The organism is Streptococcus sp. ALY_211 (assembly GCF_058314555.1).
The window spans coordinates 1-230,686 of sequence record NZ_JBZFUN010000002.1 but is presented as its reverse complement, the minus strand read 5'-3'; the positions used below and the strand labels follow the sequence as shown (position 1 = coordinate 230,686).

217 protein-coding genes, 2 tRNA genes, 2 other RNA genes and 2 pseudogenes (1 of these 223 cut by a window edge) are annotated in these 230,686 nt (G+C 41.8%); 175 read left to right on the top strand and 48 right to left on the bottom strand.

Going from position 1 to position 230,686, the window contains the following annotated elements:
* From AC4HAJ_RS03085 to AC4HAJ_RS03015, 15 genes are all read left to right on the top strand, one after another.
* A protein-coding gene (locus AC4HAJ_RS03085; protein WP_491078689.1) for an energy-coupling factor ABC transporter ATP-binding protein crosses the window boundary here: on the top strand, nucleotides 1-625 show its 3' portion. The gene continues 212 nt to the left of window position 1, outside the view; 625 of the gene's 837 nt are visible here — the last part of the coding sequence; its start codon lies beyond the left edge, outside the window; it ends in the stop codon at nucleotides 623-625.
* The gene (locus tag AC4HAJ_RS03080) at nucleotides 601-1,440 is read left to right on the top strand and encodes an energy-coupling factor transporter ATPase (protein ID WP_491078688.1); all 840 of its coding nucleotides are present in this window, start codon (nucleotides 601-603) and stop codon (nucleotides 1,438-1,440) included. The genes AC4HAJ_RS03085 and AC4HAJ_RS03080 overlap by 25 nt, the downstream gene beginning before the upstream one ends.
* Nucleotides 1,433-2,227, top strand: a complete 795-nt coding sequence (locus AC4HAJ_RS03075) for an energy-coupling factor transporter transmembrane component T family protein (protein WP_491078687.1) — start codon at nucleotides 1,433-1,435, stop codon at nucleotides 2,225-2,227. Before AC4HAJ_RS03080 ends, AC4HAJ_RS03075 begins: the two co-directional genes overlap by 8 nt.
* A 608-nt stretch (nucleotides 2,228-2,835) precedes the next feature.
* Entirely contained in the window at nucleotides 2,836-3,759 is a 924-nt protein-coding gene (gene apf, locus AC4HAJ_RS03070) for an aggregation-promoting factor (RefSeq protein WP_491078686.1), read from the top strand.
* A gap of 201 nt (nucleotides 3,760-3,960) precedes the next feature.
* On the top strand, nucleotides 3,961-4,584 hold the full coding sequence (locus AC4HAJ_RS03065; protein WP_491078685.1) for a transglycosylase SLT domain-containing protein: 624 nt from the start codon (nucleotides 3,961-3,963) through the stop codon (nucleotides 4,582-4,584).
* Between the two features lie 98 nt (nucleotides 4,585-4,682).
* Complete coding sequence (locus tag AC4HAJ_RS03060) at nucleotides 4,683-6,395, top strand: hypothetical protein (protein WP_491078684.1); 1,713 nt, start codon at nucleotides 4,683-4,685, stop codon at nucleotides 6,393-6,395.
* Nucleotides 6,396-6,611: 216 nt separating this feature from the next.
* On the top strand, nucleotides 6,612-7,733 hold the full coding sequence (gene mnmA, locus AC4HAJ_RS03055; RefSeq protein WP_491078683.1) for a tRNA 2-thiouridine(34) synthase MnmA: 1,122 nt from the start codon (nucleotides 6,612-6,614) through the stop codon (nucleotides 7,731-7,733).
* Nucleotides 7,734-7,885: 152 nt separating this feature from the next.
* Nucleotides 7,886-8,860 (top strand): hypothetical protein, encoded by a 975-nt coding sequence (locus AC4HAJ_RS03050; RefSeq protein ID WP_491078682.1) that lies wholly within the window; start codon nucleotides 7,886-7,888, stop codon nucleotides 8,858-8,860.
* The gene (gene mnmG, locus AC4HAJ_RS03045) at nucleotides 8,857-10,755 is read left to right on the top strand and encodes a tRNA uridine-5-carboxymethylaminomethyl(34) synthesis enzyme MnmG (RefSeq protein WP_491078681.1); all 1,899 of its coding nucleotides are present in this window, start codon (nucleotides 8,857-8,859) and stop codon (nucleotides 10,753-10,755) included. Before AC4HAJ_RS03050 ends, mnmG begins: the two co-directional genes overlap by 4 nt.
* A gap of 96 nt (nucleotides 10,756-10,851) precedes the next feature.
* Nucleotides 10,852-12,813 (top strand): GGDEF domain-containing protein, encoded by a 1,962-nt coding sequence (locus AC4HAJ_RS03040; protein WP_491078680.1) that lies wholly within the window; start codon nucleotides 10,852-10,854, stop codon nucleotides 12,811-12,813.
* Nucleotide 12,814: 1 nt separating this feature from the next.
* Complete coding sequence (rplI, locus tag AC4HAJ_RS03035) at nucleotides 12,815-13,273, top strand: 50S ribosomal protein L9 (RefSeq protein ID WP_491078679.1); 459 nt, start codon at nucleotides 12,815-12,817, stop codon at nucleotides 13,271-13,273.
* A gap of 31 nt (nucleotides 13,274-13,304) precedes the next feature.
* On the top strand, nucleotides 13,305-14,666 hold the full coding sequence (gene dnaB / locus AC4HAJ_RS03030; protein ID WP_491078678.1) for a replicative DNA helicase: 1,362 nt from the start codon (nucleotides 13,305-13,307) through the stop codon (nucleotides 14,664-14,666).
* A gap of 9 nt (nucleotides 14,667-14,675) precedes the next feature.
* Nucleotides 14,676-14,957: a Veg family protein gene (locus tag AC4HAJ_RS03025; RefSeq protein ID WP_491078677.1), complete on the top strand. Its 282-nt coding sequence runs from the start codon at nucleotides 14,676-14,678 to the stop codon at nucleotides 14,955-14,957.
* 262 nt (nucleotides 14,958-15,219) lie between these two features.
* Nucleotides 15,220-15,831, top strand: a complete 612-nt coding sequence (rpsD, locus tag AC4HAJ_RS03020) for a 30S ribosomal protein S4 (RefSeq protein WP_491078676.1) — start codon at nucleotides 15,220-15,222, stop codon at nucleotides 15,829-15,831.
* A 579-nt stretch (nucleotides 15,832-16,410) separates the two neighbouring features.
* On the top strand, nucleotides 16,411-16,614 hold the full coding sequence (locus AC4HAJ_RS03015; protein WP_491078675.1) for a cold-shock protein: 204 nt from the start codon (nucleotides 16,411-16,413) through the stop codon (nucleotides 16,612-16,614).
* Between the two features lie 48 nt (nucleotides 16,615-16,662).
* On the opposite strand, the gene AC4HAJ_RS03010 is transcribed toward AC4HAJ_RS03015, so the two are convergent.
* From AC4HAJ_RS03010 to AC4HAJ_RS03000, 3 genes are read right to left on the bottom strand one after another with little or no spacing between them, the layout of a single operon-like run.
* Nucleotides 16,663-17,535, bottom strand: coding sequence for a DUF4097 family beta strand repeat-containing protein (locus AC4HAJ_RS03010; protein WP_491078674.1), 873 nt, complete (start codon nucleotides 17,533-17,535; stop codon nucleotides 16,663-16,665).
* A complete protein-coding gene (locus tag AC4HAJ_RS03005; protein ID WP_491078673.1) occupies nucleotides 17,532-18,116 on the bottom strand; it encodes a DUF1700 domain-containing protein in 585 nt (194 codons plus the stop codon). Before AC4HAJ_RS03005 ends, AC4HAJ_RS03010 begins: the two co-directional genes overlap by 4 nt.
* The gene (locus tag AC4HAJ_RS03000) at nucleotides 18,103-18,429 is read right to left on the bottom strand and encodes a PadR family transcriptional regulator (protein ID WP_491078672.1); all 327 of its coding nucleotides are present in this window, start codon (nucleotides 18,427-18,429) and stop codon (nucleotides 18,103-18,105) included. Before AC4HAJ_RS03000 ends, AC4HAJ_RS03005 begins: the two co-directional genes overlap by 14 nt.
* Before the next feature lie 178 nt (nucleotides 18,430-18,607).
* On the opposite strand from AC4HAJ_RS03000, the gene AC4HAJ_RS02995 reads away from it, so the two are divergent.
* Entirely contained in the window at nucleotides 18,608-19,222 is a 615-nt protein-coding gene (locus AC4HAJ_RS02995; protein ID WP_491078671.1) for an NUDIX hydrolase, read from the top strand.
* A 40-nt stretch (nucleotides 19,223-19,262) separates the two neighbouring features.
* Here AC4HAJ_RS02995 and AC4HAJ_RS02990 read toward each other — a convergent pair whose 3' ends face one another.
* The 9 genes from AC4HAJ_RS02990 to AC4HAJ_RS02950 form a co-directional block, all read right to left on the bottom strand.
* Complete coding sequence (locus AC4HAJ_RS02990) at nucleotides 19,263-19,847, bottom strand: DUF5067 domain-containing protein (protein ID WP_491078670.1); 585 nt, start codon at nucleotides 19,845-19,847, stop codon at nucleotides 19,263-19,265.
* 127 nt (nucleotides 19,848-19,974) lie between these two features.
* Nucleotides 19,975-20,262: a hypothetical protein gene (locus AC4HAJ_RS02985; RefSeq protein ID WP_491078669.1), complete on the bottom strand. Its 288-nt coding sequence runs from the start codon at nucleotides 20,260-20,262 to the stop codon at nucleotides 19,975-19,977.
* Nucleotide 20,263: 1 nt separating this feature from the next.
* Nucleotides 20,264-20,530: a DUF2089 family protein gene (locus tag AC4HAJ_RS02980; RefSeq protein ID WP_491078726.1), complete on the bottom strand. Its 267-nt coding sequence runs from the start codon at nucleotides 20,528-20,530 to the stop codon at nucleotides 20,264-20,266.
* Between the two features lie 252 nt (nucleotides 20,531-20,782).
* Complete coding sequence (locus tag AC4HAJ_RS02975) at nucleotides 20,783-21,568, bottom strand: CPBP family intramembrane glutamic endopeptidase (RefSeq protein ID WP_491078668.1); 786 nt, start codon at nucleotides 21,566-21,568, stop codon at nucleotides 20,783-20,785.
* Nucleotides 21,565-22,335, bottom strand: a complete 771-nt coding sequence (locus tag AC4HAJ_RS02970; RefSeq protein WP_491078667.1) for a CPBP family intramembrane glutamic endopeptidase — start codon at nucleotides 22,333-22,335, stop codon at nucleotides 21,565-21,567. Before AC4HAJ_RS02970 ends, AC4HAJ_RS02975 begins: the two co-directional genes overlap by 4 nt.
* A 249-nt stretch (nucleotides 22,336-22,584) precedes the next feature.
* On the bottom strand, nucleotides 22,585-22,920 hold the full coding sequence (locus AC4HAJ_RS02965; protein WP_491078666.1) for a hypothetical protein: 336 nt from the start codon (nucleotides 22,918-22,920) through the stop codon (nucleotides 22,585-22,587).
* Nucleotides 22,921-23,033: 113 nt separating this feature from the next.
* The gene (locus AC4HAJ_RS02960) at nucleotides 23,034-23,906 is read right to left on the bottom strand and encodes a helix-turn-helix transcriptional regulator (RefSeq protein WP_491078665.1); all 873 of its coding nucleotides are present in this window, start codon (nucleotides 23,904-23,906) and stop codon (nucleotides 23,034-23,036) included.
* Between the two features lie 253 nt (nucleotides 23,907-24,159).
* The gene (locus AC4HAJ_RS02955; protein WP_491078664.1) at nucleotides 24,160-25,191 is read right to left on the bottom strand and encodes a S66 family peptidase; all 1,032 of its coding nucleotides are present in this window, start codon (nucleotides 25,189-25,191) and stop codon (nucleotides 24,160-24,162) included.
* A 371-nt stretch (nucleotides 25,192-25,562) separates the two neighbouring features.
* Nucleotides 25,563-26,570 carry a carboxylesterase family protein gene (locus AC4HAJ_RS02950; protein WP_491078663.1) on the bottom strand — a complete coding sequence of 336 codons (1,008 nt, stop codon included), beginning with the start codon at nucleotides 26,568-26,570 and terminating at the stop codon, nucleotides 25,563-25,565.
* Between the two features lie 88 nt (nucleotides 26,571-26,658).
* Here AC4HAJ_RS02950 and AC4HAJ_RS02945 point away from each other — a divergent pair, with 88 nt between their 5' ends.
* The 4 genes and pseudogenes from AC4HAJ_RS02945 (at nucleotide 26,659) to AC4HAJ_RS02930 (ending at nucleotide 28,902) form a co-directional block, all read left to right on the top strand.
* Nucleotides 26,659-27,321 carry a Crp/Fnr family transcriptional regulator gene (locus AC4HAJ_RS02945; RefSeq protein ID WP_491078662.1) on the top strand — a complete coding sequence of 221 codons (663 nt, stop codon included), beginning with the start codon at nucleotides 26,659-26,661 and terminating at the stop codon, nucleotides 27,319-27,321.
* Between the two features lie 57 nt (nucleotides 27,322-27,378).
* Nucleotides 27,379-27,995: pseudogene (locus AC4HAJ_RS02940) on the top strand (SAP domain-containing protein).
* A gap of 133 nt (nucleotides 27,996-28,128) precedes the next feature.
* Nucleotides 28,129-28,533 carry a MarR family winged helix-turn-helix transcriptional regulator gene (locus AC4HAJ_RS02935; RefSeq protein WP_491078661.1) on the top strand — a complete coding sequence of 135 codons (405 nt, stop codon included), beginning with the start codon at nucleotides 28,129-28,131 and terminating at the stop codon, nucleotides 28,531-28,533.
* Between the two features lie 9 nt (nucleotides 28,534-28,542).
* Nucleotides 28,543-28,902: a rhodanese-like domain-containing protein gene (locus AC4HAJ_RS02930; protein WP_491078660.1), complete on the top strand. Its 360-nt coding sequence runs from the start codon at nucleotides 28,543-28,545 to the stop codon at nucleotides 28,900-28,902.
* A gap of 93 nt (nucleotides 28,903-28,995) precedes the next feature.
* On the opposite strand, the gene AC4HAJ_RS02925 is transcribed toward AC4HAJ_RS02930, so the two are convergent.
* From AC4HAJ_RS02925 to AC4HAJ_RS02905, 5 genes and pseudogenes are all read right to left on the bottom strand, one after another.
* Nucleotides 28,996-29,271, bottom strand: a complete 276-nt coding sequence (locus AC4HAJ_RS02925; RefSeq protein ID WP_491078659.1) for a helix-turn-helix domain-containing protein — start codon at nucleotides 29,269-29,271, stop codon at nucleotides 28,996-28,998.
* Nucleotides 29,258-29,473, bottom strand: a complete 216-nt coding sequence (locus AC4HAJ_RS02920; RefSeq protein WP_491078725.1) for a type II toxin-antitoxin system RelE/ParE family toxin — start codon at nucleotides 29,471-29,473, stop codon at nucleotides 29,258-29,260. The genes AC4HAJ_RS02925 and AC4HAJ_RS02920 overlap by 14 nt, the downstream gene beginning before the upstream one ends.
* 375 nt (nucleotides 29,474-29,848) lie before the next feature.
* On the bottom strand, nucleotides 29,849-30,388 hold the full coding sequence (locus AC4HAJ_RS02915) for a Bax inhibitor-1 family protein (protein ID WP_491078724.1): 540 nt from the start codon (nucleotides 30,386-30,388) through the stop codon (nucleotides 29,849-29,851).
* 7 nt (nucleotides 30,389-30,395) lie between these two features.
* Nucleotides 30,396-30,671 carry a hypothetical protein gene (locus AC4HAJ_RS02910; RefSeq protein ID WP_491078658.1) on the bottom strand — a complete coding sequence of 92 codons (276 nt, stop codon included), beginning with the start codon at nucleotides 30,669-30,671 and terminating at the stop codon, nucleotides 30,396-30,398.
* Nucleotides 30,672-31,154: 483 nt separating this feature from the next.
* A pseudogene (locus tag AC4HAJ_RS02905) lies at nucleotides 31,155-32,420 on the bottom strand (tyrosine-type recombinase/integrase).
* Between the two features lie 238 nt (nucleotides 32,421-32,658).
* On the opposite strand from AC4HAJ_RS02905, the gene AC4HAJ_RS02900 reads away from it, so the two are divergent.
* Nucleotides 32,659-32,904 (top strand): AbrB/MazE/SpoVT family DNA-binding domain-containing protein, encoded by a 246-nt coding sequence (locus AC4HAJ_RS02900; RefSeq protein ID WP_491078657.1) that lies wholly within the window; start codon nucleotides 32,659-32,661, stop codon nucleotides 32,902-32,904.
* Nucleotides 32,898-33,230: a type II toxin-antitoxin system PemK/MazF family toxin gene (locus AC4HAJ_RS02895; protein WP_491078656.1), complete on the top strand. Its 333-nt coding sequence runs from the start codon at nucleotides 32,898-32,900 to the stop codon at nucleotides 33,228-33,230. Before AC4HAJ_RS02900 ends, AC4HAJ_RS02895 begins: the two co-directional genes overlap by 7 nt.
* Before the next feature lie 51 nt (nucleotides 33,231-33,281).
* Here AC4HAJ_RS02895 and AC4HAJ_RS02890 read toward each other — a convergent pair whose 3' ends face one another.
* The gene (locus AC4HAJ_RS02890; protein ID WP_491078655.1) at nucleotides 33,282-34,634 is read right to left on the bottom strand and encodes an MFS transporter; all 1,353 of its coding nucleotides are present in this window, start codon (nucleotides 34,632-34,634) and stop codon (nucleotides 33,282-33,284) included.
* Nucleotides 34,635-34,732: 98 nt separating this feature from the next.
* Between AC4HAJ_RS02890 and AC4HAJ_RS02885 the strand changes: the two genes are divergently transcribed.
* Nucleotides 34,733-35,830: an ArsR/SmtB family transcription factor gene (locus AC4HAJ_RS02885; RefSeq protein ID WP_491078654.1), complete on the top strand. Its 1,098-nt coding sequence runs from the start codon at nucleotides 34,733-34,735 to the stop codon at nucleotides 35,828-35,830.
* Between the two features lie 61 nt (nucleotides 35,831-35,891).
* On the opposite strand, the gene rpmG (AC4HAJ_RS02880) is transcribed toward AC4HAJ_RS02885, so the two are convergent.
* A complete protein-coding gene (rpmG, locus tag AC4HAJ_RS02880) occupies nucleotides 35,892-36,041 on the bottom strand; it encodes a 50S ribosomal protein L33 (protein WP_001265622.1) in 150 nt (49 codons plus the stop codon).
* A 15-nt stretch (nucleotides 36,042-36,056) separates the two neighbouring features.
* Entirely contained in the window at nucleotides 36,057-36,239 is a 183-nt protein-coding gene (rpmF, locus tag AC4HAJ_RS02875) for a 50S ribosomal protein L32 (RefSeq protein WP_027975257.1), read from the bottom strand.
* A gap of 208 nt (nucleotides 36,240-36,447) precedes the next feature.
* Between rpmF and AC4HAJ_RS02870 the strand changes: the two genes are divergently transcribed.
* From AC4HAJ_RS02870 to AC4HAJ_RS02845, 6 genes are all read left to right on the top strand, one after another.
* Nucleotides 36,448-36,882: a LytTR family DNA-binding domain-containing protein gene (locus AC4HAJ_RS02870; protein ID WP_491078653.1), complete on the top strand. Its 435-nt coding sequence runs from the start codon at nucleotides 36,448-36,450 to the stop codon at nucleotides 36,880-36,882.
* 23 nt (nucleotides 36,883-36,905) lie between these two features.
* Nucleotides 36,906-37,346, top strand: a complete 441-nt coding sequence (locus tag AC4HAJ_RS02865; protein WP_491078652.1) for a DUF3021 domain-containing protein — start codon at nucleotides 36,906-36,908, stop codon at nucleotides 37,344-37,346.
* A gap of 293 nt (nucleotides 37,347-37,639) precedes the next feature.
* Nucleotides 37,640-38,920, top strand: coding sequence for a histidine--tRNA ligase (gene hisS, locus AC4HAJ_RS02860; RefSeq protein WP_491078723.1), 1,281 nt, complete (start codon nucleotides 37,640-37,642; stop codon nucleotides 38,918-38,920).
* Nucleotides 38,921-38,950: 30 nt separating this feature from the next.
* Nucleotides 38,951-39,367, top strand: a complete 417-nt coding sequence (locus tag AC4HAJ_RS02855; RefSeq protein WP_491078651.1) for a hypothetical protein — start codon at nucleotides 38,951-38,953, stop codon at nucleotides 39,365-39,367.
* A 113-nt stretch (nucleotides 39,368-39,480) separates the two neighbouring features.
* Nucleotides 39,481-41,232, top strand: coding sequence for an aspartate--tRNA ligase (aspS, locus tag AC4HAJ_RS02850; protein WP_491078650.1), 1,752 nt, complete (start codon nucleotides 39,481-39,483; stop codon nucleotides 41,230-41,232).
* 5 nt (nucleotides 41,233-41,237) lie between these two features.
* A complete protein-coding gene (locus AC4HAJ_RS02845) occupies nucleotides 41,238-42,182 on the top strand; it encodes a YitT family protein (RefSeq protein ID WP_491078649.1) in 945 nt (314 codons plus the stop codon).
* 111 nt (nucleotides 42,183-42,293) lie between these two features.
* Here AC4HAJ_RS02845 and argS read toward each other — a convergent pair whose 3' ends face one another.
* Nucleotides 42,294-43,985: an arginine--tRNA ligase gene (argS, locus tag AC4HAJ_RS02840; RefSeq protein ID WP_491078648.1), complete on the bottom strand. Its 1,692-nt coding sequence runs from the start codon at nucleotides 43,983-43,985 to the stop codon at nucleotides 42,294-42,296.
* 154 nt (nucleotides 43,986-44,139) lie between these two features.
* Between argS and argR the strand changes: the two genes are divergently transcribed.
* The 6 genes from argR (at nucleotide 44,140) to AC4HAJ_RS02810 (ending at nucleotide 50,730) form a co-directional block, all read left to right on the top strand.
* Nucleotides 44,140-44,571, top strand: coding sequence for an arginine repressor (argR, locus tag AC4HAJ_RS02835; RefSeq protein WP_491078647.1), 432 nt, complete (start codon nucleotides 44,140-44,142; stop codon nucleotides 44,569-44,571).
* On the top strand, nucleotides 44,568-44,921 hold the full coding sequence (locus tag AC4HAJ_RS02830; RefSeq protein ID WP_491078646.1) for a YlbF family regulator: 354 nt from the start codon (nucleotides 44,568-44,570) through the stop codon (nucleotides 44,919-44,921). Before argR ends, AC4HAJ_RS02830 begins: the two co-directional genes overlap by 4 nt.
* Nucleotides 44,908-47,469, top strand: a complete 2,562-nt coding sequence (gene mutS / locus AC4HAJ_RS02825; RefSeq protein ID WP_491078645.1) for a DNA mismatch repair protein MutS — start codon at nucleotides 44,908-44,910, stop codon at nucleotides 47,467-47,469. The genes AC4HAJ_RS02830 and mutS overlap by 14 nt, the downstream gene beginning before the upstream one ends.
* 38 nt (nucleotides 47,470-47,507) lie before the next feature.
* Nucleotides 47,508-49,448: a DNA mismatch repair endonuclease MutL gene (mutL, locus tag AC4HAJ_RS02820; protein WP_491078644.1), complete on the top strand. Its 1,941-nt coding sequence runs from the start codon at nucleotides 47,508-47,510 to the stop codon at nucleotides 49,446-49,448.
* Nucleotides 49,449-49,559: 111 nt separating this feature from the next.
* Entirely contained in the window at nucleotides 49,560-50,150 is a 591-nt protein-coding gene (ruvA, locus tag AC4HAJ_RS02815) for a Holliday junction branch migration protein RuvA (RefSeq protein WP_491078643.1), read from the top strand.
* Nucleotides 50,151-50,175: 25 nt separating this feature from the next.
* Nucleotides 50,176-50,730: a DNA-3-methyladenine glycosylase I gene (locus tag AC4HAJ_RS02810; RefSeq protein WP_491078642.1), complete on the top strand. Its 555-nt coding sequence runs from the start codon at nucleotides 50,176-50,178 to the stop codon at nucleotides 50,728-50,730.
* A 295-nt stretch (nucleotides 50,731-51,025) separates the two neighbouring features.
* On the opposite strand, the gene AC4HAJ_RS02805 is transcribed toward AC4HAJ_RS02810, so the two are convergent.
* Together AC4HAJ_RS02805 and AC4HAJ_RS02800 are read right to left on the bottom strand one after the other, a co-directional pair.
* The gene (locus AC4HAJ_RS02805) at nucleotides 51,026-51,124 is read right to left on the bottom strand and encodes a type I toxin-antitoxin system Fst family toxin (protein WP_491078722.1); all 99 of its coding nucleotides are present in this window, start codon (nucleotides 51,122-51,124) and stop codon (nucleotides 51,026-51,028) included.
* A gap of 245 nt (nucleotides 51,125-51,369) precedes the next feature.
* On the bottom strand, nucleotides 51,370-53,283 hold the full coding sequence (locus tag AC4HAJ_RS02800; protein WP_491078641.1) for an ABC transporter ATP-binding protein/permease: 1,914 nt from the start codon (nucleotides 53,281-53,283) through the stop codon (nucleotides 51,370-51,372).
* A 345-nt stretch (nucleotides 53,284-53,628) separates the two neighbouring features.
* Here AC4HAJ_RS02800 and AC4HAJ_RS02795 point away from each other — a divergent pair, with 345 nt between their 5' ends.
* The 13 genes from AC4HAJ_RS02795 (at nucleotide 53,629) to nrdG (ending at nucleotide 64,736) form a co-directional block, all read left to right on the top strand.
* The gene (locus AC4HAJ_RS02795; RefSeq protein ID WP_491078640.1) at nucleotides 53,629-54,900 is read left to right on the top strand and encodes a competence/damage-inducible protein A; all 1,272 of its coding nucleotides are present in this window, start codon (nucleotides 53,629-53,631) and stop codon (nucleotides 54,898-54,900) included.
* A 39-nt stretch (nucleotides 54,901-54,939) separates the two neighbouring features.
* A complete protein-coding gene (recA, locus tag AC4HAJ_RS02790; protein ID WP_491078639.1) occupies nucleotides 54,940-56,088 on the top strand; it encodes a recombinase RecA in 1,149 nt (382 codons plus the stop codon).
* 202 nt (nucleotides 56,089-56,290) lie between these two features.
* Entirely contained in the window at nucleotides 56,291-56,689 is a 399-nt protein-coding gene (gene spx, locus AC4HAJ_RS02785; RefSeq protein ID WP_491078638.1) for a transcriptional regulator Spx, read from the top strand.
* Nucleotides 56,690-56,777: 88 nt separating this feature from the next.
* Nucleotides 56,778-57,350 (top strand): SP0191 family lipoprotein, encoded by a 573-nt coding sequence (locus AC4HAJ_RS02780; protein WP_491078637.1) that lies wholly within the window; start codon nucleotides 56,778-56,780, stop codon nucleotides 57,348-57,350.
* Nucleotides 57,351-57,435: 85 nt separating this feature from the next.
* Entirely contained in the window at nucleotides 57,436-57,702 is a 267-nt protein-coding gene (locus AC4HAJ_RS02775; protein WP_491078636.1) for an IreB family regulatory phosphoprotein, read from the top strand.
* Nucleotides 57,702-58,121: a Holliday junction resolvase RuvX gene (ruvX, locus tag AC4HAJ_RS02770; RefSeq protein ID WP_491078635.1), complete on the top strand. Its 420-nt coding sequence runs from the start codon at nucleotides 57,702-57,704 to the stop codon at nucleotides 58,119-58,121. Before AC4HAJ_RS02775 ends, ruvX begins: the two co-directional genes overlap by 1 nt.
* A 37-nt stretch (nucleotides 58,122-58,158) precedes the next feature.
* On the top strand, nucleotides 58,159-58,458 hold the full coding sequence (locus AC4HAJ_RS02765) for a DUF1292 domain-containing protein (protein ID WP_491078634.1): 300 nt from the start codon (nucleotides 58,159-58,161) through the stop codon (nucleotides 58,456-58,458).
* A gap of 152 nt (nucleotides 58,459-58,610) precedes the next feature.
* Complete coding sequence (locus tag AC4HAJ_RS02760; RefSeq protein WP_491078633.1) at nucleotides 58,611-60,197, top strand: DUF2079 domain-containing protein; 1,587 nt, start codon at nucleotides 58,611-58,613, stop codon at nucleotides 60,195-60,197.
* Between the two features lie 103 nt (nucleotides 60,198-60,300).
* Complete coding sequence (nrdD, locus tag AC4HAJ_RS02755) at nucleotides 60,301-62,487, top strand: anaerobic ribonucleoside-triphosphate reductase (RefSeq protein ID WP_491078632.1); 2,187 nt, start codon at nucleotides 60,301-60,303, stop codon at nucleotides 62,485-62,487.
* Nucleotides 62,488-62,550: 63 nt separating this feature from the next.
* A complete protein-coding gene (locus AC4HAJ_RS02750; protein ID WP_491078631.1) occupies nucleotides 62,551-62,685 on the top strand; it encodes a hypothetical protein in 135 nt (44 codons plus the stop codon).
* Nucleotides 62,686-62,704: 19 nt separating this feature from the next.
* Nucleotides 62,705-63,646 carry a Gfo/Idh/MocA family protein gene (locus AC4HAJ_RS02745; protein ID WP_491078630.1) on the top strand — a complete coding sequence of 314 codons (942 nt, stop codon included), beginning with the start codon at nucleotides 62,705-62,707 and terminating at the stop codon, nucleotides 63,644-63,646.
* Between the two features lies 1 nt (nucleotide 63,647).
* On the top strand, nucleotides 63,648-64,136 hold the full coding sequence (locus AC4HAJ_RS02740; protein WP_491078629.1) for a GNAT family N-acetyltransferase: 489 nt from the start codon (nucleotides 63,648-63,650) through the stop codon (nucleotides 64,134-64,136).
* Nucleotides 64,137-64,736 carry an anaerobic ribonucleoside-triphosphate reductase activating protein gene (gene nrdG / locus AC4HAJ_RS02735; protein WP_491078628.1) on the top strand — a complete coding sequence of 200 codons (600 nt, stop codon included), beginning with the start codon at nucleotides 64,137-64,139 and terminating at the stop codon, nucleotides 64,734-64,736.
* A 57-nt stretch (nucleotides 64,737-64,793) separates the two neighbouring features.
* On the opposite strand, the gene yaaA is transcribed toward nrdG, so the two are convergent.
* From yaaA to dapD, 5 genes are all read right to left on the bottom strand, one after another.
* Nucleotides 64,794-65,519: a peroxide stress protein YaaA gene (gene yaaA, locus AC4HAJ_RS02730; RefSeq protein ID WP_491078627.1), complete on the bottom strand. Its 726-nt coding sequence runs from the start codon at nucleotides 65,517-65,519 to the stop codon at nucleotides 64,794-64,796.
* Nucleotides 65,520-65,543: 24 nt separating this feature from the next.
* Nucleotides 65,544-66,227 (bottom strand): rhomboid family intramembrane serine protease, encoded by a 684-nt coding sequence (locus tag AC4HAJ_RS02725; RefSeq protein WP_491078626.1) that lies wholly within the window; start codon nucleotides 66,225-66,227, stop codon nucleotides 65,544-65,546.
* Nucleotides 66,217-66,750: a 5-formyltetrahydrofolate cyclo-ligase gene (locus AC4HAJ_RS02720; RefSeq protein ID WP_491078625.1), complete on the bottom strand. Its 534-nt coding sequence runs from the start codon at nucleotides 66,748-66,750 to the stop codon at nucleotides 66,217-66,219. The genes AC4HAJ_RS02725 and AC4HAJ_RS02720 overlap by 11 nt, the downstream gene beginning before the upstream one ends.
* 146 nt (nucleotides 66,751-66,896) lie before the next feature.
* The gene (locus tag AC4HAJ_RS02715; protein WP_491078624.1) at nucleotides 66,897-68,030 is read right to left on the bottom strand and encodes an N-acetyldiaminopimelate deacetylase; all 1,134 of its coding nucleotides are present in this window, start codon (nucleotides 68,028-68,030) and stop codon (nucleotides 66,897-66,899) included.
* A gap of 77 nt (nucleotides 68,031-68,107) precedes the next feature.
* Complete coding sequence (dapD, locus tag AC4HAJ_RS02710; RefSeq protein WP_491078623.1) at nucleotides 68,108-68,806, bottom strand: 2,3,4,5-tetrahydropyridine-2,6-dicarboxylate N-acetyltransferase; 699 nt, start codon at nucleotides 68,804-68,806, stop codon at nucleotides 68,108-68,110.
* 162 nt (nucleotides 68,807-68,968) lie between these two features.
* On the opposite strand from dapD, the gene AC4HAJ_RS02705 reads away from it, so the two are divergent.
* The 13 genes from AC4HAJ_RS02705 to AC4HAJ_RS02645 all read left to right on the top strand — a co-directional run bounded on the left by AC4HAJ_RS02705 (nucleotide 68,969) and on the right by AC4HAJ_RS02645 (nucleotide 87,501).
* Nucleotides 68,969-70,246 carry a replication-associated recombination protein A gene (locus AC4HAJ_RS02705; RefSeq protein ID WP_491078622.1) on the top strand — a complete coding sequence of 426 codons (1,278 nt, stop codon included), beginning with the start codon at nucleotides 68,969-68,971 and terminating at the stop codon, nucleotides 70,244-70,246.
* A 52-nt stretch (nucleotides 70,247-70,298) separates the two neighbouring features.
* A non-coding RNA gene (ssrS, locus tag AC4HAJ_RS02700) (6S RNA) lies at nucleotides 70,299-70,489 on the top strand.
* Nucleotides 70,490-70,562, top strand: a tRNA-Lys gene (locus AC4HAJ_RS02695).
* 55 nt (nucleotides 70,563-70,617) lie between these two features.
* Nucleotides 70,618-71,217, top strand: a complete 600-nt coding sequence (locus AC4HAJ_RS02690; protein WP_491078621.1) for a DUF4947 domain-containing protein — start codon at nucleotides 70,618-70,620, stop codon at nucleotides 71,215-71,217.
* Nucleotides 71,218-71,502: 285 nt separating this feature from the next.
* Complete coding sequence (locus AC4HAJ_RS02685) at nucleotides 71,503-71,973, top strand: DUF3013 family protein (RefSeq protein WP_491078620.1); 471 nt, start codon at nucleotides 71,503-71,505, stop codon at nucleotides 71,971-71,973.
* 20 nt (nucleotides 71,974-71,993) lie between these two features.
* Nucleotides 71,994-72,947 carry a 50S ribosomal protein L11 methyltransferase gene (gene prmA / locus AC4HAJ_RS02680; RefSeq protein WP_491078619.1) on the top strand — a complete coding sequence of 318 codons (954 nt, stop codon included), beginning with the start codon at nucleotides 71,994-71,996 and terminating at the stop codon, nucleotides 72,945-72,947.
* A complete protein-coding gene (locus AC4HAJ_RS02675; protein WP_491078618.1) occupies nucleotides 72,948-73,694 on the top strand; it encodes a 16S rRNA (uracil(1498)-N(3))-methyltransferase in 747 nt (248 codons plus the stop codon). It abuts the gene before it with no gap.
* A 341-nt stretch (nucleotides 73,695-74,035) separates the two neighbouring features.
* Nucleotides 74,036-76,258, top strand: a complete 2,223-nt coding sequence (locus AC4HAJ_RS02670; RefSeq protein ID WP_491078617.1) for a RelA/SpoT family protein — start codon at nucleotides 74,036-74,038, stop codon at nucleotides 76,256-76,258.
* Between the two features lie 67 nt (nucleotides 76,259-76,325).
* Complete coding sequence (gene dtd, locus AC4HAJ_RS02665) at nucleotides 76,326-76,772, top strand: D-aminoacyl-tRNA deacylase (protein WP_491078616.1); 447 nt, start codon at nucleotides 76,326-76,328, stop codon at nucleotides 76,770-76,772.
* A gap of 353 nt (nucleotides 76,773-77,125) precedes the next feature.
* Nucleotides 77,126-80,827 (top strand): glycoside hydrolase family 66 protein, encoded by a 3,702-nt coding sequence (locus tag AC4HAJ_RS02660; protein WP_491078615.1) that lies wholly within the window; start codon nucleotides 77,126-77,128, stop codon nucleotides 80,825-80,827.
* A 112-nt stretch (nucleotides 80,828-80,939) separates the two neighbouring features.
* Nucleotides 80,940-84,425 (top strand): glycosyl hydrolase family 28-related protein, encoded by a 3,486-nt coding sequence (locus AC4HAJ_RS02655; protein WP_491078614.1) that lies wholly within the window; start codon nucleotides 80,940-80,942, stop codon nucleotides 84,423-84,425.
* Nucleotides 84,426-84,732: 307 nt separating this feature from the next.
* Nucleotides 84,733-85,374, top strand: a complete 642-nt coding sequence (locus AC4HAJ_RS02650; protein ID WP_491078613.1) for a DUF6287 domain-containing protein — start codon at nucleotides 84,733-84,735, stop codon at nucleotides 85,372-85,374.
* A 216-nt stretch (nucleotides 85,375-85,590) separates the two neighbouring features.
* Complete coding sequence (locus tag AC4HAJ_RS02645; protein ID WP_491078612.1) at nucleotides 85,591-87,501, top strand: N-acetylmuramoyl-L-alanine amidase family protein; 1,911 nt, start codon at nucleotides 85,591-85,593, stop codon at nucleotides 87,499-87,501.
* Nucleotides 87,502-87,565: 64 nt separating this feature from the next.
* On the opposite strand, the gene treR is transcribed toward AC4HAJ_RS02645, so the two are convergent.
* Nucleotides 87,566-88,279: a trehalose operon repressor gene (treR, locus tag AC4HAJ_RS02640; RefSeq protein WP_491078611.1), complete on the bottom strand. Its 714-nt coding sequence runs from the start codon at nucleotides 88,277-88,279 to the stop codon at nucleotides 87,566-87,568.
* A 217-nt stretch (nucleotides 88,280-88,496) separates the two neighbouring features.
* On the opposite strand from treR, the gene treP reads away from it, so the two are divergent.
* The 10 genes from treP (at nucleotide 88,497) to AC4HAJ_RS02590 (ending at nucleotide 100,125) form a co-directional block, all read left to right on the top strand.
* A complete protein-coding gene (gene treP / locus AC4HAJ_RS02635; RefSeq protein WP_491078610.1) occupies nucleotides 88,497-90,464 on the top strand; it encodes a PTS system trehalose-specific EIIBC component in 1,968 nt (655 codons plus the stop codon).
* Nucleotides 90,465-90,993: 529 nt separating this feature from the next.
* On the top strand, nucleotides 90,994-92,622 hold the full coding sequence (gene treC, locus AC4HAJ_RS02630) for an alpha,alpha-phosphotrehalase (protein ID WP_491078609.1): 1,629 nt from the start codon (nucleotides 90,994-90,996) through the stop codon (nucleotides 92,620-92,622).
* A 206-nt stretch (nucleotides 92,623-92,828) separates the two neighbouring features.
* The gene (locus tag AC4HAJ_RS02625) at nucleotides 92,829-93,668 is read left to right on the top strand and encodes an aldo/keto reductase (RefSeq protein ID WP_491078608.1); all 840 of its coding nucleotides are present in this window, start codon (nucleotides 92,829-92,831) and stop codon (nucleotides 93,666-93,668) included.
* A gap of 146 nt (nucleotides 93,669-93,814) precedes the next feature.
* The gene (locus tag AC4HAJ_RS02620; protein WP_491078607.1) at nucleotides 93,815-94,126 is read left to right on the top strand and encodes a PadR family transcriptional regulator; all 312 of its coding nucleotides are present in this window, start codon (nucleotides 93,815-93,817) and stop codon (nucleotides 94,124-94,126) included.
* 10 nt (nucleotides 94,127-94,136) lie between these two features.
* On the top strand, nucleotides 94,137-94,670 hold the full coding sequence (locus AC4HAJ_RS02615; RefSeq protein ID WP_491078606.1) for a DUF2812 domain-containing protein: 534 nt from the start codon (nucleotides 94,137-94,139) through the stop codon (nucleotides 94,668-94,670).
* Nucleotides 94,671-94,945: 275 nt separating this feature from the next.
* On the top strand, nucleotides 94,946-95,257 hold the full coding sequence (locus AC4HAJ_RS02610) for a hypothetical protein (protein WP_491078605.1): 312 nt from the start codon (nucleotides 94,946-94,948) through the stop codon (nucleotides 95,255-95,257).
* Nucleotides 95,258-95,719, top strand: a complete 462-nt coding sequence (locus AC4HAJ_RS02605; protein WP_491078604.1) for a CPBP family intramembrane glutamic endopeptidase — start codon at nucleotides 95,258-95,260, stop codon at nucleotides 95,717-95,719.
* A gap of 257 nt (nucleotides 95,720-95,976) precedes the next feature.
* Nucleotides 95,977-96,714, top strand: coding sequence for an ABC transporter ATP-binding protein (locus AC4HAJ_RS02600; RefSeq protein WP_491078603.1), 738 nt, complete (start codon nucleotides 95,977-95,979; stop codon nucleotides 96,712-96,714).
* Between the two features lie 2 nt (nucleotides 96,715-96,716).
* Nucleotides 96,717-98,066 (top strand): hypothetical protein, encoded by a 1,350-nt coding sequence (locus AC4HAJ_RS02595; protein WP_491078602.1) that lies wholly within the window; start codon nucleotides 96,717-96,719, stop codon nucleotides 98,064-98,066.
* A 163-nt stretch (nucleotides 98,067-98,229) separates the two neighbouring features.
* On the top strand, nucleotides 98,230-100,125 hold the full coding sequence (locus AC4HAJ_RS02590) for a M13 family metallopeptidase (RefSeq protein ID WP_491078601.1): 1,896 nt from the start codon (nucleotides 98,230-98,232) through the stop codon (nucleotides 100,123-100,125).
* A gap of 591 nt (nucleotides 100,126-100,716) precedes the next feature.
* Here the strand turns inward: AC4HAJ_RS02590 and AC4HAJ_RS02585 are convergent.
* A complete protein-coding gene (locus AC4HAJ_RS02585; RefSeq protein ID WP_491078600.1) occupies nucleotides 100,717-101,628 on the bottom strand; it encodes a LysR family transcriptional regulator in 912 nt (303 codons plus the stop codon).
* Between the two features lie 218 nt (nucleotides 101,629-101,846).
* Between AC4HAJ_RS02585 and AC4HAJ_RS02580 the strand changes: the two genes are divergently transcribed.
* From AC4HAJ_RS02580 to AC4HAJ_RS02535, 10 genes are all read left to right on the top strand, one after another.
* Nucleotides 101,847-101,987, top strand: a complete 141-nt coding sequence (locus AC4HAJ_RS02580) for a hypothetical protein (protein WP_491078599.1) — start codon at nucleotides 101,847-101,849, stop codon at nucleotides 101,985-101,987.
* A 75-nt stretch (nucleotides 101,988-102,062) separates the two neighbouring features.
* A complete protein-coding gene (locus AC4HAJ_RS02575; RefSeq protein ID WP_491078598.1) occupies nucleotides 102,063-103,208 on the top strand; it encodes an amidohydrolase in 1,146 nt (381 codons plus the stop codon).
* Entirely contained in the window at nucleotides 103,205-104,251 is a 1,047-nt protein-coding gene (locus AC4HAJ_RS02570) for an iron-containing alcohol dehydrogenase family protein (protein WP_491078597.1), read from the top strand. The genes AC4HAJ_RS02575 and AC4HAJ_RS02570 overlap by 4 nt, the downstream gene beginning before the upstream one ends.
* A gap of 3 nt (nucleotides 104,252-104,254) precedes the next feature.
* On the top strand, nucleotides 104,255-105,421 hold the full coding sequence (locus tag AC4HAJ_RS02565; RefSeq protein ID WP_491078596.1) for an aminotransferase class I/II-fold pyridoxal phosphate-dependent enzyme: 1,167 nt from the start codon (nucleotides 104,255-104,257) through the stop codon (nucleotides 105,419-105,421).
* 7 nt (nucleotides 105,422-105,428) lie between these two features.
* Complete coding sequence (locus AC4HAJ_RS02560) at nucleotides 105,429-106,751, top strand: MmgE/PrpD family protein (RefSeq protein WP_491078595.1); 1,323 nt, start codon at nucleotides 105,429-105,431, stop codon at nucleotides 106,749-106,751.
* Nucleotides 106,745-107,296, top strand: coding sequence for a GNAT family N-acetyltransferase (locus tag AC4HAJ_RS02555; protein ID WP_491078594.1), 552 nt, complete (start codon nucleotides 106,745-106,747; stop codon nucleotides 107,294-107,296). Before AC4HAJ_RS02560 ends, AC4HAJ_RS02555 begins: the two co-directional genes overlap by 7 nt.
* On the top strand, nucleotides 107,286-107,966 hold the full coding sequence (locus tag AC4HAJ_RS02550) for an amino acid ABC transporter permease (protein ID WP_491078593.1): 681 nt from the start codon (nucleotides 107,286-107,288) through the stop codon (nucleotides 107,964-107,966). The genes AC4HAJ_RS02555 and AC4HAJ_RS02550 overlap by 11 nt, the downstream gene beginning before the upstream one ends.
* The gene (locus AC4HAJ_RS02545; RefSeq protein WP_491078592.1) at nucleotides 107,963-108,730 is read left to right on the top strand and encodes an amino acid ABC transporter ATP-binding protein; all 768 of its coding nucleotides are present in this window, start codon (nucleotides 107,963-107,965) and stop codon (nucleotides 108,728-108,730) included. Before AC4HAJ_RS02550 ends, AC4HAJ_RS02545 begins: the two co-directional genes overlap by 4 nt.
* 14 nt (nucleotides 108,731-108,744) lie before the next feature.
* Nucleotides 108,745-110,091 (top strand): adenylosuccinate lyase, encoded by a 1,347-nt coding sequence (purB, locus tag AC4HAJ_RS02540; RefSeq protein ID WP_491078591.1) that lies wholly within the window; start codon nucleotides 108,745-108,747, stop codon nucleotides 110,089-110,091.
* A gap of 18 nt (nucleotides 110,092-110,109) precedes the next feature.
* A complete protein-coding gene (locus AC4HAJ_RS02535; protein ID WP_491078590.1) occupies nucleotides 110,110-110,907 on the top strand; it encodes a transporter substrate-binding domain-containing protein in 798 nt (265 codons plus the stop codon).
* A gap of 222 nt (nucleotides 110,908-111,129) precedes the next feature.
* Here the strand turns inward: AC4HAJ_RS02535 and AC4HAJ_RS02530 are convergent.
* Nucleotides 111,130-111,200, bottom strand: a tRNA-Cys gene (locus AC4HAJ_RS02530).
* Between the two features lie 255 nt (nucleotides 111,201-111,455).
* Here AC4HAJ_RS02530 and rpsB point away from each other — a divergent pair.
* The 4 genes from rpsB to AC4HAJ_RS02510 all read left to right on the top strand — a co-directional run bounded on the left by rpsB (nucleotide 111,456) and on the right by AC4HAJ_RS02510 (nucleotide 116,400).
* Nucleotides 111,456-112,232 carry a 30S ribosomal protein S2 gene (gene rpsB, locus AC4HAJ_RS02525; RefSeq protein ID WP_491078589.1) on the top strand — a complete coding sequence of 259 codons (777 nt, stop codon included), beginning with the start codon at nucleotides 111,456-111,458 and terminating at the stop codon, nucleotides 112,230-112,232.
* A gap of 82 nt (nucleotides 112,233-112,314) precedes the next feature.
* Nucleotides 112,315-113,355 (top strand): translation elongation factor Ts, encoded by a 1,041-nt coding sequence (gene tsf, locus AC4HAJ_RS02520; protein WP_491078588.1) that lies wholly within the window; start codon nucleotides 112,315-112,317, stop codon nucleotides 113,353-113,355.
* A 140-nt stretch (nucleotides 113,356-113,495) separates the two neighbouring features.
* On the top strand, nucleotides 113,496-113,963 hold the full coding sequence (locus AC4HAJ_RS02515; RefSeq protein WP_491078587.1) for a CtsR family transcriptional regulator: 468 nt from the start codon (nucleotides 113,496-113,498) through the stop codon (nucleotides 113,961-113,963).
* Complete coding sequence (locus AC4HAJ_RS02510) at nucleotides 113,956-116,400, top strand: ATP-dependent Clp protease ATP-binding subunit (RefSeq protein ID WP_491078586.1); 2,445 nt, start codon at nucleotides 113,956-113,958, stop codon at nucleotides 116,398-116,400. The genes AC4HAJ_RS02515 and AC4HAJ_RS02510 overlap by 8 nt, the downstream gene beginning before the upstream one ends.
* A 112-nt stretch (nucleotides 116,401-116,512) precedes the next feature.
* On the opposite strand, the gene dusB is transcribed toward AC4HAJ_RS02510, so the two are convergent.
* The gene (gene dusB / locus AC4HAJ_RS02505; protein ID WP_491078585.1) at nucleotides 116,513-117,490 is read right to left on the bottom strand and encodes a tRNA dihydrouridine synthase DusB; all 978 of its coding nucleotides are present in this window, start codon (nucleotides 117,488-117,490) and stop codon (nucleotides 116,513-116,515) included.
* Complete coding sequence (gene hslO, locus AC4HAJ_RS02500; protein WP_491078584.1) at nucleotides 117,477-118,349, bottom strand: Hsp33 family molecular chaperone HslO; 873 nt, start codon at nucleotides 118,347-118,349, stop codon at nucleotides 117,477-117,479. Before hslO ends, dusB begins: the two co-directional genes overlap by 14 nt.
* A 123-nt stretch (nucleotides 118,350-118,472) precedes the next feature.
* Between hslO and AC4HAJ_RS02495 the strand changes: the two genes are divergently transcribed.
* The 9 genes from AC4HAJ_RS02495 (at nucleotide 118,473) to AC4HAJ_RS02455 (ending at nucleotide 127,083) form a co-directional block, all read left to right on the top strand.
* Nucleotides 118,473-118,832: a preprotein translocase subunit YajC gene (locus tag AC4HAJ_RS02495; protein ID WP_491078583.1), complete on the top strand. Its 360-nt coding sequence runs from the start codon at nucleotides 118,473-118,475 to the stop codon at nucleotides 118,830-118,832.
* Nucleotides 118,833-118,994: 162 nt separating this feature from the next.
* A complete protein-coding gene (gene uppS, locus AC4HAJ_RS02490; RefSeq protein WP_491078721.1) occupies nucleotides 118,995-119,744 on the top strand; it encodes an undecaprenyl pyrophosphate synthase in 750 nt (249 codons plus the stop codon).
* A 13-nt stretch (nucleotides 119,745-119,757) separates the two neighbouring features.
* Nucleotides 119,758-120,552 (top strand): phosphatidate cytidylyltransferase, encoded by a 795-nt coding sequence (locus AC4HAJ_RS02485; protein ID WP_491078582.1) that lies wholly within the window; start codon nucleotides 119,758-119,760, stop codon nucleotides 120,550-120,552.
* 203 nt (nucleotides 120,553-120,755) lie between these two features.
* Nucleotides 120,756-122,018, top strand: coding sequence for an RIP metalloprotease RseP (gene rseP, locus AC4HAJ_RS02480; protein WP_491078720.1), 1,263 nt, complete (start codon nucleotides 120,756-120,758; stop codon nucleotides 122,016-122,018).
* Between the two features lie 62 nt (nucleotides 122,019-122,080).
* Nucleotides 122,081-123,940 (top strand): proline--tRNA ligase, encoded by a 1,860-nt coding sequence (locus AC4HAJ_RS02475; RefSeq protein WP_491078581.1) that lies wholly within the window; start codon nucleotides 122,081-122,083, stop codon nucleotides 123,938-123,940.
* 135 nt (nucleotides 123,941-124,075) lie between these two features.
* Nucleotides 124,076-124,852: an MBL fold metallo-hydrolase gene (locus tag AC4HAJ_RS02470; protein WP_491078580.1), complete on the top strand. Its 777-nt coding sequence runs from the start codon at nucleotides 124,076-124,078 to the stop codon at nucleotides 124,850-124,852.
* A complete protein-coding gene (gene tadA, locus AC4HAJ_RS02465) occupies nucleotides 124,852-125,340 on the top strand; it encodes a tRNA adenosine(34) deaminase TadA (RefSeq protein WP_491078579.1) in 489 nt (162 codons plus the stop codon). Before AC4HAJ_RS02470 ends, tadA begins: the two co-directional genes overlap by 1 nt.
* A gap of 70 nt (nucleotides 125,341-125,410) precedes the next feature.
* An RNA gene (ffs, locus tag AC4HAJ_RS02460) (signal recognition particle sRNA small type) lies at nucleotides 125,411-125,508 on the top strand.
* 225 nt (nucleotides 125,509-125,733) lie between these two features.
* Entirely contained in the window at nucleotides 125,734-127,083 is a 1,350-nt protein-coding gene (locus AC4HAJ_RS02455; RefSeq protein ID WP_491078578.1) for a glucose-6-phosphate isomerase, read from the top strand.
* Nucleotides 127,084-127,489: 406 nt separating this feature from the next.
* On the opposite strand, the gene galU is transcribed toward AC4HAJ_RS02455, so the two are convergent.
* Nucleotides 127,490-128,386, bottom strand: coding sequence for a UTP--glucose-1-phosphate uridylyltransferase GalU (gene galU, locus AC4HAJ_RS02450; protein ID WP_491078577.1), 897 nt, complete (start codon nucleotides 128,384-128,386; stop codon nucleotides 127,490-127,492).
* A 22-nt stretch (nucleotides 128,387-128,408) separates the two neighbouring features.
* Nucleotides 128,409-129,437 (bottom strand): NAD(P)H-dependent glycerol-3-phosphate dehydrogenase, encoded by a 1,029-nt coding sequence (locus tag AC4HAJ_RS02445; protein WP_491078576.1) that lies wholly within the window; start codon nucleotides 129,435-129,437, stop codon nucleotides 128,409-128,411.
* 262 nt (nucleotides 129,438-129,699) lie between these two features.
* On the opposite strand from AC4HAJ_RS02445, the gene AC4HAJ_RS02440 reads away from it, so the two are divergent.
* The 9 genes from AC4HAJ_RS02440 (at nucleotide 129,700) to AC4HAJ_RS02400 (ending at nucleotide 136,400) form a co-directional block, all read left to right on the top strand.
* Nucleotides 129,700-130,146 carry a dUTP diphosphatase gene (locus tag AC4HAJ_RS02440; RefSeq protein WP_491078575.1) on the top strand — a complete coding sequence of 149 codons (447 nt, stop codon included), beginning with the start codon at nucleotides 129,700-129,702 and terminating at the stop codon, nucleotides 130,144-130,146.
* 22 nt (nucleotides 130,147-130,168) lie between these two features.
* On the top strand, nucleotides 130,169-131,533 hold the full coding sequence (radA, locus tag AC4HAJ_RS02435) for a DNA repair protein RadA (protein WP_491078719.1): 1,365 nt from the start codon (nucleotides 130,169-130,171) through the stop codon (nucleotides 131,531-131,533).
* Nucleotides 131,530-132,267 carry a 23S rRNA (guanosine(2251)-2'-O)-methyltransferase RlmB gene (gene rlmB / locus AC4HAJ_RS02430; protein WP_491078574.1) on the top strand — a complete coding sequence of 246 codons (738 nt, stop codon included), beginning with the start codon at nucleotides 131,530-131,532 and terminating at the stop codon, nucleotides 132,265-132,267. Before radA ends, rlmB begins: the two co-directional genes overlap by 4 nt.
* A gap of 15 nt (nucleotides 132,268-132,282) precedes the next feature.
* A complete protein-coding gene (locus tag AC4HAJ_RS02425; protein ID WP_491078573.1) occupies nucleotides 132,283-132,801 on the top strand; it encodes an NYN domain-containing protein in 519 nt (172 codons plus the stop codon).
* 66 nt (nucleotides 132,802-132,867) lie between these two features.
* Nucleotides 132,868-133,728: a DegV family protein gene (locus AC4HAJ_RS02420; protein ID WP_491078572.1), complete on the top strand. Its 861-nt coding sequence runs from the start codon at nucleotides 132,868-132,870 to the stop codon at nucleotides 133,726-133,728.
* 166 nt (nucleotides 133,729-133,894) lie between these two features.
* Nucleotides 133,895-134,590: a hypothetical protein gene (locus tag AC4HAJ_RS02415; protein WP_491078571.1), complete on the top strand. Its 696-nt coding sequence runs from the start codon at nucleotides 133,895-133,897 to the stop codon at nucleotides 134,588-134,590.
* A 9-nt stretch (nucleotides 134,591-134,599) separates the two neighbouring features.
* On the top strand, nucleotides 134,600-135,319 hold the full coding sequence (locus tag AC4HAJ_RS02410) for a hypothetical protein (RefSeq protein ID WP_491078570.1): 720 nt from the start codon (nucleotides 134,600-134,602) through the stop codon (nucleotides 135,317-135,319).
* Nucleotides 135,316-135,510, top strand: a complete 195-nt coding sequence (locus AC4HAJ_RS02405) for a helix-turn-helix transcriptional regulator (RefSeq protein ID WP_491078569.1) — start codon at nucleotides 135,316-135,318, stop codon at nucleotides 135,508-135,510. The genes AC4HAJ_RS02410 and AC4HAJ_RS02405 overlap by 4 nt, the downstream gene beginning before the upstream one ends.
* A 170-nt stretch (nucleotides 135,511-135,680) precedes the next feature.
* Entirely contained in the window at nucleotides 135,681-136,400 is a 720-nt protein-coding gene (locus AC4HAJ_RS02400) for a CPBP family intramembrane glutamic endopeptidase (RefSeq protein ID WP_491078568.1), read from the top strand.
* Nucleotides 136,401-136,465: 65 nt separating this feature from the next.
* On the opposite strand, the gene pepA is transcribed toward AC4HAJ_RS02400, so the two are convergent.
* Nucleotides 136,466-137,536, bottom strand: coding sequence for a glutamyl aminopeptidase (gene pepA, locus AC4HAJ_RS02395; protein ID WP_491078718.1), 1,071 nt, complete (start codon nucleotides 137,534-137,536; stop codon nucleotides 136,466-136,468).
* 135 nt (nucleotides 137,537-137,671) lie between these two features.
* On the opposite strand from pepA, the gene AC4HAJ_RS02390 reads away from it, so the two are divergent.
* The 7 genes from AC4HAJ_RS02390 to groL all read left to right on the top strand — a co-directional run bounded on the left by AC4HAJ_RS02390 (nucleotide 137,672) and on the right by groL (nucleotide 142,603).
* The gene (locus AC4HAJ_RS02390; RefSeq protein ID WP_491078567.1) at nucleotides 137,672-137,959 is read left to right on the top strand and encodes a DUF4651 domain-containing protein; all 288 of its coding nucleotides are present in this window, start codon (nucleotides 137,672-137,674) and stop codon (nucleotides 137,957-137,959) included.
* Complete coding sequence (locus AC4HAJ_RS02385; RefSeq protein ID WP_491078566.1) at nucleotides 137,952-138,269, top strand: thioredoxin family protein; 318 nt, start codon at nucleotides 137,952-137,954, stop codon at nucleotides 138,267-138,269. The genes AC4HAJ_RS02390 and AC4HAJ_RS02385 overlap by 8 nt, the downstream gene beginning before the upstream one ends.
* A gap of 13 nt (nucleotides 138,270-138,282) precedes the next feature.
* Nucleotides 138,283-138,909, top strand: a complete 627-nt coding sequence (ytpR, locus tag AC4HAJ_RS02380) for a YtpR family tRNA-binding protein (protein WP_491078565.1) — start codon at nucleotides 138,283-138,285, stop codon at nucleotides 138,907-138,909.
* Between the two features lie 239 nt (nucleotides 138,910-139,148).
* A complete protein-coding gene (locus tag AC4HAJ_RS02375; RefSeq protein ID WP_491078564.1) occupies nucleotides 139,149-139,544 on the top strand; it encodes a single-stranded DNA-binding protein in 396 nt (131 codons plus the stop codon).
* A 189-nt stretch (nucleotides 139,545-139,733) separates the two neighbouring features.
* Nucleotides 139,734-140,522: a Cof-type HAD-IIB family hydrolase gene (locus AC4HAJ_RS02370; protein ID WP_491078563.1), complete on the top strand. Its 789-nt coding sequence runs from the start codon at nucleotides 139,734-139,736 to the stop codon at nucleotides 140,520-140,522.
* Between the two features lie 141 nt (nucleotides 140,523-140,663).
* The gene (groES, locus tag AC4HAJ_RS02365) at nucleotides 140,664-140,948 is read left to right on the top strand and encodes a co-chaperone GroES (protein WP_491078562.1); all 285 of its coding nucleotides are present in this window, start codon (nucleotides 140,664-140,666) and stop codon (nucleotides 140,946-140,948) included.
* Between the two features lie 26 nt (nucleotides 140,949-140,974).
* Nucleotides 140,975-142,603, top strand: coding sequence for a chaperonin GroEL (groL, locus tag AC4HAJ_RS02360; RefSeq protein ID WP_491078561.1), 1,629 nt, complete (start codon nucleotides 140,975-140,977; stop codon nucleotides 142,601-142,603).
* A 122-nt stretch (nucleotides 142,604-142,725) separates the two neighbouring features.
* On the opposite strand, the gene AC4HAJ_RS02355 is transcribed toward groL, so the two are convergent.
* Both AC4HAJ_RS02355 and AC4HAJ_RS02350 read right to left on the bottom strand, forming a co-directional pair.
* Complete coding sequence (locus AC4HAJ_RS02355; protein ID WP_491078560.1) at nucleotides 142,726-143,340, bottom strand: DUF975 family protein; 615 nt, start codon at nucleotides 143,338-143,340, stop codon at nucleotides 142,726-142,728.
* Between the two features lie 76 nt (nucleotides 143,341-143,416).
* Nucleotides 143,417-144,292 carry an RluA family pseudouridine synthase gene (locus tag AC4HAJ_RS02350; protein WP_491078717.1) on the bottom strand — a complete coding sequence of 292 codons (876 nt, stop codon included), beginning with the start codon at nucleotides 144,290-144,292 and terminating at the stop codon, nucleotides 143,417-143,419.
* A 72-nt stretch (nucleotides 144,293-144,364) separates the two neighbouring features.
* Between AC4HAJ_RS02350 and pbp2a the strand changes: the two genes are divergently transcribed.
* The 3 genes from pbp2a (at nucleotide 144,365) to secE (ending at nucleotide 147,239) form a co-directional block, all read left to right on the top strand.
* On the top strand, nucleotides 144,365-146,683 hold the full coding sequence (gene pbp2a / locus AC4HAJ_RS02345; protein WP_491078559.1) for a penicillin-binding protein PBP2A: 2,319 nt from the start codon (nucleotides 144,365-144,367) through the stop codon (nucleotides 146,681-146,683).
* 184 nt (nucleotides 146,684-146,867) lie between these two features.
* Nucleotides 146,868-147,020, top strand: a complete 153-nt coding sequence (gene rpmG / locus AC4HAJ_RS02340; RefSeq protein WP_491078558.1) for a 50S ribosomal protein L33 — start codon at nucleotides 146,868-146,870, stop codon at nucleotides 147,018-147,020.
* Between the two features lie 30 nt (nucleotides 147,021-147,050).
* On the top strand, nucleotides 147,051-147,239 hold the full coding sequence (gene secE, locus AC4HAJ_RS02335; RefSeq protein WP_491078557.1) for a preprotein translocase subunit SecE: 189 nt from the start codon (nucleotides 147,051-147,053) through the stop codon (nucleotides 147,237-147,239).
* A gap of 114 nt (nucleotides 147,240-147,353) precedes the next feature.
* On the opposite strand, the gene AC4HAJ_RS02330 is transcribed toward secE, so the two are convergent.
* Nucleotides 147,354-148,532: a hypothetical protein gene (locus AC4HAJ_RS02330; RefSeq protein WP_491078556.1), complete on the bottom strand. Its 1,179-nt coding sequence runs from the start codon at nucleotides 148,530-148,532 to the stop codon at nucleotides 147,354-147,356.
* Nucleotides 148,533-148,769: 237 nt separating this feature from the next.
* Here AC4HAJ_RS02330 and nusG point away from each other — a divergent pair, with 237 nt between their 5' ends.
* The 9 genes from nusG (at nucleotide 148,770) to AC4HAJ_RS02285 (ending at nucleotide 156,606) form a co-directional block, all read left to right on the top strand.
* On the top strand, nucleotides 148,770-149,309 hold the full coding sequence (gene nusG, locus AC4HAJ_RS02325; RefSeq protein ID WP_491078555.1) for a transcription termination/antitermination protein NusG: 540 nt from the start codon (nucleotides 148,770-148,772) through the stop codon (nucleotides 149,307-149,309).
* Between the two features lie 239 nt (nucleotides 149,310-149,548).
* The gene (locus AC4HAJ_RS02320) at nucleotides 149,549-150,982 is read left to right on the top strand and encodes a 6-phospho-beta-glucosidase (protein ID WP_491078554.1); all 1,434 of its coding nucleotides are present in this window, start codon (nucleotides 149,549-149,551) and stop codon (nucleotides 150,980-150,982) included.
* Nucleotides 150,983-151,057: 75 nt separating this feature from the next.
* Complete coding sequence (locus tag AC4HAJ_RS02315) at nucleotides 151,058-151,399, top strand: hypothetical protein (protein ID WP_491078553.1); 342 nt, start codon at nucleotides 151,058-151,060, stop codon at nucleotides 151,397-151,399.
* 196 nt (nucleotides 151,400-151,595) lie between these two features.
* Nucleotides 151,596-151,913, top strand: a complete 318-nt coding sequence (locus tag AC4HAJ_RS02310) for a PTS cellobiose transporter subunit IIB (protein WP_004230081.1) — start codon at nucleotides 151,596-151,598, stop codon at nucleotides 151,911-151,913.
* 23 nt (nucleotides 151,914-151,936) lie between these two features.
* Nucleotides 151,937-153,922, top strand: a complete 1,986-nt coding sequence (locus AC4HAJ_RS02305) for a BglG family transcription antiterminator (protein WP_491078552.1) — start codon at nucleotides 151,937-151,939, stop codon at nucleotides 153,920-153,922.
* Between the two features lie 4 nt (nucleotides 153,923-153,926).
* Nucleotides 153,927-154,241, top strand: coding sequence for a PTS cellobiose transporter subunit IIA (locus AC4HAJ_RS02300; RefSeq protein ID WP_491078551.1), 315 nt, complete (start codon nucleotides 153,927-153,929; stop codon nucleotides 154,239-154,241).
* Between the two features lie 13 nt (nucleotides 154,242-154,254).
* Nucleotides 154,255-154,767: a hypothetical protein gene (locus tag AC4HAJ_RS02295; protein ID WP_491078550.1), complete on the top strand. Its 513-nt coding sequence runs from the start codon at nucleotides 154,255-154,257 to the stop codon at nucleotides 154,765-154,767.
* Nucleotides 154,768-154,798: 31 nt separating this feature from the next.
* A complete protein-coding gene (celB, locus tag AC4HAJ_RS02290) occupies nucleotides 154,799-156,142 on the top strand; it encodes a PTS cellobiose transporter subunit IIC (RefSeq protein WP_491078549.1) in 1,344 nt (447 codons plus the stop codon).
* A gap of 119 nt (nucleotides 156,143-156,261) precedes the next feature.
* On the top strand, nucleotides 156,262-156,606 hold the full coding sequence (locus tag AC4HAJ_RS02285; protein ID WP_491078548.1) for a DUF6568 family protein: 345 nt from the start codon (nucleotides 156,262-156,264) through the stop codon (nucleotides 156,604-156,606).
* A gap of 100 nt (nucleotides 156,607-156,706) precedes the next feature.
* Here AC4HAJ_RS02285 and gshAB read toward each other — a convergent pair whose 3' ends face one another.
* The gene (gene gshAB / locus AC4HAJ_RS02280; RefSeq protein WP_491078547.1) at nucleotides 156,707-158,959 is read right to left on the bottom strand and encodes a bifunctional glutamate--cysteine ligase GshA/glutathione synthetase GshB; all 2,253 of its coding nucleotides are present in this window, start codon (nucleotides 158,957-158,959) and stop codon (nucleotides 156,707-156,709) included.
* 215 nt (nucleotides 158,960-159,174) lie between these two features.
* Here gshAB and AC4HAJ_RS02275 point away from each other — a divergent pair, with 215 nt between their 5' ends.
* Together AC4HAJ_RS02275 and AC4HAJ_RS02270 are read left to right on the top strand one after the other, a co-directional pair.
* Nucleotides 159,175-159,945 (top strand): carbonic anhydrase, encoded by a 771-nt coding sequence (locus tag AC4HAJ_RS02275; RefSeq protein WP_491078546.1) that lies wholly within the window; start codon nucleotides 159,175-159,177, stop codon nucleotides 159,943-159,945.
* Nucleotides 159,946-160,265: 320 nt separating this feature from the next.
* Nucleotides 160,266-161,558 (top strand): adenylosuccinate synthase, encoded by a 1,293-nt coding sequence (locus tag AC4HAJ_RS02270; protein ID WP_491078545.1) that lies wholly within the window; start codon nucleotides 160,266-160,268, stop codon nucleotides 161,556-161,558.
* A 98-nt stretch (nucleotides 161,559-161,656) separates the two neighbouring features.
* On the opposite strand, the gene AC4HAJ_RS02265 is transcribed toward AC4HAJ_RS02270, so the two are convergent.
* Nucleotides 161,657-162,388: a UTRA domain-containing protein gene (locus AC4HAJ_RS02265; RefSeq protein ID WP_491078544.1), complete on the bottom strand. Its 732-nt coding sequence runs from the start codon at nucleotides 162,386-162,388 to the stop codon at nucleotides 161,657-161,659.
* A gap of 198 nt (nucleotides 162,389-162,586) precedes the next feature.
* Between AC4HAJ_RS02265 and malQ the strand changes: the two genes are divergently transcribed.
* The 14 genes from malQ to AC4HAJ_RS02195 all read left to right on the top strand — a co-directional run bounded on the left by malQ (nucleotide 162,587) and on the right by AC4HAJ_RS02195 (nucleotide 174,936).
* Entirely contained in the window at nucleotides 162,587-164,080 is a 1,494-nt protein-coding gene (gene malQ / locus AC4HAJ_RS02260) for a 4-alpha-glucanotransferase (protein WP_491078543.1), read from the top strand.
* A gap of 128 nt (nucleotides 164,081-164,208) precedes the next feature.
* On the top strand, nucleotides 164,209-165,000 hold the full coding sequence (locus tag AC4HAJ_RS02255) for an endonuclease/exonuclease/phosphatase family protein (RefSeq protein ID WP_491078542.1): 792 nt from the start codon (nucleotides 164,209-164,211) through the stop codon (nucleotides 164,998-165,000).
* A gap of 52 nt (nucleotides 165,001-165,052) precedes the next feature.
* Nucleotides 165,053-167,227 (top strand): PTS transporter subunit IIBC, encoded by a 2,175-nt coding sequence (locus AC4HAJ_RS02250; RefSeq protein ID WP_491078541.1) that lies wholly within the window; start codon nucleotides 165,053-165,055, stop codon nucleotides 167,225-167,227.
* A 254-nt stretch (nucleotides 167,228-167,481) separates the two neighbouring features.
* Nucleotides 167,482-168,327, top strand: coding sequence for an ABC transporter ATP-binding protein (locus tag AC4HAJ_RS02245; RefSeq protein WP_491078540.1), 846 nt, complete (start codon nucleotides 167,482-167,484; stop codon nucleotides 168,325-168,327).
* Entirely contained in the window at nucleotides 168,320-169,033 is a 714-nt protein-coding gene (locus tag AC4HAJ_RS02240; protein ID WP_491078539.1) for an ABC transporter permease, read from the top strand. Before AC4HAJ_RS02245 ends, AC4HAJ_RS02240 begins: the two co-directional genes overlap by 8 nt.
* Nucleotides 169,034-169,281: 248 nt before the next feature.
* On the top strand, nucleotides 169,282-170,442 hold the full coding sequence (locus tag AC4HAJ_RS02235) for a hypothetical protein (protein ID WP_491078538.1): 1,161 nt from the start codon (nucleotides 169,282-169,284) through the stop codon (nucleotides 170,440-170,442).
* The gene (locus tag AC4HAJ_RS02230; RefSeq protein WP_491078537.1) at nucleotides 170,435-171,172 is read left to right on the top strand and encodes a methyltransferase domain-containing protein; all 738 of its coding nucleotides are present in this window, start codon (nucleotides 170,435-170,437) and stop codon (nucleotides 171,170-171,172) included. The genes AC4HAJ_RS02235 and AC4HAJ_RS02230 overlap by 8 nt, the downstream gene beginning before the upstream one ends.
* Complete coding sequence (locus AC4HAJ_RS02225) at nucleotides 171,162-171,872, top strand: SDR family NAD(P)-dependent oxidoreductase (RefSeq protein WP_491078536.1); 711 nt, start codon at nucleotides 171,162-171,164, stop codon at nucleotides 171,870-171,872. Before AC4HAJ_RS02230 ends, AC4HAJ_RS02225 begins: the two co-directional genes overlap by 11 nt.
* Nucleotides 171,873-171,881: 9 nt before the next feature.
* Nucleotides 171,882-172,790, top strand: coding sequence for a hypothetical protein (locus AC4HAJ_RS02220; protein WP_491078535.1), 909 nt, complete (start codon nucleotides 171,882-171,884; stop codon nucleotides 172,788-172,790).
* A 13-nt stretch (nucleotides 172,791-172,803) separates the two neighbouring features.
* A complete protein-coding gene (locus tag AC4HAJ_RS02215; protein ID WP_491078534.1) occupies nucleotides 172,804-174,042 on the top strand; it encodes an aminotransferase class III-fold pyridoxal phosphate-dependent enzyme in 1,239 nt (412 codons plus the stop codon).
* A 204-nt stretch (nucleotides 174,043-174,246) separates the two neighbouring features.
* On the top strand, nucleotides 174,247-174,387 hold the full coding sequence (locus AC4HAJ_RS02210; RefSeq protein ID WP_491078533.1) for a hypothetical protein: 141 nt from the start codon (nucleotides 174,247-174,249) through the stop codon (nucleotides 174,385-174,387).
* 47 nt (nucleotides 174,388-174,434) lie between these two features.
* Nucleotides 174,435-174,578, top strand: coding sequence for a hypothetical protein (locus AC4HAJ_RS02205; protein WP_491078532.1), 144 nt, complete (start codon nucleotides 174,435-174,437; stop codon nucleotides 174,576-174,578).
* Nucleotides 174,579-174,589: 11 nt separating this feature from the next.
* A complete protein-coding gene (locus tag AC4HAJ_RS02200) occupies nucleotides 174,590-174,760 on the top strand; it encodes a hypothetical protein (RefSeq protein WP_491078531.1) in 171 nt (56 codons plus the stop codon).
* Nucleotides 174,761-174,789: 29 nt separating this feature from the next.
* Nucleotides 174,790-174,936: a hypothetical protein gene (locus tag AC4HAJ_RS02195; RefSeq protein ID WP_491078530.1), complete on the top strand. Its 147-nt coding sequence runs from the start codon at nucleotides 174,790-174,792 to the stop codon at nucleotides 174,934-174,936.
* Between the two features lie 583 nt (nucleotides 174,937-175,519).
* On the opposite strand, the gene AC4HAJ_RS02190 is transcribed toward AC4HAJ_RS02195, so the two are convergent.
* Nucleotides 175,520-176,422, bottom strand: coding sequence for a helix-turn-helix domain-containing protein (locus tag AC4HAJ_RS02190; RefSeq protein ID WP_491078529.1), 903 nt, complete (start codon nucleotides 176,420-176,422; stop codon nucleotides 175,520-175,522).
* 336 nt (nucleotides 176,423-176,758) lie between these two features.
* Between AC4HAJ_RS02190 and tgt the strand changes: the two genes are divergently transcribed.
* From tgt to AC4HAJ_RS02130, 12 genes are all read left to right on the top strand, one after another.
* A complete protein-coding gene (gene tgt, locus AC4HAJ_RS02185) occupies nucleotides 176,759-177,901 on the top strand; it encodes a tRNA guanosine(34) transglycosylase Tgt (RefSeq protein WP_491078528.1) in 1,143 nt (380 codons plus the stop codon).
* 15 nt (nucleotides 177,902-177,916) lie between these two features.
* On the top strand, nucleotides 177,917-178,147 hold the full coding sequence (locus tag AC4HAJ_RS02180) for a GlsB/YeaQ/YmgE family stress response membrane protein (RefSeq protein ID WP_491078527.1): 231 nt from the start codon (nucleotides 177,917-177,919) through the stop codon (nucleotides 178,145-178,147).
* Nucleotides 178,148-178,363: 216 nt separating this feature from the next.
* Nucleotides 178,364-178,666 carry a CHY zinc finger protein gene (locus tag AC4HAJ_RS02175; protein WP_491078526.1) on the top strand — a complete coding sequence of 101 codons (303 nt, stop codon included), beginning with the start codon at nucleotides 178,364-178,366 and terminating at the stop codon, nucleotides 178,664-178,666.
* A gap of 11 nt (nucleotides 178,667-178,677) precedes the next feature.
* Nucleotides 178,678-179,220, top strand: a complete 543-nt coding sequence (locus AC4HAJ_RS02170) for a biotin transporter BioY (protein WP_491078525.1) — start codon at nucleotides 178,678-178,680, stop codon at nucleotides 179,218-179,220.
* 76 nt (nucleotides 179,221-179,296) lie between these two features.
* A complete protein-coding gene (locus AC4HAJ_RS02165; protein ID WP_491078524.1) occupies nucleotides 179,297-180,580 on the top strand; it encodes a DUF975 family protein in 1,284 nt (427 codons plus the stop codon).
* Between the two features lie 135 nt (nucleotides 180,581-180,715).
* Complete coding sequence (locus AC4HAJ_RS02160) at nucleotides 180,716-185,116, top strand: PolC-type DNA polymerase III (protein ID WP_491078523.1); 4,401 nt, start codon at nucleotides 180,716-180,718, stop codon at nucleotides 185,114-185,116.
* A gap of 297 nt (nucleotides 185,117-185,413) precedes the next feature.
* Nucleotides 185,414-185,848 carry a MarR family winged helix-turn-helix transcriptional regulator gene (locus AC4HAJ_RS02155; protein ID WP_491078522.1) on the top strand — a complete coding sequence of 145 codons (435 nt, stop codon included), beginning with the start codon at nucleotides 185,414-185,416 and terminating at the stop codon, nucleotides 185,846-185,848.
* Nucleotides 185,849-185,973: 125 nt separating this feature from the next.
* Nucleotides 185,974-186,519 carry an NADPH-dependent FMN reductase gene (locus AC4HAJ_RS02150; RefSeq protein ID WP_491078521.1) on the top strand — a complete coding sequence of 182 codons (546 nt, stop codon included), beginning with the start codon at nucleotides 185,974-185,976 and terminating at the stop codon, nucleotides 186,517-186,519.
* 216 nt (nucleotides 186,520-186,735) lie between these two features.
* Entirely contained in the window at nucleotides 186,736-187,044 is a 309-nt protein-coding gene (locus AC4HAJ_RS02145; protein WP_491078520.1) for a hypothetical protein, read from the top strand.
* 35 nt (nucleotides 187,045-187,079) lie between these two features.
* On the top strand, nucleotides 187,080-188,726 hold the full coding sequence (locus tag AC4HAJ_RS02140; RefSeq protein WP_491078519.1) for a DUF1430 domain-containing protein: 1,647 nt from the start codon (nucleotides 187,080-187,082) through the stop codon (nucleotides 188,724-188,726).
* A gap of 1 nt (nucleotide 188,727) precedes the next feature.
* On the top strand, nucleotides 188,728-189,366 hold the full coding sequence (locus tag AC4HAJ_RS02135) for a putative bacteriocin export ABC transporter (RefSeq protein ID WP_491078518.1): 639 nt from the start codon (nucleotides 188,728-188,730) through the stop codon (nucleotides 189,364-189,366).
* A complete protein-coding gene (locus tag AC4HAJ_RS02130) occupies nucleotides 189,363-189,554 on the top strand; it encodes a hypothetical protein (protein ID WP_491078517.1) in 192 nt (63 codons plus the stop codon). The genes AC4HAJ_RS02135 and AC4HAJ_RS02130 overlap by 4 nt, the downstream gene beginning before the upstream one ends.
* Before the next feature lie 86 nt (nucleotides 189,555-189,640).
* On the opposite strand, the gene def is transcribed toward AC4HAJ_RS02130, so the two are convergent.
* Complete coding sequence (def, locus tag AC4HAJ_RS02125; protein ID WP_491078516.1) at nucleotides 189,641-190,255, bottom strand: peptide deformylase; 615 nt, start codon at nucleotides 190,253-190,255, stop codon at nucleotides 189,641-189,643.
* Nucleotides 190,256-190,382: 127 nt separating this feature from the next.
* Nucleotides 190,383-191,036 carry a Crp/Fnr family transcriptional regulator gene (locus tag AC4HAJ_RS02120; RefSeq protein ID WP_491078716.1) on the bottom strand — a complete coding sequence of 218 codons (654 nt, stop codon included), beginning with the start codon at nucleotides 191,034-191,036 and terminating at the stop codon, nucleotides 190,383-190,385.
* A 191-nt stretch (nucleotides 191,037-191,227) separates the two neighbouring features.
* On the opposite strand from AC4HAJ_RS02120, the gene AC4HAJ_RS02115 reads away from it, so the two are divergent.
* The gene (locus AC4HAJ_RS02115) at nucleotides 191,228-192,427 is read left to right on the top strand and encodes an MFS transporter (RefSeq protein WP_491078515.1); all 1,200 of its coding nucleotides are present in this window, start codon (nucleotides 191,228-191,230) and stop codon (nucleotides 192,425-192,427) included.
* Nucleotides 192,428-192,514: 87 nt separating this feature from the next.
* Here AC4HAJ_RS02115 and AC4HAJ_RS02110 read toward each other — a convergent pair whose 3' ends face one another.
* Together AC4HAJ_RS02110 and rpsO are read right to left on the bottom strand one after the other, a co-directional pair.
* Complete coding sequence (locus AC4HAJ_RS02110; RefSeq protein WP_491078514.1) at nucleotides 192,515-195,289, bottom strand: cation-translocating P-type ATPase; 2,775 nt, start codon at nucleotides 195,287-195,289, stop codon at nucleotides 192,515-192,517.
* Between the two features lie 195 nt (nucleotides 195,290-195,484).
* Nucleotides 195,485-195,754, bottom strand: a complete 270-nt coding sequence (gene rpsO, locus AC4HAJ_RS02105) for a 30S ribosomal protein S15 (protein ID WP_491078513.1) — start codon at nucleotides 195,752-195,754, stop codon at nucleotides 195,485-195,487.
* Nucleotides 195,755-196,278: 524 nt separating this feature from the next.
* On the opposite strand from rpsO, the gene AC4HAJ_RS02100 reads away from it, so the two are divergent.
* The 17 genes from AC4HAJ_RS02100 to AC4HAJ_RS02020 all read left to right on the top strand — a co-directional run bounded on the left by AC4HAJ_RS02100 (nucleotide 196,279) and on the right by AC4HAJ_RS02020 (nucleotide 221,615).
* Nucleotides 196,279-196,578: a WXG100 family type VII secretion target gene (locus tag AC4HAJ_RS02100; protein ID WP_491078512.1), complete on the top strand. Its 300-nt coding sequence runs from the start codon at nucleotides 196,279-196,281 to the stop codon at nucleotides 196,576-196,578.
* A gap of 441 nt (nucleotides 196,579-197,019) precedes the next feature.
* Nucleotides 197,020-200,124 (top strand): type VII secretion protein EsaA, encoded by a 3,105-nt coding sequence (gene esaA, locus AC4HAJ_RS02095; RefSeq protein ID WP_491078511.1) that lies wholly within the window; start codon nucleotides 197,020-197,022, stop codon nucleotides 200,122-200,124.
* A 32-nt stretch (nucleotides 200,125-200,156) separates the two neighbouring features.
* Nucleotides 200,157-200,699 (top strand): hypothetical protein, encoded by a 543-nt coding sequence (locus AC4HAJ_RS02090; RefSeq protein WP_491078510.1) that lies wholly within the window; start codon nucleotides 200,157-200,159, stop codon nucleotides 200,697-200,699.
* Complete coding sequence (locus AC4HAJ_RS02085) at nucleotides 200,668-200,898, top strand: EsaB/YukD family protein (RefSeq protein WP_491078509.1); 231 nt, start codon at nucleotides 200,668-200,670, stop codon at nucleotides 200,896-200,898. The genes AC4HAJ_RS02090 and AC4HAJ_RS02085 overlap by 32 nt, the downstream gene beginning before the upstream one ends.
* Nucleotides 200,899-202,164: a type VII secretion protein EssB gene (essB, locus tag AC4HAJ_RS02080; RefSeq protein WP_491078508.1), complete on the top strand. Its 1,266-nt coding sequence runs from the start codon at nucleotides 200,899-200,901 to the stop codon at nucleotides 202,162-202,164.
* 23 nt (nucleotides 202,165-202,187) lie between these two features.
* The gene (gene essC / locus AC4HAJ_RS02075; RefSeq protein ID WP_491078507.1) at nucleotides 202,188-206,561 is read left to right on the top strand and encodes a type VII secretion protein EssC; all 4,374 of its coding nucleotides are present in this window, start codon (nucleotides 202,188-202,190) and stop codon (nucleotides 206,559-206,561) included.
* Nucleotides 206,562-206,578: 17 nt separating this feature from the next.
* Nucleotides 206,579-207,022 carry a hypothetical protein gene (locus tag AC4HAJ_RS02070; protein ID WP_491078506.1) on the top strand — a complete coding sequence of 148 codons (444 nt, stop codon included), beginning with the start codon at nucleotides 206,579-206,581 and terminating at the stop codon, nucleotides 207,020-207,022.
* Nucleotides 207,023-207,080: 58 nt separating this feature from the next.
* Entirely contained in the window at nucleotides 207,081-209,213 is a 2,133-nt protein-coding gene (locus AC4HAJ_RS02065; RefSeq protein ID WP_491078505.1) for a hypothetical protein, read from the top strand.
* Nucleotides 209,214-209,224: 11 nt separating this feature from the next.
* Nucleotides 209,225-210,184: a hypothetical protein gene (locus tag AC4HAJ_RS02060; RefSeq protein WP_491078504.1), complete on the top strand. Its 960-nt coding sequence runs from the start codon at nucleotides 209,225-209,227 to the stop codon at nucleotides 210,182-210,184.
* Nucleotides 210,185-210,440: 256 nt separating this feature from the next.
* Nucleotides 210,441-210,833, top strand: coding sequence for a hypothetical protein (locus AC4HAJ_RS02055; protein WP_491078503.1), 393 nt, complete (start codon nucleotides 210,441-210,443; stop codon nucleotides 210,831-210,833).
* 401 nt (nucleotides 210,834-211,234) lie between these two features.
* Nucleotides 211,235-212,911 carry a CHAP domain-containing protein gene (locus AC4HAJ_RS02050; protein WP_491078502.1) on the top strand — a complete coding sequence of 559 codons (1,677 nt, stop codon included), beginning with the start codon at nucleotides 211,235-211,237 and terminating at the stop codon, nucleotides 212,909-212,911.
* A 1,539-nt stretch (nucleotides 212,912-214,450) separates the two neighbouring features.
* On the top strand, nucleotides 214,451-215,503 hold the full coding sequence (locus AC4HAJ_RS02045) for a hypothetical protein (protein WP_491078501.1): 1,053 nt from the start codon (nucleotides 214,451-214,453) through the stop codon (nucleotides 215,501-215,503).
* Nucleotides 215,504-215,627: 124 nt separating this feature from the next.
* Nucleotides 215,628-215,966: a hypothetical protein gene (locus tag AC4HAJ_RS02040; protein WP_491078500.1), complete on the top strand. Its 339-nt coding sequence runs from the start codon at nucleotides 215,628-215,630 to the stop codon at nucleotides 215,964-215,966.
* A gap of 13 nt (nucleotides 215,967-215,979) precedes the next feature.
* Nucleotides 215,980-218,136, top strand: a complete 2,157-nt coding sequence (locus AC4HAJ_RS02035) for an AAA family ATPase (RefSeq protein WP_491078499.1) — start codon at nucleotides 215,980-215,982, stop codon at nucleotides 218,134-218,136.
* A 121-nt stretch (nucleotides 218,137-218,257) separates the two neighbouring features.
* Entirely contained in the window at nucleotides 218,258-218,620 is a 363-nt protein-coding gene (locus AC4HAJ_RS02030; RefSeq protein ID WP_491078498.1) for a hypothetical protein, read from the top strand.
* Nucleotides 218,621-218,645: 25 nt separating this feature from the next.
* Nucleotides 218,646-219,788: a hypothetical protein gene (locus AC4HAJ_RS02025; protein ID WP_491078497.1), complete on the top strand. Its 1,143-nt coding sequence runs from the start codon at nucleotides 218,646-218,648 to the stop codon at nucleotides 219,786-219,788.
* A gap of 6 nt (nucleotides 219,789-219,794) precedes the next feature.
* Complete coding sequence (locus AC4HAJ_RS02020; protein ID WP_491078496.1) at nucleotides 219,795-221,615, top strand: pLS20_p028 family conjugation system transmembrane protein; 1,821 nt, start codon at nucleotides 219,795-219,797, stop codon at nucleotides 221,613-221,615.
* 245 nt (nucleotides 221,616-221,860) lie between these two features.
* Here the strand turns inward: AC4HAJ_RS02020 and AC4HAJ_RS02015 are convergent, their stop codons facing one another.
* Nucleotides 221,861-222,289 carry a hypothetical protein gene (locus tag AC4HAJ_RS02015; RefSeq protein ID WP_491078495.1) on the bottom strand — a complete coding sequence of 143 codons (429 nt, stop codon included), beginning with the start codon at nucleotides 222,287-222,289 and terminating at the stop codon, nucleotides 221,861-221,863.
* A gap of 175 nt (nucleotides 222,290-222,464) precedes the next feature.
* Between AC4HAJ_RS02015 and AC4HAJ_RS02010 the strand changes: the two genes are divergently transcribed.
* The 7 genes from AC4HAJ_RS02010 (at nucleotide 222,465) to AC4HAJ_RS01980 (ending at nucleotide 229,555) form a co-directional block, all read left to right on the top strand.
* Entirely contained in the window at nucleotides 222,465-222,839 is a 375-nt protein-coding gene (locus AC4HAJ_RS02010; protein WP_491078494.1) for a hypothetical protein, read from the top strand.
* A gap of 221 nt (nucleotides 222,840-223,060) precedes the next feature.
* Nucleotides 223,061-223,840 (top strand): TraC-like domain-containing protein, encoded by a 780-nt coding sequence (locus AC4HAJ_RS02005; protein ID WP_491078493.1) that lies wholly within the window; start codon nucleotides 223,061-223,063, stop codon nucleotides 223,838-223,840.
* A 2-nt stretch (nucleotides 223,841-223,842) separates the two neighbouring features.
* Nucleotides 223,843-225,840, top strand: coding sequence for a virulence factor (locus tag AC4HAJ_RS02000; RefSeq protein WP_491078492.1), 1,998 nt, complete (start codon nucleotides 223,843-223,845; stop codon nucleotides 225,838-225,840).
* A 15-nt stretch (nucleotides 225,841-225,855) separates the two neighbouring features.
* Entirely contained in the window at nucleotides 225,856-226,554 is a 699-nt protein-coding gene (locus AC4HAJ_RS01995) for a hypothetical protein (RefSeq protein ID WP_491078491.1), read from the top strand.
* A gap of 14 nt (nucleotides 226,555-226,568) precedes the next feature.
* Complete coding sequence (locus AC4HAJ_RS01990; protein ID WP_491078490.1) at nucleotides 226,569-226,958, top strand: hypothetical protein; 390 nt, start codon at nucleotides 226,569-226,571, stop codon at nucleotides 226,956-226,958.
* A gap of 12 nt (nucleotides 226,959-226,970) precedes the next feature.
* The gene (locus tag AC4HAJ_RS01985; RefSeq protein ID WP_491078489.1) at nucleotides 226,971-228,971 is read left to right on the top strand and encodes a D-alanyl-D-alanine carboxypeptidase family protein; all 2,001 of its coding nucleotides are present in this window, start codon (nucleotides 226,971-226,973) and stop codon (nucleotides 228,969-228,971) included.
* 14 nt (nucleotides 228,972-228,985) lie between these two features.
* On the top strand, nucleotides 228,986-229,555 hold the full coding sequence (locus AC4HAJ_RS01980) for a hypothetical protein (RefSeq protein WP_491078488.1): 570 nt from the start codon (nucleotides 228,986-228,988) through the stop codon (nucleotides 229,553-229,555).
* A gap of 656 nt (nucleotides 229,556-230,211) precedes the next feature.
* On the opposite strand, the gene AC4HAJ_RS01975 is transcribed toward AC4HAJ_RS01980, so the two are convergent.
* Entirely contained in the window at nucleotides 230,212-230,379 is a 168-nt protein-coding gene (locus AC4HAJ_RS01975) for a hypothetical protein (protein ID WP_491078487.1), read from the bottom strand.
* Between the last annotated feature and the right edge of the window lie 307 nt (nucleotides 230,380-230,686).

Below are 230,686 nucleotides of genomic sequence, written 5' to 3'. Positions count from 1 at the left end.
ACAAGATACTGTCTGGGACATCAGACGAAAAATAGGGATGGTCTTTCAAAATCCTGATAATCAATTTGTCGGTGCAACGGTTGAAGACGATATCGCTTTTGGTTTAGAAAACCAAGGGATACCTTATCAGGACATGAAAAAGCGTGTCACAGAGAGTCTCGATTTAGTTGGCATGAGTGAGTTTGCTCATAGGGAACCTGCCAGACTCTCCGGCGGACAAAAACAAAGAGTGGCAATCGCTGGTATTGTAGCCATGCAACCAGATATTATGATCCTAGATGAAGCAACCAGTATGCTTGATCCCCAAGGGCGTTTGGAACTGATGGAAACCATCAAAAAAGTTAGGGATAACTATGGAATGACGATTTTGTCTATTACACATGACTTAGATGAGGTAGCCCTGAGCGATCGTGTCCTCGTCATGAAAAAAGGACGAATCGAGTCCACCTCTACACCAAGAGAGCTCCTAGGACGAGGACATGAGTTAGATCTGCTTGGCTTAGATTGTCCCTTTACAACAGCTCTCCTAAGCGCCCTTAAAGAGACCCCATTTGCCATAGATAAAGCATATGCCACCGAATCAGAACTAGGAGATGACCTATGGGCATTACTCTCGAGCAAGTAAGTTTTACCTATCAAGAAGGAACCCCCTTTGAGGAGCGGGCGCTTTTTGATGCGACCGTGCAGATTGAGGACGCTTCCTACACAGCCTTTATCGGTCATACAGGCAGCGGAAAGTCTACGATTATGCAGCTGCTAAATGGGCTCAATAAGCCGACTAAGGGCTTGGTACAAGTCGATGATATCCAAATAACAGCGCAATCCAAAAACAAGACCATCCGTCCTCTCCGCCGTAAAGTTGGCCTGGTATTCCAATTTCCTGAAAGTCAGCTCTTTGAAGAGACAGTACTCAAGGACGTCGCCTTTGGTCCCCAAAATTTTGGGGTCACTAGAGAAGATGCTCTGTTGGTCGCCAAGGAAAAGTTATTGCAGGTGGGGATTGCTGAGGACTTATTCGATAAAAATCCTTTTGAGCTCTCAGGAGGACAGATGAGACGGGTCGCTATCGCAGGTATCCTAGCCATGGAGCCAGAAGTCCTAGTCCTAGATGAGCCGACAGCAGGTCTTGATCCTAAGGGACGTAAAGAGCTGATGGAACTGTTTTCAGAGCTCCATGATCAGGGACAAACCATTGTACTTGTCACCCACCTCATGGATGATGTGGCGAATTTTGCTGACTATGCCTATGTCTTAGAAAAGGGTCGCATCATCGATCAAGGACTACCTAAGTCTGTCTTTCAAAAAGTGGAGTTTTTAGAAAGCAAGCAACTAGGAGTTCCCAAAATTACCCGTTTTGCCTATGATTTGGTCAAGAAAGGTTGGAAGATCGACCAGCTTCCCATTACTATAGAGGAATTCGTGGAGGTACTTAATGGATAATCTCATTCTAGGACGCTACATCCCTGGTCATTCCTTAATTCACAGACTGGATCCCAGGAGCAAATTGTTAGCCATGTTTGCCTTTATCCTGATCATCTTCTGGGCCAATAACCTTCTAACTAACCTTATCATGGCTGGTTTTACCCTGATCTTGATCTTGTTATCCCAAGTCAAATTGAGCTTTTTTATCAATGGTCTCAGGTCTGTATTCGTACTCATATTATTCACAACTGCCTTCCAGCTTTTTTTCAACCATCAAGGACAAGTAATTTGGACCTTCAGCTTTCTAAGCATCACAGATACAGGCTTGCATATGGCGGGACTGATTTTGATGCGATTTATACTAATTATCTCTTTTTCTACTTTGGTCACTTTGACGACAACCCCCTTAAGCCTGTCTGACGCAGTGGAATCGCTACTCAAACCTCTCAAACCCTTAAAGGTTCCGGTCCACGAGATTGGTTTGATGTTATCTTTGAGCTTGCGCTTTGTTCCTACACTTATGGATGATACGACTAGGATTATGAAGGCACAACAAGCACGTGGCGTAGATTTTGGCGAGGGTCACCTACTCCAAAAAATTAAATCAGTCATCCCGATTTTGATTCCGCTCTTTGCGTCTAGCTTTAAGCGTGCGGATGCTCTAGCTATAGCTATGGAAGCTAGAGGTTATCAAGGTGGCGATGGGAGGACGAAATATCGTCAGCTTCGCTGGCGCCTAGCAGACAGCCTCTTTCTTTTAGCCATGTTGATCCTAGCCCTAACACTTTTTTGGCTAAAGAACTAGACTAATTTTCTCGAAAAGATAATGAAAATAATCATTTTAAGACGAGAGTGGGACTCAATCAGTAAACCGTGAAAAAATCACGGTTTTGATTTATCTCGCTTTCCCATTTTTAGACTCGAAGTTCTGCCACTTTCTTATTTTTAGGTGGCAGGCTTTGGCAGTCTGGGGATAGACTGCCAAAGTCCACTGGAGCTTGACACTTGCTTTGCAAGCTTTATTTCCCGATTAAAAAGCTCTACTAGAGCTTTTTAACCCACCTCCGCCCACCTCCAACAGTTCCCCAAACTGTTGGAGCTATCACTTGCATGGTAGTTAAACAGTCCAGTGGACTGTTTAAGGGAGCGCCTGAAAATAAGAATGCGCCCCAAGATAAGGACTCCCAACCACTGCGTTAATCTGATAAATTTAAGATAATATTAACGAGTCTGGATTTTTATCTCAGGCTCGTCTTTTAAACAGCTTTTTATAAATACTTCTATTTTATTAGGAAGCATTCAGGATTACTCATAGAGATTCAATGCGATTGTAATATTTTTAACCCAAGATCAAAGCCAAAGTAATAATAAATGTGTATAGTGGTCACTATATTTTTTAAAGGAGTGGTGATCATGACAATTAAAACACACAGAAAAAATAATCGCCAATCACAAAAATTGGCCTTACTTGGCCTGTCTGCTGCAACAGCTCTTGGAGCAGTCAGCGTATCTCATGTCGTTCAAGCAGATACTTACACTGTTAAAAGTGGAGATACCCTATCTGCCATTGCTAGAAAATACAATACCAGCGTTACCAATCTAACCCAGCTGAATCATATAAAAAATCCAGACTTCATCATGGCTGGTCAAGCGCTTAAGCTGGAGCCTACCGATGCGGATCAAAAAAATACTCAGCAGGATAAGCTTCAAACTACAGCACAGGCCCCAAGTGAGACAGTGCCTGAACAGCCTCGTCAGGAAAAATCCAGCCAGACACCAGCGAGTGACTCCCTATTGGCTACCTCACAAGCATCATCTAGTGAGACAGCACAAGCAGCGATGCCTAGCTCTGAGTCAGCGAGTCAGTCAGATAGTCCAGAAACAAAGGCCAAGACGGATCCAAAGCCAACTCAGCAATCAGCTAAAGCTCCTAGTCGCCCGTCGTCTAGTTCATCTGAGCCAGAATCACAAGCGTCAGCTGCTTCTGCTCCCCAAGCGCCAGCAGCAAGGCACAGTCAAACAGCAACATCAGAAGCCACAGCTACCCAAGTTGTAAGTCATAGTGAGAGTGAGACCGAGTCAGCTAAAAACAGTAAATCCAGTTCAAAGAAAGACTCAGAGGCTGCAGCCAAGGAAACCATCGCTCAAAAAGAATCTGGAGGCAGCTATACAGCACAAAATGGCCAATACTATGGCCGCTATCAGCTGACCAAGTCTTATTTGAATAATGACCTATCGCCTGAAAATCAGGAACGTGTAGCTGACGAATATGTCACCTCACGCTATGGATCATGGAGCAAAGCCCTAGAGTTTTGGAACGCTAATGGCTGGTATTAGTAGATTGATACAGGAAATAGAGCGGAATAAAAGCAGCAAAGAAAATCAAAACCGTGAGAAAATCACGGTTTATTGATTGTGTTCCACTCTCTTTTTTATCTAAAAAAAATGCACTTGTAATATTTTTAACCTTAAAACAATTCAACAGTAATAACTTTTAGATAGTATGGAATCACGCAAAAGCAAAAAAGGAGTAGCCCAATGCATAAGAAACAAAAAAATAAAAAATCTGATAAACTCGTTATCTTTACGATCTTAACGACTTTAGCAGCCATGGTATTCGGCTTTATTTCTGAACATAACCACAAAGATCCAGTATCTGACCTATCCTTTGCCGAAGAAGTCTCAACGACATCCGATAGTGCCAATGATAATAAACAAGAAAAAGTAAGCAAAACACAAGAAGCAAACGATTCTACGCAAACAGCCTCTACCGAGCTAGCAACAGTGGAAAATGACAGCGCTCAAGCTGGTCAAACAGCAGCGACAGACGCTTCTGAAACAGCCAATGCTGACGCTCAAACAGCAGCTCCATCACAAGGTGCACAATCTGCTAACTATACCTTGGCAAATGGTAATCAAGCCGGTGAAGTTGGTAGCCGAGCAGCTGCACAAATGGCTGCGGCTACAGGTGTCAGCCAGTCAACATGGGAATACATCATCGCGCGTGAGTCAAATGGAAACCCAAATGTTGCGAATGGTTCAGGCGCATCAGGTCTCTTCCAAACCATGCCAGGTTGGGGATCCACAGCAACTGTCGATGACCAAGTCAATGCAGCCATCAATGCTTATAACGCTCAAGGCCTATCAGCTTGGGGAATGTAAGCCATAAATAGTATCTAAGAAAGAATTTGGAAGGTTTGTTCCAAATTCTTTTTTTATGCTATACTAGAAACTGATTTTGACGACATTCGGAGATTGACATGATGAAAAAGACTTGGTTTCACTATATAAGAGCAGTTCTATTGATCTCTCTTTTCTCATTCTTGCTCGTCCTTCCACAATGGAGAAGCAATACCTTTGCTATGGGGGCGGATTCCCTCTTTCACTACAATAGGTTTTATGATGCTGCCATGCAGATTCGAGAGCACAACTTCTCTTACTTTGTCTCGATCTACGGCTTCCAGCAGTCAGGACGGATTGTCAACGCTCTCTATGGTCCCTTCTTTGCCTATTTTCAAGGGATATTAGTCCTACTGGGCAGGACCTGGTTTGGTTACCAATTAGTATCGCGCCTAGTATTAGGTATCGTTTCTGGGACAGCCATGTATAGCTTGCTGCGGACATTAAAAATCAAAGATAAGATTTCCCTTCCCTTAGCTTTCCTATATCTGACGACCTTTTCCATCCAATATTGGACCATGAGACAGGGATTCACGAGCTGGGGAGCAGCTGTCATGCCCTTCTCTCTGATCCCAGCCTTCCGCTTTGTCCTAAAAAAAGAGATCAATTCTTTGCAGTTGGCATTTTCAGTGAGTTTGATGTTTCATATCCACTTACTGAGTACCCTCTTCTTAATTTTGATCTATATTCCTTTCTTTGCTTACGGCTTTATGATCAGTCAAAATAAAAAGCGTATTCTGGCTCAAGTTGCGCTTGCTGTAGGGATAACCTTGCTTCTAACAGCCAATGTCTGGCTGGCCTTGCTATTTTTAAAAGCTGATAATAACTTGCTCAATCCCTTTATCAATGAAACGATGGCCTTTAATACCATTAATAATGGATCCAAATATTGGTTGGTAACCCCTGTAGCATTGGCCGTATTAATGGTGGTTCAGCTGGTCCACCTGCTTTACCGCTGGAAAAAGATAGAAAGTTGGGAGCGTATCCTAAATGGTGTCTACCTGTTCTTCCTCTTCCTAGCTTCTTCTTATTTCCCCTGGGGTTGGTTGATCGCTCGTGGCAATAGCTTTGCCAAGTTAGTTCAGTTTCCTTTTCGTTTCTTTGTACCAGCGACGATCTTAGTCATTGTTATTGCCGCCTTGATCATCAGTCGCCTGCCCAAGCAAAAATATCTCAGTATCCTCCTGTTAATCTGTGCCCTATTAGGGGCAGGGCAAGCGATCAATAGCTTGCAAGAGGCAGATCAAGCAGCTAAAGCCTCCCGATATGTCATGAAGCCAGGTAAGCATACTCATCCTAATGGCAGCTATGAAGAACAATATTATGCCATGTTTGAGCCAGAAAATAGCCTGCTCTTACGCCGTATTGAAAAGTCAACACCTGATTATGTCCCTCTCTATGGTTCGATTAAAGGCTACAATACCTATGATGAGTATGCCAAGAAGATTATTTTTAATAAAGATGTTAAAAAAACCATCAATAAAGAAGGGAACTTGACCCTGAGCTGGGACTCCAAAGGTGGGAGAACAGAGCTTCCCATCGAGGTTTATAAGCGGACAGTCTTGACCTTAAATGGTAAGACGCTCTCACCAAAAGATTATACCCTATCGACCTTCGGAGTCCCTACGGTATCGTCCAAGGCTGGTCACAATAGCTTGACGCTGACCTATAAGTCCCCTGGTTACTTTGGTTTTGTGATTGCCCTGACGCTTCTCACTTGGCTGGCCTTAGCGGTCATCAGTATCATCAAAGTCCGCACAGGAAAGAGTTATCCTATTTTGCTTTCTGATTAAATCATGTTATAATCTGTTACGGTGTTAGCCTTGCTAACGCCGTTTTTCACTGTCGACCTTCAAATCGATTGTTGAATAACTAGACCCTTCAAGTCTATGTTAACCAAGAAATAGTGGCTAAATTTAGGTCACTTTTTCCAATTGAGCAGGGGCTAAAATACAGCTGTTTTTAGCCTTTTTAGTCCTGAGCATCTTATATTTGATGGGAGATTATCTATGACGGATAATGCTAAAACACGTGTCGTCGTCGGGATGAGTGGCGGTGTCGATTCATCAGTGACAGCCCTCTTGCTTAAGCAGCAGGGCTATGATGTCATCGGCGTCTTCATGAAAAACTGGGACGACACAGATGAGTTCGGTGTCTGCACAGCGACCGAAGATTATAAGGACGTTGCCGCAGTTGCAGACCAGATTGGGATTCCCTACTACTCTGTCAACTTTGAAAAAGAGTACTGGGACCGTGTCTTTGAGTACTTCTTGGCCGAGTACCGTGCCGGACGGACGCCCAATCCAGACGTGATGTGCAACAAGGAAATTAAGTTCAAAGCCTTCCTTGATTACGCTATGAGTCTGGGTGCTGACTACGTGGCAACTGGTCACTATGCCCAAGTTAGCCGTGACCAAGATGGCACTGTCCACATGCTGCGTGGGGCTGACAACAATAAGGATCAAACCTATTTCCTCAGCCAGCTCTCACAAGAACAGCTGCAAAAAGTCATGTTCCCTCTGGGGCACCTTGAAAAGCCTGAAGTACGCCGTATTGCAGAAGAAGCTGGCCTAGCGACCGCTAAAAAGAAAGACTCGACTGGTATCTGTTTCATCGGTGAAAAGAACTTTAAAGAGTTCTTAGGAAACTACCTACCAGCACAACCCGGTCGCATGATGACCGTTGATGGTCGTGATATGGGTGAGCATGCTGGTCTCATGTACTACACCATTGGTCAGCGCGGCGGTCTGGGAATCGGCGGTCAGCACGGTGGGGACAATGCCCCTTGGTTCGTTGTCGGCAAGGACTTATCACAAAATATCCTCTATGTCGGCCAAGGTTTCTACCATGAGTCCCTTATGTCAACCTCTTTACAGGCTAGTCAAGTCCACTTTACCCGTGATATGCCTGAGGAATTCACCTTTGAATGCACAGCTAAGTTCCGCTACCGTCAACCGGATAGTAAAGTAACTGTCAAGGTATCAGGCGACAAGGCAGAGGTCATCTTTGATGAGCCTCAGCGTGCTATTACACCAGGACAGGCCGTTGTCTTCTACGATGGTGACGAATGCCTAGGCGGTGCCATTATTGACAATGCCTATAACAACCAAGAGGTTCGTCAATACGTTTAATAGATTCTACTCAGTCAGGTAGATTGACAAAAATAAAGATTTTGATACAATTACCCTAACAAGCATCATGATGGTCAAAGCTCATGAGAATTGTACGTTTTTTGACGTACAGTTTTCGAGAGTTTTGGCTATTTTTGTATGGAGGAAGGGAAATGAGCGAAAGAGATTACAAGATTTCAAACCAAGAGATGAGTAATTTTTATAATGATATTTTTTCAAAAATAAATTGTCATTTTGAAATTTATAATGCTATATCATATTCAAGACAATATTTCACAGGACTGATAATATACAGTTTTGTACTGGCAGGATCTATTTATGGTGTACCGATATTCTGTCGATTGAATAAACTATCAATTCATCTAGGATATTATGTAGGATTTTTAGTATTAATTACAGTTATAGCAGTTTGGATACTGCATTTTCCATATAAAAAATTTAGAAGTATTAGTGAAAAAAGTTTAGATAGAAAAACTTATTTGGAAACATTGGAGAAAATAAAAAAAGATATTTTAAAAAAATCCTCAGATTCTTTGGATGTAACTATCCAAAGGTTGATGAAAGAATTAGAAGAAGCTGCTTCTTTAAATCATCGGAGAACCAATTTTTTCGTAGGGGTGATATTTTTAGGTAATCTCACAATTATTATAACTTCCATTACTGCGTTAGGAGATAGCTATATAAAGGACACATTGGCGTGGAGTTCCATGCTACTTGGTGGTTTTGTGCTATTTATTCTTTTCCTAATTTATAAAGGTCTAAAGAAAATGCCTAGTATCGGTAGCGAATATGAATATTCCAAGATGAGGGATATATTAAATGACATTGTTTACTATTACGGTTACGATTCCAAAACTCTTAATCGGTATGGTAAGAGAAGTAAAACATTTAGTCTAAATGCTTCGACATCTGAAAAATCAGAACAGGGTCAAGTCAATCAGAATAAAGTTAATAATGGCATGAAATACCGACTATTTTATCGTAACAAAAAAACTGATGCTGATGTTGTATTAAATATCTTATGGGGACTGTATTCACATAAAAAAACTCAGACAAAAAATACTTTCAAAGTTTTGTGGGGATTGATTGAATATACTATTTCTATCAAACAGAAGGAGACGAAATGACACACACATTTACAGAAGAATTTGATGTTATCGTGGTCGGGGCTGGGCATGCTGGTGTTGAAGCTAGCTTGGCTGCCAGCCGTATGGGCTGCAAGACCTTGCTGGCTACCATCAACCTTGAGATGCTGGCCTTTATGCCCTGCAATCCGTCTATCGGCGGCTCTGCCAAGGGAATCGTGGTGCGTGAGATCGATGCGCTGGGCGGTGAGATGGGCAAGAACATCGACAAGACCTACATCCAGATGAAGATGCTCAATACCGGTAAGGGTCCAGCAGTTCGTGCCCTGAGAGCGCAGGCTGATAAGGCCCTCTATGCGCGTGAGATGAAGCACACCGTTGAGCAGCAGGAAAACTTAACCCTGCGCCAAAGCATGATCGATGATATCTTGGTCGAAGATGGCAAGGTTGTTGGTGTTGTCACAGCAACTGGGATCAAGTACGGCGCTAAGGCTGTCGTGGTCACGACTGGGACTGCCCTTCGTGGGGAAATCATCCTCGGTGACCTCAAGTATTCATCAGGTCCCAATAACAGTCTAGCCTCTGTAACTCTGGCGGATAACCTTAAAAAACTAGGGCTTGAAATTGGGCGTTTCAAAACAGGGACCCCGCCACGTGTCAAGGCTTCAACGATCAACTACGACGAAACAGAAATCCAGCCCGGAGATGAAAAGCCAAATCATTTTTCGTTTCTATCAAAAGATGAAGACTATCTTCAGGATCAAGTGCCTTGCTGGCTGACCTATACCAACCAGTCCAGCCATGACATTATCAATAAAAACCTCCACCGTGCGCCTATGTTTTCTGGTGTCGTCAAGGGGGTTGGACCACGTTACTGCCCATCGATCGAGGACAAGATTGTCCGCTTTGCAGACAAGGATCGCCACCAACTCTTCCTTGAACCTGAAGGGCGTGATACAGAGGAAGTTTATGTCCAAGGTCTGTCAACGAGTCTACCCGAGGACGTTCAAAGAGAGTTGCTGCGCTCCATCAAAGGCCTCGAAAAGGCAGAGATGATGCGCACAGGCTACGCTATCGAATACGATATTGTCCTGCCCCACCAGCTGCGGGCTACTCTTGAAACCAAGCTGATCTCTGGTCTTTTTACGGCAGGTCAAACCAATGGCACCTCTGGCTATGAGGAAGCAGCCGGCCAAGGCCTAGTGGCTGGGATCAATGCAGCCCTCAAGGTGCAAGGCAAGCCTGAGCTTATTCTTAAGCGCAGCGATGCCTATATTGGTGTTATGATTGATGACTTGGTGACAAAAGGAACCCTGGAGCCTTACCGCCTTCTCACTTCTCGTGCCGAGTACCGCCTCATTTTGCGCCATGACAATGCTGATATGCGCTTGACTCCAATTGGTCGTCAAGTCGGTTTGGTTGATGAAGAGCGCTGGCTCAGCTTCGAGATCAAGAAAGCCCAGTTTGACAATGAGATGACACGCCTGTCAACTATCAAGCTAAAACCTGTCAAGGAAACCAATGAAAGGGTTGCTGCTATGGGCTTTAAGCCCTTGACAGATGCCGTGACAGCCAAAGAATTTATGCGTCGTCCAGAGATCAGCTACTCAGATGTGGTCAAATTCATCGGACCAGCTGCGGAGGATCTCAGTCCCAAAGTGATCGAACTACTCGAAACCGAAATCAAGTATGAAGGCTACATCAACAAGGCTTTGGATCAAGTAGCCAAGATGAAGCGCATGGAAGAAAAGAAAATTCCCGCTAACATTGACTGGGATGACATTGACTCCATCGCTACCGAAGCCCGCCAGAAATTCAAAAAGATCAATCCTGAAACCATCGGCCAAGCCAGTCGGATCTCAGGCGTCAACCCAGCTGATATTTCCATTCTCATGGTCTATTTAGAAGGCAATCAAAAGGCCAGCCGCAAGGCCTAATCTAAGACCCGTCACAAGTTGGTCAATAACCAAGAAGAAGTCTAGGATTCTAGGCTTTTTTGTGGTATAATAAGGAGATTAATGAGGTTAAATTTAATGAGAAAAATTCGACTAGAGACCATCCACTTGGTCATGATTGGTTTGATCTTCTTTGGGATTCTTGCCATCTGTGTCAAGACCGTACACACTGAGACAGCTCTTTTACTGGCCATCTTTCTTGTTTTGGTGGCTATGGTGGGCTTGCTCTACTACCAAAAGCAGGCCTATGAACTCTCTGAGTTAGAGCAGATTGAGCGCCTTAATGACCAGACAGAGCTGAGTCTAAAGACGCTCTTAGATAGAATGCCAGTTGGTGTGGTTCAGTTTGACCCAGAAAGCGATGAGATCGGCTGGTTCAATCCCTATGCAGAATTGATTTTTACTAAGGAAGACGGCAAGATGGATGTCGACCTATTACGTAAGATCATTCAAGAAAAAAAATCCGGTTCAGCCAACTACCGTATCCAGATCAATGATTACACTTATATTGTCAATCTTGATCTTTCAGCAGGTCTATTTTATTTCTTTGACTCTGCTAGTGGTGACGCTGCTGGCGACGATTCGATGAAACAGCCAGTTATTGGGATTATCTCAGTGGATAACTATGATGATACCACGGCTAATCTTTCCGACAGTGATGTTGCCCAGATCAATAGTTTTGTGGCCAGCTTTATTTCGGAGTTTGCGCAAGGCCAGCATATTTACTATCGCCGCATGAGTGTCGATCGCTTTTACCTCTTTACAGATTACAAGGTCCTATCGACCCTGATTGAGGATAAATTTACGATCCTAGAAAAGTTCCGAGAAGCAGCCAAGGAGCTTGAATTGCCTCTGACATTGAGTATGGGAATCTCGTATGGAGAAGATAACCACCAAGAGATTGGACAAATGGCTCAGCAAAATCTTAATATTGCCCTGATGAGAGGTGGGGACCAAGTGGTCATCAATGCTACCGATGATCATAAGAACCCTCTCTACTTTGGTGGAGGAACAGTATCGACGGTCAAGCGCTCACGGACGCGGACCAGAGCTATGATGACAGCTATCTCCGATCGGATCAAGTCAGCCAACAGAGTCTTCATAGTAGGTCATAAAAATATGGACATGGATGCACTTGGTGCAGCCGTCGGGATGCAGCGCTTTGCTGCCAATATTATGGATGCCAGCTATGCTGTCTTTGATGAGAACGATTTAAATGCAGATGTTGCCCGTGCCATTGAAAAAATTCAAAAAGACGGACAGACCAGCCTGATCACAGTTGAGGAGGCTCTCAGTAAGGCCAGCTCAAATGATTTACTGATCATGGTTGACCACTCCAAAACGGTTTTGACGCTCTCTAGGGAGCTTTACGACAGGTTTACAGAAGTCATTGTTGTTGACCACCATAGACGGGACGAAGATTTCCCAGATAAGGCTGTCTTGACCTTTATCGAAAGCGGAGCCAGCAGTGCCAGCGAGCTAGTGACAGAGCTGCTCCAATTCCAAAATGCGCAAGAAAAGTTGACAAAAATACAAGCCAGTGTCTTGATGGCTGGGATCATGCTAGATACCAAGAAATTCTCAACTCGGGTGACCAATCGTACTTTTGACGTTGCCAGCTACTTAAGAAGTCTAGGTAGTGATAGTACGGAAATCCAGCAAATTTCAGCGACTGATTTCGAGGATTACCGCCGAGTCAATGAGCTCATCTTGACAGGCCAGGACTATGGGAATGGCATCATGATTGCTAGAGGTGATCAAAACCAGACCTACAGCAATGTCATTGCAAGTAAAGCAGCTGACACCTTGTTGACAATGGCTAATGTCCATGCCAGCTTTGTCATTGCCAAAAATGCCTCAGGGCAGATCGCCATATCAGCACGCTCTAGTGATGGCATCAACGTCCAACGCATTATGGAAGAAATGGGAGGTGGCGGTCACTTCAACCTTGCTGCTTGTCAGCTGGATGACACGACTGTCAACCAAGCCTATCAAAAATTAACCCAAATCATTGACCAAATACTCGAGGAGGAAGACTAATATGAAAGTTATTTTTCTAGCAGATGTTAAAGGCAAAGGTAAAAAAGGCGAAGTCAAAGAAGTTCCAACAGGTTATGCCCAAAACTTCCTGATTAAAAAGAACCTAGCCAAAGAAGCTACGAACCAAGCCATTAACGAGCTGAAAGGTAAACAGAAAGCTGAAGATAAGCATGCAGCAGAAATCTTGCAAGAAGCTAAAGATCTCAAGGCTAGGCTTGAAAAGGAAGAAACACGCCTGCAATTTACTGAAAAAGTAGGACCAGATGGCCGAACTTTCGGATCAATTACAGCTAAGAAAATCGCAGAAGAATTACAAAAGCAATTTGGCATCAAAGTTGACAAACGCTCGATTGACTTGGAGCAGCCCATCCGTGCTATCGGTCTGATTGAAGTCCCTGTCAAGCTTCACAAGGAAGTTGACGCACAGATCAAGCTCAAGGTTACAGAAAGCAGAGCATAAGTCGATAACAGTCTAAAAGGAGTGAGCTAGAGTGGCAGATACTCAGGAATTACGTGTTCAGCCCCAGGATTTGGTGGCTGAACAGTCAGTACTTGGATCTATTTTTATCAGTCCAGAGAAGCTAATCTCTGTACGTGAATATATCGAGCCTGAGGATTTCTACAAGTATTCTCACCGAGTGATCTTCAAGGCTATGATCACGCTCAATGACCGTAATGATGCCATTGATGCGACGACGGTCCGTGCTATCTTAGATAGTCAAGATGATCTTCAAAATATTGGTGGGATTGCTTACCTTGTTGAGTTAGTCAATAGTGTGCCAACCAGTGCCAATGCTGAATATTACGCCAAGATTGTAGCCGAGAAGGCTATGCTGCGCAATATCATCAGCAAGTTGACAGATACTGTCAACGAAGCCTATGATGGTTCATTGGAGTCAGATGATATCATCGCCCATGCGGAAAAAGCTTTGGTGGATATCAATGAGCGCACTAGCAACAGTGGCTTTAAGCGGATTGCAGAAGTCCTCAAAGAAAACTACGAAAGCCTAGAAGAACGCTCCAAACAGACATCAGATGTGACCGGCCTGCCAACGGGCTTCAGAGATTTAGACAAGATTACAACAGGTCTGCATCCAGATCAGCTGATTATCCTAGCAGCCCGTCCAGCCGTTGGTAAGACAGCCTTTGTCCTAAATATCGCCCAGAATATAGGAACCAAGCAAAATGCGCCAGTTGCCATCTTCTCCCTAGAAATGGGAGCAGACAGCCTAGTCAATCGGATGTTGGCAGCAGAAGGCATGGTGGATTCCCATGCCTTACGTACAGGTCAGCTGACCGATCAAGATTGGCAAAATCTCACTTTAGCTCAAGGAACCTTGGCTGATGCGCCTATCTATATCGATGATACCCCGGGGATTAAGGTAACCGAGATTCGTGCCAGATCTCGAAAATTAGCCCAAGAAGTCGGGGGTCTAGGTCTCATTGTCATTGACTATCTCCAGCTGATTACTGGGACCAGGACTGAGAATCGCCAGCAGGAAGTCTCTGATATTTCTCGCCAGCTTAAGATCCTGGCCAAGGAATTAAAGGTTCCAGTCATCGCTCTCAGTCAGCTATCACGTGGAGTTGAACAGAGACAAGATAAGCGCCCTATCTTATCAGACATCCGTGAATCCGGATCGATTGAGCAAGATGCCGATATTGTCGCCTTCCTCTACCGAGATGACTACTATGAGCGTGGTGATCAAAAAGAGAGCAACGATCAGTTTGAAGATAATACGATCGAGGTTATCCTAGAAAAAAACCGTGCCGGTGCACGTGGAACGGTTAAGCTGATTTTCCAAAAAGAATACAACAAATTCTCCTCTATCGCCCAGTTTGAAGAAAGGTAATAAGCAACCATGAGTGATGCATTTACAGATGTAGCAAAAATGAAAAAAATCAAAGAAGCGGTCAAAAAACATGAAGGAAAAGAAGTTGAGATGACTTTAGATCACGGCCGTAAGCGTGAAAAGACCAAGATTGGCCGCTTGATCGAGGTTTATCCCTCCCTATTTATCGTGGAATACAGCGACCGTGCCAATAATCCCGGAGAAATCAGTAACACCTATGTGGAATCCTATACCTATTCTGATATCCTGACTGAAAAGACTCTTATCCGTTATATAGATGATGAGGCTTAAGCTGTATAGAGGAAAAGCACAAGAACTGGGAATGTCTCTATTCTCGTTTTTTACTAGTAAACTCTAAAAGGCTTTACAGAGCCTTTTTTCTATGCTATACTAACCTTTGTGTGAAATAACAGCAGGGCAAAATAAAGCTCGTCAACAGATGTTCTGAAAAACCAGTAACCTTGGCTGTTTAGGCGAAGGGCATCTGCACGAATTAGGTTTGCCTAAGACGTTATTTCCTCAGTATTTTATTAACTTAGAGGAGGACAGTTAAATGTCACGTTATACAGGTCCATCATGGAAACAATCACGCCGCCTTGGCTTGTCACTTACAGGTACAGGTAAAGAGTTGGCACGTCGTAACTACGTACCAGGACAACATGGTCCAAACAACCGTTCAAAACTTTCTGAATACGGTTTGCAACTTGCTGAAAAGCAAAAATTGCGCTTCACTTACGGTTTGGGTGAAAAACAATTCCGTAACTTGTTCGTACAAGCTACTAAGATCAAAGAAGGAACACTTGGTTACAATTTCATGATCTTGCTTGAACGTCGCTTGGACAATGTTGTTTACCGTTTGGGTCTTGCAACTACTCGTCGCCAAGCTCGTCAATTCGTTAACCACGGCCACATTCTTGTGGATGGAAAACGTGTTGATATTCCGTCATACCGTGTTGCTCCAGGTCAAGTGATCTCAGTTCGCGAAAAATCAGCTCAAGTCCCAGCGATCTTGGAAGCTGTTGAAGCAACTTTGGGACGTCCATCATTTGTCCAATTTGATGCTGACAAACTTGAAGGTTCATTGACGCGTTTGCCAGAACGTGACGAAATCAATCCAGAAATCAACGAAGCCCTTATCGTTGAATTCTACAACAAAATGCTTTAATGCTGAGTCTAAATATTTGAAGAGGTTGAGACAAAAGTTCTCAGCCTTATTTATTTAGTCAATTTCACTGACTAGATGCAGTGGTTGGGAGTAAGACTTGTTGGCTATGCCAACTTTAGTCTTACCCCTGCAGAGTTCATTAGGTGCTTTAGCACCAATGAACCACTGCTGATTGGTAGTCCTTATCTTGGGGCGCATTCTTATTTTCAGGCACCCCCTTAAACAGTCCACTGGACTGTTTAACTACCATGCAAGTGACACCTCCAACAGTTTGGGGAACTGTTGGAGGTGGGCGGAGGTGGGACAACAAAATCAAAACCGTGATTGTCTCACGGTTTACTGATTTTGTCCCACTCTCTTTCTTTTGGAAAAATAAGACTGCAAATATGCTGCTCACCCCTCAGGTACTAAGTTGGAGGGAAGAGTCATCTTATAATCAAAAAGTAAGAGACATGACTTGACTTAATGCCATAATACTGTTAAAGTAAGAGAGTAATAATTTTTTGAGTTGAAGTATTAGTGATCTTTTGTTTTTCCTCTTAATATTTTTACAAATAAATTTTTAAAGAGGTAACTCAAATGGCACAAGGTACAGTAAAATGGTTTAACAGCGAAAAAGGATTTGGTTTCATCACTCAAGAAGATGGTCCAGATGTCTTTGCACACTTCTCAGCTATCCAGTCAACTGGTTTCAAGTCTCTTGACGAAGGACAAAAAGTTTCTTTTGATATTGAAGAAGGTCAACGTGGCCCTCAAGCTGTTAATATCGCTAAGATTGATTAGTAACATTATAAAAGAGCTAGGCTTGAGCCTAGCTCTTTTACTTATCAGTTAATCCACAGATATATCGCCTGTATCGGCCTGAATATCAAGGAAGTTATCATGAGAGGTGCTGAGCTCATCGGTAATATCCTCATCACCTACCTCACTGTCACTGCTGATATTCAATCGGTAGTCAGCCAGCTCTAAGTCAACATCACCAGTTTCTACAGAGATATGGTTGGTCTTATTAAAGGTGAGAGAGGAGCCATCAAAATCACCCGTGTCAGCATCCATGCTACTATTCGTCAGTGTAACCCTATCTAGTTCGACATCGCCAGCACTAAGGGTCATGTCAAAGTCGGTTAACTGACTATTGCTGATTTCTACATCACCAGTATCCAAGTCCAGCTGCGCTTTTTTGACCTGGCTTTGATCGATACTAAGATCGCCAAGGTTACCGCTGACTTCCAGATCATTGATTGATTGTTTGGAGATATCGAGATCACCTAAACTATTAAAGGCGTTAATCTTGCTAATCTTAGTGCCTTTGGGAACCTTGATGACAATAGTATCCATATCACGACCGAGTTGAATCAGTCCCAAATCCTTAAGACCAAACACATTGATCTCAACCTTATCCTTATTTTTAATAGTTAGTTGCCCCTTGTCATTGCTGACTGTAATGGGAGATTTTTTATTTTGGTAGTAAGTGATACTGGCATTTTTATCAGCTGTTTCTTCGATGACGATATTACGGCTAAAGGTATCAATGTTAATCGCCTTGATCTGGCCGAGGTCAGTCGAAACATAGTTGCGATCCTCTCGCAGGTGATTGGCAACGTCCCTCAGTCCCCCTTGCCGCAGTCCGATGAGTACCAGTAGACCACCGATCAGACTGAGGCTAATACCAGTGATCAGTAAGAATTTTTTCCAGGTTTTCATGAGCGTTTTCCTTTCTTAGCAATCCAACTTACCAGCTTGACCGTACCATGACCAGCAGCGCGTGAACATTCAATGCCTAACAGTATGAGAAGAAGAGTAATGCCTAAGAGAGCAAGCCCCGATCCCACATTGAGCATCCCAGCCGCAAAGCTGATATTAAAGTAGGTAACACTATCAAATAAGAATTGAAAGACAGATAACAAACTAGCAACAGCAGCTAGGAAAATACAAAGGATCAGCGACAAAATGATGACAACCAAAGAAAAAATTAAGGCAATCATCGTAAGGGCTAGGGGAAAAGCGATAGGTGAGGCTAGCACGGCTAAGATAGCAATCCAAATGATGGTAGCATGATTCTTAGGAGAAACCCCTGATTGCTGGGTCTTTTCATCTAAGATGGTGTTGAGAATCTCATTAGCAGCTTCCTTGGGACTGCCTAACTCTTGAATAACCTTGGCTTCATTTTCAGGACCTGCTTCATCAAAATATTCCGTAAAGTAGTCCATAGCCTCTTCATAGTCAGTGGGCGGTAATTTTTTTAAGTAGCGCTCCAGCTCTTTTAGGTAGTCATTTCTTGTCATGGCGTATGCTCCCTTCTATGATGCCGTCGATAGTGGTCGTGTGCTCCTGCCAAGATGCCTTGCGCTGTTTGAGATCATCTCGTCCAGCATCAGTGATAGCATAGTATTTTCGTCTGCGTCCTTGGTAGTCTTGACTGTAAGTTGTCATCAAGCCAGCTTTCTCTAATCGCTTAAGGATAGGATAAAGAGTTGATTCCTTAATATTAGCGATGAGTTTTATGGTTTGACTGATCTCATAACCATAAGAGTCCCCCTTCTCTACAATAGATAGAATTAGGGTCTCAATAAGGACGGAGGATACAGGATAATACATAGAGGTACCTCCTAAGGTTTTATGTATATTAATTTTATATATTAATCATAGCGCTAATAGGATGATATGTCAAGATTAAATATATAAAATATTTATATAGATAAAAAAGGGCGAATCGCTGCCGATTTGCCTTTAAACATGGTACTATAATAAAAATAAGCTGATAAGGAACCTGCTGATGATTGATTTTAAAAAGATCTTGGCCCATTACCATCCCAAGCCCCTAGGTGAGACAAAACGATATGCCGTCTTACTCCCCTTGGTGTGGGACAAGGAAGCTCAAGATTGGGAAATTTTGTACCAAGTAAGGAGTCAAACCATTTCTCAGCCTGGAGAGGTCGCCTTTCCAGGTGGACGAGTAGAAGCAGGGGAGTCCTATGAGCAAGCTGCTATTAGGGAAACGACGGAGGAGTTGAATATCTCAGCCAGCAGCATTGAGGTATTAGGTGAGATTGACTACCTCCTTTATCAAGGTAGCAGCATTCACTGCTTTGTCGCCGTCCTCTCTACTGATTGGCGAGCCTTAAAACCCAACCCCGATGAAGTTGATCGCCTCTTTACGATTAGATTGACAGACCTCCTAAGCACTGATCCTAAGTCCTATCACTTAATAGCAAAGGCTCAGCCATCACCAGATTTTCCTTTGGAGCGTCTGCCCCAAGGCGCTGATTATAATTTCGGTCAGGATAAACGGACCATTCTCTTCTACGATTTAGCCGGTGAAAATCTCTGGGGAATGACGGCTAACTTCACCGATAATTTTATCCAGCTTATAAAAGCCCAGTCTGATTAATAAAACATACGATCCCAAAAGTCTGGATCGTATGTTTTTTCTATGGTGTACTTGTATCGGCGTCGGTTGATGGGAATGTAGGAATATCAATAGCCGAAAGTGGAGCATTAGGAAGATTATCAGTTTTCATAGAATAGCTGGCAACAGCGTTATAGTCAGAATCTCTAAAATGAATGACGATCGGTGTCCCGAGTTGTCCAACATCGTAATCATGAACAACCTCCTTAGTCTCATCTGGTGCAATGTTGACAGAGCTAGCATCTTTATCTTCTTCCTTATCATGACCAATGACACTAACACTGTTTATTTCTTCTTTATTTTTGGTAATTTTATCGACCGTATCTAAAATAAGACTATACCCATCCTCAGCTTTTGAGGTGAGATTAGTAATCTTATAATGAATGCGAACAGCGTAATTATCGTTTTGGAGAGGGATTTTAGTAGCCTTGAGCACCTGTATCTTAGCTTCTTTATTGGTAAAGGTTGCATGGGATTTAGAAAAGCTCCACTCTTTTTTCGTCTGGTTTTGATAATAGTTTCTAAGCACGGCTGTTGTTGAAAACCAAAGGATAATGAGTCCTATTATTCCGATTAAGACTAGAATGATACTGGTTCGTTTCTTCATTTATAATGACTCCTTACTATAGTATATCAGTATGATTGGTTAGGATTTTTAGTAAAACTTCTATCGAGAAATGAGCCTCTTATCCAGAAGTAGATAAGGGGAGTTTAATACTTAATGCAGCTGAAATTTACTGGCTTGAGTAATCCTTTGCTTTCATTTTATCTAATTCTTTTTTGACTTCTTTCTCTTTTTTAGACTGTCCATCCCCTGCTGCAATTACTAATGAAAAAAGTCCAATAAACGGTGTAATGAGACTACGAAAATCAAAAGTAGGTTCTAGTACCATAAGGACAATATAGACAATAATAAATAAGATCGGAAGAATCCACACTAAAATAAAATGTTCATGGTACCCCAGCCAATGCTGAATATACATAACAATAGCAGTGAGAGCAATGGTTAACAATATTGACATATTAGTCCTCCTCGTGATAAGTGATAATTTCCTTGGCTACTTCTAAAGAAATTTTTTCCTCAATAACCATTTTCATAATTTTTGCTTCAAAGGGATGACCTTGCGTTTGATAAAGTCGTATTTGATCGATAATATTATTTAATCGCAACCTGACTGTAGGATAACTAACATCATACTCTGCAGCAATCTTTTTTAGAGAACCAGAACTTATAACGAATTTTCTAATAAACTCACGATCCTCATCGTCCAAAAATAAAAACCAGTCGATATTCATTGATGCCACCTCCATGTCATTATAGGTTATAACTTTAAAAAAATCAATATTTTTTAAAAAAAGTTAAACAAAAAATAAAAATAAATTATAAAAATGATAATCATGGAGGAAGGTTTATCACAAATAATACTACTTGTAGCCAAGGGTTAAAACAGCTTTAGAAAATAGCCTCAGTTAATCTCTAACTGGGGCTATTCTTGTGGAGCGTCTTAAAGATTTTCTATCAATGATTAAATAGTGGCTGGCTCAATCAGAATGATGATTGTTCTTCTTAAAGAGGTAAAAGATCGTGACACTAGCTAGCACATACGCTAAAATTGCTAGAGGAGAAATATCTGAACCGTATTGGGCACCGAATAAGAAGGAGTCTTGTTTAAATAGTATGACTCCCATGATGAGATTCCAAATCGCATGGATGGCAATGCTATTGACAACAGAGCCAGTTAGATAGGTCGTCAGGGAAAAGAGGACCCCCACAGCAGTTCCAGCCACTAACAGTTGAAGGGCGGTTATAAGAGGCAGTGCGCCATTTAGCAAATGTAGAGCTGCAAAGGCAAAGGACGGCAAAAGTATAGCAATGGCGATAGAATATCTGATTTCCAGCAGTCTCATGATAAACCCTCTAAAGAAGAGCTCTTCAGCAATGGGAGCTGCGACTCCTCCTAGGATAATAGTCTGATACAAATCATTATCCAGATAACTGCGTCCGCCCAGCAAGTGTAAGAGCACCTGAACAGCTAAGGGCATAAGAAAGGCGATAAGGAGACAAGACCAGTGAGGAAAAGTCAGATTAATACGAAAATCCTTAAAACCTAGATGGATGACCTTACTGATGATCAGATAGAGGGACAGTAGAGATAGAGTTATGTAACTAAGGGCAAACAGTCCATAGCTAAAAATAGGAGCAAGACCAAGCCATTGTGAGCCCTGATAGATCAAGACAGAGCAGTTACCACTGAGCCAAAATGCCAGGAAGGCTAACAGGCAGATACCAATAATTTTCCAAGTTGACATGGTTTTAATCGTAATCATGATTTTTCCTCCTTTGTGATATGAGTGTTTGCAGCTAACTGGTCTTTTAAGGTATAAAGCAAGGCAAGCGATACCAGTAGCAATAAGATACCTTGGATAAAGATGGCTTGATTAGACTCAGCAAAACCAAAAAACATGAGCAACATCCTTGTCAAGTGCACACCGCCGTGAACAGCGACAGCAGCCCAAGTCGTCTGGAATAAGAATTTTAGCAGATAAGCCAGACAAGCAAAGCTAAAGGCATAAAACATGGTCAAGCAGCCGTATAGAAAACCCTCCATGACAAGATGAGTAGCATGTATAGCTGTAAAGAGACCAACAGACAAAGTCATTGTGGTTAATTGGTTATACTTGCTGCTTAGGGTTTGCACTAAATAGCCGCGAAAGACCAATTCTTCTGGGAAGCCTTGCATAAGAAAAGCAACCACAAAAGCCATGACCAGACTCAAAGCGATCTTAGTTGGACCAACAGAGCTAGGAATATGGTAAATACTATCCTGGAGTAAATATCTGGAAATAGCAGAACCTAGAAAAACAATGACCGCAGTTAGGGCGAGAGCAATCCCAAAACTTCGTAGAGCTTTCTTGTTGACGCCTAATGCCAAAGAGCTCCAAGGAACCTGATCAATCTTCCGAGTGAAAAACCAGGTAACCCCAAACATAATAGGCAAAACATAAGCTGAAAAGCTCATTACCAAATAAATAAGAGTCATTAAAATGGACTTTGTAAGAGGTGTCAATCCTCTAAGTTTCGTAATAATAGCCATAATCTTTTTCCTTTCTACATATATCAAAAAAATATATATAAATTTTACACCCATAGTGTAATCCTTTTACATAAGTGTGTCAATATTTTATATATAATTTTTTTATCCATTAAAACACTGTGTATGGAAAAAGGTAAACTAAAAAGGACTGGACTCTGTATACTACAGAAAAAACCAGTCCTTTCAATATAAAATTTTTTTATACTAGTACCAATCTATGCTAGAGTCGTCTCTTTTGACAGTATCTTATTAGTGATTAGTTTTAAAGTATAAATAAATAAAGCCGATAATACCAACTGGTAAAGCACAAGCCCAAATAAATAAAATTCTTAGAGCTATCCACGGTAATGATAGATCTAATGGAATCCACAATCCATTATTTCCTACTATCAAATCCACAAGACTTTCATAAATAAACATCGCAAAGGGGTAAAAAATTGTTGATAGTAAAAAGAAGATAATATTATGGGCTAGATCAGCTCTAAAAATATGGAGCATGATTGCTAAAATGACAATAGAGAATAGATAATGTCTAATTAACCAACTTTTGTCTAAGGTTGCAAACATATTTTTAATCTTTTTCATATGCATATCTCCTAACTGCTAACAAGCTAACTATATAACTTTTGTCATCCATATATTATTCTAATTACTGGTATTTATCAATACTACAGCTAAGATTGATAAAAGTGTTATAGTTATGGCTTGATGATTAATAATTCATTTTTAAGACCGTTGAGTTCAATGGTATTGTCTGCGTCGTCACGTGAGAGGTCTTCGGTTTTGTTCTGATTTTTTTGGAAAAGAATTTTATTAGCAAAGCCTTTTTTCTTAAGATTGAAATCATAATGTATAGGCATATATAGTTGAGAGGTAGATGATATCTGGTTGATAGCTGTATAGCCAAGATAGTCAAGAAGATTGACCGTCATGTCAATATTGCTATTGACTTCAAGGCTTCCTTGACCACCATCGATCGTGACCTGAGCGATTTTTCCGTCTAATTCTAGCTTGTCAATAGTGATTTCTTTCATGTAAAGGTGCTGACAATGTACAGCAACTTCAACATCTTTTAGGTATTCTTTGGGAAGGGTGATAGATACGTTTAACCCATCTTTGGTCATAGCTTCTGTAAGATCTCTAAAACGATTTAATTCAAGGTCAATATTATTTTTGGTATCGTCAATTTTTAACTTGAGATCTCTTTCTAAATCTTTCAGAGAATGACTAGAAAGGGTAACATCAAGCTTTTGGCTATCAACTACCTGTAAATCTAACTTAGCAACGCCACCCAATTTGATATCAAAATGTTTTGCTTCATCAATATCATAACTGATGCTACTTTGATAAAGCAATCCCTTTTGCCAAGCAATACCGTCACTCCGGAGTAAATCATCGACTGAAATATCAAAGAGTTTAGCAATGGCGATCAGATTAGACAGATCTGGCGTCCCTCCTTCGGTTTCCCATTTAGTAACAGCCTGTCTGGAAACATGGAGCAGTTCAGCCATTTTTTCTTGTGAGAGATTAGCAGACTTTCGATAGGTTTTTAATGTTTTGGCAAATGTCATAGTGACCTCCATATAAATAATGATAAGGTAATTGTAGCCGGATTTATCTATGAGGACTAGCAAGTGAGGTTGTCATATTCCTATTTTTCTGCTACTTAACGTAGCATTTTAGCCAAAATATATAAAATATGAATAGTATTCCCTTTCATGACTCTATCTTATCAAAAATCTCTAGCACATCCTCAATATGATGAGTACCCTTTTACGTAGAGAGGATTGTAAATAAATGGACCTCATTTGAGAAGAGGGAGTTTTAATTTTTAAATCTAATAATCTGCTCGGACACATCCACCTGTGCAGGGATTCCCAAAGGGACGATACATCTTGGTGCGGCGTGACCGACATTTAGGTTGGCAACGATAGGGAGGTTATCATTGGCAATCTCTTCGAGGAGAATATGGTGATAAGCCTCCTGATGAGCTTGATCTTGGGGTTTCCCAAAGAGTAGGCCTGAGATGACTTCGAAAATCCCCTGATCACCCAAAGTACGGATCATCTGCCGAAACTTCTCTGGACTTGGCTTTTCCTCACTGGTCTCAAGGAGAAGAATTTTGCCCTGCCAATCAGATAAGTCAGGAAAGAGGCGATACTTTTGGCAAAGTTGAGGACTATCAGGATAGCGATCTCCGTTAAGAAGGTCATAGATAGAATCCAGACAACCTCCCAAGATCTCTCCGTCAAACGTTTTAGCACCCTGCAAGTGGATAAAGCCTTGGTCCGGATGGCTAGGCATTGCATGCCCTACAGCACTGGGACTAAAATCCTGTCGTTCCTCATACCAGATAGGACTGGGTCGGATCTCTTTAATGCCACCTGTTTCGATCAACTCTGAAAAATAGTGTTTGGTGTACGGTAGGAGATCATCAAATAGCTCACAAATATCTGTAAGGAAGGCTTGGCCGTAAAAAGTCTTAAGCCCCAGCTGATGAAGCATGAAGTGATTGACAGTTGTATCAGAAAAGCCCAGAAAAATCTTAGGTTTTACAACACGGGCTAATTCATTGTGATCAAACAGATAAGGCAGCAAACGGTAGTTATCGTCTCCACCAATCGCACAGAGGATCATATCGATGCTATCATCCCTAAAGGCCGTGAGCAAGTCTTGTGCACGATAGTCAGGATGTTGGCTTAACTGGTCTATTCCCAACTGCGCGTGGGGAAGAAAAGTGACTTCCAGTCCCATATCTTCTAATCGTTTACTCCCAATTGCGACCTCATGCTTGACAAAGCTTTCTCCTAGAATGCCACTAGACAGACTGACAATACCAATTTTCTTGACAAACATATTGACACCTCCTTGCGATTTTAAATTGACAATAGTATAGCATAAAAGTAAAAGCTCCATCACCCTAATACTCGGTAAACGACAAGCTTTTTTGTAGCCATTATTATTCTCACATAGGCTTAAAAAGCCTGCAAATAAAGGGATTAGGACTTATACCATAAAACTTTTTACCTCTACCTAAAACCTGATGATACAAAATAATTAGCTTCCAACAGTCCTTGCATGATCTTAACCAGATTGTCACCCTAGAGTAAACCTACTTGATAGACTGTGCTAATCTAAAACTCTAAGAACAAAGAAAAAGAGTGTGCACAGTAACCAAGCATAGATTTGGACTTGATTACTGTTTCACACACTCTTTTAAAGATTTACTATTTCTCCTGTTGGAAGAGCCATTCCATCATGGCAATGGAGCGATAAGCGTAGTCAAAGCTGGCCATATGGTAAGCAGAGCTACCGCCCATGCCCGAATCGTCAGCTTCGATAGTGCCAGACTTCCAGGAGATGAAGTAGGCTTTATTGCCATTGGCTGTCAGTTTTTTACTAGCCTGAGTCAGCTGATCGGGTGTCCAAGAGCCGTTCCATTGGGCATAGCTATAAGATTCACCATCTTCATCATACATGTCCATGACTTCCTGCATACCAGCCCAGGCATTTTCATCATCTTCTGCAGCGAAATAGACAATGTTTTGACCTTCCAGTCCAGAGAGCTTACTGATGTCCCACTGCCCATCGACAATCATGATACCCGCATACAGATCAGTGTATTGGCTAGCAAGGAGCAAGGTCGTCATGGCTCCCATAGACTGACCAGTACCATAGATACGGTCAGTATCAACAGCGTACTTCTCGCTTGCATAGTCGATAAAGCGCTTGGTCAACTCGACATATTCAGTCGTTGTATAGCTGCCGTGATCGTCCAAGATGGTCTCAGGGTAGGATGGAACTAGAACGATAGCTTCATTGACTGACTGCCAATCATCACTAGCCCATACGTTAGCCCCTAGCCCTTGCGTTAGAGACTTAGTAGCATCATCACCAGTTGTGCTGCTGTCGCCGATGAAGACAACGGTTGGATACTCTTTGTTTTCATCGTAATTTTCTGGTAGATAGACATTGTAGGTGATGGTTTTACCGGTTTTTTCATCAGTGTAGTCCACTTGCTTGAATTTAGAGCTGGTATCACTAATGAGAGTATCCTCGTCTTCTGCCAAAGCATTGTTGACTTGACCGATACTAGATTGCGTCGTTGATGAACGGGTTGTTTTTGCAGTAGAGCTTGACTGGCTAGAGCTGCTGGTCGACCTCAAGGCAAAAAATCCAATAGCTAAAACAGCAACGGCGATAAGAGTTATAAGGGGGATCAAAAATTTTTTCATCAGATGGTCCTCGCTTCCTTGTTGATGCTCCTAGTTTACGGTAAAATAAAAATAAAAAATATAGTCTAGACTAAGATTTTGAGGGTTTATGAAAACTTTAAGTGATTATTTTTCCTTAGGGACGCTGATGACCTTTGAAAAGGGGAGTTATATCAGTAGATCTGATGAGGACGGAAACACAGATGCTATCTATCTATTGGCAAGTGGAACCTGTGCCCTCTTGTCGGGATCAGCTAGTGGACGTGAAAAGGTATACGCCTACCATACAGGCCCCAAGGTGATCAGCTTTGCTCCCTTTCTTCACCATCAACTGGTTCAGACAGATGTCTTCTGGGGATCTTTTAGTATCCAAGCAAAGACAATCTGCCAAGTGTATCGCATCAGTCATCAAGTCTTCGATGACCTCCTAGCTGATAGTGACTTTTTGACGATAGTGACTCAGACATTGACTCAAAATAATATTAACCTTATCCAACACTTCAAAAGTCTCATGGACGAGTCGGTCTCCGTACGCTATTGCCGCTTTTTACTAGAGCATAGTCGCTGGGTCAATGATCGCTATGCTTTGCCAAAATTCTTCAAATATCAGGAAATTGCTGACTACCTTGCTATCCATCCAGTTACAGTAGCTAAGCTGACCAAGGCTTTAATGGATAAGGATGCCTTAAGGAAATCAGGACAAGAGATCCACATTGTTGATCGAAATTTCCTCACTCGACTTCTAGCTAATCAAGAGACTATTGCTTATTAATAAAAAATCTTTCCAGGCTTAAAAGATTGGATGTAATTAAGATTAAGGGGATCGGATATGACAACAAGCAGACCTAAGTTTGAACAATTAACATCTTTTGATGACTTTAATCAGTACTACTGGTATCGAGATGAACTCTCTCACTTATGCAAGTCTCTTGGATTGGAACATCGGGGCACTAAACAAGAGCCGAATCATGTGATAGAGGAATACTTTAAGGGCAATCTCATCAAGCCAAAGAAAAAGACCGCAAAGAGAAATCAATGGACGTCATAACTATCGACAGGCCCTTACTAGAATGCGGCTTCTCCTTTAATAGGACTTTTAGAGATTATTTTGCGACTCTAACCGGTGTTTCTCCCTTTACATTTACAGCTAATATGGCAACGGCTTGGCGCAAGGTCAAAAAAGAGGGAGACACTCACTTTACGATTCAGGATATGCTAAAGGTTTACTATGGGGAATCTGACTATGCTAAATATGATCATTCGGTTTGCCAATGGAACCAATTTTTAAAAGATTTTTGTAAAGACCCTGACAGCTCCTTATATTCAAATAAAATGAAAGTAGCCTCCCTCCTTTGGCAAGAAGTCAGAGACTCAGCAGGTGAAAAAGTATATTCACCATCACTTTTGAAGACATATTCTGATAAGCTATCTCATTTTCTTCGTTAGTATAATCAGTTAGAGGTACCTTAGATAGGAATTTATTTAGAGAGTAGGATTTTTATCCTTTCTCTTTTTTAATTGACAATTGACAGGATAAACTATATAATCAGTAAAACTGATAATCAGAGGAGGTGATTGTTTGAGGTTAGAGGAGTCATGGGGATATGCCCTTAGTAAAGTAGCCCAAGAGATGGATAAGCTGTTCTCACAGAGTCTGCTGTCTTGTGGCATAGATTCAAGAGGTTATGGTATTTTGGTCACCCTTACAACCCACAGCGCTATGACACAAATCAAAATCGGAGAGCTCATGTCGATCGATAGAACGACAGTCGGTCAATTAATTGATGAACTTGAGCAAAAAAGTCTTGTGAAACGCGAGCAAAATCCAAAGGACAGACGACAAAATTTAGTGGTTCTAACTAGTAAAGGCGAAGATCTGGTAAGAGAGAAGTGGCAAGAGATGAGACAGATAGAAAAAAGTGTTATTTCAAATCTCACCGATTGGCAAAAAGAGGTTTTTATCAGTATTTCAAAAAGAAAGTGAAGGAAAACAATGGACAAAGTTGAATTTTTAGAAATGTATTTAGGGCTTTATATCAACCATCATACCCTCTTAGAAGCTATGAAAAGCGGCAGTGAAGACTATATCATCTTAGATATCCGAAATGCCCCGGCTGCGATGAAGAAAGAGCAAATTAAAGGGGCAGAGGCAATACCAGCTAAAGAACTTCACAAACATTTGTCAAATCTGGATAAAACCAAAACCTATGTCGTTTATGATTGGAACGGCGGGACAATTTTAGGTAAACAAGCGCTACTTGCCCTTTATAAAGCTGGTTTCAAGGCTTATGAATTGGCAGGAGCTTTTGAAGGTTGGAAAGGAATGAACTTACCGACAGAACCAGTAGTATGATGTGAATTTACCATCAGACAAAACGTACGTTTACATAAGAAAATCCTATGAAAATTAATATTTCATAGGATTTTTTAAATTTAAACTATATTATCAACCAATATGAATAGTGAGCGGTTGGTTAAGAGCGAAAGCAATTTTACTCATAGTTTCAATACTGGTATTATTGCCACGTTCAATTCGTGCAATAGTTGATTGGGGAACATGCGACAAGCTAGCAAGTTCTCGCTGAGATAGTCCAGCCTTTTGTCTAGCATTAGTGACAGCGATCGCACTTTCTAAAATAGCCTTTTCACCCAGATAGCCAGCTTTGAAATCATTGTTTTTCAGCTCATCTTGTAAAGAATCATCAAATTTAACGGTTGTCATGATCGCTCTCCTCGAATTCTTTTTTTAATTTCTTAGCGTGTCGAATTTCACTAGCTGGTGTCTTTTGTGTTTTCTTCGTAAAGCCATGCGTGATAATATATCGGTTATCAACCACATGAAAATAAAGAGCACGTTGAATATTAGAAGATACTTTTGAGCGAATTTCAAAAATATCATTGTCAAGTTTCTTTATCCATTCCATGCGTTGGACTACCAACAATCCTTGCTCCTAAAATAGTATAGAGAACGTAGAGTTCAAGACTCATTCTAGTGCATTACAGTGACATTTGAAAAAAGCCCTGTAAAAGTTAAATTATAACGCTGCAACTGTTGACTTTACAGCATATTTACAACTCTGTAAATATAAATGTAGCGTTACTGCTTATTCCCTAAATCCTCTTGTTTACTTTGAAATGTGCCAATTACTTCAATTTTTTTATGTGGAGCTAACTCAGCATAGGTGTCCATAGTTGCAGTGATTGACTTATGCCCCATTCTGTCTTAGAGATCTTTCTGATTTGTCTCAGCATTAAAAGTAGAAGGGAAGAAAAAATGGAAAAGTATTAGGATGCAAGTACTAATCATCGTCATCACTAGACAACAAAGAAAGGATATCTAAGAAGAGGTTGATAAAATCGAGGTAGATATCAATAGAACTATCCAACGATAATGCCCACCAAGAAGCAAGGCTATCAGGTACGTTGTCTCTATATTTATCCAAAAAACGTACTTTAATCATCTGATTGTCATACATGATATATAGAGTAAAAACAACGATATCAACAAGCGTCACAATGAAATCAAGTGTTGAATTATGAAAGTAACCTTGGAAAAGTCCCGCTACAATCAGACCCAAAAGTGCCCCGAACAAAGGAGCCCCCCATCCAGTTAGATTTTTTTTAGTAAATAATCCAAATAGCGCGGTTCCGATATAAATAGCTATGGTCACAGCTAGAGCTTTAAAGATAATCGCTGGTTCATATATAAATCCAACTATAGTTGATATCATACTAAAACCAGTTAGGAAGATGAAGGCACTGATACTCTTTATTAAAAGATTTTCAAAAACCCCACATATCATAAGAGATAAGAAAAGGAGTCCCAATGATCCCCATATAGTCCAACTAGAATGGGGTTGTAAATTGTAAAATTTTTAAATAGAGGGAGGGGTGATAGTACAAAAACCAAATAATCCCACTTGTATAGACTAACATAAGGGCGAATATACTGTAGACTCGTGCTACATGTTTACGAAGAAAAGGTAGCTCTTCATTAGTAGGTTCTATTTGAGATGCCTCTTTTGCAAATTTAGCCTTTTCCAAGTATGTAGCATCAGCTGAATCAGCATTCTCCATGGCTTTTTTCATTTGTCCAAGATTGATACTGTCCTTTTTATCCATTCGTCTTCCACTTCTAATTCTTTTTCAAAAGCTTTACTACCTTCTTTGTAGTCAGTGCTCTTATTTACAGGCATTATACTAAAAATTCATTTCAAAATGAAGTCAACTTTCTCTTGATGTTGGATAGCTGCTTTCTTTTTGTAAAATAAACACAGCCAAATCGGTCTAGTTAAAATGCTTATAGGAGGTACTATTCAGTGGATGAGTTGTAACCGTCATTTTAATAGGCTATCAAATCAAAAAATGTAGAGTAAAATGTAGAGTTCAAAATTCATTTTACTGCATTACAGTGAATTTGGAAAAAGAAAAAAACCTGTAAAATCAGGGTTTTTGACGTTCACTGAATAGTAGTGAAAGCCTTATTTAACCTCAATAAGGCTGAGGTAATCTAAATTTAGCCTCTTATAAACATTATTAAATCAAGGTTTATAAATCATCTGATTTTTCTTTTTAGAAAAGGAAGAGAAAAAAGTAGAGATGAAATTAGCTTGTAAGTTTAGATATTTTATCAAGATAATGATCAACTGCTTCAAATTTCTTTTCAGGTGCTAATTCTGCATACAAGTCTATTGTAGTGGTAATAGATTTATGTCCCATTCTAACTTGTAACTCTTTCCAGTTAGTTCCTACATTAAGCATAAGTGAGGCGTGAGTATGTCTAAAAAGATGAAAGCCATAATCAGGTAAACCTAATTCTGAAAGTCTTCTTTTTAAAGTTGTTCTTTCATTTCTATCACACATGTAGTTTCCGTATATTGTGGGAAAGATTAAATCAGTTGTTGGTAACTGGTGTTTTTTAAAATAGGTATTCATTTCGTTATGAAAATCAATTAAATGTGTCAAAATGATAGGTTGGAACAGGAACTCTCCTATACCCAGAGTCAGTTTTAGGAGTATTTTTACAAACAACTTGACCTTTGATTCCCAATTTTCTATTTGCTTGTTTCCACATAAGCGTTTTTGACACAATAATTTCATGCGTTGCAAAATCCAAATCTTTAGTAGTCAAGGCTAATAGCTCATTGATACGAAGAGCAGAGGCTAACAGGGTGTCACAAATAATTTTGAATCGCCTATTTGCTCTTGTATCGGGTAGAGTATCTAAGTAAGCTAGCCATATTGCTAATTCTTTATCATGAAGTACCATAACGCGCTTTTTTTGCGCTTTTGGTTTTGGTGGGATTTTAACTGTTTTAGCAGGATTTAGGGTCAAGCCAAAATTCGTTACCCCAAAATCAAAAATATCACTAACTTTATGGATAATAGCTCCAAAATCTTTAGTACTGCCTTTAGGAGCTCGTCGATTTCCATTGTTAACAGATTTCTGCGCTTTTTGAGCTAATTCATTTACCCAGAGTTGAATTTCAGCAGATTCAATTTTATCTGGTTTATAATCGCCAAATTTAGGGAGAATGTAAGTGTCAATATACCCTCTTACTCGATTTAGAGTGTTTTGTGATATTACCCATGTTTGAAAACTACTATACCAGATTTCAACAAGGTCACTAAAACGGTCAATTTCCAATTTTTCTTTTTGGTAGCCCCCTTAGCCTCAAAATCTAACTTTGCTTGTATAAGTCTCTTGTCCAAAGCTTTCAAAGTTTTAGCAGTAATTGTTGTTGTGACTTGCTTACCCGTTTTTTCATCTATTCCCAGATAAGCCCCTTTAAGAGAGTAGCTAATATCACCATTTTTCTTGGTTTTCTTGATAATATTTTTATTGTTGCGTTTAATTGTTTCTGTTTTCATTTTGCCTCCTCCGTACCGGATAATCACGAATTAGGCTAAAAAATAGACTTTTCCTCCTTTTATAGGATAAGTCTATTTTAGTTTATTTCTTAGTGAGTTAGAAATTGAAGATTTGTACCAAAAAGCGCAATACATCGTAAATATTCAAGACCTATTAGACAAGAAGAGTTGATATAATTCAAAGTATATACAAAATGATACTTTTGTGATATAATATTCAAAAAGAGGAGGTGGCATTATGCAACTAACAGTTAATAAATGGGGGAACAGTTCAGCTATACGTCTCCCAAAACAATTAGTACAGCAACTACAATTACATACCAACGATATTCTTGATTATGAAGTGTCAGGGAACAAGATTATTCTTAAAAAGGCAACGACAGTCCCAGAATTAACAGTTGATGACCTTTTTAAAGATTATCAGGGTGAGCCAGTTTCTGTAACGCCAGTCATTTTTGAAAGTGTTGGTAATGAACAATGGTAAGTATTAAGCAAGGGTCTATCATTAAAATTAACCTTGATCCTAAACAAGGTCATGAACAAAAAGGCTATCGACCTTATATTTGTTTAAGTCATAGCGTTGTTACGAAGTACTCTAACATTGCTATTTTTGCCCCTATCAGCAATACCAAAAGAGATTACCCCTTTTATGTTCTTCTGAAAGATACCGAAACAACAGGTAAAGTTTTACTCGACCAGTTGGTGACGATAGATTTCAATGCTAGAGACTATCGGTATATCGAAAATGTTTCAGATGGGTTATTGAGTAGCTTGTTAGCCCGTGTGAAAGTATTGTTTGAAAAGGGGTAATTATATATAAAAAAAGATTTCAGTGACTACTTACTGAAATCTTTTTTATAGTCAATTATTGTGTTTTAAAAAAATCATGTCCTTTAGGCTTATAATAACTAGTATTAATGCTATTCCCCATCCAATTCGAGTAGCTAATAATAGATTATTCGACCAAAGATTTAAGCAAGTTGAGCCGATGGCTGAACCAGCCGAAATAGCAACATTTTGTACCATTCGCTGTAAAGCTCCTGTGCTTCCTTGCATTTTCATGGGACTGGCTTGCATAATACTTGCGATATTGGCAGGTTGAAAATAGCCTCCGCCAATGCCATAAATAAATAATCCTAAAGTTAAAAATAGGTAAGGCCAGCTAGGAGTGAGAAGCAAAAAGAAAAGCAAAGAAGCAATAATAATCCCGAGACCTAAATGACTAAAAGCTTTATTTTTACTACCGTCATTGATTTTACCAGATATTCTTGAAAAAAGGACCAGGCCTGCAGGTGCTCCTAGTACAAGAAAGCCTGTCTGTCCCACTCCTAAATGATATAATTGTTCAAAAATAAAGGGCGGAAGTAAAAATATCATGGCAGAAGCAAAACCAAAGGAGACCGTCTGAAAAAGATAGGAGATTACTTGTGGGTTGTTTTTTAATCCCTCAACATCAACAAGTGCCTGTCTATTTCTAAATTCAACATGGTAAAAGACGATCCCGAGAAACAAGCTGGATATGATTAAGATAAGACTAACCATTAATAGATGAGGTTTGCTTAGTAAAGATAACCCTAATAAAAGAAAAACTAACATCAGAGCATTTATAACAATTCCAAGATTATCCAATGTTCGTTCGCTAGTCTCCTCAAAGAGCTTACTAAGAAGATAATGGTTACATACTATTGCGAGGATTGAAAAAGGAACATTTAGCCAGAAGATAAAGCGCCAGAGATTTAAAGACAGTAATATACCTCCTAAAGACGGGCCAAGGACAGGCCCTAAGCCAATCATAACACCTAAAATGCTGATAGAGCTGTTTTGGCTTTCTTCAGAAACTAAAGTAGTAATCAAAGCTGCTGAAGTAGCTTGTAAAGCAGCAGCTCCTATACCTTGAATAATCCGACCAGCAATGAGCCAGCCAATACTATTGGCAAATCCACAGAATAACGAGCTCAGTCCGAAAAGTACAAATCCTAAGTAGGAAATCTTTAACTTTCCAAATTTATCGCTTAATACTCCTAAAGGTAGGATAGAGATAGCTAATGCTAACGTATAGCCAGTTATTGTAAACGATGCTATGTTAGTTGTCGTTTGAAATTGTCCCTTCAAAAAGGATAAGGCGACATTGATAATACCTGTATCAAGGGTGGACAACAACATTCCCATACCTGCGATAACTGTTATCAATGAATCTTGATTTCTCCTGTTCATCCATCTTCTCCTTATATCAGAATTGTGAATATGATACAATGAAGAGAGTCTATAATCAATCAATTCTAAAAATATCGAATCGTTTGGAGGAATAACATTTGGCAATTACCATTCAATTCAGTAACTATGCTCTGAAAACAGAGGAAACTTTGACGCAAAGGATACAATTTGTCTACTCCCCGCTCAATGAACTGTTTAGAAGTTTACATGTTTTATTGAATCCTCGTCACCATGGAACAAATGTCGATTGGGTCATTGGGATACAAAATAAACTTACTAAGGAATTCTATGAAAACCTTCATTATTTTCAACTATTTTATGAACTTGGTGTTTCCCCTATCTTGCTTTGTAATTTTCGCTATCATGCAACAACGATTGAAGAAGAAATACAAAATCTAAAGAAATTTCTTAATGACTTGCCTGCTGCTCAGTTAATTGAGCATTTGGAGAAAGTGACAAATGACCGAGAAAACTCCTTCATTCCGACATTAGCAAAAGGACTAGAATGGAAAGATTTTTCTTTGCATAAGGACAATCAGTTACTTAGCGACTTGAGAAAGGATGCTTCCAGTGTTTATCAACATCTTTTTTCTTTTATAAATTGGTATCGACGAGAAATATTTGATAACACTTGGGAAGAGAAAGCCATTCAGCAGAAACTGCTAGATGAAATTCAGAAGCAATCTTCTTTTTTAAGAAAAAACGGTTTAATCGAAATGTTTAATCATTTACAGGTTGACCGCATCCATTGGAAAGAGGATGAGTTGGTCATTATTAAACCGTTTGACCAAGAAATCCAACTGCAAGACAGTGATTCTATTATGCTATTACCAAGTTATTTTATTTGGCCTCACCTCTTTGTTGAAACTTTCGACCAAGGACTTGCCATTACTTATGATATTACTGAGCAGCCAAGTTACTATAATTCTACTCCGGAAAGCCTCATCACTATTTTTAAAGCTTTGAGTGACCCTGTCCGTTTGCAAATTATGAATTATGTCATTGATAAGCCAAGTACAACACAATCTTTGGCTCAAGTTTTATTAATGAGTAATTCCAGCGTGTCCAGACATTTGCAGATTCTAAAAGAGGCTAAATTATTAACAACAACAAAAGCTAAAAAATTCGTCCTTTATGAGCCAACACAGCTCGTTACACAACTGATGCCAAACTTTTATCAATTCTTTAAGAATTGAAACTAATAGTCAACAAAAAAGCCCCTGAAACATTGATTTCATAGGCTTTATTTGTGTTATTTTATTTCACCTCAGTGAACACCACATGCTTACGCAATTTTGGTGAGTATTTTTTCAACTGCAGACGGTCTGGAGTGTTACGTTTGTTTTTTGAAGTAAGGTACAAGCGTTCACCAGATTCTTTGTGTTCAAGTGTGATATTGACGCGCATGGTATCTCCCTTCTATTATTCAGCTGCGTTAGCTTTGGCGATCTTACGTCCCTTGTAGTATCCTTTAAGGGATACACGGTGAGAACGTGAGTAATCTCCAGTAGTTTCATCAAATTTAACAGTTGGAGCTGTCAAATTGTAGTGTGTACGACGTTTATTTTTTTTCGCTTTTGACGTGCGACGTGCAGGTACTGCCATTTGTATGTTTCCTCCAATAGATTAATCTTGATTTTAAATCAACTCTAACAGTCTATCATATTATTTTTGTAAAGTAAAGTTACTTGACAGAAAAAATCAGTTTTTCTGCCTAATATAACCGCTTATCCATAAAAATTAACCGTTTATCTGAAAGTCATAGGCCTCCTAAAGAATATAAGTTATACTAAATAAAAAAGGAGGAGCTATCATGAAACTGGAAGTCATTAAAGACTCTCGATTAGCAGAGACATTGATCAAGATTTATGCAGCCCACATTGATCGTAAGACTCAACAGATTATCAATCTTGCCGAAGGGAAGTCAGACTACCTGCCCGGTGTATGGATGGAAAAGGTATATCTCTTAGCTCTCCCCGATATTATCCGTATTTATAGTGAGAATAAGAAAGTTTTCCTAGAGACAGCAGATAAGCTCTATACGACTAAATACCGGATTTATCAATTAGAGGAGCAGCTGACCAAAGACTTCATCAAGATTTCTCAAGGTGAGATTGTTAATATCAGGGCTATCCAAAAATTGGATCTCAGTATCAAAGGGACGATCAAGCTCACCTTGAAAACTGGTGGTGAGAGCTTTGTCTCCCGCCGTTCTCTCAAGACCTTTAAAGAGACATTAGGGTTGTAATGACTAGAGAAGGAGGAAATATCATGAAAATACTCAGAAAATTGCTAGCCTATGCTTTAATGGGGTTAGGGATGGGTAATTTAGCCACCTATTTTGCTAGCGTCGTTGTCGGTAGAGGTTTTTCACCCGCCGTCCCTGCCTTTATGGAACAGTTTCAGTCTGATATCAGCGCAGTTGGTATCCAGCTTGTTATTTTTGCTGGCTTAGGCATGGCTCAGGGGGTAGCTGGCTCTGTCTTTCGCCAGGCAGAAAAGCATTCCTTACTTTGGCTGACTTGTCTACATTATAGCTGCATTGTACTCCCGCTTCTAGCAGCGGGCTGGTATCTGAGATGGTTCCAGTTGAGTGTGACAAGCCTGCTTGGCATGCTGGGTCTCATCAGCCTTATCTATGTGGCGATCTATACCTTTAACTACGTGATGATTAAAAGGGATATCGGTGCTATCAATACGAAGTTGCAATAGAATCATCGGTTTATCAAAAGCTCCTTTAGGGGCTTTTTACATGACTTTAGCTGTTAGAGGAGCTGTTTTTATGGTAGAATAAAAGGAACTATGGGTATAAAAGAAGGGCACTGAAATCAATCCTGGTAGTGATACAGGCGGTGATTCATGCCACACCTTAAGACATTGATAGAAATCTATGAAAGGAATAGAATATGGTCGGAAAGCATGGGAAATGGACCAGTCTAGGTATCAAGATGACGGATCATTTCTCAGATTTTTAACCGCTGCTTTTTCGACCCTTGTATTTAATGATGAAACTTCAAAAACCAAAAGGAACTCAGGATATCTTGCCTACCGAGAGTGCTAAGTGGCAGTATGTAGAAAATGTTGCACGTGAAACGTTTAAAAAGTACAACTATGGTGAGATTCGCACCCCTATGTTTGAGCACTATGAGGTGATCAGCCGTTCGGTCGGGGATACGACCGATATTGTGACCAAGGAGATGTACGATTTTCACGACAAGGGCGACCGACACATCACCTTGCGTCCAGAAGGGACAGCTCCAGTTGTGCGTTCATTTGTAGAAAACAAGCTCTTTGCCCCTGAAGTGCAGAAGCCTGCCAAGATGTACTACATCGGCTCAATGTTTCGTTATGAGCGTCCGCAGGCTGGCCGTCTGCGTGAGTTCCATCAGATAGGCGTAGAGAATTTTGGTTCTAGCAATCCTGCAACTGATGTTGAAACGATTGCCATGGCCTATCAGCTTTTTGATGAGCTGGGTATTAAGAATGTCACCCTGCACCTCAATAGCCTTGGTAATTCTGAGAGTCGCCTGGCTTATCGTCAAGCCCTAATTGATTATCTGGAACCCATGCGTGAGCAGCTCTCAAAAGACAGTCAGCGACGCTTGGATGAAAATCCTTTACGTGTGCTGGACTCTAAGGAAAAAGAGGATAAATCAGCTGTTGAGCATGCGCCATCGATCTTGGACTACTTGGATGAAGAGAGTCAAGTGCATTTCGACGCTGTCCGTCAGATGCTGGAGACCTTAAAAATTCCTTATGTGATTGACACCAACATGGTGCGTGGGCTGGATTACTACAACCATACGATATTTGAGTTCATCACGACTATTGATAAAACAGAGCTAACGATCTGTGCGGGAGGCCGTTATGATAGCTTAGTTGAGTATTTTGATGGTCCGCAAACTCCAGGATTTGGCTTTGGTTTAGGGATTGAACGCCTCTTGCTGGTTCTGGATAAGCAAGGCATCTCACTTCCAATCGATGAAGATCTGGATGTCTACCTAGCCGTTCTTGGTGATGGTGCTAATCTTAAGGCGCTCGAGATCGTTCAAGCCCTTCGTCAGCAAGGGTTTAAGGCTGAGCGTGATTATCTAGGCCGTAAGATCAAGGCCCAGTTCAAGTCAGCAGATACATTCAAGGCTAAGACGATCATAACTTTGGGTGAGAGTGAAGTTGAAACCGGTGAAGTTGCCATCAAAGACAATCAAACACGCCAAGAAGTACTTGCTAGCTTTGAGGAAATTACGACAGACTTTGTTGCGGTTTTGGCAAAAATTCAAAAATAAGAACAAGGTTTAAGCCTATAGGAGAGTATCGTGACCAGTATTGAACAGTTATTGAAAGAACAACAAACCTTTAGTCTGGGCTTTGACCGTCATCAGCCGATTCACTTTCAGCAGCAATTTTGGCAGTTGATTGCTTATTTAGACAAGCATGAAATCCCATGGTTTAACGGTGAAAAAGCGAGTGATCATGCCATGTGCCAACAGTTCTTAGGACAGCAATGGGAGCACGATTACCAGACAGTTGTCCTTGTCTTTAAGCCAGCTGAGCGCTATTTAGGCTGGCAATATGACGAGGAGACTGACGAATGGGGCGTGACTATAGAGGATGTCTATGGTTTTCGCTGGAACCACTTGGCTGAGGAAGCTGAGTATGAGTTTGATGACATTGAGGAATTTCAGGAAGAATTTGTAGACACTAGCGATTTGCTAGCAGCTTTTGGAAAGTAAGAAAAACCTCACACGATGGGTGGGGTTTTAGTGTGCATTTTGCTATAATAGATAGGAATGCAAAAACTCAGATAGAGAAAGGAAAAAGCCCAACTGGGCTTGGTATTTCAAGTATGAAACGTAGTATGTATGCGGGGCGTGTCCGTAGTGAGCATATTGGCAGTCAGTTGGTTTTAAAGGGATGGGTGTCCCGCCGTCGTGACCTTGGTGGTTTGATCTTCATTGATCTGCGAGACCGCGAAGGCATTATGCAGTTAGTCATTAATCCTGAGCAAGTTTCTAGCGAGGTGATGGCTACGGCTGAGAGTCTGCGTAGCGAGTATGTTATCGAAGTGGCAGGTACTGTTCAGGCGCGTGAGCAAGCTAATGATAAGTTGCCTACTGGTCATGTTGAATTACATGTCAGCGATCTAGCAGTGCTAAATTCAGCTAAGACAACGCCATTTGAAATCAAGGATGATGCGGAAATGACGGATGATAACCGTTTGCGTTATCGTTACCTTGACCTGCGTAGACCTAAGATGCTGGACAATCTAAAGCTCCGTGCCAAGGTTACTCACAGTGTTCGCAACTACTTGGACGAGCTTGAGTTCATCGATGTGGAAACTCCCATGTTGACCAAGTCAACCCCAGAAGGAGCACGGGATTATCTAGTGCCTTCACGTATTAGCCAAGGACATTTCTATGCCTTGCCACAAAGTCCACAGATAACCAAGCAGCTACTGATGAATGCTGGTTTTGACCGCTACTATCAAATCGTTAAGTGTTTCCGTGATGAAGACCTACGTGGAGACCGTCAACCTGAGTTTACACAGATTGACTTGGAAACCTCCTTCCTTGATGATCAAGAGATCCAAGATATTACAGAGGGCTTGATTGCGCGTGTTATGAAGGAAACTAAAGGGATTGACGTTTCCCTGCCATTCCCACGGATGAGCTATGATGATGCCATGAACAACTATGGCTCAGATAAGCCAGACACACGTTTTGATATGCTCTTACAAGATTTGACAGATCTTGTAAAAGATAGTGAATTTAAGGTTTTCGCAGAAGCTCCAGCCGTTAAAGCTATCGTGGTTAAGGATGCTGCCGATAAATATTCTCGTAAAGATATTGATAAATTGACAGAAGTGGCCAAACAATACGGTGCTAAAGGCTTGGCTTGGGTCAAGGTCACCGATGGTGAGCTTACTGGACCGGTGGCCAAATTTTTAACAGCTATTGCCAGTGATTTGACAGATCGTTTACAGGCTGTTGACAATGACTTGATTCTCTTTGTCGCTGACACACTTGAGGTAGCTAATACTACTCTGGGTGGTTTGCGAACTCGCTTAGCTAAGGACCTTGACATGGTTGACGCCTCTCTTTACAACTTCCTGTGGGTAGTTGACTGGCCAATGTTTGAATGGTCTGAAGAAGAAGGGCGCTATATGTCAGCCCACCACCCATTTACCCTGCCGACAGCAGAGTCTGCTCATGAACTTGAAGGCGATTTAGCCAAAGTTCGTGCTGTGGCTTATGATATTGTCCTGAATGGCTATGAGCTTGGCGGAGGTAGCTTGCGTATCAATCAGAAAGACTTGCAAGAGCGCATGCTGAAAGCACTTGGCTTTAGCGCTGAGTCTGCTAATGAGCAATTTGGCTTCTTACTTGAAGCTATGGACTATGGTTTCCCTCCTCATGGCGGACTTGCTATTGGTTTGGATCGCTTCGTCATGATTTTAGCTAGTGAGGATAATATCCGTGAAGTGATCGCCTTCCCTAAGAATAATAAGGCATCAGATCCTATGACCCAAGCCCCAAGTCTAGTGTCAGGTAAACAATTAGACGAATTAGCCCTTGAGGTAGCTGCTAAACAAGATTAATCATCATGAATGCAAACGATTCTAAAAGACATATTAAATATCTTGTCGGTAAGGCGGCTAAAAAAGTTGGACTTTGGCATGCGGTGAGAAGTATTTCTAAGGAGAAGTATGCTGAGAAGATTTCAGCCTCTCTGGTATATGGTCTGCTTTCTAGTATTGCGGTTAATTTCTTCTTTCAGCCCGGTCATGTCTATTCCAGTGGTGCAACGGGCTTTGCCCAGGTCCTATCTGCTATTAGTGAGCGTTTTATTGGCTTTACAATACCGGTAGCCCTTGCTTTTTACGCTATCAATATCCCCTTGATGCTTTTAGCCTGGTATCGAATTGGGCATCGTTTTACCATCTTTACCTTTATAACCGTAACAGTTAGTTCCCTCTTTATCCAGTTTATGCCCCAGATTTCTCTAACATCAGATCCTATGATTAACGCCATTTTTGGTGGTTTAATCATGGGAATCGGCATAGGTTACGGTCTACGTGCCCGAATTTCAAGTGGTGGAACGGATATTATCAGTCTGTATGTACGTAAGAAAACAGGACGGGATGTTGGAACGATTTCCTTAGCTGTCAACGGTGTTATCATGATTTTGGCAGCCATTTTGTTTGGATGGAAGTACGCCCTATATTCTATGGTGACTATCTTTGTTTCCAGCCGGATGACAGACGCCCTATTTACGAAACAAAAGAAAATGCAGGCACTGATTGTCACCAGCTGTCCTGACCATGTCATCAAGAAGATCCACAAGCAGCTCCATCGGGGGGTGACACGGATCAATGATGCCGAAGGAACGTATAAACATGAGCAAAAATCAGTTTTGATCACAATCATAACTCGAGAAGAATACCCAGATTTCAAAGATGTCATGAAAAAAGCAGATCCCAAGGCCTTTGTGTCTATCTCTGAGGATGTTCATATCCTTGGCCGCTTTGCAGATGACAATCAGAGTTGATAAAAAGACCTCTCCTTCAAGGAGAGGTCTTTTTGTGCCTTTTGCTAACATAGCGAGCAGCAAGTGCCTTCTAGCAAAAATTGTAAACATTTCCCAACTAAAGGCGATTTATTACATTTCTTCTGGTGCCTGGACGCCTAAGAGACGCAGGGCTTCTTTCAGAACAGTAGCTGTAGCGTAGCTGAGAGCTAGGCGACTGTCCTGCTCTGGACCATTATCTAGGATGCGTGTATGGGCGTAATATTTATTGAAGGCTTGAGCCAAGCTAATAGCGAATTTTGCTAGGATTGAGGGCTCAAAATTGTTGGCTGCTCGCTGAATCAGACGTGGAAAGTCTTGCAGGAGTTTGATGATTTCCCAGCTTTCATCATCATTGAGATAGTAATCAGCTTGGGAATTAGGCGAGAACTGAGCCTTGCGAAGGATGGACTGGATACGCGCATAGGCATACTGAACATAGGGACCGGTCTCCCCTTCAAAGGAGACCATGGCTTCTAGATCAAAGTCGTAGCCGTTGAGACGATCGGTTTTGAGGTCGTAGAATTTGATGGCACCGACCCCGACGGCATGTGCGACCTTATCTTTGTTAGCAAGATCAGGATTTTTAGAATTGATCTGATCCTGGGCACGTTTGATAGCCTCTGCGATAGTAGGTTCCAGAAGGATAACATTACCTTTACGGGTTGAGAGTTTCTTACCATCCTTTGTGACTAGGCCAAATGGCACATGTACCAAGGTATTTGACCAGTCATATCCCATCTTATTCAAAACAGCCTTGAGTTGTTTGAAGTGACCGGCTTGTTCGTTCCCGACGACGTAGATGGACTTGGCAAAGTCATAGGTGCGTTTACGATAGAGGGCAGCAGCGATATCACGGGTAATATAGAGGGTGGCCCCATCAGATTTTTTGATCAAAGCAGGCTGCTCGATCCCATCATCTGTTAGATCAACGATCTGTGCTCCCTGTGATTCTTTGAGGAGGCCCTTATCTTCAAGGATAGCAACGACTTCATCCATCTTATCATTGTAGAAGGCTTCACCATTAAAGCTATCAAAGTCCACTCCTAACTCATCATACAAACGGTTGAATTCTACTAAACTTTCATCTCGGAACCATTGCCATAACGAGAGTGCCTCCTGATCGCCAGCTTCTAGCTTGCGGAACCAATCACGTGCTTCCTCATCCAATGCTGGATTTTCCTTGGCAGCCTCATTGATACGAACATAGAGTTTGAGCAATTCACTGATTGGATTGGCTCGGACTGCTGCCTCGTCTCCCCATTTTTTGTAAGCGACGATCAGCATACCAAACTGTTTGCCCCAATCGCCTAGGTGATTGATTTTTACAGGCTGATAGCCCATCTTTTCAAAAATATGAGCCAGGCTGTCGCCGATAACAGTGGAGCGCAGATGACCGATGGAAAAAGGCTTAGCAATATTGGGACTGGACATATCTAAAGTGACATGGCGCCCTTGCCCTTCATCTTGGTCAGCGTAATGACTGCCTTGTGAGATGACTTGATGGAGGACAGTTTGCGAAATGACAGATTTATCGAGAAAAAAGTTGACATAAGGCCCGACTGCTTGAACCTTTTCGAATTTTTCTGGGTTGATGGCATCGGCTATATCACTGGCGATGATTTGCGGTGCCTTGCGTAAGGATTTTGCCAAAGAGAAGGCAGGGAAGGCAAGGTCCCCCATACTAGCATTTTTAGGTGTTTCTAATAGATTGATGATATCTTCAAGGGCTAGATCAGGTTGAGCCGCATTGATTTCTTGAGCAATAAGAAGTTTGTGATCCATGATATTCTCCTGTGATAGTATTTCAATTCATTGTAACATAAACGGCCCGATTTTTCCCCTAAAATCACTGGTTTCTTAAGGGTTTACGCCATGAAAAAATCCTCTATTTCTGGTATAATACAAGCACATTCAAGAGAAAATTACGAGGGTTATTATGAACAAGCGAGAGCGTCAAGATAAAATTAAAACTATTATCCAAAATGAGCGTGTAGGAACCCAAGAAGAAATCAAAAATTATCTATCTGAACAAGGTATTGCTGTTACCCAAGCGACCCTATCTAGGGATTTGAGGGAGATTGGATTGCTCAAGCGTCGTGATGATAATGGCAAGCTCTATTACAGCTTGGCAGACGAACCCCAGTCTTATCTGGCAGATGCTGCTAAGAGTCATATCAAAAAAGTTTCAAGGGCTAGTTTTATCGTAGTTTGCTCAACAGAGCTAGGGGAAGCAGATGTCCTAGCTAATATTATCGATCAAGAGGAGCGAGAAGAGATCCTAGGCACACTGGCAGGTGCAGATACCCTGATCATTATCTGTAAGGATGAGAGCAAGGCGCAAGCTATTGAGAGTGAGTTGCAGCCATGAGCGATTTACAGGAAGAAATAGCAGTCTTGCAAAATCTGCTGGCTTCCCATGAGAGCGTTCGTGCTTATCAGGCTGCTGAGGCTAAGATTCAAGCCCTACCAGATTTACAAGAGTTATCAGGACAGATGAAAGCATTTCAGCAGGAGGCAGTCTTGTTTGACAAGATCGATAAACCCAATGCTGCAGGATATGCTGCCCGACAAGCGGATGATTTGGAGCATAACTTATCAGAATTGCCTATTGTCCAAGATTATCGGGAAAAAATGCAGGATGCCAGTGATCTTTTGCAATATGTAACCAAGACCATCGAAGAGAAAGTAAACAAGGAGTTGACCCATGGCCCAGGCTAAAATTTCACCAGGCATGCAGCAATATATAGACATCAAGGAAGATTATCCTGATGCTTTTTTGCTTTTTCGCATGGGAGATTTTTATGAGCTCTTTTATGAGGATGCGACTAAGGCGGCCCAGATACTAGAGATCAGTCTGACCAGCCGCAATAAAAATGCTGAAAATCCCATTCCCATGGCAGGAGTCCCCTACCACTCTGCTCAGCAATATATTGATACCCTAGTTGATCTGGGTTATAAGGTCGCCATTGCAGAACAGATGGAGGATCCTAAGAAGGCTGTAGGTGTTGTTAAGCGAGAGGTGGTCCAAGTCATTACACCAGGGACAGCTGTTGACTCGACTAAGCCTGATAGTGCCAATAACTTTTTGGTTGCGATTGACTATCTGGACGGGGATTTTGGTCTATCTTATATGGATCTATCAACTGGTGAGTTTTATGCCACGAGTCTGAGTGACTTTAGTGCTGTTTGCAGTGAGATTCAAAATCTTAAGGCACGTGAAGTCGTTCTTGGCTTTACACTAGATGACAAACAAGAAGCAGTACTGACTAAGCAAATGAATCTCTTGCTATCACCAGAAGACAGTGTGTTTGACCATGCCCAGTTGCTTGATGAGAGCTTGACAGAGGTGGAAAGACAAGTAGCTGGTAAATTATTGCAGTATGTCCACAAGACCCAGATGCGTGAGCTGACCCACCTGCAAAAGCTTGTCCATTATGAAATCAAGGACTATTTACAAATGACCTATGCGACCAAGTCTAGCTTGGATCTTCTTGAGAATGCACGGACGCATAAAAAACATGGTTCCCTCTTTTGGCTGCTAGATGACACCAAGACGGCTATGGGGATGCGTCTCTTGCGCACTTGGATCGATCGTCCCTTGGTGAGTTTAGAGAAGATTACAAAGCGTCAGGAAGTCGTTGAGGTCTTCCTATCGCATTTTTTTGAGCGTAGTGATTTAGCAGACAGTCTTAAAGGTGTTTACGATATCGAGCGCTTAGCGAGTCGTGTATCTTTTGGCAAGGCCAACCCCAAGGATCTGCTGCAGTTAGGGCAAACTTTGTCCCAAGTACCGACGATCAAGGCTATCTTGGACAGTTTTGATGATCCTGCCATCGATGAGCTAAATCAGGCCATTGATCCCCTAGTAGAGCTGGAACATCTGATTCATTCAGCAATAGATAGCGATGCCCCAGCGACGATTACAGATGGCGGTATGATCAAGACCGGCTTTGATGAGCGCTTGGATCATTACCGTCAAGTCATGCGTGAAGGGACGAGCTGGATAGCAGATATAGAGGCCAAGGAGCGCAAGGCTAGTGGCATAGCTACGCTCAAGATTGACTACAACCGTAAGGATGGCTATTACTTTCATGTCACGAACTCCCACTTGGATCTAGTCCCTGACCACTTTTTCAGAAAGGCAACACTGAAAAATTCAGAACGATTTGGTACTCAAGAATTAGCCAAGATTGAAGGCGATATTCTGGAAGCGCGTGAGCAATCAGCTAACTTAGAATACGACATCTTTATGACGATACGCAATCAGGTTGAAAAATACATCCAGCGTCTTCAAGACCTGGCCAAGGGAATTGCATCGGTGGATGTCCTCCAAAGTCTAGCTAGTGTAGCGGAAACTAATCATTATGTCCGCCCCGACTTTAACAGCCAAGACCAAGTTGCTTTTATAAAAGGCCGCCATGCTGTTGTTGAGAAAGTCATGGGGACTCAAGAATACATCCCTAATACAATTAAATTGGACAGCCAAACAGCTATTCAGCTCATCACAGGGCCAAATATGAGTGGGAAGTCCACTTATATGAGACAGTTGGCCCTTAGTGTTATCATGGCACAATTAGGATCTTTTGTTGCAGCTGAGTCCGCCAGTCTTCCAGTATTTGACGCTATATACACCCGTATAGGAGCGGCGGATGATCTGATTTCTGGGCAATCGACCTTTATGGTAGAGATGATGGAGGCCAATATGGCGCTCCAACGTGCCACAAAACAATCATTGATTCTTTTTGATGAGCTCGGTCGAGGAACAGCTACCTACGATGGGATGGCTCTGGCTCAGTCGATTATCGAGTATATTCATGATCACATTGGGGCTAAAACGCTGTTTGCAACCCATTATCATGAGTTGACAGCTCTGTCAAACAGCTTGACAAAGTTAGTCAATGTTCATGTTGCAACACTTGAGAAAGACGGCCATGTCACCTTTTTACACAAAATAACAGATGGTTCTGCGGACAAGTCCTATGGTATCCATGTAGCTAAAATTGCTGGTCTACCGACTGAGTTATTGGGACGTGCTGATAATATTTTGACAGACTTAGAAGCACATGCGGCTGATTTAAGGCCAAAAGAGAGCCTAGGTAGTTCAGCTAGTCAGATCAAAGAGCGTCAACCTGATGGTCAGTTGTCTCTCTTTGAAGAAGAGCCAGATACAGCTCAGTTGCTAGCAACTTTAAAAAATCTAGACGTGGTTAATATGACTCCCCTAGATGCCATGAATGCCCTCTTTGAACTAAAAAAATTGACCTAAAGAAGCTAAAGCACTAGCTTAGCAAAGCGAGGAAAAACATGTCACATATTATTGAGCTACCTGAGGTGTTGGCTAATCAGATCGCTGCAGGTGAGGTTATCGAAAGACCCAGCAGTGTCGTCAAAGAACTAGTAGAGAATGCTATTGATGCTGGCAGCAATCAAATCACAGTGGAAATTGAGGAATCGGGGCTTAAAAAAATTCAGGTCATAGACAATGGCCAAGGCATTGAAGAAGACGATGTTGCTTTGAGTTTACGCAGGCATGCAACAAGTAAAATTAAAAATCAAGCCGATCTCTTTCGTATCCGAACGCTTGGTTTTAGGGGCGAGGCCCTTCCTTCGATCGCCTCCATTAGTCATCTGACGATTAAGACGGCTACTCAAGGGGCGAAGCATGGAACCCTGCTTGTATCAAAGGGTGGTGAGATCGAAAAGCAAGAGCCTATCAGTACGCCTGTAGGGACTAAGATTACTGTGGAGGATCTCTTTTATAATACACCAGCTCGTCTCAAATATATGAAGTCCTTGCAAGCAGAACTGGCCCACATAGTTGATGTGATCAATCGCCAAAGTATGGCTCACCCGGAAATAGCTTTCACTCTGAGGCATGATGGCCGAGAATTGACCAAGACCGCAGGCAGTGGGGATCTCCGTCAGGCAATTGCAGGTATCTATGGGATTAATACAGCCAAGAGAATGATTGAGATATCAGCGTCGGATCTCGATTTTGAGGTGTCAGGTTATATCAGTTTACCTGAGCTGACGAGGGCTAATCGGAATTACATCACGATTTTGATTAATGGCCGCTATATCAAAAATTTTCTGCTTAACCGAGCCATTCTTGATGGCTACGGCTCCAAACTCATGGTCGGGCGATTCCCGCTGGCAGTTCTTGATATTCAGATTGATCCCTACTTAGCCGATGTCAATGTCCACCCGACCAAGCAAGAGGTTCGGATTTCTAAAGAACGTGAGCTGATGGCCCTGATCAGCCAAGCTATAGCAGCTAGTCTTCGTGAGCAAGATCTGATTCCAGATGCACTTGACAACCTGGCTAAATCAAGTGTACGTCAAAAAAATACCACGATTCAGACAAGCCTACCTCTTAGACAAGCTGATGTCTCTTATGCTAGTCAAGATCAAGATTTAGTGACAACTATTGCAGAAAGTCATTCTGATTCTTCTGTCAACCAAATTGACAATGATGACAAGCCATTATCAGACCCTGTCAAGCCAAAAGTTAAGCGGGCTCAACGATCAAGCCATCATACAGATGGCCACGAACATCCTGAAATAGATTTTAGTAAAAAAACTCAGGCTGAGCGCTTATTAGAGCGTTTAGATAATGAAGAAGCGTCACAATTTCCAGAATTAGATTATTTTGGACAAATGCAAGGAACCTACCTCTTTGCCCAAGGTAAGGGCGGTCTCTATATTATCGACCAGCATGCTGCCCAAGAACGGGTAAAATATGAATATTACCGAGAAAAGATCGGTGAAGTTGACAGCAGTTTACAACAGTTGCTGGTTCCTTATCTGTTCGAGTTTATGCCTGATGATGCCATCAATCTTCAGGAAAAAATGTCCGTCTTAAATGAAGTGGGCATTTATCTTGAACCTTATGGAGATAATACTTTTATTCTGCGTGAACATCCCATTTGGATGAAAGAAGAAGAAATCGAATCTGGTATTTATGAGATGTGCGACATGTTGTTACTAACCGATGAGGTTTCTATCAAGAAGTACCGAGCAGAATTGGCCATCATGATGAGCTGTAAACGTTCTATCAAGGCTAATCATGCTCTTGATGATTACTCTGCTCGTCACCTTCTCCTTCAATTAGCTCAGTGTCAAAATCCTTATAACTGTCCGCACGGTCGACCAGTACTTGTCAACTTTACTCAAGCAGACATGGAAAAGATGTTTCGCCGCATTCAAGAGAATCATACTAGTCTGAGAGAATTAGGGAAGTATTAGCCTAATTCTTTGGCCTGGGATAATGACACTGAGCCTTTAAGTTCAAGTTGACACATGCCTTTATAGACTTGTGATACAATAGTAAAATCAATAGTTATGAGAGGATCAGTCATGTATGATTATATTAAGGGCCAGTTAACTAAAATTACGGCCACTTATATCGTAGTGGAAGCCGGAGGTATCGGCTATGTCATCAATGTAGCTAACCCTTATTCATTTTCTGACCAGATGAATCAGGCTGTTCAGATCTACCTCCATCATGTAGTCCGTGAGGATGCCCAGCTTCTCTATGGCTTTCACAGTGAGACAGAAAAAAACGTCTTTCTTAAGCTAATTTCCGTATCCGGTATCGGTCCTACGACAGCTTTGGCCATTGTAGCTGTCAATGACAATGACGGCTTGGTGACAGCTATCGAAAATAGTGATATCAAGTATTTAAGCAAGTTTCCCAAGATCGGAAAAAAGACAGCCCAGCAAATGGTACTGGATCTTGCTGGCAAATTTGTGGCCTTATCACAGTCTGATACAGCTTCTTCAGCAGCTTCAAGTTCGGTTAACCAGGAACTAGACGAAGCAATGGAAGCCTTACAAGCTCTGGGCTACAAAGCATCAGAGCTTAAGAAGGTAAAAGCCTTTTTTGAAGGCACACAAGAAAGTACAGAGAACTATATCAAGCAAGCTCTCAAGATGCTAATGAAATAAGACCTAAGAAGAGAAAGGAGCCCTTATGAGTAAGCGCTGTGGTTGGGCCAAGCTAACCAATCCTTTATATGTCAGCTACCATGATCAAGAGTGGGGGAAGCCCCTTCATGATGAGCGGGCATTATTTGAGCTTCTTTGCTTAGAAACCTATCAAGCTGGTTTATCTTGGGAGACCATTCTCAACAAGCGAGCGGCTTTCAAAGAGGCTTTCCACGACTACCATCTTGCTACCGTCGCTGCTATGAGTGATGATGATCTAGAAGCTATCTTGGAAAATCCAGCCGTTGTTCGCAATCGCCTGAAAATCTATGCGACCAGAACCAATGCGCAAGCCTTCCTCAACATTCAAAAAGATTATGGATCGTTTGATCGCTATATTTGGTCGTTTGTTGATAATAAGACCATTAACAATTCGGTTCAGGATTATCGCAAAGTCCCAGCTAAGACAGCGCTGTCCGAACAGGTATCTAAAGAGTTGAAAAAGCGAGGATTCAAATTTGTAGGTCCCGTCTGTGTCTATTCCTTCCTGCAAGCCGCAGGCTTGATCAATGATCATGAAGATACGTGTGATTATAAATAATACTTTCTAAACTATCCTTTTGAGAACATGTTACCAAAATCTCTGTCATATGAACTCCTCCAATCTTCATTTATAGCCAAAAGTTTATTATTCCTTACCAGAATTTCTACAGTTTTAAAAAATTTTTTTATCCTAGAAAAATTAATAAAATTGACAAAAACAAAATAAAGACATACAATAATACTGCGAATGAAGATGTCGTGCCTTAACATTAGGCAACGGAAAAAGCCCTAGCTCTGCCAAGCTAAGGCTTTTTTTGCGCAGCTGCGAATACTGCGTCCGGGCCAGAGGCACACTAATCATCGTCTCTCTTATCTAGCCAATTAGAGAATAGTGCTAACACTACCCCGACTACAATCGGTGCGATGACATATATGAAGATATCGTGCCACATTGGCAACTCACCTCCAATCTAAGGCGGTGTTACTTGTGCCAACGACATTATAACATATCTAAGGACAAACAACTTCCAACAATTACTACGACAATCCAAAAGAACCACATAGCTTTTCTTTGGTTGGTTAATTAATGACTGAAATCCCTCAAAGCAAAATAGATCAATACACTATATGGGTATCAAAAATCACAAAAACCCTAGAAGGATTAATCTCCTCTAGGGTTTTAATAGTATTCAGAAAATTATTCGCTGGCCAAAGCATCTATAGGATTAAGGCGAGCTGCTTTACTAGATGGCGCCAGACTAGCGATAAGAGCAATTAAGAGCCCGATCAGCACGGTAGCAATAAGCGTACCAGCTGTAATTTGGATAATGTCAAACTTGATAGTGCTGTAAACCAATTTATTGACTAGGATTTGTACGCCAAAGGCAACTAAAATAGCCAAGAGACTAGCACTAATGCCAAGCAGTAAACTTTCATTGACAAAGAGACGACGGATATCTTTGCGACGAGCCCCCATAGCCCGAAGCACACCAATTTCCTTCGTCCGCTCAGAGACACTCATATAAGTTGTCGCCACGATCATAAGAATGCTGACCAGCAGTGAGATACCGGCAACTAGAGCAAGGACGACACCGACAATATAGGTGATTTCCTTGATAGAATCTAAACTTTCACCGATACCAGTGATGCTGTAAATGGCTTTACCATCTTTTTTCATACCCTTGATCGCATCTTCAGCAGTCTGAGTATGATTGAGATCATCAACGCTGACCGTTATAAAATTAGGATTGAGTTGAGCCTTTTGCTCAGTAGCAGCTTCTTTTAAGCTGTCGTAGGAGACAATGGTCATTTGATCAGTGGTTCCCACGACTTTATAGTCCTTGGTGATAGTGACAGGCTGCTTGTTAGTTCCTAGGGCTGTGATACTCAAAGTAACGGTTTTACCAATAGCCTTTTTAGTATCTTTATCGATATTTTTCTTGGCATAAGCTCTATCAATAACGATTTCGTTTCCCTTAGGCATCTTTTTATTAGACAGGGTGTCTTTAGGAATCGTATCATTGGCGCTCTGCAAAAGGCTAGACTGTACGGTCTTACCTTTATAAGACAAATTAAAGGTATTGGCAACATAGCCGTACTCAGTCTTTGTAACATGATCTACCTTATCAATTTTTTTCTTATCAGCCGTGCTCATTCCTGTGCTAGTGGCAGCGTCTATGTCCCTTAGCGTTACCTGGAAGGCCTTGGGGTTTGCGATGTCCCCAATAAAACTATCCATATAATTTCTAGCCCCAGTCCCTAATCCTAGGAAGAACATGACTGAAAAAAGTCCAATGGCCATCCCGATAGTAATGATCAAATTTTGCTTCCAGGCATTTTTGAAGTGTGACCAAGCCATCTTCCAACTAGCTGAGCGATTCAGCGGCTTAGATGGAAGCTCTGAGATTTCATCGGGCTGGGCAAAAGGTTCGCGTAAACGCTCATCATCCGTAATGATACCGTCATCTAAGTGAACGATGCGTGTACCGGCCTTGGCTACATCTTGAGAGTGGGTAACGACGATAACTGTTTTACCAGATTTAGCAATATCTTGTAACAGATTCAGAACTTCTTGGGTATTGTTTTGGTCCAGAGCCCCTGTTGGTTCATCTGCAATGATAATCTCAGGGTCACTCGCTAGGGCACGAGCAATAGCCACCCTTTGCTTCTGACCGCCAGAGAGCTGACTCGGCTTTTTCTTACGATGATCATAAAGCCCAACCTGCTTCAATAATTTTTCAGCCTGTTTAATCTGATCCTTGTGAGAAAGCTTGGTCATTTTTAGACTGGTCAAGACATTGTCTAAAACACTGAGATAGTTGACCAAGTTAAACGACTGGAAGATAAAGCCGACTGTTTTTCGGCGGTAGTCATCCATGGCTTTCTCACGCTTACCTTTCTGGCGTTGGCCGTTGACAATGACTTCCCCTGAATAGTTGCGATCCAAGCCGCCGATAATGTTCATCAAGGTTGACTTACCACCACCTGATTCTCCAAGAATACTGATAAAATCCCCTTGGTCAAAAGTTAGGTTAATCCCTTTAAGAACAGGAAATTCTTCCTTACCTAAATAATAAGATTTACGAATCCGTTTTAGTTCTAAAATACTCATAGTATCTCCTTGTTAGTTTTGATAAAAATAGATCTGTAAGGCATTCAACATCTCTATCTTCATATTTTCGGCTATCTACCGACTCATTTATTATACCTAAAATTTAGATTGATATAGCACTTTTGCCTAAACGGTTCATTTTTCACCCTAAACGGTCAAAATAAATCGATTTTTTCAAAAATTAATCATTCAAAATGCCCCAAGACCTCTCTTATGATGGGACAATAAGCAGAGAGATTTCTGAATTCTGCAGAATTTTTCTGAAAATAGTCTATCAAGAAGGGAATATAAGCAACTTTTTTTGTTACAATGAAAATAAAATACGTATAAATAAGAGGAGGCATCATGAAAGCAGAAATTATTGCTGTCGGTACAGAAATTCTAACAGGTCAGATCGTCAACACCAATGCCCAGTATTTATCAGAGAGGTTTGCTGAGCTGGGAATCGATGTCTACTTCCAGACAGCTGTCGGAGACAATGAAGAGCGCCTGCTATCAGTTATTGATTTAGCCAGTCATCGCAGTGACCTTATTGTCCTATGCGGGGGGCTGGGACCAACTGAGGACGATTTAACCAAGCAAACCTTGGCTAATTATTTAGAAAAGTCCTTGGTCTTTGATCCACAAGCGCAAGAGCGTTTAGATCAGTTTTTTGCTAGTCGGCCATCCAGCTCTCGTACGCCAAACAATGAGCGACAAGCCCAGATTATTGACGGTGCTAAGCCGCTTCCCAATCGGACAGGTCTCGCAGTTGGAGGCTATTTGGAGGAAAAGGGAGTGACTTACATCATCTTACCTGGCCCTCCAAGTGAGCTAAAGCCCATGGTCCAAGAGCAGCTTATTCCTATGCTAGACAAGCATCATCAGCAGCTTTACTCCCGAGTATTGCGTTTTTTTGGTATCGGAGAGAGCCAGTTGGTTACTGTTTTAGATGATCTGATTCAGTCTCAAACAGACCCTACTTTAGCCCCCTACGCTAAGACAGGTGAGGTGACACTCCGCCTATCAACAAAGGCAGAGAGCCAGTCAGCAGCTGATGATAAGTTAGAACGGCTAGAGCGTCAGATCATGACGATCAAATCCCTCGAAGACCGCCCCTTGTCCGATTATTTTTACGGCTATGGAGATGATAATTCTCTAGCTGAAGTAGTGGTAACCCTCCTTAAAGAACGAGGGCTGACATTGAGTGCTGCAGAGAGCTTGACAGCCGGTCGTCTTCAAGCTAGACTGGCAGATTTTCCAGGAGCTTCTCAGATTTTTAACGGTGGTTTTATCACCTATAGTATAGAAGAAAAAGCTAAAATGCTAGGTCTTGATCTAGAAGCCTTGACCAAGCATGGGGTTGTGAGCAAGTATACAGCGGAGCAAATGGCACAGGGTGCCCGTGTTCAAACAGGAGCTGATATTGCTGTCTCCTTGACAGGTGCAGCAGGACCAGATGCTTTAGAGGGGCATCCAGCAGGGACAGTATTCATTGGACTGTCTACCCCTACTCAAACGATCAGCAAAGAAATTAACATCGCAGGACGCTCCCGCTCAGATGTTCGAGATATCGCTGTTTTACATGCCTTTGATTTCATACGAAAAACTTTATTAAATGATAAAAATTTAGTATAATAACTAATACTAAACAGAAAAAAAACTAGGAGAGTGACATTGGCGAAAAAAGCAAAAAAAACTGAAGAAGTATCCAAAAAGTTTGGGGATGAGCGCAAAAAAGCCTTAGATGATGCCTTAAAAAATATCGAAAAAGACTTTGGTAAAGGTGCTATTATGAAGCTTGGTGAGCGTGCTGAGCAAAAGGTTCAAGTCATGAGTTCAGGTAGCCTGGCTCTAGATATTGCTTTAGGAGCAGGCGGCTACCCTAAAGGACGTATCATTGAAATCTACGGACCGGAGTCCTCAGGTAAGACGACTGTCGCCCTTCATGCTGTAGCTCAAGCCCAAAAAGAAGGTGGGATCGCTGCTTTTATCGATGCTGAGCATGCCCTTGATCCCGCTTATGCCGCAGCTTTAGGAGTTAATATTGACGAACTTCTCTTGTCTCAACCGGATTCTGGTGAACAAGGATTGGAAATTGCAGGTAAGCTGATTGATTCTGGTGCTGTTGACTTGGTTGTTGTGGACTCGGTTGCAGCCCTTGTTCCACGTGCTGAAATCGATGGTGATATCGGTGATAGCCATGTGGGATTGCAGGCTCGTATGATGAGTCAGGCTATGCGCAAGCTCTCTGCCTCTATCAATAAGACCAAAACCATTGCTATTTTTATCAACCAGTTGCGTGAAAAAGTGGGTGTCATGTTCGGAAATCCTGAGACGACTCCCGGTGGACGTGCCCTTAAGTTTTATTCTTCCGTTCGCTTAGACGTTCGTGGAAGCACACAAATCAAGGGAACAGGTGAGCAAAAAGACCAGAGCATCGGTAAAGAAACAAAAATCAAGGTTGTTAAAAACAAGGTGGCGCCACCATTTAAGGTAGCCGAAGTGGAAATCATGTATGGCGAAGGCATCTCACGCACAGGTGAATTGGTCAAGATTGCAACGGACATGGATATCATCCAAAAAGCGGGAGCTTGGTATTCTTACAATGGAGAAAAGATTGGTCAAGGATCTGAAAATGCTAAGAAATTCCTAGCAGACAATCCAGAAATTTTCGAAGAGATCGATCGCCAAGTTCGTATAAAATATGGCTTAATTGAGGATCTTGAAAAATCAGAAGCGCCCCTACAAGAAGAGTCAGCACAAGAAGCTGATGATAATCAAGAACTGGCTTTAGATTTAGATACAATCGAAATTGAAGATTAAAAAGCTTATCTTGTACTGACTTTAAAAAGTTGGACAAGCATGTTGAAGGGATTCAGTCCTGTTATTGTACTGGACTGAGTCCTTTTCGTTTTGTTTTTAAGTTTTTTAGTTGACAATTTTAAAATAGGTCCTCCGACCTATGTTTTCTTCCAGGAAAGCGTGCTATAATATGTCTATCATGCGATAGAAAGAGAGAAGAGACATGATTAAGATTTATACAATTTCTAGTTGTACAAGTTGTAAAAAAGCTAAAACATGGTTGAACAACCACCAATTACCCTATAAAGAACAAAATCTAGGCAAGGAAGGATTGACTAAGGAAGAGATCCTCAATATCCTATCTAAGACCGAGGATGGTGTGGAGAGCATCGTATCCTCAAAAAACCGCTATGCCAGAGCGCTTGATTTTGATATTGAAGACCTGAGTTTGAGTCAGGTTGTGGATCTTATCCAGAACAATCCACGTATTCTCAAGAGCCCCATCTTGATTGATGATAAGCGATTGCAAGTGGGCTATAAGGAAGATGATATCCGAGCCTTCTTACCAAGAGCGATTCGAGAGGTTGAAAACAACCAAGCACGCATGCGTGCAGTTCTTTAAAAGATAAGAAAAGAGAGCCTCGGGCTCTTCTTTTTTTATCTAAAATAGGCTATAATGGTTGTAAGTATTTTTTAAGGAGACAATCATTATGAAAAGAAAACTTTACGTGCTACCCATTCTTGCCATTCTCACGTTCAGTTTAGCAGCCTGCTCGAACTCAAACTCATCTAGTGACGCTCAAGATAGTCCAAAAGTTGAAAAGAAAAAATCAACGGCTACAGATGTGAAGTCAGTTTCAGGAACAAAGTCAATAAAGATAGTAGGAGAAAAGGCTGAACAAGGGCACATCATTGAGGCAATTACTTACAAGGATGATGAGTATGAGACCATAAAAGACACCTACTATCAGCCAATGCCAAATGATGTTAAGCAAAAGGCTAAAAGCCTTGATTTTAACGAGGTAAGAGGTGCTATTGTCCCAGAGCTAGAGAAGGAAAAATTTATAAAAGATATGAAAAAGGTCAAGGGATTAACAGTAAAAGTTGACGTAACTAAAAATTATGAAACTAAGATAGAGATGACCTTTGACATGAAAAATCTTGATCGTGATGCAGCAGAAAAAGCTGATACACCAGTCAATTGGGAGGCTATTGATCGCTACACTCCTCTAGAATATATTTTAGTAATGGAAAGAGGAGGAGCAAGACCAGTTGATCAATAGTCAATAAGGCTCTTTTCGTTGAATTACCTAATGAAATAAGGTATAATGATAGCGATTAACTGCCATTTAGAAAGAAGGTGCACCTATGGGATTTACAGATGAGACCGTTCGCTTCAATCTTGAGGATGGGAGCAAGCAGGAAATCAGTGATACGTTGACAGCTGTCTATAGCTCTCTCGAGGAGAAAGGCTACAATCCAATCAACCAAATTGTTGGTTATGTATTGAGTGGAGATCCAGCGTATGTGCCCCGTTACAACGATGCCCGTAATAAGATCAGAAAATATGAGCGTGATGAAATCGTCGAAGAGCTTGTTCGTTTCTATCTTAAAGGAAATGGGATCGACTTATAATGAGAATCATGGGTTTAGATGTTGGCTCTAAGACAGTTGGTGTTGCTGTTAGCGATCCCTTAGGATTTACAGCGCAGGGCTTAGAGATCATCAAGATTGATGAAGAGCAGGATGATCTTGGTTTTGAGCGATTAGGAGAACTGGTTAAGACTTACAAAGTTGACAAATTCGTAGTGGGTCTTCCTAAGAATATGAATAATACAAGTGGTCCACGTGTCGAAGCCAGCCGATCCTATGGCGAAAAGATCAAAGAGCTTTTTGATCTGCCAGTAGAGTACCAGGATGAACGTTTGACAACTGTGCAAGCCGAAAGGATGCTGGTTGAGCAGGCAGATGTGAGCCGTGGTAAGCGAAAGAAAGTAATCGACAAGCTGGCTGCGCAGTTGATTTTACAAAATTATTTAGATCGAATGTTCTAAAACCTACAGATCCATATATTTAGAGGAGAGATATTGCATGGCACACGAACACAATCATGAGCATGAAGTGATTACCTTGGTTGATGAGCAAGGGAATGAGACACTTTTTGAAATTTTATTGACCATCGATGGTCGTGAGGAATTTGGTAAAAATTATGTCTTGCTAGTACCATCTGGTGCAACAGAAGATGAAAACGGTGAGATTGAAATTCAAGCCTACTCATTTACAGAAAATGAAGATGGGACAGAAGGAGATTTGCAACCTATCCCAGAAGACTCAGATGCTGAGTGGGATATGATTGAAGAAGTTTTCAATAGCTTTATGGATGAAGAGTAAGTGACCTAGAACAGGCTTCGGCCTGTTTTTTTAATGGCGTGCCCTCGGCTAGTGAAATTGACTAACCATTAATTTCTGATATACTAGAAGGGATTTAACCCCTTAAACGACAATAGGAAATTTCTGATAGATTATTAAATGTAAGGAGTAATATGGCTGAATTTAAGAAGGATGATCAGCAGGTGACAGCCAGTCATCGAACTTCTAGGACGACATCATCTGATACGGAGACTCAAAATTCATACGGAACTGCTAAGAGATTTGCTCTAAGTACTAAGCACAAGACAATCATTGCCCTGTTTAGTCTGCTGCTGACTGTGTTATCAGTAGCCAATCCCTTGATGGCGAACTTTGCCTCCCCTTACCAATCGCATGCTCTATATACAGGTCATGCTCTCTTAGAAGGGGCCTTGCCTTATACGCATACCTTTGCGACAGGGGGCATTTTGTATTACCTGATGATTGCAGCCAGCTATACGCTTGGCAGCAGTGCCTGGTTGATGCTTCTACAAGGGCTAGCCTATTATATCTCAGGAATTTATTTTGACAAGCTAATCACCTTTACAACAGGGCGCGAACGTCTGGGTCTCAATTTTACAGTTATTTTTTACCTACTCAATTTAGGATTAGGGTTTGGCGGTCTTTATCCGATTCAGTTCGCTATGGCCTTAGTTTTACTCTGCTTATGGCTATTAGCAACTTACTTTACACAGACTGTACGAGATGAGCGTTTTATCTATTTTGGTTTTTTAGCTACCTTAGCGGCACTGATTGAGCCTAAGACGCTATTGCTCTGGGTGATTGTCTTGTTTGTTGTTGCTTGCTATAACAGCTACCATAAACATTTTGCTAGAGGCTTCTACCAAATTTTATGTATGATTTTTGGATCACTTCTAGTCTACTATAGTGTGGGTTATTTTGTTTTCTTGATGGGAAACCTATGGGATTATATTGCGCAAGCGCTTCTGTATAATTTCACCCATCTGGCTATTGACCGCTATTCTATGACGCTCAGTCTGCCCTTCCAGCTTTTGGTGATGGCAGCTGCAGGCTTATTGCTCGGTGTTTTCGGATTGATTGCCCAGCGTCATATTCATCATGAGCATAGGGCCTTAAAATGGATCGCAGCCCTAGCTATTATGATTAACCTACCTTATATTTTGCTGTCACATAGCTTTACGCTTTACAATTTACTTCAGGTTATGCCTTTTGGACTTATATTGTCCGCTTTAGAAATTCATGAACAAGCTGAGAGAGAAGAAGAGCCTAAAAAGACTCTCAAGCGCCGTCGCCAGCGTCAGTTCCAAGAAAATTATTCACGTCTCTTCTTTAGAAAGCATCTTTATTTACCAGTCTTAGTCATTTTCGCAGGTATTCTCTATCCTATTTTTCAAGGAATCTCATCTACTGGAATTAATCAGGAACGTCAAGTTATCTCAAATTACCTAGTGGATCATACCGAGAGTAAAGATAAAATCTATGTTTGGGATACCAGTGCTAAAATTTATCTAGATGCCTCTATCCCTTCGACGTCGCAATTCCCTCTTCCGGCCTTTAATACAGCTAGTCGGGATAACAATAAGAAAATGCAGGATGAGTTATTGGATGATAGCGCTGAGTACATTGTCGTCAATACTTCAGACAAGCTACCAGTCAGCATCAAAAAAGTGATCGAAGAGACCTACCAACAAACACCGATCAAGGGTGCCGATCACTTTATTGTCTATCATAAAAAATAGAGAAAAATCAATATCTTGTGTGTGTCTTAAAATCATACCACAAGATATTGATTTTTATGTGGGCTTGTACTATAATGAAGAGCGAATAAAGGAGGCCTGTAGCATGGTGGTAGCGACGATATTAAATAGAGATAGTATTAAAAAGCGTGATGGTCGCTTGGTACGATTTGATAGAGAAAAGCTCTTACGATCTCTCCAGCGAGCAAATCAGCAGGCATCAGATTCATTGGAGATCGATCAAGAACTAGAGCATCTGGTCGATCAACTCATAGTTGATCTAGCGAGACAAGATCAGCCGATCGATAGCCAGACGATTTCTCAACTGATTCGGACCAGTCTGGAAAAAGAGGGATTCTCCAGCCTAGCAAGAGCTTACGCAAGCTACGATCGAGAAAAGAGTCGCCAACGTGAAGAGGCCACTGATATCAATGTTCGTATTAATCAGCTCTTGCACAAGGACCAGGCTGTGGTCAATGAAAACGCCAATAAGGATAGTGATGTTTTTAATACTCAGAGAGATCTAACGGCTGGTATCGTTGGTAAAGCCATTGGACTCAGGATGCTACCTCCTCATGTAGCTAATGCCCATCAAAAGGGAGATATCCACTTCCATGACTTGGACTACAGTCCTTATACTCCTATGACAAACTGCTGTTTGATTGATTTTAAAGGTATGTTAGCCCAAGGATTTAAGATTGGAAATGCTGAGGTAGAAAGTCCTAAATCCATACAAACAGCTACAGCTCAGATTTCTCAGATTATTGCTAATGTCGCCTCTAGCCAGTACGGTGGCTGTACAGCCGATCGAATCGATGAAGTCCTAGCTCCCTATGCTGAGTGCAACTATGCTAAACACCTAGCTGATGCTAAAGAGTGGGTGGCAGAAGAAAAGCAAGAAGCCTATGCTCGTCAAAAGACCATCAAAGATATCTATGATGCTATGCAGAGCTTAGAGTACGAAATTAACACCCTTTTTACGTCCAATGGACAGACCCCCTTTACCTCACTAGGTTTTGGATTAGGTAGGTCTTGGCTGGAACGTGAAATTCAAAAAGCTATCTTACGTATCCGTATTGAAGGTTTGGGCAGTGAGAAGCGGACTGCTATTTTCCCAAAATTGATCTTTACACTTAAGCGTGGACTCAACCTAGAGCCAGGCAGTCCTAATTATGATATTAAGCAACTGGCCCTAGAGTGTGCGACCAAGCGGATGTATCCAGATGTTTTATCTTATGATAAGATTATAGAGTTGACAGGTTCCTTCAAGGCTCCTATGGGCTGCCGTTCTTTTCTGCAAGGTTGGAAGGATGAGCAGGGACGAGAAATCAATTCTGGTCGGATGAATCTAGGAGTAGTGACGGTTAACCTTCCTAGAATTGCCATGGAGTCACAAGGTGATAAGGATCACTTTTGGTCACTTTTTTATGAGCGGATGCAGATCGCAAAGGATGCCCTTGTTTATCGTATCCAGCGTGTTAAAGAGGCAAGTCCAGCTAATGCCCCCATACTCTATCAGTATGGCGCTTTTGGGAAAAGGCTAGAAAAGACGGATGACGTTGATGAGCTCTTCAATAAACGCCGGGCAACTGTTTCCTTGGGCTATATAGGTCTCTATGAAGTGGCTACAGTCTTTTACGGTGGCGAATGGGAAACCAATCCTCAAGCTAAGGAGTTCACCAAGACCATTATCAAAGAGATGAAAAGCTTGGTTGAGACTTGGTCAGATGAATATGATTATCATTTTTCTATCTATTCAACACCATCTGAGAGCCTAACCGATCGTTTTTGTCGCCTAGATACAGAGAAGTTTGGCCTGGTCAAGGACATTACAGATAAGGAATATTACACCAATTCTTTTCATTACGATGTTCGTAAGAAGCCGACCCCTTTTGAGAAGTTGGAGTTTGAAAAGGATTATCCTGAATTAGGAGCCAGCGGTGGCTTTATTCATTATTGTGAATATCCTGTCCTCCAGCAAAATCCTAAAGCCCTAGAGGCAGTCTGGGACTTCGCCTATGACCGAGTGGGATATTTGGGTACCAATACCCCGATTGATAAATGCTATGCTTGCGGCTTTGAAGGAGATTTTGAACCGACCGAGCGTGGCTTTAAGTGTCCAAACTGTGGCAACAGTGACCCAAAGACAGTCGATGTGGTCAAGCGAACCTGTGGTTATCTTGGTAATCCACAGGCTCGTCCAATGGTCAACGGTCGTCATAAAGAGATTGCAGCACGTGTCAAGCATATGAATGGTTCAACCATAGTGACAGATGGACAAAATCTTAGATAAATGCATACCAGCTGCAAATACTAGACTGCTGTCATAAGAAGATGAGAAAAGGAAAAGATTATTATGGGAAAATATCAATTAGATTATAAAGGAATCAAGCAGGTAGAAAAATACCACGAGGACCAGTCAAGAGGGATTAGACCCAGTCAAAAGGACCGTGTCAAAGCTTTATTACGCCAATATCAAAATAAAAAATAGTACTTTGGGAGGTCAGGTTATGTTAGATATCGGAATCGTTGGAATCGGAGGTATCGCACAAAAAGCCTACCTCCCTTTTATGCGCCAGTTGCCAGATATTCGTTGGCATCTCTTTACAAGAAATTCGGAAACCTTAGCGCAGACAGAGAGTCTTTTTGGTCAATCTGTTGCCTACGACAGTCTAGATGAGCTAGTAGAAGCTCACCTAGATGGTGTTTTTATTCACTCAGCGACAGTAGCTCATTTCGAGACGGCAAAGTCCTTCCTAGAAAAAGGGATTCCAGTCTATATGGACAAGCCCTTGACAGAAAGTTACGACCAGACTGAGCAGTTGTATAGACTGGCCAAGGAGAGAGATACTTTTCTTGTAGCAGGTTTTAACCGTCGCTTTGCCCCCAAGGTAGAGCTGATGAAGGAGCAGAAAGAAAAAACCTATATCAGAGTGGAAAAAAATGATGGAAATAGACCAGGCCCTCTGACTTTCAAACTGTTTGATTTTTTTATCCACCCCTTGGATACAGCCCTTTACCTAGCTGATGAAGAACCCTACCGTGGAGAATTTCATTATCATACAGATAAGGAAGGCCTATTAACACGGGTTCAGGTGACCATGGAAACTCCATCAACCTCTCTTGTAGTGAGCATGAATCTGCAGTCAGGTAGTCGTAAAGAGACAATGGAAGTACAAACGCCAGCAGCCTCTTACCAGCTTGACAATTTAGAAGAATTGTCTATTTATCAAGGAAACCGTATAACTAATGACCGTTTTGGCTCCTGGGATACAACTCTCTATAAGCGAGGCTTTGAGTCTATAATCACAGCCTTTTTACAGGCCATTAACACCTCTGTCAATCCTGTCAAGGTTGAGTCTAGCCTGTTGAGTCACTGGATTTGTCACCAAATTAATACAAGTCCTTCGGCATGGGGAAAACTTGATTTACAGTTGCCACAAGGAGAATGACATGCTCGTCTTACGCAGACCAGAATTATCAGATCAAGCAAGTGTTATGGACTTACTCAGAGATTATATGCTGGAGACCAAGGGACACATAGATGAGCTCACTTATCTGGATTGGTTGACAGCAAATGCTAGGCGAGAGCTAGGATTGTACTTAGAAGATGATGAGGTTCCCTCCATACAGCTAGTGGCTTTTGAAGGAACTGAGGCTCTGGGTTTCAGTCAACTAAGGCTAAGATTAAATGATCCCTTACGCCAGCAAGGCGGACATATTGGTTACTATGTGAAGCCAGACCATCGTGGTAGGGGCTTGGCCCATCAGATCTTGAGCCAGACCCTCATCCTAGCCAGTCAAAAAAATCTCAAACAGATTTTGCTGACGTGCGATCAGAACAATCAAGCCAGTCGCAAGGTGATACAGGACTGTGGCGGAGAGCTAGAGACTTGTGCTGATGGTATTGAGCATTATTGGATAAATTTAGAGGGAAAATAGATGAATAACCCAAAACCTCAAGAATGGAAATCAGAAGAATTAAGCCAAGGCCGCATCATGGACTACAAAGCCTTTAACTTTGTCGATGGAGAGGGGGTCCGTAATTCCTTATATGTTAGTGGGTGTATGTTCCACTGTGAAGGTTGTTACAATCAGGCGACCTGGTCTTTCAATGCAGGTATTCCTTATACCAAAGAGCTTGAGGATAGAATTATGGATGATTTAGCACAACCTTATGTCCAAGGATTAACCTTACTGGGCGGGGAACCATTTTTAAATACAGGGATCCTTCTTCCCTTGGTTAGGCGCGTGCGCCAAGAATTGCCTGGGAAAGATATCTGGTCATGGACAGGTTATACTTGGAAGGAATTGATGCTAGAAACCAGCGATAAGTTTGAGCTTTTACAGGAAGTTGACATTCTTGTTGACGGCCGTTTCGATCTAAGCAAGAAGAACCTCCTCCTTCAATTCAGGGGATCTTCTAATCAACGTATTATTGATGTCAAAAAATCCTTGGCTAAAGGAGAGGTCGTCCTTTGGGATAAATTAAATGATGGTCAGCAGACTTACCAGCAATTGGACAGAAAAGATCTCTTATAAAAAAGCATAAAACTTCGTGTAAAAGTTTTATGCTTTTTTTATAGTATCGCTAAATACCTAGACCTGTTTTACAAAAACGAGTGTCTTGCCAAGAGACAAGTCATCACGATAGCTAAATCCATCAAATCTCAAGGTTTTTAAGGACGCTTCGTCTTGAATGCCTTGCTTGATGACCTGTGTTAAAAAAGCTCCTCTTGCTTTTTTGGAGATTGTTGAGTGAGTTTTTAGCCTATCCCCCTTGGCCTCATGAAAAGTAATTCGGATAAACTGTTTAGAAATCTGGGGCGAAAAGACGGATTCAAATTCACTTGACAGAAGAGAGACAACAGGGGTCTTAGCCTCTTGTATAAATTGATCATAATCCTTGCGCCAATAGTTTTTCAAAGATTGACCATCAATTTTTAGTTTACAGTTAAAGTCTAGACGATGTTGACTGATAGGGGTAAAAGCAGGAATAATACCATAAAATGATGAGGTGATATAGACCTTATCTTGTGTAAATAGTTGCTGTTCCTCGGTCATCTGGCGATCGATATGGCGATACATGAGTCCGTTGAAAAGCTGGAGTGCAGGGTAACTTTCAGCCTGATCGTGATAGAGAGCGCTCAACCTATCCTGTTCAGTCTGTGCAGCAGTTTCAGATATCTTATAAATAGTTGAGAGTTCCTTAACATCGGCCTTGGCTAGATGATTGAGAATGACCTGTGTTTTTACTGACAAGGGCTTAGGAGCCACCGAGGGAACGAGTTTCATTTCTTTAGCAGTTGGAATTAAAAATATCATAGTGACAACCTCGATAAATGATGATTAGAGCTGAAAGATAAAGAAGATCATGATAGAAGCAATATAAGCTAGGGCTGCAGCAACTCGCAGACCTGGCTTGATAGATGAAGACAGGTTACGAAGCGGAAAAGCAAGGCCTAAAAGAGCACCTCCTAGGGCTCCGCCAATGTGCCCGCTGAGGCTAATACTAGGATTCTGAGAGAAAGCATCCATAAGATTAAAAACGAGATTAACAGCAATCAAGATGAAAAATTGACGGCTAATCTCTTTAAGAGCCAAATGGTTTTCAAAGAGACCAGCTAGAGCAATAGCTGCAAAAATTCCAAAGATTGATGTCGATGCACCGGCGCAGAGGGTGAGGGGAGTGAAATAAAAGCACAAAATATTTCCTAGGATCCCAGACAATATATAGATGAATAAGAAACGAGTACTACCCCAGAGTTGCTCGGCAATTCTACCAGCAAAATAAAGAGAAATGGCATTGAAGGCGAAGTGCTCTAAGCCAAAATGGATAAAAATCGGTGTCACTAAACGCCATAGTTGGCTAGGATCAAGCCGTAAAGCTTGACCGATCATCCCAAAGGTAGAATAGATGATACGGTCAAATCCAGGGAGCACGATATTCCCCAGATTGGTCACTAGAAATACTATAGTTGTTAATAAAAGAAGAGATAAGGTCATAGGGTAATGTCTAATATCATTTTTCATAGGTAAGCATCTTTCTAACAGCAATATCATGTAAATCTGGTGTAAAGTCTGTTAATTGGCAGGGATAAATCGTACTTATAGTAGCTCCCTGATAGGTTGACAGGTAGCGATCGTAGAAGCCACCGCCAAATCCGATCCGATACCCCTGTGGATTAAAAGCAATGCCGGGCACATGGATAAGATCGATCTGATCCTTGTCAACCGCTTGCCAAATCCTTGGCTCAAGTAAGCCAAAAGCATTTTTTTCTAGGTGGGTAGGATCATATACTGTAAAGACCATTTGCCCTGCTGTAAAAGTTTTAGGGATCAGGATAGTTTTATGGCTTTTAATAGCCTCTTGAATAAATAATTGGGTATTATACTCGAAATAAAAGGGCAGATAAGTCGCAATAACCTGAGCCTTTTGATACTCAGGAGTAGCGATAAGCTCTGCCAATAACTTTTCGTCCATCTGATTTTTATAAGCACTATCCTGGCTCTTGAGCTGTGCTAAAATCTTTTGGCGTAATTCTTTTTTTGACATAGAAACATCTATTACCTTTCTGCTCGCTTAGCATCATATTTAGTATTAAAAAAGTTAGCTGGGCTTGTCATAAACTTGTCAAGTTTATCAAAGGCTTGACACTAGCTGTCAAAGAAAGCGAACATATCCTAAGCGGTAAGAAATCTTTAGTGATTGGCACGATAGTTTAAAAATTTTGCAATGTTAGGCACCGCAAATGGTATAACAGATTCCTTAGGACTCATGTTAGAGCTATGAAGTGGTGCTTCAGAATCAACACCCAGCCAAAACATAACACCTGGTATCTTATGCAGGAGATAACCAAAATCTTCACCAGTCATAGCAGGTAGGATATCGATTAAATTGGCGTCAGTTTCTTGGTCAAAGAATTGCATGAGGTCTTTGGCTAGTTCCGGATGATTCTCAACTGGAAGATAACCTCCCTGTATGAGCTCAACCTCAACAGTCATGTCAAAAGCAGCAGCTACGCCTTGGGCTATCTCCTTTAAGCGCTTTTGCGTGAGCAGATTCATTTCTTGTGTTAAGGTACGAATAGTGCCGTGCAGCTGAGCTTCTTCAGCGATCACATTATTGGTAGTACCAGCATGCATGGAGCCAAAAGTAACAACAGCTCCTTCGATAGGATCTACATTTCGACTGACAATCGTTTGGACTTGGGTGACGAAATGAGCAGCAGCTACCAAGGCATCGTTTGCCTTGTGAGGAAAGGCAGCATGGCCACCAATACCCTTGAAGGTGATTCGTGTTTCGCAGGTACCCGCAAAGAGTGTATGAGTATTGGTAGCAATATCGCCAACCTTGAGATCTGGGCGGACATGAAGGCCATAGAACTCATCGGGTCTCCAATCGCCAAAGGCATTTTCTTCATACATAAGTTTACCACCAGCTAGATTTTCCTCAGCTGGTTGGAAAAGGAAGAGTAAGTTGTGTTTAGGTTGGTGATCTGCTGCTTGCTCAAGCAGGCCAAGAGCCACAGTCATATGAATATCATGACCGCAAGCATGCATGCGGCCTTTATGCTTGCTAGCAAATTCAAGACCAGTATCCTCGGTGACAGGCAGACCATCGATATCTGTTCGCCAGCCGACCGTTTTTTTGGGATCATATCCCTTTAGGAAGACCAAGATACCTGTTCGCCAAGTTTTTTGAGCAATAAAATCCTTGCCAGAAGTGATGTCGGCAATACGCTTCAACAGATAATCTTGTGTTTCGTATTCTTCAAGACCAATTTCAGGAATTTGATGGAGGTCACGGCGAATGTTAATTAAATCAAGTGTCATTTTTTTATCCTTCTAATATTAAAAAATAGAGTGGGACAAGTCCCAAGCTCGTCTCACTCTTTTTAGCTAACTTAAACTCACAGGTTGCGCAGGGCGTCTTCCAAAGCCGTTTTTTGCTGAGTTTGGGCATCGATCTTTTTGATGACACGAGCAGGTACACCAGCAACAACAACATTTTCTGGGACATCTTGAGTCACGATAGCTCCAGCAGCAATGACGGAGCCGTGACCGACTTGCACCCCTTCGATAACAACCGCATTAGCTCCGACCAAGACATTGTCACCGATACGTACAGGCTCAGCACTAGCCGGCTCAATAACACCAGCAAGGACAGCACCAGCTCCGATATGACTGTTTTTCCCAACAGTTGCACGGCCACCTAGTATAGCACCCATATCGATCATGGTTCCTTCACCAATTTCTGCTCCAATATTGATGACAGCCCCCATCATGACAACGGCATTATCTTCAATAGTCACCTGGTCTCGGATGATGGCACCGGGCTCGATACGAGCATTGATATGACGCTTATCAAGTAAGGGAACAGCAGAGTTACGACCATCTTGCTCTACGACATAGTCCTTATTCTCAGTCAAGTTAGCCAGCAAGGGTTCGATAACTTTCCAATCACCAAAGAGAACATTGCCTAGCTTTGTTACTGTATCAGGGACATCTCCAGCCAAATCCCCCTCAAAGGTGACTTTAACATTGGTTTTTTTCTCAGCATTTCCGATGAAAGCGATAATTTCTTGTGCGCTCATTTTCTGTGCAGTCATAAAGAGTCTCCATTCCTTTTTATTAGCCCTTATTATATCAAAAAATCTTAAGCAGTTGATCCTAGTTTATTGGAAAAACAGAAGAATTTCTCAAAGTGCTACTCTTTCTATATTTATGCTAAAATAGCTGTAATAAAACACAGAATCAAAAAAGGAGGAAACATGCCTGAGAATCTTGCCCTTCGCATGCGGCCGTCGACCATTGATCAAATTATTGGTCAAGAACATCTGGTAGGTCAAGGAAAAATTATCCGCCGAATGGTCGAAGCCAACAAGCTGTCCTCAATGATTTTATACGGTCCACCCGGTATCGGAAAGACGTCTATCGCCAGTGCCATTGCTGGTACCAGCCAGTACGCCTTTCGGACCTTTAACGCTACCACAGATACTAAAAAACGCCTTCAGGAAATCGCTGAAGAAGCCAAATTTTCAGGTGGCTTAGTTCTGATGTTGGATGAGATCCATCGCCTAGACAAGACCAAGCAGGATTTCCTCTTGCCCCTGTTAGAAAATGGTAATATCATCATGATTGGAGCAACGACCGAGAATCCTTTTTTCTCAGTCACTCCCGCTATTCGCAGCCGTGTGCAGATCTTTGAGCTAGAGCCCTTGACGACAGACCATATTCAGCTGGCAATCGATAGAGCCTTATCCGATAAGGAGAGAGGTTTTGATTTTGATGTACGTATCGATGAGGAGGCTAGAGATTTTATCGCCACAGCGACCAATGGTGATCTGCGTTCGGCCTATAATTCCCTTGATTTAGCTATTATGTCTACCAAGCCTGATGATCAGGGAAGCCGTCACATTACGCTGGACACCGTAGAAAACAGTTTGCAGCGCAGCTATATCACAATGGACAAAAATGGTGATGGGCATTACGATGTCCTATCAGCCTTGCAAAAATCTATCCGTGGTTCAGATGTTAATGCCAGTCTCCACTATGCCGCTCGTTTGATTGAAGCGGGTGATCTTCCTAGTCTCGCAAGACGTTTGACAGTTATCGCCTACGAAGACATTGGTCTAGCTAATCCAGAAGCGCAGATACATACAGTGACAGCCCTAGAGGCTGCCAAACAGGTCGGCTTTCCAGAGGCAAGGATTCTTATTGCTAATATCATTATTGATCTGGCTCTATCTCCCAAATCAAACTCGGCCTACATGGCCATGGATGCGGCTATAGCCGATCTCAAAAAGTCGGGCAATCTTCCTATTCCCCGGCATCTGCGAGATGGTCACTATGCTGGCAGTAAGGAGTTGGGCAATAGTGTAGATTATCGTTATCCTCATGCTTATCCTGAAAAATGGGTTAAGCAACAATATCTTCCAGACAAGTTAGTCGGAGCAGATTATTTCCAAGCCAATGAAACGGGTAAATACGAGAGAGCTCTAGGGGCTAATAAAGACCGCATTGACAAACTGTCTCAACAGAGCAGATAAATTTTTTAAGTTTTCTCTTGAAATATTTTTTAAAAGTGTTATTATAAAAATACAATTGCTGTGGTATACGAATCCACATTCAAGTGTTGACCGACTAAATCTTTGTATTTTGGGAAACATAAGTCTCCTTACAGTATGCAGGCCGTCTCACGCGGAAGCAGCTAAGTAAGAGCGAGTTGCCCACCTGCTTATTTTGCGGGTTCAATACAAAACGTGGATCATCGGTACCAATACAGCTATTAACCTTCCTTAGCTCAGTTGGTAGAGCAGCGGACTCTTAATCCGTGGGTCGTAGGTTCGAGCCCTACAGGGAGGATAGTTGATGAGCAAAGCCTAGTCGATAGGTTTTTTTCTTTACTAAGGGGTTATGAATGAAAAGAAAGAGTTTTTACCTGCTCTGGATATTAGGTCTCAGTATACTATTAGTTGCTTGTAGTCCTAAACAGTCGAGCATAGAAAAAAACCAACCGTCTCCAAGTGCACAACAGGCAGATGGAAATGAGTTGGGGGATACGAAAAAGTTTGATAAGAAGCGTAAGCCGCAAGATTTACCGAAAAATGCTAGTGAAGCACCTAAGGATAAAATCTACGCTACAGATGGTAGTGAAATCTACTATGAATCTTCTAGTTCTGGATTTACGGCTTCTATTCCTAATTTTGAGGGCTATACCAATCAAACAGTTGAGGATATTTTAGGCAAACCATCCAAAAAAGTCACAGATACAGAGACAATGGCATCTCTCTTAAAGCAAGGTGAGCAAAAACGCATTGTTGCCCTGTTCAAGAAGCAAAAGCTGACGCAAGAGGAAGCAAGAGCTTTCTATGCTGGGGCAGCAGATTACTCGATGGGGAGTTTGGACAAATATTATGTTTACCAATACTCAGATCAAAAGCTCCTATTGCTTTTTCAAAAGTCAACACACAAGCTGGTATATGTCACGCCGGATACCGACTATGTTTACTGGCGATAGTTACCAAAAGAGAGTGGTTCATTGGTGCTAAAGCACTTAACGAACTGTGCAGGAGTAAGACTTCTTGGCTTGCCAACAAGTCTTACTCCCAACCACTGCGCCTAGTCAGTGAAATTGACTAAATAGATACGGCTGATGACTTTTGTCTCAGCCTCTTTTTTGATGGTCGGATAGAAGTGTTGTTATGTTATAGCCTGATGATCCAGATGGTAGAAGCAATCAATAATCGCCTCTAACTTCCCTGCTCATGTTATAATAAATAGAAATAAGGAATTGGAGTAGACAATGGCAGACTATGGTTTTTTATCAGTCCTTGAAGAGGAACTAGACAAGTACCTAGATTTTGATTTTGCTATGGATTGGCAAAAGAAGAATCACGCCTTAGAAGTGACTTTTATCCTAGAAGCACAAAATAGATCTGGAGTACAAACAGTGGATGATAAGGGAGAGGTATCTGCTGAGGATATTCTCTTTGAAGATTATGTTCTCTTTTACAATCCAAATAAATCTAAATTCGATGCTGACGATTATCTCGTGACCCTACCTTTTGATCCTAAAAAGGGGTTCTCGCGTGAGTTTTTAGCGTATTTTGCTAAAAGTCTCAACCAAGTTGCGACAGATGGATTGAGCCATCTTATGGATTTTTTGGAGGATGAAGACCTTCAAGAGTTTGCGATTGTTTGGGATGAAGCTGCCTTTCAAGCAGGTCTTACCAACTTGGAGGAGACACAGTTTTACCCTTACCCGAGATACTAAGCAAAGCAGGAGGCAGTATAATGGACAAGTGGCAAGAGTTAACGATCACAGTTGATCGAGAGGCTGAGGAAGCGGCTACCAATATTTTGATCGAATCGGGCAGTCAAGGTGTAGCCATTGAAGATACAGCGGATTATCTGGGCCCTGTTGGTAAGTATGGAGAGCTTTTTCCTGAAGTTGCTCAGTCCGACACCGTAAAGATCACCGCCTACTACCCAGAAAATGTTGATATGGCAGCGCTCACTAAGACAGTATCCCAGAGTCTAGAGGACTTAACAGATTTTGGATTAAAGACTGGTCAGGTTTCACTTGAAACACAGGAATTAGCTGAGGAAGATTGGGCTGAAAATTGGAAGAAATACTATGAGCCGACCCGTATCACCCACGATTTGACCATTGTTCCTAGTTGGACAGACTATAAACCAAGCAAGGATGAAAAAATTATTCGCCTAGATCCGGGTATGGCTTTTGGGACAGGGACCCATCCAACAACCAAAATGAGCCTTTATGCCTTGGAGCAAGTCCTGCGTGGCGGTGAGACAGTTCTTGATGTCGGAACAGGATCAGGAGTTCTCTCCATTGCTAGTGCCTTGCTAGGTGCTAAAGACATTTACGCTTATGATTTAGATGAAGTAGCTGTGCGCGTGGCGCAAGAAAATATTGACCTCAATCCCAATACTGATAGTATTCAGGTGGCCCCTGGTGATCTCCTCAAGGGAGTTGAGCAAGAGGCTGATGTTATTGTCGCCAATATTTTAGCGGATATCCTCATTAATCTGACAGATGATGCTTATCGCTTGGTTAAGGATGAAGGGTACTTGATCATGTCTGGAATTATATCAGAGAAATGGGAAATGGTTGAGCAATCTGCTGAGAAAGCAGGATTCTTTTTAGAGACCCACATGATTCAAGGAGAGTGGCATGCTTGTATCTTTAAGAAAACAGCTGATATTTCAGGTGTGATTGGAGGCTAAATGCAACAATATTTTGTCAAAGGATCCCCCCAAAATCCGGTCACTATTACGGATAAGGATACCCTAAAACATATGTTTCAAGTCATGCGCTTAAACCAAGATGATGAGCTTATACTAGTTTTTGAAGACGGTATCAAGCATTTGGCTAAAGTTTTAGACCGAGATAGTCATAGCTTTGAGCTTCTCAAAGTCTTGCCTGATTGGGTAGAATTACCTGTTCAAGTGACAATCGCCTCTGGCTTTCCTAAGGGAGATAAGCTGGATATGATCACTCAAAAAGCGACCGAGTTAGGTGCCAGCGCCATCTGGGCTTATCCGGCTGAATGGTCTGTAACCAAATGGGATAAAAAGAAATTAGCAAAAAAAGAAGAAAAGTTAACCAAAATTGCCTTAGGTGCAGCCCAACAGTCCAAGCGCAATTATGTTCCTAAAGTTCAACTATTTGAAAAACAGGCGGATTTCTTAGCCCATCTCTCAGATTTTGACAAGATTTTTATTGCCTATGAAGAGGTAGCTAAGTCAGGGGAGTTGGCTATTCTAGCACAGGAATTAGCAAAGGTTAGGTCATCTGATAAGCTCCTATTAATATTTGGACCGGAAGGTGGAATCTCACCCAAAGAAATTGAAATTTTTGAACAAGCAGGAGGTTTAAGTGTAGGATTGGGGCCTCGTATTATGCGAACTGAAACAGCTCCCCTATATGCCTTGAGTGCTATCAGTTATGAATTAGAAATGAACCGTAAATAGAGTAGGACAAAGATCAGTAAACCGTGATCCCTTCACAGTTTACTGATCTTTGTCCATTATTTTATACCGAAATGAAAGGTATTAGGATTTTTAGCGATGAGGAAGTTATGGTGAATACCAATGTTTCTTCATATATCTGATTCTGATCCCCAAAACTCATAAAAGTTTTTGGTAGTGGTTTATGGTGTGTTTACAGTCAAAAAGAAAAGATTCGTATTGTGAAAGGTTCGATTCCAGAACTTTTGAGACCTTTTACTAAGGACTTTCATAAGGGTGTTCATCTTTTATTCCCTTATGAAAAGTGTTAAAATGAAGTCAATAATCAAGTGAGGGGTAAGCTTATGGCAGAGAAACCTAATGTCACAGGTCCCGAAGTCGTTGAAAAAGTTCGTACTTATTTGACGTCAGAGGATGCTGACCTAGTACAAAAAGCATTGGAGTACGCAACCGAGGCTCATAAGGAGCAAAAGCGTCGCTCAGGTGAGCCTTATATCATACATCCTATTCAGGTAGCTGGGATTTTGGCTGATCTCCAGTTGGATTCTGTAACCGTCGCATGTGGCTTTTTGCATGATGTTGTGGAAGATACTGAAGCGACCTTAGATGACTTGGAGGCAGAGTTTGGCCTTAATATTCGCCAGATCGTCGATGGGGTTACAAAACTTGGTAAGGTCGAGTACAAATCACATGAAGAGCAATTAGCCGAAAATCATCGCAAGATGCTTATGGCCATGTCTAAGGATATTCGTGTTATTTTAGTCAAGTTAGCTGACCGCCTCCACAATATGCGTACCCTAAAACATTTACGTCCTGATAAACAAAGACGGATTTCACGTGAAACCATGGAGATTTATGCCCCCCTTGCTCACCGCCTAGGGATCAGTGCCATCAAGTGGGAACTAGAAGATCTAGCTTTTCGTTATCTGAATGAGGTGGAATTCTACCGTATATCTCATATGATGAGTGAAAAACGCCGTGAGCGTGAGTCTTTGGTAGAAGAAATTGTTGCTAAAATAGAAAAGTATACCCAAAAACAAGGACTTATAGGTAAGGTTTATGGCCGTCCAAAGCATATTTACTCGATTTATCGGAAGATGCACGACAAGAAAAAACGCTTTGATCAGATTTATGACCTAATTGCTATACGCTGTATTATGGATACTCCGAGTGATGTCTATGCTATGTTAGGCTATATCCACGAACTTTGGCGGCCAATGCCTGGTCGCTTCAAGGATTACATTGCCAACCCTAAATCGAATGGTTACCAATCAATCCATACAACGGTTTATGGCCCTACAGGTCCTATCGAAATTCAAATTCGTACCCAAGAAATGCATGATGTTGCTGAATATGGGGTTGCAGCTCATTGGGCTTATAAAAAAGGAATTACCAATAAGGTAGATCCTAGCGAATCGGCTATTGGGATGAATTGGATCCAAGACCTAGTCGAATTACAAGCTGGCTCCAACGGCAATGCTCAAGAATTTGTCGATTCCGTAAAAGAAGATATCTTTTCAGAGCGGATTTATGTCTTTACCCCATCTGGAGATGTCCAAGAATTACCTAAGGATTCTGGTCCTATTGATTTTGCTTATGCTATTCACACGCAAGTGGGTGAAAAAGCCGTCGGTGCCAAGGTTAATGGACGTATGGTTCCCTTAACCGCAAAACTTAAGACAGGTGATGTTGTCGAAATTGTAACCAATAGCAATTCCTTTGGACCTAGCCGAGATTGGATCAAACTGGTTAAGACAACCAAGGCCAGGAATAAAATTCGCCAATTCTTTAAAAATCAAGACAGGGAAATGTCCATCAGTAAGGGACGTGACCTCTTAGTGGCTTACTTCCAAGAACAAGGCAGCGTTGCTAATAGATACTTGGATAAGAAGCATATAGAAGAAATTCTTCCTCGCCTCAGTGTACGTAATGAAGAGGCTCTTTATGCAGCTATCGGATTTGGTGAAATCAATCCTGCTTCAGTCTACAATCGTCTGACAGAAAAAGAGCGCCGAGAGGAAGAACGTGCCAAAGCTAAGGCTGAAGCGGAAGAATTGATGAAGGGCGGCGAAGTCAAGCATGAGAATAAAAATGTCCTCAAGGTAAAGAGTGAAAATGGTGTCATCATCCAGGGGTCATCTGGCTTGCTCATGCGCATCGCCAAATGTTGCAATCCTGTTCCAGGAGATCCTATTGAGGGATACATTACTAAGGGACGAGGCGTAGCTATCCATCGATCAGATTGCCACAATATTAAGAGTCAAGAAGGCTATGAGCAACGTTTGATCGAAGTAGCCTGGGACGATACCAGTAATCTAGGCACAGACTACTTGGCTGAAATTGATATTTATGGGCTCAATCGCTCAGGTCTTTTGAATGATGTTTTGCAGATTATATCGAATCAAACCAAGAGTATTTCGACAGTCAATGCCCAGCCTACCAAGGATATGAAGTTTGCAACTATCCATATTAGTTTCAAAATTCCTAATCTAACAGCTTTAACAACAGTTGTGGATAAAATAAAAGTAATTCCTGATGTCTATTCGGTAAAACGGACAAATGGTTAAAACGATCCTAAAAGGACCCTAAAACCCTAATAATTTAAAGAAAACTCCCAAGTAAGGTACCAGTTTTATGAAAATTGTTTTGCAAAAAGTAAAAAATGCAAAAGTGGAGATTAATGCTAAAACCGTCGGTCAAATTGATCGCGGTTTACTTTTGTTTGTGGGCATTGCTCCTAATGATGATAAAGCACATATTGAATATGCTGTTAGAAAGATTGTGAATATGCGGATATTTCCCGATCAAGCTGGGAAAATGAACTTATCTGTAAAAGATATCGGCGGTCAAATTTTATCGATTTCTCAATTTACTCTCTTTGCTAATGTCAAAAAAGGCAATCGCCCGGCTTTCACGGATGCGGCTTCACCTCAAAAGGCAAGCCATCTTTATGATGCTTTCAATAGTCGGTTGGCTGAATGGCTTCCAGTCCAAACAGGAATATTTGGCGCTGATATGCAAGTAACATTAACCAATGATGGTCCTGTGACCATTCTACTAGATACTCAAGAAATGCTTTAAAAGCAGTACTTTCACGGGATTTAAAGCCTTTGTTTGAATGGTTGAAATATTTCAATTAACAAACTGTCTAATAATTGTAATATAAAAGAAATATGCAGCGAGTTTTAAGTTTTATGCAAATACTAAAAAGCTAGTTTTTCAATAGACTAGCTTTTTTTATGCTCAGAAATAGGGTCTCTTTTTAAGGGAGGATTAGGTTAGGTTTTGGGTAATTTTTAGAAAGTGTTTGTTAGAATACGGGTTGTGTTTTGAGCTGATTCCAGTACAATACACACTGACTTCTTTTTGTTCTAGCTCTTGATCGCTAGTTCTAATCAATTTACAAAAAAATAATAGAAAAGGAATTTAGGAACGTGAAACACAAAAAGTTTACTCTCCCAAGCGCTGCTTTACTTCTTGCTTTTGCCATGATGGCAGATGCCAATGGACAAGTTGTAAAAGCAGATGAGGTAGCAGCTACAAACGCTTCTCAGACAGAAGCGGCAACTCAGCAAGTTTCTACAACTGCAAATGTAACACCAAGTTCGTCTAATGCGGTTCAGGTAGAAACAGCTCCAACAGACTTAACAACAACTGCTAACACTGATGCAGCAGCATCCACAGTTGCTACAGAGTCACAAGTAGCTGAAAACTACCGTCCTAAGGATATTGCTACTATTCAAGAAGCACCAAATCCTGAAGATGCGCGTTACAATGATTTTTATGACATTGAGAACAACACTTCTAAATCCATTGTTGATTCTCAAACAGGTACAGCTATTGCTGACGTTAATACTGATAAAGCTAGCTACCAAGAAGGTGAAGATGTTAAGCTTTATGTAGATTTCACAAATACGACAGACGCAGCGCAAGACATCACGCTTAGCACAGAGGTATACCACCTCAATGATAAGATTGCTACTTATAATTTCACAAAAAACCTGCAAGCAGGAGAAACTTATAAGATGCAAGAAGGTGATGTCACTCTGCCTGCAGACAAATTCCAAATCGATAAAGGTTACCTCCTCAACTTTAAAGTTTCTGATAGCCAAGGAGCTGTTTTGAGTGAGCTAAACCGTGCAGTTGCTTATGAAAAAGACTGGACTAAATTCCCACGCTATGGTGTCGTTGGGGGTTCTCAAATGAACAGCAACAGTCTTTTAAGCAAGGATGCTGCTAAATACAAAAATGCACTTGAAAAAATGAAGAATATGAATATCAATTCATACTTCTTCTACGATGTTTACAACACACCAACCGATCCATTCCCAGATACAGAACACTTCCAACAATTATGGAATACATGGAGCCATTCTGAAATTGATACACAAGCCGTTAAGGATATTGTCGATCAAGTTCACCAAGGTGGCGCTAAAGCCATGCTCTATAATATGATTTTGGCAGAAGCAACTCGTGATGCTCAAAATGGCGGTCTTCTAGCAAATGCTGATCAGCATTATGTCTACAATACTCAAAATGGTGAGGAGCACGGTTACGGCAAGATTGGTGAAGTGATGCAGTACATCATTGATGGCACACCACTTCAAAACTACTACAACCCCAAATCTCCTGAGTGGCAAGCTTTCATTGCTAATGCTATGGCTGAGGCGATGATCAATGGTAACTTTGATGGCTGGCAAGGAGATACAATCGGTGATAACCTTGTAACAGATGCTTCTCATAGAGGCAGCACCAATGAAGCCGATCAATTCTGGCTGACAGAAGGTTATGCAGAATTCTTAAATGCCGTACGTGGCATCATTAATGACAAATATAAAGCATCTGGTCATGAAGGAAAAGACTTCTACCTGACCCTTAACGATGTTAACGGTGAACAAATTGACCGCTTAAAAGACGGTAATCAAGATGTTATCTACAATGAGTTATGGCCTTTTGGAGGCTCTGCTCTAAGTACAAACGAAAACAAACGCAGTCAAACAGAATATGGCGATCTCAAAGCCCGTGTGGATCAAATCCGTAAAGCAACTGGTAAATCTGCTATTATCGGAGCTTACATGGAAGAGCCAAAATACGAAAAGAGCAAAGATGATAACGGTAATGATATCAATGTGCCTATCAACGGTTCCGCTCGTGATGTGGAAGCTGGTAAAACTGATCCAACAAAAGGGTTCTTCCAAGATGATGCTGTCCTTTTAACAACTGCTTCAATCGCTGCTGCAGGAGGTTATCACATGTCACTGGCAGCGGTTGCTAACAACCGCAATGCTGATGGTGTAGGAGTCCTCGAAACAGCCTATTACCCTACTCAAAGCCTCAAGGTTTCAGACCGCTTGAGTCGCAAAAATAATGACTATCAGCAGTTTATCACTGCTTATGAAAATATCCTGCGTGATGGTGTTGAAAACGACGAAGCTACTGTTGACACTTATGATGCTAGTGGTAACGTTCTTTCCACTGATGACATCGGTATTAACGGTCATCAAGTTTGGACTTACGGTAAAAAAGGAAATAATTTCCGTACCGTTCAAATGCTTAACCTGATGGGTATCAATTCTGATTGGAAAAATGAGGATGGTACAGAAGCTAATAAAACACCGGATGCTCAAAAAGATCTTACGGTTAAATATACCTTGACTGATGTTAGCAGCATGGCTGAAGCTCAACGTATGGCTAATCAAACTTACGTGGTTTCTCCAGATGACTGGTCAAAATCAAGGATGCAAAAAGTTGCAGCAACAGTAGAGACAGATGAAAATGGCAATCTTGTTCTTTCTATCACTGTCCCAGAATTGACATTATGGAATGTTATCTACATTTCAAATGCTGAAAGTACACAAACTGAAGCTCCAGTTGTGGAAGTGACTAAAGACGAGCCCCAGGCACCTGTTACTGAAACAGCACCATCCGCTGATCAAACAGCACCAGCTGAGCAAGATTCAGAAGCTGTTTCTCCTGTAACGCCAGAGGCAACAACCCCAGCGGTAGATCAAGCTCCAGCAGCTCCAGATCAATCAGCTCAAACTGAGACAGGTTCAGAAGCAACAACGCCTGAAGTACCAGCAGAAGCTGCTTCAGACGAAGCGACGACTCCTGATACTACCCCATCTGCTGAAGGGGCACAAACTCCAGCTGCAGATGAAGTCTCACCAGAAGCAACAACCCCAGCGGTAGATCAAGCTCCAGCAGCTCCAGATCAAGCAACCCAAACTGAGACAGGTTCAGAAGCAACAAGACCTGAAGTACCAGCAGAAGCTGCTTCAGACGAAGCGACGACTCCTGATACTACCCCATCTGCTGAAGGAGCACAAACTCCAGCCACAGATGAAGTCTCACCAGAAGCAACAACCCCAGCGGTAGATCAAGCTCCAGCAGCTCCAGATCAAGCAACCCAAACTGAGACAGGTTCAGAAGCAACAAGACCTGAAGTGCCAGAAATAGTAACTGATCAACCTGTAACAACTGAAGACTCTTCATCTGCTGTTCCAGCTGTTGAAGAACCAGCTCAAGATCAGACACCTGCTAAACCAGAGGTATCTGAAATTGAAAAAGCAACAGATAACCAGGAGCAAGCATCAACTCCAGAGCTAGAGGCAACGGACACAGTTGAAAATGCAACAGTTCCTGAGACTAAGCCAAATAAAGCATCAAACGATGATAAGGCTCAAAAACAAGCAAGCCCCTTAACTGCTCTTGTAGAGCAAACACAAGCAATGGCAGCAACACTATCATCTATTGCCCAAGCCTACCAAGCTACTAATGCGGGGGATCAAGTAGTAGAGATAAAATCCATTGTTGTTGAACTGCCAGCAATGTCAGCTAAGTCAGAAGCTAAATCTGCTTCTACTACTAATAACGTGAACGCTAAAAAAGCAACTAAGCGTAAAGCTGTCAAAAGATCAGTCCACGAAGAAGATCAAGTGTCTATTCCAGAACAAGCGCAGTCTAAAACTGAGCCTAAAGCAAGTGCTCACAAAGAGAAAGACGTTAAAACTGTAGAGTCAGCTGGTGCGACAGCTCTTAAGTCCCCACTGTTGATCCTTGCAGGCGCTGCTTCTGCTATTGGACTTGTTACAGCTGGTATTATTGGAGCCTTCGCTAAACGTAAAAATGGATAAGCAGTAATACCAAAGAGCTGATCTTAATTGAAGAATTGCTTAGTTATTAGGGATGAATTTAGTCTTTATTAAGCCGATTTCTAAAAAATTGGCAAACAAGGAAAGAGGATTTATGATTTCGAAGAAAGGCAAGAGAATGCTAGCAGTCCTTTTGGGACTTTCAGCTGTAACCACTTTGAATATCAAGGTTAATGCAGATGAAGTGACGGATACGTCTACAATTGCTAGCAATGTGTCAGAAAGTCAGCCCCAAGAGTCAATGCCGGCTGACGAAACACAAGTGGCACCAGCTCAGACAGAAAATCAGGTAGAAACATCGACACCAGTAGATCCCGATGCGGATCCATCGCAGTATGGTGCGACAAATATGCCTTATACACGTTATGAAGCAGATGCTGCCCAGCTTGAAAACGGTGCAGAAGTTAAAGACAGTTTAGATCCTAACGAAACAGCTGCCTTCTCATCAGAGCATAAGTATGTGGAGTTGCCAACTGATGGTTCAGCGGTTTCCTTCACCGTTCAAGCACCTGCTAACGGAGTAACTATGCGCTATAGCGTACCAGATGGTCAAACTGGTAATGTGGATGTGCTTGTTAATGGACAAACCGTCAAAAATACACAGTTGTCATCCGAATCATCATGGCAATACATCGCTGGAAATCAAGCTTACAACAGTGCAGAAGCTGCTCAAGCAGGCGTTCAAACTGAACCGGACTATCAATTTATGTCCCCAGGAACTCAGGCTATCAAGACACGTTTTCGTTTTGATGAAACTCACTTTCTCTTAGATGGGGTAACCCTTCAGAAGGGTGATGTTGTCACAATCGTCAACCGCCGTAACAACGTGATTGGCCTGGACTTCCTTGAGTTAGAGCAGGTTGATGGACCTAAAGCGCAACCTGAGAATGCCCTCAATATTCAAGACTTCCATAGACCTGAACATGGGGATGACTACTCTACTGCCTTTGAGGCTGCCCTCGCAGAAGCGAATAATCGCAATGAAAACCGTGTGGTTTACATCCCTCAGGGGACTTTCAACTTGGACCGCAAAGTGATGTTAAGATATCCTAACGTCAAGATTTCAGGTGCGGGTATGTGGTACACTAACCTTCACTTCACCAAAAATGAAATCGGTGGCGGAGGATTTGAGTTCGATCCTAATGTCAATAATGTCGAATTTAGTGACGTTTACATGGATTCAAATCTGACAGATCGCTTCGAAGAAAAAGCTAACTATAAAGCCTTTGCAGGTGCAGCAGGCTTTGGCTCAAAAATCCATGATGTTTGGGCAGAGCACTTTGAAGTTGGGATCTGGATGGGAGATTATACATCTGAACATCGAAAATCTACTGACAACCTCGAAGTTTACAATGTACGCCTACGTAACAACTTTGCCGACGGTGTCAACTTTGCCCAAGGAACTAAAAACTCCATCGTTAGAAATTCTAGTATCCGTGGTAACGGAGACGATGGTTTGGCTTCATGGGCAAGTCAAAACGGTGATGCTAGCATAGCGGAAAATAACACCTTTACTGACAACACTGTCGAGCTTGGATGGCGCGCAGCTGGTATAGGCTTCTTTGGTGGTAAAGACCACGAAGTCAAAAACAACCTTATTAAAGACTTTTACCTCGGATCAGGAATCCGTGTTAATACAACTTTCCCAGGCTATGATTTTTCTGCCAACAAGGATGGCAAGGGAATCAATATCCATGATAATTATCTTTTAAATACAGGGACAACATTTGATATCTACGGAAATCAAAAACCGTCCATGGACTTCTTTGCTGATAAGGCACCTTTGTACAACATCAATGTCTACAATAACCGTATGATTAACACCAACACGACAGACTATCCTGACATGTCAGCCGTTTCAGGGGTTAATTTAACAAACAATACGGAAAAAACAGGCCTTGTCATCGCTAAGCCTGCCCTAACGACAGTTCCAGCGACTGAGGAGACATCTACAACAGAATCCCCAGCACCAGCTGAACAAAACCCAACATCAGAAGTAAGTCAAACTGAGCCGGTAGCAGAAAATCCAGTTGCTGAGGAAACAGCCCCATCAACTGAGCAACCAGCACAAACTGAGACAGGCACAGAAGTTACCAGTCCAGCAGGACAAGAAACAGATGCAACAGGTGATCAAACGTCTGAAACTCCTGCAGCAGACCAATCAGGACAAGCTGAACCAAATTCAGAAGTTGTATCCCCAACGATCCCAGAAGAAGGAACAACAGGGGAACAAGTCCCAGCCGTTGAGGAAGCATCACCTGAATCAAATACTTCGTCAGAAACACCATCTATTGAAACACCGGTAGACAACACCGAAGCGCCAGCTTCCCAAGCTACCCCATCAACAGAACAACCAGTACAAACTGAATCAGGTTCGCAAGCGACAACTCCTGAAGAAGGATCAACAAGCGAATCCACTGTAACAACACCAGAAGTTGAGGAAACTCTTGGTACCCCAAATCCATCCTCAGAAGAATCCCAAGCAGAACCTACATCAGAAATGCCAGCCGTTGAAGCACCGGTAGACAACACCGAAGCACCAGCTTCCCAAGCTACCCCTTCAGCAGAGCAAGAACCAGCGCAAACGGAAGCAGGTTCAGAAGTTACCACTCCAGCAACACAAGAAACAGATGCAGCGGGGGATCCTGCATCAGAAACTCCGGCAGCAGGCGAAGGAACTCCATCTGTAGATACCCCTACCGATAATAACGAACCGTCTGTGCCAGCATCAGACCTTCCTGCAGTAGGATCAACTCCAGCTGGTGAGGAAGCAGGAAATGCAGTTCCTCTTCCATCAGAAACACCAACGCAAGAACCTACTACTCCCACAACTGATACTCCTGCACCATCTACGGATCAACCGAGTGGTGAAGTGCCAGCAGAGCAAACACCAAAAGACGAAACTCCAAAGGCCAATGAAGGAGGACAATCAGATCCAACAGTTGAGGGATCAACTCCTGCCAATCCTTCTGATAACGCAGCGGGAACAGAACAAACCACTCCAGAAACTCCTTCAGAAGATCAACCAACTGAAGATAAACCAGCGCAAGATTCTACGACTCCAGAAGGACAAACAACGGATCAAGCGCCAGTACCAAATTCGGATCAACAAGGACAAAATCCAGACCTACCGAATCCAAATGTTATTCCTGGTACAGGGAGTGAGACATTGCCCCTACCAAATTCTGCCGAAGACACTGAAAATAGTGCCTTAACAGATCCTATTAAAGACTTATCATCAGGTATTCAAGATGGCCCAGGAGAAACACCAAAGGCAGGTCGTGAGAATAGCGATGGTGATAGTCCAACAACTGAAGACTCCGATACGCAAGAAGCAGAAAAAAAACCGCTAACAGCTAGTCAACCAACTCTTCCAGCAGAAGCTGATGAAGATCAACCCGTTGGTTCTTCAATGGTTGAAAGCAGTCATGGCACTGCTTCAGAAGTCCAAAATATTGAGCGAGTAGAACAAAAAGATAGTCACACCAAACAATTTACAAATCTCATCTTTTGGACTAGCTTGACTGTAGCAGTAACATTGCTCCTTGCAGGAACAGGCTTCTATTTCCTACATCGTTAAGTTGATTAGGACACGATCATTAGTGATGAACATTTACAGTAAAAAATGCTTGAATTCTTTGCAGAGTTCAGCATTTTTTTATTTCTTACCAACTGCCCACTAGAGGCTGGAAAGGCATATAGATTAGAGAGAACCCAACCAGTTCTCTCTTTTTTCATGTCCAGAAAGGACATGGAAGGGAAACCTAGTCTTGTATAATTCTAGGTGTAAAAATTTATAGAATTATTTAAAAAACATTACAAATAATACTTGTTTATTACAATCACATAATGTATAATCAAGTTAAGAAATAAAGGAGGAAAGAATCATGAGAAAGAAAAATTATACAATTATAGGACTTGTCCTTGCTGTGTTATTGGTCTTGTTGTTGGTATATGTGAAAAATACCAAGCAGGCAGAGTCCAGCAAGGCTCCCGATAAAATTGAGCAAACGACCAAAAAATCTACCTCTCAATCAAGTAAAAACGAAACCAGTACAAGTCAATCTAAGCAAGAAGAGGTGGCTCAAGATACGCAAAATAGTCAATCTAGCTCACAATCTTCTGCTAATCAAGGATCCTCACAATCCTCTGCTTCACAAAATGACAAAAAAGGCAGTACACAAGGCTCAAAGGCCTCATCGAGTATTGATCCTAATGCCCTAGGGACTGATTACAGCAGTATTGCTGGAACCTGGACTAATAATCAAGGGGAAAGCATTACTATTACAGCAGATGGTCAGGTGACCTATGCGTCATCATCAGATACAGTCTATGGTCTGCAGTCTCAAGGTGTGTATGATGGTGTTTATTATGCAGGGATCTACAATCCCAATCAAATTGGTGGTGCAACCTTTATTGTGATTCCAGCTGGTGCTACCAACCCAAATACAGGGGGAGTTTCAGATACAGATATGATTGCTATTGGGCAAGATGCTAGTGCTTATGATCATCCCTTCACTCGAAGCTAACTAAAAGGTTCTATAATTTCCAGTGAGACTATTACTCACCTAAGAAGTTATAGGGCCTTTATTTTTGCTTTAATATTTCAAAACAATAACATTGTTGCAACAAAATCAGTCGAATTTAATTAAAGATGGCAATAGATAGTGGTATCAGCTATAAGGTTATGATAAACTAATTGAGTATAGTTTTATACAATTCTTAAAATTTAGGAAGGTTTTTCTATGGAAAAGAAAACACGCACAACCTTGCACAAAGTCAAAAAACATTGGGTAGCTCTCGGTGTAACGACTCTTGGCTTGAGCCTATCTAGTGCTCTAGTACAGGCTGATGAAGTGGCAGAGACGCTTCCAGCAGACTCTGTTGAAACGGCACAAGCAGCTAAAAGCACAGTGTCAGAGCAGACTGCTGCCAACCAATCGGTTGAAGCTCCAGCGACGACTGAAACGGCTACTAGTGAACTTGCTGCTCCAAAAGAGGAGCAAGAGGTGACAGAGACAGCGCAATCAGAAGCTCCAGCTGATCAGCTTGCTGAAAATTCGGCTGCGCTCCAAACCCCTACCCCTGTACAAGAAAATAAAGCAACCCCAGCAAGTACCAGCACAGATGCTGACTTGGTAAATAATGCCCCTATCAATAAATCGGGTAATTTTGCAACCTTCCAAACAGCAAACCTTGATCAAACACAAGGATGGAAGACTGCAGATAACAAGACTTATTTCATCAACGACCGTAATGAACGCATTACAAACTGGGCCTCAGTGGATAACAAGTGGTACTTCTTTGATAAAACAGGTGCCCAAGTCAAGGGACAATTTGTTAAAGAAAGAGACTACTCCACTAATACGAAATATGTCAACGAACAAACTGGAGAAGTTAGCTACGGCTTATTTGAGGTAGATGGCAAACTATACTATGGTGATGCCTACGGGACAATCCTAAAGCAAACCAATGCTCCACTTGTTAGAAATGGTAAAGCCTACACGATCAACAGTGAAACAGGAGAGTTGACTTTAGCCAGCGACTCAGTAACCTACCGAGATATTAATGGTAAAGAGGCTACTCAAGGTTTTGTAACACCAAATGGAGAAGACTGGTACTATCTCAATCCAGAAACCGGTCAACCTCTTACAGGACGCCAAGTCATTGATGGTAACACCTACTTCTTCTACGATGATGGCCGTCAGGCTAAGGGAGTCAGAGTTCAAGAAACGATTGATGGCAAGTCAAAAACCTCTTATTACGCTTATCACAATGGAGAGCTAATGACTAGTACCAAGGCTATCGGTATCTTTACCGAAGTGAATAGCGACGGTTCAGCAGTTAGCTTGCAATACAATCCTTACTCATCAAGTGTCGATCTAGATGCAGATGGAAATGTGATGAAAGAGGGCCAAATCAGCATCGATGAGACCAAGTACATGGGCTATGCCATCGGTAAGAGTTTACCTTCCCTTCGGACCAATCTCCTCTATAGCACTAAAGATCACAAGTACTACTTCCGTAAGAATGATGGGAAAAAGGTAGTTAACGATTTTGCCTATCTAGGAGATACAGACCAGTATGGCTACGGTATTTCTTACTGGGGAGCTGTCCAAAAAGCGCCAAGAGGCTGGTATTACTTTGGTGAAAACGGCCGTATGGTGACAGGTCTTCAAACCATCAACGGCAAGACCTACTATTTCCGAGATAATGGTGTTCAGCTCAAGGGTGAAACCTTTACGCTAGATGGTAAGACCTACATAGCTGATAGCAACTCCGGTGAAGTTCGTGAGATTTCAGCGCAGACACCAGGCTACTGGTATGCCAAAGGGGACCAATGGTTCCATACAGATGCCCAAGGTAAAGATCTGACTGGCTGGCAATTTATTGATGGTCAAAAAGTCTACTTTAATGCCGATGGCTCTCAAGTCAAAGGAGCCTTTATCTCTCCTGATGGCGGCAGCACATGGAATTATCTAGATAAGGATAATGGCTCACCAGTGACTGGCTTTTTAGAGCTTGATGGCAAGACTTACTATTTTGATAAGGACGGTGTCCAAGTCAAGGATCAGTATCTGACAATTGATGGTAAAGTTTACCAATTTGCTCCATATACTGGGGAAGTCATTTATGTCAACCCAGCTGTCAATTAAAATATAAAACCTGCCTAGGTAATAGACCTAGGCAGGTTTTTGTAGTATTGGCAGAAGCGATGGCTTAATCTTTTTTTCTTTGGGCATAGTCGACAAAGTGGAATTTTTCAAGTAGATGTCGGCTTTCGGTAAATTGAAACTGTTGCCCATCTGCCAGGTAGACCCTAGACTGGACAGACACAACATGGTGCTCATTACGAATATCCAGCCAAATTTTATCGCGATCAGTCAAAGGGACAATAGTAATTTCTTTTTCCGCATAAGCAATATCCAGATGAAGATCTTCTTCTAGGTAATGATAAATAGACTTTTGAGCAATATCAGCAGTCATCTGGTGGACATAATCGGTTAGAAGATAGTCGATATCTAAGACAGAAGCAATACCATCAACTCGTCTCTGGCGCATCACACGCCAGACCTGCCTACCAGTAGGAAGGCCTGTAACCTCGTGAAGACCTTTATCGATGATTAGGCGATCCAATCCAATGACCCTAGTTTGAGAGAGGATTCCGAGTGAGTGGACCAACTCCTGATAGCTGGTCAGATGAGAGACAGGGAAATTGAAGTGTTCTTGCCCCAAGACTTGGCTGGGACGTCCTTGCTTCTTTATAATCAGACCTGCCTGCTCCAAAAGATTCAAGGCTTTTCTAACAGTATCACGACTGACCTGATAAGATTGTGCTAGATGGCTTTCGCTAGGCAGATAGCCATTGACTGGATAGACTCCTCGGTTGATCTGAGCCTCGATTTCCTTGTAAATAGCTTGATATTTTTTCATAAGGGTCCACCTTCTCTACAACTTGTAGGTATTTTACCATACAAGTGATAAAAATACTGTAAAAACTGACTTTTTTTTAGCGAATCTTATTGTCAATAGGGATAGCCTTAGGATAAAATGAAAGCGCAAACATAAGAAGGCGCCCAATCTTGTGTTTCTCTATTTCCTCTCGGAGAATGATGGACAACCATCTTCTTGATAGATTAAAGGAGTTATCATGGGAAAATTTGAACAAGATGCCCGCGAGATGCTAGAAGCAGTCGGGGGCAAGGACAACATTGCTGCAGTTACACACTGCGCAACCCGTATGCGTTTTGTTTTAAACGATGAAAGCAAGGCAGATGTCAAGCGTTTAGAGGCTATCCCTGCTGTCAAGGGGACCTTTACCAATGCTGGTCAGTTCCAAGCTATTATCGGAAATGATGTCCCTATTTTTTACAACGATTTCACAGCAGTCTCAGGTATTGAAGGTGTCTCTAAGGAAGCTGCCAAATCAGCTGCCCAAAAGAATCAAAATCCCCTTCAACGTGCCTTTGCCATGCTGGCAGAGATCTTCACACCAATTTTGCCTGCCATTATCGTTGGTGGTTTGATCCTAGGATTCCGCAATATCTTAGAAGGGGTTCATTGGTCAGCCCTTGATGGTAAAAGTATTATAGAAGTTTCTACCTTCTGGAATGGAATCAATGATTTCCTCTGGCTGCCGGGTGAAGCGATCTTTCAATACCTACCAGTAGGAATTACTTGGTCGGTCAGCCGCAAGATGGGGACCAGCCAAATTTTGGGAATTGTCTTGGGGATCTGTTTGATTTCACCTAACCAATTGCTCAACGCTTACAACTTTGCGTCAACACCAGCTGCTGAGATTGCTTCTAAATGGACTTGGGACTTCGGTTTCTTTACTGTTGAGAAAGTTGGCTATCAAGCTCAGGTTTTACCTGCCCTCTTAGCAGGTCTATCCCTAGCCTATCTAGAACGCTTCTGGCGTAAACATATCCCAGAAGTTGTTTCTATGATTTTTGTCCCTTTCTTATCCCTAATGCCAGCCTTGATTTTAGCTCATACAATTTTGGGTCCAATCGGTTGGACCATCGGTAGAGGGATTTCCTTTGTCGTTCTGGCTGGTTTGACAGGACCAGTTAAATGGCTTTTTGGAGCTATCTTTGGAGCTCTTTATGCACCTTTAGTGATCACTGGTCTCCATCACATGACCAACGCTATTGATACCCAGCTGGTTGCGGATAATGGAGGGACAGCCCTTTGGCCAATGATTGCCCTGTCCAATATCGCCCAAGGTTCAGCTGTTCTTTCCTACTACTGGATGAATCGCCACGATGAGCGTGAAGCACAGATCTCTCTACCTGCTGCTATCTCAGCCTATCTAGGGGTTACCGAACCCGCTCTCTTTGGGGTCAATTTGAAATATATCTATCCTTTCATCGCTGGTATGATTGGTTCAGCACTAGCTGGCCTTCTCAGTACGACCTTTAATGTGACAGCCAACGCCATTGGTATCGGTGGTCTTCCAGGAATCTTATCCATCCAAGCTAAATACATTCCTATTTTTGCCCTTCTGATGGCGATTGCGGTTATCGTACCTTTTATCTTGACAGTAGTCTTTCGTCAAGTAGGTCTCTTTACCAAGACCGAAGATGCCACTGTCAAAGCTCCTCAAGTAGATGCCGTTGTAGAAGCCAAGGCAGCAACAGAAGTTGAGCCAGGGACGCTGATCCATATCCAAAGTCCTCTTCAAGGAGAGGTCAAAGAACTCAGTCAATCTCCAGATCCAGTCTTTGCTCAAGGTGTCATGGGTCAAGGAGTTATGATCGAACCTAGTGAGGGAGAGCTTATTGCGCCTGTAGATGCGACAGTTTCAGTTCTGTTTCCAACCAAGCATGCGGTCGGCCTCGTGACGGATCAAGGCCTTGAAATGCTCATGCACATCGGTATGGATACGGTTAATCTCGATGGTCAAGGTTTCACTGCTCATGTTAACCAAGGAGATCAAGTCAAAGCAGGCGATAAACTCATCAGCTTTGATATTGAAACCATCAAAGCCGCTGGCTATCCAGTCTCTACGCCGGTTATTGTGACCAACCAAAATGATTTCCAAACAGATGCCTTAGGTAGTCTACCGCATGCTGTCCAACGTGGTGACGCCCTCCTAACAGCAAGTAAACTATAAGATACAGCAGAGGCTTGTTATCTAAGTGCTTTACACTTGATAACAAACGCCAATCACTAGGGTGAATTGGCTACCTCTTCCACTAACTCCGTTTGGTTAGTAAAATCGACTAACCAAACGGAGTGTCGCAAGGACGCAAAAAGCGATTAGGAATTTAGGAAATGGAGTGACTATTCACTGAGAATCTAGCGACATTTATCTAATTCCACAGGAACGTAGGCGAGTTCAATTGACAAAGTATCGCTAAGACCTTAGGTCTTGTTCTACTACACAAACTACTATGGTAGTTTGCTATGCCAATTACTAACTTAGAACCTTCGGTATGATCGACCGTAGGTTCGAAGTGTCGCAATTATTAAGATACAGCAGAGGCTCGTTATCTAAGTGCTTTGCTTGGTGACTATATCTGACCAATCATTACATGGTTTGACAGTTTACAGTCATAAATGAATAGTAGTTAAAAATTATTTTGTACACAGAAGAGATGAGACACCTGTCTTAATCTTTTTCTGTGATAAAAGGGGAAGACATGACATTTGATAAAAGAAAAGTGGTCTATCAAATCTATCCCAAGTCTTTTAAAGATACGACAGGTGATGGTTTTGGTGATTTGCGTGGGGTGATCGAAAAACTCCCTTATCTAGCTGATCTAGGTATAGATATGATTTGGCTCAATCCTTTCTACCCTAGTCCCCAGCATGATAATGGCTATGATGTGTCCGATTACACAGCTATCAATCCAGATTTTGGGACTATGGCAGACTTTGAAGAGATGGTTGCAAAAGCTAAGAGTTACCATATTGATTTCATGTTGGATATGGTGTTTAACCATTGCTCTACAGAGCACGAATGGTTTCAAAAAGCCTTAGCTGGGGATCCCTATTATCAGGACTTTTTCATCATTCGTGATCAGCCGACAGACTGGCAGTCCAAGTTTGGTGGTTCTGCCTGGGCTCCCTTTGGCGATACTGGGAAGTATTACCTCCATCTCTTTGATGAAAGTCAGGCTGATCTCAACTGGCGCAATCCCAATGTTCGCAAGGAGATTTTCAAGATTGTTAATTTCTGGCGGGACAAAGGGGTTAAGGGCTTTCGTTTTGATGTCATCAACCTTATTGGTAAGGATGAGATCTTAGTGGATTGTCCAGTAGATGATGGCAAGCCAGCCTATACGGATAAGCCTATTGTCCACGATTACCTCCGCATGATGAATGAAGCCAGCTTTGGTCAGGATGATACGATTATGACAGTGGGAGAGATGAGTTCGACCACGATTGACAGCTGTATCCTCTACTCAGCTGAGGAGCGTCATGAACTCTCTATGGCCTTTAACTTTCACCATCTCAAGGTAGATTACCAAGACGGGCAGAAATGGACGATCACCCCATTTGATTTTGAAGAACTAAAAAGGCTCTTTCATACCTGGGGAGAAGCCATGAGTAAAGGTAATGGCTGGAGTGCTCTCTTCTGGAATAATCACGATCAACCCCGTGCTCTCAATCGTTTTATTGACACCAAAAACTTTCGCAATGAGGGAGCAACCATGCTGGCAGCCAGTATCCACCTATCACGTGGAACCCCTTATATCTACATGGGCGAAGAAATCGGTATGCTCGATCCTGACTATGATAGCATGGCAGATTATGTGGATGTGGAGAGTCTGAATGCCTATCAAATCATGCTGGATGATGGTAAAACACCAGATGAAGCCTTGGCGATCATCAAGGCCAAGTCCAGAGATAATGCCCGCATTCCCATGCAATGGGATAGTTCAGCTAACGCTGGCTTTAGCACTGGGACCCCCTGGTTAAGGGCCGGTAGATCCTATCCGGATATTAATGTGGAGAAAGAAAAGTCTGGCAAGATCTACCCCTTCTACAAAAAGCTGATCCATCTGCGCAAGGCCATGCCACTGATTGCTGAAGGAGCTTACTCCCCTGCTTATCAGGACAGTCAGCAAGTTTATGCCTTTGAACGTCAGTATAATGGCGAGCACCTCTTGGTTCTCAATAACTTCTATGGCAAAGACATTGACCTAGAACTTACTAGCCGATATCAGCAAGGACAAGTACTAATCAGCAATTACGATGGTGATGTTTTAGGAGAGACTATCACCCTTAAACCTTATCAAACGCTAGCGATCCTAGCGAAAGAATAAACCTTAGGAAAAGAATGAAAGTCGCTTAAAAAGTTGGGCCTACCCAGCTTTTTTTACATGAATAGCATAGAGTCCCTATTGTAAGTGAAAGAGTATATTTAGCGAATATCTTTTCCTTGCCTTGGAGTTCACTCTAAGTGATATACTATTAGGGTCATCAGGCCTCTAATGGGCTTGATATCTTATCAACAAAGGAGAAGAGATAAATGTTTAATTATACCTTATCAAATGGTCAAGAAATTCCTGCTCTTGGATTTGGGACTTGGCAAACTCCAGATGGTGATGTAGCTGAAGCTTCTGTAAAAGCAGCTATTGAAACTGGTTACCGTCACATCGATACAGCTGCCATCTATGGTAATGAAGAATCTGTCGGCCGTGGTATTAAAGCTGCTGGAGTGCCTCGTGAAGAGCTTTTCATTACAACTAAATTGTGGAATAGCAACCACTCATACGAAGCTGCCAAGGCTGCAATCGATGAGTCTATCGCTAAGCTGGACTGCGATTATTTGGATCTCTACCTAATCCACTGGCCAAATCCAAAAGCCTTCCGTGATAACTGGAAAGAAGCTAATGCTGGTGCATGGCGTGCCATGGAAGAAGCTGTAGAAGCTGGTAAAATCAAAGCTATTGGTGTTTCTAACTTCTTACAGCACCACTTGGATGCTCTGCTTGAAACAGCTAAAATCAAGCCTGTTATCAACCAAATCTACCTCAGCCCAAGTGTTCAACAAAAGGAGTTAGTCGCTTACAATAATGCCCATGACATTCTCAGTGAAGCTTACAGCCCACTTGGAACTGGGAAAATCTTTAGCATTGACTCCCTCAAAGAACTAGCAGCCAAATATAATAAAACCGTTGCCCAAGTCGTTCTTCGCTGGAGCCTGCAAAAAGGCTTCTTACCGCTGCCAAAATCAGTCCATGAAGATCGTATCGTTGAAAACTTCCAAGTCTTCGACTTTGAATTAACAGCTGACGATATGGCAGTGATCGACGCCCTCGAAGGTCAAGCAGGAGAAGCACCAAAACCAGATGAAGTAAACTTCTAATGAAGCTAGAAAATCATATACGAAAAGTGTTCTGACTAATCAGAGCACTTTTTATTATTTTTCAAATATATCCTTGACAGATATATCGTAGCGTGATATATTTATTTCACAAATCGATATATCGCACGGCGATATAAGGAGGAAATATGAGAATACAAGCATTAACAGAAGCCGTTTACTATATCTTGTTAGTCCTACTTGAGCCAAAGCATGGCTATGGGATCATGCAGGACGTAGAGGAACTGTCCAAAGGTCGCATCAAGCTGGCAGCTGGCACGCTCTATGGGGCACTAACCAATCTGCAAAAAAAGGGCTGGATCGTCCTCGTGTCAGAAGAAATCAAAGAACGCAAGAAAAAAGAGTATTTGATTACTGAACGAGGTAAAAAAGCCCTAGAAGCAGAAATCAGACGTTTGGAAGAACTGGTCGATAATGGCCATAAGCATTTGAACAAATAGGAGATGAAAGATGAAGAGAAAAATAACGAAGTGGAAATTTTTTGGATTTGGTGATTTTCAAAAAGAAGAAGACTGGCTCAATGACATGAGTGCGCAAGGTTGGGCTTTTGTAAAGCACAAGGGTGTATATAGCTATATCTTTGAGCCTTGTCAGCCCTCTCAGTATACTTATCGTCTGGATTACTTTGGCCGCAAGAGTAAAAAAGAAGTGGCGGACTACATTGAGCTTGTTCAGGAGACGGGGGCAGACTGTATCTTGAAATTTAATAATTGGGGCTATTTCCGACATACGGACCCTGATTTCAAACTTTACTCAGATAGCGCTTCAAAACGAAGATTTTTAAATGAAATTTTGTCAGTATTAATGATGTTTATTCTGGGTCTAATATACTCTTTATGGAATCTACCACCACGATCACCCATTTGGATCCTGTGTGGTTTAACCTCACTTCTCGTTTTGAGTCAAATCATCAAGATTCAGCGCCTCAAGCATGACCTCAAAAAATCCAGTCAACCAGATATCTTTGAAGATGGTGAGGTGTAGAGCACTTGCTTTATGAAAGGTCTTCTACCTTTAGAGATAAGTTTTTCTTAAAGGTAAAAAGAATAGTTTCAAGACAGGAACGATTCTTTTTTATTTGTTGGCTGGAGTAAACCATCCAAATAGATAAATAGTTTATATATTTGGGTTGACATCTCCAAATAATAGCAGTATATTTTATATATAAAAAAGTTATATATAAATAATCAGTAACAAATCTGAGAGCGACGTGACTGAATTGCATTAATGCCCTTTTGCCTACTGCTAGGAGGTGTCTTATGAAACATCGAGTTACAACCTACTTAATTTGGACATTTGCCTGGACTTGGGGATTTTTGGGGCTAGCTATTGTCCTTAAGAAATTAGGTTATGATAGCGGCTATATACTTATGCCTTTGATGACCTTAGCTAGTTTCGGCCCCTTTTTAGGAGCCAAAGCGGCTCTTAATCTGACATGGAGGGATCTTCCGCATTTTCTATTTTCAGGAACGAAAACCTCTTGGAAACTTTTGTTCCCCTTTATTGGCCTACTGATCTTAAGCTCAGTTTTGATAACAGGCGGTGACCCTGTCGGTCATGCCCCTTTATAGTTGTTACCGATTGATTGGGTGATCAATATCGTTATTATCACCTTGATTGGCGGAGGCAATGAAGAGCCGGGGTGGCGTGGCTTCTTGCAGCCGGAGCTGGAAAAGGTCACAAATGTTCCCTTAGCAACATTCTTGGTAGCTGTGGTTTGGACGATTTGGCATCTGCCCTTGTGGTGGTTGGATAGAGGTCAAAATTCCTTCTTAGTATTTTTTATCAGTGTGCTCTTTCTGGCATTATGGCTGGCATCCTTACGTCGAGCGGGAGGGTCTGTCCTCATCTGCGCCCTATTTCATGCTGCTGTTAACCGTATTCCTATTACCTTTAATGGTGTTTATGGGCTTTTATCAGTCGGTGATATGCACCAAATTTCAGTACCTTACTTGATGTTAGGGCTTTTAGCCCTAACAGCTTACAGTATATTCTTAATAGCAAGGAAGGCTCAGAAAGTCGAAAAATACTAAGAGTGAGACAAGAGCTTAGTAAAGGTTGAGGAATGATAGAAAAAGTTAAAGCAGTTTAAAGATATATCTTCTGGCTAATAAAGTTAACGATTGCTGAATGTTTAACCGTTCAGGGTAAAATAACGACCGTTCACGACATAGACAAATAGAAGCAAGACAGATTTGTTATAATTTATTCATCTTATTGAGATGGTACAGTGATAGGAAAAATCATGAAGCTACTAAATAACGTTATAAATAAATTAGGAGGTGGCACAATGACAGACATTGCTATAGAAACCAAACAACTAGGTAAGACTTTTCAGATTGATCAACATAAAAAGATTGATGTCCTCAAAGATATTTCTTTCACCGCTTACTATGGTGAGTTTATCTCTATATTGGGGATCAGTGGATCAGGGAAGTCTACCTTACTCAACTGCATTTCCAGCCTATCAGAGCCCAGTCAAGGAGAGGTTAAGGTCAATCATCGCAATCCTTACACCTTGAGCAATGGTCAACTCTCCAAATTGCGCAGAGAAGAGATTGGATTTATTTTTCAGTCCTACAATCTAGTTCCTGCTTTACCAGTGCTCGAAAATATTGCCCTGCCCCTTAGATTATCCCACAAGAAAGTGGATAAAGATCAGATCAAGGCTCTATTAGACCAAATGCATTTTCAAGCCGACCTAATGGCGCCTGTATCGACACTATCAGGCGGTGAGAAGCAACGGGTAGCGATTGCTAGAACCTTGCTGTCTGATAGTCATATTGTTTTTGCGGATGAACCTACCGGTGCCTTGGACAGTTCCTCACGTACTATTATTTTTGATCTGTTACGGGAATTAGCTAATCAAGGCAGATGTGTCATCATGGTCACCCACGATATAGAGTTAGCTAGCCAGACAGACCGAGCGCTGATTTTAAAAGATGGTAGGTTGGATCAAGAATTGCTAAAACCTTCTGCGGAGCTACTTTATCAGGCTCTTGAAGTAAACGATAGCGAGGCTATGTGATTATGCTCAAACTTATCTATTATCAATTTAATTATTCTAAGAAACAATGGCTAAGTATCTTCCCCTTATTCTTTGCTTCTAGTCTATTGGTTGGTATCTGTTTATTAGTTGCTTTTAATGTAGAAGAGCACTCTCAAGTATTCAGCAAAGTTGGTACGCCGGTACCCTTGTTTATTGGACCAATAATCTTTGGCGGATTGACCCTATTATTTTTAATCTCTGGTTTGATTAAATTGTTACTTCAATTTTTTAAAGAGGATTACCACTTATGGGTGGTTAATGGAGCTAGCCGTATCCAATTATCTTTTCTGATTAGTGGTCAGTTGGCTATCCTAGCTGGTTTAACCAGTGTCCTAGGTGGGATCTGTTCTCTGTTTTGTGCACGCTGGTACTATAGTTATGTGCAAACCTTAACCGGTAAAGAACAGTTACCGACTATCCCCATTGCCTTTAATGGTCTAGCCTTCCTACTGACTGTTATCATCTTAGCGACGCTTGCCTTTCTTGGTGGCTTTATTCATTCCTATAGGATATTAAATAAAAATGCCTTGCTTGGTGATAGTTTTGATTCACACAAACGCTTACTGCCAAAACTAGTGAGACTTAGCTGTCTTCTTGTTAGTCTGCTTCTTTGGCTAAGATTAGTTTGGCCATTTTTCCCGGTGACTAGTCAAACCAAATTTGATGAAGCATTATTTTTAAAACTGGATGACTCGATTCTCCTGATTTTAATCTTACATATTATTTTGTTAAACTTGTTGTCACCCTATATTCAAGTCAAGTTGACCAAGTGGCTATTAAGCTGGCCGTCCTCTTACAATGTTGTCCTATCTAAGTGGACCATCTTGCAGGATAGGGATTATTTAAAGTCTTTAACAACCTCCATAGCGATCACAGCCAGTCTCATTTCACAGTTTATGATCTTTTCAGATGTCGCTTACTCTGACTTCTCAAGTGAGGCAGGTAGGGCTGAAACAATGGCCGTTCTATTATTCTTTGTAGCAGGTCCCCTCATTGTCGCCTTGGCCAACATCCTATCTATAACCATTCTCTCGTCTCTCAATGAATATCAGACAGTCAAACAATGGGCGACCCTAGGTATATCCCATAAGCAGGCTATGCTTATTCGTTTCACCCAATCTCTGGCTTATGCAGGTGTGACACTGGTGACAACCTTGATCTTTAACCTCGTCTTCTTTTACCTCATGCGAAAAGAAGCCCTGTTATTAAACTATAAGGGAATTAAGTATAGCAATATTTACCTATACGCTGTTGTTATTACAGTGATGATGTTTGTCTTTGTATTTGTCACAAAAACTATCGCAGACTTTAAAAATCAAAAAAGAGCATAGATTAATCAGTAAGATACAAATTACTAGGATCTATTAATATCCTGAATCTATTTTTAGATAAACAATCTATGTCATAAACCCAACCACTCTAATTAGCTAAACTGATAAAATTTCTGACTTTTGTTACAATAGAGCCACCGAGAAAATGTTAAAGGAGATCGTAATGGTACGTTTACAAGATGATTTTTTTGAAGCGGTCAATGGAGAATGGGAAAAGACCGCTGTTATTCCCGACGATAAGCCTCGTACGGGTGGTTTTTCAGATCTTTCTGATGCTATTGAGTCGCTCATGTTGGACACGACAGATCGCTGGCTGGCAGGTCAAGAGCTGCCGCAGGATAGTATTCTGGAGAACTTTATCAAGTTCCACCGTATGGTGGCTGATTATGACCAGCGTGAAAAGCTAGGTGTAGCACCTGTGCTACCCTTGATTGAAGAGTACCAGGCTTATGACTCCTTTGCCGACTTTGCCAAGGATATGGGGAGACTAGAGAAAGAAGCCAAAGCCAATCTCTTACCCTTTGGGGTATCACCTGACTTCATGGATGCTAGGACAAATGTCCTCTGGGCAGAGGCACCATCAACTATTTTGCCAGATACCAGCTACTACACTCCTGATAATGCCAAAGGTCAAGAGCTTTTAGCCCTCTGGCGTCAGACCCAAGAGGCGCTCCTTCCGAAGTTTGGCTTTTCTGAAGATGCTATCAAAGATATGCTGGATAAGATCATTGAGCTGGATGCCAAGCTAGCTCAGTATGTTCTTTCCAGTGAAGAATCTTCGGAGTATGTCAAGCTTTATCACCCCTATGATTGGGAGGATTTTGTAGCCTTGGCACCTGAGCTGCCGCTCAAGGCTATCTTTACAGAAATCTTAGGTCAACAGCCAGACAAGGTGATCGTCCCTGAGGAGCGCTTTTGGACGGATTTCGCCAAAGATTACTATAGTGAAGCTAACTGGCCCTATCTCAAAGCCCTTCTCCTTCATGGAGCAGCCACTGCCTATACCTCTTATCTAACAGATGAGATTCGTATCATGGCTGGTGCCTACAACCGTGCCCTATCAGGGACCCCTCAGCCCATGGATAAGAAAAAAGCAGCCTACTATCTAGCCCAAGGCCCTTATAATCAGGCTATCGGGCTTTGGTATGCCAGTCAAAAGTTTTCTCCAGAAGCCAAGGCTGATGTCGAAGCTAAGGTGGCGACGATGATTGATGTCTATAAGGAACGATTGGCTCAAAATGATTGGCTCCAGCAGGCTACGATCGATAAAGCTATCACCAAGCTCAATGCCATCACTCCCCATATTGGCTATCCAGAAAAATTACCAGAAACCTATGCCAAAAAGGTTATTGATGAAAAGCTCTCTTTGGTTGAGAATGCTCAAAATCTAGCCAGGATTTCTGTAGCCCACAGTTGGAGTCAGTGGAATAAGCCTGTCGATCGTAGCGAGTGGCATATGCCAGCGCATATGGTCAATGCCTACTATGATCCTCAGCAAAATCAAATTGTCTTCCCTGCTGCTATCTTGCAGGCACCTTTCTACTCCTTAGAGCAGAGTTCGTCTGCCAACTACGGTGGTATTGGAGCAGTTATTGCCCATGAAATTTCCCATGCTTTTGATACTAATGGCGCCTCTTTTGATGAAAATGGCAGCCTCAAAAATTGGTGGACAAAGGAAGATTACGCTGCCTTTCAAGAGCGAACGGATAAGGTTGTTGAGCAATTTGACGGCATTGACTTTGCCGGCGGTAAGGTCAATGGTAAATTGACTGTCTCTGAAAATGTGGCTGACCTAGGCGGTCTAGCGGCAGCGCTGGAAGCGGCTAAGCGAGACAGCGATTTTTCTGCTAAAGATTACTTCATCAACTTTGCCACTATCTGGCGTATGAAAGCACGTGAAGAGTATTTGCAACTCTTGATTTCTATTGATGTCCATGCTCCTGGAAAACTCCGTACCAATGTCCAAGTCCCTAACTTTGATGAATTTTTTGAAACCTTTCATGTTAAAGAAGGAGATGGTATGTGGCGAGCACCAAAAGATCGAGTCGTCATTTGGTAAAAAAGTTGGAAAAACTTAAAAATATTAAGGACATTTTAAGTGAGATTGAGTATACTATAGTCAATCCTAAATAAACTTTTCTTTTTCATAATCTCCGGAAAGAGCTCAACATTAGTTGGGTTCTTTCTTTTTTGATTAATGTTCTAAACTTTCCCTAGATCGGCTCCGCTGCTCTAGGGCCCGTCCTTCTAACTCACTGGCGTATCGTAGAATGACGTGTCTTTTTCATAATCTCCGGAAAGAGCTCAACACTAGTTGGGTTCTTTCTTTTTTATATCATTTTTAAACTTTCCCTAGATCGACTACGCTGCTCTAGGGCCCATCCTTCTAGCTCACTAACGTATCGCAGAATGACGTGTCTTTTTCATAATCTCCGGAAAGAGCTCAACACTAGTTGGGTTCTTTCTTTTTTATATCATTTTTAAACTTTCCCTAGATCGGCTCCGCTGCTCTAGGGCCCGTCCTTCTAACTCACTAACGTATCGTAGAATGACGTGTCTTTTTTCACCATAACAAAAACACTCCTAGTTCTAGTTTATTAGATTTCAACAGGAGTGTTTTTCTTACATCTAGTGACAAAAGGTTTTGACCCTAGTGAGCCTCATGGTTTCTAAATTCGCTGAGACTTTTTTGGACTTGTTTGATGAAAGTAGTGATTATTGCGGTGTTTTTAGCTTTTTTAGGTCTGACATATCCCAAGGTATGCAAGGGACTGTCTCTAAGCGGGACTAGGATGATTTGCTCACGTATAAAACTATTGACAATGCCCAGTCCTGAGGCATAGGCTTCCGAAGCTCGAAGCAGATTCATGACAGTTCCACGATCATTGGAATAGATAATCTTTTGATAGTGGTTGATCTCAAGAGGATCCTCATCAAAATGAAGTCCCGTCTTTTCCTGCTGAAAGCGGATTTGGGGATAGGTAGCTAGGTCTTCTTCGCTAATAGCTTCTTGCTTGGCTAGAGGGTGGTCCTTGCCGAGAAAGATACGAGTCGGAAAATCCCCAAGCGAGGTAAATTCCAGTCCTAAGTCAGCCATATGGCGGTTTAGGATACGACGATTTTCATCATTGAGATAGATAATGCCAAGATCACTCTCATAAGAAGCTACACTCTCTAAGATTTGACGGGTAGTAGTCTCTATGAGCTGAAAATCCTGATAATCATCTTCGTATTTTTCAGAGACATAAGCCAAGGGATCGGAAAGAAAGTCATAGTGGTGGCTAGAGACTGTGAAGCTTTTGAGGTAATCCTTTTGGTAGCGCTGTTCAAGGAGTTTAACCTCTCCTAAAATGCGCTTAGCATACTTGAGAAAGTCTTGACCTTCCTCGGTTAAGACCATCCCACTGTTAGTGCGTTCAAAGAGCTGAATGTCCAGCTCTTTTTCTAATGTACTGATAGCATTTGAGAGATTGGGCTGGGTCATATACAGAGCCACAGCAGCCTTGTTGAGTGATCCATATTCGGCCACAGCCACTGTATAGCGTAGATGCATGAGATTCATGGCAAGTCCTCCTCTAATGTGATTGGTTCTAGCTCATCAAAGTTCTCTCATTTTAGCATAAAAAAATTGGCTATAAATAAAAGTAATACCCAGCAGTAATAAATATAGATTAGCCAGGAACTAACGAAGGTGATATGATGTGAACAATTCTAAAAGTACTGGACTTAAGCGTTACAGCTAAAGCCCTCTAGTCTTGACCTAAGAAAGGACCTTCGCCTATGTTAGCATGGATAAAATCGCTTATAAACAATGAAGAATTAGAAAACGAAGAGTACTTGTACCGCCTCACTGCCCTAGATTATCAAGGTTACCTATCATCTGAAGCCACATCATTACTGACTTCAATCTATCAAGTGTAGCATATAAAGTGGTGATAAAAATAATTGATAGACTAATAAAAAATATAAAAGAGATCTATTAAGGTAGGTAACGTGATGTCAAAAGAATTTTATGAGAAATTAGTCAGTGTGCGTCATCATATCCATGCACATCCTGAAATTTCTGAGAATGAATATGAAACCAGCCAATTTATCAAAAATTATTTAAAGGAATTAGGCATTGAGCCGCTTAGTTATCCTTTAAAGACAGGTGTGATCGCTGAAATTGGTCACGGTGAGCCAGTGATTGCCTTGCGAGCGGATATTGATGCCTTGCCTATTGTTGAAAAAACAGGTTTAGACTATGCGAGCAGTACCAATGCTATGCATGCCTGCGGGCATGATTTTCATCAAACAAGTTTACTTGGTGCAGCCGAATTGCTCAAAGAACGAGAAGACGACCTCCAGGGAACGATTCGATTGATTTTTCAGCCTGCGGAAGAAAATTTCCAAGGGGCCTATCAAGTAATTGAAGCTGGTGGCTTGCAAGGAGTATCAGCTATCCTTGGCTACCATAATAATCCTCATCTAAAGCCAGGGCAGATAGGGCTACGACCTGGCGCTATCATGGCAGGTGTTGAACAATTTTATGTAGAGGTCAAAGGCATCAGTTCGCATGCTGCTAGACCGGATCTAGGCGTGGATACAGTGCTGGCTATAACTAACATGGTCAATAATCTTCAAACCATTGTAGCGAGAACAGTCTCACCCTTTCAGTCAGCGGTGCTATCAGTGACTCATATTGATGTAGGCACAACGTGGAATGTATTGCCGGCAAAAGGCTTTTTTGAAGGGACAATCCGTACCTTTGATCCCGAGCTCCGCTTATCTGTTATCGATAAATTCACCAAGATTGTGGAAAGTACAGCTGCTCAGTTTGGAGCGGATGTTTCAATAAATTGGGGCAATTCACCTAAAGTAACATACAATGATGCAACGCTTACCTCAATTATCTTTGAGCAAGCCAAAACGTTTGCACAGGTAGTTGATACTTTACCCTCAACAGGAGGCGAAGATTTTGCGGCCTATCAGGAACAAATTCCAGGAGTTTTTGCCTTCGTGGGATCAAACGGAGCCAAAGGAGCTCCAGATTGGCATCATGATGATTTTATAGTCCTAGATGAGGCTTTGCCAACGGCTGTTAATTATTACGTTGAAGGTGCCTTTAAGCTACTAAGTTATTATGGAGGTAGTGATAGATGACTGAGCGTACCATAAGAATGAGTCCAGCCGAATACATCAATGAGCGTGGTATTTTAAAAAAATTGCCGCATATCCTCAGTGAGAAGGGAATTGTAAAGCCGGTTATTTTAACCGATCAGACAGTATATCCTATCATTAATGAGTTTCTGCCAGAAAGCTTTTTAGATGATAATCATGTAGAGTTTTTTGGAGGTTTCTGTACCTTTGAAGAAATTGCTCGTCTGACTGATTTATTCGAGGATTATGATGCTTTACTAGCCTTTGGTGGAGGCCAGTTGATTGATACTGCAAAAGTAGTAGCTGATCGATTACGTATCCCAATTATTAATAGTCAAACAGTTCCTTCTAACTGCGCTGCGATCACGACTAAAAGTATTATCTACTCTCAGTCTCACGAAAAAATTGACAATATTCGCCATAAAAAAGCAGTCGATATGGTCTTGCTAGAGCCTGATATACTCATTCATGCTCCTAAAGAATATATTTTGTCCGGCATTGGTGATACTTTAGCTAAATATTATGAAATCCGAAAGCGTATAACACTTGATAAGACGAACCAAGTATCTTTGAAAATAGGACGTTTTTTCATTGAGCTATGCCGTGAGGAAATGCTAGTGGTCAAAGATTTGGAGGCATTATCAGAACAACAACTAATCAATCTGTTCGATACGATTTTTCTGGTAGCAGCTAGTGTTGATGGCATTGCCGATCAAGATGGTCGTAGCGTGGTAGCCCACGCTTTTTACAATGCTTATGTTAAGATACAGCCTGATTATAGCAAAACTCATGGTGAAGCGGTTGCTCTAGGGAGTTTAGTCCAAGTGCTAATAGAAGGTGACGACAAGCTAGCTGATGAAATCACCACCTATCATAAAATAATTGGTCTTCCCTTGACCCTCAGAGAGCTTGGGCTGGTAAAAGATGAGGAAATTGATGAGTTGGCACAGTACATCACGAGAAGATCTGATAGTCGTGTCCAATCCATTTTTCCAAACTTAGACCGCTCACATGTACGGCAAGTACTAGAAAGTATACGAGGGTAACGGATGAAGGTTGAAGAATCGCACAGAGTGCAAAAAAGAGCAGACCATTTTGCAGCCCGTCAGCAAATTAAGATAAAAGAATTAAATAATCTGGGTAAATCAGTTATTAATTTGGGGCGAGGTAATCCAGACCAACCGACCTTCCCGGGGATTGTTGATGCCTTAAATCAGGCAATGAAGGATCCTTCTAATCATGGTTACCCTCCTTATGGAGGCAAGCAAAGTTTAAAGGAAGCTATCATCCAATTTTACAAATCAGAGTATCAGGTGGCTCTTGAACCAGATGAAGTAACTATTTTTAGTGGGTCTCTAGCAGCATTAACAGCTTTACCTATGGTTTTAGCCAATCCAGATGATACGGTTTTAACACCAGATCCAGGCTTTTTTGGCTATGATGCCGGAGTCAAGATGGCGGGGGCTGAAAATTATCCCTTGCCACTGTTAGAAAAAAATCATTATTTGCCAGATTACGACAGTATACCTGTTCAAGAATTGACAAGGGCAAAATTATTGTTTTTGAATTATCCTCATAATCCGACAGGAGCAGGAGTGACGAGTGATTTTTTTGAGAAAACAGTAGCTTTTGCTAAAAAGAACCAAATTGTTGTAGCTCATGATTTTGCTTACTCGGATATTTCATTTAAAGCAAAATCACCAAGCTTCTTACAGACCCCAGGTGCCAAGGAAATTGGAATCGAAATTTATACATTATCAAAAACGTTTAATATGGCTGGTTGGCGGATTGCCTTTGCAGTGGGTAACAAGCAAGTGATTGGTCTTTTGCGTGATTACATTCGATCTTCTGTTGGTGGGACCTTCGGAGCTGTACAAGATGCGGCTATTCACGCCTTGACACAAGAGCTTGAACAACGTCAAAAACTCAGAGATCTTTATGCCCATCGCAAAGATTTAGCATTTAGATTACTCAATCAAGCAGGCATCGATGTAGGAGATAGCGATGGCACTTTCTTTCTTTGGATTAAACTACCGAAAGAGTCCAGTGATGACTATCAGTTTGTTGAGAATCTCTTAGAGACTGAACAGGTGGCTTTGATCCCCGGATCGGTATTTGGAGAAAATGGAAAAGGCTACCTGCGCCTGAGTCTTGTATCAGATAGTCACGAATTAAAGAATGGCGTTGAAAGACTGATACGATTTATACAGAAATGAGGCTATGATGACAGAGGAAGAGATAATCATTCAGTATTTACTAAGGGGTATTTTTAAGAAAGAAGCAAGAAATTTATTGCCAAGGGCACGTTTGGCTCTGTTGGATTATCTCGGCTGTCTTTATGTCGGTTTGAGCCACCCACGAGTACAATCTCAATTAAATAGCTTGTATCCTCAACTCTATCAAGAACTCTTACTAAGCACAGAGACACCTATGGAACAACTGGCTCTGGCTTATGGCTATGCGTCACACTATGATGATTTAGATGATGTTCACGCTCATTTCAGAGGGCATCCAAGCAGTGTTATTTATTCAGCCTTGTTAGCCACCTTAGAAGACGAAACAAGAGATGATGTTTTACAAGCTTATATTTTATCGTTAGAATTTGTCGGACGTTTAGGCTTGCAATTACAACCCAATCATATTGAACGAGGATGGCATGCTACAGCAACGCTAGGGAGCTTAGCAGGAGCAGCGGCTATTGGTATTCTAAAACAGTTGGATGAGCAGTCATTTGCGCAGTTATTATCTCTAGCTAGCAGTCAATCATCTGGATTTCTCTACCAAGAAGGGACGGATGCTAAACCTTTGCAAGCGGGTTTGGCGACAAGGAATGCTGTGGTGGCTTATAAATTAGTCCAAGCGGGTTTTACAGCCAAGAAAAATATTTTTGGTGAAAAAGTAGGCTGGAGCCAGACCATGTCGGGAGTTGCCGTTTCTGTCCCTCAGTTAGTGGAGCAGTGGCTACAACCGGCTCAGATTGAACAGCCAGGTCTCTGGTTCAAGATCTATCCTTTCTGCTCGGCAGCTAATGCAGGGTTCGATTTGGGTCAATCGGCTTATCAAGAAGGGATCAAGATCGAGGATATCAAAGAAATACATGTACATTTTTCAAAAGATGGTGATAGAGCGTTGACATATAAAGCTCCGGAGACAAAGTTTCAAGGAAAATTCTCTATTGAATATTTATTGTGGTTAGCTTTGTCTAAAGGTACGGTATATGATAATGATTTTAGAGACGAAGCAGTTTCAAATGAGTTTATTGAATTCTCTAAAAAAATTTATCGTCATCATGATTTAAAAGCAACTGTATCTGAGCGTCCGACACGTTTGCACTTGTTGGGATACAATGCTGAGACTTTGTTTGACCAATTGCAGACAAAAGCAAAAGGATCTCCTGATAATCCTTACACTACTAAGGATCTGCAAGAAAAATATCACCGACTGACATTTGGCAAGGAAAAAAGAGTTTACCAAGCCATTTTAGAAGGAGAAAATCATCCCCTAAGTCAGACTCTAGAGCAATTTAGAAAGGATGCTTTATGGTAATAGAGAGATTAGATCCAGCTGATATTGTTGCGCTAACCGAACTTTTCCATCAGGCTTATGCAGCTGACGAAGCCCTGGGGATTCATTTTAAAGCGGCTACTATTTCTGCTGATGAGGTTTATCAGGCCAATGCCTCCTTGCCGACCTTTGTGCTTAAAAGGCAGGAAAAACTGATTTCTAGCGTCTCTGTTCGTTTGCCCTGGTCAAGCAATCCTGGACCTTTTGCTCTCCCCCATATCGGCTGGCTAGCCACTGACCCAAACTATTCGGGTAAAGGTTACGCAAAAGCACTTATGAATAGCTTGATTGAAGAGTATATCAAAGGAGAACTAAAAGCTCCAGCTGTCACATTAGGAACTGCCGCTGAGCATCCCTGGCTAATTGGAGCTTATAAAAAGATGGGGTTTAACTACTTGGGAGAACGACAGTTGTTTAGTGACCATAAGACGGTTTATATGATAAAAATCCTGGATCGTCAAGCGCTATTTAGAGTAATGGATGATGAACTATTAAGCCATTTAAGGAGGACAGGCTATGAATTTTAGTTGGGCATATTTTTTTGATTTATTTTTAAAATTACCGAGTTATATCCCTGTTACAATTTTGATAGCGGTACTTTCAATGATAGTAGCAGTACTCATTGGAGCCCTTATGACACTGTTCCAGCTTTCTAATTTTAGATTACTGAGATACTTTGCCGTGGCCTACATTTCCTTGTTCCGAGGGATGCCAACCTTAGTGCAACTATTTCTTATTTTTTATGGTTTGCCCCAACTATTTCCAATGTTTCAGGGAATGACTGCCTTAAGTGCAGCGATAGGTGGACTTGGATTAAAGCAGTCTGCTTATCTCTCTGAAATTTTTAGAGCCGCTGTTAATTCTGTAGATAAGGGTCAGATAGAAGCGGGAGAATCCCTCAATATTCCTAATTGGAAAATTTTCTTGCACGTTATTTTGCCTCAAGCTACCCTGAATGCATTACCAGCAACAGGAAACACCTTTGTTAGTTTGTTAAAGGAAACCTCTTTAGTATTTACCTTGGGAATTACTGAGCTCTTTTCACATTCAAAAATGATAGCTGGTGAGTCGTTGAGATATTTTGAAACCTACTTGGCAGTAGGCCTACTGTATTGGGGGATGATTATTATTTACACTTGGATACAGCATTACATTGAAATTGATTTGCAACGACCATATAGGAGGGAAAGCGAATGAGTCTAATCGAAATAAAGAATCTAGGTGTTACAATTGGGAACAAGGAAATTTTAGAGGACATTAATTTAACTTTAGAAAGGGGAAGTGTAACAGCTTTTGTAGGACCATCGGGATCAGGAAAAACTACCCTGTTGCGGACAATTAACTTGCTGCAAAAACCGACGAGTGGCAGTCTTAAAATAGCAGACACGCAAGTAGCAGCTCCCCATATATCTGGAAAAGATGTCAAAAAAATTAGAAGTCATTCGACCATGGTCTTCCAACATTTTAATCTTTTCAAAAATTACACTGTACTAGAAAATGTCTCTCAACCCTTAGTTCTCAGCAGGAAAGTTAATAAGAAAGATGCTGAAACGATTGCTCGTGAGTCCCTTGTAAAAGTTGGTCTGAGTGAATATGAGTCTCAGTACCCAATAACCTTATCCGGAGGGCAGCAACAACGTGTCGCTATTGCAAGGGCTATTGCTTTTAAGCCTGATATTATCTTATTTGACGAACCTACTTCTTCTTTGGATCCTGAGATGGTAGAAGGTGTTTTACAAGTTATTGCTGCGCTTGCTAATGAAGAAATCTCAATGATTTTAGTGACACATGAAATGGAATTTGCTAGAAAAATAGCAGATCATGCCGTTTTTATTGAAAATGGAAAAATTTTAACACAGGGTCCTGCAAACTTACTTTTATCAAGTGATAGTAGCCATGAGCGGGTGAAAGCATTTCTTAGCTCCCTTTATCGTGGATCACTCGAAAGTGCAGGACTATAAAAGGAGGGTATGAAGTGACCAGTGTTTTAGACTCAACATTGCTGCAGAATAATTTTTCAACCCCAGAGATTAGGGATATTTGGAGTGATACTAATAAGATTGCCAAACAATTGTTAGTAGAAGCCACTCTGGCTAATGTTCAAGGCCGTCTGGGAATTATTCCCAAAGAAGCAGCACAAAAAATTTCCCAGTTGGCTAAGGTAGAAAATTTTGATAGTCAAACATTACAAAAAGAAAGTGCTGAGAAGCGCCACTCCCTTATAGCTCTCATTCACCAGCTTCAGGCGATCGTTGGAGGACAAGATGGAGAATATGTCCATTTTGGCGTCACCACCCAAGATATTGTAGATACAGGTACGATGTTACAAGTCAAGGAAGCCTATGAGGTGATTAAGGGACACACCCAGACTCTTATCTATACCTTGGCTGAATTGACCAATGAGCATCGAGAGACTCTGATGATGGGGCGCACACACGGGATACATGCAATACCCATAACTTTTGGATTTAAGTTAGCGATCTGGTTGGATGAGCTGCTAAGAAGTCAAAGAAGACTTGAACAATTATTAGACAATGAAGTCTTTGTAGGCAGCATTAGTGGAGCCGTTGGGACCTATGCAGCTTTTGATGGTAGAGGAAGTGAGATAGAGGAAGCGACGCTTACAGAGTTAGGGTTGGCTGTCCCAACGATTTCTTGGCAGCCTTCCAGAGATCGTTTGTCAGAATTTGCTGCTGTTTTGGGTATTTACTCTGGAACACTAGGAAAAATTGGGCGTGAACTTTTTACGCTGATGAAAACTGAAATTAATGAAATTCAAGAACCCTTTAAAAAGGGAGAAGTTGGCTCTTCTACGATGCCACAAAAACGAAATCCAGCTCTTATTGAAGGCTTAGCTAGTCTTACTCAACCTGTCTTTTCATCAGTTTCCCTTACCTTTCAATCCATGCTGATAGATGGGGAACGTGACGCAATACATTGGCGCAATGAATGGGTTGCTTTGCCGGAGATGACAAGTTATTTGGATGCACAGATTGTCAATTTAACAAGCCTCCTGAGCGATCTAACAGTCAATAAAGAGCAGATGAAGCATAATCTTGAATTACAAGGAAAACTCCCTTATTCAGAACGCATAATGTTTGAAATCGGCAAGCGTGTTGGCAAGCAGACAGCTCATGAGATTGTTTATCGTGCGGCCATGAATACTATTGAAGAAAAGGTCGATTTTGTTGAAAGTTTAATGACTGATCCTAGAGTAAGCGATCAGACTACCCCTTCGGAAATCAACAGCTGGACAGTTCCTGAAAATAACATCGGGGAGGCTCTCTCCAAGATTGCTGCTGTCTTGCAAAAAATAACGTAAAAGAAATGGAGATATAAAATGAAGAGGAAATCATTTATCAGCGTTGTTGCCATTATCCTTATTGTGATTGGCTATTTTGGTTATCAAACAGTATCTGGGAACCGTTCCGATCAGAGTAGTTCGGATAAAAAGGTTCTTAGGGTTGCTACCACCGGTGTTAGTTTTCCCAGCTCCTATAAGGACGATTCAGGCGAATTAACTGGCTTTGATGTAGAAGTCATAAAAGCCGTTGCTGACAAGATTGGCTATAAGACGGAATTTACCACAACTAGCTTTGATGGGCTGTTTGGATTATTAAAAAGCCATAAAGTAGATGTTGTCGCTAGCTCAATTGCGATTACAGATGAACGCCAAAAAACTTATGATTTTTCTGATCCCTATGCCACCTTTCAATATGGAGTTGTCGTGAAAAAAGACTCTCAACTACAATCGGTTAAGGATCTGGATAATGCTTCGATTGCTGCGACCGTAGGTTCTAATCAAATCAAAGTTTTAAAAAGTTTCAATGACAGCATTACTATTAAGACCTATGATGACCGTGAAGCCGCCATATCAGCTGTTTCAAACGGTCGAGTAGATGGCTATTCAAACGCAAAAACAATTATAGCGGCCATCATTAAGCAAAAAGGATTAGATTTAAAAATTCTTGATGGTGATATTGAAGAAGAAAATATAGCTGTCACTTTTAACAAAGGAAAAGATAAAGATTTACAAAAAAAGGTGAATAAAGCATTAGCAGAACTACAAAAAGACGGAACTATCTCAAAATTGTCTAAGAAGTTTTTCTCAGGCATTGATGCTAGTTACCAAAAATAAAGTCAAAACCGTCTGTTTTCATAAGGTTTTACGAAATTCACTATTTAAGCTGTCCAGTTGAAGAAAATTCCATTTCACTGGGTTCTTCCATCCTTTTAATTCGCCCACATTTCGCCCAAAATGATTACCGTTTCGTACCATTTGAGACCATTAGATAAAACTAAAAAAGCCTATATTATAGGCTTTTTGAATGGGTATGAGATGTTAGGAGAAGCATCTTTAAGGCGGTAGACGGATTTGAACCGACGATCAAGCTTTTGCAGAGCCGTGCCTTACCACTTGGCTATACCGCCGTAACAATGACATTCTACCGAAAATCTATACTTTCGTCAAGTAGATCACTTAAAGACTGGTAGAAACAGATTCCTTAAATCAAAAGCATTTAGGATGAAACAGCTTGTCTTTTTTGTCTTTTTTTGGTAAGATTAGGAGGTTGCCAACAGGCAATAAATACTCATTTTAGACTGATTGTGGAAGCTGTTGCCACTACGGTTGCTCCTGCAAGCTAAGGTCTGAAAGAGGAAAAAACAAAAAAGGAGAAACTACTCATGGCAGTAATTTCAATGAAACAACTTCTTGAGGCTGGTGTTCACTTCGGTCACCAAACTCGTCGCTGGAATCCGAAGATGGCTAAATACATCTTCACAGAGCGTAACGGTATCCACGTTATCGACCTCCAGCAAACTGTAAAATTAGCGGATCAAGCCTACAACTTTGTCCGTGATGCTGCAGCAAATGATGCGGTTATCTTATTTGTTGGTACCAAGAAACAAGCGGCTGAAGCGATCGCTGAAGAAGCAGCGCGTGCAGGTCAATACTTCATCAACCACCGTTGGTTGGGTGGAACGTTGACAAACTGGAACACAATCCAAAAACGTATTGCTCGCCTCAAAGAAATCAAGCGCATGGAAGAAGAAGGAACTTTTGAAGTCCTTCCTAAGAAAGAAGTAGCCCTTCTTAATAAACAACGTGCTCGTCTTGAAAAATTCTTGGGTGGTATCGAAGACATGCCTCGCATCCCAGATGTAATGTTTGTTGTTGATCCACACAAGGAACAAATCGCTGTTAAAGAAGCTAAAAAACTTGGTATCCCAGTCGTAGCTATGGTTGATACTAACACTGATCCAGATGATATTGATGTGATCATCCCAGCTAACGATGACGCTATTCGTGCTGTCAAATTGATTACATCTAAGATGGCAGATGCGATCATCGAAGGAAACCAAGGTGAAGACAGTTCCGTTGAGGAAGAAATGACTGCTGCTTCAGCAAATGCTGACTCAATGGAAGAAATTGTTGAAGTTGTTGAAGGCGACAACGACTAATTCTTAACCCAAGAAACAGCTAAAGGGCAGGGCTCAGCCCTAGCCCTTTATTATTTAAACTATTATAATTGGAGGACTAATCATGGCAGAAATTACTGCAAAGCTTGTTAAAGAATTGCGTGAAAAATCTGGTGCCGGCGTTATGGACGCTAAGAAGGCATTGGTAGAAACTGATGGTGATATTGACAAAGCGGTTGAATTACTTCGCGAAAAAGGAATGGCTAAGGCTGCTAAAAAAGCTGACCGTGTAGCTGCTGAAGGTTTGACAGGTGTTTACGTGTCAGGCAATGTTGCAGCAGTCGTTGAAGTTAATGCAGAAACTGACTTTGTTGCTAAAAATGCTCAATTTGTTGAGCTGGTAAACGAGACAGCTAAAGTGATTGCTGAAGGTAAGCCAGCTAACAATGAAGAAGCGCTTGCATTGACTACTGCTTCAGGTGAAACTCTTGAGGAAGCGTATGTTAATGCGACAGCAACGATCGGTGAAAAAATTTCATTCCGTCGCTTTGCCCTTCTTGAAAAGACTGATGACCAAGCCTTCGGTGCTTACCAACACAACGGTGGCCGTATCGGTGTTATCAGTGTTGTCGAAGGTGGTGATGAGGCCTTGGCTAAGCAAATCTCTATGCATGCTGCTGCAATGAGTCCAAAAGTCTTGTCATATACACAATTGGATGAGCAATTCATCAAGGATGAGTTGGCTCAATTAAACCATAAGATCGATCAAGACAACGAAAGTCGTGCTATGGTGAATAAACCAGCCCTTCCACACTTGAAATACGGTTCTAAGAGCCAGTTGACTCCAGAAGTTTTGGAACAAGCGCAAGAAGATATCAAGGCAGAGTTGCAAGCTGAAGGCAAGCCAGAAAAAATTTGGGATAAAATCATTCCAGGTAAGATGGATCGCTTTATGTTAGACAATACTAAGGTTGACCAAGAGTATACTCTTCTTGCACAAGTCTACATCATGGATGATAGCAAGACTGTTGAAGCTTATCTTGACTCAGTCAATGCTAAAGTTGTTGCCTTCGAACGCTTCGAAGTTGGTGAAGGGATCGAAAAAGCAGCTAACGACTTTGAAAACGAAGTTGCCGCAACTATGGCAGCTGCGCTCAATAATTAATTTAATTGAGCATATCTAGATAGTTTAAGAGATTGGACATTTGTCCAATCTCTTTTTGCATATAGTGCCCTTTACTTCCCAAACGCTGACAATTAAGGTATAATAGTCAAAGATAGTCAAAGACAGGATGGGAAACTCATATGCCTACAAAAAATACATCGGATAATATTGAAGAGTATATTAAAAAGATATTAGCTCAGACAGGTATTGCGGAGTTAAAACGTTCACACCTAGCTAGTTCCTTTGATGTGGTTCCTAGCCAGATTAATTATGTCATCAAGACTCGCTTCACTGAAAGTAGGGGCTATATTGTTGAGAGTAAGCGTGGTGGCGGGGGCTATATCCGCATTGCTAAGGTGGCGTTTTCTGATCAGCATCATTTACTCTGCTCTTTGGCTACCTCTATTGGCCAGTCAATCAGCAGCCAAGTTTTTAATGATATTATTCAACAGCTTTATGACGAAAAAATTATTAGCGAACGGGAGGGCAATATTATTTTGGCCTCTGCGCTAGATGACGTTCTCGGTGATGATGCACTTGAAATTCGTGCACGTATGTTAAAGAAAATTATTCAGCGATTAGATAGAAAAGGAAATCCTTATGACTAATTACTCTTTAAAAATGCAAAAGGTTTTCAATAGAGCCCAGTATCAGGCGGCTCGTTTTCAGAGCAAGCTCTTAGAGACTTGGCATGTTCTCTTAGCTTTGGTGGATGTTGACGACACGGTGGCCCGCCTGACTCTGGGAGATTTTGATAACCAGATCGACTTGGATGACTACGAAGAAGCTGCCAGTTTGGTCATGCGCCGCCAGCCTTCTCCTGTTGGTGGAGTGAGAGACATCTTGCCTGCTTCACCTGCTCTCAAGCGTGTGCTTGACTATGGTGAGAAAATTAGCGTAGCAGTATCCTCGAAGGAAGTAGGAACTGAGCACATTCTTATGGCCATACTTTTGACACGGGATAATCTTGCCTTACGTATTTTAGAGCAAGTAGGCTTTCTTGCTCAGGAAGATGGCAAGAATCGACCAAGATTGCTTGATCTACGCAAGGTACTAGAACGCTATGCAGGTTTTGATAAAGACCAAGTCAAAGCAATTTTTGACATTAGTAAGCCTAAAAAATCAGGTAATAGCAACTTTAATAATATGATGGGGGGACAGAGCAACCCCGGTGAATTAGCTGATTTTACTCGTGATTTAACCGCTTTATCAGCTCAAGGAAAGCTCGAAAAAGTGATTGGACGCGATGAAGAAATCAGCCGTATGCTGCAAATTCTTAGCCGTAAAACAAAAAATAATCCTATCTTAGTAGGTGATGCTGGTGTAGGGAAAACAGCGCTAGCTTACGGTCTAGCCCAGCGTATTGTCCAAGGAGAGGTGCCTTATGAATTGGCAGATTTTCGAGTTTTGGAACTCGACATGATGTCAGTCATTGCTGGGACACGCTTCCGTGGTGACTTCGAAGAACGAATGAATCAGATCATTTCGGAAGTCGAAGAAGATGGTCATATCATTTTGTTTGTGGATGAGATTCACACCATCATGGGTTCCGGTAGCGGAATCGACAGTACGCTTGATGCCGCCAATATCCTCAAGCCTGCTCTATCACGTGGCAGTTTACACATGGTAGGTGCAACGACTCAAGAAGAGTATTCTAAGCATCTCGAGAAAGATGCTGCCCTATCTCGTCGTTTTGCAAAAATTTTAATCGAAGAGCCTAAGATAGAGGACGCTTATGCTATCTTACGTGGCTTAAAAAAGAGTTATGAAGATTACCACAATGTCACTATCTCAGATGATGTGATGATGACGGCAGTAAAAGCAGCCCATCGCTATCTTACTAGTAAAAATCTCCCTGATTCTGCGATTGATCTCTTGGATGAAGCTAGTGCTGGTGTTCAGAATACTATTAAAAAATCTGCACCAGAATTTTTGACTCCCGTAGATAAGGCACTCTTGGAGAGGAACTTTGACGCCGTTGCCAATCTTTTGATTAAAAGTGAGACTAAAAGTGTCAAGCAAAAACCAACACCGATTACAGAGGATGATATTTTGAAGACTCTGAGCAAGCTCTCAGGCATCCCAGTAGCAAAGATGACCCAGGCGGACAGCAAGCGCTACCTCAACCTGGAAAACGAATTACACAAGCGCGTGATCGGTCAGGAAAAAGCAATTTCAGCAGTAGCCAACGCTATTCGTCGAAATCAATCTGGTCTTCATACTGGTAAACGCCCAATTGGCTCCTTCATGTTTTTAGGGCCTACGGGTGTTGGTAAGACAGAGTTGGCTAAGGCCTTAGCCGAGCTGCTGTTTGATGATGAGTCGGCGCTGATACGTTTTGATATGTCTGAGTATATGGAAAAATTTGCAGCCAGCCGTCTCAACGGTGCCCCTCCAGGGTATGTGGGTTACGAAGAAGGCGGTGAGTTAACGGAAAAAGTCCGTCAGAAACCCTACTCAGTTCTACTCTTTGATGAGATTGAAAAAGCTCATCCAGATACCTTTAATCTACTCTTACAGGTTTTAGATGATGGAGTCCTGACAGATAGCCGAGGCCGTAAAATTGACTTTACCAACACCTTAATCATTATGACAAGTAATTTAGGAGCAACAGCTCTTCGTGATGATAAGACCGTTGGATTTGGAGCGCAGGATCTCATGCATGATGATAAGGCCATGGCTTCTCGTATCATGGAAGAGCTCAAGAAATACTACCGTCCGGAGTTTATCAATCGGATTGATGAGAAGATCGTCTTCCATAGTCTTAGTCAAGATGATATGAAACAGATTGTCAAACTGATGATCAAACCACTAGAAACTGTTTTAGTGGACAAAGATATTGCTCTTAAAGTGCAGCCATCAGCCTTGAAATATTTAGCCGAACAAGGTTATGATCGAGAAATGGGGGCTCGTCCTTTACGCAGAACCCTTCAAACTGAGATCGAAGATAAACTATCTGAGATGCTTCTTTCAGGTCAACTATCAGCTGGCATGACCTTAAAGATCGGCTTATCTAAGCAAAAATTAACCTTTACAACAGCCTAAATAAAAAGTTTCTCTACTTTTACAAGGTCTAAAGAGGCGATAAAAGCGAGTGGGATAGATCCCTCTCGCTTTTATCATATAAGAAATAGCAAGAAAAGGTAGCCAACCTTGACTAACGTAATGTCTCAAAGTGATTGACTACTTCTTGGAAACTTTCTGCCTTAGAAACAGCACTGCGAACTTTTGCAGCCCCTGCAGTTCCACGAAGATAATGCGGAGCAAGACCACGAAATTCTCTAACAGCAATCGCTTCACCCTTTAGAGAGATAAGACGCTTAAGGTGTTCCTGGGCAATGTCTAATTTTTTAGCAAAAGGCAGGTCTGGGAGTTCTTCACCAGTCTCAAAGAAATGATTAATTTGAGTAAAGAGGTAAGGATTGTTCATGGCTGCTCGTCCAATCATGACAGCATCAACGCCAACTTCTTCAATCATATATTTAGCGTCTTGGACAGTGCGGACATCCCCGTTGCCAATAAAAGGAATTTTAGTGATAGCCTTAGAGACATTAGCCAAAGTTTCATGATCACAAGACCCTGTATACATTTGCTCCCTGGTTCTACCGTGCATAGCCAAAGCAGCTACTCCAGCAGACTCAGCAGCAAGTGCATTTTCAACAGCTAAGGAGCTGTCGGACCAGCCAGTACGCATTTTAACGGTCAGTGGAATATCAAGGACAGATGTTACCTCTTTGACAATGTGATAAATCTTTTCAGGATCCTTGAGCCATTTAGCTCCTGCCTCATTTTTAACGACTTTATTGACGGGACAGCCCATATTGATATCGACGATATCTGCCTTGGTATGACTTTGAATAAAATCGGCAGCCTGTTTAAGCCCTTCAGCGTCTCCGCCAAATAGCTGAATAGACATAGGATGTTCATTCTCATCAATGTGGAGCATATGAAGCGTCTTTTCATTATTGTAGAGCAAGCCCTTTTCTGAGACCATTTCCATGACGACAAGTCCAGCTCCGAATTCCTTAGCAATGGTGCGAAAGGCAGAGTTAGTCACCCCAGCCATAGGAGCTAAAACGGTACGATGAGGGATTTCGACATCACCGATCATAAAGGAAGAATTAAGGTTTGTCATTAATGATATCCTCCAAATCTTTTTCACTAAATTGATAGACAGTACCACAAAATTGGCAGGTGATTTCTGCCCCGTGATCCTCCTCTTTCATATCTTGTAAATCCTGAGTCGCTAAAGTTTTAAGCACACTCTCAAAGCGTTCTTTATGACAATCACACTGGAAGCTGAGAGGTTCTTCGTCTAAAATTTTGTAAGGATCATCGCCGTAGATAGCATCGATAAGTGACTGGATGTGGTTTTCTGACTCCAATAAAGTTGAGATAGCAGGCATCTCTTGGATACGTTTTTCAAAGCGAGAAATGTCATCATCGCTGGCACCCGGCAAGACTTGGAGCATAAAACCACCAGCTACTTTGACAGTATCGTTTTTATCCAATAAAACGTTAAGACCGACAGCAGAAGGGGTTTGCTCACTCTCAGTCAAATAATAAGTCAGATCTTCACCGATTTCTCCAGAGACCAGAGGAGTAGTAGAAGTATAGGGATGACCAGTCCCATAATCAATGATAGTGACAAAGTATCCTTGTCCCATAAATGGGCCGACCAGGACCTCACCTGTCTGGGTCTTTTTGATGTCAACTCCTGGATTTTGTATGTACCCCTTAACCTGCCCCTTGGTATCAGCGACAGAAATGATATGCCCAAACGAACTATTTCCGATGATTTTGAGAGTAACCCTCGATTCGCCTTTTTGATTGGCAGCTAAGATTTGGTTGGCGATCAGACCACGCCCTAAGGCGACAGTTGAGGATGATAGAGTGTGATGTTTTTCTTGAGCAGTCCGCACAGTTTCAGTGCTATCGAGTACATAAGCACGAAAAGAGCCCGAACTTGCTATTGTTTTGATCAATTTATCCATGCTAATATTATAGCATAAACCCTGCCCTGGCTCAGGCTTAGGTGCCCATTGGTGAGGTCTAATCTTGCTGCCTATGCTAAAATTTGGTATAGTTACTAAGGCTATTAAATAGGAGGAATAGATATGTCACCCATTACGTTATTACTTTTAGCTGTCTTACTAGTCTGGACCATTTTCAGCTTTAGAAGAACGCAAAACCGTCAGAAAGAAGAAAGCGCCAATATGAGACGTAATCTGGTCAAAGGTGCTGTTGTTGAGACAATCGGTGGACTCATTGCGACCATCGATGAAGTCGACCAAGAAAATAAGCGTTACGTTCTTGATGCAGATGGGATTTACCTGACCTTTACTGAGCGTGCGATCTACAAGATCGTCTCTCGCCCAGATGAGGAGACTACCGTTGAAGATGCTGACCAACCATCCCAAACATCGGACATCGATCAACCATCAGAAGATGACACACAAGTCATCGAAGAGAACTAAATTCTCATCAATCAATCCCTGTTAATCTAGTAAATCTAGAACAGGCTAACGAGTCTGGACTTTTGTCCCAGGCTCGTTTTAAGTTGAAAAAACTAGGCCTGTCTTCTTTTCATTACAGGTGCAATCAGAGCACTTTTGTGGTATCATTAAACTTGTATGGCTATGTTTACATTTAGAAAAAAAGATAAGGCGGTAAGCCTTGAGAAGATCCCAGCGCATATCGGCATTATCATGGATGGTAACGGTCGTTGGGCTAAGAAGCGTATGCAGCCACGTATCATGGGACACAAGGCTGGTATGGATGCCTTGCAAAAAGTCACTATTAAAGCTTCTGAGTTGGGAGTCAAGGTCCTAACTGTTTACGCCTTTTCGACTGAAAATTGGTCTCGTCCCAAAGACGAGGTAACCTTTATTATGAACCTACCAGTCGAATTTTTTGACCGCTATGTTCCGGAGTTGGATGCCAACAATGTGCGTGTCCAAGTGATAGGTGATAGCCAAGCATTGCCAGAGTCTACCCGAGATGCCATGCAAAGAGCGATTGATCGGACCAGGCATAATGATGGACTTATTCTCAATTTTGCTTTGAACTATGGGGGCAGGGATGAGTTGACCAGGGCTGTAAAACTTATTGCCAAAGCAGTAAGTGATGGTGCAGTAGCACTAGAGGCTATTGATGAGGCTATGATAGCTGATCATTTGATGACAGGTCAGCTTCCGGCAGAATTGAGGGATCCTGATCTCATCATTCGAACTAGCGGAGAGCTACGCTTGAGTAACTTTTTACCCTGGCAGGCAGCTTACAGTGAGTTTTATTTTACAGAAGTTTACTGGCCAGACTTTGATCAAGAACAACTATTGCTTGCCTTAGAAGAATTTAACCGACGAAAACGTCGATTCGGTGGCGTTTAAAAGAGGAGTGTTTATGAGAGAACGTGTGATTTACGGTGGTATTGCAGGAGCGGTATTTTTAGCCTTTCTTGCATTGGGTAGCCTGCCCTTTCAACTATTTATTGGTCTTTTGGCCATGATTGCTATATCTGAGTTATTCAAGATGAAGCACTTGGAGTATTACTCCTTTGAAGGCGTACTAGCTATGTTGGGAGCTTTTGTCTTAACGGTGCCGCTTGGTCAGTATCTGCCTTTTCTGCCATTAGACGCTAGCTGGACTTGCTTTGGACTGGTTAGCTTCTTGATCTTAGCCGGGACAGTCTTTAATAGTGATCATTATTCCTTTGATGATGCAACTTTTCCTATAGCCAGTGCCTTGTATGTTGGTTTTGGTTTCCAAAATCTAATAGCTGCTCGTATGGACAGTGTGGTCAAAGTTTTATTCGCTATTTTTATTGTATGGGCTACAGATATTGGAGCTTATCTTATTGGTCGTCAATTTGGCAAAAACAAACTCATGCCTAAGGTCTCTCCCAATAAGACTATCGAAGGCAGTCTCGGTGGTATCCTATCTGCCCTAGTAGTCTCTTTGATATTTATGCTAGTCAAACCAGTAGTTTACGCACCGCAATCATTTCTATTAACCTTGATTCTAGTTGCCGTCTTTAGTATTTTTGCGCAATTTGGTGATCTGGTTGAGAGCTCCATCAAACGCCATTTTGGTGTGAAAGATTCTGGGAAATTAATTCCAGGGCATGGAGGGATTTTGGATCGTTTCGATAGTATGATCTTTGTTTTTCCTATCATGCATTTCTTTGGTCTATTTTGATCACATAACTAAAAGAAAAGGTCAATGTGAGCGATAACTTCTTATTGACTGCTTTAGAGTATGATAGCTGAAAGCTAGCTGTGGGTCTGGTTGATGACAATCCAGACCCTTACCTATATCGAGGGCCTTGCCTTTTTACCCTATTCTAGGCAGCACTAAGCTGGTATTATACTTGACACTTATAAATATAGATGAGGTATATGATGCTTAATATTATTGTTTTCATAATTGTATTTGGCATAATTGTGGTTATCCATGAATTTGGTCACTTTTACTTTGCCAAAAGATCTGGCATCCTTGTGCGTGAATTCGCTGTGGGCATGGGCCCTAAAATTTTTTCTCACACTGGCAAGGATGGCACCCTCTATACTGTTCGCATACTGCCCTTAGGGGGGTATGTCCGGATGGCCGGTTGGGGAGATGATAAGACCGATATCAAAACAGGAACACCTGTCAGCCTGTCTATTGGTCCAGATGACAAGGTGACCCGCATCAATCTTTCTGATCGTCAGATTGACAAAGATAGCCTGCCCATGGCTGTAACTGACTACGATCTGGAAGAGCAGTTGACCATCACTGGGATTGTCATCGATGAGACTAAAACTTATCAAGTTGATCACGATGCCACTATAGTGGAAGAAGATGGTACAGAAATTCGTATAGCTCCCCTAGATGTCCAGTATCAAAATGCCAGCGTCTGGGGAAGGATGATAACCAATTTTGCAGGCCCAATGAATAACTTTATTTTGGGAACGATCGTTTTCGTTATTCTAGCCTTTATGCAAGGTGGGGTGCAAGATCTTTCAACCAACCAAATCACAGTCAGTCCAGATATGCCAGCTCAAACCGCTGGAATCAAGACAGGTGATAAGATTATTGCCATAGAAGGACACAAAGTTACGGATTGGGATAGTATCAGTCAGGAGATTGGTGCTGCAACCAAATCTATAAAAAAGAACACTGAGCTCCAGATTGAGGTGCAATCAGCTGATAAAGCAGTTCGCACAATCTCTGTCAAACCTAAGAAGGTTGAGCAAGGCTATCAAATTGGCATAAGTCCAAGGCTGAAAACCGGCTTATGGGATAAGGTCACTGGAGGATTTATCCAGGCTGGAGCTGCTATGACCGCTTTGGTAAGAGCACTGGGAGATATCGTCCTTCACTTTAGCCTCAATAAACTCGGAGGACCCGTTGCTATGTACCAAGCTGTCGGTCAAGCAACTAACTCTGGCTTGATAGACGTTCTCTTTCTCATGGGAATGCTATCTATGAATCTAGGAGTCGTTAATCTCTTTCCCATCCCAGCCCTAGATGGTGGGAAGATTGTAATGAACATCCTAGAAGCTATTCGTAGAAAACCGCTAAAACAAGAGACAGAAACCTATATTACTCTAGTGGGAGTACTGATTATGCTGGTTCTCATGGTTGCTGTGACTTGGAATGATATCATGCGTGCCTTCTTCTAGCAGCCCACAATCCATCAAACACCGATAGAAAGGATGACCTACTTTTAAGGTCGAGTCAAAAGATGAAACAATCACAAATGTTGATCCCAACCCTTCGAGAAATGCCTAGTGATGCTCAGGTCATCAGTCATGCGCTGATGGTGCGTGCTGGTTATGTCCGCCAAGTGACCTCAGGTGTTTATTCGTATCTCCCCCTAGCCAACCGTGTTATTGAAAAATTCAAAGCGATTATGCGCGAAGAATTTGAAAAAATAGGAGCGGTCGAAATGCTGGCGCCAGCCCTTTTAACAGCAGATCTTTGGCGTGAATCAGGCCGCTATGAGACCTATGGTGATGACCTTTATAAGCTCAAAAATCGTGACAAGTCCGACTTTATTTTAGGTCCGACCCATGAAGAGACTTTTACTGCTATCGTGCGAGATAGTATCAAGTCCTATAAGCAATTACCAATGAGCCTCTACCAAATCCAGCCCAAGTATCGTGATGAAAAGCGTCCACGTAATGGCCTTCTGCGGACTCGTGAGTTTATTATGAAAGATGCTTACAGTTTTCATGCCAACTATGAGAGCCTGGATGCCACCTATGAAGATTATCGTAAAGCCTATGAAGCTATCTTTGAGCGTGCTGGGCTGGACTTCAAGGGAATTATTGGTGACGGTGGTGCCATGGGGGGTAAAGACAGTCAGGAATTTATGGCAGTGACCCCTGATCGTACTGATTTGGATCATTGGCTTGTTCTTGATAAGTCTATTGAGTCGATCGATGACATTCCAGAGGATGTTTTAGGTCAAATCCAAAAGGAACTCGATGCTTGGTTGATTTCAGGTGAGGATACGATTGTCTATTCGACAGAGTCTGATTATGCAGCCAACCTGGAGATGGCAACAGACCACTACAAGCCAAGTCAGTCTGTCACTAGCCAAGATAGCTTGGTTAAAGTTGAAACACCAAACTGCAAATCTATTGATGAGGTGTCTGCTTTTCTTAAACTTCCAACAGAGCAGACGATCAAGACCTTGCTCTTCATGGCTGATGATAAACCTGTTGTGGTCCTCCTAGTGGGAAATGATCAAGTTAATTCAGTTAAGCTAAAAAATTATCTAGAAGCTGACCGCCTAGATCCAGCAACTGAGGAGCAAGCCAAGGCTCTCTTTGGTGCTGGTTTTGGCTCACTTGGTCCTGTCGGCCTGCCTCAAGAAACCACTATCATCGCCGATCGCAAAGTTCAAGACTTAGCCAATGCTGTTGTTGGTGCTAATGAGGATGGTTACCATTTGACCGGAGCTAATCCTGGGCGAGATTTCACTCCTCAAGCTTATGTGGATATCCGCGAAGTCCAAGAAGGTGAGATTTCCCCAGATGGCAAGGGGACTCTTAAATTTGCTCGAGGTATCGAGATCGGTCATATCTTTAAGCTAGGGACTCGTTACTCAGAGAGCATGGGGGCGAATATCTTGGATGAAAATGGACGATCAGTCCCAATCATTATGGGAAGTTACGGTATCGGTGTGAGTCGCATTCTCTCAGCTGTTATTGAGCAACACGCACGTCTCTTTGTCAATAAGACACCAAAAGGAGACTACCGTTTTTCATGGGGCATTAACTTCCCTAAAGCCCTAGCACCTTTTGATGTTCATTTGATTACTGTTAATACTAAGGATGACGCATCTAATCAACTGACAGCTAGCATCGAACAATCTTTGTCCTCAGCCGGTTATCAAGTCTTGACGGATGACCGCAATGAGCGTGTTGGATCAAAATTTTCAGACAGTGATTTGATCGGCCTTCCAATTCGTGTGACAGTTGGTAAGAAGGCTGCCGAAGGAACGGTAGAGGTTAAGATCAAAGCTACTGGTGACAGTATCGAAGTGGCAGCAGAAAACTTGCTGGAAACCTTGCAAATTTTAACAAAAGAAGTTTAGTGAAATAAATGTGCGGGAGTGCCCCCACCGCTTTATATTGACTAATCGAACACGACAAATAAGGTTGAGAACTTTTGTCTCAGCCTTTTTGTTTTTGCTATAATGATGGTAATCATAAAAAAAGAAGGTGAGCAAATGAAAGTAACAACACTAGGACGCTGGGGAGCCTACCCCTACCAAGACGGTGGAACAACCTCTTATCTTATTACCGGTCACGATGGTTTTCAGCTGCTGATGGACTGCGGCAGTCGAGCTGTGACGGAGCTGGAAAAAGAGATCAGTCCCTTGGACTTAGATGCAGTCATTATTAGCCACTACCACCCCGATCATGTAGCGGACTTGGGTGTCTTACGCCATTATTTCCAGCTCTATCCTAAGCATCTGTGGGATCCAAAAATCTTACCAATCTATGGGCACAATGAAGATACTGATGAATTTCATAAGCTAACCTTAGATGATGTCTCTAAAGGTATTGTCTACAATACCAACGGTGTAGAGAAAATTGGACCTTTTGATATTACCTTTATCAAGACGGTCCATCCAGTTCCCTGCTATGCTTTTAGGATCAAGGAGCGTGAGACAGGGCAAATCTTAGTTTTCACAGGTGATACAGGCTATTTTGATGGTTTAGCAGATTTTACAAGAGAGGCAGATCTTTTCCTAGCAGATGTTTACCTTTATCAAGGTAATGAAAACCATCTAGCCCACTTGACCACCAAGGAAGCAGGACAGATCGCAACCCAAGCTCGTGTTAAAAAATTAGTACTAACACACGTTCCACCATTACCACCCCAGGGCATTGATCCTGAGCGTCATTTAGAGATTCTCCGAGATCAAGCACAAGAATATGCTGGAAATATCCCAGTTGAGCTAGCAGAGCCTCATCTGGCTTGGGACCTCGGAGATTGCTGATGATTGAGGAGTATACCCAGGCGCAAAAAGATTATTATATGCGCCAAGCCTTGGAGGAAGCCCAGAAATCTTTAGCTAAAGATGAGATTCCTATCGGATGCGTCATTGTAAAAGATCATAAGATTATAGGACGAGGGCACAATGCACGTGAAGAGCTCAATCAAGCCATCATGCATGCTGAGATCATGGCTATCAATCAAGCAAATGTTGATCAAGGGAATTGGCGTTTGCTGGATACTACCTTATTTGTCACCATTGAACCTTGTGTCATGTGCAGCGGTGCCATCGGTCTAGCCCGTATTCCTCGAGTTATTTATGGTGCTACCAATCAGAAGTTTGGTGGTGCAGAAAGTCTCTATCAAATTTTAACAGATGAGCGCCTGAATCATCGTGTCCAAATAGAGTCAGGTGTTTTAGAAGAGGACTGTGCCCAGATGATGAAAACATTCTTTCGTCAACGCCGTCAAAAGTCCAAAAAGGAGTCGTAAACGCAAATCTAGGTTGACTCTCAAGTTTTCTGGCCATTTGATTATTGGCACTGCTTCAAATTTATGCTATAATACCTATCGGAGCAACATTTGTGCGTGAAGTGGGTCAGGGGAGGAATCCAGCAGCCCTAAGCGATGTCAGGTGTGTGCTCTTTTTTATATAGTTGTACCTAAGATCAAGCGCCGCCGGATCCTATCCTATAGATAGCCTATATGAATATAAGAGCGGGGCAAAATTGGTAAATTTATACTAAGAATAGGGAGTCTGAGCGTTTGTCTCAGATTCTTTTGTTACCGTTTTCAAAAATATCCAGAATGCTCCCAAAAAGATTGAAAAATCCTTTAGAAAAGAGTAAACTAGATGGGACTATAGATTTTAAAGGGGTGTACGTAATGGTACAAGTTACATTTGATTATTCAAAAATTCTAGATACATTTATCAGCCAACAAGAGATTGATTTCATGCAACCTCAAGTATCTGTTGCTGATCAGATGCTTCGTAAGGGAACTGGTCAAGGGGCTGACTTTTTGGGTTGGTTGGACCTTCCTGAGAATTATGATAAGGACGAATTTGCCCGTATCCAAAAAGCTGCTGCTAAGATTCAATCTGATAGCCAAGTACTTGTTGTGATCGGTATCGGAGGATCTTATCTTGGTGCCAAAGCTGCTATTGACTTCTTGAACAATCACTTTGCCAACCTTCAAACAGCACAGGAGCGCAAGGCACCGCAAATTCTTTATGCTGGAAACTCTATTTCTTCAAGCTATTTAGCTGATCTTGTGGATTATGTACAAGATAAAGAATTCTCTGTTAATGTCATCTCCAAATCGGGGACTACTACTGAGCCAGCCATTGCTTTTCGTGTTTTCAAAGAACTCTTGGTTAAAAAATACGGTCAAGAAGAGGCTAATAAGCGTATCTACGCTACAACAGACCGTGTTAAGGGTGCTGTTAAAGTAGAGGCTGATGCTAATAACTGGGAAACTTTTGTGGTTCCAGATAATGTTGGTGGACGTTTTTCAGTTCTTACAGCTGTGGGACTTTTGCCAATTGCTGCATCAGGAGCTGACATTACTAAACTGATGGAAGGGGCTAATGCGGCTCGCAAGACCTATACGTCAGACCAAATTGCTAATAATGAAGCTTACCAATACGCTGCTATCCGTAATATTCTTTACCGTAAGGGCTATGTAACGGAGATCTTGGCCAACTACGAACCCTCACTCCAATACTTTGGTGAATGGTGGAAACAACTAGCTGGAGAGTCCGAAGGAAAAGATCAAAAAGGGATCTATCCAACCTCAGCTAATTTCTCAACAGACTTACACTCTCTTGGTCAATTTATCCAAGAAGGCTACCGCAACATCTTTGAGACTGTGATTCGTGTTGACAAGCCACGTAAAAACATTACCATTCCTGAACTGGCTGAGGACCTCGATGGTCTTGGTTACCTCCAAGGTAAGGATGTTGATTTTGTCAATAAGAAAGCTACTGATGGCGTTTTATTGGCACATACAGACGGGGGAGTTCCCAATACATTCTTGACCATAAAGGGACAAGATGAATTCACCCTTGGATTTTTAATCTATTTCTTTGAGCTAGCCATCGGACTATCAGGCTATCTCAATGCTGTCAATCCATTTGACCAACCTGGTGTTGAAGCCTATAAGAAAAATATGTTTGCCCTCCTTGGTAAACCTGGCTTTGAAGACTTATCAGCTGAGTTGAATGCACGCTTGTAAGAAAGACACAATCCCATTCAAGATACGAGAGAGTGCTTGGCTGTAATAGGTTAGAATAGAATGTATAATAGAACGACTTTACTTAAGACTTTAATAGGACTTATAATAGTTATACTATTATGGATATTCAACCATTTTGTACTCGGACCAATGGAAGAAGGAAGAACTAAGCTCATTCTAGCTGGGATTTCTTTTATTATATTAATTCTTTTGTTCATCTATACAATATTTTTCATTAAATTCAAGTAGAAGTAATGTCCGGAGTAGAATATTAATACGGAGTATTTGACTGTCGAAGTATTTCAAAATTCTTTGTCAAATGGTTTATTCATACTATGATTACCTCATCAATAGAAAAAGCAACGGAATTTATCCGTTGCTTTTTTGTCTATTTGAAACATCTATCTTACTTCTCAGAAGAGAGCTCTTTTCCCAACTCAATAATATAGCGCTTCAAATCATCCTTAACTTGCGGATGCTGCAAGGCATAGTCAATCGATGTTTTCATGAAGCCGAATTTATCACCGACATCATAGCGCTTACCAGTAAACTCATGAGCAAAGACACGCTGTGTTTTATTGAGCCTATCAATGGCATCGGTGAGCTGAACTTCGTTACCAGCACCTGGTTTTTGATTTTCCAGAATATCGAAAATCTCAGGTGTCAAAAGATAACGTCCGATGATAGCTAAGTCACTAGGTGCCTCCTCTGGTTCTGGTTTCTCTACGAAGGTTTCGACAGAGTAGCGTCCCTTATCTCCTTGCCCTTGTGGTGCGATAACTCCATAAGCAGAGACTTCCTCGTGAGGGACTGGCATGACAGCGATAGTAGAGGCATGAGTCTCCTCAAAATCATTGATTAATTGTTTCGTCAATGGAACAGCTGACTCATCAGTGATATCCATCAGATCATCCCCTAACATGACCACAAACGGTTCATTGCCAACAAAAGCTTTAGCCTGAAGAACTGCATCTCCCAGACCACGGGGATGACTTTGGCGGATGAAATGAAGATTGATAGCGGTGGTATCATTGACCAGCTTGAGGAGGTCGGTTTTTCCTTTTTGCTCTAAATTGTATTCTAATTCAAAGTTGGAATCGAAATGGTCTTCGATTGAGCGCTTAGACTTACCGGTAACCACCAAAATTTCCTCAATACCGGATTTAAGTGCTTCTTCAACAATGAATTGGATCGTCGGTTTGTCAACGATCGGCAGCATTTCCTTAGCAAGCGCCTTGGTAGCTGGTAAAAATCGTGTCCCCAAACCTGCAGCAGGAATAACAGCTTTTCTAACTTTTTGCATAGTTTTGATATCCTTTTAAAATTTACAGTTGATCTTCTTGCCATTCATTTTCAGAGCGCAGTTCATTAGACATCATATTGAGAATAGATTCCTTGACATCTGCCCCTTCATAAATGGCCTTATAAATGGCTGTGGTGATTGGCATGTAGACACCGAGTTGCTGGGCGAGTTCGTAAGCCACCTTGGTAGTTGAGATACCCTCGATGATCATGCCCATATTGCGTTCAATATCTTCTAACTTTTCGCCACGTCCAAGGGCATCCCCAGCCCGCCAGTTTCTCGAGTGGATGGACGTTCCTGTAACGATTAAATCACCGACACCAGATAAACCGCTATAAGTCAGAGGGTCAGCCCCCATCTTGACACCCAGACGGGTGATCTCTGCTAAGCCACGGGTAATAACTGCAGCTTTGGCGTTATCTCCATAACCCATACCATGCAATGCTCCTGCCCCGACAGCAATAATATTTTTAAGGGCACCGGCAGTCTCAACGCCGATAACATCGGTATTGGTATAGAGGCGGAAATAGCGATTGCTAAAGATAGATTGGACATATTTAGCAGTTTCGAGTTCCTTAGAAGCCGCTGTGATCAAAGTGATATCGCGAACAATAGTCTCTTCAGCATGACTTGGGCCGGACACTACAACGATTTCACTGCGCTTATCGCTAGGGATCTCTTCTTCAAGGATAGTGGATAAGCGTTCATGTGTGCCAGGTTCCAGTCCCTTGGAGGCGTGCATGATGACAACCTTGTGATCTAGCAGTTCAGCGACCTGCTTAGCGACTAAACGTGTTACCTTTGTCGGAACCACAAAGAGAACAGCATCAATCCCATCCAAGGTCTCTTCCAAACTCTTGTAGGCTTTGATAGATTCATCCAGTACAATATCCTTAAAGTAGAGGGTGTTAGTATGTCTGTCATTGATCTCATCGATCTGCTCGGGAATATTTCCCCAGATACGGACCTCATGCCCATTGTCATTTAGGACTTGAGCAAGAGCAGTTCCCCATGAACCTGGTCCTAGGACAGCAATTTTTTGTTTTTTCATAACGATTCTCCATAATACTAATATCTTACCTATTATATCATAAAAGCAGTGAAAACAAAGACTGCAGCTGACTCTTAAGAGAGGAAGTCAGGTAGGATCAAGCATTTGAAGAGAAGCTAATAAATGGCTATGGCTTAGGCGTTTAGAAAGATTGTTCTGGCTTAAAAGAGGTAGAAATACGAAAAGAGGTGGAAGGAGTCACTTTTATCATTTATTTTACGAATATAGTATAATGAGAGTATTAATTTAATTGAGGTGACACATGTCAAAAATTCGTGGTTTTCAGCTAGTCAGCCAATATCAGGAGCTGGATCTCCTCCCTAAGCGTGAGACGGCTCATGCAGCAGGTTATGACTTGAAGGTTGCTGCTCCTATGACCATTGCGCCTGGAGAAATCGCTCTAGTCCCAACTGGTGTCAAAGCCTATATGCAGCCAGGAGAAGTCCTCTATCTTTTTGATCGCTCATCAAATCCACGTAAGAAAGGGCTGGTTCTGATCAATTCAGTCGGTGTGATTGATAAGGATTACTATGATAATCCTAATAATGAAGGGCACATCTTTGCCCAGATGAAAAATATCAGCCAAGAACCTGTAAGCCTTGACATCGGTGAGCGCATCGTGCAAGCTGTCTTTGCTCCCTTTCTTATCGCTGATGGGGACGAGGCTGACGGAGTGCGTACGGGCGGCTTTGGCTCGACAGGAAACTAACTAAGAGTGGAGGATACCAACGATCGCTAAGAAAAAATCAACCTTCGTCTGCCAAGAATGTGGCTACAATTCCCCTAAGTATCTGGGACGTTGTCCTAACTGTGGGAGTTGGTCTTCTTTTATTGAGGAAGTAGAAGTTGCTGAAGTCAAGAATGCCAGAGTCAGTCTGACAGGAGAAAAAAGCAAACCAACCAAGCTCAAGGATATAAGCTCGATCAATTATGCAAGAAGCAAAACAGACATGGAAGAGTTTAACCGTGTTTTAGGCGGTGGTGTCGTTCCAGGGAGTCTAGTCTTAATCGGTGGAGATCCTGGAATTGGAAAATCGACCCTGCTACTTCAAGTATCTATCCAATTAGCGTCACAAGGAACGGTCCTTTATGTCTCCGGAGAGGAGTCATCAGAGCAAATTAAATTGCGCAGTGAGCGCTTGGGAGATAGTGATAATGAGTTTTACCTCTATGCAGAGACCAATATGCAGCATATTAGAGAGCAGATTGAGCGTCTTCAGCCCGACTTTTTGATCATCGATTCGATCCAGACAGTGATGAGTCCTGAGGTAACAAGTGTTCAGGGATCGGTCTCACAGGTGCGTGAAGTGACGGCGGAGCTGATGCAGCTAGCTAAGACGAATAATATTGCCACCTTTATCGTTGGTCACGTGACCAAGGAAGGTCAGTTAGCTGGTCCTCGTATGCTGGAACACATGGTAGATACTGTTCTCTATTTTGAAGGGGAACGCCATCATACTTTTCGTATCCTGCGTGCCGTCAAGAATCGTTTTGGCTCAACCAATGAAATCGGTATTTTTGAAATGCGCTCTGGCGGTTTAATAGAGGTGTTAAATCCTAGTCAGGTCTTTCTGGAGGAGCGCTTGGATGGCGCAACCGGTTCAGCTATCGTTGTGACAATGGAAGGCACCCGGCCTATCTTAGCAGAGGTCCAGGCCTTAGTGACGCCCACAGTCTTCGGCAATGCTAAACGAACAACGACCGGACTAGATTTCAACAGAGTCAGCTTGATCATGGCAGTCTTGGAGAAGCGTTGTGGTCTTTTACTGCAAAATCAAGATGCCTATCTCAAATCAGCTGGTGGGGTAAAGTTAGATGAGCCAGCCATCGATTTAGCTGTAGCTGTAGCTATTGCTTCCAGCTACAAGGAACTGCCCACTAATCCACAAGATGCCTTTATTGGTGAGATTGGGTTGACGGGAGAGATACGCCGGGTCAATCGATTAGAGCAGCGGATTGCTGAGGCAGCCAAGTTAGGCTTTACAAAAATTTATGTCCCTAAAACAGGCCTGTCTGATATAGTCACCCCTCAAGGTATTGAAGTGATCGGTGTCTCAACAGTAGGCCAAGTCCTAAAAAAGGTATTTACTACATGAAAACACATCAAGAAACGGACATTGTCTACGGTGTCCATGCTGTGACAGAAAGCCTTCAGGCTAATACTGGAAATAAGCTCTATATCCAAGATGATCTGCAAGGAAAAAATGTCGACAAGCTCAAAGAGTTAGCAACTGAAAAAAAGGTAGCTATCTCTTGGACACCCAAGAGAAAATTAGCAGAGATGACCCAAGGTGCTGTCCATCAGGGCTTTGTTCTACGAGTATCCGAGTTTACCTACAGTGAGCTCTCGAACATTCTAGAAAAAGCAGATCAAGAGGAGAACCCCCTGATCCTTATCCTAGATGGACTGACGGACCCCCATAACTTTGGCTCTATTTTGAGGACAGCAGATGCGACAGGAGTGACGGGCGTCATTATTCCTAAGCATCGAGCTGTCAGTGTCACTCCTGTTGTCGCTAAAACGGCAACAGGGGCGGCTGAGCATGTCCCCATTGCTCGTGTGACCAACCTTAGCCAGACCCTGAATATCTTAAAAGAAGCTGGCTTCTGGGTCTTTGGGACAGATATGGATGGCACTCCCTCGACTCAATGGAACACTTCAGGAAAGTTAGCTCTTATTATCGGAAATGAAGGCAAGGGAATTTCTGCCAATATTAAAAAACACGTTGATGAAATGATCACGATTCCTATGGATGGTCATGTTCAAAGCCTCAATGCCAGTGTAGCAGCAGCTATTCTCATGTATGAGGTTTTTCGCAATAAATTATAAACGAGAGGAAGTCTTATGCCCAAGCGCAAGATACTGTTAGTGGACGGCTACAATATGATTGCATTCTGGCAGGAAACACACCAGTACTTTAAGACCAATCAGCTAGAAGCAGCTAGAGATATTTTACTCAATAAGCTCAGTCACTATGCCAGCTTTGAGCATATCGAGATTATCTGTGTTTTTGATGCCCAGTACGTTCCGGGCAGTCGTCAACGCTATGATGATTACCAGCTCAGCATTATCTTTACTGAAGAAGACGAAACGGCAGATGATTATATCGAGCGAGCAGCAGCAGAGCTAAATACAGCCCTTAATCTTGTCGAAGTCGCCACAAGTGATCTTAATGAGCAGTGGACGATCTTTTCTCAAGGTGCCCTGAGAGTATCTGCGCGTGAACTGGAAGAACGTGTTAATGTCGTTAAATCTGACTTGGACAAGATGACTGATCACATCGACCTCTACACACCCAAACTGGGCTCTTTCAACGAGGACCAACTGAGCCAACTCAAAAAGTTGATGGATGATTTGAAATAAATCATAGGTAGGCAAGGTCTACCTTTTTTGGTATAATAAGCCATTGAAAAACAGATGGAGATGACTATGACATTTAAGATTATAACGGATTCGACGGCTGACCTTGATGAAGAATGGGCCGCTCAAAATGACATTGATATTCTAGGTTTGACCATTACCTTGGATGGGACGACGTATCCGACAGTCGGGGAAGGACGTTTGACCAGCGATAAGCTTCTAGATGCTATGAATAACGGCGCTAAGCCAGTGACTAGTCAGGTCAATGTCGGTCAATTTGAAGCAGCCTTTCGCACCTATGCACAAAAAGGACAGCCAGTGCTCTACTTGGCCTTTTCTTCTGTACTTTCTGGAACTTATCAAAGCAGTACCATTGCCCGTGATTTGGTTTTAGAAGATTTTCCAGAAGCCCAAATTGAGATTATTGATACCAGAGCTGCTTCAGGGGGTGAAGGCTACCTATCCATGGTAGCTGCTGACATGTTAAAGGAAGGTGCCAGCTTAGAGGCGACCATGGAGCGTATACAGGACATCCTGCCTCGTTTGCGTACTTATTTCTTAGTAGATGATCTTTACCATTTGATGCGTGGGGGTCGTTTATCCAAGAGTTCAGCTGTCATAGGTAGCTTGGTCAATATCAAGCCCCTGCTGTGGCTGGATAGCCAAGGTTATCTGGTGCCTCTAGCTAAGATCCGTGGCCGCAAAAAAGCTATGAAAGAAATGCTTGCCCATGCTCTCACAGACGTTAAAGAGACAACAGCCATCGTTAGTTATGCTAATGACCAAGCCGCAGCCCAGTCTCTCAAGGAGCAGTTGCTAGAGAGCCCTGCTATCTCCCAAGTACTTGTCATGCCTTTAGGTCCAATCATTTCAGCCCACGTTGGACCAAATACCCTGGCCATCTTTACCATGGGTCAGAATCCTAGATAATAAGTATCCTTTGGGCAGATTGCCCAGAGGATTTTTTTAGCCAAGTTTAGCAAAATGACATTTATAAAATATTTTTTGTAAGATATAGTTGACAAAAAGTCTACCTATGAATATACTGATAGTATAAATTTAAAATCTAACGAGACAATGAGAGGAAAAGATTGTGATGATAAAAAAGATTCGGAAAGTCCAATGGCTAGTGAATTTGGTATTTGCTCTCTTTGAGGTGTTGCTTTTAGTTAATATTTTGACAGTATCGGATTTTGCTCTAAAAATAATCTTGCTGGTAGCAATAGTTTTGTTTTTGGTCTCATTTGTTGTCATAACTTGGGGGTTTCAAAAGGTAAAACGTATTCAGGCTAAAATCGATGCGGGGAAGGACAACGATAGCGATGTTCAAGCGTTTTTAAGTAAGAAGAAAGTTCAATCTGCTTTAGATGAACGCCAGCTGCAGCTCAGTATTGCCAGCTATATTCCAGCTTTTTGGTTTGTGATTGGTATTCTCTTTTCGGATACTTTTCTCTATCCTTTATTGCCTCATAGTTTCTTTATTAATTTAGGAATGTGGGGAGGAGTAGCAATTCTAGTTTCTCTAGATATAGTGAAGTTGGTCCATCCTATGCTCAATAACCGTAATAAGCGCTTGTACAAATACACAAGAATCTTTGCTTGGATAGAGCTGATTACTGCGTCGCTCTCAATCATCAATGAGATATTGATTTCTCTATTCAAAGGATCACCATGGTTGGGGGAGAATGGTACAATCAACTCTCTCCCTTTAAATTTAACAGCCCTCATCATGGGAATTTCTATTCTCTATGCCCTAAAGAAAAATGAGCGTGAGGTTACAGAAGACGAATAAGGAGTAAAAATGTTGGCAAAAAATCATTTGAATAACCAAAATTTAGTTAAAAATCAGTGGAAGATGATAACTTTCTACGCTCTTGGTTTACTAGGGTTTATTATTGTTTATTTTTTCAATGATAGGTCCTCGACTAAGACTATTGCTGGTATAGCAACTCTCTTCTTTGGCATTATGATTGTCCTACTATTGTTTGGGCTTAGGAGGGCAAAGCAAACTCAAGATAAGTTGGAAGCAGGGATAGAAGATGATAAAGATGTTCAAAAAGTAAAGGCGACTCCGATTTTTGATGAGCGTCAAATGCTCATCGCTAAAACCAGTGCCCAACCTGCCTTTTACTTTATGCTTGTTGTCTTGTGGTTGAGCATTTTTGTTACTCCCAAAATCCCTTATGAGTTTTTGACGCAATTAGCGATGTGGGGAGGCTTAACCATTTACAATTGTACAGCTATCCTAAGCGGAGCCAGTATGTTTACAGATTCGCGTTTTAGGCGCTGGTCCAAGTACGGCAAACGGATTGCTTACTTGATGTTAAGTATCGGACTGTTTTTAGCCATCTTAGTCATGATATCGCTTGTGTTGATCCTTTTATCCCACGATAGACAATTGTTTGGAACATACTTTTTTAATGATGTAGGAATATTGGTGATAATAACATTTATGGCTTTATCCATGGGCATTTCCATTCTTATCCGTATTCGTAGAGATCAAAAAGAGGATCAGGAATGAAAAATTTGCGACTAAAATCAGCCCGAGCAGGCAAGGACCTCACCCAGCAAGCCCTAGCAGATGCGGTTGGGGTATCGCGCCAGACCATCTCCGCCATTGAAAAAGGAGACTACAATCCCACGATCAACCTCTGCATAGCCATTTGCAAGGCATTGGATAAGTCTTTAGATGAGCTTTTTTGGCAGGACTAGTGGGCCAATAAAAAAGAGCTACCCTCTCTACTAACAATATGCTAGAATAGAGGACATAAAACGTTCGTCAGTCAGTCTGGGTCTGGGCTATACGACTCTGTTCTATCGCCCTGAAGGGAGTCTAATCTGACCCTGGCTTGAAAATTTAAGATAGAAAAGGAAAGTAATTTATGGTAGAAATAAAAAAGAAACATTGGTATGATCGCTTGTTATACTTTGGACTAGCCCTTGCTGTTCTAGCAGGTGAGCAAGCGTCTGGAGTGATAATGCAAATCTTCCAAGGGATTATTGCAGCCGCCAAGGGTATGGATGTGTCTAATGTTGAAGACATCCTCAAGATCCACTTACCTGCTTGGCAGATAGGGATATTAATTGTGATCGACCTGATCATTATAGGGTTATCGGTCTGGTTGCTCAAGCATTACAAGTTGATCCATAAAGAGGGCTTGAATTGGAAGTTGCTCATCGGGGGACTCCTCCTAGGCTATCTAGCCATGCTAGGGATCAACACATTGGGAAGCTGGCTCATGGGGTTGCAAGGAAAGAGCGATACGGCCAATCAAACGACCCTTGAGGAGATAGCTAAAGCCAGTCCTTTCATCTATATGCTGATATTTACAGGTTTCGTGGCTCCTATAACTGAGGAACTAACCTTCCGAGGATTTTTCCAAAAGGGAATCTTTGACAATACCTGGTGGGGATACTTGCTAGTTAGCTTACTATTTGGCCTCTTTCATTTTCCAGATAGTTGGGGAGCCTTGGTGACTTATGTAGGCATGGGCCTCGTGATCGGCTGGTTTACCTATCGTTATAATCGTTTGGAGTACAGCATTGCTCTTCATATGCTAAACAATATTATAAGCACTATCATTATATATGCTATGTTCTAATAGAATTTTCTTTTATAAAAACGCACTTTTTGCAATTCGCAAAAAGTGCGTTTTAAGTTGGTGATTTAACGATAAGCTTTGATAGTATCTACTGTCGAGCGATCCAATTTCTTGATGATAGCTTGTAGGAAGTTCTGTGCCTGGTAGAAGTCATCCATATTGTAAAGTGTCTGATGGGAGTGGATATAGCGAGCGCAGACACCGATGGTTGTGGATGGGATACCACGATTTTGTAGATGAGCTGCCCCAGCATCAGTTCCTCCCTTAGCAGCATAGTACTGATAGTTGACACCAGCTTCCTCAGCAGTTGTCAGTAGAAAGTCCCGCATGTCCTTGAGCATAATATGCCCTGGGTCATAAAAACGGATCAAAGTACCATCACCGATATGTCCTTGATCTCCATAAACATCCCCTGCCGGTGAACAGTCAACAGCAAAGAAGAGATCAGGATCAAATTGAGTCGTAGACACGTGTGCCCCACGCAGACCAACCTCCTCTTGAACATTGGCACCAGCGATTAAAGTATTTGGTAATTCGTGTCCTTTTAGATTCTCCAACAATTCACTGACCATGAGGACACCATAGCGATTATCCCAGGCCTTGCTGATAATGTTTTTGCCATTAGCCGTCAGTATAGCCTGACTATCAGGAACGATTATATCTCCTGGTGCGATACCGTAGGCTAGAACTTCATCCTTATCTGTGAAGCCACCATCGAAAATAATATTTGAAACATCAGGGAGCTTGCTTTGCCCATCTTTACCACGTAGGAAATGTGGCGGAACAGAGCCTGAAATAAGAGGAATTTCACGTCCCTGTCTCGTAAAGAGACTAAAGCGCTGTGAGCTGATGACCAGAGGATTCCAGCCACCGACAGCCACAGCCCGCAAGGTACCGTCTGGCTTGATCTCACTGACCATAAAGCCGACCTCATCCATATGAGCAGCTACCATGATTCGTGGAGCATCATTTTGAGAACTCTCTTTAACGCCAAAGATCCCCCCTAGCCCATCCGTTTCGATGCGATCGACAGTCGGGATCATTTTTTGACGTAAAAAATCACGAACCTGATGTTCATAGCCAGCGATCCCTTTGAGAGCAGTAACTTCTTGAATTTTTGAAAATAAATCTGTCATCATGTACCTCGATTCTATAAACCTATTGTAGCACAAAGTGATTACAAACCTGACTTGATTTTTCCGACTAAAGTCCAATTCAACTTATCTTCTTGCAGGTCGCTTTAGTCCTGCATTTGTGTTAAAATGGATGGCATGAAATCAAAAAAATTAGTGCTAACATCTGCTCTAGTGGGTCTAGCTGGTCTGGCTGCTCTAGGCTATCATCTTCACAAGCAGGTGGAGACTCAAAAAGTTAAGCGTCAACTCCAAGAGATTCGTACCTATTTTGAAACTATGGGAACAATTCAAGTCCTCTTTATCAAGAGCTATGCTTCCCAAGGCAATCTCCTAAAGGGCGGTCTAGTCTTTGAAGATGGTCGCGTTTTGGACTTCATTTATGATGCAGGTGCTATTAGCTATCAGGAGGAAGATCATGATTAAGCCAGAGAGTTTAGAAGACTTAGCGGCCTATGTCGAAAAAGAGGGAAAATACGTTTTTCTTTTTACGGCAGATTGGTGCCCTGATTGTCAGTTTATCTATCCTGCTCTTCCTGAGATCGAGGCAGCTAATCCTGATTATACCTTTATTCAGGTAGATCGTGATGCCTTTATGCCAGTAGCTCAGCAGTGGGATATTTTTGGTATTCCTAGCCTAGTAGTCCTTGAAAATGGCAAGGAAATTGGCCGTCTGGTCAATAAACTGAGAAAAACCAAAGAAGAAATCAATCAGTTCCTCAGCGGACTAAAGTAAAGGAAGAAAAGATATGATTTTTGCATACAATAAAAAACAAGTTGGTGATGTCTTGATGGTGATCCTTCAGGATACAAAGGCACTCAAGCGTGAGGTTGAGCGCAGAGGTAAGGTGGCACGGATCTTTGAGTCTGAGACAGAGAAAACCCTAGCTTGGAATATTTTTGAAGCATCTAGCCTCATCACAATCGATGGCAATGGTCAAGTTTTCCCAAAGGATGAGGACGTGGCTATCCTCAATCAAGAGCTCGAAAAAGAAGGCTTTGAGGAAAGACTTGAAGGGACTCCATCTCCTGTCTTTGTGGTGGGACAGATCACCGAAATGGCAGCGCATCCTGATAGCGACCATCTCAATATTTGCCAAGTCAAAATTGGACCAGATAAAATGGTGCAAATCGTAGCAGGTGCCCCTAATGCAGGGGTTGGTCTCAAAACGATTGTAGCCTTGCCAGGTGCTATGATGCCAAGTGGGAATTTGATTTTTCCAGGCAAGCTTCGTGGTGAAGACAGCTACGGGATGATGTGCTCTCCACGTGAGCTGGCCTTACCCAATGCGCCTCAAAAGCGTGGCATCATCGAATTAGAAGATACAGCCTTAGTTGGAGAAGCCTTTGATCCAGAAAAGCACTGGAAAAATTAAGTCCCTGTTAATTAAATTAAATGTGTTAATCCCCTCTTTTTGAATGCTAATTTATGTATCCAGACAGACTTTATTGCAGTCTCATCTCATATTAGAAAATCGGAGATTACGAAAAGAGTAATTAACCCAATAGCCTAATCTTATAGAAATCAATCAGTTTTTACTGATTTTTTTATTTTTTTCAAAAAATATCCTTATTTTCAAAATAAATTACGGATAGATAAGTAGGAGGTGAAAATATGTACAACAAAGTCGTACTCATCGGTCGTTTGGTAGCCAAGCCAGAGCTAGTTAAGACCTCGAGTGATCGTTCCGTCACTCATATGACGATAGCTGTAAATCGGCGCTTCAAGTCTCAGGATGGAGAGCGCCAAGCTGACTTTATCAGCGTCGTCTTTTGGGGAAAGCTAGCAGAGACTTTGGTTGCCTATGCGAGTAAGGGAAGTCTTCTATCCCTTGACGGTGAAATAAGAACGCGACACTATGAAAAAGACGGTCAAACGCATTATGTGACCGAGGTTCTAGGACAAACCTTCCAGCTCCTAGAGAGCAGAGCTCAAAGAGCCATGAGGGAGAACAATGGAAACAATGATTTGACCGACCTTGTATTAGAATCGGAAGAACTCCCCTTCTAACCTTATCTTAAATAATGTCTTTATTTTCCTATCCCAAAACTATCTTTCAAAAAAATTACATGAATAAGCAAGTGCCCTTTTTATTGGGTGCTTGTTTTGTTTTGAAATAGAGAAAAGAAATAAAAACAAATTGAAAGCCTTTTCACAATGTGCTATACTAGCCCTGATAAGGCACAAGGAGGAGTTGCAATGCCAATTATTTTCAGTGATATTGATGGAACACTTTTAAATCAAGACCATATCGTAACACCAAAGACTCAGGCAAGTATCAAGGCTAGTGTCGACAAGGGATTCTTATTTGTCCCAGTGTCTGCCCGTATGCCAGAAGCTATTCGACCGATTACCGAGGACTTTGGTTTGATCACACCTATCATCGCCTACAATGGTGCTCTTTTGCAGACAGACGATAAACAAACGATCGCCTCTCATTCACTAGCGATGACGACAGCTATTTCAGTGGCTCAAAAAATCGAGGAGATAGGGAGTGATTTAGCTTGGAATATCTACTCCTATCAAGATTGGTATTCCTCCAAGCAAGCTCACAGCCTGGTTGCCAAGGAAGAAGATGTCGTTGGTCTAAAATCAACGCCAGTAGAGCTATCTGAACTGACAAATTTAACAGAAGCTCATAAGGTTCTGGTCATGTGTCCAGTAGATAAGACAGATAAGGTCATGCAGATCTTAAAGGATGAATTCACCAATCTTTCTATCGCCAAGTCTCTACCCCATCTAATTGAAATTATGGCTGCTGGTATTGACAAGGGACAAGCAGTAGCTGAGTTTGCTGACTATTATCAGGTAGCTATGGAAGATACCATTGCCTTTGGAGATAACTATAATGACTTAGAGATGCTGGAGACAGTAGGACAGGCCTTTGTCATGGGTAATGCACCTGAAGCCTTAAAGGAACGTATAGGCAATATTACTCTGGATCATAATCATGATGGCATTGCGGCAGCTCTGGACAAAATCGTGTGATAGCGCCCAGATCAAAGAATAATCAAAAAAGCCAAGAATAAAGTAAGGCTTTTTTCTTGACTATTTTTGACCAAATGATAGAATAATAACTGTAATTAGCACTCGAAAGATAAGAGTGCTAAAAAATATTGGAGGTCTATTATGTTAAAACCATTAGGTGATCGTATTGTTGTAAAATTTGAAGAAGTAGAAGAAACAACGGCAAGTGGTTTTGTCTTGGCCGGTGGTTCACATGAAGCCGCAAAAGCAGCCAAGGTCTTGACAGTTGGCCAGGGTGCTCGTACATTGACTGGTGAGCTTATTGCTCCAAGTGTATCCCAAGGGGATAACGTATTGGTTGAGAACGGCTCAGGTCTGGAAGTTAAAGATGGTGACGATAAGGTCACTATCATTCGTGAAGCAGACATTTTGGCGATTATAGACTAATTCAAACATAAGAGAGGTAAATCATTATGGCAAAAGATATTAAATTTTCATCAGATGCACGTTCTGCTATGGTGCGTGGTGTAGATGCTTTAGCTGACACTGTCAAGGTAACGCTTGGCCCTAAGGGACGCAATGTCGTACTAGAAAAATCATTTGGGTCACCCTTAATTACCAACGACGGTGTGACTATTGCTAAAGAGATCGAATTAGAAGATCATTTTGAAAATATGGGAGCCAAATTGGTTTCAGAAGTTGCTTCAAAAACCAATGATATTGCCGGAGACGGAACAACAACAGCGACTGTCTTGACACAAGCCATTGTCCGTGAAGGGCTTAAAAATGTCACAGCTGGTGCTAATCCAATCGGTATTCGTCGTGGGATTGAAAAGGCTGTATCAGCAGCTGTGGAAGGCTTGAAAACTAATGCTCAGCCTGTATCTGGCAAAGAGGCTATCGCTCAGGTAGCAGCTGTCTCTTCCCGTTCCGAAAAGGTTGGGGAATACATCTCAGAAGCCATGGAAAAAGTTGGCAACGACGGTGTCATCACCATCGAGGAATCTCGTGGTATGGAAACTGAGTTAGATGTTGTTGAAGGGATGCAATTTGACCGTGGTTACCTTTCTCAATACATGGTAACTGATAACGAAAAAATGGTCGCTGATCTTGAAAATCCTTACATCTTGATTACCGATAAGAAAATTTCAAATATTCAAGAAGTCCTACCCTTGTTAGAAGAAGTCCTTAAGACCAATCGTCCATTCTTGATCATTGCCGATGATGTCGATGGAGAAGCGCTTCCGACTCTTGTTCTTAACAAGATTCGTGGAACCTTCAACGTTGTAGCAGTGAAGGCACCAGGATTTGGTGATCGCCGTAAGGCCATGCTGGAGGACATTGCTATCTTGACAGGTGGTACAGTGATCACTGAAGACCTTGGACTTGAACTCAAAGATGCTAGCATGGCTACTCTAGGTCAAGCAGCCAGAGTGACTATTGATAAAGATTCAACAGTTATCGTTGAAGGAGCTGGTCAAGCCTCAGCTATTGCTGATCGTGTTAATGTGATTAAATCACAATTAGCAACCACAACGTCAGAGTTTGATCGTGAAAAATTACAAGAACGTCTGGCTAAACTTTCTGGTGGTGTTGCTGTCATCAAGGTCGGGGCAGCAACTGAAACCGAATTGAAAGAAATGAAACTCCGCATCGAAGATGCCCTCAATGCCACTCGTGCCGCTGTTGAAGAAGGGATTGTAGCCGGTGGTGGTACAGCCCTTGTCAATGTCATTAAAAATGTTGCGGCTATTGAGGTTGATGGTGATGAAGCCACTGGACGCAATATCGTTCTGCGTGCCTTGGAAGAACCAGTCCGCCAAATTGCCCGCAATGCTGGCTACGAAGGATCTGTCATTATTGAAAAATTGAAAAGCAGTGAGCTTGGAACAGGCTTCAACGCTGCTGATGGAAGCTGGGTAGACATGGTTGAAGCAGGTATTATTGACCCTGTCAAAGTTAGTCGCTCTGCCCTCCAAAACGCAGCCTCAGTAGCTAGTCTAATCTTGACAACAGAAGCTGTTGTGGCTGATCATCCAGAAGAATCAGCAGGTTCTAGCGCTCCTGCCATGGACCCAGGTATGATGGGTGGCATGATGTAATAGAATATCATCAGTCAGAAAAGACAAAAAAGAGCAGCGATGAAACGCTGCTCTTTTTTATGAGCGAATAATGCTAACGGATTTAGACTTTTATCCAGAACACTTTTTAATAGACTAGAACATTAAAAATTAGCGGTAACGATACCAGGCTTTTCTTGAACTAGCTTACGGTAGAATTCCGCACGTGTCGCATAAATGTAAGGAGACAACCAAAGATTTCCAATTCCTAATGTTAATAAGGCTAATAGTGCCCAGCCCAAGAAGCTAAGATCCAGGACAAATAATTCGAACTTATGACCGTCCATCAACTGACGTGATTTAGTAATAGCCTCCGTAGGAGCAACTTGACGTCCTTGACTGACCAAATCATCGACAATATAGTTAGACATAGCGTAAGAATAAGTTTTGATCATAGCAGGGACGGCCAGCAATAAACCCCAAAGAAAGAGAAAGACTGCTTTAAGAAGACATGTTAACAAAATAGCACTTGCACGTCCTTCGGTAAAGCCAGTAAATGCTGCACTAAAGACATTATCTTCTTTACGCTGGTCTACTAAATGCAACAGAGCCAACATCAAGCTAGCAGTTAGCCAAATATTAATGATACCACCAAATCCACTGGTAATGATACTCAACACCAAGGCAATAGCGGAATTGACCAAGGTTACCAGGGCAGCCCAGCCCCAATTTCCAGCTAATTTTTGCTTAGCCAGTGTTTTTAATTGTACACGAGACAATGAGAGTTCCTCCTAAAAATAAGTTTAATTTGAACATAATCATTGTAGCATAAGAAATTGCGCAAAGCAACGGACTTTAAAGCAGGCTAGGCGACTGTAATTGATGATCAAAGCTTTGAGAGGTCACAGAGCACTCGATAGTTTTTCCTGTAAATGGATGGATAAAGGTGAGCTCATGAGCATGTAGCATCAGACGTCCGGAAGGATTAGGATGGTAGAGAGGATCTCCAATTAAGGGATAACCGTGATAAGAAAGGTGGACACGAATCTGGTGGGTACGACCAGTCTCCAGCTGACAGTTGACCAGTGTACAGTGCTTAAAAGACTTTAACTTGGTGACATGAGTTATAGCTGTCTGTCCTCCCTTAGAGGTGACTATACGTTTGCGCCGATCATGTCTATCGCGCCCAATTGAGTCTTTATAGCTAAGAGAATCCGACCTAAAGTTTCCGTCTACCAATGCCCAGTATTGACGACGAATTTTCTTATCTTCCAGCAGACGATTAAGAATCGGTAGGACAAAAGGATTTTTAGCGAAGAGAACCAGACCGCTAGTCTCCTTGTCCAGACGATGGACGACATAGCAGGTCTTGCCGACATAAGCAGAAACATGATTGAGCAGAGCAATCTCTCTTGGCTCATTGCCATGTGTTTTCATTCCTTCAGGCTTATTGACGACAATGAGATGCTCGTCTTCATAAACGGCATCAATGAGTTTTGGATCTCCCATCGGAATAGATTTTTGGGGATAGTCTTCATCATCGAACAGCAGAGTAATAACATCCCCTGCTTGGACGGGACTCTGCCAGTTGATGGGAGAGTGATTGACTAGCAGGTTCTTTTTGGTTCGTAGAAAATGTCTGATCTTACGAGGGACCAGCCAATGCGATTCAAGCAAATCCTTGACAGTACTGGTTCTAAAATGCTCGGGCAGCTTAATGGTAATTGTCATAGTCATGGTCTGATTTTATCATAAAAGAGGTTTTCCTCCTAGATTTCAGGAGTTTCTTGCTATAATAAAGCTATGAAGTTTTTAGACCGTATCAAAAAAATAAGCCAAACTCTTGGCCAAAAAATTTTTAACAAAGAACAAAAAACGCTTGAGCAGGAGCCCAGTGATGAACTGAGTATGACACAAAGATTAGAGTCACTCCAAGTCGAAGAAAGTCCTTATCATCGCAGTCAAAGCCATAAACACCAATCACGCCTTGATAAATTTATTGATAAGCACCCCAAGCTGTCCTTTCTTAAGGTGATCATCCCAGACAGGCAGTCTTGGATCCGACGCTTCTGGAGACGCTATCAGATCACTAAAATTTTAGTGATCGCTCTGACCTCCCTGGTGCTCTTTATTGCAGCCTATCTTTTTTATCTGGCAAAGACAACCAATGTCTCTGATCTGCAAGAATCTCTCAAATCCTCAACCGTTATCTATGATAAAAATGGTCAAAAAGCTGGGGATCTGATGGGAAATAAGGGAACTTATGTTGAGTTAGATCAGATTTCTGATGATTTGGAAAAGGCGGTCATAGCCACTGAGGATCGCTCTTTCTACAAAAATAGTGGTATTAACTACAAACGTTTCTTTTTGGCCGTTTTGACAGGTGGTAAGTTCGGTGGGGGATCCACTATCACCCAGCAGCTAGCCAAAAATGCCTACCTCAGCCAAGAACAAACGGTAACACGTAAGGCCAAGGAATTTTTCCTAGCAGTAGAAATCAATAAAAAATACAATAAGAATCAGATCTTGACCATGTATCTGAACAATGCCTACTTCGGAAATGGAATATGGGGGGTCGAAGACGCCAGTCACAAGTACTTTGGTACCAGTGCGGCTAATCTGACGACTGATGAAGCTGCCACTCTAGCTGGGATGCTTAAAGGGCCAGAAATGTATAACCCTCTGAACTCCTTGGAAAATGCTTCCAATCGGCGAGATACCGTCCTCCAAAATATGGTAGCTGCTGGGTATTTGAAAGAAGGCGATGCCAAGAGTTTCCAAGCCGTTGACATGAATTCTCGGCTATCAGACGATTATGCTGGTAAAATTGAAGAGTACAACTATCCATCTTACTTTGATGCGGTGGTCAATGAAGCCATTAATAAATATGGCATCTCAGAAAAAGATATCCTAAACAATGGATATAAGATCTATACCGAATTAGATACCAATTATCAACAGGGAATGCAGACTGTCTATGCCCAGACCTCCCTATTTCCAACATCTGTCTACGATGGCAGTACAGCCCAGTCAGCTAGTGTTGCTGTAGATCCATCAAGCGGAGGAGTCCGTGGATTAGTCGGACGTATCGGCGATGTCAGTGACCCGACCTTTCGTTCTTACAACTATGCTACACAATCGCAACGTAGCCCCGGCTCAACCATCAAACCGCTAGTGGTCTACTCACCAGCCGTAGCTGAAGGCTATGATATTGATGAAGACTTGCCAAATACAGTACGGGACTATAAGGGCTATACGCCTGAAAATTATAATGGCTATGAGTCTGAAACAACGCCTATGTACCAAGCTTTGGCCAATTCCTACAATATCCCTGCTGTCTATCTGCTCAATGAGATGGGGGTCAGCACAGCCTTTGACTATGGGAAGAAATTTGGCCTAAATATGGATAAGGTTCCCAAGAATCTAGGAGTAGCATTGGGAGGAAGTGTGACGACCAATCCTCTAGAAATGGCTCAAGCCTACTCAACCTTTGCCAACAATGGTGTGATGAATGAAAGTCACTTTATTACCCGTATCGAGACGGCGTCTGGTAAGCCCTTGGTCGAGTACAAGTCAGCTTCGTCACGTGTCATCAGCAAGTCAGTCAGTGATAAGCTAAACAGCATGATGCTAGGAACCTTTTCTAATGGGACAGCGGTCAATGCTAATGCCTATGGCTACACTATGGCTGGTAAAACAGGGACAACAGAGACTGATTTCAATAAGGACTTGGTCAGTGACGAATGGGTGATCGGCTATACACCAGATGTGGTGATTGCTCAATGGGTCGGCTTTGAACATACTGATAAAAATCACTATATCGTTGGCGATTACAGCTCATCAGATGCCGTGTTTAGCCAGGTAGCCAGCTATATTCTCCCTTATACCAAGGGAACTCAGTTTAAACAGCAGAACGCTTATATGACAGACGGCCAAGAGCTGACCTATGATCCTAATAGCCAAAATAGCAATGAAAACAATCAAGAGTCAAAAGGAATCGTCGACCGTATCGGTGATGCAGCTAATGACGCCAAAGATAAGGTTGGTAAAGCTGTGGAAGACTCAGGAATAATCGATAAAGCCAAGGATGCTTGGGACAGTTTTACCGGCTTGTTTAGCTAGCACCTAGCCTAACTCAGCTCTACTAGTGAGAGCAGCAGTGCACTGTCCCCCTTGCACCCTTTGGTCATTCATGCTACAATAAACAAGATAAAGCTTGAGATATCTTTTACTGGAAAAGCTTAAAGGGAACTATTGGTTCTGACTAAGGGTTTTCTAGAGAGATAGAGAAACATTGGAGGTTGTCATGGCGCAGAAAAAAGCAAGCTTGGCCTGCTCAGAGTGTGGGTCCCGTAATTACTCGATCAGCGTGAGCAGCACTCCAAAACCAAGACGCTTAGAAGTCAATAAATATTGTAAGCATTGTCAGCGCTATACCCTGCACAAGGAAACGCGCTGATAACTGAGGGACACATAAAGGGGAGATACCGTGAAATTTATTGCTGGAATTTTTCAGATTTTAGAAGAGACGAACTGGCCATCGCCAAAGCAACGTTGGATTGATTTTATAGCTGTTATTGAGTATACGGCTTTCTTTACGGCAATCATATATGCCTTTGATTTCGGTTTACGATTTGCCATGGACTATCTATTAACCAATATTAACTTACCGTTTTAAAAATGACTAAAAGCCCTAGTTTGTTCAATCTTTCTAGGGCTTTTCTTTATCGATAAGAGAACTAAAACAACCACCCGATTTTATCGAGTGGTTGTTTTTTAGTAATGGGTAAGCTTATCCGGCTTGGAAAGCACTGCGTTCTTTGTCTGATATAGAGTCGTCGCTATCGCTATCACCGGTAGTAGGTCCTTTTTCCCAGTCTGAAAATGATCTACTGTGATCTTTTGCATCTTTTTTAATTTTATTAGCATTAGACTTAGATAAAGCCTCATAACGTTCCATATAGACCGGATCATCATCTTCGTAGTAGACGATAGTCAAATCACCGTCTATCATAAAATATTTTGCCTCTAGTTCTTCGATATCGCCATCGTAAGCATCCGCATCTGATTCTTCCTTAGCGTAAACATAGAGAGGGAGATACTCCTTGTAATCATTGTCATCAGCACGAACACCGAGACTATGATCCTCAGAGTGGATGGTCATCTCCAAGCTAGGGTGGCTAGGAACAGAGAAATAAGGGGTTACGAATGTTGGATCTAGCTTTTTAAGTTCTGAAACAGTATCAGACTCATCATAGTAATCACCTAGTTCATCAAGAAATTCTGATACATCATAACCGCCATAAAACTTCAAGGTGTCATTATCTTCCGTCACATAGAAGTTAGCTTCGAGATAGTCATAGTCATCTTCATCTTCAGTATTAATACTACCATTTTTATAGAAGCTGTCCCAATCATCATCCTTGTAGATAGAAGCCTCTTTTAATTGCCAATCACCACTGATGTTCTGAACATCTGCTTTTCTTTGACTTCTGGAGGCAAAGATACCCAGAAAGATCATAAGGATAACCACAACAGCAGTCAGGGTAAGATTGAGCCATAAAGGCCAGCCTTTTTTACCAGGTTTCTTTTTGAAGAAACTCATAAACTTATTAGGAGCTTTAGGCGCAGGTGCTGACTGAAAGGTCATATTAGGGTTTGCCTGCTGGTTAGTAGCAAATACCTGTGGGGCAGCTCCTGGATTAGAAACTGCAGGATTGGGATTGACCTGTGGAGATACGGGTGTGTTGGCAGGACTGACAGGCTCTGCTGGTGCTTGGGCAGCAGGCTGTGTCATTTCAGGGCTTGCAGGTGCTGGGGTCTCAGCTTCCTGGATAGGTGCTGTTTGCGAGTTTGACTGAGCATCCGGTGTAAACTCCCCAGCAAGTCTTCCCTGTTCAAAATCAGCAGGACTAGGTTTACGACCGTTGATCAGTTCGAAAAACTCAACCCATTCTTTTTCATTCATCATCTCTATAGTCTCCTTGTAAAACAAACAAAATCTACTCAAAAAGTTATATAGCTTATAGCTTTGAGCTGGATCTTAGAGCGGCAGCTGAGTCTACAGCTGGTTCTCTTTGATACATACTGTAGCATTATACCATTTTTTAAGAAAATTAAAAATGTAAAAAAGACCAATCTATGTTATAATGGTGGCAAAGAAAAAAGAAAGCCCTAAAAGGCTTTTTTATTATGAAAGGAAATGCCAATGTTAGACTCATTTGATAAGGGCTGGTTTGTCCTTCAAACCTACTCAGGTTACGAAAATAAAGTAAAAGAAAATCTTTTGCAACGTGCGCAGACTTACAATATGACAGAAAATATCCTACGTGTCGAGATACCGACTCAGACAGTCAATGTTGAAAAAAATGGACAAACCAAGGAAATCGAAGAAAATCGTTTCCCTGGCTACGTTCTTGTTGAGATGGTCATGACGGATGAAGCCTGGTTTGTTGTCCGTAATACACCAAATGTCACTGGTTTTGTAGGCTCTCATGGTAACCGCTCAAAACCAACACCTCTTTTGGAGGAGGAAATCCGTGCCATCCTTCTATCGATGGGACAAACAGTCGATGTCATTGATACCAATATTAAGGTTGGTGATGTTGTTCAAATCATTGACGGAGCCTTTATGGGACAAGAAGGACGTGTTACTGAGATTGAAAACAACAAGGTCAAAATTATGATCAATATGTTTGGCTCAGAAACAGCAGCTGAAGTAGAGCTTTATCAAATCGCAGAACTATAAGAGTGAGTGGGCAAAAAGTTCTCTGTGCTAGTCCAGTAACTGTAAAACACTATCAAAGAGTTTGGAGCTTTTGCTTCAGACTCTTTTTATAGAGCAGAAAAAAACATAAATTTCCTTATAAGTGAGGAAAAAATATATATGGTCATTCTTACTTTTTCCTCCTATAATTGAGATGAAATGGCAGAGGTAACCGTTATGGGACCTCCGCCTAACAAAGTTTTTAGTATCAGGAGGGAAAAATGTCTAGATTACCAAAAGATTTTTTATGGGGTGGTGCAGTAGCAGCCCATCAACTGGAAGGTGGCTGGCAAGAAGGCGGTAAAGGCGTCTCCGTTGCTGATGTCATGACAGCAGGTCGCCATGGTGTTCCACGTGAGATTACTGATGGTGTGATTGAAGGTAAATACTACCCTAATCATGAGGCCATTGATTTTTATCACCGCTACAAGGAAGATATCAAACTCTTCGCAGAAATGGGCTTTAAATGTTTTCGGACGTCTATTGCTTGGACCCGCATCTTTCCAAATGGGGATGAAACTGAGCCCAATGAAGCAGGCCTGCAGTTTTATGATGACCTCTTTGATGAATGTCTCAAATATGGCATAGAGCCTGTGGTGACTCTGTCGCATTTTGAGTTGCCTTATCATCTGGTTACTGAATATGGTGGCTTTACCAACCGCAAGGTTATTGATTTCTTTGTTCGCTTTGCAGAAGTTTGTTTCCGTCGTTATAAAGACAAGGTTAAATATTGGATGACCTTCAATGAAATCAACAACCAAGCCAATTATCAAGAAGATTTTGCACCTTTTACTAATTCAGGTATTGTCTATAAAGAAGGCGATGACCGTGAAGCTATTATGTACAGGGCAGCCCACTATGAATTGGTAGCGTCTGCGCGTGCGGTCAAGATTGGTCATGAGATTAATCCTGACTTGCAGATTGGCTGCATGATTGCTATGTGCCCTATCTATCCGGCAACCTGTAAGCCATCTGATGTTTTGATGGCGCAAAAAGCCATGCAAAAGCGTTATTACTTTGCTGATGTACATGTGCATGGCTATTATCCAGAACACATCCTAAAATACTGGGAACGTAAAGGCATTGATGTTGATGTGACTGAAGAAGATAAGAAAGACTTATTAGCTGGAACCGTTGATTATATCGGCTTTAGCTACTACATGTCCTTTGCCATTGACAGTCACCGTCCAAATAACCCACATTATGACTATTTGGAAACAGAAGACTTGGTCAAAAATAACTACGTTAAAGCATCTGAATGGGACTGGCAGATTGATCCTGAAGGCCTGCGTTATGCTCTCAACTGGTTTACTGATATGTATCACCTGCCGCTCTTTATTGTAGAAAATGGTTTTGGCGCTATTGATCAAGTGGCAGAGGATGGCATGGTGCATGATGATTATCGGATTGATTACCTAAAAGCCCATATTGAACAGATGATTAAGGCTGTTGATGAAGACGGTGTTGACCTCATGGGCTACACACCTTGGGGTTGTATCGACCTTGTATCTGCAGGAACAGGTGAAATGCGCAAGCGCTATGGTTTTATTTATGTGGACAAACATGATGATGGCACAGGAACCTATGCCCGTTCACCTAAGCAATCATTCAACTGGTATAAAGAGGTCATTGCTTCAAATGGAGAACACTTATAGTCTGCTAGATGCGTTATTAAATCTAATACTAATCCATCTGAATGGCTTCTAAAAATAGTCAGAGAAGGAAGGGTGATGTTTATGTGGCATACTATTTTGAATAGCTTACTTGCCATTGCTATACTAGTCCTAATGGTTTACCTTGTGTTGTGGGTAAGAAAAAGAATAACCACGCCGACCTATCAGGGGAAAAATGGCAAGCTGACGAGCACATACTTCATTAGTTTTAAGGAAACTGATAAGCCGGATATTCGCCAAAATGCCAATCTGATGAATGTTCTATCCATAAAATATGAAACGCCAGATGGTTTTGTCGTTGCATCAACCATCAATGATGTTAAATTGCGGCAGTTAATCATGCAAGAATATCAGCTTAAGCTCAAAAACGTTATCATCACTTACCGGCAGGTTGTTTAAGTGGACTTATTATAAAGGCAAAAGACCAACTGAAAAGGTTGGTCTTTTTTGCGGAAATTTTAAAGAAATAGATTTCCATAGTTTCCGTATCAATAGAGAGATTTTCCGCTAGGATACGGAAAAAGTAGCCATGCACATATTGAAAGCGCTATTATATAATAAAAATAGAAATAAACTAATAAAGGAGTCTTATCTTATGGCAAAACAAGCTTTGATTATCTGTGCAGGTGGTATGTCTTCTTCCATGATCGCTAAAAAGACAATGACCATGTTGCAAGAACAGGGAGAAGACATTGAAATGGATGCCGTTGGTGTGCCAGAGGGTCAAAAACGTATTGAAGCAGATAAATACGACCTCTATCTGGTCAGCCCTCAGACAAAAATGAATTTCAAGCAGTTGGCAGATGCTGCTGCTAAAAAGAACAAGCCTATTGTTCAAATTCCACCACAAGCCTATATCCCTATTCCAATGGGGATTGAGAAAATGGCAGCCTTGGTTAAGGAAAATATCTAAATTTAGTGAGAGGAGAGTGTCTCATGCTGAACAAACGTGAAAGACAAATTCTCCAGATTCTTATTAAAAACAAGGATCACTATACAACCAGTCAAGAATTGGCTGATCAACTTGAGTGTTCAGATAGAACGATTCGGACCTACTACAAATCCTTAGTGGATAAGCTATCTGCCTACCCTAGGTTAGAGTTGACCTCAAAGCAGGGACATGGCTATAAATTGGATATTTTAGATGATGAAGAATTATCTGATTTTTTGGAGGAGCAGCATCTCAATCTCTCCCAGCTTCCTTATAGGGAAGTCTCTGATATCAACGACCGTTACAACTATTTGCTCAATAAACTTCTTTTTGAGCAAAATGAAATTTACTTTGATGATTTAGCTGATGAGCTCTATGTCAGCCGTTCAACCTTGTCCAGTGATTTTAAAAAAATTCGGGAAAAATTTACTCCCTATCATCTAAAAATTGAGAGTAAGCCTAATAGAGGTGTTTATATCACTGGTAGTGAACGTGATAAGAGACGCTTTATCATGGATTATTTCATCAGTTCGGGATTCGTTAATACCCTGCATACCTACGTTGATAATGATCTATTGAGTCAAAAGATTAGCTTTGAAGAACTCACGATTATCGTTCTTGATGAATGCCGAGAAGGAGAATTAAAACTCTCCGATTATGTTATTCAAAACTTAGTCATTCACATTGCTCTAGCAATTCGTCGAATTACCGAAGGGTTCAAGATTAGTAAACTTACCGAGGCAGTCGATATTGCTGACCGCTATGAGCGAAAAATTGCCCAGCGTATCCTAGATAGAATCAGCTTGGTGACAGGGATCGATTTTCCCAGTGAGGAAGTCGATTACATCACCCTACATTTAGTAACGAAAAAGCAAGCGAATGCCAATCACATCGTCCAGGAGCAGGAAGATCGTATCCGAGAAGAGTTACTGGCAGCCATCGATACACTAAATCCAGCTGTCAAAAATGATTTTCAGTTGATCGAAGGCCTGCTATCCCACCTCTCAACCATGCTGATACGCTTGGAAAACGAGGTGGTCTTAGATAATCCGCTGACGGATGAGATTGAGAACAAATATCCAGATATGTATCAACTGGCTGAAAAGACCTTGTCGCTCATGCCGGCCTTCAGCCAGTTTTCTGTATCAAAAGATGAATTGGCTTACATCGCTCTTCATTTCATGGCGGCTAAAGAACGCTACAAAGAGCATACCAAATACAATATCCTCGTTATTTGTGCAACAGGTTATGGCAGCGCCCAAATGCTCAAAAGCCGTATTGAAAACGAATTGGGAAATATCGTCCGTATCCTTGATGTTATTGGCTACTACGAGATTAGTGATGAAAAGCTAGAAGGCATTGATTTTATTGTTTCATCGATTGATCTCTCCACCCTTATTTTCAACATTCCAGTATTTACAGTATCTGTGTTTTTAGATGATGAGGAGATTAGTCATATCAGGCAAGAAATTGCTGGTTTTCAACAAAAGAAACGCATCGGTCATATCACAAAGAAAGATCATAGCTCATTAGAGCAAGTTTTTGATGAATTTTTTGCAAAAGAATCCTTCTTCATTTTTGATAATGCTGAGAAAGAGAAGGTTATCCCCCAGCTTATCCATAGCATTGCTGACTATGAAGGTCATCACTTTGAAAGTCGGATGTTAGAGATGGTTAAGCAAAGGGAGCTGATGAGCTCGGTAGTTTTTAGCGATAGCATAGCGGTTCCTCACCCGCTAAAAGCGGTTGGGACCAAGCATCGTGTGGCTGTCGCCCTTGTCCGTCAAGGGTTACAGTGGAGCAGTGATTACCCAAGAATTCGATTGATATTTTTGATTTCTATGTCTGTCTATGAAAATGATGCCTTGCCGATCATTGCTAGCAGTATTGCCGACTTAGTTGATCAATCGGAACTACAGTCTAAAATCTTGGCCTGCCAAACTTTTGAAGAGTTTAAAGCACTATTTTTACAATTAGGAGAAAGGAATTAAAGGTATGAATACAGAAGAGTTACAGGTTGCCGCATTTGAAATCATCCTCAATTCTGGGAATGCGCGTGCTATTGTCCATGAAGCCTTTGACGCTATGCGACAAGGAGATTATGACCTAGCCGAAAAAAAATTAGATCAAGCCAATGAAGAGTTCTTAAAAGCTCACCAGTCACAGACTGATCTGCTACAAGAGTATGCCAGTGGTACAGACATCAAGGTAGAAATTATCATGGTACACGCTCAGGATCACTTGATGACAACCATGACTCTGCGGGAAGTAGCACTGGAAATGTTGGAGTTGTATAAAAAAATTGACTAAGAGGAGGGAAGCTATGGCCGCCTTGACGAATGGAGAAAAAGCAAAAATTGATAACCTGAGAAAAGAAAATGGAATCAAAAACATGTACTACACACGTTATTTTTTGATACGCTATACAGTTGTCTTTTTCTTCTTTGCCAATCTTTATTGGTTTCTATTATTGTCATCATCACATAAATTGGGTATGTCATTTTTGCCTATACTACTAGGCGGTATGGGAGCTATTTGTACGTGGGAACAGTACAAGATGTACACACGTGAGCAAAAACCTGCTCGTATAACACAAAATTATTTTTATATTAATATTGCTGTCAATAGTGTATTAATTTTACTAGCACTATTTAATCAGCACAGATATTTTTTCCCTTTTCTCTCAAGTAATGTAACCGCTCGTTTGTTTATTATTATTATTTTAATGTTAGGAATATTAATATCTGTATGGATGTTAAGAAAACTGTATCGAATCAATCAAAAAACGGATCGGCAGTATTATCGCATTCAAGAATATCTAGCAAGTATTAAATAGTATATTATTTCACACTTTAAGGAGGTTCGAGATGAATAAAGTGTTTGAATTCTTAGAAAAATACCTAATGGGACCGATGAGTATTGTATCCACTTGGCGGCCTGTTCGTGCTATCGTCGCTGCAGGGATGGCTTCTATCCCTTTCACCATTGTAGGATCAATGTTTCTCGTAATTAGTGTTATTCCACAAGCTTTCCCCATGTTGACTTTTTTGAAAGACATCTGGGCGGGATCTTTTGATAAAATTGCACCTTTGTATTTGCAAGGCTATAATTGTACGATGGGGATTTTATCGCTCTATTTTGCCATTGTTATTGGCCATGAGTACACTAAAATTTACGCTGAAGAAAATGGAGAAAATGTTGACCCTGTTTACGGAGCACTCCTTTCTGTCTTCGCCTTCTTCCTAACAATACCACAATTAATTGTTTCTAAGGGAGCATTTGACTATCTGAATGTTAAAGGTGCTACTATCAATGGATGGACAATTGGCAGTAATAGTCTAGATCGCTTATCTACTGCTGGTATGTTTACAGCTATCCTAATGTCCATATTAGCCGTACAATTATATAGACTTTGTATCAATCGTAATTGGGTTGTTAAAATGCCTGATGCGGTACCAGAAGGTGTGTCACGCTCATTCTCAGCATTGATTCCAGCTGGTGTCGTTGCTGTTGCTATTCTTGTCATCAATGGTGCTTTTATCGCCCTTGGAACAGATATTTATCAGGTGATCGCCATTCCCTTTGCTTTCGTTCGTAATATTACAAATAGTTGGTTGGGTATAGTAGTCATTTATCTTCTTGTACACGCATTGTGGATCGTAGGTATTCACGGCGCTAATATCGTCATGGGGCTTGTTAACCCAATACTTTTGACCAATATGGCTGAAAATGCCCATGGTTCTCATATTGCTTTTGCTGGTGAGTTTACCAATTCATATGTTACTATTGGTGGTTCAGGTGCAACATTACTTCTTTGCTTCTATATTGCTTTCTTAGCTAAAGCACCACAGCTAAAACTGCTTGGGCGTGCATCTTTAGGACCTGCCGTTTTCAATATTAATGAGCCATTAATTTTTGGTATGCCGATTGTGTACAATCCGCTTTTAGCACTTCCATTTATCATTGCTCCGATTGTTAGCGCTTCAATTGGCTACTGGTCAGTTAAACTAGGCTTTGCAGGCTTCTCCATTTCGCAATCTCCTTGGCCAACTCCTGTTGGACTTAATGCCTTTATTGGAGCACCAGGTTCAGGAGCTTTTGGAGCCTTCTTGACAGCAATTGTCTGTGCTATCGCTGCCTTTATAGTATGGTATCCATTCATCAAAATGTATGACAATAAACTTCTGAAAGAAGAACAAGAAGCACAGTAAGTTGACAATATTTGGAGATGGACAGAAAGTCCATCTCTTTTTATACCATCGTAGCAAAAAATTGCAATTCCTTCTGGCTTGGTTTATGATAAAACCAATAACTAAAGTGAGGTACTCTTATGTTAACGTTTGATCAAGCTGTTGCCCTGATGGAGCCTATTACAGCACTTGCTGCCCGTGAGAAAATTGATGCAAAAGAGAAATTTATTCTCTTTATCGGTCGCCCAACTTGTCCATTTTGCCAACGTTTTGCGCCTAAATTAGGTCAGGTCATTGAAGAAAGTGGTGCTAAAGTATACTATTTACACAGTGAAGATATGAGTCAATTTGAGGAAATCCAAGCTCTACGCCAGCGCTATGGTGTGGCTACAGTTCCAGGACTTTTGGTTGCACAAGATGGCTCTGTAAAGGTTGTCTGTGACTCTTCCTTGGCACCAGAAGATATTCAAGACTTCATCGCCTAGTCCCAAGCTATAAAGATAAGTTTATAAATCAATGTCTTGTAGCAAATAAAAATATCATAAAAAAGGCTGAGAACTTTGTCTCAGCCTTTTTATGATATTTTTACAATTCTGGAAAAAGCTTTTCAATGACTCGAGTTGAGACAACCTGTCCTGGTCCTTGAGCACAGTAGGTGTGCATATACATGAGAGGGTTGAAATTAAGTTCAATACAGGTTGCATTAGGCGATTGTGGTGAAAATGCTTGCTTGTAGTCAGGGATGATCAGATCAACCCCGCAGACCCAAGCCCCTACGGCATCCGCCATTTGAGCGGCCAGCTCTAGGTAACTAGGATGCATCTGCTCAGTCATATCAACCGAATCTCCCCCCGTTGAGATATTGGAGTTTTCCCGCAAATAAACACGCTTATCCTGATCTGGAATACTATGCTGTGTGTAACCTTGCTGCTCCAGCATGAGCCGTTCAATCTCTCCTAGCTGAATCTTTTCAAGAGGAGAGCGATGTCCCGTTCCCCTTAGTGGGTTACGGTTTTTGATAGCAACGAGCTCTTCTATAGTAGAATGACCATCTCCGATCACATGAGCAGGCTGCCTTTGGAGGACAGCTAAGGTTTCTCCCTCCAATACGAAGAAACGATACTCGGTTCCAGCAACATAGTCTTCAACTAAGATACTATCATCCTCAGCCAGGGCTAGCTGTACAGCCTTGATATAATCGTCTCGGCTGACGCCTTCCTTAAAAATTGAGATACCCAAACCAAAATTTGTGCTCTTAGGCTTGATGACAATAGCCTTCTGGCGAAAATGCGCAAAATACTGAAGAGCCTCATCTAAGTCATGAAATTCATAGCCACCTGGTACCGGAAAGCCAGCTTGTTGCAGAATTTTTTTGGTAACCGTTTTATTTTCCATAACCAAGGGTGTTACATAGTTATCCCTAGCAGTCATATTGCCATTTTTGACATATTCGATATGATCGCCAAAACTTAATTTGAGGAATTGATCGCTTTCGTCTAAAATTTCAAGTGACAGCCCCTTTTGGATAGCATCAAACATGATGAGCTGGGTTGAGAGTTCCATGCTTTCAAAGCCCTTGAGTGCGTAAGGCGCCTGCCAAGCTAAATCGCTGTAAGTCTGTCCTTGTTGACGCCCTAGAGTCTCCAAGGAGAGTCTAGTAATGTTTTGGCTCAGACGTCCGGCTACTGTCAGCTCAGGGTTAGCGAGTTGATGTTCGATGTCAGATAGAAGTTGCCCATAGCGATCTGGCAGTTGGAAATGAGAAATAAGTTCTCGCATAGCCGTAAGGATAATCTCTGGATCAGCTGCTTCAGGCAGAGGTTCCAAAGGTCCAGCCTTAGCGATAGTGTCATTCAGTTCTCTAGCTTGCTCAAGCTCTTTGTCGACCTGTTTAGGCTGGTCTAGCCAGAGTAAAGCTAGGATGAAGAGGTGCATAGTATCCAAGGTGGCTTGGCTGATACCTAAGGGATCAAAGGGATCGAGGTCAAAGCAACGAAATTCCAGATAGGTAATCCCTTGCGTCAGAAAGTCTCGACTGCGCTTGGCTCCGCGTAAACGCACGGGCGAATAAAACTCTTTCTCAGCGATTAAGCGGCCATCTGCGACGCAGGCCTCAATATCAGTGACATACTGCTCCAAACTACTGTATGAAACACTGATATCTGATTTATTGACATAGCCCAATGAACTGTTTCGAATAGAGCGAACAGCTGACTCTAGAGAGCTATCAAAAAATCCTTTTTCTGCAATAGGGCTGGCACCATATAAATAGGTCAGCAGCCAGTGGTACTTGATAAAATTTTGAGCCAGCTTAAGATAGAGAGCATTTTTGAAAGCCAGGAGATCGCTATAGCCGCTCTGCTCAAAGAGTTTCTGCATAAGATCTTCTCCCAGACCAAAATTATAGTGAATTCCAGAGATAGACTGCAGTTTTTTCCCATATGTGTCAGCTAAATGCTGGCGATAATGGTATTCAAATGTATCCTCTAGCTGAGCAATGACAATAGCAGACTCCTCAATCCTAGGTGGCATGGATAAGGGCCACAAATATTCGGAGCGATCAATAGAGCGTCCGGCAACATCAGTAATGCCCTTTAAAAAACGCCTAGCTTCCTTAGTTGAATGAGTCACTGGTGTGATGAGTTCAATCTGTGCCTCACTATAATCCGTTTGGATGTAAGGATGGAAATTCCGACTTCCTAAGACTTTAGGATGTTGGAGCTCAGAGAGCTGGTGATCTTGCCGATTGATTCTCAGTGCCTCTCTTTCCAGACCAAAGGATCCCTCAAGAATCGCTAAGTCAGCAGAGCTTTCTTGTAAGATTTGGTTAATTGTCATAGGCGTAGTCTCCTTAAAATAAAACAGTAGTCTAAACGACTTTACTATACACCAGATGGGCAGTTAAACTCAACTTTTCGCTATCCCTCTCTAAGACTAGCAGCAATATCCGAACATTTGTTCGGAGCAAATAGATTCATATGAAAATAAATTCTGGAAAAAGTTTTGCAAAGTGCTAGAATAGAAACATATCTCAGGTATAAAGGAGAATACTGATGTCAAGAAAGAAATATCTCATCTTTGCTCTAGTTTTGATTACCCTACTTGTCAGCCTAGCAGTTGTCAATTTCCCCCATAAACAGGTAACAGCTAAGGAAGCGCAGTGGGGCTATTCTGGAGCAACTGGTCCAGATCACTGGGGAGAGCTTAATCTCAAAGACTATCAAGGAAATGGCGACGGCCAATCGCCTATCGATATTACTGGAGCCAAGGACCTAGATCTTCCAAAGCTCGATTTAGATTATAAAGATTCCCAAGCTTCAGTAGAAGATAATGGGCACACGATTGAAGTGGAAGTTAAAGGTGGTAAGGACACTCTGACTATCGCAAACAAGGTCTATAAATTAGAGCAATTCCATTTTCATAATCCTAGCGAAAATCACATTGACGGAAAGACCTACCCTCTAGAAGGTCACTTTGTCTACAAGACGGATCAAGGAGAGATGACAGTGGTCTCTGTTCTCTATCAGTATGGCAAGGAAAATAAAGAGCTAAAAGCCGTCTGGGACAAGATGACTAATAAAGTTGATAAGAAAATCCCTCTTTCAGATCATTTAGACCTCAGTGCCTTTTACCCTGCTAGTCATGACTACTATAACTTCGAAGGGTCACTCACAACGCCACCCTGTACGGAAGGTGTCAACTGGATTGTCTTCAAAGAGCAAAAATCAATTAGTAAAGCACAGGTTAAGAAGTTTTCAAAAACTCTAGGCTTCAAAAATGCTCGCCCCATCCAACCCACAAACGGTCGAGAAATCAAAGAATGAGGGTAGGGTTCAACTAGCATCGGAGGCTAGAACGAAGCCCCAGGCTCCTTACCCTCCTCCAAGATTTATTAGACTCTCTTGCACCTTACAGCCTTCTTGCCAAGAAAAGTAAGGACAAGACGAATGTTCGGTTTTTGCTTGAAAATGAGGAGCATACGCAGATTTGGTTAATATTTATAGTCGATTTCGCTGTATTCTTGGAAAAGTGTTAGAATTTTTGCTATAATAAGGTGTTTGTAAAAATGAGTAGGTACGAAATCTACCACTTTATATCTAGAAAGGTGAGGGAGCTTCTATCAAGAGTTGCCCAATAGAATAGTATGACATCAGTAGTAGTTGTTGGAACCCAGTGGGGGGATGAAGGTAAAGGAAAAATTACGGACTTTTTGAGCCAGGATGCTGAGGTCATCGCCCGCTACCAAGGAGGGGATAATGCAGGGCACACCATCGTCATCGATGGTAAAACCTTTAAGCTCCACCTGATTCCTTCAGGGATCTTCTTTTCTGAAAAATTAGCTGTCATTGGTAATGGTGTGGTCATCAATCCAAAGTCCCTAGTTGAGGAACTGGACTATCTTCATAACCAAGGGGTCACAACCGATAATCTACGTATATCTGACCGTGCCCATATTATCTTGCCCTACCATATCAAGTTAGATCAGCTTCAAGAAGCTTCTAAAGGGGACAATAAAATCGGAACCACCAATAAGGGGATCGGCCCTGCTTATATGGATAAGGCGGCTCGTATTGGAATCCGTATGGCAGATCTATTGGATAAAGATATTTTTGCAGAGCGCTTGAAGATCAATCTAGCAGAAAAAAATCGCCTCTTTGAAAAAATGTATGAGAGCGATGCTCTGGCCTTTGAGTCTATCTTCCAAGAATATTACGACTACGGTCAACAGATCAAGAAATATGTGACAGATACGTCTGTTATCCTGAACGATGCCTTAGACAGTGGCAAGCGCGTGCTCTTTGAGGGAGCCCAAGGGGTCATGCTGGACATCGATCAAGGGACCTATCCCTTTGTTACCTCATCTAATCCAGTAGCTGGTGGCGTGACGATTGGCTCTGGTGTAGGACCAAGCAAAATCAATAAGGTGGTTGGTGTCTGCAAAGCCTACACAAGTCGTGTTGGTGATGGGCCTTTCCCAACTGAACTAAACGATGAGACTGGTGATCGTATCCGTGAAATCGGTCACGAATACGGGACAACTACAGGTCGTCCTCGCCGAGTTGGCTGGTTTGATTCAGTTGTTATGCGCCACAGTCGTCGAGTATCAGGAATTACCAATCTATCCCTCAATTCGATCGATGTCCTTTCGGGGCTTGCTACCGTTAAAATCTGCGTAGCTTATGATCTTGATGGTCAGCGCATCGATCACTATCCTGCTAGCTTGGAGCAACTCAAACGTTGTAAACCTATCTATGAGGAACTGCCAGGCTGGTCAGAGGATATCACAGGCTGTCGCAGTCTAGATGAACTTCCAGAGAATGCACGTAACTACGTTCGTCGTGTCGGTGAACTTGTTGGCGTTCGTATCTCTACCTTATCGGTTGGACCAGACCGAGACCAAACCAATATTTTAGAAAGCGTCTGGGCAAATATCTAAACTAAGATACAAAGCCCTTAAGCCATGCCCAGCAAAAGATACAAAATAAAAATACCGCCAGAAAGTGATTATCTGGCGGTATTTGTTCGTTTATAAGTTCATCGCTTGGCCATTGTGACGAAAGTAAATTTATCAGGGCGATAGCTGATAGAGCCGTACTGGAAAAGCTGTCCATTTGAAAGATGAGTCCAACTGGTTACAACCGCTACCATCTTAAAGTCACCTAGATCCATATTAGCCTGTTCCTCTTCAGTCGCAAAACGAAAGGAAATTTCACGACGAGCATGAGTGATGTGTAAGCCGAGTTCATTTTCTAAATGTCGATAGATAGATTTCTCCGCAATCTCTTTATTGAGATAAGGCACAAGCCGTCTATCAAAATAGGAGAGCTCAAATTCGATACGTTCGTCGTTGATCAAGCGCCGACGTCCTACACGATAGAAATCGATACTGTCATCAACCTTGAAAACCTCCATGATCTCTTGCTCACCTTGAACAATGTAGAGACTATCCAGCTGTGTTTTAATATCTAACTGAGAATCTTTGTTAAGCTCATCAGATGTCTTGATTTCAGAGAGGTAATTGTTTTTGGTACGTCCGTGTTCCATAACAATGGAATTACGCCCTCTCATTTTTTGAATGTAACCATCTAATTCTAATAGGGATAAGGCCTTTCGAATAGTGTCCTTAGAAAAGCCATAAATTTCCATCAGATCATTTTCTGTTTGAAGCTCTTGATTAGGCTGGAGACTGCCATTCTCAATTTGCTCCTTAATATCTTCATAGACTTGTCTGTATTTACTTTTGGGTACATTAACTTTATTATCCATGGTCTGATTCTAGCATAACAGACTTATAAAAATCTATAAAATTACGTATCAAATAGTAGAAACCCAAAAAATATACGTATTAAAGATAAAATAACAGAAAAGAATTACGGAAAACTCATTGACTAAAGAAAGCGCTTCCAGTATAATTGGTTGTATACAAATAAAAGAGAAGCAAGAGTGACTTGCTGGAGGTGACAAATGGGGAAACGTAGAAGCGGTATCTTGATGCACATCACATCACTGCCGGGTGCAAGAGGGATAGGCTCTTTTGGTCAAGCGGCCTACGACTTTGTAGATTTCTTAGTAGCAACCAAGCAGAGCTACTGGCAAATCTTACCATTGACAACAACAAGCTATGGGGATTCACCCTACCAATCCTTTTCGGCAGTGGCAGGCAATACGAATCTTATTGATTTAGATATATTGAGTCAGCAAGGATGGATCAGTCAGGCAGATCTGGAAGCTGCGGATTATGGTGACAATCCTGAATCTGTAGATTACGGTCGCTTATTTGTTAGTCGCCGTCCGCTTTTAGAAGAGGCAGCAGCTAACTTTCTGGCTGATCAAGAGAACCTATCCAGATTAGCAGATTTTGAAGAGAAAAACAATGCTTGGCTTGACGATTATGCTGAATTTATGGCTTTTAAAGAATATTTTGGTCAAAAGGCATTGCAGCAATGGGATGACAAGTCAGCCATTCTAAGAGAACCCTCAACAATGAACGACCTCCGTGAAAAGCTAGCAGATACTATTACTTACCATAAAGTGGCTCAGTATTTTTTCTTTACCCAATGGAGTGCTTTAAAAAAATATGCTAATGACTCAGGCATTGAGATCATTGGAGATATGCCAATCTATGTATCGGCTGACAGTGTGGAAGTTTGGACGAAACCAGAGTTATTTAAGGTAGATCAGGAACGTTGCCCAGTTTATGTAGCAGGTGTTCCAGCTGATGAATTCAGTGATGAAGGACAGTACTGGGGTAATCCCATCTATGATTGGTCGGCGCATCAAGCGAGTGGCTTTGCCTGGTGGATCTATCGTGTTCAAGAAAGTCTTAAACTATATGACGTTATTCGTATTGATCATTTTAAGGGGTTCTCAGATTTTTGGCAGGTTGATGCTAAGTATGATACGGCAAGGTATGGTACTTGGCAACCAGGGCCAGGTTATGACTTATTCCAGGCTATCGATTTAGCCTTGGGTCAAGTTCCTATTATTGCCGAAAATCTAGGCTATATTGATGATAAAGCCAATAGGTTATTGTCAGATACAGGATTTCCTGGTATGAAGATTGTTCAATTTGGACTACAGGGACCAGATCCAGAAAACAGAGATTTACCGCATTTTTATACGGCAAATACCATAGCCTACACGGGTACACATGATAATGATGTGATCCGTGGCTGGTATGAAAGTTTATCGGACCAGGCAAAAGTTTATACAGACGAATATACACATCGCGCGCCTGGTGAACCTATCAGCCAAGCCCTGCTACGCACACTTTATGCCACAGTCAGCGATGTGGTTATCGCAACCATGCAAGATGTGTTGGATTTGCCAAGCTCTAGTCGGATGAATACCCCCAACACCGTTGGTCATAATTGGAAATGGCGCATGACTAAGGACCACTTAACACAAGATCGAAAAGAGTTCCTAAAAGCTATTACAGAGCGTTATCACAGAGGCTAAGCCATATGTCACTCACAGGATCTAGGGGAAAAGAAACTGTCATATTTAGAAAGTTCAGCCTATCTTTAAGAATGATTCAGCTAAAATTTTGATTGGCAAACGGTGATACCTTACAAGGAGGACTGAGGATGAAACTTCTGACGCTGAATGTTCATGCCTGGTTAGAAGAGGAGCAAGATCGAAAATTATCTATTCTAGCAGATACTATTGTTGAAAATAAGTACGATGTTATTGCGCTTCAAGAAGTTAATCAAAAAATCTCTTCTTCAAAAGTCACAGAGATTCTTAAAGAAGATAATTACGGACTGATTTTACAATCCTTGATAGCAGAGCGAGGAGTCAGTGATTATACCTACCATTGGACCAATTCTCATATTGGTTATGGTCGCTACGATGAAGGCCTTGCGCTTCTAACTAAGTATAAAGTTTTAGATGTTGAAGATTTTTATACCTCTAAAAGCCAAAGTGTTGACACGATTGATTCTCGGAAAATTATCCGACTCAAGGTCGATGTGGAAGGAACTCCAGTTGAAATTTATAGCTGCCACATGAACCTTCCGACTAGCAAAACGGAAACTCAAAGTGATAATCTCAATCGGCTAGTCAATCATTCAGACTTTGGAGGTCTTAAAATTTTTATGGGCGACTTTAATACAGATGCCCTTGGCAATACAGCAGATTATCACCATATCTTAGAATATGGTCTGCTAGATACCTATTTGCTGGCGCAGGATAGAGATGACGGTGTGACAGTGTCTCAGGGAATTGATGGCTGGAAAGAGCAGCAAAATGATAAACGCTTAGACTATATTTTTGTCAGTCATAAGGTTCCTGTCCAATCCAGTCGAGTCATCTTCAACCATAAAAATTACCCCGTCGTATCTGACCACTTCGGCGTTGAAGTTATGCTGTCCATTTGATCTTGTTTGAATAAAATTTGCTTAGATAATATAACAATATAAGGAGAATAATATGAAGGTTATAAAAAATTTAGCCAGTTTCGAATTTTGGCAAAAATTCGGGAAGTGCTTAATGGTTGTTATTGCAGTTATGCCGGCTGCAGGACTGATGATCAGTATTGGGAACTCTCTTGCCCTAATAGCTCCCAACAATGCTATCTGGGTGCAAGTTACTAACTTGATTGCCCAGATAGGTTGGGGCTTCCTAAATAATTTGCATTTGCTTTTTGCACTAGCTATTGGAGGTAGTTGGGCAAAAGAGCGTGCGGGTGGTGCTTTCTCTGCTGGGATTGCCTTCATATTGATTAACCTGATTACGGGTAATTTCTATGGCGTAACCACTGATATGCTAGCTGATGATAAAGCGGTGGTTCATAATGTTTTTGGCGGTGCTATGCATGTACCAGACTACTTTATCAATGTGCTTAACCAACCTGCCCTTAACATGGGGGTCTTTGTTGGTATTATTGCAGGTTTTGTCGGTGCGACAGCTTTCAATAAATACTACAATTTCCGTAAATTACCGGATGTATTAACATTTTTCAATGGAAAGCGCTTTGTTCCCTTTATTGTTATTATTCGCTCTGCTATTGTGGGACTTTTATTAGCTATATTCTGGCCCCTTGTCCAGTCTGCTATCAATAGCTTTGGTCAATGGTTGGCTAACTCACAAGATACTGCTCCTTTTATTGCGCCATTCCTTTATGGGACTCTGGAGCGGCTCTTGTTGCCGTTTGGTTTGCACCACATGCTGACAATTCCAATGAACTATACACAATTAGGTGGAACCTACCATTCTATTACAACTGGTAAAGACGTACTGGGACAAGATCCCTTATGGTTGGCTTGGGTTACCGATTTGATCCACCTCAAAGGATCAGATCCTACTAAATATCATGAACTGCTGACTACTGTGACCCCAGCTCGCTTCAAAGTTGGTCAAATGATCGGTTCTTCAGGGATCTTGATGGGAATGACGATCGCTATGTATCGCAATGTTGATCCTGATAAGAAGAAAAAGTATAAGTCTATGTTTATCTCTGCTGCAGCAGCGACCTTCCTAACAGGTGTAACAGAACCACTGGAATATATGTTTATGTTTGCGGCTATACCACTTTATTTGGTTTATGCTGTCATCCAAGGATTAGCCTTTGCAGTGGCAGATTTAGTCCCTCTGCGTCTTCATTCATTTGGTAATATTGAGCTTTTGACTAGGACGCCGATGGCGATCAAAGCTGGCCTAGGCCTTGATGTGATCAACTTCATCTGGGTTACAACTCTCTTTGGATTTGCTTCTTACTTTATGGCTAACTTTATGATTAAAAAATTTAATCTTGCAACCTCAGGGCGCAATGGTAACTATGATAGTGAAGAAGTAGACGAAGCTATCCATGCTAATAATACTGAAGCCGGTATTTCTGCTGATTCACAAATTGTTCAAATCATTAACCTTCTAGGGGGACAAGATAACATTGAAGATGTTGATGCCTGTATGACACGTTTGCGTGTGACTGTTAAAGACATGGCACAGGTTGGATCTGAGACTGACTGGAAGAAGGCCGGAGCCCTTGGTTTAGTCACCCAAGGTCATGGCGTGCAAGCCGTTTATGGACCTAAAGCTGATGGTCTCAAGACAGATATTCAAGATCTTCTTGATTCAGGAGCTCGTATCCCAGTTGTTGACTTCTCTAAGAAAGAAGAAGTAAGTGCTCCTGAAAATGACTTCAAAGGCATTACAGAAACCGTACTTTCAGTAGCAAGTGGTGAGATTATTCCAATTGATCAAGTTAAAGATCCAGTCTTCTCTGGTAAAATGATGGGAGATGGATTTGCAGTAGAACCAACTGATGGCACTGTCTATTCACCCGTATCAGGTGTTGTGACTAGTATTTTCCCCACAAAACATGCTTACGGTCTCTTAACGGACAATGGTCTTGAAGTGCTTGTCCATATCGGAATTGATACTGTCAGTCTAAATGGATTGCCGTTCTCTCCTAAAGTAAGCCAAGGTCAGCGTGTTGAAGCTGGTGAACTACTTGCTGTTGCGGATCTATCAGCTCTTGAAGCCGCAGGAAAAGAAAAAACAATCATGGTTGTCTTCACTAACGCAGCAGAAGTTAAGTCAGTAACCCTTGAAAACCTCGGGAATCAACCAGCTCAAACAGTAGCTGCTCAGGTTGAAATTTAGAGAAAAAATAGCATAATTACTATTCTAATAAACAGATTTACTAACGAGGTCAAAATAGATGTGGCCTCGTTTTTAAGTCATTCGAAATAAGAAATAATCTGCATTCTAGGTTTGTTAAAAAATAAAGACACATCAGAGAGTTTGAATTGTAATAATAAATTTCAATGGGGCATCCATGTAGCCGACAAGAATGTCGTTTTCTTTTTGTTCCCCTTTCTTTATAATAACGCCATACCGTTAAGAAAGGAACATGTATGAATACTTCAGTTATTGTTGCTCAGGACATTAGAAAAACGTTTAGTAAGACTGTTGCCCTCGATGACATTCGTTTTTCGATTGAAAAGGGTCAAATTTTTGGATTTCTTGGACCTTCGGGTTCAGGAAAGACGACTACAATCAATATTTTGACAGGACAGTTAAGAGAAGATAGCGGTCAGTCCTCAATTTTAGGACGAAATTCCCATAAATTAACAAGTAAAGAATTAGGGAAAATTGGTTTAGTTGGTGATACTACTGGCTTTTATGAAAAAATGACCCTTTATAATAACCTGATTTTTTATGCTAAATATTATGGAATAGATAAAGCTGCTATCGATGATCTCCTCAAGCGGGTTGGTCTCTATGACAGCCGCAAGACAGTTGCTGAAAAACTCTCAACAGGTATGAAACAGCGGATGCTTCTAGCTCGTGCCTTGATGAACCAACCTCGAGTTCTATTTCTTGATGAACCAACTTCAGGTCTTGATCCGGCAACCTCTCAGGCCATCCATGAGCTGATTCTAGAGCTAAAAGAATCTGGGACAACAATCTTTTTAACAACTCATGACATGAATGAAGCGACCTTGCTTTGTGATAATTTAGCTTTGCTTAATGAAGGGAGATTAGTTGAACAAGGGAGTCCCAAAGACCTAATCCGGAAATATAATCAGGACAAGCGAGTTAAATTGAGTTATGAAGACGGCTCAGAAAGAACTTTAGATTTTACTGAACTAGGTCAAGTCATGGTTAATGATGGCGAAAAAATAGTGACCATCCATTCTTGTGAGCCAACATTAGAAGATATTTTTATTCAATTAACAGGAGGAAAACTCAATGATTAGACAATTTACGGCCCTTCTTTGGTTGCGCTGTCAGATTATTCTATCTAATAAAAGTGTTCTCTTACAGGTACTTATGCCTGTAGCCCTGATTTACCTTTACCGGTTTATAATAGACAGTCAGTCCGGTCCAAAGGATCAAATAGGCCTTGCTTATCTAACGCTTTGTATTCCTTTTGCCATTGTCTTAGCTGTAGGCAGCCCAATTCTAACTATTTTAGCAGATGAAAAGGAAAAGAAAACTCTAAAGACATTGTTACTCAGTGGAGTTAGGACTAATGAGTATCTTCTATCGACATTAGTTGTCCCCCTAGTCTTAACAATAGTCTACCTGACGCTTACTCCGGTTATTTTGGATGTACCTATTGATAATTTAGTGAATTATTGGGCTATTGGCGGCCTCACAGCTTTAGCAATTGTACTTCTTTACTTATTACTAGGATTAGTTGTGAAATCACAAGTTATGGCCCAAGTTGTCACGGTTCCGACCATGCTAATTTCAGCTTTCTTACCGATGTTCTCTAGTATGGATAAAACTGCCGCTAAGGTAACAGATTACAGTTTTATGGGATTATTTACCAAATTTTTTACTAAATGGGAAGATTTTTCTTGGCATCGTGCTACTTTACAAACGTCAAGTTTACTTGTGTGGCTCTTGATGCTTTTAGCATTAATTATTGTAGTAGCCAGACAACAAAAGAAAAATTGAGAAAGTGAAATATTGAAAGGAGGTGAAAAGTATGGTGGTTGGAGCAGGTGTAGCTTTTGCTGTATGGGCAGCTAAGCTGTTGGCTCATAAATAAATTAGCCTTTCTATATTAATAGTGATTATAACATTAAATTAAAAAGATTGATTTTGAATTAATAGTCAATGACAAACCCTATTTAATAGGGGAAAGTCACAATAAAATTAAACAAATTTTATTGTGACTCTTCCCTATTATGAGGAGGATAAAAGTGGAGGGAAATATGATTGGATTAAATTTTGTATTTGAAAAAGATGAGTTATTATATTCACTAAAATTATCAACCCAAATGGATAAAAAATATAGTTTGGATTATTTTGATTTTGATAATCAAAGTTTTGAAGACTTTAGTGACTACCTAGAATTCTTAGGGTTTGATAAATATATTTTTATCAGACTTGAAGAAAATAACCGTTTAGAGCGGCTTGCAAACTATTTGCAAGACCAGCTAGATGTAAAAATCGATGTCATTGACATGGATAAGCTTGATAGTCTGCTTGAGGAGTCTAAAATACGGGAAATTAAAGCGGAGTTAGAAAATCATGATTTGTATCATAAACTAGTTGCTCTTGAGACAGGGCAAGTCTTTCAAAATGGATTTAAAGCCTTTAAGACTGCTATTTATCCCAATCTACCCAGAGGTTTATTGAAGCATGTTTTTGCAGATGATCTAGAGAGGTTTGTTTTAGAAAATCGTAATTTATTAAGTCATTTTGCAATTAATAGTGCTGTTTATACAAGTAATAAAGTGGTTGAAGAAAAATGGCCTGTAATTATTAAATCTGTATCAAATTTTGAGAATCTAAGTTTTAAGCCTTTGAATCAAGAATCTTTGGAAAATCTCTTTAAGCAGTTTATAAATTCTGGGCGTGTCAGTTTGACTGATTACATTTCAGATTATGGTGTGTTAACAGGAATTACAAAATTAAATTCTTTATATTTCATGGAAGGACAGTTCTATTTAGATTCTCAAGCGAAAATTAGGCTTGGAAATTCGGGAGATAGTTACCAGCAACTACATAATCAAGCCAGCTTACAATTACCGGAAATCGACAAAGTACCCATAAAAAAGGATGTAAAATATTTACTAGCAGCCTTATTGGAGATCACCTATGTTTACGGGGAAATGGAGTTTATTACCCCATATAATAACTACCAGATGGCAGCAGTTGATTTGCCACTTAGTCAGATGGAGTGGATTGCTTTTAGAAATGATGAGTCACACTTTGTTTTTAATGTTAAAACTGGACGTTTATTCAAAGTTAATGCTTTGGTTACTCAATATCTAGAATATATTATCAAGAATAATGATAGCAATATTGATGATGAAACAATGAGTCAGGTAAAGGAGATGTTGCAAGTTTATGGATAAATCATTAATTTTTAATAAACTTCAAAAAAGAGCGGCAGAATTAGAGATCATTGAAAATCTTTATGAGGATAATATCTTTGCAAATTATTACCGGTCAATTATTAATCAGGATGAATTGCTAGAGGATGATATTGATAGTTATAAAAAATTTTTTGATAAGTCAATGCCTGTTTTAGAGATTGGTAGCGGAACTGGTAGAATTTTTAACCCGTTATTTGAAGAAGGCTACAACATTTTTGGCTTAGAGCCCGCCAAAGAGATGTCAGAGTATATTAGAACAAAGGGGCGCGATAGGATTTACTCTCTTACCATACAAGAAATTGAAAATCTTCCACAAAAAAATATTGAAGTGATTATTATTCCAGCGACTACAGTTTCACTTTTTAGTCACGGAGATTTCTACGATTTTTTGAAGAAAGTTAAAATGACCCAGCCGCATATTAAGAGAATTGTATTCGATTTCTTAAAAGAGAGTTTCTTCGAATCTACTTCCGGCCTTATAAATTCTAGCCAATTAAATGGCGAAAAATTTTACAATGTTAATTTTTTTGATCAAGAAAAGGAACGGATTATTTATAATTTGGTAAGTCCTAAAAAGTTAGGTATTTCTGTAAAATATTCTTATTCATACGAAGTATTAGAAAAGATGTTTAAAAAATTAGGGCTTAACCTGAAACTTGTAGAGGATTTAGACAGTTATGCCATGGTGGAAGGAGTCTTTGATGAGTAATAATTTACTTTTAATTGGGTCAGAAAGTCAAATTTGTCAGGGTTTCTTAAAAAGCTATTCTCAAAATTTTGATCAGATTGTTGGGATAGATTTTCCTAGGAGTTCAAGTAGCTTAGCAAACTACCTTTCTGTTGATTTCCGCCAAAACGATGCTTTCGGAAAGATGGAAACCTTTTTAAAAGAATTAAACCTAACTTTTTCCAGTGTTGTGTTTACTTCTGGTGTCAATTATATGAATGATACTTTTGGAGTTACACTTGAAGATTGGGATAGCACATTTGATGTTAATGTGAGAGCAGCTCTTTTTTCCATGAAGGCAATTTATAATTATCTGTCTGATGAGGTCTCGATTGTGCTTATGGCTTCTCAAAATGGAATTGTCGCTCATGAGCAAAGAATAGATTACGGCCCTGCTAAAAGTGCCTTAATTCAATTAGCCAAAAATTTATCAGTTGATTATGCCAAAATAAAGGATAAGGATATCAGAATAAATACAATATCGCCCTCATACATTATCGGTGATAGGAATAGAGAACTCCTGTCTTCGAGTTTTGGAAAACGCTTATTAGCACGAATTCCCTACAAGAGGTTTGTAACTATCGAAGATGTTAATCAAGCAATGCTTTTCCTTCTAAGCGAAAATAGCAGAGCTATGCGTGGACAAAATCTCGTTTTGGACTATGGTTATACTATTGTTTAGGAGATAGATATGTATCAAACCATTAAAGAATACAAAAATATTCAGTACCAAATTGATGATAGTAGAAGGTGGCTATATAATGTGCGAAATGATCGTATGATTACATCTAACCATCATTTGGAAAAATATTTGACAAATGTTGAAGAGCCTGATAACCCTCTACATGATTTTTATACTTCTCCTTACAAAAGGGGAAAATTGACTAATTTTCATTTGATTAGACTAATTTTAGATAGTTCTAAAATTAATGCCTTTTATAAAATTCCTTTATTTTTAAATAGGTGGTACTTAACATCTTTAATGCTAGTAGTTAGTCTAGTTTTACTACCTCATGTAGCAAGAATAACTTCTGTTGATTTAAGTCATTTTTCACTAGGACGCTTTTCAGCCTGGGATATGGCAGCTATTTATTTTGTGACGACTGTGATAATTCTCCCCTTACATGAGTATGCTCATTTCTCGGTTTATTACAAGTATTTGAAACCTTCTAAAGTTACTTTTGGATTTTCTTTGAGATATTTTTCCATGCCTGTCTTCTTTATCAAAGTGCCCTTTTATAAAACCTTGAAAGGCAGAAAAAAGAATGAATTGGTCTTGGCTGGTGTGAAATTTCAGGTTGCCATTTGGTTTTTCTTAACCTTAGTTGCTCTGTTATATCCATCTAGCTTCTTATTTGGATTAATCATTGTTAATATGGGGCTGATTGTCACCAACCTAGTTCCCTTCTTAAAGTTAGATGGTTATTGGTATCTTAGTAATTTACTTAGAGTAGAAGATTATATGACTTACTTCAAGGATATGTTTTTACGGAATAAAAAATTTAGATTAGATGTTTTTATATTAGGTATAGTAAATTTTCTTATGATAATTTTTTCTTTTATCAATTTTATCTATAGTTTGTTTGATTACTTTATTTAGGAGGGAGGAGAAAATGAAAAATTATGCTCTGTTAAATGGTGCATATAGCAATGAAACCATGTATGACTTTAAACCAGTCAGGGCGGACAGCACTTATTTGTATGATAATCAAAACAGGAAGTATCTTGATTTAAGAAGTGGGTTATGGAATACCTCTCTTGGTTATAGTGATTCTTTGTACCAACGGGTTTCTAGAAGATTTGAGCAGGTGTTAAGTGAAAAGATTCCCTATGTTGATATTCATTCTTTTCAGCATGATATTTACGATGAAGTGGCCCAGAAAATATTAGAATTAACAGGACAGGGTTTTAAGCGAGTCCTTTATACCAATTCTGGATCAGAAAATACGGAACTTTCCTTGAAAATTGCTGATTACATCAATAAAAAAGGCCAACATAACCGAATTTTAACTTTCAAGGATTCTTATCATGGTACATTTTTTGGAGGTATATCAGTTAGTGGTATTGACAAAGATATCAATAGCTCTTTCTATCCTAAATATGGAGAAGTGACCTTTATAGACTACCCTAAATCTGTAAAACAAGAAAAGGATATCTTAGATTATATTGCAAAAGTAGCTTCCTCTTATGATGTTATGATGATTGAGCCTATTTTAGCTTCAGCGGGTGTCTACTTTGCAAGTACAAAGTTTTTCAATTCCCTTTTAAAGTTACTAAGAGAAAATCAAGTCTTGATAGTCTTTGATGAAGTAGCTACTGGTTTTTTTAAAACAGGAACACCATTCTATTTCCAGCAGTTATCTGAAAAACCTGATATTTTATGCCTCAGTAAAGCCATTAATAACGGTATTACTCCTTTTGGTTGTATCTGCGTTAATGAAAGAGTCGACTTGAATTTACAGCAAAATCCAAAAATTATGGAGCATTTCTCAACTCAAAATGGGAATCTTTTGGGGCTAGAATCAGCCAACATTACTCTGGAATATTATATTAAGTCTAGAGAGGTTATAGAAGAAAAGGTAAAAGATATCTCTGATATAATTTCCGGTATCTTAGATTCACGAAACCTATCTTATCGTAATCAAGGACTTATGACTGCGGTTAGGACAGGAAGTAATCAATCTTTTGCAATAATGAAGTCTTTAGAAAAGCTTGGTATACTAACCTATCTTTACGTCAATGAAGAAGAGGAAGGGTTATCTATTATGCCACAGATTAATATTAATTTAAATATTTTAGAAAGAGCTCTCAAATTGATTTCTAAAAAAATTGAAACTCAAAATTCTTTTTAAATCTGGCTTTATTGAAAGGAGGTGAGGCTATGCAAAAAGAAAACTATAAATCTGAGTCACAGATCTTTGAAGAAGTCGCTGTAGAAGAACTACACACTAACTTTGGAAAATTAATTTGGCAAGGGTTGCTGCATCCAGTTATTCTGTAAACTAGTTAAAACTAATTAAATGATTAATCTGATTTTGAAAGGAGGTGATGATAATATGAAAATCGAAGAAAAAGCTTTTCAGTATTTAGAGTTTGAGGAAATTAAGTCTGAAGAATTACATGGTGCTAGTCATGTTATTGCCGGTGGTCTAGGTGTTGCTGCTGGTGTCGGTTTAGGTGTTATAATTGCCACCTAATTAAATTAATAGGATGAATACAACTTAAAAATGAAAGGAAAAATAAAATGAAAGAACAAAACGAACTCAAGATGACCGCTGTACAATTTGAGGAAATTAATTCAGAAGAACTAAATGGAGATGGTTGGTTCGTTGCTGGTGCTATCACAGGCGCTGCTGGTGTTGTCGTAGGTGCCGCTGTCCTCACTTAAAGGAGTCTTATATGATTAATAGCGAGCCCAAAGATTACTTTGAATCGATTTTATTATTAACTGCGGCAACAATCTTAATGCTAGAAACCAACCATTTACTGGTAGCTGTTGTCATGCTAGTATTAACCCTACTACTTTCAATTTTAGGTAGAAAAAAAGTAGTATCAGATCAGAAAGCTTAAGAACAAATGATCAATGGTAAGGAGAGACGATGAATAATTTAGATATCTCAACAACAGAATTTCAAACAGAGGCAATGTTTGAAGAACTTAACGCTGTAGAACTCAATGGTGCTGCTAAAGAGTTTATTTTAGGAGCAGCAGCAGGAGCAGGGATTGCTGTCGCAATTATAACCTAGTTATTGGTTGCATAGCTCCTTAATAGATGATAGATTTAGAAGTGATTTTAAATAAAATAATTTTAATCTCAAATTATCACCTTAATTATTAATATAAAATAAAAGATAGATGAAGGAACAATTAAAGATATAGCTAACTTCATTTATCTTTTTTCTTATGCCAATGCTTTCTTCAAAACTCTCTCTCGTGTGCTGTTTAGTGTGGTTACTTATGGTTTACACGATTGAGGACCTATGAGTTTTTTGTTGCACTTCATTTTACAATCTATCATTATGAAAAAACTCCATAATACTGTAGCAGGTGCCCCACCTACTGCAGTATTATAGAGCTAGTTGTTTATTATTGAGATTATAGAGCTTGATCAACCCCATATAAGCGTTTATGATCAGTATTAAGTATTAGTATATAACCATTCCTAAAAGAGCAAGAGTAGTTAAAACTTTCAACATTTTTTTCAAGTTCATTTTATAAAGACTTCCTTTCATTTGATGAATCTATTCTACCCTAGACTTTTAAAAGTAACAACGACATCGATGTCACCTTTTCATAATGACAACTAAAACACAAAAATATGTTTTTCTGCTAATTTATCCCATCATTGGCCATTTCCATCTTAACATCTGCAACGATGTTAGAATCGCCTAAGATCTCTCCCAGCATCAAGGCTTGTTGGTAGAGTTCTTTGGCCTTTACCTTATCTTTAACGACCTTGATATAGTACTTGGCTTCAAGTTCTAAAAGGGCTGGTTTATAGGTGGGAAGCTGAGCCTTGTCAATAATTTGCTGAGCCTTCTCCAGCAAAGGAAGAAGATTCCGGTAATCATCATGAAGGACATAAACCGAAGAAGCTTCTATAACAGCAATCAAAAATTTAATATTATAAAGTTCATCTGCCATCAGTTCCTGCTTAAGCAATTTTTGCTCAAGCAGCTTGAAGGTTGCCTGATCATAATCCGCTGATTTTCCGCATTTCTGTAAAAAATAACTCATATAAAGGTAGTCATTAAGGGCAAGTGTCTCTTTCTTGAGTACTTGCTCAAAGGCATCGTCGTAAATCTCCTCGATGTTAGGAATCTCCTTTTCTTGGAAACTCTCTAGGATATTTTCTGAAAGATCTAAAAAGAGCAACTCATCTTCGGGCAGAATATCAAAGTACTTGTCATAAATCTCTTCGATCAGTTCCTGCTTTTGCTGGACTCTTTCTGTATCAGCATAGATAGGGAACTTTACGATCTGTCCTTTTAATTTCCAGTAATCATCAGGTACTTGAATATCGTTACCATCCAATAGGTCAGCTATTTTACTTCCCAAGCGATTAGCAATGAACTCTAATTTTTCTAGAGTTGGCATGGATTGACCACCTTCAATTCTTTGAAGCTGTCGGATTGTTAGTTTCTCTTCGTCTCCACATACCTCCCCCTGTGTGAGCTGCTGGCGATTTCTTTCGGCTTTAATTCGTTGTCCTAACTCTTCTTTGATTGTCATAAGAGCACCCCCGATTTTGTCTCATATTATGATAATTATATCGTTCTCCCCAATATTTGTACAATATTAATAACCGGACATGTATAATCACTAATTCACGATAAGATACCTTTACCCGAAATAACTAGACTATCTTTACTAGCAATAATGTACGAGTATATTTCACTTCTTGCAGTACACTAGCTCTCTAATGATGGTGATGGTATAGCTCTTTTTCAAATTATTAATTTCAGCTTCTATGCCCATTACTGCTCTAAGTGACAAGTCTGTCTTATTTTGTTAAAATAGTGAAGCTAATTTACTCTTAAAAATAAAGGTAAGACAAGGGAGAAGTGAATGACAGATTATCCGATTAAATACCGCTTGATTAAGAAAGAGAAGCATACGGGTGCCCGTCTAGGTGAGATTATCACACCGCATGGCACTTTTCCCACCCCCATGTTTATGCCTGTGGGGACTCAAGCAACAGTTAAAACGCAATCACCGGAAGAACTAAAAGAGATGGGTTCAGGGATCATCCTATCCAATACCTACCACCTCTGGCTGCGTCCAGGCGATGAGCTGATTGCCGAAGCTGGCGGTTTGCACAAGTTTATGAACTGGGATCAAGCGATTTTGACAGATAGTGGCGGTTTCCAGGTCTATTCACTGGCTGATAGCAGAAATATTACAGAAGAAGGCGTGACCTTCAAGAATCACCTCAATGGGTCTAAGATGTTCCTGTCCCCTGAAAAGGCCATTGCCATCCAAAATAATCTGGGATCAGATATTATGATGAGCTTTGATGAATGCCCGCAGTTCTATCAACCTTATGACTATGTCAAAAAATCTATCGAGCGCACCAGTCGTTGGGCCGAGCGGGGCCTTAAAGCCCACCGTCGTCCGCATGACCAAGGGATCTTTGGGATTGTCCAAGGAGCAGGATTTGAAGATCTGCGTCGTCAATCAGCAGCTGATCTTGTCAGCATGGACTTTCCTGGCTACTCGATTGGAGGACTTGCCGTTGGTGAGAGCCATGAAGAAATGAATGCGGTCCTTGATTTCACAACGCCCTTACTACCTGAGAATAAACCGCGCTACCTCATGGGTGTCGGAGCCCCAGATAGCTTGATTGACGGAGTTATCCGAGGAGTAGATATGTTTGACTGTGTGCTACCGACTCGTATCGCCCGTAATGGGACCTGCATGACCAGTCAAGGGCGTCTGGTTGTCAAAAATGCAGCCTATGCCAAGGACTTTACCCCGCTTGATCCGGATTGTGATTGCTACACCTGCCGTAACTACAGCCGGGCTTATCTGCGCCACTTGATCAAGGCTGATGAGACTTTTGGGATTCGCTTGACCAGCTACCATAATCTCTACTTCCTAGTTAACTTGATGAAAAAGGTTCGTCAAGCTATCATGGACGATAATCTCCTTGATTTCCGTCAAGATTTTATGGAACGCTATGGTTATGGTAGGAATAACCGTAATTTCTAGAGTGAGGAGGAAGCTATGATACCATTAATTGTCGGTGCCTTTATCGGTATAGTTGCTGGCTGGCTGACCAATCGTGGTCAAGCCATGGGCTGCCTTTCCAATATCCTAGCCGGGCTTGTTGGTTCTTGGGTTGGCCAAAATCTATTTGGCTATTGGGGACCAATGATTGCAGGCTATGCCTTGCTGCCGTCTATTTTGGGAGCGGTTATTGTCGTGGCTGTTGTTTCTTTTTTCTTTGGAGAGTAATCTATACATACTAAGAGGACAAGACTCAAGTCAAGTATGATAAGAGTAACTTGTCCTTTTTTATGTTTTAAGACTAAAGCTAGTAAAAGACGAGTCCATCTGGAAAAGGATAAGTCAGAGAAAGTTCTGTCTCAGCTCACTGGTGTAAACCCGATATTAAATAGAGGTTGACACAATAGTTCCCCTATGCTAGGCTAAGAGAAAAAGGAGGCAGTCATGCAAGAGATACATGGATTAGATTTAGACGCAGCCGGACGCTGCCGCCACTATCATAGTGAGCGAGACGTCATAGCTCTGCGTTGTGGGGATTGCCACGCTTATTATGCCTGCTACCAGTGCCATGACACCTTAACGGACCATCGTTTTAAAGCTATTGATCGCCAGACTAGCCCACTGGTCCTTTGCGGGAACTGTAACAATTACCTTGACTGGCCTGCCTACCATTCAGGTATTTGCCCATTTTGTCAGATCTCCTTCAATCCAAACTGTCAGTTGCACGATAGTATTTATTTTTTCTGAGTGGAGGTACTATGAAACTCAAAGAATTTACCCTCATAGCCTTGATGAGCGCAGTTCTTGTTGTCTTGGGGATGCTACCGCCTATTCCCTTGGGATTTACTCCGATCCCCATCGTTCTTCAAAACATGGGAGTGATGTTGGTCAGTCAGCTACTGAAACCCAAAAAGGCAATAATCTGTTTGCTCTTGCTGTTAGTTTTAGGCTTGGTATTTCCTGTCTTTTCCGGTGGTCATATGACCATGGAAAGACTGGCGGGACCGACAGCAGGTTACATTGGCTCTTGGCTTTTAGTGCCGGGGACCCTGGCTCTATTGAGAACCATCCTACCTGGTTCTACGTTTAGCTTATCTTTTATCCGCCTATGGTTAGCAGGGGTTTTTCTGGTAGATATCCTAGGAGGTCTCTATCTAGCTGCTTATAACAACTCATCTCTCTACCAAGGATTAGTACTTAGCAATCTGGCCTTCCTGCCCTTAGATACGCTTAAAGCCTTGCTGGCTAATCTTTTAGCACAGAGGCTAGAGCCAAGGATTGATGCGTCAAAGATCGATTGATGTGACAAGGCCACTGGTTGACAAGCCCTAGCAATGATAATAGAATAATAGTACTAAACCTAAAAAGGAGTCTATCGTGAAAACAAGAAAAGAGCTTAAGCAAGAGGCTAAGATCGCTCTGCGTGGAAATTGGGCCTGGGGGATCGGTGTCAGCTTGGTGCCAGCGCTGGTTTTAGAGATTTTAGCCTTATTTCTAGCCAGTGTTGTCGGACTGGTCTATACTCAGGCGCAGAGTCAAGATCAAATGACAGGTTATACAACTGTCAACAATGTGGTTATGGTCTTCTTGATCATGGCATTTTTGAGTGTGGGACTCTTTGCTTTCTTTGGAGCTGTTGGGATTGGAGCAGGTGCTCAATTCGCCTACCTCGATTTAATCCGTGGACGCAAGCGCCCTATCAAACAAGTAGCGACTTATGCTTTCAAAGATGAACGTTTTGACAGCGTTTTTGGTGTCTACTTCATGTCCGCTGTCTTTACGATCTTATGGATGATTCTCCTCATTATTCCCGGCTACATCAAGGCTGTGTCTTACTCGCAAGCTCTTTTCACCCTCAAAGATGACCTAGACCAAGATAAGGGAATTACTTTGACCTCAAACATCACCAAGAGTCGCTTGCTGATGAAAGATCATAAAATGGACTATTTCAAGCTCATTTTAAGTTTCTTGGGCTGGTTTGCCTTGATTCTTTTGGTCACACTGCCCATATACTATGTTATTGTCCAGCAGATCGAAGCATCCAGTGGTTGGTTAGCTATCATTGCTTGGTCGATCTTACTGAGTGTTTTAATCTATCTGCCAGCCTCAATCCTCGCTCCTTATGTAGGGGTAACTATGGCAGCCTTTTATGAGGACTTGCGCCAGCAAGATGTGCCTGAGGTATTAACAAAATTTGAAGAGGAATTGGCCCTTAAGCAAAAAGATTATCGTGAATCCTTACAGGCTTACAATGATAAGCAAGCTGAACGTCGTGCACAAAGATCTGAACGCCTTGAGGAAAAATCATCAAGGAAATGGGAAGCCAAGGAAGCACGTGAAGAAAAACGCCGTGAAAAAGTGGCCAAAAAGCAAGAAGAGCGTGAAGCAAAGCTAGCCAAGGATCCAAAAGCTGCGAAAAGAGCTGAGAAAAAAGAAGCAAGACGCCAAAAAGCGATCGAAAAACTAGAGGCAAAGCAAGCCAAATACAAAAAATCAGCTCCATCTAAAGATACTGCAGGGGTTAAAGATAAAGAAACAGCCCAAACAGATGCTTCAAAAGAAAAATCACAGGATACTAAATCCCTAGGTTCGACGACTACGAAAAAACCTCAGACTGCTAAGAAAAAGAGCAAGAAAAAAGGGAAAAAACGTAAGAAATAACTAGCATCTAATCAGAAAAAGAAGCTAGCTACTTAAAAACTGAGATCAAGCAGGTCTCAGTTTTTTCTCTGACTTACACTCTCAGCAGCAGCCCCTTTTATGCTATAATGAAGGAACTAATGGAGGTCAATAATTATGTCAGATTTGTTCGTAAAACTGATGGAACAAATAGAGCTACCGCTTGATATGAGAAAGGATCAAGCGCTTTTGGCTGCCGATATCAAGGAAGTCAAAGTCCATACTGTTAGTCGACACTGGGAGTTCCACTTTATCTTCGAGAGGATCCTACCGATTGAGATCTACCGGGAGTTGGCTGATCGCCTGGTGTCGACGTTTGAACGAGCAGATATCAAGGTGACCTTTGACATTGAAGCTAGGACACCTGACTTTACAGATGACCTTTTACAGGCTTATTATGAGGAGAGTTTTAATTATCCGCTGTGCAACAGTGCTAGTTTTCGCTCGTCTTTTGCCAAGCTCAGAGTATCGCACGAAGAGAAGAATCTGATTATTCATGCGCCGAGCTTTGTCGATAATGATCACTTTAAAAAGACCCATCTTCCACGTCTAGAACAGCAACTAGCCCTATTTGGCTTTGGCAAATTAACAGCTCAGATTAGGTCAGATGAAGCCATGACAGCAGAGCTCCAGCAGGCCTTTGAAGCACGAAGCGAGCAATTAATTGAGAAGGCTCAGGAAGAAAATGCTCAGGCTTTAGCCTCCTTAGAAGCCTCCTTGCCAGAGCGCGAAGAAGCAGCGCCTGTTTCTCCACAGTTTGACTATAAAGAGCGAGCTGCCAAGCGCCAAGCAGGCTTTGAAAAAGCTGAGATTACGCCTATGATCGACATCGAAACAGAAGAAAATCGTATTGTCTTTGAAGGGATGGTCTTTGATGTCGAGCGCCGTACAACCCGTACAGGTCGCCACATCATCAGCTTTAAGATGACAGATTATACCTCTTCTTTTGCTATGCAGAAATGGGCCAAAGACGACGATGATCTCAAAAAATACGATATGATCACTAAGGGGGCTTGGCTGCGGGTTCGTGGTAATATTGAAAACAATCAATGGACGAAATCCCTGACCATGAATGTTCAAGACGTCAAGGAAATCACCCATACGCCACGTAAGGATCTTATGCCTGAGGGGCAGAAGCGAGTGGAATTTCATGCCCATACCAATATGTCAACCATGGATGCCCTGCCTACAGTTGAGGAGCTGATCGATAAAGCTGCAGCCTGGGGGCACCCAGCTGTGGCCATTACCGACCATGCCAATGTTCAGAGTTTTCCGCATGGCTATCATAGAGCCAAAAAGGCTGGAATCAAGGCGATTTTCGGTCTCGAAGCCAATATCGTTGAGGACAGTGTGCCAATCACCTATAACGAAGTCAGCATGGATCTTCATGAAGCAACCTATGTGGTCTTTGACGTGGAAACAACCGGACTCTCAGCAGTCAATAATTCCTTGATCCAGATTGCCGCTTCCAAGATGTATAAAGGAAATATCATTGAGCAGTTCGATGAATTTATCGACCCCGGTCATCCTCTAAGTCAATTTACGACTGATCTGACGGGGATTACCGACCAGCATGTCAAGGGAGCCAAGCCTCTTTTGCAGGTCTTGGAAGAATTCCAGGCCTTCTGTAAGGACACGGTGCTAGTAGCCCACAATGCAACCTTTGACGTCGGCTTTATGAATGCCAACTATGAACGTCATGACCTGCCCCTGATCACTCAACCGGTCATTGACACCTTGGAGTTCGCACGAAACCTTTACCCAGAGTATAAGCGTCATGGGCTAGGCCCATTAACCAAGCGTTTTCAAGTGGCACTAGAGCATCACCACATGGCTAATTACGATGCGGAAGCAACTGGACGTCTGCTCTTTATCTTTATCGAGGAGGCGCGTGAAAAACGTGGTGTGACAGACCTGGCTGACCTAAATACTAAACTGGTCTCAGAAGATTCTTACAAGAAAGCCAGAATCAAACATGCCACCATCTACGTGCAAAACCAAATAGGGCTCAAAAATATCTTCAAGCTGGTGTCCCTCTCCCATGTCAAATATTTTGAAGGAGTGGCCCGTATCCCTAGAACCGTTCTAAATCAATATCGTGAGGGGCTCTTACTAGGAACAGCCTGCTCAGAAGGGGAGGTCTTTGACGCTGTTGTTACCAGCGGTGTGGATAAGGCTGTGGAGCTGGCCCGGTATTATGACTTTATCGAAGTCATGCCACCAGCTATCTATCAACCGCTTTTAGCTAATGATTTGATTTCTGGACAAGAGGGGATCCAGCAGGTTATCCGAGATCTCATCGAAGTAGGAAGAAGGGCAAATAAACCAGTCCTTGCTACCGGTAACGTCCACTATTTAGAGCCAGAAGATGAGCTCTACCGTGAGATTATTGTCCGCAGTCTAGGTCAGGGAGCGATGATTAACCGTCCGATCGGACGAGGAGAGGATGCCCAGCCTGCTCCTCTGCCAAAAGCCCATTTTAGGACGACCAATGAGATGTTGGACGACTTTGCCTTTTTGGGAGAAGACTTGGCTTATGAGATTGTTGTCCGCAACACTCAAGCTTTAGCGGAACGCTTTGAAGAGGTCGAAGTGGTCAAAAAAGATCTCTACACGCCTTATATTGATAAAGCAGAAGAGACTGTTGCTGAAAAGACTTATGAAAAAGCCTTCGAAGTTTACGGTAATCCCCTGCCAGACATTATTGACCGTCGGATCGAAAAAGAGCTAACTTCTATTCTAGGGAATGGTTTTGCTGTGATTTATTTGGCCTCACAAATGCTGGTTGATCGTTCTAATAAGCGTGGTTACCTAGTGGGATCGCGCGGTTCGGTTGGATCGAGCTTTGTAGCGACCATGATTGGAATTACCGAAGTAAACCCAATGCCCCCTCACTACGTCTGTCCGGAGTGTCAGTACTCAGAATTTATAACAGACGGTTCAGTCGGTTCGGGATTTGACCTAGCTGATAAAGACTGTCCTCAGTGTGCTCGTCCGCTCAAAAAAGATGGACAGGATATTCCCTTTGAGACCTTCCTTGGATTTGATGGGGACAAGGTTCCTGATATCGACCTCAATTTCTCAGGAGATGATCAGCCAAACGCCCATTTGGATGTGCGTGATATCTTTGGTCAAGAGTACGCCTTTCGTGCCGGTACCGTGGGTACGGTAGCTGAAAAGACTGCCTACGGATTTGTTAAGGGCTATGAGCGTGATTACAATAAGTTTTACCCAGACGCTGAGGTTGACCGCCTAGCCAGTGGCTCTGCTGGTGTCAAGCGGACAACAGGTCAGCACCCTGGTGGTATCGTGGTAATCCCCAACTACATGGATGTGTACGATTTCACCCCAGTGCAGTATCCTGCTGATGATACATCAGCCGAATGGCAGACCACCCACTTTAACTTCCATGATATCGATGAAAATGTCCTTAAACTCGATATTCTGGGACATGATGACCCCACCATGATTCGTAAACTCCAGGATCTCTCAGGCATAGACCCCAATGATATTCCTGCAGATGACCCAGATGTCATGAAACTCTTTTCAGGAACAGAAGTCCTTGGTGTGACGGAGGAACAAATCGGTACTCCGACAGGAATGCTAGGCATTCCAGAGTTTGGAACCAACTTTGTTCGTGGAATGGTCGATGAGACCCACCCTACAACCTTTGCAGAGCTTTTACAGCTTTCTGGTCTGTCTCACGGGACGGATGTCTGGCTGGGCAATGCCCAAGACCTGATCAAGGATGGAGTGGCGACCTTGTCGACGGTTATTGGCTGTCGTGATGACATCATGGTTTACCTCATGCACGCAGGACTGGATCCTAAGATGGCCTTTAGCATCATGGAGCGCGTGCGTAAGGGGATGTGGTTGAAGATTTCTGAAGAAGAGCGAAACAGCTATATTCAAGCCATGCGAGACAACAATGTGCCTGACTGGTATATTGAATCCTGTGGTAAGATCAAGTATATGTTCCCTAAAGCCCATGCGGCTGCCTATGTCATGATGGCTTTGCGTGTAGCTTACTTCAAAGTACACTACCCAATCTATTACTACAGTGCTTATTTCTCAATCCGTGCCAAGGCTTTCGACCTCAAGACCATGAGTGGTGGCCTAGAAGCGGTCAAGGCAAGGATGGAGGATATCAGAATCAAACGTAAAAATAATGAAGCAACCAATGTCGAAAACGATCTTTACACCACTTTGGAATTGGTCAATGAGATGCTAGAGCGTGGCTTCAAGTTTGGTAAATTAGATCTCTATCATTCTGATGCTGTAGAGTTCAAGATCGAGGGAGACACCCTTATTCCACCTTTTGTGGCTATGGACGGCTTGGGAGAAAATGTAGCCAAGCAAATCGTTGCTAGTCGAGAAGAGGGCGAATTCTTATCCAAGACAGAGCTCAGAAAACGTGGTGGTCTTTCCAGTACCCTAGTTGAAAAAATGGATGAGATGGGTATTCTAGGCGATATGCCTGAAGACAACCAACTCTCTCTCTTCGAAGATTTTTTCTAATAACCAAAAATAAACACTTAAAAGTATCAATTACTGCGTTGATTGGGTAACTCTAGAATAGAGATAAGGAGTCTGGACTTTTGTTCCAGGCTCTTGCTTTTTTGCCCATTCTGGGCGTTAGGCTTGTAGCCTACTCATAATCATGCTAGAATAAAAAACAGCTATAATTAATAATTAGGGATAAATCGGTTTAAGAGACCTTAAAATGATCTGCAATCACCTACTACAGGGAAAAGAGAGCAAGTAGGCTGAGCAGTGTCCTTAGCTGATCTTAAACAGATAATTGAGGGAGAGTCAATGACACAATTTAAAAATTCAGCGGTCAAGAGCATGGTCGTCATGCGAAAGGCCTTTCGGACTATAGATAATCAAGTATCGACCAGTTTTCGCGACTACAACCTGACACCAGCCCAGTTCAGTGTTTTGGATGTCCTTTACAGCAAGGGTCCTATGCGTATCGGGGAGTTGATCAGTACCATCCTCTCTACATCTGGTAATATGACTATTGTGATCAAAAATATGGAAAAAAATGGATGGATCAAACGCCAAGTCAGTAAATCCGATGGCAGGGTCTATGTCATTTCCTTGACAGATTTGGGGAGAGATCTGATTGAGCAAGCCCTTCCGGCTCACATCAAAGAAGTTGAAGCAGCTTTTGACGTTCTTACTCCGGATGAGCAAGAACAGCTGATTGCCTTACTCAAGAAATTCAAGCCACAAGAGGAGCGATGAGCTAATCATTAGACAGTTTAGTTCTTCTATGCTATTATCACTACATAGTAATAATTGCCAAAGGAGACAGAATGTCTGTTATCACTAGCCTAAAATCATTTTTGACAAAGAAAGAGGAAATTCCTATGAAAAACATTTTATTTATTGTCGGTTCTTTACGCCAAGGTTCTTTTAATCACCAACTGGCTCAAAATGCTGAAGCAGTCTTGGCTGGGAAGGCAAAAGTAAGCTATCTGGACTGGAAAGATGTCCCAGTTTTCTCTCAAGACTTAGAGACACCGGTTCTACCAGCTGTACAGGCTGTTCGTGATGCTGTCAAAGCAGCAGATGCCATCTGGATCTTCTCACCGGTTTATAACTTTGCCATTCCAGGTTCTGTTAAGAACTTGCTCGACTGGCTCAGCCGTGCAGAAGACCTCTCAGATACGACAGGTGCCTCAGTCCTTCAAGACAAGGTTACGACTGTCTCAATCCTATCAAATGGAGGTCACGATCAAGTTGCTGAAAGCTACCGTGCTCTGATGCCCTTTATTCGGACCAAGTTTGTCGATCAAGTCACTTATTCAAAAGTCAATGATTCCGCTTGGGCAGATGGAAAGTATGTAGCCAGTGAAGATGTGACAGCAGACTTGAATAAGCAAGCTGATGCCCTCCTAGCTGCTCTAGACTAAGCGCCAAGGGTAATAAAAACGATAATGAGCATAAAAAGGACGGATCGCTTAAGCGGATCCGTCCTTTTTATATCAGCAATGAAAGCGCTTTAAAGCAATCGATATTATAATACCACAATATTGATCAAAAAAACAGTCTGTAAAATGATTAACAAAAGGGCTACAATGGAAGTGATAGAGAGCATAGTAGTATTTTAGGAGAAGGAGGAAGCGGCTATGTACCGTCACTTGAAACGCCTCTTAGCCCTGCTAGCTTTCTTGTTCGTAGCTGGCTTGGGATTTCTCTTTGTACAGACCAGTCAGAGTGAGATGCTGGCAGGCTTCCGTGAGGTTGTCACTATTGAACAGTCTACAGTCGGCATCGATCAAAAGCTAGAGACGCTCGCAAAGGAAAACCATCTCGTCCTAGCCCGCCGTATCGTAGGACTACAGATCAGGGTAAAGGCGGGGTCGAAAACACCTATACGCCCATCGGTTCTGATAGGCTACCCTCCTCTCTCAAGCGTCAGACTGATCCCCAGCTAATCAAAAATGCTGGCTATAATACCCTCTATATTATCGTGAGCGGTAAGCTGTCAGCTGAAGAAGTAGCAGAAAAGCTCAATAGCCAAGGAAATGAGGCTTTGGTCTTGGTCTTTCCGACCGAGTACAGTACCGTCCTGCTCAGACTCTTTCTGACCAATCGGCAGATTTGGATGATCATTATAGCTTGGGTGGTAGCCTACATGACCCTAGTATTGGCAGAGTATATCTCCGACATGCGTACTGTTGGCATTCGCCGACTCTCAGGTGAAGGAAAACACCCAATCGCCCTCATGAAGACTGTTCGAGACACGGTTTTTATGGTCCTATCTGCCCTTGTCATCATCGTAGGTGTATCATTGGTCATGATCGCAGCTGGCATCTGGTCTTTGACAGGCCTACTCTTAGTCGCCCTGCCAATAGCGGCTATATGCTTACTGTTTGTCATGGTCAATGCCGGCTTATCTAATTTATTTTATTATGTTCTACAAAAACAACCGATTTACTTATCCATCAAGGGTAAGGCACCTGTTGCCATCATGATGACAGTGGTGCTTGCCACTCAGGCTGTAGCCATAGCCTCTGTTATGTATTGTTTCTTTGGGATGACTAGGATTGATAAAGACTTATCTCTCCTAGAAACGGGTCAAAAAGTATGGCAGGAAAATAAAGCCTACTATAGCTTAGCGACTCTAGAAGGAAGTGAAACAGTCACACAAGAAGATTACAGATCCTTCTATGAGGAGTTAGAAAAATCAGTCACCATCCTTTACCGAGAAAGTAATAGTGATGATATTGCTATTTCGGACAGCTCAGAAGCAGGTAGTTATGAGCCGACTGAGGAGTCGATTTCCAATGTCCTCTATGTCAATCCTGACTTCATCAATCACTCTGACCTGTCGCTAAGTCCAGAATCCGAGGACAAGCTAAACAGCATGAAGGAAAGCGATGAGCTGATCTTGATTCCGCAATCGCAAAAAAATAACTACAGTTCACTCAAAAAGCAATGGACTCGCTTTGAAAAACATGGATTTGCCTCCAATGAGGTCAGCCAAATCGCTAAGAACGCCGAGGTTTTAGCCGGTCTATACGATGGAGGAGCAGTCTTTACTTACCCTATTTTTGATGATGGTGGAGGTACCCAATCTATCTCTGTTGACTCCTTTAGAAAAGATCCTATCATCATCGTCAGAAAAGTTGATATGACCGACAGTCTAGTCGATCCAGGAGATATGCTGGTTGATCGTCCAGAGACCGTGATCAACTTGATTCAAAAACACAAGATGACAACAGAATTTGGCAACCTGACTAACGGTTTTGAGTCGATCCAGGCCAAGGAGGCAGCCTATAAGCAAGATAAGAATCTCTTACTTATAGCAGTAGGTGTGAGCTTGGTGACTTCCTTTATGCTGATGATTCTAGTCAATATCATCTATTTCTATCAGGGACGCCGAGAATTCTTTATCAAGAGATTGGCAGGCATGTCGCTTCTGTCTATGCACAGGACCTACCTCTTGAGTCTCAGCCTAGGTGCCCTAGTCATGTATATAGGAGGCTTGCTCTTGAACCTACCGGGTTCAGTCACCTTGGTACCTCTGATCTATCTTCTTGTGGCAGTAGGATTATTTAGTGTCCAGCTCCATCATGAAAATCACTCTAATATTAGTTATTTGAAAGGAGAATAGCATGATTGACTTGCAAGGGATAAAAAAGGCCTTCGATGATCATGTCATCTTTGACGATATAGACATGTCCTTTGAGGCGGGACAGTCCTATGCCCTGATCGGACAGTCAGGCTCTGGGAAATCAACCCTCCTAAACATCATTGGAAAACTAGAAAAGCCAGATGCCGGCAAGGTACTTATCCAGGGACGTGAACTCTCAGCTATAAGGGAAAAAGAATACTTTAAAGACTATATCAGTTATTTATTCCAAAATTTTGGTTTGATCGAAAATCGCACTATTAAAGAAAATTTAGAGTTGGCCTTTGTCGGAAAGAAGCTCAAAAATAGTGAAAAACTCACTCGGATGAAAAATGCACTAAAGCGTGTCAATTTACAAGTAGAGCTCAACCGCAAAATCTTTTCCCTATCAGGGGGAGAAAGCCAGCGTGTTGCCATCGCTAAGACGATTTTAAAGGATAGTCCGATTTTGTTAGCGGATGAGCCAACAGCTGCTTTAGACCAAAAAAACAGTCAAGAAATCATTGATCTGATTCTAGGCATGCAAAATGATGATCGTCTGATTATCATAGCTACCCATGATCCCAATGTATATGAACGCATGGATTATATTATTCAAATTGGAAAGGAAGTCCTAGCATGAAACTAAAAGGTGGATTAACCAATATTTTCTTACAGCTCTTGATGACTATATTTTCAGGATTCATGATACTAACGCAGATGGGAGCCATGAGACAGCCTTCAAAATTATTGATCCAGCTGATCTGTATCATGAGTATCATCTCTTTGATCCTAGCGATTTGGAATTATGTCAAGGAGGATAAGGATTAAGTGTCCTTCAACCCACCAGAAATCTAAAAAAGCTCTTTGTACCTACTCAGGTACAAAGAGCTTTTTATCTATAGAGATCAGCCTGCTTATTCTAAAATAAGCAAGCCATCTTGAATGGCGAAGGGATCTTCTTTATTGATACGGTCGTAGAAGAGGATACCATTGGTATGGTCGATCTCATGTTGGACGACCATTGAGTTGTAGCCACGCAATTTGATCTTTTGTGGCTCACCCTTCTTATCGATATACTCGACTGTGATCCGTGAGTGGCGAACGACATACCCCGGAACATCACGGTCAACAGACAAGCATCCCTCTCCATCTCCCAGTGCAGCATTTTGGACAGAGTGGGCGACGATTTTAGGATTGTACATAATCTCCTCTAAGCTGTAGGGATTTTCTGGGGGATTCCCATTTTCATCTTCTGGATTTGGAACCAGAACAGCGATGATGCGCTTAGAAATATCTAATTGAGGCGCTGCTAATCCGACACCTCCTCGCAGGCCCATCTTTTCAGCTGTGACAGGATCTTGAGAGTTCTTGAGAAACTGCATCATCTTTTCCCCTAGGATGATATCTTCATCAGAAAGAGGGAGTGTGACATCTTCTCCTGGTTGGCGAAGGGTAGGGTTCCCCTCACGAATGATATCGCTCATGTCGATCAGGTGATGAGCTTTGATGATTTTATCTTGTGCAGACATTGATTTCCTCCTTTATCGTAAAAGTCAAACCACAGATATGGCAAGGCTTTAGCATGATTGCGATTAACTTTAGTATAGCACGAAAGCAAGCAATGATAAAGTCAGAAGTCGCAAAAGAAATCACCCCCTAGTCTTGAATGACCAGCTCTGTCAGTGCTGATCGATCTGTGATGACATAGGTCCGAAAGGCTGTTTTTTCGATCATTCTCTGATCCTGCAACGCCTTGATCACCCGGCTCAAGTGACGATAAGAGGTACCAAAAGTATCAGCTAGTACACTGGGAGCCAGCTGGATGGAACCATCTGTCTCATGGGATAGTAGGTAGGTAGCCAGCCGTTCTTTGACGGAGTAAGCGATATTGGTTGAGGAGATACGATTTTGCTGCTCAAGTTTCTGGGCCAACTGCCGTCCCATCTGATAGAGAAAAAGGGGATCCCTAAAGAGCTGATCACGGTGCTGCAAGGGCAGTTGAATGACGATACTAGGCTCCAAAGCGGTAACAGACGAGACACTATCTTGCTGATTCATAAACTCAATATCTCCGATCAAGGTAGGCTGCTGGATGGTTTCGAGAATATGCTCCTTACCGTTGAAGAGACGGCGAACAATCTTGATATGACCCTCGATAAAATAATAGAGGTAGTCTAGCGCCTCTCCTTGCTGACAGATAGATTCTCCCTTATCGTAGAAAACTAGCTGGAGATGAGAAAGATAGTGCTCCGGAAAAATACGATCAAGCTCATACTCTGTGATATAATCTTGGAGAGATTTTGACATGATAGGCTCCTTTTGAGAGCGGGGCAAAAGCCCAAACTCGTTAGTATTATGTATTATTATAGATTTATTAGATTTGCGCAGTGGTTGATTTTGTTGTCCCTACTTTTAGGACATATGTCCTATTTTCTCAATTTGATTTTCATTATACTTGATAAGCACAATAGATTCAAGAATTTAAACGAATGGAAGTTATCATGAAGTCTACAATGGAAAAAATCAGCCTGCTAGCTCTATCTCTCATGCTAGTATCAACCTATGCCATCTCGCCGGCCTTACCGGAGATGATTGCCTACTATAGCAAGCAAGGGATTGCGACAGCCCAGATCGAACTCTTAGTGTCACTGCCTTCCTTTGCCATTATCGCCGTCCTCCTAGTGACGCCCCTGCTCGGTCGTTTCTTATCGGAACGATTGATGATCGTCACTGGTCTCTTGCTCTTGGCCCTAGGAGGGAGCTTTCCTGTCTTTGTTCAGACCTATCATCCCGTTGTCATGGCCCGCCTGCTTATGGGAGTTGGGATTGGCTTGATCAATGCCCGTGCCATCAGCATGATTAGCCAACGCTTCAAGGGGCGTGAGCGGATCAAGATGCTGGGCTATCGTGGTTCAGCAGAAGTGCTGGGCTCAGCCCTCCTGACCTTCCTAGCTGGGCAGTTGCTGGGCTTATCTTGGTCAGCAACCTTTATCCTCTATGCCTTTGCTCTGCTTATCCTGGCTCTTTACCTGCTCTTTGTTAGTCAACCCCAGTCAGCTAAACAATCTTCTCTCAAGGATGCAGCCCTATCCCAAGAGGCTTCCCGCCTCAGTGTCAAAGAGCGCATCTATATCATGGCCATGGCCTGCTATGCAGGCTTTGTAATCCTGATCAATTCCATCAATACCTTGCGCATCCCAGTTATCGTTGACCATTTTGGCTATGCTAGTGCCCAAGCTGCTAGTATAATTTTGAGCCTGATGATGCTGATGGGGATCCTATCTGGTGCAGTTTTCAGCAGCCTGGTTGCTTGGTGCAAATCTTATTTGATGAGCCTGGTTGCCATCGTTTTAGGCCATGGTTTGCTCCTCATGTGGGTGGCTGATAGTGTTTTACTACTCGGTCTCGGTGCTCTGGTGACAGGATTTGTATATAGTCTAGGGGTAACCTTTGTATTCAATCATGTCTCAGAGCATATGGCAAAAGAAAAGCTTCATACGGCAACCACCTTAGTCTTGCTGGGCTGTAATTTAGGAGGTGCCCTAGCACCAGTAGTCATGGGAATTTTCGCTAGATTAAGCCCATCCTTGATAGCTCCCTTCCTTATTTTGGGGATAGCTAGCCTGCTCTTAGGGCTCAGCCTCCTAGCTCAGGCCCTAAGAGGCAAAGGACAAAGCACTCCAAGATCAGAAAGATCTTAACTAAAACATACTAAAGAGACTGGATCCTGCTTCCAGTCTCAATTTAGTTGTAGCGAAAATGCAAACACGGGCTGTGTCAAAAGCCTCCTAAGTCCGAGATTTTTGACGTAGCCAAGCCTTTCTAGCTTCTTCGATAAAGAAAATTGGCAGAGGACAGAGCAGTAAAATACCCCACTCTAGACTAGTGATCGGTGCTGTATTAAACAGCCCATTGAGGGCAGGAACGTAGGCCAGTAGACAAAAGAGCATAATCTCAAGGGCTAGTCCAAGATTGATCGTACGATTGGTGAAGAAGCCCCTCTTAAAAATAGATTGCGTCTGTGTCCGACAGTTCATGACCTGAGCCATCTGGCTAAAAATAATAGCACCCAAAGTCATCGTTGTAGCCTCACGATAAAGACTGCCACTGCTAGCTAGACTACTGCCCAATTCTCCATGAAGAGCATATACAGAGAAGAAAGCGATCATAGCAACGACAGCCTCCATGCCACCGTACCAGAGGAACGATTTGACCAGCATTTTGCGATTGACCAGTCGGTCAGATTTAGCCCTCGGTGGCTGACTCATGATACCTTCCTCAGGTTGCTCCACACCTAAGCCTAGCGCAGGCATCATATCACTCCCCAGATCGATAGCTAAAATCTGCATAACCGTCAAAGGCAGAGGAACCAGCCCCTTAGAAAAGAGGAAGACTGCTGATGGGACAGCTTCTGAAGTATTGCTATTAAAAATGTAGCTGAGGAATTTACGCAAATTATTATAGATGCTGCGCCCTTCTTCAATAGCTTTAACGATAGAAGTGAAATGATCATCGGTCAAGATCATGTCAGCCGATTCCTTGGCGACATCAGTTCCTGTGATCCCCATAGCGACACCAATATCAGCTTTTTTCAAAGCAGGGGCATCATTGACGCCATCACCAGTCACGGCGACGACATGTCCCAGTGCTTGTAGATTGGTGACGATTCGGAATTTTTGCTCAGGTGCAATGCGAGCAAAGATCACTTCATCACAGAGGGCCTCCTGCAAATCAGTATCAGACATCTCTGCCAAGATACGACCACTGATCACACGAGGATGCTCAGTCTTGACAATCCCGATGCTCTTAGCAATACTGACTGCTGTCAAATCATAGTCACCTGTCATCATAATGATCCTAATGTTGGCATCGTGACATTTAGCAACAGCTTCCTTGACTCCTTCGCGCGGTGGATCCTGCATGACCAGTAGCCCCATAAAGATCATATCAGCTTCTGTTGTTTCGACGCTAGCTTCTGCAAGGCCAGTTTCATCATCATAGAGCCTGCAGGCTAGGGCTAAAACCCGGAGTCCTTGTTGGGCATAGGCATCATTGGCTCTCAGGATTGCGGATTTTTCCCCGTCATTGAGTTGCCTGATCTGACCATCTTCTCGGATATAGGGACTAAGCTCCAAGATTTCCTTAGGTGCTCCCTTGGTAAAGGATGCGGTCGACTTTCCTTCAATAGCCTGTGATAGATGATTGAAAGTTGTCATACGCTTGCGATCAGAATCAAACGGCAGCTCTCTCAAGCGATAATTATCCCGATCATGAGCAGATAGATCGATACCAGCCTTCTGAGCAGCCACCTCCAAACAGGCCTCGGTCGGATCGCCCAAGACGGTATAATTAGGATTGTCAGCATTTGGATGGCTGATCTTGGCATTGCTACACAGAGTTGCCCCTCGTAAAATCCAGTTGAGATCAGTATCCATATCTGCTCGGACTTCTTGTCCTTCTAGGAGCACCTGTCCTACGGGTGCATAGCCTAGACCTGTTAGCTTGTATTCTTTTTTGGGCGTCCATATATTATGAACGGTCATCTCATTCTTAGTCAAGGTCCCCGTTTTATCAGAGCAAATAACAGTAGTCTCTCCGAGAGTCTCTACGGATGCTAATTTTTTCACTAGAGCATTTTCCTTGGCCATACGCTGAACAGCCATAGCTAAAGATAGAGTAATGGTAGGCAGCAAGCCCTCAGGAATAAAGGCCACAACCATCCCTAGTGAAAAGATAAAGGCTCTAGCAATCGGCTCCTTGACAAAGAAAACAGAGGCGATGAAGAAGAAAAGCCCGACACTCATAGCAATGAGAGAGATCTGCTTGGTCAGACGATCCACATCCTTTTGCAGCGGACTCTTATCATCGGCAACATCCTGAGTGAGGTGAGCGATCTTACCAAACTCTGTCTCCATCCCAATCTTGGTCACTAAAACTCGAGCAGAACCATTGGAAACAGTCGTCCCTGCAAAGATGAGATTATCAGCTTCCAAGGTAGTAAGATCTTCGTCTCTAATCACCTGATCATGCTTTCTGACCGGATTGGACTCCCCCGTTAAAGCAGATTGGTTGACTTGTAGATCCGTTGCGGTAAGAATCCTAGCATCTGCCGAAATTTTATCCCCCTCTTCGATCAGGAGAATATCCCCAGGGACCAAGTCTTCTGCTAAAATCTTTTGTTCAATACCATCACGAACGACACGAGCATAAGCAGGAAGCATATTTTTCAAGGCTTGGGTAGCCTTCTGAGCACGATTTTCCTGAATAAAGCTAAAAATACCATTGATGACATTGACCAGCCAGATCGCAAGACCTAGCTCGATAGTCCCAGTTAAGATAGCCACCAGCCCGCCTATCCAAAGTAGCAGGGCCATCAGGCTGGTAAAATTCTTCAAAAAGCGCAGTAGTTGAGATTCCTGCTTAGTTTCTGCCAGGAGGTTTTTACCATACTCACCCTGTCGCTTGTGAACGTCTTCGCTGTGCAGACCAGTTTGCCTTGTCTGAAATTGTTGGTATAGTTCTTCTGATGAAAGGGCTTGATAGCCAACTGTTTCATCTGCCATGTAACCGCCTTCTTTCTATTTTCATCTACATTTTAACACCATTAGAAAAAAAGAAAAGGAAAAATATGGAGAAGACGCTAATATTTCTCCCCCTTCCTATGTTAATCTTCTTCACTCAGGAGAGTTCTTGCCAGTAAAACAACAAAAAAGAGCTTAGGATATATCCTAAGCTCTTAGTCTCAACTAAGGCTTCGATTAACGACGAAGTCCTAGTGATTGAATCAAGTCACGGTAACGGTTGACATCCTTACGACGTAGGTAAGCCAAGAGGTTACGACGGTGACCGATTTTTTTCATCAAACCACGGTAAGTAGCGTGGTCTTTTTTATGCTCTTGAATGTGCTCATTGAGGTGGTTGATTTCCCAAGTCAATACAGCGACCTGTACTTCTACAGAACCAGTATCACCTTCGTGACGAGCGTATTGAGCGATAATTTCATTTTTTTTCTCTTTTGAGATTGCCATAGTAAAATTCTCCTTTTATTCCTTCAACCGAGTCCTAGGTTTGGCTGTCCTAAAACCAAGAAGAAGTTAGTTTGTCCCAAGGACTCACTTATTTTAGCAAAAAGCTCAAGTTCAGTCAATGAAAAGACCGCAAAGAAAGCTCAATCAAGCACTTCGCTCCTTTGTGTGATAGCAAACTTGACAATCCAATGAAGGCTAACGCCCCAGTTACTAAAGACAGTAATTTCAAACTTTTTAAAAATTTTGAGTGATTTTGAAAAGTTTTTACGGATAGATAGGTGAGAGGAAATAGCGACTAAGAGCTGGGCAAAAGAATACCTAAATTTTAAAAATTAAGAGTTTGTTAAGTAATTGCAAGATAATTTCTTCTCTTTTAACCCCATTTTAAAATAGCTCAGATCCGCATAATTATTGTGTTTACTAGCAAATGAAATCAAAATGTAACATTATGTCATAATTTTGTTATTGATTTATTTTTTTTTTTTTTAAGATATTAGGTATTACCAAAGAAAGGAAGTTTATTAATGAACGGACAAATTAGATTAACACCCGCAGAGCTGCGCGAATCAGCTAAGAAGTACAGTCAAGGTTCCATGCAGATTGAAGACCTATTGGGAATGTTGCGCAATGAGCAAGAAGTCATCTCAACAAATTGGGATGGTGATGCTTTCGGAGCCTTTGAAGAGCAGTTCAATGACTTGGCACCAAAAGTTCAAAACTTTGCCGACTTACTGGAAGCTATCAACGGGCAATTAAACCAAGTCTCTGAAAATATGGAAGGTGTCGATACAACAATGGCATCTCAAATCCGCAAGGGTTGGTAGTAAGACTCAAGGGGCAGAGAGTGGGACAAAAATCACGATTTTGATTTTGTTATCTCACCTCCGCACACCTCAAAAGATCCGGTAGATCTTTGGAGGTTGGCCGCTATCCATTGCTGCCTAGCAAGGGATAAGGACAGCCACTCAGCAGTGGTTCATTGGTGCTAAAGCACCTAATGAACTGTGCAGGGGTAAGACTAAGCTGGCAAGCCAACAAGTCTTACTCCCAACCACTGCGTCAGTCTAGTTAAATCTAGAACACTATTAATGAGTCTGGACTTGTCCCAGACTCTGTTTTTATGGTGCGAGCAGAGAAAGTTTACCTTTTCTTTCCCCGCTGGCAGGATAAAAACCTAAGAAGTTATCAGGGGACCAGCAGTTGCCATTGCCAGTGGTCCTGAAGCGTTAAGACGATGACAGAGAAGCATAAAAGAGAGGAAGGATATGAAGAAAAAGTTATCAAGTACTGTTAAACTCATCAGAAATATTTTAGTAGTTTTGGTGCTTTTGTTTGGTATAGTCAGCCTCAATCTTTTATTGGAGCGGTCAAATCGAACCAAAGAGGAAGATCAAGATACTAGCACTCAACGTCTGAATGTCGCTGTGATCAATGAAGACCAAGCTGTTTTATCTCAAGATGGAAAAGACACTTATGACTTGGGTGATGATTACATTAAAACACTGGAGCGTGATGAGAGCCAAAACTGGACAGTGACCTCCCGCTCGAGTGCAGAAGCTGGGCTGGACTCAGGAAGATTTCAGCTGGCTGTCTTTATTCCCAGTGATTTCTCCTCCAAGGTTTTAGATATTAATAAAGTTCTAGCGGACAAAGCCACCATTACCTACAAGATCAATGCCAAAGGCAATAGCGCTGTCGAAGCCGATGCTCAGGAGGTTGGGACCCAAGTTGTCTCAGACCTCAAGAGCCGTCTAGTCAATATGTACATGGCCTCTGTTCTCGGAAACCTCTACACAGCTCAGGAAAATGCTAAGTCTGTTTCAGAAATCCAGAGTGGCAACATCGGTGATTATCAGACCAACCTATTGGATAACGCCGTCAGCTTTGAAACGCTTTTCCCAAGCCTAGTATCTCTCTCGAGCAATGCCTTTGATATGAATACCAATCTAATGGAATCTTTGGAGGAAGCTGTTTTAGATGTGAAAGCAGATCGGCTGGATACAGATAAGATGCAGGCCGACCTAGCCACTTTAACGCATGCTTATAGTACAGGTGAAATCGACACAGATGAGTATACATCGGGTCTGATGAGTATGGACTCAGAAGCGCTAGATAGTCAGTTGCCAGAGATGATTGCCCGCTTGGAAAGTGATCAGCAGGCGGTATCTAGCAGGCTCAAAAAACAAAACTCAGAACAGCTAGATCCTGAGCAGCCTTCTCAGGCTAGCTATGAGGAAGTTGTCGACAATGCTTCTCATCAGCTAGATGAGCTAGAAAAGCAGCTCAGTACAGCAAAAAATAAGGACGACAATAAACCTGATAAAACGACCAAGGAAATCGTTGATGACTTCTTGGTTGGCTACTATGGAAAAGAAGGCATTGACCAGCTCGATAGCTTGACGCTACGTGAGGTGCTGACTAAAAAAGATAAGAATGATACAAGGCTTTTAAGCCAGGATCTTAATACCTACATCACGAGCCTAGATAGCATGATAGGGACGGCTGTTAAGAGTCTACCGGCAGATAAGGTTTCTGACCTAGCTGACCTCAAAGGAGTGACAGATACAGACTACACGAGCCTGATCACGACCTACGATGATACCAAGCCAGCCTCTACCTATGGCTATGCTGATAATGATGACAAGGCAGGCGATAAGCCAAGTGATAGTGCAGGTCTGAAAACACTGCTATCTCAAGCAGCCCAAGATGTGCGTGATTTTGACACGACGACCATGCAAGCCAAGACAGAAGTCAAAACGCAAGTAGAAGCACGACTTCAAGATCCTAAGGGCGTAGTTGAGAGCTGGTACGTGGTTAAAGAAGATGGAAGTCAGACGGATCCTGTTGGAGCTGATCAAGCCATTAAGATTGACCTTGGTCAAAAAAATACCTTCCATTACAATTTCAAATCATCGACTTCAGAAGAGCAGGCAGCCCCAGATGCTAGCCCTGCTACCCTAGCTGTTGAGCTAGATGGTGTCGCTGCCACGACGACACAAGCTAAAACTTTTGATGAACAAGAGTATAAGAAAAGGATCGATACCTATGCCAAAGTGGCCCAAGCGGTCGTCGATGCCTATAATCATGCAGGAAGTTTGCTGGCGACCTACTATCCAGACGGAAATGATCAAAGCATTACAGAGCGTTTCTTTGACCAGTCAGCCCGTAGCTTCTTGGACGATATCCTGACTCAGGCTGTATCAGATGCCGTCGGTACTTACGATGGCAATGTCGATGTCACCAATGCGCTAGAAACTCTCAAAACAACTCGCCAGAGCCTGATTGATGACTTGAAATCCATCATCGAAACAAACGATCAGGTCGAAAGTGATATATCTGAGACACTGGGCTTACTCAAGGAAATTCAGAGTGATCAGGAAGCGTCAAACTCTCCTCAAGCCCAGGCAGAAGCTGACAAGCGTGACAAGGCAGGATCAGACCTGACCAGTGATCTTTCGGATCTGATCACCCAGTCTGAGTCTCTCAAATCTGCCTCTGAGTCAAATGCTGAATCAGCTAAAGCTGTCAATGAGAGTTTTGATTCCTTCAATGAGTCAGCCAAAGAAGCCCAAAATCAAGGTGATAAGCTCTCAGCCGATGCCCAGCGTCTCATGGGCGAATTTAATGAGGAACTAGAGGATACGAATGACTTCGTAGGTTCCTTTAAAAAGGTTTTAGACAATGCCTACCAAGAGGGTGTTCCCAATGAAGCCATGCTTGATTTCCTATCAAGCCCCGTACTGTCTCGCTCAAGCAGTTACCAAGCAAGAGTAAATACCTATCGTCCTTTCACATGGATCTTACTCCTAGCGGTTGTGACCCTCTTTACAGCCTACCTCTTTGCTACTCAGGAACTCATGACCAGAGTCAAAAATCAGTTTGCCAAAGGTCTCTTTGCTGATATAGATCCTCTTAATGTCGGAACAATTTCAGCTTTAGGACTGCTCCAAGGTCTAGTTTTAGGACTTGCTTCATCCAGAAGCCTGCAACTAGCTAGTGACAAGGTTCCTTCATGGATTCTCCTCTTTGTCCTCTATGGCTTAGTCTTACTACTTGCCCAGTACTTTATCCTGAAGCGGATGAAGGCTCTAGGGATGGGACTATCACTCTATGTCCTTGTCAGCTTTGTCTACTTCTCAAGCGCCGTCGGTGCAAGTGTAGGATTGACAGGCTGGCTCAAGCAGCTCAAGATATGGAACCCTCTGTCTCACATGGAAAAGACCCTGTCTGCTTATTTTGACAACAGCTTAGTCGATGCCAAACAGGTCTTCATTCTCATCTTACTAGCAGCTGTTTTGGCAGGGTTAAACACCTTGATACGCTTACCTTGGGAGTCCAAGAAGCCTTCTGAGTCAACTAAGGCCAGTTAAAACATCTATCTAGTAATTTAGAAAGGAAAAAGATGGATCGACTCTTTAAGCAAACAGTCACTGTCCTAGTGAGAAGCAGGAGTATTAAATATTTAGCCTTGGGCAGTCTGTTTATCCTTTTTCTTCTCAAAAGTCCTCAGGTTTCCAGCGTGACCATCCAAGATAACCGTTTGAACTTTGCCAATGATCGTCTAGCTGAGGATCAATCAGACACCTTGGGCAGGCAAGATAGCAAGGTTAGTCCGCTCTTTGATGCAGAAGCAACCAAGACCTTAGAGAAACGCAAATCGGGGCCTACCGCTCTCAATCACCAGCAACGCCAACTCTTTAAAGGTAAATCTCTAAAAGCCAGTCAGACAACGACTGCTCCTCTTTTCCATCAAGGGATAACCCATGTCCTAGACAATCATGCTGGGCAAAAAGAAGAGAGCTGGAATGGCAGTCGACTGCTAATCTACCTAGGCCTATCCCTATTTGTGATAGCCTTGGCGGCTACTATTAGCCGCCATCTTAATAATAAGGAAGAAGGAGAGGAGACAATAGATGATCACTATCAGTCTAGAGCTGACAGATAAGCTCCTAGATCTCAGAATACCAACCCAGCTGAGTGTCAAACGCTTGAGTCAGGAATTACTAAGTATCTTTAGTCTACCACCAGCCAAGCACAGTTATCAGCTCTATGTTGTCAATAAAGGCCTCCTTCTGTCTGAGAGCGATCGCCTAGCTGACTATCCTATCACGACAGGAGACTATTTACGATTAGAGGAGTTATAAATGCTTGAAACGCCATTTACCTTTTTAGGTCAAGAGTTTGTCCTGGTCAAGGATCAATCACAGTGGACCTTAGATCTTAAACGCTCCGAGGTTAATCTCACCAATCTAGATCAGCTCCAATTATTAGCTGTTGCCTCTCCCCACCTACTCGAACAGTCTTTCCAAGTCTTTGAGGAGGGAGTGCGTTTGAGCTATCAGCTCCCAGATTTGGCAGTCAGTTTTGAAGATCTAGCCAAGCGCCCCATGTCAGAAGGTCTACGGTTTAGCCTCAATGTTTTAGACTTAGCCCAGCTGTTGGAGTATCCTTTTGGCCTCATCCTTGACCCTGCCAATCTTCTGATCACCAAGGATCTAACCGTTAAGATAGCCTATCGCAGTCTTCTAGGGGCTATGGTACCGACCATGTTCGGCCAAGCAGACCTCCTGCGTCAAGCCAAGAGTCTAATCATCAGCCTATTTACAGGAACAGCCTTCAATCAACTCTATGAAGGCAGCTTGGAGGTTGTCAAGCTGCCGGATTATTTGGAGAAGGTTCGCCAGATCCAGACCCTAGAAGAGCTCAAAGATCATCTGAGAACCCTCTACCAAGAGCAGGCGGATAAGGAAACAAAGACTAAAATCCGTGTGTCCAAGTCTCGCTTTAAGGCCTATAAGCAAGCAACGATTTGGCTGAGCGCTCTGAGCATCTTGCTGATCCTTCCCTTGGTCTATCTGCTCTTTTTCAGGGGGCCTTTCCAGTCCAAACTCCTGAGCTTGGACCGACACTTTTTGACTAGGGACTACACAGCTGTCATCAATGATACCGAAGGCATCAAGCTAGAGCGCCTCCCCTATACACAAAAGTATGAGTTGGCTTATTCCTACGTTCAAGGCCTGGATTTCAGTGCTAGCCAGCGTGAGGTCGTGATGAATAATATCACTCTCAAATCTGATGAGTTGTATCTAGATTATTGGATTAGGATTGGCCGTGGTCAGCATGATGAGGCCCTCGATACCGCCAAGCGATTAGATGATGTCGACCTTATCCTCTATGCTCTAGCTGAAAATATCACAGCCACCCGTAAGAATAACAACCTATCTGGAGCAGAGCGTGATGAAAAGCTCAAGAGCTTGCAGTCAGAGTATGACCAGTATTGGCAAGAGCGCACGGACAGTCTCTCAGGCAAGGACAAGGATAGCAGTCTAGCCAGCTCAGCACCAGCCAGCAAGGATCAATCCAAAGATAATCAATCAAGCAAAGCCAAGTCATCCTCAAGTAAGGAATAGAAGCAAAACGATCAAAAAAGCCTATGGAAATTATTGTATTGCAAGGGGATCATCGTCAAATACACCCCATCCCCAAAGAAGGTTCCCTTCCCATCACCGATCAGTTGGAGATTTTAGTTGACGATCAAGTCTTATCCTATCGCTCAGGTCAACGTACAGCCCCTCTAGGACGTGGGATCAGACTGGGTGATCTTTATGTCTATCCCAAAGCCTCCACCTACAGGCGCTACAGCTTAGATGGGCGTGATCGTCTGGTCATTGCTCCTCGAGCCTCTAGCGATCTGATGACAGAGAATCAAGACCTATCGTTGATCCTAAGCCGCCTTGACACGGAGAGCTGGCACCTCAGCAATCTGGCTGCTCCCGTCTATATCAATAATCACCTGAGTTCAGCTGATAGGGATCTCCCTTTCGGAGCCGAGATCGCCTTTGGTGATAGTTTGATCAAGATTTTTCCAAGAGAAGTCTGGGTTTACGGCAGCTTGAGCACAGACAAGCTCCTAGAGACTCAAGAATCCCACTATAGCTACTATGAGGATTACCCAGATTACCACCGCTCTCCTCGTCTGATCTACCGCTCCAGTGAGGATCGTGTCATCATCAATGCCCCACAGGCAGAGCCTAGCAAGCCTCGCAATGAACTCCTAAAAGCTATTTTGCCACCCCTATTTATGATCGGGATGGTCGTGCTCATCTCGATTTTTCAGCCGAGAGGCCTCTATATCTTCATGTCTATCGGGATGTCCATTATGACCAGTTTTTTCAGTATTCAAAATTACTTTAAAAGTAAGAAAGAGTACAAACAAAAACTCAAGGATCGCATCCAGGCCTATCATGCCTACCTATCGGATAAAGCGATTGAGCTCAGAGAGTTAGCCCTAGATCAACGGCAGGGGCAGCACTATCACTACCCTGCCCTTCCAGAGCTAGACCAGTTAGCGCAAGAATTTTCCCATCGGATTTATGAAAAGACCCCCCAACAGTTCGATTTTCTCACCTATCGTCTGGGACTAGGGCGAGTGCCTACGACCTATACCCTAGACTATTCCAATAAAGAGCGCTCAGGTGTCAAAGATCCTCTGGAAGTCGAAGGCTTCACCCTCTATCAGACCAATAAAGAGCTGGATGACATGCCAGTGGTGGCTAGTCTCAAGCAAGGCCCTGTCGGCTATGTCGGGGAGAGACCGCTCGTGATTGAGCAGCTCCAGTTGCTGATCCACCAGTTGGTGCTCTTTCATTCCTACCACGACTTGAGGATCATCACCATCCTGCCAGAGTCAGAAAAAGACCAATGGCAGTGGCTGCGCTGGCTCCCTCATGCGGCTCTCCCGGACATCAATGTCCGAGGGCTGGTCTACGACCAGCGCACACGTGACCAGGTGCTCAATAGCCTGACCCAGATCATCAAGTCCCGCCAGCTGGCGCAAGAAGACACGAGTGGAAACCAAGAGCTGCGCTTCTCACCACACTACCTGATCCTCATCACCGATGAGACGTTGATTTTGGATCACGCCATCATGGAATACTTTACTGCTGACCCGACTGATCTAGGTTTTAGCCTGGTCTTTGTCCAAGACGTCATGCGCTCTCTCTCAGAGAATGTCAAGACTGTCATCCGTATCAAGGATGGGGCCAGAGGAGAGCTTGTCATCGAAGAAGGCGAGCTTAAAAACCATGAATTCCTTCTGGATCACTTCCCAGAGGGCTATGACAAGGAGCGCATCACCAGACGCCTAGCTCCTCTCAACCACCTCGAAACCCTTAAATCCAGCATCCCAGACCAGGTCACTTTCTTAGACATGTATGGGGTGGAGCGTGTCGAAGACCTCAAGGTCACAGAGCTCTGGCAGCAGCATGCGCCCCACAAGAGTTTAAGTGTTCCTTTAGGATTGCGGGGACCTGAGGATTATGTTAAGCTGGATTTACATGAGCGTGCCCACGGGCCTCATGGCCTGATCGCAGGGACGACCGGGTCTGGGAAGTCCGAGCTGATCCAGACTTACATCCTATCCCTAGCGGTCAACTTCCATCCCCACGATGTCGGCTTTCTCCTCATCGACTACAAAGGGGGAGGAATGGCAGACCTCTTTAAGGGACTGCCCCATGTCCTAGGGACCATCACCAACTTAGATGGCAACCAAGCCATGCGGGCTATGGCCTCCATCAAGGCAGAAAACAGACGGCGCCAGCGCCTCTTCGCTGAGGTCGGGGTCAACCATATCCACGCCTACCAAAAGAAATACAAAAATGGCGAGGTGACAGAGCCCCTTCCCCACCTGATCATCATCTCGGATGAGTTTGCGGAGCTCAAAAATGAGCAGCCTGAGTTTATCAGCGAGCTGGTATCAACGGCTCGTATCGGGCGCTCGCTAGGGGTCAACCTGATCCTAGCGACTCAAAAGCCCTCAGGGGTGGTCAACGACCAGATCTGGGCCAACTCCAACTTCCGCCTAGCCCTCAAGGTAGCGGACAAGGCAGATTCTCAGGAAATGCTGCATACGCCAGATGCGGCGACCATCACGCAGGCAGGCCGTGCCTACCTGCAGGTCGGCAACAACGAGGTCTATGAGCTCTTTCAGTCAGCTTGGTCAGGTGCAGACTATCACCCCGACCAAGAGGATCAAGGACCAGAGGACGTTACCATTTCTTTGGTCAATGAGCTAGGGCAGTATCAAGCGCTCAACCAAGACCTCTCAGGTCTGGACGAGACAGAGGAGCTAAAGGAAGTACCCAGCCAGCTTTCGGTCATCGTCAGCCATATCAAGGAGCTAGCGACAGCTGCCCAGCTCAGAGCAGTTCCTCAGCCTTGGCTACCACCGCTCAAAGAGCGGATCCCGCTGCCCTCTACAGATTTCAAAGAGGCTTGGCAGTCTGATCAGAAAAAAGATCTGCTATTAACGCTTGGTATGGGAGACTTCCCAGATAGACAAGAACAGAAATTAATACAGGTTAATCTGACAAAAGATGGGCATGCCTTCTTATACGGAAGTGCTAGCACAGGGAAAACGACATTCTTACACACCTCCATCTTCAACCTAGCCCAGCAACATTCTCCAGAGATGTTGAACGTTTACCTTTTAGATTTTGGAACCAATGGCCTAGCTCCGCTGTCGCCTCTCCCACATGTAGCGGACTGGATTACTCTAGATCAAACAGAGAAATTGACGAAGTTTATCCGTATCATGACAGGGATATTAGATAGCCGAAAAAGTCTTCTATCCGAACACGGTGTCGGAACGATTGCACAATACGAATCCTTGACAGGCAAACATATTCCGACCATTGTTATTGCAACGGATTCTTATGAAACCATTCGTGGGGAAGAATTCGAAGACCTTGTTCAAAAACTCATGGTTCGTATTTCTCGTGAAGGTACCAATGTTGGTGTGCATATGATTATGACATCGACACGTCCCCATAATGTTCGAGCTAGTCTCTCAGCAAATTTTAAGATTCAAATGACCTTACGGCAAAACGATCCGACAGATGTCCGAGGTATTGTCGGACGTACACCCTATGAAAATATTGAAGATATAAAAGGACGTGGCCTTGTCAAGCTCGACGAAGCTGTTAGTGTTCAATTTGCCTTAGCGGTTGATGAAGAATCAGAAATAGCTTACATTCAAACTCTGAGAGATAAAGCACAAGCCATGTCTGACTACTGGACGGGTAAACGTCCAACAGAGATTCCAATGCTGCCAGACGTGTTAACGCTTAAGGATTTCCGGACTAAGTATCCAAGCGTTCAGAAGAGCTTAGCTTCAGGACAACTACCCCTAGGTCTGGATAAAGAGACCGTGCTTAGTCGCAATTGGAATCCTAAAAAAGGATCGCTGCTCTATCTTTATAGCAGTGAGACAGAAGCCATACAGCTGATTGATTTTATCAATCAAGAAGTTAAGCAGCAAGGTATCAAGGTCACTCTCGTAAGTCCTGAAGATAGCTATTTAGAAATCCAAGATGACAATATAAAACTGTATAACAATAAAGATAGCCAAGCTGAAATGGTTGAAGCTTTGGGACGTCAAATATCCCTAAGAAAAAAGAGTCGCCATAGAGAGTTGACTCATATCATTGTTTGGTATAACTACACAGAGCTTATCAGTACTCTAAAGCACGCTCAACATCAAGAGTCCATCGCTAAACTATTTGAGATGGGCTCTGAAGTTGGACTAGCCAATCTCGTCATTGCTCGCCCAGACTATATGGGACGCTTTACAGACAGAGCCTCACGGACTATCAAAAAAGCAAAACAAAGTTTAGTCGGTTGTCGCATTCAAGATCAAACGGTTGTCAGTCCAATCAACAGACCCTTGAGAGAGCAGCCGCTAAATCATCAAGAACATTATTTGGTGGTTAATGGCCAAGCCTCAAAGATACAGCTGCCATTTAAATAAAGGAGAAAGGAGCTACAATGGGAAAATCAAGCAGAACAGCAGACTTAGAAGCCAAGCTGGCTAAGATTAAGGCAAAAATAAAAAAATTAAATGAAGTCAAAAAAACAGTCAACGGCTGCAAAACAGACGTCAAAAACACCTACAATAATGCCGACAGTGATGATGTTAAAGGTGATAAATACGATGAGTATTATGAGTCTGATCAAAAGGCTATCAAAGGTTTCAGTGACAAATTAAAGAAAAAGAAAAATGAAGTCATAAAAGACATCAATGCTAATTTAAGCACTTTAGAGGCTTCCAAAACTCTGACAGAGCAGCTTTTGGCAGCTTCTAGGGCAGCGGATGCTGCAGCAGATGCCGCAGCTAAGACAGGCGAGGCTGCCAAAGATGCTTATGACTGGGCTAAAGATACAGCTGGAGATGCTTACGATTGGGTTGGAGATACCACAGGATTTTGGTAACCCATTTATTTAATAGCCTAGCTATACAGTGACTATTCATTCAGTAAAGGAGATTAGAATGGCAGAACAAGTAAAATCAGATAATATAGGAGATATCGAGCTTTTGGGAGGTACAGCAGATAGTGCAGCAGTTAATTTTCAAGATGAGACAGAATCAGCCTACCAAACCTTTCAATTAAAAACGGATAATCAAGCCAGCGCTGCTTTGATCAAATTTTTAGAGGAGCTTAATAATTTATCCACCCAAGTATTTATGATCTATCCTAGCGTATTGAGTAACTTTGGATCGACAGTATCTGATTACGCAACAGCCCTGACAGATGAGGGCTTTTCGACAATTGTTTATACTGATAATGATGACATTTCTAGTATAAAAACTTGGCTGACAGGTCAAAGGTACGACAGTATCAGTGAAAAAGGCAAGGCGCTTGATAAAGCCTTTAAATCAGCTGCAACAGCCCTGGCTGAATCCCCTTCTCCCAAAGACATTGGTGAGGTGACCACAACCTCTATCGTGAGTAAAGCCCAGGAGACCTTGTCGGATCATGCCAAGAAATACCAAGATAAGCATGATAATCTGATTGATGCCAAGGATACCTTTGTCGCAGGACTGGATACCACCAATACAGATTTAGATGAAGTAATGACCTACCTAACCCAGGCAGCCAATATCGCAAAGGCAGACCCTAACTATTTTATCAAGTGGCTGGCAGATGGAAAGCTGACAGAAGATAATATGGATGTCATCTATGTCATCTCAGATACAGGTGATGATGAAATGCTTGATGTCCTCATGTATGAGGGCAGTGGTGGTGAAAGTTTCTTTCGCAGACTAGGTAAGGTAGATGCCACCCATGTCAGCCAAGGAATGATGGATATGGCTTATGGTCGTTTTTATGAGAATGTCTATGATGCTGAAGGTGGCGTCAATGATTTGAATGCCTTTTTTGGCTCCCTATCCAATCAAGATAAGGAAAAAGTCAAGACCTACATGGAAAAAATGTCTAAATCAGGCGTTCGTCTAGCAGCCGTCACATCAGCAGGCGCTGTCGCTATGTTGCCAGACTTTGGAACGACTCAAGAGGACCATGAAGCCTATGCCAAAAAAATGGCAGAGCTAGAAAAGAGCGGAAAGCTAGAAGAGATCAATCAAAACTTACAAAACATGGGGAGCCTCAATGCTCTGTTTGAATCAGTTTATATTGCAGGCGTAGGTAAAGGAGTTGATTCTAAACTGCAACAAAATGTTAATGTTAGGGTGACAAAACTTGTAAAAAATCAGGACGGCTCCTTTTCTTGGACTAAAAAGTCTTATTTAGAAACTGGGGATCAGGTAAAAGGTGATGGATATAATGAGAGCTTTAATGTTTCCTACTCTCGCTCTGGTAAAGTAGCTGCAGGCGATAAGGCTGCGGCGGAGTTAGCTGATCTACGCAAGCAGCAACAAGATTCAGCTAAGGAACTCCTCAAAGATGTGACCGTAATGGCCGGCGACAAAGTAGTACCCGGCTTAGGAACAGCTCTTGGAGCTGTCTCGGACATTCTTGAGCAAGATGAGGACAGAAAAAAGGACATGGGACAGGACAAGGAAATTGTTTTGAGCACTTATGTCGGAAGTGGAAATGATCTAGGGAGCAGTGCTTTTGGCAAGAAGTATCCCGATCTCCTAAATGATTCAGCTGGTGGTGCTGAGGCTGTACTAAATTTTGTTGAAAGAAATTCTGAATTGGAAAAACAAATTCAAGAACAAGATAAACAGATTGGTAACAGCTTATTTGATACAGGCGGTAGCTATGTAAACTCTTCAATAGATGAAAATGATAAGGCCAACTTCAATATGAACTTTGACCTCCAATCAACCCTACAGAGCTATGACATGGAACAAAACGGCCTGCGAACCTATATCTATACAGAGTATGGTGAAGATGCAGAAGATATATTGAAAGATTATGATGATAGTATAACTAATGCTAAAGGTATGACTGACGATGCTCGGGATATGTTGGCAGGTGATAGCAACAAATCTATCGGTGGTAAGGACGGTGTCACCCAAGAAGAATTGTGGGAGGGACTGGCAGTAATTGGCCGAAACACAGAAACTTTTGGCCTACCTAAAGAATCGGAGTTTAGAGACCGATATCTTGAAAATAACACAGATCGATTCAATAGTCTTGTAGGTAATCCGTCTTAGGAGATGAAGTTATGATAAAACGTATTTTTTCTCACAGAGTTGTTAAACTTTTAGTCGCTATACTGTCCCTCGTTTTGCTAGCATTTGCCTCTATCTTTTTGTTCAAGCAATATGTTAAAATCTTTGACCCTAAGTTTGCTTGGCGTTTTGAAGGAGATAAAGAAAATATTAAGTCGGTGAAATTATATGGTAAGAACCATGAGTTTGTTTTAGTAGAGCCAAAAGAAATTGGTGAGAATTCATCTTATATTACTTTTTCGCAAAATTATGTTGTTGAAAGAATAGAGCAAAGAAGAATAGATCAAAATGCTAAGGAAGATCAAATTGATCCTGGCGAACAGTTTATTGTCAATCTTTATCATCTAAATGATGCTAAGATTAGAGCAAAAAAATTAGATATTCTTTCCTTATTGAAAAAATACGATCTCAAGGCTGCTCCGTTTACTGTCGAAGCAGTAACAATAGGCGGCCGTGATTATTTAGACATAACACTCTGGAGGCCTAAAAATCCTAAATACCCACTTACATACTCCAAGTATTATCGTATTGATACAGGGAAGATTGTCCCCAAACCAGATATAAAAGAGGAGAAATATAATAGATCTGTTTCACTCGAGATGAAGCATATCATAGATAAAAACTTCAATCTATTTATCCGTAATGATTCCATAAACTATTCGGCTACTGATAAAGCTAAGAACCTTTCAGGTTTAAATATTGCTAAAGAAGAGCCAGATATGACTGAGGCCTTTAATAACGGAGCAGTATTGTATCGGCGTCCAGGGATGTCAAGCAATGCCCACTGGTTTAATAGTATTATGCATTGGTTTGCACCGCAAGGTCAGGAGGTCATGGACTTGTATGAAAAAAATTATACAACGGATAAAACTGTTCAAATCAAAAGCTACGACGATTATTTGAAACTTCAAAAAGAAGATCCAGAGTCTTTTGGAACAATTAACAAAAGATAAAGTTATGATAAAACATATTTTTTCTCACAGAGTTGTTAAATTTTTAGTCGCTATACTGTCCCTCGTTTTGCTAGCATTTGCCTCTATCTTTTTGTTCAAGCAATATGTGAGAACCTTTGACCCTAAGTTTGCCTAGCGCTTTGAAATGGAATTGTATGAAAAAACTATACAACGAGTGAGAAGACAAAGGTTAATAGCTATGAAGACTTTATCATGTGGCATAAAGCACACCCAGAAGATTAGAAAGGACTAGAATATGGGGGAAAACATAAATGTCAGCACTTACTCTTTAACAGAGCTTTTTGTCAAAAAAATTGACGATATGTCTATCCAAGACCTTGCAACAAAACAAGATATTATCAGCGATGATTCCAAAGAAAAATTAATAACAGTTATTGATAATATAAAGTCTACAGCGACCAATGTTGTTCAGGTTGTAGATGATTTCGATACATTTTTGGTTAAATTAGGAAATTCATTTAAAAATATGGACAAAGATTTAGCCGATAAAATTGGAGCTACCCCCAGTTTAGATGCTGTTAAAGTGAAAGGTGGAAGCAGTGATAGCGATGACTACTTTACACCAGATGTAGCTAGCCGACCTGCGAATGACTCCGAGTACGAAATGGCTCGAGGAACAGAGTGGTAACTCATACTAAACTAGCTAATGCTAGAAGAATGTCAAGCTAATCCATCACCTTAAAAAGGATCTAAGATCAACTCTTTAATCCTTTCATAAAAGCCTTGGGACACCAGTATCCGGTGCACCCTAGGTTTTCTGCACCCTTTTTTAGGCAGAAATCCACAAAAAAAAATCAAAAATCTCCCCTCAATTTACTCATAAATTACGGATAAATAGATGAGAGTGGGACAGCTCCAAAGATTCGGGGGATCTTTGGAGGTTGGAAATAAGATGAACGGAGTTCATCCCATTCGTTTAAGTTGACATAGCCAACAAGTCTTACTCCCAACCACTGCGTCAATTGAAATGGATGCTCCAGCATCTGGAAATTAATCCTACTCCCTATCAAATCAAGAAAGGAACGTGATATGAACCGCAAGACCAAATGGCTATCGCTGGCATTGTTAGTGCCCCTCTTAGGGCCTTATACAATTCCAGTCGCTCTAGCGCAAGAGTCGTCAGCTCAGCTCACCAGGGAAGACAAAAACCAAAACGGTACCCCTGATGACAAGGAAGACGACAACCACAACGGCATTCCTGACCTCAAGGAAGACTACGATAACAATGGTATCCCTGATTTCAAGGAAGAAGACCAGGCAGACTCAAGCGCATCGGACCAATCATCGGATGAAGACAAGGAAGCCCCAGCAACGTCGGAAAGCTCTGCATCTGACTCTCCGGAAGCTGACCCAGAGGCAGAAAGCGGTGACCAAGCCTCCCAACCAGCGGCTGCTCCTGACACAGAATCAGCTGAAGCGCGAGAAGACGCTGACCCCGATAAAACTGCCCCAAGCCCAGAGGCGCCGATTTCAAGTCCAGCTGCCGATCAGCCGCTTGATCAAAAAGCAGCTGCCAAGGCGCATCAGCCAGCACCCCAAAAGGCAGTCCATCAAGCCCCTCGTGCGACCAAAAAGGTCAAGAAGATTCAAAAGCGCAACCAGCCCTGGGTCAATATGGTGTTACCAGTTCCAGCCTTAACCTATCTGAATGGCGCACAGTCTGAGACGCCTTCTGGTCTAGAGGCCTTATACGGCCCTCTCGATGACCAGCCAGCTACTCCACCGACCTATACCGCTTATGTGGAGCACTGGTCGGGTAAGGATGCCTACACTCACAATCTCCTCTCCCACCGCTATGGGATCAAAGCCCAGCAGTTGGATGGTTATCTGGATTCTCTAGGCATTAACTACGATCGCAACCGTATCAACGGCAAGCTCGTCCTCAAGTGGGAAAAGGAAAGCGGTCTGGATGCCAGAGCCATCATTGCCATCGCTATGGCAGAGAGTTCACTAGGGACAGCTGGCGTCGCCACAGAGCCAGGCGCTAATATGTTTGGTTACGGCGCTTTTGACAGCAATCCCAATAATGCCCAGCGCTATAAGGATAGCACAGCTGTCAGACGCCTGACTCAAGAGACCATCATTGGTCATAAAAACCAGACCTTCAAGATTCAGGATGACAAGGCTAAAAAGCTGGCTTCAGGCCGTTACAATCCCTTTATAGACGGCGGTGTCTACTTCACCGACTCGTCAGGCACTGGTCGCAGACGTGCCCAGATCATGCAAGACATCGATACCTATATCGATGAACACGGTGGGACGCCAGCCATTCCAGAGGAGCTTAAAAACCTCACAGGAACCATGGCAGGCAAGGTGCCAGCAGGTTTCAGCCTCTCAAAACCGATCCAGACCGCTAGCTATATTGCCTCAAGCTATGCTTACGGCCAGTGTACTTGGTATGTCTACAACCGCGCTCATGAGCTAGGCTATAGCTTTGATGCTTACATGGGTAACGGCGGAGACTGGCAGTACAAGCCAGGCTATGAGACAGGTCATAAGCCAAAGGTTGGCGCCGCCCTCTCCTTCTCACCGGGTCAAGCTGGTGCCGACCCCAACTACGGCCATGTGGCCATTGTTGAGGCCGTCAAGAAAGACGGCAGCATTCTCATTTCAGAGTCCAATGCCATGGGACTAGGCGTGGTTTCCTACCGCACCTTTAGCCCAGCCCAAGCCAGCCAATTTACCTATGTATATGGGAAGAAATAATCCCAGCAGTGCCCAAGTCCAGTCATGAGTTCTTTTGTTTCAGTACAAGAGAACAATCGCTAGTAGGTGGACCTACTAGCCATAACCCCTAAGATAGAGCTGTTAATCCTTTACTTAAATTTGTAGAATGCTTTAAGAATATCAACCAACCAACAGCCCTATCGACTTGGGCACTGAGCGCCTCCGCAAGGAGGCGTTTTTAAGTGTTCATGGCATCACGCCTAAAAAAGTTGACAAAAAATAAATAAAAATATACACTCTAAGTACAAAGAACTGTCGCATAGACACCCAAACACCCTATCTACGGCAATAGATAGGGTGTTTTTTTTATGTTCCTTTCGGATTAACAGGGTGGTTAGGCTAATCATCTCTGTTGTCCTTGCGATCTAGCCATTTGTAAATGAGATGACTCATCACATTTACTCCGAGCGCAAGTAAGACGTCAAAGAACTCTCGCATATGATCCCCCCCTTTCGTTTCCCAACGAAAGTTGAGAGATGATGAAATTATTATAACATAGCCGACCTCAAATGCCTTCTCTTTAGAGCGATAATACTACCTTTATAAGGTGTCCTAATGACTTTTTACCTCCAAGCTAAGAGAACTCTGTATTTTGGGGTGGCTTTAAGAATATCAGCCAACCAACAGCCCTATCGACTTGGGTACTGAGCGCCTCCGCAAGGAGGCGTTTTTAAGTGTATTAAAAAGACGATTTAGTTTGCTTAACGATCCTTTCTTTTATGATGGAGCTTCTTAACAGTCTAAAACGCTATAGCCTCTACACAAACGATAGAAAATTGGGAAATTAGAGTTCCTATTGATCACTGAGCAAGTAGACAAAAGAACATGAAATAGAAAACATCTTATTATAAGAAGTACCTGCTCCTTTTTCTCCTATAATAGTATCCATAATATATAGTAGGAGGTTAAAATGCGTCATAGAAATCATAGACGGGCTTATAAAGGACAAACATCTTTTGACAGGGATTCCTTGGTAAATCGATCACAGAAATATATCTCTAGAGTAGAACGAACTCCGTCTCAAGAAAAATTAATCCTTGTGAAGCATCAAGAAACATCTAGGATAATAATCAGAATCATTTATTCCTTAATGATTTCAACTGGTTTGGTATGGTTAGTCAGTAAGCTAATGAGCTATGTTAATGATTATTTGACTCGTTTTAATTTGGGGGAGTATCAGTTTACCCCCTCATTACATCAGCTAGCCTTACTGGGCTTTGGGACATTTATTCTCTTATGTATATCAGAAAGTATTGGACAGTTCTTACGACTTTTGCGCTATATTGTATTACTAGCTATCTTGATATTAATCTTGTTGTTTCTACCTAATTTTCTCTCTTTGTAGATTCATAAAGGTGAGAAAACGATCAATAGTAGTCATAAGACAGCTGTCCTTTCTTTGCAGATCTGATACTTAAGCGGAGGATTCCAACATATAGTCAAGAACTTGTTATTATAAACTCTTTTAGCGAACAATCATGATATGATACCAATGAAATATATGATTTAGGGGGAATTATGGAAAAAAATGAGATGACTTTAACGCGTAAAAGTCCCATTGAGCGTCTGAAAGGATTCTTGAAACCAAAGCACCAGAAAAAATTCAAACCCAGACGAATGTCTATCGTCACTCGAAAATTTATTACCTTTTGTACTTATTTAGGTATTCTAGCTGGGTTACTTCTAATGGGGATTTTTTCAGCCGAACGGGTCACTTACTCATCTGATCAATTAGCCACAGAACGTGAGTTTGAGAATGGAACGGGTAAGATTGTTATGAAGACAGAAGACTATTCTAAAAAGAACGGCATTATTTTATTAGAGTTTGATACCTCTGATTACACTACTACAGTAGACCGAGGTATCAGTCCTGATAATCTTCAATGGGAATTACGCACCTTATCAGACAGTACCGATATGACCATGGATATCATCCCTGTGACGGATTCTAAGATGGTAGCAGTCATTAAAAATGTCCCAAAAGATTATGACCTTCTCTCTATTCAAATTACCAATAAAACAGCAGCAACCACAGGTGTAGATGTTGATTTGGAAAATTACGACGACTATTTACATGATAAGGATGACGCTCCTAAAACCTCCTCTGAGGCACAAGAAGAGGGAGAGGATTCAGTTTATTTTTTGGTGACCCCACAAAGTAAACTCTATAAAGAAACATTTGTGGATAATTTATCAAGAGAAAATTTTGCTCTAAAAGCTTTTGGAGATGAGAAAAAATTCCAAAAAGGTCAGATTAAAAAATTGAATAAATCAATTAAGACCTTAGACAGTAGCGTGAAGTCTAATGAAAAATCTATTGAAGATATGGAAAATGATCTCAAGTATCTAGTAGGTGATGCCTTGACTGAAAAGCAGAGTGATATTGATGAAGTTCAGCGTTCTATTGATACCAGCACAGAAAAAATAACAACTGCTGGGGATAATATTACAACAGCTAAGGCTATTATTAAGCAGTTAAATAGTAATATTAGAGCGGTTAAAGATGGTAGTTACCACTTTAGCTCCCCAGTTACTTCTGTAACCATGGATGCTGACGAGGTATCTGATTAGATTCAACAATACTTGAATGTTTCTAGTCAAATTTGGGAATGGCATCCTAAGCTCTATTGATCATCAATGGTTTTGGATACTGGCTTGACTTAAGCTAACAGCCTAACTTATAAAGGAGGTCACAATGAATCAGTTACGTGAAAATATTACAATTCCAAAAGATTTATTCGCTCCCAGCAAAGTCATGGGGATGCGTATCACTAGTCTTTGTTTGGTCACCCTAGAGCCAGTAGGCGTTTACTATTTTCTTGGGGATCTATTTCCAAAGACAAGGATATGGATGTTGGTTTTATTCTTACTGGTAGATATTATGTTCATGTTTTGGTTGGTCTTTCCTTTCAATAAGAAAACTAACTTTTATGCGGTTAAATTATTTTTGACGACCCGCCGACACAGTTTTAAATCTATTGACTATAAGAATAAAGTCTTAGCAGACGTAGACCGCTCGCGCAATCGTGCTTAAAAGGAGGGAGACAGTGACAGAGAATAATAAAGAGAACAATCATCCCTTGACGAATGCAGGAACTCATGGAGATGAGGAGATACCCAAAAAGGTTTATTACGGTAAAAAAACTCATTACACAGCCTATGGTATCGATAAGTGGGGGTTTTCTTTCCTAGAGTTTTTCTGTACTAATATGAATGAGAAATTATCTAGTAGACTGGATGATTTTGAGGTTTTTGGTCGAGACACAGAAATCAAAGAAGTCTATACAACCTTGAATAAAACAAAGAAAAATACCCCTTGTTTGGTAGGGGAAGCAGGAACAGGAAAGTCTGCCATTGTAGAAGGAATTGTTGTTCAGGTACTAAAAGGAGAAGCTCCCAAAAAGTCCAATTTGGATCAGAAAGTTTTCTGGGAATTGGAACTATCCAGCATTGAAGGAACGAAAAAATTACCCAATGGAGACTATATGGATAGTGTTAGCATTGCCCGCTGTATTTTTGAAGAGCTGACCTATACCAAAGACCGCAATATCATCTTTATTGATGAGGTACACCAAATCGTCGGAGCGGGTTCTAGCGGAGAAGGCATGCAAGATATAGCCGAAACAGCTAAGCCTGCCTTAGCCCGCGGGGAAATTAATTTGATTGCCGCTACAACTCCAGAAGAGTATCGCCGGTCTATTGAAAAAAATAAAGCATTAAATCGTCGAATAACCCAAATACCTATCCATGAACCCTCTATTCCTAATACCATTTATATGCTCAATCATATTAAGGAGCAATTTGAACGAACTCAGGATATTACCATTTCCAAGGATGTCGTCCGAGCAGCGGTAGAATTATCTGTACGGTATATTCCGGAATTTGCTCTCCCGGATAAAGCGATTGACCTTATTGATACAGCTGTGGCCCACGCTGTCGTCGATGGCAAGGATGAGTTAGACATCAGAGATATTGCAGAAGTCTTAGCCACTCGTAAGAATATTCCCGTAGATATTATTGCTCGTATCGGAGGGCAAAACCGGATAAACTACCGCAAAGAGTTATCCAAGCGGGTTAAAGGGCAAGATGTTGCAATTGCAAAAGTAGCGCGTGCCATGGCCCGATCCAAACAAAAATTATCAGATTCGACATCTGTCAGAGGATCATTTTTGTTTGTCGGGACTACTGGTACAGGAAAAACCGAGCTGGTTAAAGCTCTGACTGAGTGTGAATTTGGTCAAGAGAGTGAAATGATACGTATTGACTGTTCAGAGTTCAATACTCCTAATGCCCTGGAGCGTTTGATCGGATCGGCAGATGAAAATAGTCGTGGTATCCTAACAGATCAAGTCAAACGAAAACCCTACTCAGTCCTCTTATTTGATGAGCTGGATAAAGCACCTGTTATTTGGGATCTTTTCTTGCAGATACTAGATGATGGTCATGTCTCAACTGGCCAAGGAGAAAAAATCAGCTGCAAAGATGTTATTATCATTGGCACCACCAATGAAGGAGCAGAAAAAATCAAAAATGAAAATGCTCGAAAACGTGGTGGTATCAGTCATATGAACCAGGATGAATATGATAATCTGGTCAAATCTGTCAAAGCAGTTCTCGGAACAAAATTTAGACCAGAGTTCCTTAATCGCTGGGGAGCTATTATTGTTTTTAATATGCTAGATCACTATATTTTGACAGATATTGTTAAGCTTGTTGCTGAGAACCAGCGTAAATTTTTCTTTAAAAATCATATTGAATTAGTCGTTGAAAATAAAGAACAATATTTCAACTACCTCATCCGTAATGGGGTGGATGTTGAAATGGGAGCCAGACCTTTGAAGCGTCTCTTTCAAGATGAAATCATTGATGAAGTTTCCGAGCAGTTAGAATTATTGGGACGTATCGATGAATGGTATCGTGTGATCATTAAAGAGACCGGTGAGGCCCCTCAACGCTTTGAAAATGGTAAACGAGAGCACAAGGATAAACGCTGCTTGGAAATCATCCCTGTAAAATTATCCACCCCTCCTGAGTGGTCTGAGACCTTGATAGAAGTAGGAGCTGTTAATGCGACATGGGATGAAAATCATGAGTCTGTCCTATCAGTAGAATATCTTAAGGATAAGGTTTCTGAACCAGTAACCCTTAACACCAATCAGATACCCGCAAATCCTAGAGAACGAAAAAGAAAAAGCTATGTATAAATCATGAGGAAGGTTCAATGGTATCAACCAAGCACCCACAAAAATGAGAACTCTTTATAATAAAAAGTTTTCCTCCCAAAATAAGGTATGATGGAAACAAGAACAAGAAAGGAGATTAAATGTGAAAAACAAAATGCACATTTTTTTGATCAAGAGTAGACAAATGGTTAAGCCAATGGTCAAAACTCTAACAGTATTAGCTATTTTAGTGAGCCTAGCAGCTTTTAGCAACAAGGTCTATGCGGCCGGCGGAGATCCAACGGCTAAACTGCAAAAAGGTGCCGACGAAGTTGGACAAAATGCCAAATTGATTGGAATGTCTGTTGCAGCACTGATGGGAATTATCGGATCTATTGGACTCATGATTTCTGATAGTACACGTAAATGGGCCAAAGCTCATATTATGTGGGTTATCATGGGTGTCGTCATTATGGCCATGATAACAGGTATCATAGCCTACGCTGCTACCTTGGCAGGTAGTTGATTATTATTAATGAAAGGAAAGACATATGGGAAGTATTGTTAAAAATGCTATATTTAGCGATACATCCTTCCTTTACATTGAATGGCAAAAAGGGAAGTCTCCTAGTGACATGCCTGAATTATCTCAAATGATTAAAGAGTTGGATGACACCTATTTTTCGAGTGGTGTCAGCGATGGTATTGCAGAGTGTCTCAAGCACTCCTATCTGCCATTCTCACATGCAGAGCTGCTATTTGGGACAATCAAGGAAGTCTTAGGGGACTTTTCGTTTAAGAAAGTATCTCTAGCCAATAATGAGGAAGGATTGAAAGAGGGAAGATTTAAACCAAGTACCATCGATGAAGTAGCCATAGAAGGGTTCACCATTAATGCCTACTATACTAATATCTTAACGATTTTTATCCAGGAAGGGTTTAGAGGCTCTACAGCAAGAGGTTATGCAGCGGCAGGCTATACTTACGATGATGTGGTTGCCTATTTTAGAGAAGTGATGCAGGCCTATAAGCTTAGCCTAGACCTCACGAATCAGCAGATGGCACAGTTTGTACTACCAACTCCTGAAGAGGTATCAGATATCTTTAGACCTCAAGAGGCTGTTTCCCAGTTAGAGCGTGATAAAGAGCGGGCCGCTAAACGCAATGAAATGGAAATCCGCCAACAAATCAAATCAATCAATATCAGGTTTTCTATCTTATCTATCCTAGCCATCTTGATTGGGCTGATAGGGATTGTTTTTGGCTTGATCAATAAAGGATCACTCAACAAGACCAACGGTGTCATTACCCAAGCCTACCAAGAGCAGGCACAGACAGCTGATGTGGTTGACAATGAGCACGCAGCAGATGTCTTTGGCCGTTATTTCTTATCCTTCTACTACTCAGGATCAAAGGATAACATCACAGACTTTTTATCTAATGGGGATGCCAAATACACCTATCCTGAAAAAGCGGATGTCCAGACAGCCCTGCTAGAGTCTGTCAAGTATCAAAAAGACGGAGTCTATCAAATGACTTACGTCGTTACCACCAAATCTACTGATGGTGAAGTCGATACCAATCGGATCAGCTTTGAGATCAAGAAAGACAGAAAAGCCAAGTACGGCTACCTAGTGACTAAAGAACCGGTTTCAAGCCCCTATGAAACTCCTAATGCCAAGGATAAGGAGTGATGTCTCATGGCCAAAAAGTTCGCAAATTTGAGTGAAATGATCAGTTCTATCAACGATGGGAAAGTATTTGATTTTTCTGATCAGATTGGTAACGATATAACTGACCAAAAAACGTCAAAGGCAATGGGAGAATTCTATAACCAATGGTCGGTCTATCTTAGTCCTATGCCCAAAATGATGACCTTCCTTATGAAGATCCCTGAGCTGGTCATGAAGACTCTCTATTCCTTTACCAGTGCCCTAGAGAACATCATAGGAAATATCTTTAAATTATTTGGCTTTATTGACAGCTTTTCAGATACGGGTACCTTTTTCGGTCAGTTTTACACCTGGATGAAGGTACTGGGGATGACGATCGGTGTCGCCGCCGCCGTTCTTTATATTATAGGAGCCTGGTTTGGCAATAATGCCTTGGCCCGCTACAAGGATCTGCTGGTCGGAGTGATCCTTGCCACCTTTACCACGGCCTTTCTACCCCAGGCGATAGGCTCTGCAGCCAACCTCTTTGGCACCAGCAGTCAAGAGCTCTACAAGTACGATGCCAATGGCAAAAATCATGAGACTTCCCTAGCCCTGCAGCCCATCAAGGACAATACTACAGACCTCCTGCAGTTAGTCAAAAATAATTTTGATACCAAAAAACTGGGCTATGATGCTGAGACAGGCTATCTCCTCCAATCCAAGGCCCCAAAAGGCATCGAGCTCAACAAGATTACCAAAGATAATATCATGAGTACCCATTTTGACGACTGGTACGGCTCTCCGGATAAACAAACCTTGGATAATTTTATTAAGAAAAGTGATAATAATCAAAATTATAAAGGAGTGGCAAGTATCCTAAGTCATAAATTGGGCAATTATGAAGGGGATGGAAAAAATGATTTGGTTGTGATTGAAGCTTCTCCAGAAGCTAAGATGCGGAACCTATACGGGTTATTCTCACCAGTTTACCTGCGCTACAAGGTCAACTGGATAACCCTTTTTGCTCAGCAGATCGTTCTGGTCATCGTGCTTTCCGTCATGATCATCAAGTATGGGATCTCTATTTTTAGGATTATCTATCAGTCTTGGTTTGCCCCCATTGTCGCCTATATCAATGTCGGAAATCCAGCTAAATTAAAAGAATTCGTAACAATATTGTTGACAGGGATTTCAGCCTTCTTCTTAGATATAGCCATGCTCAAGCTTAGCATGGAAGTTCTTCAGAACATTGGTACCCTCAAGCTGAGCTTTGGTGGCTCCTCCGGCACCTACTTCAGCAGTCTAGGATATTACGAAGGATTGCTGGCTAGATTTTTCCTTTATATTAGCGTTATGATAGTGATGATAAATGGCAGTCAGTTTATTGAAGATTGGATTAGTCCAGCCTCGAAATCTTACGGCAGTGGTGAGCTCGAAGCAACCGCTACAAAGGTCAATGAACTTCAAAATAACGCAAGGAAAATAGCAAAGAAAACTGGAAGTGCTGCTAGAAAGACTACTAATCGTATTGTCAGAGGGAAGGAATCAAATCCACGAACAGGTGGCCTAGTTGGAGCTGTTCAAAGTTCGGTCGCCCGTCATAATGCTGTGACCAATGCTACTAAGCGTGGTGTAGGAAAACCACAGGCTAGACAAGTAGCTAAGGAAACTCGCCTCTCTAAAACAGGAAACAATTATGCAGATAAACGAGATAAACTTGACAGTAATATGGAAAAATATTCTGGCAAACTGATGCAAGGACCAGAAGAAAGTGTACCATCACAGAAACAGGAAGAAAAAAGTCGTAAAGACGATTTTATGAAACAGCAAAGACTAAAAAGTCAAAGAAGGAGGAACTATCGTTGATTAGTTTGACCTATTCTAAATAATAAGAGTTTGAGATAAGATAGTTCCAACTAAGCAAAAAGCAACGGACAAAGCTCCGTTGCTTTTTGCTTAGTGAGATATACAATTGCCATTAATATCAACGACACTCAATGGTAGAATTTTAGTACTTACAGAAACTTTTCAAGTAGGTAAATATTGATATTTTCACTATAAAATCGTTGTGGATAATTATGTGCCACATTCAATATTAAGCAAATATAAAACTATTTAGTAAAGGTGAAAAGGGAACCCTTCGTGACATGTACAGTAGGAGTAGATAATTCTGCCGTGATTATAGATATTACAATAACAAATATTATTATGTTAAATCCAAATGTTTGAACGAAAAGTCCAATAATAAACATGACAACTGCAATTGCCATCATAATGGTTAGATGCCTACCGATCCTTCTGGCAATTCGAAAGTCAGCAGTTTCTCCAGGAATATCACTCACCAAGGAAACTAAAGACACTCCTAAACCGCCAAAGAGCATCAAAGGGATTAAGAGTATAATACGTCCCCATCTTGATAGCACTTGCTCTTCGCTCAAGAATTTACCGATGATATAGTAGCCAATCGCACAAAAAACATTCCAAGCCAGAATAACCAATAAAAGAAAGACACTCATCTCATAAAAACTATCTTTTAACATAAAAACCACCTCATATGCACCTTGCCCTCATTATACCATCTTTGGCAAAATAATTAAGGAGGTTCCGATACTTTTTATTATAAAAACTATCCAACTAAATTTTTGATAAAGTAGAGACGAGAATAGAGTTGACTTAGTACAGCAAAAGCATATCCGTGATGATAAGGAGGAAAGCATGAAAAAATTTAGACTAGGAACCTTAATTTTACTTCTAGGAGGCCTGTTGCTTTTAGTAGGTTGCTCCAAAAGAAATGACGCTTCAAAAACGTCGTCTCAGCCTTCATCCAGCAAACAAACCATGGATGGCAAATGGTATCTGGATTCCAATGGAACAGTAGTCCCAGATGATCCAGTTACTATTTCTGGTGATACCATATATTATCATGAGGAGAAGTATACGATTGATTGGGATGCTGGAAAAATAAGTAATGATCTAGAGGCACTAGAGTTTAAAAAAGTTAGTAATGATAAGATTCAAATAGATGAAGTGAATAACTATGTCAGAGAGGGAAGTAACTACTATAAGGAACATCTAGAAAAGGAAGAGTAGGTTAACGATTATTAAAAGGATTATAGCATGCTCACTTACTTGGTTAATTTCTATTCTATACGCTGTTCGGAGTTAATTCAGAACAGCTTTTTTGATGAAAAGAATCACACACAATAGATCAATGCTTCTCTATCGTCAAGAACAATACTTTTTATTATAAAAACTATCCAACCAAATTTTCGTTATGATAGAAGTGTATCAATGAATAGTGAGGTAAATGAATGGCTATAAAGAAAAATGGCACGAGGGCGGGATCAAGCCGCCTAGCTGCGATTAAAAGTAGAGTAGAAAACCTTGAGAACCGCCCCAACATCATGCCGACAGAAGCTCAAAAGTCTAAGTCTAGCGCAAGTCCTGCAGCAACAAGTAGCAGTCGTCTGAGCCGCCTGAGAGACCAGTCCTTTGAATTTATGGCACCAGAAGAGATGGATAATGACTTTCTCTCGACCGCTGACTTGATGGATACAGTAGCCATTGTCACAGAGGAAAAGGGACACCCAATCAGAATCAATAATAAATACACGCGCTATATGCAGATTTTAGAGGTAGAAGGACAAGACCTAGGTTCCCTATCTGAGGAGGAGCAGGACTATGTGGTGACCAGTTTTACGTCATTTTTAGCCCGCTACCCACGTCCTTTGACCTTTGAGGGGACAACTCTACCAACCAATACCGCAAATCAGATCAATGAGAGCAATCGTATTTATAGGGAAATCACAGCCCAGATCTCAAATCCTAACCTAGATAGGCGCTTACTAAAGCAGCTGGAAGACAGAAGGCGGGCTCTGCAAAATAATATCGAGATGGAAGAGCGTGTCAGTGCAGAACTCTACAATTCAGAGTTTCTGATTTTAATTTTTGGAGATACCCCTAGTGAGCTAGCCAAGAATGTGAGAGATTGTATCTCATCTGGTAATTCTGGCTTTAGCCCGCGCGTGGTTAGTGATGCTAAAAAAAGACAAATTATTAAGCAGTATAACAATCAAAATGAAAGGGTTTAGATATGGCACGGTTAAACAAAAAGAAACTTAAACAGCAGCAACAACAAGGGTTTGACCACTATTTCATCAAGCAAACCCAGCCCAAGGGCAATATCAGCTTTACAGAAAGCAATGATTCTTGGCATAGTGGGGACGGCTATCATACCTCTATCTTTGTCACAGGTTTTCCGCAAAATGGTCTTGGCTATTTCTGGGCAAAGGAGGTTATGGGGATTCGCGATACCATATCTTTCATGCACGTCTCAGAGATCGAACGACAAGAGTTAGATGATGCATTTAGGAAGTCGATTTCTGAAAAACAAAGTCGCCTCGGTCACAGCCGGACAGCTATGGATGAGCAAAGAGAATATGACGAATTCGAAGAATTGAGGGACATGGAGCAGATTGTCCGTACCTTTGGGACGAGTGTCAAAGGCATTTGGGTTCGCATCTATATCTCTGCTTCAACCCCAGAAGAATTAGCAAATGAAGTCGAACGTGTTAAAAATGAGGTTTCTCGTTTTGAGTTGACAGTTTTTTTGGGAGAGCAAGAGCTAGAGTATCATGCTCCCTTCATTCCTGCTAACCGTCTGGAAAATACGCCAAACTCAAGGCGCCCCCAGCCCCTCTTAGTGACAGCTTTGGGAGCAGGCTTTTGGGGAGATCACACTAAGCTAGAGGATCCTTATGGATCATTCTTTGGTGCGACCTTAACAGAAGGTGTCTTTAATTTTGATTTATTGACACGCGATGAGAATAGAAAGCGTCCTAATATGATCATCTCAGGTTCTTCAGGAATGGGGCAAAAGACGTTTTTTGTCAAGAATGCGGATACCCTCTATGCCCGTGGTAATAAACTTTTCAATATCGATCTCGATAAGACATTTTGCCGGACAAATGAAGGTGAGCCAGGTATCCCACGTATTAATGAAATCCAGCATGGAATCAGAATTGATATGAGTGGGATTAGCGATAGTTATAAGCTCAATATCATGCAAGTTCTACCGACCAATACCTATGAAGATGGGGTAACTGTAGATGAGCGGACATCTTTTACCAATCATATCGAAGCCATTGCTTCTATCGCCCAAGCCTGGTCTCCTGATCTTGATGGCGAACATATTAGTCATCTTAAAAGTATGGTTCGTCAATTTTATGTTTACAACAATTTTTGGCCAGAAAATCCAGATGAGACGATCGATGATCCAGATAATCGCATCACAAATATCGTCGAGGAACAATTCCCTATCTTAACGGATTTCATCTCCTTTTTAGATAATCAACGCATCTACTATGCCAATAATCCTGGAGGAGATAATGACAATAAAAGAAAAATGACGGAAAATCTGATCAATAACTTTGATGATCTTAAATCCCAGTATCCATTTTTTGACGGGATTACCACCTTTGAGGATTTTAGCCGAGAAGCGTCAGTCACCTTTGATTTATCAAGTATCAATGATGATCGCTTGATGAATCTGCAGATGATCCAAACTCTACGATTGATTCAAATGTATGTAGTCGCAAATGGTAAGCTTGAAAATCAAAAATATGAACAGGATCTGATTGACGGCAAAGAAAAAAATCGTGCGCAATATATCCATTCCATTATTAATATTTCAAGTGCAGATAAAATATTGGATGAGCGCTATAGTCAATCCGTCAGCTACCTCGCAGATATTTTAAATACGGTTGAACGAAACTTCGGAGCTATGGTCCTTGAGATGAGAAGCCTGCAGAATGTCTTGAGAACAAATAACGCAGGACTGTCAGATTATGCCAATGCCGTTCGACGGTTATTTGAAGCGACTCAATACCGCCTATTTGCTCAAACAGAAGAGTCAGCTATTGGACCAATTGCACAAACTCTAGGATCTTTACGAGAAAGTGAGCTGGATACCCTGCCACGCCTATCCGAAGGTGTCTTTTTGATGAATATTTCAGGTGGTTCAAATATCGTATTTGCCCAGGAGTTTAGTGACTGGGAATTGGAACGTTATCGCTATCTGGAATCGATGTAATAAAGGAGATTGGAAATGTTTACGAATGGATTGAAAATGCTGCATCTCTTTAGCGTCAACTATTTTAACTCAACCAAGAGCTTAAGAACTTTTTTCTGGCTACGCATGGTGATAACAGTTGTTTTTGGGACAGGTATCTTATTTAGTTATGCTTATAGTTACTTTTACCTAGCTGCTCTTTATGGTCTTTCTTACCTCACATTAGCTTTTTCTCCCTATCTATTTATGGGAATGATTTTCATCCTGATTTTACTAGCAACGGGTCGCAGAAATGCTATTAAGCTATTTTTGGCCTTCATGTTTTTGCCCATCACTCTAACGAACGAGTTTGGTCTGAACAGTCTGCTGTTCATCTTGATTTTATTATTTGTTGGCTTTTTGGAAAGAAAACATCGCCAGAGTATAGCACGAAAAGTGGGACTCTTTACGAAAACATTTGCCCCAGAAAAGCAATATCAGCAAAGGTATAATAATCGACATAAGTACAAAGAGTATGAAGCTATTTTTATGGACTTAGATAGGATCAACATTGATGATTTTAAGGTGATAAAAGAAGAGCTGCATACAATCCGTAATCGTAAGTCAGGCTTATCAGACTCAAAGAGAACCTTATTCTTTAAAATTAAAGGGATTCCAGTCACAACAAAGGTCGTCGATCACTTTGAGACAATACCACGTCGTGGGATCTCTAAGTTTTTAAACCGTGAGAAATAGCAAAGGGGTATGCAATGACAAACTATTTTGATGAACAGTCTCAGGTAGAAGGACAAGACGATACAATATTGGCGAGTCCTGATGATTATCGTTATGAGGATGATGATTATGATGGACACCTAGACTATATTGCAGATCTGGAAAATCAGGAGGAGCCAGAAGGAGAAGATCGCCGGAAACGCTCGATACGACAACGCTTTATAAATGTCGTCGATGATACTCAACGTGGTTACAGAGATGCTAGAGACAGCTACACAGAGATGTTTGGTGATGACAATGGTGATTTATATGACCGACAGCAGCAGAGAAATGACTATTTCTTAAGGAAACGCTTATTTCCTGCAGTATTTTTCCTTACAGGCATCGGGATTATCTGGTATTTATTAGAGATTCTTCTCAACTAAAAAAGGAGCGTTATGAACAGGTATCTTAAAGCTCGTGCTAAAAAAGCCTTGTGGCTCAAGCTGCTTCCTATTCTTGCCGTTGTTTTATTAGCGGTATTGTCGGTCGCACTAGTGACTACCTTTTTTGTTGGAGTCGCAGGAGGAGGGGCTTCCATCTCAGCGATTTGTAGCACCGATGATGGCGATGGGGATACAAATAGCAATGGTAGCACAGGAGACACGACAGTTTCTGAAAATGTTTCCATTGAAGAATTTGTGAAAAAGCATGAGGAAGCTTATATCAAATCTTGGGGGGCAGGAGGATTTTTACCGTCAGCTTCTATAGCACAAACCTATATTGAATACGGTTTTAATTTTAGTAATCCTAATGGCACCTCGTTTTGGCAAGGTCATAATATGGGAGGGGTAAAATGGTCGACCAAGGCTGATTTTCCTAAAACCATGGAATACTACGGTGATGACGCTGTTAGTGACAGAGGGCCAGGGATCACAGTTGGTGATAATACAGGTGGTAGTTATGCTTACTTTAAATCCTACGATGCTGGTATCGTAGGGAAGGCTGAGTTTATGCACAATCAAACCCTCTATGCTGGAGCTGTCAATAATACCGATGGCTTATCTACTCTTAAAGCGATCGCAGATGGAGGATGGGCGACAGATCCAAACTATTATAATTCCTTAAAATCCGCTTACGAAATGATTGGACAAAAATATAAGTGGTTGGATAAGAAAGCCATTGACAAGTATGGTGAAAAACCTGCTAAAGCAGCTAGTAAGCAATCAGATAAATCTTCGGATGATAGTGAGGATGAGGAAGAAAGTGATGAGCCAAAAAAATCCGACTTACCTAGTGTTGATTATAAGAGCTGGGAGTTAGTTGTTGTCAATCGTGATAATAAAAAAGATGAGATGAATCCAAAGGTTTCGCAAGTCGGAAATATTGAAGTCGATTCCCGCATTAAAAACGCGACCGAGCAGTTGCTTAAAAAAGCTCAAGAAATTAATCCTAAATTCCATTTGATTTCAGGGTATCGTAGCGTGGCGAAGCAAGAAGAACTCTACAATGGTTACGTTGACAAGGAAATGAAAGACCGTGGGATTTCTAAAGAAGAAGCTGAGAAAGTTGTCCAAGAGTATTCTCAGCCTCCTAGGGCTTCTGAACACCAGACAGGCTTAGCCATCGATATTTCTACTGTCGATTCCCTTAATCAAATGAGTAAAGAAGATGATCAAGCCTTAGAAAAGGCTGCTGCGGAACTCGGTTTTATTAGACGGTTTAAAGATGACTATAAATCTAGTACTGGCGTTGGATCGGAAGACTGGCATTATCGCTACGTCGGCAAGGAAAGTGCCCAATATCTCTACAAAAAGAAAAACAAATCACTGGAAGACTACGTCAAAGAATTAGAAGACTATGAAAATGGAGATGGGGGATCCAGCTCTAGTGATTGTGGTGATGGAGGTGAAGACTCTGATGAAGGTGGCGGAGATGCAGCTGATGGTACTGGTAAAGTACCAGGGGATGCAACAGCTTGGGGCTATAAACCTGAGGATTTGCCATCGAGTTTAAAGCAGTATGCTCACGATCCAAAAGATGCTGGCTTACAATATGGAGGACCAGGAGGATGGCTTGAACACTCTGGTCAATGTGTTGACTTGACAGAATCGCTTGGTAATGTCATCTGGGGACACGATGGTATTACATCGGGGAATGGAATTGATCAAGTTGCTTCTTGGGCACCTTTCTTTGGGAATTCAGAAAAGAAAACACCAAAAGAAGGCGCTATCTTTTCTTGTGGACCAGCACCATATGGCCATACTGGTATTGTCAGTCACGTTTTTGAAAATGGGGATCTTTTGATTATCGAGCAAAATACACCTCTATCAGGTGCTGATCATTTTGGAAAATCCGATACTTGGAATTACCGTATTGTACGTAAAGAGGAACAAAAAGAAAAAGGTTTTACCTTTGCTTATCCTGACAACAAAAAACCACAATGGAAGAAAAAATAAAGAAAGGTGTTAGTATGAAAAGAAACTCTCCAACAACTTATACAGCCATCATTATGGTATTAGTCATTATGATTTTGGGTGTATTAGCTTGGAATAAAGTTCATAACAATAAAAACCATCAAGCGGGGTCCGCCTACTCCCGAAATCAGCAAAATGGAGGGGGATCAGATTCTCTTAGCGAAAATGAAAAAAACTATTATAAGGCTAAGTCTACCCTTGAAAAAAACAATATACGAGTTCATGATGATAAGACAATCAAAAAAGTAAAATCATCAGTAAGAATTGCGCAAAAAGCAGCAGATACTAAACATATAGCAGACTTTAAGGGAACGATCAAAAATCGACTGTTTATGACAGAACCAGCTATGGCTCAGACTTTTGCTATTATTTGTCATACCAATAAATATCGTATGGTCGCTATCGAAGTTTATAAAAGTAAGTCTAGTGATGTCTTACAATATATTATTAAGATGTCTAACCAAAAAGATGCTAATTGCTATGTTGTTGGTAACTATAATATCGATGCGGACTCTCTGCAAATAACATCTTACCATGGTGGAAATGTTGGGGCTACCTATGGCTAGTGTGCATCTTTAATGATTCCCCCTCCCTCCTTAGAAATATATTTATACAAAAAGGAAATAGTCGGATATGTGTATTCTTGTCTTTATCTTATATAGACGATTGGCTAAGCAAAAAGCATTTTGGATGCGTCATCCGAGATCTAAATATATTATAAAAGCTTGGTTTTACCTAGTAGGTAGTATGCTTATCTGGAATGTTGAGAGGAGGTTTTGGTTTAGTATTTTGCCGCACGTAACAGATTTTTCATCAGGAAATGGGAGAATAACGACTATCATAGATAGGTTGTGCCAAAGTGATATGGCCTTAGAGCAATTATTTATTGTATTGTCCATGATAAAAATGCTAAAATGGCATATACTTGAGGAGACTTCGCAGCAACCAAAATAGCTAAATCAGAGCGAAAGTAGATGCAAGCATTGTAAACATTAGGTATCTAACTTTATTAAAAAAAGAAAATCATGTAAGACTTGAGAAGTCAGCATAAGCATATAAATCCAGACAGTTATTGTATTAAACAGATAATTGCAATTTAAATGCATACTATTGGCTCACCTAGATAAAGGAAAAATCAATAACTGTATTATGCTGCTAAATTTAGTGCCATACGAAAGAGGCTGGACTTTGGTCCGGCCTCTTTATAGGGAAGTCAATGGTTTTAGTTCCAAAAAGCAGTAAAAAATATAAAACTAATACTAGCGATGAGAGGAATAAGAACTAAAGAAAGTATAGGGAACACCTTCTTCTTAACACCGTAACCAGCTATCCCTAGTAAAATAATAGTGAGTATGAGTAATCCCCACAATAATATAACCTCTTCTTTCATATATTCTCCTCACACTTATAACGACCTAAACTTTTCAGATAGTAACACTGAAATAGTGTAATGTCAAGAAAAAACAATAGATTAAATTTAAGATAGAAATTGGACAAATACCTTAACTTAAGCTACAAAAAGATATTACCAGAATTAAATGAAATATCTTGAATTTATTCATTAAAAAATATTCCCGCGTTGTAAAATGAAGTGCAACACAAAAGACATGTTCGTCTGATATACTAGAATCCTCCAACTCAGTATAGAAAGCAGATGAACATGTCCACTAATTATTCTACCAAAAAGTCGCGTTATT

Excerpts from the sequence above, each read along its gene's own strand:
- AC4HAJ_RS02455 (WP_491078578.1), top strand. The coding sequence starts at position 125,734 with ATGGTACAAGTTACATTTGATTATTCAAAAATTCTAGATACATTTATC.
- AC4HAJ_RS02775 (WP_491078636.1), top strand. The coding sequence starts at position 57,436 with ATGGGATTTACAGATGAGACCGTTCGCTTCAATCTTGAGGATGGGAGC.
- groES (WP_491078562.1), top strand. The coding sequence starts at position 140,664 with ATGTTAAAACCATTAGGTGATCGTATTGTTGTAAAATTTGAAGAAGTA.
- essC (WP_491078507.1), top strand. The coding sequence starts at position 202,188 with ATGGAAATTATTGTATTGCAAGGGGATCATCGTCAAATACACCCCATC.
- AC4HAJ_RS02170 (WP_491078525.1), top strand. The coding sequence starts at position 178,678 with ATGAAACTCAAAGAATTTACCCTCATAGCCTTGATGAGCGCAGTTCTT.
- AC4HAJ_RS02065 (WP_491078505.1), top strand. The coding sequence starts at position 207,081 with ATGGCAGAACAAGTAAAATCAGATAATATAGGAGATATCGAGCTTTTG.
- AC4HAJ_RS02470 (WP_491078580.1), top strand. The coding sequence starts at position 124,076 with ATGAAAGTAACAACACTAGGACGCTGGGGAGCCTACCCCTACCAAGAC.
- AC4HAJ_RS02300 (WP_491078551.1), top strand. The coding sequence starts at position 153,927 with ATGAATACAGAAGAGTTACAGGTTGCCGCATTTGAAATCATCCTCAAT.
- rpsD (WP_491078676.1), top strand. The coding sequence starts at position 15,220 with ATGTCACGTTATACAGGTCCATCATGGAAACAATCACGCCGCCTTGGC.
- AC4HAJ_RS03010 (WP_491078674.1), bottom strand. The coding sequence starts at position 17,535 with ATGAAAACCTGGAAAAAATTCTTACTGATCACTGGTATTAGCCTCAGT.
- tadA (WP_491078579.1), top strand. The coding sequence starts at position 124,852 with ATGATTGAGGAGTATACCCAGGCGCAAAAAGATTATTATATGCGCCAA.
- AC4HAJ_RS02135 (WP_491078518.1), top strand. The coding sequence starts at position 188,728 with ATGATTGACTTGCAAGGGATAAAAAAGGCCTTCGATGATCATGTCATC.
- dtd (WP_491078616.1), top strand. The coding sequence starts at position 76,326 with ATGAAAATTGTTTTGCAAAAAGTAAAAAATGCAAAAGTGGAGATTAAT.
- AC4HAJ_RS02610 (WP_491078605.1), top strand. The coding sequence starts at position 94,946 with ATGAAACATCGAGTTACAACCTACTTAATTTGGACATTTGCCTGGACT.
- AC4HAJ_RS03025 (WP_491078677.1), top strand. The coding sequence starts at position 14,676 with ATGAGTGATGCATTTACAGATGTAGCAAAAATGAAAAAAATCAAAGAA.
- AC4HAJ_RS03075 (WP_491078687.1), top strand. The coding sequence starts at position 1,433 with ATGGATAATCTCATTCTAGGACGCTACATCCCTGGTCATTCCTTAATT.
- AC4HAJ_RS02900 (WP_491078657.1), top strand. The coding sequence starts at position 32,659 with ATGCAACTAACAGTTAATAAATGGGGGAACAGTTCAGCTATACGTCTC.
- AC4HAJ_RS02255 (WP_491078542.1), top strand. The coding sequence starts at position 164,209 with ATGAAACTTCTGACGCTGAATGTTCATGCCTGGTTAGAAGAGGAGCAA.
- nrdD (WP_491078632.1), top strand. The coding sequence starts at position 60,301 with ATGGTGGTAGCGACGATATTAAATAGAGATAGTATTAAAAAGCGTGAT.
- AC4HAJ_RS02830 (WP_491078646.1), top strand. The coding sequence starts at position 44,568 with ATGAGCGATTTACAGGAAGAAATAGCAGTCTTGCAAAATCTGCTGGCT.
- AC4HAJ_RS02725 (WP_491078626.1), bottom strand. The coding sequence starts at position 66,227 with ATGAAAAATGATATTAGACATTACCCTATGACCTTATCTCTTCTTTTA.
- AC4HAJ_RS02020 (WP_491078496.1), top strand. The coding sequence starts at position 219,795 with ATGGCCAAAAAGTTCGCAAATTTGAGTGAAATGATCAGTTCTATCAAC.
- AC4HAJ_RS02305 (WP_491078552.1), top strand. The coding sequence starts at position 151,937 with ATGCTGAACAAACGTGAAAGACAAATTCTCCAGATTCTTATTAAAAAC.
- AC4HAJ_RS02760 (WP_491078633.1), top strand. The coding sequence starts at position 58,611 with ATGGCTGAATTTAAGAAGGATGATCAGCAGGTGACAGCCAGTCATCGA.
- pbp2a (WP_491078559.1), top strand. The coding sequence starts at position 144,365 with ATGAAGTTTTTAGACCGTATCAAAAAAATAAGCCAAACTCTTGGCCAA.
- AC4HAJ_RS02670 (WP_491078617.1), top strand. The coding sequence starts at position 74,036 with ATGGCAGAGAAACCTAATGTCACAGGTCCCGAAGTCGTTGAAAAAGTT.
- AC4HAJ_RS02645 (WP_491078612.1), top strand. The coding sequence starts at position 85,591 with ATGGAAAAGAAAACACGCACAACCTTGCACAAAGTCAAAAAACATTGG.
- AC4HAJ_RS02495 (WP_491078583.1), top strand. The coding sequence starts at position 118,473 with ATGTCACCCATTACGTTATTACTTTTAGCTGTCTTACTAGTCTGGACC.
- AC4HAJ_RS02995 (WP_491078671.1), top strand. The coding sequence starts at position 18,608 with ATGATTGATTTTAAAAAGATCTTGGCCCATTACCATCCCAAGCCCCTA.
- AC4HAJ_RS02985 (WP_491078669.1), bottom strand. The coding sequence starts at position 20,262 with ATGTCAATATTGTTAACCATTGCTCTCACTGCTATTGTTATGTATATT.
- AC4HAJ_RS02415 (WP_491078571.1), top strand. The coding sequence starts at position 133,895 with ATGATAAAAAAGATTCGGAAAGTCCAATGGCTAGTGAATTTGGTATTT.
- malQ (WP_491078543.1), top strand. The coding sequence starts at position 162,587 with ATGGGGAAACGTAGAAGCGGTATCTTGATGCACATCACATCACTGCCG.
- AC4HAJ_RS02200 (WP_491078531.1), top strand. The coding sequence starts at position 174,590 with ATGATTAATAGCGAGCCCAAAGATTACTTTGAATCGATTTTATTATTA.
- AC4HAJ_RS02160 (WP_491078523.1), top strand. The coding sequence starts at position 180,716 with ATGTCAGATTTGTTCGTAAAACTGATGGAACAAATAGAGCTACCGCTT.
- AC4HAJ_RS02795 (WP_491078640.1), top strand. The coding sequence starts at position 53,629 with ATGAAAGCAGAAATTATTGCTGTCGGTACAGAAATTCTAACAGGTCAG.
- tsf (WP_491078588.1), top strand. The coding sequence starts at position 112,315 with ATGGCAGAAATTACTGCAAAGCTTGTTAAAGAATTGCGTGAAAAATCT.
- AC4HAJ_RS03065 (WP_491078685.1), top strand. The coding sequence starts at position 3,961 with ATGCATAAGAAACAAAAAAATAAAAAATCTGATAAACTCGTTATCTTT.
- AC4HAJ_RS02400 (WP_491078568.1), top strand. The coding sequence starts at position 135,681 with ATGGTAGAAATAAAAAAGAAACATTGGTATGATCGCTTGTTATACTTT.
- AC4HAJ_RS02285 (WP_491078548.1), top strand. The coding sequence starts at position 156,262 with ATGTTAACGTTTGATCAAGCTGTTGCCCTGATGGAGCCTATTACAGCA.
- AC4HAJ_RS02685 (WP_491078620.1), top strand. The coding sequence starts at position 71,503 with ATGGCAGACTATGGTTTTTTATCAGTCCTTGAAGAGGAACTAGACAAG.
- AC4HAJ_RS02220 (WP_491078535.1), top strand. The coding sequence starts at position 171,882 with ATGTATCAAACCATTAAAGAATACAAAAATATTCAGTACCAAATTGAT.
- AC4HAJ_RS02890 (WP_491078655.1), bottom strand. The coding sequence starts at position 34,634 with ATGAACAGGAGAAATCAAGATTCATTGATAACAGTTATCGCAGGTATG.
- treP (WP_491078610.1), top strand. The coding sequence starts at position 88,497 with ATGGGAAAATTTGAACAAGATGCCCGCGAGATGCTAGAAGCAGTCGGG.
- AC4HAJ_RS02275 (WP_491078546.1), top strand. The coding sequence starts at position 159,175 with ATGTCAAGAAAGAAATATCTCATCTTTGCTCTAGTTTTGATTACCCTA.
- mutL (WP_491078644.1), top strand. The coding sequence starts at position 47,508 with ATGTCACATATTATTGAGCTACCTGAGGTGTTGGCTAATCAGATCGCT.
- AC4HAJ_RS02215 (WP_491078534.1), top strand. The coding sequence starts at position 172,804 with ATGAAAAATTATGCTCTGTTAAATGGTGCATATAGCAATGAAACCATG.
- AC4HAJ_RS02865 (WP_491078652.1), top strand. The coding sequence starts at position 36,906 with ATGAAAATACTCAGAAAATTGCTAGCCTATGCTTTAATGGGGTTAGGG.
- AC4HAJ_RS02945 (WP_491078662.1), top strand. The coding sequence starts at position 26,659 with ATGAAAACTTTAAGTGATTATTTTTCCTTAGGGACGCTGATGACCTTT.
- AC4HAJ_RS02010 (WP_491078494.1), top strand. The coding sequence starts at position 222,465 with ATGAAAAAATTTAGACTAGGAACCTTAATTTTACTTCTAGGAGGCCTG.
- AC4HAJ_RS02250 (WP_491078541.1), top strand. The coding sequence starts at position 165,053 with ATGAAGGTTATAAAAAATTTAGCCAGTTTCGAATTTTGGCAAAAATTC.
- AC4HAJ_RS02930 (WP_491078660.1), top strand. The coding sequence starts at position 28,543 with ATGGACAAAGTTGAATTTTTAGAAATGTATTTAGGGCTTTATATCAAC.
- AC4HAJ_RS02560 (WP_491078595.1), top strand. The coding sequence starts at position 105,429 with ATGACAGAGGAAGAGATAATCATTCAGTATTTACTAAGGGGTATTTTT.
- AC4HAJ_RS02190 (WP_491078529.1), bottom strand. The coding sequence starts at position 176,422 with ATGACAATCAAAGAAGAGTTAGGACAACGAATTAAAGCCGAAAGAAAT.
- spx (WP_491078638.1), top strand. The coding sequence starts at position 56,291 with ATGATTAAGATTTATACAATTTCTAGTTGTACAAGTTGTAAAAAAGCT.
- rplI (WP_491078679.1), top strand. The coding sequence starts at position 12,815 with ATGAAAGTTATTTTTCTAGCAGATGTTAAAGGCAAAGGTAAAAAAGGC.
- treR (WP_491078611.1), bottom strand. The coding sequence starts at position 88,279 with ATGAAAAAATATCAAGCTATTTACAAGGAAATCGAGGCTCAGATCAAC.
- AC4HAJ_RS02920 (WP_491078725.1), bottom strand. The coding sequence starts at position 29,473 with ATGGAATGGATAAAGAAACTTGACAATGATATTTTTGAAATTCGCTCA.
- AC4HAJ_RS02655 (WP_491078614.1), top strand. The coding sequence starts at position 80,940 with ATGATTTCGAAGAAAGGCAAGAGAATGCTAGCAGTCCTTTTGGGACTT.
- celB (WP_491078549.1), top strand. The coding sequence starts at position 154,799 with ATGAATAAAGTGTTTGAATTCTTAGAAAAATACCTAATGGGACCGATG.
- AC4HAJ_RS02745 (WP_491078630.1), top strand. The coding sequence starts at position 62,705 with ATGTTAGATATCGGAATCGTTGGAATCGGAGGTATCGCACAAAAAGCC.
- AC4HAJ_RS02025 (WP_491078497.1), top strand. The coding sequence starts at position 218,646 with ATGGGAAGTATTGTTAAAAATGCTATATTTAGCGATACATCCTTCCTT.
- ruvA (WP_491078643.1), top strand. The coding sequence starts at position 49,560 with ATGTATGATTATATTAAGGGCCAGTTAACTAAAATTACGGCCACTTAT.
- AC4HAJ_RS02015 (WP_491078495.1), bottom strand. The coding sequence starts at position 222,289 with ATGTTAAAAGATAGTTTTTATGAGATGAGTGTCTTTCTTTTATTGGTT.
- AC4HAJ_RS02385 (WP_491078566.1), top strand. The coding sequence starts at position 137,952 with ATGATTAAGCCAGAGAGTTTAGAAGACTTAGCGGCCTATGTCGAAAAA.
- argR (WP_491078647.1), top strand. The coding sequence starts at position 44,140 with ATGAACAAGCGAGAGCGTCAAGATAAAATTAAAACTATTATCCAAAAT.
- AC4HAJ_RS02375 (WP_491078564.1), top strand. The coding sequence starts at position 139,149 with ATGTACAACAAAGTCGTACTCATCGGTCGTTTGGTAGCCAAGCCAGAG.
- treC (WP_491078609.1), top strand. The coding sequence starts at position 90,994 with ATGACATTTGATAAAAGAAAAGTGGTCTATCAAATCTATCCCAAGTCT.
- rpmF (WP_027975257.1), bottom strand. The coding sequence starts at position 36,239 with ATGGCAGTACCTGCACGTCGCACGTCAAAAGCGAAAAAAAATAAACGT.
- argS (WP_491078648.1), bottom strand. The coding sequence starts at position 43,985 with ATGGATCACAAACTTCTTATTGCTCAAGAAATCAATGCGGCTCAACCT.
- yaaA (WP_491078627.1), bottom strand. The coding sequence starts at position 65,519 with ATGATATTTTTAATTCCAACTGCTAAAGAAATGAAACTCGTTCCCTCG.
- AC4HAJ_RS02805 (WP_491078722.1), bottom strand. The coding sequence starts at position 51,124 with ATGTGGCACGATATCTTCATATATGTCATCGCACCGATTGTAGTCGGG.
- AC4HAJ_RS02845 (WP_491078649.1), top strand. The coding sequence starts at position 41,238 with ATGAATGCAAACGATTCTAAAAGACATATTAAATATCTTGTCGGTAAG.
- gshAB (WP_491078547.1), bottom strand. The coding sequence starts at position 158,959 with ATGACAATTAACCAAATCTTACAAGAAAGCTCTGCTGACTTAGCGATT.
- AC4HAJ_RS02960 (WP_491078665.1), bottom strand. The coding sequence starts at position 23,906 with ATGACATTTGCCAAAACATTAAAAACCTATCGAAAGTCTGCTAATCTC.
- AC4HAJ_RS02515 (WP_491078587.1), top strand. The coding sequence starts at position 113,496 with ATGCCTACAAAAAATACATCGGATAATATTGAAGAGTATATTAAAAAG.
- AC4HAJ_RS02110 (WP_491078514.1), bottom strand. The coding sequence starts at position 195,289 with ATGGCAGATGAAACAGTTGGCTATCAAGCCCTTTCATCAGAAGAACTA.
- AC4HAJ_RS02410 (WP_491078570.1), top strand. The coding sequence starts at position 134,600 with ATGTTGGCAAAAAATCATTTGAATAACCAAAATTTAGTTAAAAATCAG.
- AC4HAJ_RS02740 (WP_491078629.1), top strand. The coding sequence starts at position 63,648 with ATGCTCGTCTTACGCAGACCAGAATTATCAGATCAAGCAAGTGTTATG.
- AC4HAJ_RS02330 (WP_491078556.1), bottom strand. The coding sequence starts at position 148,532 with ATGATGAATGAAAAAGAATGGGTTGAGTTTTTCGAACTGATCAACGGT.
- AC4HAJ_RS02975 (WP_491078668.1), bottom strand. The coding sequence starts at position 21,568 with ATGATTACGATTAAAACCATGTCAACTTGGAAAATTATTGGTATCTGC.
- AC4HAJ_RS02315 (WP_491078553.1), top strand. The coding sequence starts at position 151,058 with ATGTTTATGTGGCATACTATTTTGAATAGCTTACTTGCCATTGCTATA.
- AC4HAJ_RS02055 (WP_491078503.1), top strand. The coding sequence starts at position 210,441 with ATGGGGGAAAACATAAATGTCAGCACTTACTCTTTAACAGAGCTTTTT.
- AC4HAJ_RS02990 (WP_491078670.1), bottom strand. The coding sequence starts at position 19,847 with ATGAAGAAACGAACCAGTATCATTCTAGTCTTAATCGGAATAATAGGA.
- AC4HAJ_RS02675 (WP_491078618.1), top strand. The coding sequence starts at position 72,948 with ATGCAACAATATTTTGTCAAAGGATCCCCCCAAAATCCGGTCACTATT.
- mutS (WP_491078645.1), top strand. The coding sequence starts at position 44,908 with ATGGCCCAGGCTAAAATTTCACCAGGCATGCAGCAATATATAGACATC.
- essB (WP_491078508.1), top strand. The coding sequence starts at position 200,899 with ATGCTTGAAACGCCATTTACCTTTTTAGGTCAAGAGTTTGTCCTGGTC.
- AC4HAJ_RS02715 (WP_491078624.1), bottom strand. The coding sequence starts at position 68,030 with ATGACACTTGATTTAATTAACATTCGCCGTGACCTCCATCAAATTCCT.
- AC4HAJ_RS02965 (WP_491078666.1), bottom strand. The coding sequence starts at position 22,920 with ATGAAAAAGATTAAAAATATGTTTGCAACCTTAGACAAAAGTTGGTTA.
- AC4HAJ_RS02545 (WP_491078592.1), top strand. The coding sequence starts at position 107,963 with ATGAGTCTAATCGAAATAAAGAATCTAGGTGTTACAATTGGGAACAAG.
- AC4HAJ_RS02955 (WP_491078664.1), bottom strand. The coding sequence starts at position 25,191 with ATGTTTGTCAAGAAAATTGGTATTGTCAGTCTGTCTAGTGGCATTCTA.
- AC4HAJ_RS02475 (WP_491078581.1), top strand. The coding sequence starts at position 122,081 with ATGAAACAATCACAAATGTTGATCCCAACCCTTCGAGAAATGCCTAGT.
- AC4HAJ_RS02005 (WP_491078493.1), top strand. The coding sequence starts at position 223,061 with ATGGCTATAAAGAAAAATGGCACGAGGGCGGGATCAAGCCGCCTAGCT.
- tgt (WP_491078528.1), top strand. The coding sequence starts at position 176,759 with ATGACAGATTATCCGATTAAATACCGCTTGATTAAGAAAGAGAAGCAT.
- AC4HAJ_RS02100 (WP_491078512.1), top strand. The coding sequence starts at position 196,279 with ATGAACGGACAAATTAGATTAACACCCGCAGAGCTGCGCGAATCAGCT.
- AC4HAJ_RS02705 (WP_491078622.1), top strand. The coding sequence starts at position 68,969 with ATGCCTGAGAATCTTGCCCTTCGCATGCGGCCGTCGACCATTGATCAA.
- AC4HAJ_RS02210 (WP_491078533.1), top strand. The coding sequence starts at position 174,247 with ATGAAAATCGAAGAAAAAGCTTTTCAGTATTTAGAGTTTGAGGAAATT.
- AC4HAJ_RS02535 (WP_491078590.1), top strand. The coding sequence starts at position 110,110 with ATGAAGAGGAAATCATTTATCAGCGTTGTTGCCATTATCCTTATTGTG.
- AC4HAJ_RS02245 (WP_491078540.1), top strand. The coding sequence starts at position 167,482 with ATGAATACTTCAGTTATTGTTGCTCAGGACATTAGAAAAACGTTTAGT.
- apf (WP_491078686.1), top strand. The coding sequence starts at position 2,836 with ATGACAATTAAAACACACAGAAAAAATAATCGCCAATCACAAAAATTG.
- AC4HAJ_RS02040 (WP_491078500.1), top strand. The coding sequence starts at position 215,628 with ATGAATCAGTTACGTGAAAATATTACAATTCCAAAAGATTTATTCGCT.
- AC4HAJ_RS02590 (WP_491078601.1), top strand. The coding sequence starts at position 98,230 with ATGGTACGTTTACAAGATGATTTTTTTGAAGCGGTCAATGGAGAATGG.
- AC4HAJ_RS03050 (WP_491078682.1), top strand. The coding sequence starts at position 7,886 with ATGAGCGAAAGAGATTACAAGATTTCAAACCAAGAGATGAGTAATTTT.
- AC4HAJ_RS02425 (WP_491078573.1), top strand. The coding sequence starts at position 132,283 with ATGCCCAAGCGCAAGATACTGTTAGTGGACGGCTACAATATGATTGCA.
- AC4HAJ_RS02270 (WP_491078545.1), top strand. The coding sequence starts at position 160,266 with ATGACATCAGTAGTAGTTGTTGGAACCCAGTGGGGGGATGAAGGTAAA.
- AC4HAJ_RS02090 (WP_491078510.1), top strand. The coding sequence starts at position 200,157 with ATGGATCGACTCTTTAAGCAAACAGTCACTGTCCTAGTGAGAAGCAGG.
- nusG (WP_491078555.1), top strand. The coding sequence starts at position 148,770 with ATGTTAGACTCATTTGATAAGGGCTGGTTTGTCCTTCAAACCTACTCA.
- AC4HAJ_RS02870 (WP_491078653.1), top strand. The coding sequence starts at position 36,448 with ATGAAACTGGAAGTCATTAAAGACTCTCGATTAGCAGAGACATTGATC.
- AC4HAJ_RS02780 (WP_491078637.1), top strand. The coding sequence starts at position 56,778 with ATGAAAAGAAAACTTTACGTGCTACCCATTCTTGCCATTCTCACGTTC.
- AC4HAJ_RS02310 (WP_004230081.1), top strand. The coding sequence starts at position 151,596 with ATGGCAAAACAAGCTTTGATTATCTGTGCAGGTGGTATGTCTTCTTCC.
- AC4HAJ_RS02145 (WP_491078520.1), top strand. The coding sequence starts at position 186,736 with ATGTACCGTCACTTGAAACGCCTCTTAGCCCTGCTAGCTTTCTTGTTC.
- AC4HAJ_RS02045 (WP_491078501.1), top strand. The coding sequence starts at position 214,451 with ATGGAAAAAAATGAGATGACTTTAACGCGTAAAAGTCCCATTGAGCGT.
- rpsO (WP_491078513.1), bottom strand. The coding sequence starts at position 195,754 with ATGGCAATCTCAAAAGAGAAAAAAAATGAAATTATCGCTCAATACGCT.
- AC4HAJ_RS02205 (WP_491078532.1), top strand. The coding sequence starts at position 174,435 with ATGAAAGAACAAAACGAACTCAAGATGACCGCTGTACAATTTGAGGAA.
- groL (WP_491078561.1), top strand. The coding sequence starts at position 140,975 with ATGGCAAAAGATATTAAATTTTCATCAGATGCACGTTCTGCTATGGTG.
- AC4HAJ_RS02585 (WP_491078600.1), bottom strand. The coding sequence starts at position 101,628 with ATGAATCTCATGCATCTACGCTATACAGTGGCTGTGGCCGAATATGGA.
- AC4HAJ_RS02485 (WP_491078582.1), top strand. The coding sequence starts at position 119,758 with ATGAGAGAACGTGTGATTTACGGTGGTATTGCAGGAGCGGTATTTTTA.
- AC4HAJ_RS02810 (WP_491078642.1), top strand. The coding sequence starts at position 50,176 with ATGAGTAAGCGCTGTGGTTGGGCCAAGCTAACCAATCCTTTATATGTC.
- AC4HAJ_RS02070 (WP_491078506.1), top strand. The coding sequence starts at position 206,579 with ATGGGAAAATCAAGCAGAACAGCAGACTTAGAAGCCAAGCTGGCTAAG.
- AC4HAJ_RS03015 (WP_491078675.1), top strand. The coding sequence starts at position 16,411 with ATGGCACAAGGTACAGTAAAATGGTTTAACAGCGAAAAAGGATTTGGT.
- AC4HAJ_RS03040 (WP_491078680.1), top strand. The coding sequence starts at position 10,852 with ATGAGAAAAATTCGACTAGAGACCATCCACTTGGTCATGATTGGTTTG.
- AC4HAJ_RS02230 (WP_491078537.1), top strand. The coding sequence starts at position 170,435 with ATGGATAAATCATTAATTTTTAATAAACTTCAAAAAAGAGCGGCAGAA.
- rpmG (WP_001265622.1), bottom strand. The coding sequence starts at position 36,041 with ATGCGCGTCAATATCACACTTGAACACAAAGAATCTGGTGAACGCTTG.
- AC4HAJ_RS02970 (WP_491078667.1), bottom strand. The coding sequence starts at position 22,335 with ATGGCTATTATTACGAAACTTAGAGGATTGACACCTCTTACAAAGTCC.
- rpmG (WP_491078558.1), top strand. The coding sequence starts at position 146,868 with ATGGCGCAGAAAAAAGCAAGCTTGGCCTGCTCAGAGTGTGGGTCCCGT.
- rpsB (WP_491078589.1), top strand. The coding sequence starts at position 111,456 with ATGGCAGTAATTTCAATGAAACAACTTCTTGAGGCTGGTGTTCACTTC.
- AC4HAJ_RS02510 (WP_491078586.1), top strand. The coding sequence starts at position 113,956 with ATGACTAATTACTCTTTAAAAATGCAAAAGGTTTTCAATAGAGCCCAG.
- AC4HAJ_RS02390 (WP_491078567.1), top strand. The coding sequence starts at position 137,672 with ATGAAATCAAAAAAATTAGTGCTAACATCTGCTCTAGTGGGTCTAGCT.
- AC4HAJ_RS02650 (WP_491078613.1), top strand. The coding sequence starts at position 84,733 with ATGAGAAAGAAAAATTATACAATTATAGGACTTGTCCTTGCTGTGTTA.
- hslO (WP_491078584.1), bottom strand. The coding sequence starts at position 118,349 with ATGGATAAATTGATCAAAACAATAGCAAGTTCGGGCTCTTTTCGTGCT.
- AC4HAJ_RS02350 (WP_491078717.1), bottom strand. The coding sequence starts at position 144,292 with ATGACAATTACCATTAAGCTGCCCGAGCATTTTAGAACCAGTACTGTC.
- AC4HAJ_RS01980 (WP_491078488.1), top strand. The coding sequence starts at position 228,986 with ATGAAAAGAAACTCTCCAACAACTTATACAGCCATCATTATGGTATTA.
- AC4HAJ_RS02150 (WP_491078521.1), top strand. The coding sequence starts at position 185,974 with ATGAAAAACATTTTATTTATTGTCGGTTCTTTACGCCAAGGTTCTTTT.
- AC4HAJ_RS02195 (WP_491078530.1), top strand. The coding sequence starts at position 174,790 with ATGAATAATTTAGATATCTCAACAACAGAATTTCAAACAGAGGCAATG.
- AC4HAJ_RS02175 (WP_491078526.1), top strand. The coding sequence starts at position 178,364 with ATGCAAGAGATACATGGATTAGATTTAGACGCAGCCGGACGCTGCCGC.
- uppS (WP_491078721.1), top strand. The coding sequence starts at position 118,995 with ATGTTTACATTTAGAAAAAAAGATAAGGCGGTAAGCCTTGAGAAGATC.
- AC4HAJ_RS02115 (WP_491078515.1), top strand. The coding sequence starts at position 191,228 with ATGAAGTCTACAATGGAAAAAATCAGCCTGCTAGCTCTATCTCTCATG.
- esaA (WP_491078511.1), top strand. The coding sequence starts at position 197,020 with ATGAAGAAAAAGTTATCAAGTACTGTTAAACTCATCAGAAATATTTTA.
- AC4HAJ_RS02765 (WP_491078634.1), top strand. The coding sequence starts at position 58,159 with ATGGCACACGAACACAATCATGAGCATGAAGTGATTACCTTGGTTGAT.
- AC4HAJ_RS03080 (WP_491078688.1), top strand. The coding sequence starts at position 601 with ATGGGCATTACTCTCGAGCAAGTAAGTTTTACCTATCAAGAAGGAACC.
- AC4HAJ_RS02130 (WP_491078517.1), top strand. The coding sequence starts at position 189,363 with ATGAAACTAAAAGGTGGATTAACCAATATTTTCTTACAGCTCTTGATG.
- AC4HAJ_RS02625 (WP_491078608.1), top strand. The coding sequence starts at position 92,829 with ATGTTTAATTATACCTTATCAAATGGTCAAGAAATTCCTGCTCTTGGA.
- dusB (WP_491078585.1), bottom strand. The coding sequence starts at position 117,490 with ATGACAAACCTTAATTCTTCCTTTATGATCGGTGATGTCGAAATCCCT.
- galU (WP_491078577.1), bottom strand. The coding sequence starts at position 128,386 with ATGCAAAAAGTTAGAAAAGCTGTTATTCCTGCTGCAGGTTTGGGGACA.
- AC4HAJ_RS02800 (WP_491078641.1), bottom strand. The coding sequence starts at position 53,283 with ATGAGTATTTTAGAACTAAAACGGATTCGTAAATCTTATTATTTAGGT.
- AC4HAJ_RS02060 (WP_491078504.1), top strand. The coding sequence starts at position 209,225 with ATGATAAAACGTATTTTTTCTCACAGAGTTGTTAAACTTTTAGTCGCT.
- AC4HAJ_RS02565 (WP_491078596.1), top strand. The coding sequence starts at position 104,255 with ATGAAGGTTGAAGAATCGCACAGAGTGCAAAAAAGAGCAGACCATTTT.
- prmA (WP_491078619.1), top strand. The coding sequence starts at position 71,994 with ATGGACAAGTGGCAAGAGTTAACGATCACAGTTGATCGAGAGGCTGAG.
- AC4HAJ_RS02240 (WP_491078539.1), top strand. The coding sequence starts at position 168,320 with ATGATTAGACAATTTACGGCCCTTCTTTGGTTGCGCTGTCAGATTATT.
- AC4HAJ_RS02445 (WP_491078576.1), bottom strand. The coding sequence starts at position 129,437 with ATGAAAAAACAAAAAATTGCTGTCCTAGGACCAGGTTCATGGGGAACT.
- AC4HAJ_RS02720 (WP_491078625.1), bottom strand. The coding sequence starts at position 66,750 with ATGTCAAAAAAAGAATTACGCCAAAAGATTTTAGCACAGCTCAAGAGC.
- AC4HAJ_RS02580 (WP_491078599.1), top strand. The coding sequence starts at position 101,847 with ATGTTAGCATGGATAAAATCGCTTATAAACAATGAAGAATTAGAAAAC.
- def (WP_491078516.1), bottom strand. The coding sequence starts at position 190,255 with ATGTCTGCACAAGATAAAATCATCAAAGCTCATCACCTGATCGACATG.
- AC4HAJ_RS01985 (WP_491078489.1), top strand. The coding sequence starts at position 226,971 with ATGAACAGGTATCTTAAAGCTCGTGCTAAAAAAGCCTTGTGGCTCAAG.
- AC4HAJ_RS02085 (WP_491078509.1), top strand. The coding sequence starts at position 200,668 with ATGATCACTATCAGTCTAGAGCTGACAGATAAGCTCCTAGATCTCAGA.
- AC4HAJ_RS02575 (WP_491078598.1), top strand. The coding sequence starts at position 102,063 with ATGTCAAAAGAATTTTATGAGAAATTAGTCAGTGTGCGTCATCATATC.
- AC4HAJ_RS02405 (WP_491078569.1), top strand. The coding sequence starts at position 135,316 with ATGAAAAATTTGCGACTAAAATCAGCCCGAGCAGGCAAGGACCTCACC.
- AC4HAJ_RS01995 (WP_491078491.1), top strand. The coding sequence starts at position 225,856 with ATGTTTACGAATGGATTGAAAATGCTGCATCTCTTTAGCGTCAACTAT.
- AC4HAJ_RS02295 (WP_491078550.1), top strand. The coding sequence starts at position 154,255 with ATGGCCGCCTTGACGAATGGAGAAAAAGCAAAAATTGATAACCTGAGA.
- aspS (WP_491078650.1), top strand. The coding sequence starts at position 39,481 with ATGAAACGTAGTATGTATGCGGGGCGTGTCCGTAGTGAGCATATTGGC.
- AC4HAJ_RS02320 (WP_491078554.1), top strand. The coding sequence starts at position 149,549 with ATGTCTAGATTACCAAAAGATTTTTTATGGGGTGGTGCAGTAGCAGCC.
- nrdG (WP_491078628.1), top strand. The coding sequence starts at position 64,137 with ATGAATAACCCAAAACCTCAAGAATGGAAATCAGAAGAATTAAGCCAA.
- AC4HAJ_RS02155 (WP_491078522.1), top strand. The coding sequence starts at position 185,414 with ATGACACAATTTAAAAATTCAGCGGTCAAGAGCATGGTCGTCATGCGA.
- AC4HAJ_RS02910 (WP_491078658.1), bottom strand. The coding sequence starts at position 30,671 with ATGGATAAAAAGGACAGTATCAATCTTGGACAAATGAAAAAAGCCATG.
- AC4HAJ_RS02895 (WP_491078656.1), top strand. The coding sequence starts at position 32,898 with ATGGTAAGTATTAAGCAAGGGTCTATCATTAAAATTAACCTTGATCCT.
- AC4HAJ_RS02600 (WP_491078603.1), top strand. The coding sequence starts at position 95,977 with ATGACAGACATTGCTATAGAAACCAAACAACTAGGTAAGACTTTTCAG.
- AC4HAJ_RS03060 (WP_491078684.1), top strand. The coding sequence starts at position 4,683 with ATGATGAAAAAGACTTGGTTTCACTATATAAGAGCAGTTCTATTGATC.
- ytpR (WP_491078565.1), top strand. The coding sequence starts at position 138,283 with ATGATTTTTGCATACAATAAAAAACAAGTTGGTGATGTCTTGATGGTG.
- AC4HAJ_RS02950 (WP_491078663.1), bottom strand. The coding sequence starts at position 26,570 with ATGAAAAAATTTTTGATCCCCCTTATAACTCTTATCGCCGTTGCTGTT.
- AC4HAJ_RS02180 (WP_491078527.1), top strand. The coding sequence starts at position 177,917 with ATGATACCATTAATTGTCGGTGCCTTTATCGGTATAGTTGCTGGCTGG.
- AC4HAJ_RS02690 (WP_491078621.1), top strand. The coding sequence starts at position 70,618 with ATGAAAAGAAAGAGTTTTTACCTGCTCTGGATATTAGGTCTCAGTATA.
- AC4HAJ_RS02925 (WP_491078659.1), bottom strand. The coding sequence starts at position 29,271 with ATGACAACCGTTAAATTTGATGATTCTTTACAAGATGAGCTGAAAAAC.
- mnmG (WP_491078681.1), top strand. The coding sequence starts at position 8,857 with ATGACACACACATTTACAGAAGAATTTGATGTTATCGTGGTCGGGGCT.
- AC4HAJ_RS03000 (WP_491078672.1), bottom strand. The coding sequence starts at position 18,429 with ATGTATTATCCTGTATCCTCCGTCCTTATTGAGACCCTAATTCTATCT.
- AC4HAJ_RS02550 (WP_491078593.1), top strand. The coding sequence starts at position 107,286 with ATGAATTTTAGTTGGGCATATTTTTTTGATTTATTTTTAAAATTACCG.
- AC4HAJ_RS01990 (WP_491078490.1), top strand. The coding sequence starts at position 226,569 with ATGACAAACTATTTTGATGAACAGTCTCAGGTAGAAGGACAAGACGAT.
- mnmA (WP_491078683.1), top strand. The coding sequence starts at position 6,612 with ATGACGGATAATGCTAAAACACGTGTCGTCGTCGGGATGAGTGGCGGT.
- AC4HAJ_RS02750 (WP_491078631.1), top strand. The coding sequence starts at position 62,551 with ATGGGAAAATATCAATTAGATTATAAAGGAATCAAGCAGGTAGAAAAA.
- AC4HAJ_RS02050 (WP_491078502.1), top strand. The coding sequence starts at position 211,235 with ATGAACCGCAAGACCAAATGGCTATCGCTGGCATTGTTAGTGCCCCTC.
- AC4HAJ_RS02440 (WP_491078575.1), top strand. The coding sequence starts at position 129,700 with ATGTCAAAAATTCGTGGTTTTCAGCTAGTCAGCCAATATCAGGAGCTG.
- hisS (WP_491078723.1), top strand. The coding sequence starts at position 37,640 with ATGAAACTTCAAAAACCAAAAGGAACTCAGGATATCTTGCCTACCGAG.
- AC4HAJ_RS02615 (WP_491078606.1), top strand. The coding sequence starts at position 94,137 with ATGAAGAGAAAAATAACGAAGTGGAAATTTTTTGGATTTGGTGATTTT.
- AC4HAJ_RS02370 (WP_491078563.1), top strand. The coding sequence starts at position 139,734 with ATGCCAATTATTTTCAGTGATATTGATGGAACACTTTTAAATCAAGAC.
- rseP (WP_491078720.1), top strand. The coding sequence starts at position 120,756 with ATGCTTAATATTATTGTTTTCATAATTGTATTTGGCATAATTGTGGTT.
- dapD (WP_491078623.1), bottom strand. The coding sequence starts at position 68,806 with ATGACTGCACAGAAAATGAGCGCACAAGAAATTATCGCTTTCATCGGA.
- pepA (WP_491078718.1), bottom strand. The coding sequence starts at position 137,536 with ATGACAGATTTATTTTCAAAAATTCAAGAAGTTACTGCTCTCAAAGGG.
- AC4HAJ_RS02265 (WP_491078544.1), bottom strand. The coding sequence starts at position 162,388 with ATGGATAATAAAGTTAATGTACCCAAAAGTAAATACAGACAAGTCTAT.
- ruvX (WP_491078635.1), top strand. The coding sequence starts at position 57,702 with ATGAGAATCATGGGTTTAGATGTTGGCTCTAAGACAGTTGGTGTTGCT.
- AC4HAJ_RS02420 (WP_491078572.1), top strand. The coding sequence starts at position 132,868 with ATGACATTTAAGATTATAACGGATTCGACGGCTGACCTTGATGAAGAA.
- AC4HAJ_RS02620 (WP_491078607.1), top strand. The coding sequence starts at position 93,815 with ATGAGAATACAAGCATTAACAGAAGCCGTTTACTATATCTTGTTAGTC.
- AC4HAJ_RS02000 (WP_491078492.1), top strand. The coding sequence starts at position 223,843 with ATGGCACGGTTAAACAAAAAGAAACTTAAACAGCAGCAACAACAAGGG.
- rlmB (WP_491078574.1), top strand. The coding sequence starts at position 131,530 with ATGAAAACACATCAAGAAACGGACATTGTCTACGGTGTCCATGCTGTG.
- AC4HAJ_RS03005 (WP_491078673.1), bottom strand. The coding sequence starts at position 18,116 with ATGACAAGAAATGACTACCTAAAAGAGCTGGAGCGCTACTTAAAAAAA.
- AC4HAJ_RS01975 (WP_491078487.1), bottom strand. The coding sequence starts at position 230,379 with ATGAAAGAAGAGGTTATATTATTGTGGGGATTACTCATACTCACTATT.
- AC4HAJ_RS02570 (WP_491078597.1), top strand. The coding sequence starts at position 103,205 with ATGACTGAGCGTACCATAAGAATGAGTCCAGCCGAATACATCAATGAG.
- AC4HAJ_RS02595 (WP_491078602.1), top strand. The coding sequence starts at position 96,717 with ATGCTCAAACTTATCTATTATCAATTTAATTATTCTAAGAAACAATGG.
- AC4HAJ_RS02555 (WP_491078594.1), top strand. The coding sequence starts at position 106,745 with ATGGTAATAGAGAGATTAGATCCAGCTGATATTGTTGCGCTAACCGAA.